This window comes from Rhodanobacter sp. B05 (assembly GCF_002001085.1).
Taxonomy (GTDB): domain Bacteria; phylum Pseudomonadota; class Gammaproteobacteria; order Xanthomonadales; family Rhodanobacteraceae; genus Rhodanobacter.
Genome location: NZ_MUNU01000019.1, coordinates 1 through 227,623, shown reverse-complemented (window position 1 = coordinate 227,623; position 227,623 = coordinate 1). Strand labels below are relative to the sequence as shown.

Below are 227,623 nucleotides of genomic sequence, written 5' to 3'. Positions count from 1 at the left end.
GATGTTCAGTGCAGCTGGCCGCTTGCCGGGCAGCGCGCCCGCGATTTCGATTGCTACGGTGACCACGCTGGGCTATGCCGGCCTGCTCAGCGGCCCGGCATTGATCGGCTTCGTGGCCCATGCCAGTAACCTGCCAATGGCTTTGGGCGTGGTCGCCGGCATGCTGTTGCTGGTCGCCGGCGCGGCACCCATCGTGCGGCGTTGAGTGCGGCGTTGAAAGAACTTCATGACTGAGGATGGCGAAATGAGCGAGCGTGGAACCCGGCCTGCTGCACCGGATCACCCTGAATTGGATCGTCCTGCGTTGGATCATTCTGAATTGGATACGGTGATCTTCGATATCGGCGGCGTCCTGATCGACTGGAACCCGCGCCATCTGTATCGCCAGCTGTTTGATGACGAACCGGCGATGGAGCGGTTCCTGAGCGAAGTGTGTGATTCGCAGTGGAACGAACAGCAGGATGCCGGGCGGCCCTGGGACGAGGCGATCCGGCTGCGCAGTGCGGAGTTCCCCGAACACGCGGCGCTGATCGCGGCCTACCGCATGCGCTGGGATGAAATGCTGCGAGGCCCGGTGCACGACAGCGTGGCGATTGTCGACGAACTGCGCGCGCGTGGCGTACGCCTGTACGCATTGACCAACTGGTCGCAGGAGACCTTTCCGCTGGCGTTCGAACGCTATCCGTTCCTGCGGGCATTCGAGGGCATCGTGGTGTCCGGGCAGGAGCGGCTGATCAAGCCCGATCCGGCGATCTTTCACCTGTTGCTGCACCGTTACGGGATTCATCCGGAACGAGCCGTGTTTATCGACGATGCCACGCGCAACGTGGATGCGGCGGCGAAGCTCGGCATGTATGCGCTGCGGTTCCGTGACCCAGTGGCGCTGCGCACAGAACTTGTCGCGCTGGGCTTGCTCGACGCCGCAGCGCCGGAGGCGCGCCAGCATGGCTAAGCAGAGTCCCGGCGAGATGCTGCCGCAGGAACGCCAGCAATGGATACTGGAACGGTTGCGCCAGCGCGGTCGCGTCGTGGCGCTGGAGTTGGCGACGGAATTCGCGGTGTCCGAGGATTCGGTCAGACGCGATCTGCGCGAACTGGCTGCACTGGGCCTGTGCAAACGCGTCTACGGCGGTGCCTTGCCCATGACCGCCACTGTTGCGCCGCTCAAGCAGCGGCGACAGGAACACGCCGGCCGCAAGCTGGCACTGGCACGCAAGGCGGTAACGCTGGTGCGGCAGGGTCAGGTGCTGCTGATCGATGCCGGGTCGACCAACGCGGCGATCGCCGCCGTGCTGCCGCAGGATTTGGGGTTGACCGTTGTGACCAATGCACCGGATATCGCGCAGCTCCTGCTCGAACGCGAAGGCTTCGAAATCCTGCTCATCGGTGGCCGTATCGATACGCGGATTGGTGCTGCCATTGGTGCGCAGGCTGTGAAGGAGATTCAGCGGCTGCGCGCGGACCTGTCTTTTCCCGGCGCCTGTGCGATAGATGCGATCGGTGGGCTGTGGGGTTTCGATAGTGAGGAAGCACTGCTGAAGCGGGCGATGGTCGAGGCCAGCAGTGAGGTAGTCATCGTAGCCACCAGCGACAAACTCGGTACCGTGGCGACGCATCGAGTGGCGGCCATCGACGAAGTCCAGCATCTGGTGGTCGAACACGATGTGGGTCGCGCGCTGCGTGCCACATTCAGTGCACATGGCCTGGTGGTGCATCGGGCAGATGCGGCCCGCATGAGGTGAGCCTGGTTTCGCCCAAATGAAAAGCCTCAGGCCAGGATCGCTGGCATGAGGCTTGATGCAACGGCGCGCATGAAGCAGTTGAGGCGCTTATTCCTGCCGTTCCCACACCTGGGTGCGACCGACCCAGGAAAAGCCGATGTAGCCGCGCACATTGAGCTTCTGGCCGCCATCGAGCATCGAGAGCTTGACCTTGTAGACCTTGCCGCTCTTGGGGTCGAGGATATGGCCGCCGTCCCAGACAGCGTCGTCCTTGTGCACGCTCCACATGATGTTCATGCCTTCGACCGGCTTGTCCTTGCGCTCGCCATCGCACTTCTTGCACACCGCCACCGCGCCATCGCGGGCGATGTCTTCCGGGCTGCGGTTGAGCAGTTTCACGATGTGCGCCTGCAGCTCGCCGTTGTTGTCGGTGATCTGCACGATCGACTTGGCCTGGCCGCTCTCGTCGTCGATGGTCTTCCAGGTGCCGACCGGGGTGTCGTTGGCCGCGAGTGCGGCGCCGGCGGCGAACAGCAGAGTGGTGACGATGGCAAAACGAAACACTGGCTTCATGGTGCTCCTCCCGTACGAAAGCGTATGGAATCGAGACTGGCGAGGATCGGCGGGGTCGTCAAGCTGCATTGCGCCATTGCGCGGCGACCGTTCAGCTGCAGGTGCTGCGCTGATCTGCATCAGCCGGTGAGGCCGGCACGGCTGGCATAATGGGCCTCTCTCGACCATCCGAACCGACATGACACAGGCGAACGAAGCCCTGGTCCGCCAGATCCTTGGCGGGCTGACCGACTCCCATACCGGCGCGACCTTGGCCGAGGCGGTGCGCGCGATCGGCGTGGACGGCGCCAAGGTGTCGGTGGACCTGCAACTGGGCTATCCGGCCGCCAGTGCGATCGACGATCTCACCGCACGCGTGCGTCAGGCACTGGAAGCCGATCCGGCGATCGCGTCGGCGGCCGTGTCGATCACCAGCCGCATCCACGTGCACAAGGTGCAGGGCACGCTGGGCCCGCTGCCGAACGTCAAGAACATCATCGTGGTGGCCTCCGGCAAGGGCGGCGTGGGCAAGTCCACGGTGGCGGCGAACCTGGCGCTGGCGCTGCAGGCCGAAGGCGCGAAGGTCGGCGTGCTGGACGCGGACATCTACGGCCCCAGCCAGCCGACCATGCTCGGCGTCAGCGGCAAGCCGAGCTCGCCGGACGGCAAGAGCATCATCCCGATGCAGGCCCATGGCATGCCGGTGATGTCGATCGGTTTCCTGGTCGAGGCCGACACGCCGATGATCTGGCGTGGCCCGATGGTCACCCAGGCGATGATGCAACTGCTTACCGACACGCGTTGGGAGCAGCTCGATTATTTGATCGTCGACCTGCCGCCGGGCACCGGCGACATCCAGCTCACGCTGTCGCAGAAGGTGCCGGTGGCCGGTGCGGTGATCGTCACCACGCCGCAGGACATCGCCCTGCTGGACGCGCGCAAGGCGCTGAAGATGTTCGAGAAGGTCGAGGTGCCGGTGCTCGGCGTGGTGGAGAACATGGCCACCCACATCTGCTCGAACTGCGGCCAGGAGGAACACATCTTCGGCGAAGGCGGCGGCGCGCGCATGGCGGAGCAGTACGATGTGGCTTATCTCGGTTCGCTGCCGCTGGACATCCGCATCCGCGAGCAGGCCGATGGCGGCAACCCCACCGTGGTGGCGATGCCGGAATCCGACCTTGCCGCCCGCTATCGCGAGATCGCCCGCAACGCGGCCGGTCGGCTGTCGCGGCAGCCGCGCAACAAGTCGCTGGGGCTGGGCAAGATCGTGGTGCAGGGCGTGCCCGCGGCATGACGGCGCCGGCACGGCGCGTGCTCTGCCTGTGCGGCAGCCTGCGCCGGCTGTCGTCGAATACCGCCGCGTTGCAGGCCGCGCAACAGCTGGCACCGGCGACGCTGAAGCTGGTGTTGTACGACGGCCTCGGCAGCTTGCCGCTGTTCAATCCGGATGATGAAGCCGATGCCGTGCCCGCATCGGTGCAGGCGCTGCGTGAAGTGGTCGGTCGCGCGGATGCCTTGCTGATCGCCTGCCCCGAATACGCCCACGGCGTGCCCGGCGCATTCAAGAATCTGCTCGACTGGCTGGTGGGCAGCCTGGAATTTCCGGGCAAGCCAATCCTGCTACTGAACACCGCGGCGCGTGGTTCGTACCATGCGCAGGAGGCACTGGCGGAAATCCTGACCACCATGTCCGCGCAGTTGCTGACGTCGCAGCCGGTGCCGGTGGCGCTGCCGGGGGCCGGCTGCACGGCGGCCCAGGTGCTGGCCAGTGCGGAACGCTGCACGGAATTGCGTACAGCGCTGGATGTCCTCCTCACCGAGATCCCCTTCGGCCCGTCGTAGGAGCCCGCTGGCGGGCGATGCTCTTGCGAATCCCGAATCCCGAATCCCGAATCCCGAATCCCGAATCCCGAATCCCGAATCCCGAATCCCGAAAAAAGAGCATCGCCCGCGAGCGGGCTCCTACGGGGACGGCGGCGCGGGTGGCTGGCGCGGGGGTGTCCCGACCATGTATTTTTGTCGTTTTACGCCCGACCGAATCGGGTGGCATCGTTACCGACCGGAGTCAGCGTGAGCATCAAACCCGACAAGTGGATCCGCCGCATGGCCGAGAGCCAGGGCATGATCGAGCCGTTCGAGCCAGGCCAGATCAAGCTGCGCGACGGCAACAAGCTGATCTCCTACGGCACCTCCAGCTACGGCTACGACGTGCGTTGCGCACGTGAGTTCAAGATCTTCACCAATATCAATTCCACCATCGTGGATCCGAAGTCGTTCGATCCGTCGAGCTTCGTCGATGTCGAGGCGGACGTGTGCATCATCCCGCCGAATTCGTTCGCACTGGCGCGCACGGTCGAATACTTCCGCATCCCGCGCAAGGTGCTGACGATCTGCCTGGGCAAGAGCACATATGCGCGTTGCGGCATCATCGTCAACGTGACGCCGCTGGAGCCGGAGTGGGAAGGCCACGTGACGCTGGAGTTCTCCAACACCACGCCGCTGCCCGCAAAAATCTACGCCAACGAAGGCGTGGCGCAGATGCTGTTCCTCGAATCCGACGAGGAATGCGAGACCAGCTACAAGGACCGCGGCGGCAAGTACCAGGGCCAGCAGGGCGTGACCCTGCCGCGCACTTGAGAACGCCTGCCTGAACGGCGCCGCGAACCCGCGAACCGGAAGCCGACAGGCTGCTAGACTTCATCCCCTGCGACAAACGCCCTTCCAGGAGATCCGCATGAGCCGAACGTCCACCCTGCTTGCCCGCATCACGGCCGCGATCATGCTGGGCAGTGTCCTGTTGCTGGCCGGTTGCCATCGCGGCGAGGTCAAGCAGGAGCAGAATCTAGCGACGTCGATGAAGGGTCAGTTCGACCTGACCATGGAGTCCTACAAGGACGGCCAGTTCCTGATCGACGGCGCGGTGCTTTCGGCCACCGATGCGGGCAGTCATTTCTCCTACCTGCGCGACCAGGGACGTCTGCCCAAGAAGGTGCTGCTGATCGACAGCGACGATGCGAAGGTAGGCAAGAAGCACCTGCAATACATGGCGCGCATGTCGATCGACTACGGGTTCAAGGCCTATTTCTTCGACCACAAGGGCCGCCTGACCGAGATCAGCCCGGTCAATACCAAGGCGCGCAAGCTGGAGGATTATCATCAGCACGCACCGGTCGAGGCGCCTCCGCCGCAGGATCACACCCAGGGCAACGGGCTCGGCGGCTGATCCTGCCCGCGCTGCAATGAATCCGCGTCCATTGCACAGGCCCGCGACCCCGGTCGCCGGCCTGTGCACATGGCGGGACAGGTTTCCGGACCGCTTCAGGCAAGGCTGCCGCCGCTGAGTTTGCGGTCGACGCGGGTGGTTGCTGCCGTGTGCAACGCGATCATCAGGGCACGCTCCACCTCGGGCTGCGCCATGCTGGCCGCGCCGCGCAACCCTGCGGCTTGCTCCGGCAAATAGGGAATGTGGATGAAGCCGGCGCGCACGCCGCGCTTTTCTGCCGCCAGGTGCAGCATCGCGTAGGCGATGTGGTTGCAGACATAGGTGCCGGCGCTGTGCGATATCCCGGCCGGCAAGCCGGCATCGTGCAGCGCCGCCAGCATGGACTTGAGCGGCAGCGTGCTGAAATACGCGGCCGGGGCACCGGCGATCACCGGCTCGTCGATCGGCTGCGCACCGGCATTGTCCGGGATGCGTGCGTCCTGCAGGTTGATCGCCACCCGTTCCAGCGACAGCTGCGGCCGGCCGCCGGCCTGGCCTACGCCCAGCACGATTGCCGGTTTCAGCTCACGCATGGCAGCCGTGAGCAGTCGCAGCGAGGCGGCGAACTCGGTTGGCAGCTGGCGCGCCACCACCAGATGCCCGCCGGTGCGTCGCCCGTGCAGGGCGCGCACGGCTTCCCACGAGGGGTTGACGGTTTCGCCATCGAACGGGTCGAAGCCGGTCAGCAGGATGCGTGGCAGGGTCTTGTTCATGGGTATCCCTCGATTCAGCGGAACACCAGCAGCCACATCAGCACGAAGGTGCTGATGAAGATCCACAGCGCGCTCCACGCTTGCGCCTTGATCACCCCGTAGGGATTGCGCAGTTCCAGCAGTGCCGCGGGCACCAGGTTGAAGTCGGCGGCCATCGGCGTGAGCAGGGTGCCGCAGTAGCCGCACAGCATGCCCATCGAGCCGAGGATGGCCGGATGCGCGCCATGCTGGTGGATCAAGAGCGGCAGGCCGATGCCGGCCATCATCACCGGGAAGGCGGCGAACGCATTGCCCATGATCACGGTGAACAGCACCATGCCCAGCGCGAAGGTCAGCAGCGCCGCGGTGGCATTGCCGGTGGGCAGGAAATCGGTGGCGATCGCCGCGATGGCAGCGCCCACGCCGCTCCGGGTGAATACCTGGCCCAGCGCCGCCAGCAACAGCGGCAGCAAGGCAGCCCAGCCGATCGCGTCGAGCAGGCGCCGGCCCTCGGCCGCACCTTCGTGCATGGGCGTGCGTGCAATCACCGAAGCCGCGAACAGCGCCACCACGCAGGCCAGCGCAAGTCCGGTCAGCGTCATCTGCGGCGCGGCGAACAGCGCCTGCCCGCCGATCACCACGTGCGCCCCAAACAGTGCAACCAGCAGGGTGACCAGCGGAATCAGCAGGGCGGGCACCAACAGCTTGTGTCCCAGCCGGATCGCCGATTGCAGGCGCTGTTCCGCGCTGCTGCTCTCCGGATGCGCCATGCGTTTCAGCCGTGGCGCCAGCAAGGCCAGTGCGATCACGCCAGCACCGGCGACCTGTGCCGGTAGCGCGTGGCCTGCGGCCGATTGCGCCAGGATGAAGTCGCCCGCACCGAACAGCAGTCCGAGCACAGTCCAGAATGCGGCATGCCATCCATGCCCGTCGCGCAGGTTGCGCCAGCCGCTGTAGAGCAGGAACGCCGCGATCAGCCAGTACGCATGTTCGATGCGCAACATGCTCAGGCGTCCTGTCGATGGCGCGGGGCGGCGGCGCGACGCTGCAGGCGACGCTGGTACAACCATATGCGCACCGACTGGATCGCGAACGCGGCGATCGCCGTGGGCAACGCCCACAGCGCGATTGCCAGCGGGCTCAGCTCGATGCCATGCTGGCTGTAAAAGCCCTGGATCAGCAGTACCGCGCCCAACGCAATGAACACGTCTTCGCCGAAGAAGCGTCCGATATTGTCGGTGGCGGCGGCAACCGCACGCAGTTCCTCGCGGTCGGCTTCATCGAAACCTGGAAGAATCTTTTCCGCCGCGGCCTCGCCCATCGGCGCCAGCAAGGGGCGCACCGTCTGTGCGGGGCCGGCGACGCCGGTCAGGCCCACCGTGGCCAGCAACTGGCGCAGCAGCAGGTAGCCGATCAGCAAGCGTGCCAGGGTCAGGCTTTGCATGCGTGCCATCCAGCGCTGCGCATGTTCGCGCAGGCCGGCGTGTTCAAGCAGACCGATCGCCGGCAGCGTCAGCACAAACAGCAACAACATCCGCGCCGACACGAAACTGTTGCCGAGCAGGGCAAGCAGGTCGGGCACCGACAGACCGGCCAGCAAGCCGCTGACCAGGGCGGCGGTGACCACCACCGGCACCGCGTTGAAACGCAGCGCGAAGCCGATCACGATCACCGCGACGCCAAGCAGGGGCCAGTAGTTCATGCGTTCCTCGTGCGGGCAGTGGAGGGCAGAATCATGCGGTGCCCGGGGCCGCGATGCGAACGCCGGCCTGCTCGAGCGCGGCGCGCAACTGGCGCGCCAACTGCACGGCATGCACACCGTCACCGTGCAGGCACAGCGTGTCGGCGCGCAGGTTCACCCGGCTGCCATCGACCGTCACCACCACGCCGTCGCGGGCGATGCCCAGCGCCTGTTCCAGGGCGTCGTCGTTGTCATCGATCACCGCACCGGCCTCGCCACGCGGTTGCAGCGAGCCATCGGCGCAATAGCGACGGTCGGCGAACGCTTCCGCCGCCACCGGTAATCCGATCGCCTTGCCGGCGTCGATCAATGCCGAGGCGGCGAGGCCGAACAGGATCAGCTGCGGATCGAACGCCTGCGCGGCACGGGCGATCGCATCGGCCAGCGCACGGTCGCGCGCGGCCATGTTGTACAGCGCGCCATGCGGTTTGACGTGGGCCAGCCGCGTGCCGGCAGCCCGGACAAAGGCGTGCAGGGCGCCGAGTTGGTACAGCGTCATGGCGCCGGCCTCGTCCGCGCTGACGCGCATCTCGCGCCGGCCGAAGCCCTGCAGATCGGGCAGCGAGACATGCGCGCCGATCGCCACGCCGCGTGCCGCGGCCAGGCGCACCGTCTGCTGCATGATCAGCGGATCGCCGGCATGGAAGCCACAGGCGATGTTGGCCGAGCTGACCAGTTCCAGCAGCGTCGCATCCTCGCCCATGCGCCACGCGCCGAAGGATTCGCCAAGGTCGCAGTTGAGGTCGATGCGTGTCATGCGTTGGTGCATCCATCTTGTTGCAGTCGTTGCGCCACATGTTTCAGCAGTGCGCCGAGCGCCCGCTCGCGTGCGGCCAGTCGGACGATCGCGTCTTCCAGGCTGGCATGCCGAAAGCATACGGCATCGCCGGGCCGGCGCTGTGCCAGCCGCGGCAGGTCGACCGCGGCGATCTGGCCGATGCGCGGATAGCCGCCGGTGACCGGCGCTTCGGCCATCAGCACGATCGGCTGGCCGGAGGGCGGCAACTGCATGGTGCCGGGCAGGGCGGCTTCGGAGATCAGTTCCAGTGGCGCGCGCAGTTGCAGGGTCTGGCCGTCCAGACGGCTGGCGGTGCGGTTGCTGTCCTGGCCGATGCTGAAGCGGGCGTCATGCAGGCGTTGTTGCGAGGCCTCGTCCAGCTGCGACCAGTGACTGCCGTGCAACAGCGTGATGGGCGCCGATGCGAAGTCGAACCATGGCTGCGGATCCAGCCCCCAGGGCGAGGCATGGACGGATTGGGTGGGGTCTGGCTCGCGCACCGCGCCGGCATGCCCGATCGGCAGCACGTCGCCGACTTGCAGGGCGCGGCCGGCTTCATGGCCGAGCCGCGCATGCAGGTCGCTGCTGAGGCTGCCCAGTACCGGTGTCACGTCGAAGCCACCACGCACGGCCAGATAGCTGCGGCAGCCGATGGCCATGCCGCCGAGTTGCAGCACGCTGCCGGCGGGCAGATGGCAGGCCGTCCACGGCGGTAGCGCGACGTCGCCAACCTGCGCCTGGATCGGCGCGCCGGTCAATGCAATCCACACGGCGCGTTCGAAACGCAGGGTCGGGCCAAGCAGGGTGCATTCGAGCGCGGCCTCGTCGCCGTGATTGCCGACCAGGGCATTGGCCAGCCGCCAGGCCGGCACATCCATGGCGCCAGCGCGACCGACACCGATCGCGGCATGGCCAGGGCGGCCAGCGTCCTGAAGCGTGCTGAGCAGGCCCGGCTTGAGCACGCTCACGCTCATGCGCGTTGTTCCGCTTCGAGGTGCCGGAACTCGTCCTCGCCGATGGCGCGGAAGCGCACGCGGTCGCCTGCGCCGAGCAGCGAGGGCGGCGTGGCGGCAACATCGAACAGGCGCAGCGGCGTGCGTCCGATCAGTTGCCAGCCGCCGGGCAACTGCTCCGGATAGATGCCGGTCTGCGCGCCGCCGATCGCCACGCTGCCGGCAGGTACGCGCTGGCGTGGATCACGACGGCGTGGCATCGCCAGCGTCGGATCGAGTCCCAGCAAATAGGGAAAGCCGGGCGCGAATCCGAGCATCGCCACGCGATAATCGGCGGCGACATGACGGGCGGTCACCTCGTCGATCGTCAGGTCGAGGTGTTGTGCCACGTCGACCAGGTCCGGCCCGTGGGCGCCGCCATAGCACACCGGAATCTCCCGTTCGTGCGGCGCCCGGGGCGAGCTTTCGCCCGCGCTAAGTGCGGCGCGTACCGCACATTCCAGCACCTGGTGCGGGTCGGCGGTGTTGGCGTCCCGCCAGGCCAGTGGGTCGAAGCGCAGCAGCACGCTGGCATAGGCCGGCACGCATTCCAGTCGCGGCAGGTCGCGCTGCAAGGTGGCCACGGCGGCATGCACGCGCGCGTTGATCGCCGCGTCGATGCGATGGTCGAAACGCAGCAGCAGTGCGTCCTCGGCGAACGGTTCGAACTGGATCGAGGCGGTCTCCACGCTAACCCGACGCTTCCAGCGCGTGGCGCACTGCCGCCAGCCGTTCGTGCAGCGCATCCTCGGCGTAGGGCTGCGCCTGCCCGTGACCCCAGACCGGTCCAGGCCAGGCGGCATCACCCTGGCAGCGCGCGACGACGTGCACGTGCAACTGCCGCACGATGTTGCCCAATACGCCCAGGTTGAGCTTGTCGCAGGGCGCGACGGCACGCAGCACGCGTGCGGCAAGGTTCACTTCGCGCCACAGCAGCGCCTGGTCGTCGTCACTCAGGTCGGCGATTTCGACGAGGCTGCCGCGACGCGGTACCAGCACCAGCCAGGCGTAACGTGCATCGTTCATCAGTTGCACATCGCACAACGGCAGCGAGGCGACCAGGCACGTGTCCGCGGCCAGCCGGGGGTCGAGTGCGAATGCGCCTCCATTCATGCGCTGGCGAGGTACTTGTCGAAGAAGGCCAGCGTCCGTTGCAGCGCGAGTTTCGCGCTGGGCTCGTGGTAGGGCGCGCTGCCGTCGCGGTTGAAAGCGTGATCGGCCGGATAGGTATGGACGTCCATTTGCGGAAACGCGACGCGGTGCTTTTCCACCATGTCCGGCGTGATGTGCTGGTCCTTCTCGCCGAAATGGAACATCATCGGTGCCTTGGGCACTTCATGCAGGAAGGCCAGGTTGCGTGCGCCGTAATAGCTCACCGAAGGCAGACCCAGCCGCAGGGCCGCGAGCAGGGCGACCGTGCCGCCCCAGCAATAGCCGACCGTCCCGATCCTGCCGGCCGACGCGATGGCTTCGGCCGCGCTGGCCACGTCCTCGAGTGCGCGATCAAGCCCCAGCTCCGTCACCAGCCGCTTGCCCTGATTGGCGCCGACCTGGTCGGTGCTCAACTCCACGCCGGTTTCCAGGTGGTCGAAGAAGGCTGGCGCGATCGCGGTGTAACCATGCTCGGCAAAGCGATCGACCACGCTGCGCATGTGAGCGGTGACGCCGAAGATCTCCTGGATCACCACCAGGCCGCCCCTGGGCTTGCCGTCGGGTTTGGCCAGGTAGGCGCCGATGCATTGGGTGCCGCCGGTGGGGAGGTTGATGTGCTGGCCCATGGTCGTTCCTGAGGTTTGCTTCGACATCCTGATGTTAGCCGCAGCGGCAGGGGTGCGGCGCTCCCGTATAATCGGCTGTTTCCACGCAATATTCACGGCTGCCCCCACCATGTCCCAGACCGCCCACAAGATCGGCTTTGTCAGCCTTGGCTGCCCCAAGGCGCTGGTCGATTCCGAGCGCATCCTCACCCAGCTCAAGGTCGAGGGCTACGAGATCGTGCCCAGCTATGGCGCCGCCGACGCGGTGGTGGTGAACACTTGCGGCTTCATCGACGCGGCGGTGCAGGAGTCGCTGGACGCGATCGGCACCGCGCTCAACGAGAACGGCAAGGTGATCGTCACCGGCTGCCTGGGCAAGCGCGACGGACTGATCCGCGAGGCCTACCCGGACGTGTTGTCGATCAGCGGTCCGCAGGACTACGCCAGCGTGATGAGTGCCGTGCATGCTGCGCTGCCGCCGAAGCGCAACAAGTTCATCGACATCGTGCCGGACACCGGTGTGAAACTCACGCCGAAGCACTATGCCTACCTGAAGATTTCCGAAGGCTGCAATCACCGCTGCAGCTTCTGCATCATCCCGTCGATGCGCGGCAACCTGGTGTCGCGTCCGGTCGACGAGGTATTGCGGGAGGCCGAACGGCTGGTCAAGGGCGGTGTGAAGGAACTGCTGGTGATCTCGCAGGACACCAGCGCCTATGGCGTCGACCTGAAGTACGTCGAGCGCAGCTGGCGCGACAAGGCGTATCGCACGCGCATGACCGAGCTGTGCGAGGGACTGTCCGAGCTTGGCGTGTGGACGCGACTGCATTACGTCTACCCGTACCCGCACGTGGACGAGCTGATGCCGTTGATGGCTGCCGGCAAATTGCTGCCGTACCTGGACATCCCGTTCCAGCATGCGAGCCCGCGCATCCTCAAGCTGATGAAGCGCCCCGGCAATATCGACAAGACGCTGGAGCGCATCAACGCCTGGCGCAAGGTAGTGCCGGATCTGACCATCCGCAGCACGTTCATCGTCGGCTTTCCCGGCGAGACCGATGCCGAGTTCGAGGAACTGCTCGATTTCCTGCGCGAGGCGAAGCTCGACCGCGTCGGCGCGTTCGCCTACTCGCCGGTCGATGGGGCGAAGGCCAACGAGCTGCCCGATCCGGTGTCCGAGGAATTGAAGGAGGACCGCCTCGAACAGTTCATGGCGGTGCAGGCGGAAATCTCCGCGGCCAGGCTGCAGGGCAAGATCGGCCGCACCATCCAGGTGCTGGTCGACGAAGCAGGTGCGAATGGGGCGGTCGCCCGCTCCGCGGCGGACGCGCCGGAAATCGACGGCACCGTGCTGATCGCCGACGGCCAGAAGCTGAATCCCGGCCAGTTCGTCGAGGTGGTGGTCGAAGGCGCGGGCGAGCATGATTTGCAGGCGCGTCTGGCCCATCCGACGCTGGCGGTGATCTGAGCCTGCCATGCGCTACGTCGCACCGGCACGCGGCGAGATCGACCGGAGGGTCTTCCAGCGCATGCCACTGATGGCGTGGGGCGACCACGCGGCGTGGCTCGAAGGCGACAGCTGGCCATCGATGGACCAGCTCAACGACGGCTGGTCCGGAGAGGCTTCGTATCGCTTCGTGGCGCAGACGCCGTCGCTGTTGGCGGATGGCCGGCATTACGAACAGCGCATTGCCGAGCGGGGAGACATCGCGACGCGCGAGGGCAACTGGCACGATCTGCTGAACGCCCTGATCTGGCTGCGCCATCCAGCGCTCAAGCAGGCATTGAACCGGCGCCAGATTGCCGAGATCGCGCGCATGGGCCCGAAAATCCGCTCCCGTGCGCAATACGCACTGACCCACTTCGACGAAGCCGGCGTGATCGTGTGGCTGCGGGATCCTGCCGTGCTGGCGTTGTGGGATGCGCATGACTGGCATGGCCTGTTCTGGCGCCAGCGACAAGCGTGGCTGGATGGCACGATCCAGCTGCAACTGTTCGGACACGCCTTGCTCGAACTGGCCCTGGACCCGACCCGGCTGCTGGTCGGCAAGGCGCTGGTGTTCCAGTCAGCCGATGCGGACGCGTCCAGCATCGGCGCCCACTGTGCCGGAGCGATCGCCAGCGGCAACCTGCTCAACGATCCGCTCGAACTGCGTCCCCTGCCGCTGTCCGGGTTGCCGGGATGGCGAGACGACAACGCCGTGGAGGCCTTTCACCGGAACACGGCGTGCTATCAGGCCAGGCGCGCGGGCCGGAGATATCCTGCGCCCGGCGTGATATGAGCGGGGTCCGGGCTGTCCACGCCCGCCATGCCCGCGAACTGCAGCGCGCCGCGTCGGCTCAATCGCGAGAGTAGACGTACACACGCGCAGGCGGCAGGTTGCGCCATGCCCAGCCGTGGCGCCGTGCGCGCAGGCCGAGTGTGGCGCAGACTTCCGCCGCCACCGGCCTGGAGGGTCCATACGTATACTGGACGAAGACGCCACCACGCGGGCGCAATACCTCGAACGCGGCGGCCAGAATGTCATGCTGTACGGATGCGGGCATGGCCAGCAAGCCCAGGCTGCTGACCACGGCGTCGACCGGGCGAGTGCCGAACGTGCCGCCCTCGGTGGTCAGTTTCCGCAGGGTCCGCGCATCGCCACAAACCACGTTCGCGCGGGGAAACGCCTGACGCAGCAATTCATGCAGCACGTCGTTCATCTCGACCACCAGCAACCGCTCGGGCCTGATCCCGTGGTTGATCAGTGCCTGGGTAATCACGCCGGTGCCGGCGCCCAGTTCGATCACCCCTTGCGCGTCCGGGGAAACGGCTGCCGCCATCATGCGGGCCAACTGGCGGCCGGAGGGCGTGATCGAGGACATGCGCAGGGGGTGACGCAGCCACTGTCGGAAGAACGTCAGGCGTGAGCCCTGTACCGCGGCGGGTGAACTCCTGCGCGCGACCAGGGGTGTGAGTGCATCGAGTTCTTCCAACAGTGTCGCCCTCCACGGCATCCGGATGGACAGTATTGCAGACACGGCGATTCGACATGTGAGAGCAGCTGCACGGGTGCAACTTGCCCTGATCGGTGATCGCGACTATACAGAGCGCAGCGGGCAAGTCAGGGGCAGGCGTGTTGAATATCGCAAGACACGAGTGGGCGTCGTGGTTTGGTTGGCGCGCTTCCATGCGCATCGTGATGCCGTGCCTGTTGCTGGGCGCACTGGCCTGTGTCGCAGGCACGGTGCGCGCGGCGGACAGTCAGGCCGATGCGGCAGCACCGATCCGTTTCGGCATTCTGCCCATCGGCAGTGCGGCCGAATCCCTGGAACAGTGGCGACCGCTGCTGGATGACCTGCACAAGCAACTGGGGCATCCGGTGACGACGGTGTCGGTGGGCAGTTACGCGAGCCTTTCCGACGCCATCGGCGCACAGCGCGTGGACATCGCCTTCCTGTCCGGCAAGCTGGCGGTCGAGGCGGTGACGCGCCAGCACATGCAGGTGTTCGCGCAGTTCGTGCGCAGCGATGGCGCGCGCGGCAACGTGGCGATGCTGGTGGTGCGGGCGGACAGCCCGATCCGCACGCTGGCCGGCCTGCTGGCGGCACCCGGGCGCTGGAGCTATGCGCGCAGCGAGCATCTGTCGGTGAGCGGTTACACCGCGCCGGAAGCCTATGTCTTCGCGCCACGCGGACTCAATTCCGACACGTTCTTTGCACGTGTGGAGGTCGGCGACCACCAGGGCAACCTGCTTGCCGTGGTCAACCACGAAGTGGACGTGGCCAGCAGCAACAACCCCGACATGGACCTGTTCCGGCGCAACTTCCCGCGCGAGGCGGCCCAGCTCAAGGTGATCTGGCGCTCCGGTCTGATCCCTTCCGGTGTGCTGGTATTGCGCGAAGGCATCCCCGCCGCGTTGCGGGCACGCCTGACGGCGTTCCTGCTGGCGTACGGCAGCACACCGGGCGCCGTTGGTGAGCGCGAACGCGACCAGCTTGCGCGCATTCCCGACCTGGGTGGCTTCGCTCCGGAAACCAGTCAGGTACTGCAGCCGTTCGTCGACATGCAACACGCCTTGCTGCGCGCGCAGGCCGAGCACAGCCAGTGGGTCAGCTCGCAGGCGCGGCAGGCGCGGCTGGATCAGATCGAGCGCGACTATCAACGCGCCACCCAGATGTTGAATCAGCGATAGTCCACGGCGATCACGGCAAACCGCGCCGGTCCGGCCGGCAGTTCGGCGACGAATTCGTCGTCCATGCGCTTTTTCAGCACGGCTCGCGCGATCGGCGAGTCGATGCTGATCCAGCCCTGTTTCGCGTCGGTCTCGTCGGGCCCGACGATGCGGTAGAGCAGCGCTTCACCGGTGTCGACATTCTCGAGTTCGATGGTGGCGCCGAAGAACACCTGTGCGCGGTCGCCGGGCGTACCCTCGGCCACCTTCAGCGAGGGTATCCGCTTGCTCAGGTAGCGCACGCGACGATCGATCTCGGCCAGTTGCTTCTTGCGATAGATGTATTCGGCGTTCTCCGAACGGTCGCCCTCGGCCGCAGCAGCAGTGATCGCCTTGACCACCTCCGGGCGCACGGTGTGCCACAGATGGTCCAGCTCGGTCTTGAGCCGCTCGAAGCCTTCGCGGGTGATGATCGCGGTCGAACCCGGCGACGGTGGGCGCCAGCGACTCATGCGAAGCCGGCCAGGCGTTGTCGCTGCTGTTCGATCTCGGCGCGCAGGGGATGTTCGGGCCACGCGGCAGCGAGTTGGTCGAGCAGTTGCCTCGCTTCCGCATGCTGGTCGGCATGTTCGGCAAGCAGGCGCGAGGCAAGCAGCCCGTAGTGGGGTGTCTGCGTGTCCCGGGGCCAGTGTTGCAGGTAGCCGCGGCAGAGCTTCAGGGCGATTCGGCTGATGCCCAGGCGGGCGGCCAGGTCGGCCAGTTCGCCACAGGTACGCGGATCGTCCGGAGTGAAATCCGCATCCAGGCCGAGGCATTCCTGCAGGACGCCAAGCGCCCGTCGCGGTTCGCCCTGGGCGATCAGGGCGGCCATCCAGATCTGCCCATGCACAAGCAGTGCATCACGCAAGCCCTGCTGTTTCAGCAACTGGCGGTAGGCCAGGTGCAGCGACGCCGGCGCGGCGCGATCGCGCAGGCGCGGTACCAGCAGTTCGAGTGCCGCTTGCGGTTGCTGCTGCCCCAGCTCATTGGCGTCGTCCAGCAAGCGCTGGTCGTCGTCCTGGTGGTTCTGCGTGGCGAGTTGGCGGGCCTTCGGTTGCAGGCCGAATTGTTCGTGGCGCTGGTGGATCAGCACGCCCATCAGGCGGAAGTTGAAAAGGGTGGCGTAGATCGCCACGAAATAGAACAGCGGCAGCGACAGTAACCGAGGCAGCACGTGCTCCAGACCCAGCTGAGCCGAGCCGAGCAGCAACGCGATCAACAGTTGCACGCCGATCAGCAGCAGGTAGGGTGAACCGAAGCGCGCCATGATCTGCAGCCAGGTCAGCGGATTCAGCGCGTGCGAAACGCCGCCGTCCAGCGCCAGCGACATCGCGATGGCGGGCAGCGTGATGGCTGTCAACGCGCTGACCAGCCAGGTGCTGCCGCCGAAATTCAGCTTCACCGCCAGGGTCAGCAGGGTCGACCACAGCAGGATCGCCACCAGCGCCCAGCCGCCATGGCCCGGTTCGGCGAACTCCGGCGGCTGCGCAAAGCCGTCGGCGCTGTGGCGCAGGCATTCCAGTGCATACAGGTAGGTGGCGGCCCAGATCACCAGCTCCAGCAACCAGCCGGCGGCCGGCAGCAAGGCCAGGTAGTGCGCCAGGGTGAAGATGACGAGGCCGGGCAGGGCGCTGGCACGCAGCGGGTAACGCAAGGCATCCAGCACATGCCAGGAAAGCGGCTGGCGCAGGTCGATCAGTTCGACTTTCGACATGAGCAGGATGCTTCAGCGCTTGCCGCCGAAAATACCCCCGAGCACGCCGCGCAGGATTTGCCGGCCGAGCTGGCTGCCGGCCGTGCGCACCATCTGCTTGCTCATCGTCTCGATCATGCCCTGGCGACGTTTGGTGCCGAAGATCGCGTCATGCACGGCACCGCCCCAGCCCGATCCTGCTTGTCCGGATGCATCCTTGGTCGCACCGGCGGCGACGGTGGCGGCATCGGCGGTTTTGTCCTCGGCACGTTTGGCCAGCATCTCGGCGGCGGATTCGCGGTTGACGGTCGTGTCGTACTTCGCGCCGACGGGCGAGCGCTGGCGGATGGTGGAGCGCTCGGCGTCGGTGATCGCGCCGATGCGGCAGCACGGCGTGGTCACCAGTATCTGTTCGACCGGCGTGGGTACACCGCCGTTGGCCAAGGTGGAGGCCAGCGCCTCGCCTACCGCCAGTCTGGTGATCGCCTCGATGACATCGAGTTTCGGATTGGCGACGAAGGTTTCCGCCGCCGCCTTGACCGCCTTCTGATCGCGCGGGGTGAACGCGCGCAGTGCGTGCTGGATGCGGTTGCCGAGCTGGCCAAGGATCACACCCGGCACGTCGTCGGGATTCTGCGAACAGAAATACACGCCGACGCCCTTGGAACGGATCAGCCGCACGACCTGCTCGACGCGCTGCTGCAACGCCGGCGTCGCATCGTCGAACAGCAGGTGCGCCTCGTCGAAGAAAAACACCATCTTCGGCTGATCGAGATCGCCCACCTCGGGCAATTGTTCGAACAGTTCAGACAGCAGCCACAGCAGGAAGGTGGAATACAACCGCGGCTTCAGGATCAGTTGATCGGCGGCGAGCACGTTGATGATGCCGCGGCCACTCATGTCCTGGCGCATCAGGTCGGTCAGCTCCAGCGCCGGTTCGCCGAAGAACTGGTCGGCACCGTCGCTTTCAAGTTTCAGGACCGCACGCTGGATAGCCGCGATGCTGGTGGTGCTGATCAGGCCGTAGTGGGTCGAGATGTCCTTGGCGTTTTCCGATGCGTAGGTAAGCAACGCGCGCAGGTCGGCCAGATCCAGCAGCAGCCAGCCTTGGTCGTCGGCGGCCTTGAAGATCACTTCCAGCACGCCTTCCTGGGTGTCGTTCAATTCCAGCACGCGACCGAGCAGGGTCGGGCCCATCTCGCTGATGGTGGCGCGCACCGGGTGGCCGAGTTTGCCGTAGATGTCCCAGAACACCACCGGATTGGCCTGCGGCTTCCAGTCGGTGAGCTTGATCTTGTCCAGCCGTGCCTTGAGTTTGTCGCCCGCCTCGGCAGCCGCCATCGACAGGCCGGCCAGATCTCCCTTGGCATCGGCCAGGAAGCACGGCACGCCCAACCGCGAGAAACCTTCGGCCAGCACCATCAGCGAGACGGATTTTCCGGTGCCGGTGGCGCCGGCGATCATGCCGTGGCGATTGCCGTAATGCGGGTCGAGGCTGACGCTGGCGCTGTCGTTGCGGCCGATCAGGATGTCAGTCATGGCGTTCCGTCCGTTGGTGGTCAAGCGATTGTAGCCAACACGATGATGTTGTCGCGTGGCGCTGCGTTGAGTCGGGGCGCTGTGCCAGCTATGGTGGACGTTTTCCGCGGGTGAAGTTGCTGATGTTGTCGTGTTCCGTGTTTCGTTCCATGCGTCTGGCCACACTTGCCGTGTCGCTCGGCCTGCTCGGCGCCTGCGCCAGTACCGGAGGTGGCAAGCCATCGGCCCAGGTCAATGCGCTCTACAGCCAGCTCGATCAGGCCAGCACGGGCTACGAGACGGCGCTGCAGCAGTCGCGCGAAGGCGATCTCGAAGCCTCGCAGCTGACCCTGCGCCAGTCGCTCGACCGCCTGAAGCAGGCTTCGGCCCAGTGCGGCAGTACACCGGGCTGCGATCCGCAGCGATTCTTTTCGGTGTTCGACCGGCTGCTGCGACTGAAGGACGGCGATTTCGGCGGAGACCAGGACCTGGCGGGCGATGTCGACTCGTCGCAGGCCTCGCTTGCTGCCGGTCATGCCGGCGCGGCCAGCCTGCCGCAGGCGCAGCGCAGCGTGACCCTGTTGCATGGGCAGAAGCTGTCGCAACTGATCGCGATGAACGGGCCGGTCAAGGCCGCGCTGGAGATGTGGTTGACCCAGCGTCGCCCGCAGTTGATGGATGCCTGGGTCAACTACCGCTATCTGCGCCACGAGATGTGGCCGGCGTACGAAAAGGCCGATCTTCCCGAAGCCCTGCTGTTCGGCATCCTGGCGCAGGAGTCGGGCGGCAAGGTGCACGCGGTGTCGCGTTCCGGCGCCGCCGGCCCGCTGCAGTTCATGTACTCCACCGGCATGCGGTTCGGGCTGGGCGTGGACAATGGTTTCGACACGCGTTTCGATCCGGCGGCCTCGGCACGGGCGAACGCCGAGTATCTCAACGAGCAACTGCGCATCTTCAACAACAACCTGGAGCTCGTCATCGGCGCCTACAACGGTGGCGAGGGCCGGATGCGGCGCGCGGTGGGGGATGACACTTCGGTGAGCTTCTATGACCCGCGTGTCTACAACCAGATGTCGCCCGAGACGCGCGACTACGTGCCTGCCGTATTGGCGGCGGCCTGGCTGTTCCTGCATCCGGACAGCTACAACCTGCGTTTTCCGGAAGTCGATGGGGTTCCGGGCACGATCACCTTGAAGCGGGCCGCCTCGCTGGACGAGCTCACCGTATGCCTGGGTTCGGCCGATGGCATGAGCGACGGCTGGTTCCGTACGCTGCGCAACCTGAATCCCCGGCTCGATCCCGATGTAAGCCAGCCGACCGGAACCCTGTTGCAGGTGCCGAGGCAGCTGGAGCGCGCCTACGCCTCACGTTGTGTCGATGGCCCGTGGCCGATTCTCGCCGCCGATCTGCATAACGCGACGGTGCCGGTGGTGCCCGACCCGAAGCCGGTCGCTCCCCCGGTGCCGTCGACGAAAAGCTATCGCGTGCGCCATGGCGACACCTTGATCAGCATCGTGCGCAAGCTGCATTGTTCAAGCGTGCAGGAAATTTCCGAGATGAACGGGCTCAAGCATCATGGCATTCGGGTAGGCCAGCAGCTGAAAGTGCCGGTCTGCCGCTGAGCGTGAGCCGCCGGTTGCTGCTTGCAGGGGAGCGATCAGGCGACGGCGCTTTCCTGCATCCAGTCATCCACGCTGCTCTTGCCGCTCTGGATTTCCTTCAGTTCACGCAGCAATTGCAGCAGTTGCCGGTGCTGCAGCTGCAGGGCGGGCTGGGTCGTGGTCTTGGTCTCGTGATAGGCGACCGCCAGCCACAGGGAGATGCCGCGCAACGCTACCTCGGCATTGTTCGAGCGGGCGCGCTCGTAGCCGATATCGGTACCCTGACCCCAGGGCAGGTAGCGCGATTCGGGGGTGGTGCCGTACAGATGCGGGAAGTCGCAGCGCGAGGCCTGCCCGATCTCGCGCAAGGTGAGCATGCCCAGCCGGTCACGGTTGCGCTTGGGTAGGGCCCGGATGCTGCGTTCAATGTCGCGGAACTGCCGGCCAAGCTGGCGCGCGCGCATTGCCACGAACAATGGAGTGAGTATCTGCATGGTTCCCCTCGACACTGGATTGCGCGGCACCGGTTGCCGCATCGCTCTCCCCGATCTTAGCAAAGCACCCCGGAATTAGCGCCTAGAACGTCACAAAATGACACGTGGCGTCAGCTTTCGGGGTCGCTGCTGCGCCCGAGGCCGATTCGCTGGCCGACCCGGACCGCCTGCTGCGGTTGCAGCGCGTCCAGGGTCGCACCGCCCGCGGGCAGCAGCACGATCACCGTGGAACCCATGTTGAAGCGCGCCATCTCGGCGAAGCGTTCCAGCGTGATGTGCTGGCCGGCGAAGGACTTGCGCCGGATCGACGAGGCATACGGCGGGATCACCAAACCGTCCCACACGGTGGCCACCGACGAGACCAGGATGGCGCCGACCATCACCACCACGAATGGGCCGTGTTCGCCGTCGAAATGGCAGACCAGCCGCTCGTTGCGGGCGAACAGCCGCGGGATCGCTGCCACCGCGAACGGCGCCACGCTGAAGATGCGACCTGGTACATGCACTGTCTCGCGCAACGTGCCTTTCAACGGCATGTGCACGCGGTGATAGTCGCGTGGGGACAGGTAGACGGTGATGAAGCGGCCGTTGCGATACGGCGCGGCGGCGGCCTCGTCGCCACCGAGCAGCTCGGCGGTGCTGTAGTCCTGGCCCTTGGCCTGGAAGATGCGGCCGTCGACGATCGCGCCGGACTGGCTGACGCGGCCGTCAGCGGGTGAGAGCAGGGCGATCGGATCGGCATCGGCCTGGCGTGCATCGGGCCGCAACTTGCGCGTGAAGAACGCGTTGAAGTGCTGGTAGGCCAGCGCGTCGGGCTGCGCCGCCTCGGTCATGTTGACGTCGTAGTTGCGCACGATGGTGCCGATCAGCCAGTTCTTCCACGGCGCGAAGGTCCAGCGCGTGGCCCAGTAGACGATGCGCGAAAGGAAGCGGTGCGGCAGGATGTATTGCAGGAATACGTTGAAAGTCATCCGTCCAGTATACGGGGTCGGTCAGCCTGCTGGCCCTATAATGGCCGGCCTTCTGCCCTGTCCGACCGGGATTGCCGTGACTTCCGAACTCGCCACGATCATCGACTTCATCCGCTACGGTGCCAGCCGCTTCTCCGCGGCCGGACTGACCTTCGGACACAGTCACGACAACCCGATTGATGAGGCCACGCACCTGATCCTCGCCAGCCTGCACCTGCCGCCGGACATCCCTCCGGCCTACGGCGCCGGCAAGCTCACTGCAGCCGAGCGCGAGAACGTGCTGGCGTTGATCGAGCGCCGCGTGACCGAGCGCCTGCCGGTGGCCTACCTGGTCGGCGAGACCTGGTTCGCCGGGCTGAAGTTCAAGAGCGACCGCCGCGCCCTGGTGCCGCGATCACCGATCGCCGAGCTGGTCGAGTCGGGCTTCGCGCCGTGGCTGGACGAGCGCCACATCGAGCGCGCGCTGGATCTGTGCACCGGTTCGGGCTGTATCGGTATCGCGATGGCCGAGTACAACCCGGACTGGCAGGTCGACATCGTCGACATCAGCGACGAGACGCTGTCGCTGGCGCGCGAGAACATCGTGTTCCAGCACGTCGAGGGCCGGGTCGAGGCGATCCGCTCCGATTTGTTCGCCGGGGTGAAGGGGCGCCACTACGACCTGATCGTCTCCAACCCGCCGTACGTCACCGAAGACGAGTACGCCGCGTTGCCTGGCGAGTACGCGCACGAACCGAAGCTGGGCCTCACCTCGGGCGCGGACGGACTGGACCTGTGCCTGCGCATGCTCGACGAGGCGGCCGATCATCTCAGCGAGGACGGCCTGCTGATCGTCGAGGTGGGAGAGAGTGAGCACGCGCTGGCCGCACTGCTGCCGGAAGTGCCATTCATCTGGATCGAGTTCAAGGTCGGTCAGATGGGCGTGTTTGCGCTGGAGCGGCGCGACCTGGTCGAGCACGCTGCAGTCATCAAGGCGGCGGCTGCCGCGCGCCGCGCGGGCTGAACGATGGAACTGGTCACGGCACGCCTGCACATCGACGCGCTGCGACCGGAGGATGCGCAAGAGCTGTTTGCTTGCCGCGCCGACCCTTCGGTGGCGATCTATCAGGGCTGGTGCCCGGCCGACCTCGCCGCGGCCAGTGAATTCATCGCGGCGCAACCGCTGTCGCCATCGCACGGCTGGTTCCAGCGCGCGATCCGGTTGCGCGAAGCCGGCGTGCTGATCGGCGACCTGGGCGTGTGCCTGCCCGAAGATCCGCGGGACTCGGTCGAGTTCGGAGCCAGCATCGCACCCGCGTATCAGGGCCACGGCTATTCCAGCGAGGCGGTGCGCGCGCTGCTGGCCTGCGTGTTCGGTGAGCTTGGCCGGCACCGCGTCCATGCCTCGGTCGATCCGCGCAACCTGGCCAGCATGGCCATGCTGCGTGCGCTCGGCCTGCGCCAGGAAGCCCATCACCGCGAAAGCCTGTGGTTCAAGGGCGAATGGGCCGATGACGTGATTTTCGCCATGCTGGATCACGAGTGGCGCGCGCAGCAGGCAAGCGGACCTCATCACGGTTAAGCTGTGCCGGTTATCCCGTGGACGTCCAAACCCCGTGTCCAGCAACTCGTTCGGCAAACTGCTTACCGTCACCACCTTCGGCGAGAGTCACGGGCCGGCGATCGGCTGTGTGGTCGACGGCTGCCCGCCCGGGCTGACGATCGCCGCGGAGGAGTTCCGCCAGGACCTGGAACGGCGCGCCACCGGCCGCAGCCGCTACACCTCGCAGCGGCACGAGGCGGACGAGGTGGAAATCCTTTCCGGCGTGTACGAGGGCAAGACCACCGGCACGCCGATCGCGTTGCTGATCCGCAACACCGATCAGCGCAGCAAGGATTACGGCGATATAGCGCAAAGCTTCCGGCCCGGCCACGCCGACTACACCTACTGGCAGAAGTACGGCATCCGCGATCCGCGCGGCGGCGGGCGTTCCTCGGCACGCGAGACCACCATGCGCGTGGCGGCGGCGGTGATCGCCAAGAAGTGGCTGGCCGAACGCCACGGCGTGCGCGTGCGCGGCTGGCTGGCGCAGATCGGCGAGATCACGCCGGATGCGTTCGACTGGGAGGCAGTGGAGCAGAACCCGTTCTTCTGGCCCGATGTGGCCCAGGTGCCGGCGCTGGAGAATTACATCAATGCGTTGCGCAAGTCCGGCGATTCGGTCGGCGCGCGCGTCAACGTGGTGGCCGACGGCGTGCCGCCGGGCTGGGGCGAGCCTATCTACGGCAAGCTCGATGGCGACCTGGCCAGCGCACTGATGTCGATCAACGCGGTGAAAGGGGTGGAAATCGGCGATGGCTTCGCGGCGGTCGCCCAGCGCGGAAGCGAGCATCGCGACGAGATGCATTTGGACGGCTTTACGTCCAATCATGCGGGCGGTATCCTCGGCGGCATCAGCAGCGGTCAGCCGGTCACCGCGTCGATCGTGCTGAAGCCCACGTCGAGCATCCTGATTCCCGGCCATAGCGTGAACCTGGCCGGCGAGCCGGTGGACGTGGTTACCAAGGGACGGCACGATCCCTGCGTCGGCATCCGTGCCACGCCGATCGCCGAGGCGATGATGGCGCTGGTGCTGATGGATCACGCGTTGCGCCATCGGGCGCAGTGCGGCGATGTGGGGCCGGTTGCGCCGCGCATCACCTGACACTCCAATGCTGCAACCGGAACCAGTTCGATGACCGACAAGCCACGCGTCTGGGTTTCCCGTCCCACCTTTCCGGGCGTCATTGCCCGGCTGGAACCCCATTTCGAGGTGAGCGTGGAGGCGGAAGAGCGCAAGTTCAGCTCGTCCGAGCTGGTTGCGCGCGTGGCCGGGCAGGACGCCGTGATCGTCGGCCTCAAGGATCGCATCGGCGCGGCCGAGGTCGGCGGCGCCGAACGCTTGCGGATCGTCGCCAATCTCGCGGTGGGTTACGACAATATCGACCTGGACGCGATGAGCGCCGCCGGCATTGCCGTTTCCAACACAGCCGACGTGCTCAACGAGAGCGTGGCCGACTACGCCTGGGCGCTGCTGCTCGGCGCCGCACGCCGCATGACGGCTGCCGAGCGTTGGCTGCGAGCGGGGCAGTGGCACGCTACCGAGTTCAAGGCCTGGCTGGGAGCCGACGTGCGCGGTCGCACGCTTGGCATTCTCGGCATGGGGCGCATCGGCCAGGCGATCGCGCGACGCGCCGTGGGTTTTGGCATGCCGGTGATCTACCACAATCGCTCGCCGCTGCCCGCGGCGGACGAGCGCGCCTGCAACGCCCGCCATGTCGACAAGCAGCAATTGCTGCGTGAGTCCGACTTCCTGGTGCTCGCGTTGCCGCTGACCGCACAGACGCGCCATGCCGTCGGCGCACCCGAACTGGCGCTGATGAAGCCGACCGCCATGCTGATCAATATCGCCCGGGGCGGCATCGTCGACGATGCCGCTCTCGCCGCCGCCGTGCGCGAGCGACGCCTGGCCGGCGCGGCACTGGACGTGTTCGAGGGCGAGCCCAGGGTGCATCCCGAGCTGCTCGCGCTGGACAACGTGCTGCTCAGCCCGCATATCGCCAGCGCCACGACCGAAACCCGCCGCGCGATGACTTCGGTGGCGGTGGACAATGTGCTGGCGATGTTCGGGCATGGTCCGCATGCCGGGCGTCCGCCCAATATCCTCAACCCGAACGTGCTGTGAGCGGCACGATCCTCCTTCCTTCAGGGCAAGCCATCCGATGAGTCAGAAGAGCAGTTACAAGGTCGCCATGGTCGGCGCCACCGGCGCGGTCGGCGAGACCGTGCTGGCGATCCTCGCCGAGCGCAATTTCCCGGTCAGCGAACTGGTGCCACTGGCCAGCGAGCGTTCGGCCGGCGGCAAGGTCAGCTTCGCCGGCAAGGACATCACCGTGCAACTGCTCGACACCTACGATTTCGCCGGCGTCGACATCGCGTTCTTCTCGGCCGGCGGTTCGGTCAGCCGCGAACACGCGCCGCGGGCGGCGGCAGCCGGCGCGGTGGTGATCGACAACACCTCGGAGTTCCGCTACCAGGACGACATCCCGCTGGTGATCAGCGAGGTCAACCCGCATGCGATCGCGCAGTACACCCATCGCGGCATCATCGCCAACCCGAACTGCTCGACCATGCAGATGCTGGTGGCGCTGGCGCCGATCCATCGCGCGGTGCAGATCGAGCGGATCAACGTGGCGACCTACCAGTCCGTCTCCGGTGCCGGTCGCAGCGGGATGGAGGAACTGGGCAAGCAGACCGCGGCCCTGCTGAACTTCCAAAGCGTGGAGCCCGGCAAGAAATTCCCGGCCCAGATCGCGTTCAATGTGATCCCGCAGATCGACGATTTCCAGCCCAACGGCTACACCAAGGAGGAAATGAAGCTGGTGTGGGAGACCCGGAAAATCCTTGAAGACGAGTCGATCCAGGTGAATCCGACCGCGGTGCGCGTGCCGGTGTTCTATGGCCATTCCGAGGCAGTCCACATCGAGACCAGCGAGAAGATCACTGCCGAAGAAGCCCGCGAACTGCTGCGGCAGGCACCCGGCGTGGTGCTGGTGGACGAACGCAAGCCGGGTGGCTATCCCACGGCGGTGGGCGAGGCAGCTGGCGCCGACGGGGTCTTCGTGGGCCGCATCCGCGAGGACATCTCGCACGAACGCGGGCTGGACCTGTGGATCGTGTCGGACAATATCCGCAAGGGCGCAGCGCTCAATGCGGTGCAGATCGCCGAATTGTTGATCGAGGAATATCTCTGACCATGGGTCGATTGCAGCTCATCACCGTCATGGGCCTGGCTCTTGCTCTTGCTGCCCCGGTTCTGGCGACTCCCCCGACCGCCCCGGCGCCCGCCACGAAGGCACCGTTGCCGAAGATCCAGCAGCGGCTCAAGCGGAACCAGGGCGAAGTGAAACGGCTGGAGCGGGAAGTCGCCAGGCAGGAATCGGACAGCAGGCAGGCCGGCGAACGCCTGCAGCAGCAGGACAAGGAGATAGCCGAGCTGCGCCGGAAGCTGCTGGAGCTGCAGGCCGGCCACCCGGCAGGGCAGCGATGAGGGCGCTGCCCAGGCAAGAACGCACCGCAGCAATGTACTGCAAGTATTCGCCGCAGCTATTGTTGATTGGTCCGCATGTAACTAAAGTGGCGGCACGCTGACGCAGCCGCCGCCATGGTGGGGGCACCTTTAAACAAGAAGTTGCGCCAAGGATCGTTCGGGGGAGCACGCATGAATCGTTCGTTGAAATTGTCGATGCTGGTGGCACTGGCGCTGGGCAGCAGTCAGCTCCTGGCGCTGGATCTTGGCCAGGTCCAGGTCAAGTCAGCCTTGGGGCAGCCACTGTTGGCGGAAATTCCGCTGCATCCGGCAAATCCGGCGGAATTGCAGGGCCTTACGGTAACGCTGGCCTCAAGCGAGCAATTTGCCCGCGCCGGCATTGTCGGTGGCCGCACCAGCATCCCGCTGCACTTCAGCGTATCCGGCGCAGCCGGCGCCAACCCGGTGATCCGCATCACCAGCAGCGTGCCGGTGGACAACCCCTACCTCGATCTGCTGATCGAAGTGAACGGCCATGCCGGCAAGAGCGTGCGTGAATACGCCATCCTGCTGGATCCGCCCGGCGCGTCCGCACCGGCCGCGATGGCGACGGCCACCCCGGCGGAACCGGCGCCTGCCAGACCGGCGAAGGTTGTGCCGGCTGCCGCGCCACGGCACGTGACGGCGCCACCGGCACCTGCACCGGCCCCGACGGGTGTCAGCAACGGTCGCTATGGCCCGGTTCAAAGCGGCCAGACGCTTTCCGCGATCGCCCGTAACCTGGCGCCATCGGGTGTCGATGTGCAGCAGATGCTGCTGGCCTTGCAGAAGGCCAATCCCGATGCGTTCTATCGCAACAACATCAACGCGCTCAAGAGTGGCGCGGTGCTGCGCGTGCCAACCTCGGCCGAGGCGCAGGCCCTGACCTTGGCGGCGGCCGCTGCGGAAGTGCGCCGGCAGAACAGCGATTGGCGTGCCGGTGCGCCGGGCAAGCCGTCGGTCGTGGCCGACGCCGGGACGCGCGCCACCGCGTCCGGTTCAGCCGGCACCACGCCCGCAGGCAACGAGGATCGACTTGCCCTGGTTCCGCCGAAAGTCGGTGGTGACACCGGCAGCCAGGGAACCGGCAAGGGTGACAAGTCGTCGGCTGCCCTGCGCGAGGATCTCCTTCGCGCCAAGGAGAGTGTGGCCAGCCTGCAACAGCAAAGCAGCGACCTGAAGACCCGGTTGAAGGACCTGACCGACATCAACGGCAAGAACGAGCATCTGCTGTCACTGAAGGACAGTGAGATCGCCGAACTGCAGGCCAAACTTGCGGCGGCGCGCAAGGCTGCCGCTGCCGCCGGAAAAGCGTCGGCAACGGCAGCCAGCGTCGCGACGACGCCGAACACGGAGCCGTCGGCTGCGGCTGCGCCGGAGCCGGCCATGGCGACCGGAGGCACCAGCGCCAACGCGAACGTGCCAACGGCTGCCGCAGCGTCCTCCATGATGGCCGGGTCGGCGTCCGTTGCCGCATCGGGCACTTCAGCGGCGACCGCCACCTCGGCATCGACCGCCGCTGCCAGCACGTCGGCAGCACCGGCGGCGGTTACCGCGCCAGCGGCGTCGGTGGCCGCGCCTGCCACCGCCAAACCGGTGACCAAATCCGCAGGCAAACCTGCGCCTGCTCCTGAAGAACCCTGGTACATGCAGACCTGGGCATGGGCTGCGGGCGCGGCCGCCATCGTGCTGCTGATCCTGCTGGCCATGCTGGGCCGTCGCCGCAAGCCGGTGGCGGCTGCGGCGTCGAAGTCCGCCTCCTCGCTGGCCGACCGCTTTGTTGCACCCGCCTCGGGCGACGACCACCTGCTCGACGACGATACCGATCAGGAGCAGTTGCTCGATCAGCTCGCCGAACATCCGGACGATATTTACCTGCACCTGGAACTGGTCACGCTGTATTACTCGCGGCGCGACGTCGAGCGCTTCGAGGCCGCCGCCGAGGCGATGCACGCACACATCACCGATCCGGCCCAGGACGAGTGGCAGGACGTGCTGCACATGGGCGAGGATCTGGCCCCCGAGCACCCGTTGTTCGATCACCATGAAGAGGCGACGGCATCCGGGCACGCGACGTCGGGTCAGGGTTTCGACATCGACGATTACAAGGACCATGACGACGACGCCACCGTCGTGTCGCCGCTCCCGCCATCGTTGCCGGCAGGGCCGAAAAAGGTCAGCGAGTACAACTTCAACTTCGACCTGACTCATCCGGCGGCCGCCGAGCCGCCCAGGCCGCCTGCGCCTGCGCCTGCGCCGGATGACATCACCGTGGTCAAGCCGCACGCCGAATCCGCCGTTTGGGCCGAGCCGGATACCGCCGCGCCGCACGGGATGGGCCTGGGGCACGAACCCGTCGACTTCAGCGACGACCCGGTCGACACCAAGCTCGATCTGGCGCGGGCCTACCTGGACATGGGCGATGCCGATGGTGCCCGCGCGATGCTGGGCGAAGTGCTCAAGGAAGGCAGCCAGATGCAGCGTGATACCGCCCGACGCCTGCTTGACGGCCTGAGCTGATATAGCACACCCGGTTGACAACGAAGTCGGGCCGGCCTTGCCGGCCCGACTTCGTTGCGGCCCTGCTAATCTTCGGTGTCGCTACAACGATTTTCATACGGCTCATGCGCATCGCTCTCGGCATCGAATACGACGGCACCGATTTTTCCGGCTGGCAACGGCTGACCGAGGGGCCGAGCGTGCAGGCGGCGGTCGAGCTGGCGCTGTCGAAGGTCGCCGCACATCCGGTGGAGATCAGCTGTGCCGGGCGTACCGATGCCGGCGTGCACGGGCGTTGTCAGGTGGTGCATTTCGATACCGAAGCATGTCGCGGGATGCGTGGCTGGGTGCTCGGTGCCTGCTCCAACCTGCCGGCAAGCGTGGCGGTGCTGTGGGCACAGCCGGTGCTGGACAGTTTCCACGCCCGCTATGCGGCACGCAGTCGGCGTTATCGCTATCACATTCTCAACCGGCCTGTGCGTGCGGCGCTGGATGCGCGTCATGTCACCTGGGAGCGCCTGCCGCTGGACGCCGACCGCATGCACGCCGCCGTGCAGGCGCTGTTGGGCGAGCACGATTTCAGCGCGTTCCGGGCCTTGTCCTGCCAGGCCGCACATCCACGCCGTTCGGTCCTGGTGGCAGGCGTGCGACGCGCGGACGAGCACGTGCTGGTCGAGATCGAAGCCAACGCCTTCCTGCACCACATGGTGCGCAACATCGTCGGTTCGTTGCTGCTGATCGGTCGCGGCGAGCAGCCGGTCGAATGGATGGCGCAACTGCTGGCCGGGCGTGATCGGCAGGTAGCCGGCCCCACCGCGCCGGCTTCCGGCCTGACCTTTGTCGGGCCTCGCTACGAGCGGCACTGGGCGTTGCCGGAAGAGGTCAGCATGCGGGAGCTTTCCGCATGACGCGCATCAAGTGTTGCGGCATGACCCGGGTCGAGGACGCCTTGCTGGCGGCGCGGCTGGGGGTGGACGCGATCGGCATGGTGTTCACCGCGCGCAGTCGGCGGCAGGTGAGCATGGTCCAGGCTCTGGCGATCCGTCGTGCGCTGCCGCCCTTCGTTACCACGGTGGCCCTGTTCATGGACGACACGCCGGCACGGGTCGAGGAAGTCATCGCGACGGTGAACCCGGACCTGCTGCAGTTCCATGGTTCGGAAAGCGATGCCGACTGCGCCCGCTTCGGACGTCCCTACCTCAAGGCCGTCGCGATGGGCGACGGCGATTCGTCGTTGCCGCGGCTGCGCGACTATCCCGGTGCGTCGGCGCTGTTGCTGGACGGGCACGGATCTGGCGAGGCCGGCGGCAGCGGCAAGCGCTTCGACTGGACACGGATACCGGGCGGTCTGGGTCAGCCCGTGATCCTGGCCGGCGGCCTGCGCGCAGACAACGTCGTGCAGGCGATCCGCCTGGCGCGGCCATGGGCCGTGGACGTGGCCAGCGGGGTGGAGTCGGCGCCAGGCATCAAGGATGCGACCCTGCTGGCCGACTTCATGGCGGCGGTGCGCGCCGCAGACACGAGGGAGGGGTAGTCATGGGCGAACTTTCCGGCACGATTCCCGCACCTGCCGCGATCGAGGAATGTCGCGTCGACGATGACCATCCGTTCGATCTCGACGCGGTGGTGGCCGGTGGCCGCCCGCTGGTGATCCGTGGCCTGGTGCGCGAGTGGCCGGTGGTGAAGCTGGCGCGGCAGTCGGATACCGCTTTCGCGCAGCGACTGGCGGAGCTGGACAACGGCGCCGACGTGACCACCTTGCTGATCGCGCCGGAAGGCGACGGCATCATCGGCTATGCACCCGACCTGAGCGGGTTCAACTACCAGCACTTCAAGGTGTCGCTGACCCTTGGCTTGCGGCGCCTGGCGAGCTACAGCCGGCGTGACAATGCACCGGGGCTGGTGATCCAGAGCGTGCCGATCCGCGATTGCATGCCCGGATTCCTGGCCGGGCATGCGTTGCCTTTTCTCGACCCGCGCGTGGAGCCACGCCTGTGGATGGGCAACAAGGTCACCACGCCCACGCACTTCGATTCGCAGCACAACATCGCTTGCGTGGTATGCGGCGCGCGCCGTTTCACGCTGTTCCCACCCGAGCAGTTGCCCAACCTCTATATCGGCCCGCTGGACTACGCGCCCACCGGCGCGGCAATCAGCATGGCGCGGCTGGACCGACCGGACGACCCGCGCTATCCGCGCCTGAAACTTGCGCTGGCTGCCGCGCAGGTGGCCGAGCTGCATCCGGGCGACGCGATCTACATGCCGCCCTTGTGGTGGCACAACGTCGAGTCGCTGGAAGTGCTCAACGCACTGGTGAACTACTGGTGGAGTCCGGTCGAGGTCGACGGCTACAACACCGGCCACGCACGCGCCGCGTTGTTCCACTGCCTGCTCGCCTTTCGCGTGCTGCCGCCTGCCGAGCGGGCCAACTGGCGGAATCTGCTGGACTACTACGTGTTCGGCAACGAGGAGGCAGTGGCGCATATCCCCGAGGATCGCCGCGGCGTGCTCGGCCCGCTCACGGCCGAGACGGCCGAGGAGTTGAAGAAGGGTGCGCGCCTGCACCTTTAGGAGCGTGGGCCGCAGAAATCTTCCGGGCGGCAAAAATCTGTCCTCACGCAGCCACTTTTTCGCCTCGAAAGTTTCTACGGCCCACGCTCCTGGACCAGCCGGTCACGTTTCCGCCAGTTCCTGCCGCAGCCAGTTTGCCAGCGCGGTCAGGCGCGGGTCGCTGGCCTGTTTCGGCGCACACAGGGCCCAGCGTGCCGGTGTCGGCCGAAAACCCCAGGGCGCGATCAGCCGGCCCGCGGCGAGGTCGTCGGCCACCAGTGGTTGCGGGGCGATCGCCACGCCCAGCCCGGCGGCGGCCGCTTCCAGCAGGAAGTACAGGTGCGGCAGCGCCTGCGTCTGCTGCAGGGAGTCCGGCGGCACGCCCATCGCGCGCGCCCAGTCCGGCCACGCCTGCGGCCGTGAGGCGGTGTGCAGCAGCGGCTCGTCACACAGCGCCTCGGCGGGCAGTTCGCGCAGGCGTTCGGCGCCGGGGTAACGCGGACTCAACACCGGGCCGATGCATTCCGGCGCCAGTTCGTGCGCTTGCCAGCCGCCTGGCCAGGGTGGCGCGGCCAGCAGCAGGAGGGCGTCCACTCCATCCATTCCTTCGCTGGCGGGTTCGTCCAGCGCGGACAGGTGCAGGGTCAGCGCCGGCAGGTCGCGGCGCAAGCGCTCCAGTCGGGGGATGACCCAGCGCGCCAGCACGCTGCCGGAACAGCCGAGCACGAAGGCCGAACGGGCATGGGACTGCTGCAGGTGGCTCCAGGTCTGCCGCAATTGCTCGAAGGCGCCCGTGCAGCTTTCGCGCAAGGTCTGCCCGCTGGCGGTGAGGGCGACGCCGCGTCCCCGGCGTACGAACAGCGGTTGGCCCAGCGCTTCCTCCAGCGCGCGCACCTGGCGGCTGACCGCGCCGTGGGTCACGCGCAGTTCCTGTGCCGCAAGACTCATGCTGCCCAGTCGCGCCGTGGCTTCAAACGCGCGCAGGGCATTCAGAGGGAGCAGTTCGCGAGCAGACATGCTGTGAGTTTAACTCAAGTGTCAAGGCAAATATTTCGCTTTTTCATCGCATTGATACGCGTTAACCTGTGACATCTTCACCCTGTCTTTCGATGATTCGACATGCCCACTCCACCGCTCCAGACAATGGATTTCCAGGCCTGGCCTGATGCGCAAGGCCGCTTCGGCGCCTACGGCGGCAGTTATGTCGCCGAGACCCTGATGGCACCGCTGGCCGAACTGCGCGAAGCCTACGAGCGCCTGAGCGCAGATCCCGGCTTCCTTGCCGAGCTGGATCGCGACCTGCAGCACTATGTCGGCCGGCCCAGCCCGATCTATCACGCCGAACAGCTGTCCCGGCACGTCGGCGGCGCCCGTATCCTGCTCAAGCGCGAGGACTTGAACCACACCGGTGCGCACAAGATCAACAACACCATCGGCCAGGCGCTGGTGGCGCGGCACATGGGCAAGCAGCGCGTGATTGCCGAGACCGGCGCTGGCCAGCATGGCGTGGCCACGGCCACCGTGGCCGCGCGCTTCGGCATGCGCTGCGTGGTCTACATGGGCGCGGTGGACATCGAGCGGCAGAAGATCAACGTGTACCGGATGAAGCTGCTGGGCGCGGAAGTAGTGCCGGTGACTTCCGGCTCGAAGACCCTGAAGGACGCCCTGAACGAGGCGATGCGCGACTGGGTCACCAATGTCGCGGACACCTTCTACATCATCGGCACCGTGGCCGGACCGCATCCGTACCCGAAGATGGTGCGCGACTTCAACGCGATCGTGGGCCGCGAGGCGCGCGCGCAGATGCTGGAACAGTATGGCCGCCTGCCGGACGTGCTGACTGCCTGCGTCGGCGGCGGCTCGAACGCGATCGGTCTGTTTCATGCCTTCCTCAACGATGCGGAGGTACGCATGGTTGGTGCCGAGGCGGCGGGCCTGGGTCTGGCCACCGGACACCATGCTGCGTCGCTCGCGGCCGGGCGGCCGGGCGTGCTGCACGGCAATCGCACCTATGTGCTGTGTGACGACAATGGCCAGATCACCGAGACCCATTCGGTGTCGGCAGGCCTGGACTATCCCGGTGTCGGCCCCGAGCATGCGTTCCTGAAAGATGCCGGCCGTGCCGAGTACGTCGGCATCACCGATGACGAGGCGCTGGAAGCGTTCCATCTGCTGGCGCGCACGGAAGGCATCCTCGCGGCGCTGGAGTCCAGCCACGCGGTGGCGCAGGCGATGAAGCTGGCGCGCGAGCTGCCGAAGGACGGCATCGTGTTGTGCAACCTGTCCGGTCGTGGCGACAAGGACGTGCATACGATCGCGGCGCGCGAAGGAGTGGAGGTGTAGCGGAAAGCGAGGAGTGAGGCAAGAGGAGTGAGAAGTGAGAGAAGGGCTTCCACTCCGGCATCGCCCGAACTCGCCGTTGCTTTCTCTCACTCCTCACTCCTCTTCACTCACTCCTCATTCGTCTACTCCTGATCCCATGACCCGAATCGATACCCGCTTCGCCCAACTCAAGGCCGCCGGCCGCACCGGCCTGATCCCGTTCGTCGCCGCCGGCGATCCGTCGCCGCAGCACATGGTGGCGCTGATGCACACGCTGGTCGCTGCCGGTGCCGACCTGATCGAACTGGGCGTGCCGTTCTCCGATCCGATGGCCGATGGCCCGGTGATCCAGCACGCCAGCGAACGGGCGATCGCGAAGGGCGTCGGCCTGAACGAAGTGCTGGGTTGGGTCGGCGAATTCCGCCGACGTGATGCGGATACCCCGATCGTGCTGATGGGCTATCTGAATCCGGTCGAGATCCACGGTTATGCGCGCTTCGCGCAGGAGGCCGTGGCGGCAGGCGTGGACGGCGTGCTGCTGGTCGATTGTCCACTGGAGGAATCGGCCGTGCTGCAGCCGTTGCGCGACGCGGGCCTGCAGCAGATCCTGCTCGCTGCGCCGACCACCGCACCCGTGCGTATGGCGCAGCTGTGCGGTTCGGCCGAGGGCTTCCTGTATTATGTGTCGTTCGCCGGCATCACCGGGGCGGCGCAGCTGAGCACCAGCGACATCGCCGCGCGGGTTGCCGACATTCGTGCCCGCGCCAGTGCACCGGTGGCGGTCGGCTTCGGCATCCGCGACGCGGCCAGTGCCGTGGCGATCGGCAAGTTTGCCGATGCGGTGGTGATCGGCAGTGCGCTGGTCGAAAGCTTGTCGGGTGCCATGGACGCGGCGGATATCGAAGGTCGTGCGCGGGACTTCCTGCAACCGATCCGTGCTGCGCTGGATGCGTCCTGACTTGAATGATGTACGGTTGTTGGTTGATAGCCCTTGGCTGCGTGAACCCTCACCCTTTGCCCTCTCCCGGAGGGAGAGGGGAACGTATGGTGCCGTGCGGGTTGGCATCCTGCGAGGTTGTCGAATACAAGGGCTCTTGTGCCCGGATGGAGTTCGATTGATATGAACTGGCTGCAAAAAATCATGAACCCGCGCACCCGCACGCTGCCTGCCAATGGCGGCAAGGGTTCGGTGCCCGAGGGTGTGTGGGAAAAGTGTGGCGGCTGCGGCACCGTGCTGTACAAGCCGGAGCTGGAGCGCAACCTGATGGTCTGCCCGAAATGCAGCCATCATCACTACATCAGTGCGCGGATGCGGCTGGATGCGTTGCTCGACGACGGCTCCGCGCAGGAACTGTGGGCCAGTCTCGAACCGACCGACCCGCTGAAATTCCGCGACTCCAGGAAATACCGCGATCGCATCACGGCGACCCAGAAGAAACTCGGCGAAAAGGACGCGATGGTCGCGATGAGCGGCAAGCTCAAGGGCCGGCCACTGATGGCGGTGGCGTTCGAGTTTGCCTACATGGGTGGCTCGATGGGTTCGGTGGTCGGCGAGAAATTCGCCCGTGCCGCCGAACGCGCGCTGGCCGACAAGAGTGCACTGGTGTGCTTCTCCGCCACCGGCGGGGCGCGCATGCAGGAAGCGCTGTTCTCGCTGATGCAGATGGCCAAGACCTCGGCCGCGCTGGCGCGCCTGCGCGACGCCGGCGTGCCGTACATCAGCGTGCTGACCAACCCGACCACCGGTGGCGTCTCCGCCAGCCTGGCGATGCTGGGTGACATCAACATCGGCGAGCCGAAGGCGCTGATCGGTTTCGCCGGTCCGCGGGTGATCGAGCAGACCGTGCGCGAGACGCTGCCGGAAGGCTTCCAGCGCTCCGAGTTCCTGCTTGACCACGGCGCGATCGACATGATCGTCGACCGCCGCGAGATGCGCGACAAGCTGGCCGACCTGCTCGGCATCCTCACCCGGGCGGATCGCGCAGCCTGAGTCCGGGCCGTCGTTTGCCTCCAGCGATGCCGCCTTCGGGCGGCATCGTCGTATCCGCAGCGGGGTTTTCCACAGCCGCTGTGGACGTGCTGCGGCAAAGCCTGTGGACAAGCACGCTGCCGTACTTGTCGATCAAGCACTTGCTACGCGCTGGTCAGGAATTGCGCACGGCAGGCAGATGCGTGTCGAGGCATCTGCACGCACTCGGCGGGGCAGTTTTCCACAACGATTGTGGGTGCCTTCTGTACAAGCCTGTGGACAACGACGATTCCCTGCCTGCTGGCGGGCACTTGCCACGTATTGATGATTTTTTGCCCAGTCCGACGGAGGCTGCCACGGCTATTACACTGGCTGCTCCTGTTCCTGCTGGAGACTGACGATGAAACGCCTGCTTCTCGCTCTTGCGTTGGCTGGCCTGACCGCCACGGCGATCGCTGCCGACGCGCCCGGCCTGCCGGTCACCCCCGCGCCGGCGGGTACCGAGGTCTACATCATTTCGCCCACCGATGGGGCCACCGTCAGCCGGCACGTCACCGTGCGCTTTGGCCTCAAGGGCATGGGCGTGGCGCCGGCTGGCGTCAGCAAGGATGGCACTGGCCACCATCACCTGCTGGTAGACGTGCAGCAATTGCCTGTGGCGGGCCAGCCGATCCCGAACGATGCGCAACACATCCACTTCGGCGGTGGCCAGACCGAAACCACGATCACGCTTACGCCCGGTACTCACACCCTGCAACTGGAACTGGGCGATGCCCACCACGTTCCGTTCGATCCGCCGCTGGTGTCGAAGCGGATCACGATCCATGTGAAATGACGCGGGAGTTGGTACCGGGTCAGTGCCCGAAGAACATCGAGGCGCCCAGGCCTGCCCACCAGGTCGCCAACGGGCCGCTCACGCGCCGGCGAAAGCCGGCATCCAGTTGCACGCGGCGACTGACCTGCCAGGCCAGTCCTGCACCGGCCAGGGTGCCGGCGCGGGAGTCGGCCGGACGTTGCCACACGGCTTCGCCATAGATCGTCAGCGTCGGCGTCAACGCATGGCTGCGGTTGATCGCCACCGTGTAGCTGTCCGCGCCGCCGGCCCGTACATCTTCCAGATACGCGCCGATGCTGTCGCTCGGGTTCAACTGCTCGCTCAGCGCCATGCCGAGCAGATACTGGCGCTGGTCATTGCGAAAATCGCGGGCGCCGTCGGTGAACTCCACGCTGCCCAGCAGGCCCCAGCTGAAAGACGTGCTCGATGAGGGCAGGGCGAGCTTGAGTGCCACGCTGCTGTCGCCACGGCCGTTGCTGTCCTGGTGGATGCCGGGGCCGCTCAGTTGCAGATGGTTGTAGAACGAATCGCCGAACTGCAGTTCCAGCGCATGGCCCAGGCCCAGCCGCAGCAAGCTGTCGGCGCTGTACTGGGCGTTGCGGATACCGTCCTGTCGATCCTCGCTCCAGCTCGGCAGGCCTTGTTCGAGCGTGAGCTCGCCCGCGTCCAGCGTGGCCGGATTGAAACCGAGCCCGGGGCGGTCATAGCCGGGGTTGTCCGCCCACGCTGGCGCCACGGCGGTCCAGCCGAGCGCGAGCAGGGCTAACGGCACGAGCCGGCTGGCGCATGAGTTACGCCGGCGCCATTTCGGGCCGTCGTCCCGGTATCGGCTAAAATCCATCCTTCAACCCCGCATTTCCTGAAAACCCCCCATGACCGTACGCACCCGCTTCGCCCCCAGTCCCACCGGATTCCTGCACATCGGCGGCGCGCGCACCGCACTGTACTGCTGGCTGGAGTCGCGCCGCCGCGGCGGCGCGTTCATCCTGCGCATCGAGGATACCGATCGGGAGCGATCCACCGATGAAGCGGTGCAGGCGATCCTGGATGCGATGCACTGGCTCGACCTCGACGCCGACGAAGGCCCGTTCTACCAGACGCGGCGGCTGGAGCGATACAGGCAGGTCGCCGATGAGCTGGTTGCCGCCGGCAAGGCGTACTACGCCTACGAGAGCAAGGCTGAAATCGAGGCGATGCGCGAGGCGGCCATGGCGGCGGGCGAGAAGCCGCGCTACAACGGTTATTACCGCGACCGGAAAGAGCCCCGTCGCGAGGATCCCAACCGGGTGATCCGCTTCCGCAATCCGACCGAAGGCTCGGTGGTGTTCGAGGACAAGGTCAAGGGCCGCATCGAGATCGCCAACAGCGAGCTGGACGACCTGGTGATTTTCCGTTCCGACGGCTGGCCGACCTACAACTTCGCGGTGGTGGTCGACGACATCGACATGGGCATCACCGAGGTGATCCGTGGTGACGACCATGTCAACAACACGCCACGCCAGATCAACATCTACCACGCGCTGGGCGCGAAGGTGCCGGAATTCGCGCACCTGCCGATGATCCTGGACAGGGAAGGCAAGAAGCTGTCCAAGCGCACCAGCGCGGTCAGCGTGATGGAATACCGGGCCGACGGCTTCCTGCCGCACGCGATCCTCAACTACCTGGTACGGCTGGGCTGGTCGCATGGCGATCAGGAGATCTTTTCGCGCGCGGAGATGATCGCGCTGTTCGATATTGCCGACGGCAACAAGGCCGCCTCGCGCTTCGACACCGAGAAGCTGGCCTGGCTCAACCAGCATTACCTGAAGACCGACGATGCGCAGTCGCTGGCCGCCGAATTCGAATGGCACCTGCAGCGCGCAGGCATTGATGCAGCGAATGGTCCGGCGCCGGTCGACGTGATCGTGGCGTTGCGCGAGCGCGTGCATACGCTGAAGGAAATGGCCGAGCGCGCAAAGATCTGGTATGGCCCGATCCTCGAGTGGGACGACAAGGCGGTCGCCAAGCACCTGAAGAACGCCAGTGCGCCAAGCGTGCTGGCGGCGGCGAAATCGCTGCTGGCCGAATGCGAGTGGCGTCCGGCGCCGATCCACCAGGTCATCGAGCAAGTGGCGGCGCAACTGGAACTGGGCATGGGCAAGATCGCGCAGCCGCTGCGCGTGGCGATGACCGGTACCCAGGTCTCGCCGTCGATCGAGGACACGATCTACCTGGCCGGCCGCGACGAAGCGCTCCGGCGCATCGACGCGGCCCTGGTGCTGGCGCAGGGCTGACCTGCAGGCCATGGCGATGACGCACCACTCACGCCATGGATGATCTGCTGGGCAGGGCGACCCGTGGCGTCGATCTCGATGCCCCGGGCGCGTTCTGGCACGTTTTTTTCAACCTGTTGAATATGGTGCCGTGGGCAGCCATGTTCTGGTGGAGCCTGCTGTTTGTCGCCGTCGGCCTGCTGCTCGGCTGGTGGCGTGGCCGGGTGGCCGAAGGCGCCTTGTGGGCCTGGGTGCTGGGACCGATCGGATGGGTCGTGATCCTGTGCAAGCCCCGCCGCAAACCGCCCGTGAAGCCACCGCCCTTGCCGGGCTGAAGGCTGGCGCGGCGGATGTATCATCGACTGCGAGGTGAAAGCATTGAGCCACGACGGCACCGACAACCAGCACGCGCACCATTCGCACCATCATCATGATGCGAAGGGTTTCGTGCGCGCGGTCGAGCATGCCAGCAAGGAGCGCGGCCTGCGCCTGACGCCGCTGCGCCGGGAAGTGCTGCAGCTTGTCGCAGCGGCCGGCAAGCCGGTCAAGGCCTACGACCTGCTCGACCAGTTGCGCGAGCAGCATGGCAATGCGGCGCCGCCCACGGTGTACCGGGCGCTCGATTTCCTGCTGGAAAACGGCTTCATCCACAAGCTGGAGTCGATCAACGCCTTCGTCTCCTGCCATCACCCGGCCGAGGCGCACCAGGTGCCCTTCCTGATCTGCGACACCTGCGCCAGCGCACAGGAAGTCTGCGACGAGCGGGTGGCCGAGCTGATCGAGGCGCAGGCGCGCGCGCTGGGCTTTCGTCCGCAGGCGCAGACGCTGGAAGTCCATGGCACCTGCAGGAACTGTCGCAAGGGCTGACCCCGGCCGGTCCGGGTCATGGCGGCAGTGACTGTTATAATGTAACATGATTGCCCAGGCATCAGGATCGCCATTCCGGCGAGGCCAGGCAGGTAGATGGAATCCCAGCAATCCCGCAGATGGCAAATGGCTGACCGCATCGGTGCGACCGCGTCGTTCCTGTGCGCGATCCACTGCGCCTTGCTGCCGTTCGTGCTGGCGGCACTACCGTTGGTGGGGCTGGAGTTTCTGGCTGACCACCGCTTCGAGCGCGGCTTCGTGATGTTCGCCTGCGCGCTGGCCCTGGTCGCGCTGATCCGAGGTTTCCGGCGCCACCAGCAGCCGCTGCCGCTGTTGCTGGCGATCCCCGGGCTCGCCTTGCTGCTGCTCGGCGTCACCTTCGCCGAAAACTATTCGATCATCCTGCACAGCGTGCTGGTGACCTGCGGCGGCCTGCTGTTGGCCAGTGCCCACTTTGTCAACCTGCACCGCGACCGCCGGGCAGGCGCAGCTCACGTGCATGGGCCGCAGTGCGCCCACTGAGCGCGGCTCGCCCGGCGCCGGCAATGTGGCGTGCCCGCGGAGGTCATGGTGATTGTGTAACGGCAGCACCCGTTCCTAGCATGCGCGCATGAGTTCGTCACACGACCACCAACCCCATCACGATCATGCGCACGACCACGCGCGTGGTGGCGACCCGGTGAGTCGTCGCCGCAAGTTGCTGCTGGCCTTCGTGCTGACCGTCCTGGTCATGCTGGCCGAGGCTGGTGGTGGTGTCTGGTCAGGCTCGCTGGCGTTGCTGGCCGATGCCGGGCACATGATGGTCGATGCGCTGGCCCTGTTGCTGGCGGTGGTCGGCGCGGCGATGGCGGCCCGGCCGGCCGATGCGCGGCGCAGCTACGGCTACGGGCGGATGGAGGTGCTGGTCGGCTTCGTCAACGCATTGAGCCAGTTCGTGCTGGTCGGCTGGATCATCTACGAAGCAGTCACCCGCCTGCTGCATCCGGGCCCGATCCTGTCCGGCGTCATGCTGGTGGTGGCGCTCGCCGGACTGCTGGTCAATGCGCTGGTGCTGCGCACGCTGCACGGTCATGCGCACGACGACGTCAACATGGCGGGTGCCAGCCTGCATGTGCTGGGTGACCTGCTGGGGTCGCTGGCGGCGGTGCTCGCCGCGCTGGCGATACGCTGGTTCGGCTGGCTGTGGGCGGATCCGCTGCTGTCGCTGCTGGTGTCGCTGCTGATCCTCGGCAATGCCTGGCAATTGCTGCGGAGGTCCGCGCACATCCTGCTGGAAGGCGTCCCCGAAGGCGTGGACAGTGCCGTGGTCGAGCAGTCGCTGCGCGGCGCCGACCCGGCCATACGCAGCATCCATCACCTGCACGTCTGGCAGCTGGCTTCGGGTTCGCGGATGGCGACCCTGCATGCCGAACTGAACGAGCCTGCCGACGGTGCCAGGGTCTTGCGGGCGATCCGGCAGATCCTGCGTGAGCGCTTCGAAGTCGAGCACGTCACCGTGCAGATCGATCCCGGCGCGTGCCCCGATGAGACTCCGGGCTGTGCCGGGCATCGCCACGGTTGACTATGGCGTTCGGCCCGGCACTGCTATGATGGACGGCCGTTCATTCAATCAATCAGGTGTTTCCATGGGCAAGGGCGATCGCAAGACCCGCCGCGGCAAGATCTATCGCAGCAGCTACGGCAATTCGCGCGCGCATGTCGCGGCGCCGACCGTGGTCGGTGCCAAGCCGACGGTGACCAAGCCAGCCGCGAAGAAGGCGGCGCCGAAGAAGAAGTCGGCCTGAGTCGACGCCACTTCCCGGCGTGTTCGAGAAACCCCCGCCTCGGCGGGGGTTTTTGTTTGTAACGCGAACGGTGTCCGTACCGGATCGCTGCCGCGGGGCGCCGGAGTTTCGCTCGGTCTGGGCTGGCACGCCGGTAGCGCACTGTTCGGAGCGCGGGGCGCCCCCATCCTGAATGGCGCGAGACAGGCTTTACCGGGGGAATTGCCGCCGCGCCCCGTGTCAGGTAAGATCCGTTCCTTCGTATTAATGCATTAGTACATTATGAAGCGTCGATCGCTCGATCCCGAGACCCCGGCCGAATCGGCGGAACACAGCCTGTACGAGGCGCTGTTGTCGCTGAAGAATCTCGACGAGGTGTCAGCCTTCCTGCGCGACCTGTGCACGCCAGCCGAGCTGGAGGTGCTGGTGGATCGCTGGCGGGTGGTGCCGTATCTGCTGGAAGGCGTCTCCTATCGGGAGATCCACGAGCGCACCGCGGTCAGCATCACCACGATCGGGCGCGTCGCGCGCTACCTCAATCAGGGCAGCGGCGGCTATCTGGCCGCAGCGGCCCGGGCGGCACGGCGGCAGGCGCAAACGGCAAGGAAGAAGGCATGAAACCACGCGATCGTCTGCGCATCGCGATGCAGAAGTCCGGCCGGCTCACGGAGCCTGCACTGGATCTGCTGACCCGCTGTGGCCTTACCTTCCGGCAGAGCCGCGACAAGCTGTTCTGCTTCGGCGAAGGCGAGCCAGTGGACCTGTTGCTGGTGCGCGACGACGACATTCCGGGGCTGATCGCCCAGGGCGTATGCGACCTCGGCATCGTCGGACGCAATGTCCTCGGCGAGTTCCAGCTCGTTGCCGGACGCGAGGTCGAGCCGCTGGCTGAGATGCGTCCGCTCGGTTTCGGCCGATGCAGGCTGTCGATCGCCGTGCCGCAGGAACTGGACTACGCCGGGCCGGGCGACCTGGCGGGCCTGCGCATCGCCACCTCTTACCCCGGGCTGCTCGGCGAGTGGCTGCGTGCGCAAGGCATCGAAGCCGGCGTGATGACGTTGGCCGGTTCGGTGGAGATCGCACCGAAGCTGGGTACTGCCGATGCGATCTGCGACCTGGTACAGAGCGGTGGCACCCTGGTCGCCAATCAATTGCGCGAGACCGAAGTGTTGCTGGAGAGCGAGGCCGTACTGGTCGGCCCGCAGACGCTGCCGGTGGACGAGCGTGGTGACATGCTGGAGCTGCTGCTGAAGCGGCTGGATGGCGTGATCCAGGTGCGTGAGTCGCGTCTGCTGTTGCTGCAGACCTCGCGGCACACGCTGGAGGCAGTCACGCGCCTGTTGCCGGGCGGCCCGCAGCCGACCCTGCTGCCGGTGGCCGGTCAACCGGATCAGCTGATGCTGCAGGCGCTGTGCGCCGGCGAGGTGAGCTGGCGGCAGCTGGAGGAAATCAAGAAGGCCGGTGCACGCGAGATGTTCGTGCTTCCCGTCGAGAAAATGTTGTCATGAAGCAGGCTGTCATGAAGAGACTGGACTGGAATGCCCTGGATGAAACGGCCCGGCGCGAGGCGCTCGCGCGCCCGGCGCAGTCGCGCGCGGACGCATTGCGCCACGGTGTCGAGCAGATCATCGTCGGCGTGCGCGAACGTGGCGACGCGGCGTTGCGCGAACTCAGCGCGAAGTACGATCGCTGCGCGCTGGACGCGATCGCGGTGGACGAGGCCGAATTCGTTGCGGCCGAAGCCGCACTCGATCCCGCGCTGAAGGCGGCGATCCGCGAAGCCGCGGAACGCATCGAGCTGTTCCACCGGGCCACCGCGCCCCGACCCGTGGCGGTCGATACCGCACCCGGCGTGCGGGTGGAACGGATGCTGCGCCCGATCGGCCGGGTCGGCCTGTACGTGCCGGCCGGCAGTGCACCGCTGCCGTCGACCGCGCTGATGCTGGGTGTGCCGGCGCAGATCGCCGGTTGCCGCGAAGTGGTGTTGTGCTCGCCGGCGCGCGCCGATGGTCGCTGCGATGAGGCGGTGCTGTATGCCGCGCGGCTTACCGGTGTGCACCAGGTCTTCAAGCTTGGTGGCGCGCAGGCGATCGCGGCGATGGCGTACGGCACCGGTAGTGTGCCGAAGTGCGACAAGCTGTTCGGTCCGGGCAATGCCTGGGTCACCGAGGCGAAGCTGCAGGTCTCGTCCGATCCGGATGGTGCGGCGATCGACATGCCGGCCGGTCCGTCCGAAGTGCTGGTGATTGCCGATGCCGCGGCGAACCCGGTGTTCGTCGCTGCCGACCTGCTGTCGCAGGCTGAGCACGGGCCGGATTCGCAGGTGCTCCTGCTGAGCCCGTCGGCGGAACTGCTGGACAGGGCGGCCGCGGAAGTCGAGCGGCAGTGTGCGACGCTGCCACGCGGCGCGATCGCCAGCCAGGCGCTGGCGCAAAGTCGGCTGATCGCGGTCGAATCGCTGGCGCAGGCGGTCGAGGTCAGCAACCGCTACGCGCCCGAGCATTTGATCCTGCAGGTCGCCGCCCCGCGCGAACTGCTCGATGGCATCGACAGCGCCGGCTCGATCTTCCTCGGCCAATGGACGCCTGAGTCGGTTGGCGACTACTGCAGCGGCAGCAACCACGTGCTGCCGACCTACGGTTACGCGCGCAGCTACAGCGGCGTGTCGGTGGCCAGTTACCAGAAGCAGATCAGCGTGCAGGAAGTCTCCGCTGCAGGACTGCGCAACATCGGTCCCTGTACGGCGACGCTGGCCGCGGCCGAACAACTGGAAGCACACCGCCGTGCGGTGACCTTGCGCCTGGCGGCGCTGGAGGCGACAGCATGAACGTGCTCGATCTGGCACGGCCCGAGATCCGCGCGATGCAGGCGTATTCGTCCGCCCGCATGGAAGCCGGCGGTGGTGAGATCTGGCTCAACGCGAACGAATCGCCATGGGCACCTTCGGGCGACGGTGGCACGGGCTGCAATCGCTATCCCGAGCCGCAGCCGCCGGAGCTGGTCGAAGCCCTTGCCGCGATGTATGGCGTGCAGCGTGAACAGGTGCTGGTCACCCGCGGCAGCGACGAGGCGATCGACCTGCTGGTGCGCGCATTCTGCCGCGCCGGCGAGGACGCGATCCTGATCCAGCCGCCTACCTTCGGCATGTATGCCATCTACGCACAGATCCAGAACGCCGCCGTGATCGAAGTGCCGCTGGCACACGATTTCAGCGTGGACGTGGATACGCTGCTGGCCGCACTCACTCCCGCGGTCAAGCTGACTTTCGTATGCACGCCGAACAATCCGAGCGGGCAGCGCGTGCCGCGTGCCAGCATCGAGCGGCTGGCCCAGTCACTGCAAGGTCGTTCCGTGCTGGTGGTCGACGAGGCATATGTCGAGTTCGACGATCAAGTCAGCGTGGTCGACCTGATCGATCGCCACGACAACCTCGCTGTTTTGCGCACGCTGTCCAAGGCCTGGGCGCTGGCTGGAGCACGGGTGGGCTGCGTGCTGGCGAACGCGGCGGTGACCGGGCTGCTGCGCCGGATCATTGCGCCGTATCCATTGCCACGCCCCTGCGTCGCGGCGGCACTTGCCGTGCTGTCGGCGGAGGGACAGGCAGCAACGCGAGCTCATCTGGAGACCATCCGTACGCAACGGACCCGGATGCAGCAGGCCTTGCGCGCCGTGCCTGGCGTGCGCCAAGTGCTGCCCTCGTGGACCAACTTCCTCGCCGTGCGCTTTGACAACGCCGGTGCCGTCTATCAGCGCCTGCTCGCCGCCGGCATCGTGGTGCGCGACACCCGTCGTTACCCGAACCTCGGCGATGCGCTGCGCATCACCATGGGCACACCCGCGGAGAACGACAAGGTGCTGGCGGTCCTGAGGAATGCGACCACGAATGCTCAAGGTCTTGCCGAGGGATCGACATGAACGAGGGATCGACATGAACAAGCGCAAGCTTCTTTTCGTCGACCGCGACGGCTGCCTGATCGAGGAGCCTGCCGATCAGCAGATCGACAGCTACACCAAGCTGGCCTTGCTGCCCGGCGTGATCGCCGCGCTGCAGCGTTTTGTCGCGGCTGGCTACGAACTGGTGATGGTGACCAACCAGGATGGCCTGGGCACCGACAGTTTTCCGGAAGCCGACTTCAGAGGCCCGCACGAGCTGCTGCTCGGCATCCTCGGTTCGCAAGGCATCCGCTTTCGCGAAGTGCTGATCGACCGCAGCCTCCCGCACGAAGGGCTGGACACGCGCAAGCCTGGCATCGGCCTGGTGCGTCACTACCTGGCCGATGACAGCTGGAGCCGCGCGGCCTCGGCGATGGTCGGTGACCGCGAGACCGACCTGCAGTTCGCCGCCAACCTCGGTGTGCGCGGGTTGCGTGTCGGCCCGCAAGGCGCGACCTGGAGCGAGCTGACGCACCAGTTGCTGGACGCGCCGCGCATGGCGACGGTGGTGCGCCATACCAAGGAAACCCGCATCACGGTCAACGTGGACCTGGACAAGGTGGCCGAGCCGAAGGCGCACACCGGCCTGGGCTTCTTCGACCACATGCTGGAGCAGATCGGCAAGCACGGCGGCTTCGCGCTGGAACTGCACTGCGACGGCGACACGCATATCGACGAGCACCACACCATTGAGGACTGCGCGCTGGCGCTGGGCCAGGCGTTGAAGCAGGCGCTGGGCGACAAGCGCGGCATCGACCGCTATGGCTTCACCCTGCCGATGGACGAGTCGCAGGCCAGCGCGGCGCTGGATCTGTCCGGCCGTCCGTACTTCGTGTTTGAGGGCAGCTTCCCGCGCGAGCGGGTGGGCGAGGTGCCAACCGAACTGGTGCCGCATTTTTTCCGCTCGCTGTGCGAGACGCTGGGCGCAAACCTGCACCTCACGGTGCGCGGCGACAATGCGCACCACATGGTCGAGGCCTGCTTCAAGGTCGTCGCGCGCACGCTGCAGCAGGCGATCCGCCGTGAAGGCAGCGAGCTGCCCAGCACCAAGGGCACGCTGTGATGTCAGCCACCCAACCCGTCGTAGGAGCCCGCTTGCGGGCGATGCCCTCCCACGTGGTGGGTAGGGAAGCATCGCCCGCAAGCGGGCTCCTACGAGTGTCAATGCAAACTTCATTGACGCGGGCTTTCTGCCAAAGAGTGAGCCCGTGAGCGTGGTCCTGGTCGATGCCGGCGGCACCAATATCGGCTCGGTGCGCTATGCGTTGCAGCGGCTCGGCGTGGATGCCGCGCTGACCGCGGACGCCGCGACGATCCGCGCCGCCGACAAGGTGGTCCTGCCCGGCGTGGGCGCAGCCGGCCCGGGCATGGCGCGGCTGCGCGAACTGGACCTGGTCGAGCTGCTGCGTTCGCTGACCCAGCCGGTGCTCGGTGTCTGCCTCGGCATGCAGTTGCTGTGCGCGCATTCGGAGGAGGGTGATGTCGCATGCCTTGGATTGATCCCGGCACCGGTGCGCCGTTTCACCGGGGCGCCAGGTCTGCGCGTGCCACACATGGGCTGGAACCGCGTCACCGCGCGGCGCGAACATCCCTTGCTCGCCGGCCTGGGCGACGACGAGCAAGCGTACTTCGTGCACAGTTACGCGGTACCGACGGGCGACTGGACGCTGGCCAGCAGCGATTACGGCGAGCCGTTCTCCGCGGTGATCGCACGCGACAACTTCCACGGCATGCAATTCCATCCCGAGCGCTCGGCCGTGGTCGGCGCGAAGCTCCTAAAGAATTTTCTCGACCTATGACGGCCTCGATGAGGAATTTTGACGTCATCCCCGCGATCGACCTGCGTGGCGGCCAGGTAGTGCGCCTGAAGCAGGGCGACTACGCGCAACAGACCACCTACGCCAGCGATCCGCGCAGCGTCGCCACACGTTACGCGCGAGCGGGCGCGACCTGGCTGCATCTGGTCGATCTGGATGGTGCGCGCTCCGGCCAGCTCGACAACCTCGCGGTGATCGCCGCGATCTCTGCCGACGGCATGGCGATCCAGGCCGGTGGCGGCGTGCGCGAGGAAGCCGATCTGCAACGTCTGTTCGACGCCGGCGTGCAGCGCGTGGTGCTGGGCAGCGTGGCGATCCGCGATCCCGAACGCGTCGCTGGCTGGCTGGCGACCTACGGTGCCGAGCGATTGACCCTCGCCCTGGACACGCGTCGCCTCGACGGCCGCTGGACCTTGCCCAGCGCCGGCTGGACCGAAGTCGAAACACGCACCCTGGACGAACTGGCCCCGTGGTACGCCGCGCGCGGTGCGCGCCACCTGTTGTGCACCGACATCGACCGCGACGGCATGCTGGCCGGCTTCAACCTCGACCTGTATAGGCACCTCGCCGATAGCGTGCCGCAGCTGGCCGTGCAGGCTTCCGGTGGCGTGCGTTCGCTGGATGATATCCGCGCGGCGCGCGAGGCCGGTGCGCAGGGCGTGATCCTGGGGCGCGCGCTGCTGGAAGGGCGCTTCACCGTGGAAGAGGCACTCGCATGCTGAGCCGCCGCATCATCCCCTGCCTCGACGTGCGCGACGGCCAGGTGGTCAAGGGCGTGCGCTTCCGCGACCACGTGGTGATGGGCGAGATCGTCGAGCTGGCGCTGCGCTATCGCGACGAAGGCGCCGACGAGCTGGTGTTCTACGACATCACCGCCAGCCCGGAGGGTCGCAGCGTGGATCGCGCGTGGGTGGAGAAGGTCGCCCGCGTGATCGACATCCCGTTCTGCGTCGCCGGCGGCATTCGCTCGGTCGACGAGGCGCGCGCCGTGCTGCATGCCGGCGCCGACAAGATCTCGGTGAATTCGCCCGCGCTCGAACGCCCCGCCTTGATCGACGAACTCGCCGCCGCGTTCGGCGTGCAGTGCGTGGTGGTCGGCATCGACTCGCTGCGCGATGTCGACGGCGAGTGGCGCGTGCGCCAGTACACAGGCGATCCATCGAAAACCAAGGCGCTGCGCCGTCGAACGCTGGACTGGATGGCTGAGGCCCAGCAACGCGGCGCCGGCGAAATCGTGCTGAACTGCATGGGCAGCGACGGTGTGCGCAGCGGCTACGATCTCGAACAGTTGTCGGCAGCCCGCGCGATCTGTCACGTGCCGCTGATCGCCTCCGGCGGTGCGGGCGAACCGGAGCACTTCCGCGACGCCTTCGTCGACGCCGACGTGGACGGTGCGCTGGCCGCCAGCGTGTTCCACTCCGGCGCCATCGCGATCCCCGCACTCAAGCGGTATCTGCAGGGGTGGGGAATACCGATGAGAGAAGTGAGGGAAGAGAAATGAAGAGCGAGAGAAAGCAGCAGAACCGTGGCGGAGTGGCAGATTGGATGCCTTCTCTCACTTCTCACTCCTCTCTACTCACTCCTCGCCTCCGGGAGATCAGCCAATGACCACGGCACTCGCAACCAACCCCGCGGCTCCCGACTGGGCCAAAGATCCTTCCGGCCTGCTGCCGGCGATCGTGCAGCACTGGCGCAGCGGCGAAGTGCTGATGCTCGGCTACATGAATGCCGAAGCTCTGGCTGAAACACAGCGCAGCGGCCACGTTACCTTCTACAGCCGCAGCAAGCAGCGCCTGTGGACCAAGGGCGAAAGCTCAGGTCATGTGCTGGTGCTGAAATCGATTCGCATCGACTGCGATGCCGACACCTTGCTGATCCAGGCCGATCCACACGGCCCGACCTGCCATACCGGCACCTCCAGTTGCTTCGGCGATAGCGCCGACGTGCGCCCGCCGCTGGGTTTCCTCGCCGAACTCGATGCGCTGGTCGCGCAACGCCATGCCGAACGGCCCGAAGGCAGCTACACCACCAGGCTGTTCGACGGCGGCATCCGCCGCATTGCGCAAAAGGTGGGCGAGGAGGGCGTGGAGACCGCGCTGGCGGCGGTGGTGCAGGGCGATGAGGAGTTGCTGGGTGAGGCGGCGGATCTGGTGTTTCATCTCACCGTGGCGTTGAGGGCGCGGGGGATGTCGCTGGGAGATGTGGCGAGAGTGTTGGCGGAGCGGCATCGCTGAGGGTGAACGCATCGCCGGAGGCAATCTCCGGCAGGTCGAGCCGGTCTGTCCCGCTGCGGAAGCGAACCGGGTGCCCTGTTGCTGCCGGGGACAATTTCCACGGCGGAGCCCGGGATGCGTGCAGCAGCGGCACGCCCTTGCGCGGACGCTTCGATGTGGCCCGAAAGCTCGTAGACGCGGTTCTATCCGTGACCTTGTCAGGATGCAGCCAGCCGGTGCGGTGACAGCTTGTCGTAGTGCGCCTGGCACTGCTCGACCAGCCCGCGCTGGAATGCGCTCAGCTTGACCACGTGCTCGCGCCACGGCGCGAAGCCGGTCGAGCGTTCCACCGCTGCGTACCAGTGCGGTGCCCACACGCCGTCGCTGGCGCGCGGGCCGCGTGGCCACCGCAGCATGCGCGGGCTGAAGGCGATGCCCAGGCGTGTACACAGGTTGCCCAGGACGGCCGCGGGATTCTTCAGCACATCGCTGGCGTCGATCACCGGAGGTGCGGCGCCAAGCCGGTCGCAGACGTGGTCGAACAGGCGCGCCTGTTGCGCAAAGCCGAGTTCCCACGCGGCGGCATCGGGGCGCTGGATGGTGAACGAGGCGACCACCGCCGCCGGTTCGCGGATCAGGAAGCAGTTGCTGACCTGGTCGAGCCAGTCCAGCGGCATCTCCGGCAGCATGTGCTGGGTCATGTGCTTCTGATACCAGATCGATCGGTCGCCCGGGATCGGGCCGGTCAGCATGGCGGCAACATCGGCCGCGTCGTTGTCCTGCGTGGCGATCACCTCGTCGCGCCCCGGATGCTGCACGCCGGTGGCGAGCAGGTAGTGCGCGTAGAACGGCTCGTCGATGACGGCGGTGTCCTCGCGATTTTCCCAGGCACGCATCATCGCGGTGGAGATATTGCGCGGACCCGACCACATCGCGACGCGCAAGCCAGCGCGCGCCGGACTCATACGCGGGGTTCCGACCGGCTTTCCGCCTTCACCAGCTCCATGTACAGCTGTTGCAACCGCGCCACCATCGGTCCGCGCCCGCCGTCGCCCATGCGGCGGCCATCGATCTCGCTGGCCGGCACCACGCCGGCGAAGGTGCCGGTGACGAAGGCTTCATCGGCACCGTGGACATCGGTGAGGCTGAAGTTTTTCTCGAACACCGGAATGCCGTTGGCGCGGCACAAGCGGATCACGTTGGCGCGGGTGATGCCGCCCAGGCAGTAGTCGCCGCTGGAAGTCCACACCTCGCCGCGCCGCACGATGAAGAAATGGGTGGAGTTGCAGGTGGCCACGAAGCCGTGCGGGTCGAGCATCAGCGCCTCGTCGTAGCCGGCCTTCTGCGCCTGGATGCAGGCGAGGATGCAATTGAGCTTGGAGTGGCTGTTGAGTTTCGGATCCTGCACGTCGGGCGCGCCGCGGCGTACATGCACGGTGAACAGGCGGATGCCTTGCTCGACCGTGGCCGGCAGCGGCTGCTTGTATTCGGGGATGATGACGACGGTTGCGGCGCCGATCACGAAGCGCGGATCCTGGTGCGGCGTGGCCTTGATGCCACGCGTCACCATCAACCGGATATGCACGTCCGAATGCATGCCGTTGGCACGCAGGGTGTCGACGATGCGTTGGGTCAACTGTTCGCGGTCGAGACCGATGTCGAGATCGATCGCGCAGGCACCTTCATATAGTCGATCCAGGTGCTGGTCGAGGAAGGGCAGGCCGCCGTCATGCAGGCGCAGCCCCTCCCACACGCCGTCGCCGAGCACAAAGCCGCTGTCGAATACCGACACGCGTGCCTCGTGGCGCGGGAACAATTCGCCGTTGACGCTGATCCGGATCGTTTCGTTGCGCGGATCGCTCTGGTAGTCGTGGGTGCCTTTGCTCATGGGTATGCCTCGCCGGGACAACATTCAGCGTAACCGTTCCGATGGGCTGCTGCTGCACCGAGGGCGGCATGAGCGGCGCACCGCGACCCGCTGCGAGCTGGCTCCGGCCCGACGTGAAGCCTGCGGATTGCCGCTCAGCCCAGCGGCAACTGGCTGTCGGCCCGCTCCGGCGAAACCACCAGCTGGGTATATTTCGGATGCGCGAAATCGTGGAAAGCGAACATCCGGCCCTGCCACTTTTCCCAGCGATGCCGGTGCACCCGCAGTTGTTCGACAAGGCAGAGCTTGCGTTCGGCCGAGCGCTCGTTGAATTCGCGGATCGCCAGCAACTCGCCGACGTAGGGATTCATGCAGCCGAGGTCGTTGGTGGTGACGTCATCGAAATAGCAGTGGACGCGCGGCAAATGGGTGGACGCCGTACCGCTGAAAATCTGCAGCGCGGCAACCGTGGCGCTGTAGTAATCCAGGTCGAACGCCACGAAGCCGACCGGCGCGTGCGACTGGCCGATCCATGCGGCGGTCGTGTCGCGCACGTCGCCGAGCACCAGTTCGGCGCCGGACAGTTGCCCGCGCAGCTTGTCCACGTCCATGCGGTAGAAGCCCGGACCCCAGATATGCGGCAGATCGCGGTAGTCCACCGGGGCGGGCATGCCGGCGCCGCTGTCGAAGCCGAACACATCGATGGCCACGCCGGTCTCGCGGGAGATTTCGCTGGCGGCGTGTTCCAGCGCCACCAGCCCGCGACCGCCGGCGACACCGAACTCGATCGCCGAGATGCGCCCGATATCCAGCGCGGCGGCCAGCGTCGCAGCCCAGAACAGCCCGTAGGCATAGTGCGGATAGGGAAAGATGCCGTAGTCGACGCGGGTACGCAGCGACCCGAGCGGCATGCGGTTCCAGAGCTTGAGAAAGAACGGAAGCCGCGTCAGCTGCAGCAGCATCTGGTTCCGGGCGCTCATGTCACAGACCCCCTGGCAGAGGAGGCGAACGCAAAAGCCGCTGCGGGCAGGCAGGGCGTGACGTCGCGCCACGAGGGCATACTACAACCATGCTCGAGGAGACCGGCAACAGGTAAACGGCTGGTCCGTCACCGCCCTGCGCGGGGCGGAATCATCCAGGCGCGGCGATGGTCCAACGTCCTGGCAGGCGCTTTCGCCAGCCCCCGCGAGCGGCTCAGTCGAGCGGCCATGGCACCGATCCCGCGAGGTATTCGGCCGTGGATGCCTCGACGGGATCGGGTTCGATCCCACGGGTCTGGGCGATCTCTTCGCCACGGCGCCACCATGGCGTGACTGGCCGCCGCTGCACGGGTTCGATGGCCTCGCCGAGCCGCGGCAACAGCAGGTGCGCCCGTTGCGGATCTACCAGCGAGAGCAGGGTCTCCACCGGTTCGTCCCAGGCGTGGGTGGACAGGGCGAACGTTCCCCAGTGCACCGGCATCAGCACGCCGCCGCCGAGCATCTCGTGGGCCGTCAGTGCATTCGCCGGACCGAGGTGGATGTCGCCCCACGACGGATGGAACGCACCGACTTCCAGCATCACCAGATCGAACGGGCCGAGTCGGTCGCGAATGGTCTGATACTCGCGGGTGAGGCCGGTATCGCCGCTGAAGAAGACGCTGTGCCGTTCGCCCTGCATGACCAGCGACGACCACAGCGTGAGGTTGCGATCCTTCAGGCCGCGCCCGGAAAAATGTTGCGACGGGGCGGCCGTAATGGTCAGCCCCGTGCCCGGCACCTGGTGGGTTTGCCACCAGGCCAGCTCGGTGATGCGCGCGGGCGCAATGCCCCAGGCTTCGAGATGGGCGCCGACGCCGAGCGAGGTGACGAAGGGGACATCCGACTTCGCCAGCGCACGGATGGTCGGGTAGTCCAGGTGGTCGTAGTGGTCGTGCGAGATCACCACCGCATCGACGGCGGGCAGATCGCGCAGGCTGACCGGCACTGGCTGGAAGCGCTTCGGGCCGAGCAGGGTGAACGGCGAGGCACGCTGGCCCCACACCGGATCGGTCAGCACGCGCCAGCCATCGATCTCCAGCAGCACGGTGGAATGGCCCAGCCAGGTGACGCGCAGTCCGCTGGCCGGCGCTTTCAACCATATGCCGCGAGGATCTTCCGCAGGCAGCGGCGCCGGCGGGGTGCGATACGCATCGCCGCAGACGAAGTCGCGCAGGGTGGGGCGCGGTGCGGACAGGTCGCGCAAACCAGGCAGCACCGGATGGATGTTGCGCAGCCGCTCGCCGTCCCATAATGGCAGGTCGTGCAGCCGCTCCAGACGTTCGCCCTGGGCCGGCTTGCCGAAAGATCGCATGGGGCTGCTCCTGTGACTGGCGTGGCGTTCCTCGGGAATATGCTCCGCGCCTGCGCAAATCAAGGGCCCGGCGACGCCATGCCAGGCTCCTGTCAGTGCAGGTGGGCAAACAGGGCGGCTATATACGCGATGATGAGGATGGTGCTGAAGGGCACCAGCGCCTTGTGGCACCACTCGCGGGAACTCAATGCCCCGAACAGCGAGCCGGCGATGAAGGTGAGCTGGAAGCCCAGATTGAGCGGCGCCGGCAGCGTGCCGTTGAGAATCGCTTCCTTGCCGATGCTGATCACCAGCAGCAAGATCAGCAGGCTGAAGAACCAGCGGTGGTTTTCGTAGTAGTGGGTGCGCAGGTCGACCGATCCCTCGATGCCGATGTCGGGCAATACCAGGCCGGCCAGCAGGTACAGCGGAACGGTCTGCGCCAGCACGGTGGCGAAGCCGAGAAAGCTCCATTCATGCCGGAAGCGCAGGTCGTACATCGCCCACCATACCTGCACGTCGAGCAACAGCAGCAGGATGGCCCAGGCGATGCTCGGCCAGTAGCTGCGAACGCGCGAGCGGGCCAGCATCAGGCCACGAAAACCCTGCAGCACCTGGGTGATCGCCAGGCCCAGGATGATTGACAGCAGCACGGAGAGGTAGCTGAATGCGTCCATGGTTCCATCTTGTTCGGGAGGGGGCGGGTGTTCGAGGGATCGGTCGACCAACACTAAATGGTGAGGGTAGCGGATGGGCAAGGGCAGGCTCGAAGCATTCAGCGATGGTGTCATCGCGATCATCATCACGATCATGGTGCTGGAGCTCAAGGTGCCGGCCGGGCACACGCTGGGTGACCTGCTGCCGCTTGCCCCGGTGCTGCTCGGTTACGTGTTGAGTTTCGTCTACGTCGGCATCTACTGGAACAATCATCACCACATGCTGTTTCCCTGCCATCGGGTGTCGGGTGCCGCACTGTGGGCGAATCTGCATCTGCTGTTCTGGCTGTCGCTGTTCCCGTTCACCACCGCCTGGATGGGCGAAAGCTACCTGGCCGCGCCGCCGACCGTGGCCTATGGCGTGGTGTTGCTGATGGCGGCGATTGCGTACTGGATTCTTCAGCAGACCCTGATCGCGGCGGACGGCGCCGGTTCGGTGCTGCGGCAGGCGATCGGTTCGGACTGGAAGGGCAAGCTTTCGCCGGTGCTCTACGTGACGGGCATCGTGCTGGCGTTCTGGCGGCCGTGGGCGGCGCAGCTGCTGTATGCGCTGACCGCGCTGCTGTGGCTGATCCCGGACCGGCGCATCGAGGGCGTGATCCACGGCGCGGCCGGCGAAGGCGGATGAGTTCGTGTCGGGGCGACCGGTTTCGCCGGCTGGGTATGGTGCGGTCGTCTGCCGGTCACTGCAGTTTGGAGCGATGAAATGGCCGGCCGCCATTGCGCGCATCTCCTGCAACGCGGGGGTATGCTTGAAACTTGAGGCGGTGCGACCGGTTCGCATCGAGGGTTGAGCAGCATGGCTGACGTTTTTGTCTCCTACGCCCGCAGCGACAAGCAACGGGTTGCGCCGCTGGTCGCTGCGATCGAGGCGAAAGGCTGGTCAGTCTGGTGGGATCCCGAGATTGCACCGGGGCAGGAGTTCGATGACCGGATCGAGGCAGAAATCGATGCGGCCCGGGCCGTGCTGGTGGTCTGGACCCCGACCTCGGTAGCTTCCCGCTGGGTGCGCGGCGAGGCCCGCGAAGCCGCCGAGCGCGGCATCCTTGTACCGGTGCGGTTCGAGCAGGCGCGCCTGCCGCTGGACGTTCGCGCCATCCACACCACCGACCTCGACGGCTGCGGCGAAGATCCCGCGAGTGCACCGGTACAGGAGTTCCTGCGCGCGCTTGGCACCATGATCGCGCATACGCAAGCGGCGCAACCGACCAGGCAAGGCGATGCTTCGGCGTCTTCGTCGGTCGACAAGGACGCAGCGCGCTGGACGATATGCGTGCTGCCGTTTGCCAACATGAGTGGTGATCCGGAACAGGAGTATTTCAGCGACGGCATCACCGAGGACATCATCACCGACCTGAGCAAGGTCTCCGCGCTGGGCGTCATCTCGCGCAACAGCGCCTTCATGTACAAGGGCAGGCACGTCGACATTCCCAAGGTCGCACGTGAACTCAAGGTCAGCCACGTACTGGAAGGCAGCGTGCGCAAGGCCGGCGGCCGGTTGCGGATCAACGCACAGCTGATCGACGGCAGCAGCAACAATCACGTCTGGGCCGAGCGCTACGACCGTGACTCCAATGACATTTTTGCGCTGCAGGACGAGATCTCCGAGGCCATCGTCAAGGCGCTGAAGCTGCGGCTGCTGCCCGCGGAGAAGCAGGCGATCGTGCGCCGCGGCACCGACAGTCCGGAAGCGCACAATCTCTACCTGATGGCGCGGCAGAGCTATATCACCGGTCAGGAGATGGAGGCGCGTTCGGCGGAGGCGATCGTGCGCCTGTGCACGCGTGCCACCGAAATCGACCCCCGCTATGCCCAGGCCTGGGCCTTGATGGCGGTCGGCTACCACAAGTTGCGCGTGGTGAATGGTGGCAATTCGGGTGACAGCCTCGCGGCGGCGGAACGCGCGCTGGCGTTGGACCCCCGCCTCACCGAGGCGCATGCGATCAAGGCCCAGGTGCTGTTGCAGGATGGCAAGGCCGATACCGCCGCGACCGAAGTCGCCAGCGCACTCGAACTGGATCCGGAATCCTACGAGGCCAATCGCTCGGCGGGTCGCCTGAGCTACCAACTCCACCGCTACGGGGACGCCATTCGCCATTATGAAAAGGCGGTCAGGCTGATGGACGTCGACATCAATTCGGCGATGATGTTGATCGCCTGCTACACCGCGGTCGGCGATGACGCCAACGCTCACCGGGTCGCGCAACTGGCGCTCCAGCGTACCGAACCCGCCCTGGCCCAGGACCCCTACAACTCCAGCGTTGCGGCCTACAGTGCCTATGCACTGGCGACCTTGGGCGAGGCCGAGCGTGCCAAGGCCCGCATGGAGCGCACGCTGCTGATCGATCCCGACAACTTCAACATGCGCTACAACTTCGTGTGTGCGTTGAGCGTGCATTTGAAAGAGAAGGAAGCCGCACTGAACATGCTCGGCCCGTTGTTCGAAAATATGTCGGAAAGCTTCCTGGAATACGTCAAGGGCGATCCGGATCTCGACCTGCTGCGCGGCGATCCGCGCTACCAGGCCATGATCGAGGCGATCGAATTGCGGCTCGCCACGCAGACCGGGTGAAGGCTCGGCGCCGCCGCCTGAATGCTGTCGTTGAAGATGCTGGCGCGGATCGCGCCAGCATGGTTTTCATGGGGTTTGCCGGCGTCGTGGCAGCACCCAGCCGGGCCGGATGAAATGGCAGGTGTAGCCGCTCGGGTAGTGCTGGAGATAGTCCTGGTGCTCGGGCTCGGCCTCCCAGAAGTCGCCGGCCGGCGCCAGTTCGGTCACCACCTTGCCCGGCCAGAGTCCAGATGCGTCCACGTCGGCGATGGTGTCCTCGGCCACCTGCTTCTGCTCGCCGCTGGTATGGAAGATGGCCGAGCGATAGCTCGCGCCGCGGTCGTTGCCCTGCCGGTTCGGGGTGCTGGGATCGTGGATCTGGAAGAAGAACTCCAGCAGCGTGCGGTAGCTGATTCGTTGCGGATCGAAGACGATTTCGATCGCCTCGGCATGGCTGCCGTGGTGGCGGTAGGTCGCGTTGGGCACGTCGCCGCCGGCATAGCCCACGCGGGTGGAGATGACGCCAGGCTGCGCGCGAATCAGTTCCTGCATGCCCCAGAAGCAACCGCCGGCGAGAACGGCTCGTTCGCTGGTGGTGTTCATGTGGCGGGTTCCTTGTGTGCGTTGTCGAACAGCTTGCGGTATTCGCCGTAACCCTCGCTATCGAGCTGGTCGATGGGAATGAAGCGCAGCGAGGCGGAATTGATGCAATAGCGCAGTCCGCCCGACTCGCGCGGCCCATCCGGGAAGACATGACCGAGATGGCTGTTGCCATCGCGCGAACGCACTTCGGTGCGGATCATGCCGTGGCTGCGGTCGTGCTTCTCGATGACGTGCTCGTTCTGCAGTGGGCGGGTGAAGCTGGGCCAGCCGCAACCGCTCTCGAACTTGTCGACGGAGGTGAACAACGGTTCGCCAGAGACGATGTCGACATAAAGGCCTGCCGCCTTGTTCGCGTTGTAGAGATTGTCGAATGGCCGTTCGGTGGCGGCATCCTGGGTAACGCGGTACTGCTCGGGCGTGAGCCGGGCAAGCGCTTCGGGGGTCTTGCGGTAGTTCGACATGATTGTCTCCGAGGTGATGGTCGGAAGCGTTCGCCCAGGCTTGCGGGCGACGCGGTATACATGGAGTTCGCTGCAGCCGACGCAAGGTTACCTGCGAGGGCCCGCATCGGGCGGAGTTGCGGCTGTGTCCGTTTGCCATGAAATGGCCATGCATCATGCCGCGGATTGCCCGCATCGACGGCCAGCATGGACCGCTCAGCATGCACGTGCACTGATCCGCGACAACAGCCCCCGAGGTAGCCGCATGAATCGTCGAAACCTGCTCAAGAACGGCCTGTTCGGGGCGTCCGCATGGTTCCTGCATCCGCTGGTTTCGCACGCCACGGAAGGCGTGGGAGCCGAGGCGAGGCTGGCCGCGCTGCAACGTCGGCATGGCGGGCGCCTCGGCGTGGCCGTGCTCGACACCGGCACCGGCCGTCGGGTCGCGCAGCGTGGCGACGAACGCTTTCTGTTGTGCAGCACGTTCAAGGTGCTGGCCGTGGCGGCGGTGCTGGCGCGGGTCGACGCGGGTGGGGAAAAGCTGGACCGGCGCATCGTGTTTGGCCGGGATGTCTTGCTGGACTATGCGCCGGTGACCCGGCAACAGGTTGGTGCGCCGGGCATGACGGTGGCTGGGTTGTGCGCGGCGGCGATCACGCTGAGCGACAACACCGCTGCGAACCTCTTGCTGGCCAGCCTGGGCGGACCAGCTGCCGTGACCCGCTTTGTGCGAAGTCTGGGCGATCCGGTGACGCGACTCGACCGCATCGAGCCCGAACTCAACGAGGGCGGCCCCGGCGAAATACGCGACACCACCACGCCGAACGCGATGCTGGATACCTTGCAGCGGCTGTTGCTTGGGCATGTGCTGACGGAAGCCTCGCGGACACGGTTGATCGGCTGGCTGCGCGCGTGCACCACCGGCACCGACAAGCTGCGTGCCGGCATTCCTGCCGACTGGCAGGCCGGCGACAAGACCGGCAGCGGCGCCCATGGCGAAAGCAATGACGTGGCGATCTTCTGGCCACCCCACCGCAAGCCGATCCTGGTGACGGCGTATTACGCGGGCTCGTCGGCAGACGGTCAGCAGCGTGGCGCAGTGCTGGCTGAAGTCGGGCGCATCGCCGCGTCGATCTGATCAGTGTGCGAACAACGGCTCGGGCCTCAGCACGAAGGCCAGGGCGTCGCTGCAACGGGCGTCGATCTTCAGGCTGAGCAGCGGGTCGGCACGGGTGCGCCCCAGGGTCAGCGCAGCCACCGGCTTGCAGGCTTGCGCCGCCGCGCGCACGAAGCGGTAGCCGGAATAGACCATCAGCGAGGAACCGACCACCAGCACGGCGTCGGCCGCCTGCCAGGCCTGCGTGGCCGCATCCACCCGTTCGCGTGGCACACCTTCGCCGAAGAACACCACGTCCGGCTTCACGATGCCGCCACAGCGCGGGCACATGGGCACGTCAAACCGGTCGAAGTCCTGGCCTTCAAGGTCGGCGTCGCCATCGGGGGCGGCAGTGGCATCGAGCTGCTGCCAGGCCGGATTACGTTCGACCAGGTGCTGCTGGAAATCGTCGCGGGCGGAGCGCCAGTCGCAGGTCATGCAGCGCACTTCATCGAGCCGGCCGTGCAGATCGACGACCCGCTCGCTGCCGGCGCGCTGGTGCAGGCGGTCGACGTTCTGGGTGACCAGTCGCTCGACTTGCCCGCGCCGCTCCAGTTGCGCCAGTGCGTGGTGTGCCGTGTTCGGCAAGGCCCGGCCAAACTGCGGCCATCCGATCAGGCTGCGTGCCCAATAGCGCTGGCGCGTCGCCGCCTCGTGCATGAAGGCCTGGAATGTCACGGGCGGCGCGCGCTTCCATTCGCCTTCGCGGTCCCGGTAGTCCGGGATGCCGGAGTCGGTGCTGCAGCCGGCACCGGTCAGCACGAACAGGCGTTGATGGGCTTCGATGAATTGCTGCAGCGGGGTCATGTCTCGCAGCTTGGGCAAACTATCCGATAGCGGGAGTCGAAGCATAACCGACCAGCATGGCGGCTTCGCGGCGACTGTCGCTTGCTGTCATGGTCATGAGGTCAGGCTGCCTCGGCTTCGGGTTCGGCCGTTGCGTTCGAGGGCAGCGGGCTGCGGATGATGTGGTCGAACGCGCTCAAGGCGGCGGTGGAACCGGCGCCCATCGCGATCACGATCTGCTTGTACGGCACCGTGGTGGCATCGCCGGCGGCGAACACGCCGGGCAGCGAGGTCTGGCCGCGCTCGTCGATGACGATCTCGCCGCGGGGTGACAGTTCCAGCGTGCCCTTCAGCCACTCGGTATTCGGCAGCAGGCCGATCTGCACGAAGATGCCTTCCAGATCGATGCTGTGCATGACGCCGTCGACGCGATCCTTGTAGACGAGGCCGTTGACCTTCTGGCCGTCGCCCAGCACTTCGGTGCTCTGCGCGCCGACGATGATGTCGACGTTCGGCAGGCTGCGCAGCTTGCGCTGCAGGACTTCGTCCGCGCGCAGCTTGCTGTCGAACTCGAGCAGGGTGACGTGGCTGGTGATGCCGGCCAGGTCGATCGCCGCCTCGACGCCGGAGTTGCCGCCGCCGATCACCGCTACACGCTTGCCCTTGAACAGCGGCCCGTCGCAATGCGGGCAATAAGCCACGCCCTTGTTGCGGTACAGATCTTCGCCAGGCACGTTCATTTGCCGCCAGCGCGCGCCAGTGGACAGGATCACGGTCTTCGACTTCAGCGTGGCGCCGTTGGCGAGCTGCACTTCGATCAGGCCACCGGCTTCCGTCGCCGGCAGCAGCTTCTCGGCGCGCTGCAGGTTCATGACGTCGACGTCATAATCCTTGACGTGCTGCTCCAGCGCGGTGGCGAGCTTCGGGCCTTCAGTATGCGAGACGGAGACGAAGTTCTCGATCGCCATGGTGTCCAGCACCTGGCCGCCGAATCGTTCGGCCGCCACGCCGGTGCGGATGCCCTTGCGTGCGGCATAGATCGCGGCCGCCGAACCGGCCGGGCCACCGCCGACGACGAGCACATCGAACGCGTCCCTGGTCTTGAGCTTCTCGGCTTCGCGCTGGGCAGCGCCGGTGTCGAGCCTGGCCAGGATCTGTTCCAGGCTCATGCGGCCCTGGTCGAACACCTCGCCGTTGAGGAACACGGTCGGCACCGACATCACCTGGCGCGCATCGACTTCGTCCTGGTACAGCGCGCCGTCGATGGCGACGTGCCGGATCTTCGGGTTCAGCACGCTCATCAGGTTCAACGCCTGCACCACGTCGGGGCAGTTCTGGCAGGACAGCGAAAAGTAGGTTTCGAAGCGATAGTCGCCGTCGAGGTTCCGCACTTGCTCGATCACGTCTGCCGCGGTCTTGGACGGATGTCCGCCGACCTGCAGCAGGGCGAGCACGAGTGAAGTGAATTCATGGCCCATCGGAATGCCGGCGAAGCGCACGCCGATGTCGCTGCCGACGCGGTTGATCGCGAAGGATGGCTTGCGTTCTTCGTCGTCGTGGCGCACCAGGCTGATCCGCTCGGACAGCGCGGCGATTTGCTCAAGCAGCTCGTTCAACTCAAGGGATTTGGCGCTGTCGTCCAGGGACGCAACGATCTCGATCGGCTGCGTGACCTTTTCGAGATAGGCCTTCAACTGGGTGGTGAGATTGGCATCCAACATGGGTGTAGCTCCGTCGATGGGTTTCTTCAGGGTGCGCGTGGCGAGCACCCGGGCGGACCCGGGCGTCGACATGGCGCTGTGTTTCGGTAGTGCGGACCCGGAAGAACTCCGGGTCCGTGGCGCATGGCGCGCGGTACTGCTTAGATCTTGCCGACCAGGTCCAGCGACGGCGCCAGGGTCTTCTCGCCTTCCTTCCACTTGGCCGGGCAGACTTCACCCGGATGGGAGGCGACGTACTGAGCAGCCTTGACCTTGCGCAGCAGCTCCTTGGCGTCACGGCCGATGCCGCCGGCAGTAATCTCGACGATCTGGATCTTGCCCGCCGGATCGATCACGAAGGTGCCGCGATCGGCCAGGCCCGCTTCCTCGATCATTACCTCGAAGTTGCGGCTGATCGTGCCGGTCGGATCGCCGACCATGGTGTAGTTGATCTTCTTTACCGCGTCCGAAGTGTCGTGCCACGCCTTGTGGGCGAAATGGGTATCGGTGGAGACTGAGTAGATCTCGACGCCCAGCTTCTGGAATTCGGCATAGTTGTCAGCCAGGTCCTCGAGCTCGGTCGGGCAGACGAAGGTGAAGTCGGCCGGGTAGAAGAACACGACGGACCACTTGCCCTTCAGGTCGGCGTCGGTGACTTCGATGAACTGGCCGACCTTGAGAGCCTGGGCCTTGAACGGTTTCACTTCGGTATTGATCAGGGACATCTTTGCTTGCTTCCCGTGGTTGGTTGAAAGGATAAAACAGATGTTACGGTTTCCTAGACCATTAATCTAATTGATTGTTGACATAGGTTCGATTTGTTTTGACTATCGCCTGGCGACCCACATGCAAGGTCGGACGGGGCGGCTTCAAGCCCCATCGGCCGGTGTCGCGATGCGCGAGGTTACGGCGCGGCCGCGAGGCGGCCGCGCAACTGGTGATCGACCACCGTGGCGGTGATGATGTCGCTGCCCACGTTCACCGTGGTGCGCATCATGTCGAGGATGCGATCGACGCCGATGACGATGCCGATGCCTTCCGGCGGGATGCCGAAAGTCGCCAGCAGGCCGGCGATCATCGGCAGCGAGCCACCCGGGATGCCGGCCACGGCAACCGCACTGAGCACCGACAGCAGCATCAGGATGGCCTGGTGGCTCAGGGTAAGTTCCACGCCGAACGCCTGCGCCACGAACAGCACCACGCAACCCTCGAACAGGGCGGTGCCGCTCATGTTCATGGTCGCGCCCAGTGGCAGCACGAAGCCGGCGGTGCTGGGCGCGAGTTTGAGTTCATCGTGCGCCACCGCCAGCGAGGCGGGCAGGCAGGCATTGCTGGAGCTGGTCGAGAACGCGGTGATCAGCAGCGGCCGGATCTGCCGGAAATAGGGCAGCGGCGAGCGGCCGGCGAGGAAGCGCAACCACAACGACATGGTGCCGAACAGGTGCAGCGCCAGTGCCACACTGCAGCCGACCACGAACACCGACAGCGCCAGCAGCACGTCCACGCCGACCTTGACGATCACGCTGTAGATCATCGCCGGCACCGCGTACGGCGCCAGTTGCAGCGCAAAGCCGACGATCTTCGTCATCAGGTCGGTGATCGTGTCCAGCGCCATCTGCACCCGCTTGCGCTCTTTCTCGCGCAACTGGGTGGCGGCCGCGCCGACCAGGATCGCGAACAGGATCAGCGGCAGCACGTCGCCCAGCGCGTCACGGCTGGGGCCGGCCACGGCGCCGAGCAGATTGCGCGGCATGAACATCTCCACCAGCGTGTGGAAACTCATGCTGGGCTGGGCCGCCTTCCGGTCGATCGACTGCTGCGCGCTGCTGCCGTATTCCTGCATCAGCTGGGTGCGCGCCTGCTGGTCCAGATGATGGCCCGGCTGTACCGTATTCATCATCACCAGGCCAATCGCCACGGCGATCAGCATGTTGGCGAAAAACAGCGCGAACGTGCGCCCGGCCAGCGGACCGAGACGGTCGAGCCGGCCGAGCTGGGCTACGCCGGAGGCCAGCGAGGTGAACACCAGCGGGATCACCACGAAGAACAGCATGCGCAGGAAGATCTGCCCGAACGGGTCGAATACCGCGGCGGAGATCTTCTGCATCAGCGCCAGCGTGGGCGGATGCCACTGGCCGATGCCAAGCGTGGCCACGGCCGCGACCACGCCGATCACCAGGCCCCAGAGGATGCGTTTTGCGAGAGGAGTCGATGTACTCATGGGGGTTGAATGTACGGGGCTGCGGCGGATTCGTCACGCAAGTGTTTTCGGGTTGCCATGGAGCCCGTCGGGATGCGCTTTTGCGGCCGCGGCACAGGTGCCGAAAGGTCCAATCCCGGCAGCGGGCCGACCTAGGCTAAAATAGACGCTTTGACGGAGGCGACATGACACAGCCAGCATCCCCGGGCGCACGTTTCCGCGCGGAGCTTGCCGCCGAGCAGCCGTTGCAGATCATGGGCGCGATCACTGCCTATGCCGGCATGATGGCCAAACGCGTCGGCTACAAGGCGCTGTACCTGTCCGGCGGCGGCGTGGCCGCCAACTCGCTGGGCGTGCCGGACCTGGGCATCAGCACGATGGAGGACGTGCTTACCGATGCGCGCCGCATCGTCGAGGCCACGCAATTGCCGCTGCTGGTCGACATCGACACCGGCTGGGGTGGCGCCTTCAACATCGCACGCACCATCCGCAACTTCGAACGCATCGGCGTGGCCGCCGTGCACATGGAGGATCAGGTCGGCCAGAAGCGCTGCGGGCACCGCCCGGGCAAGGAAGTGGTGTCGAAGGAGGAGATGGTCGACCGCGTGAAAGCGGCGGTGGATGCGCGTACCGGCGCCGGCTTCGTGATCATGGCGCGCACCGACGCGGCCGCCGTGGAAGGCATCGACGCGGCGATCGAGCGCGCCTGCGCCTACGTCGAGGCCGGTGCCGACATGATCTTCCCCGAGGCGATGAAGACGCTGGCGGATTACCGCAAGTTCAAGGCCGCGGTGAAGGTGCCGATCCTGGCCAACCTCACCGAGTTCGGTTCCACCCCGTTCTTCACCACCGACGAATTGCGCGAGGCCGGCGTGGACATCGCGCTGTACTGCTGCGGTGCCTATCGCGCGATGAACAAGGCCGCGCTGAACTTCTACGAGGCAGTGCGCCGCGAAGGCACCCAGAAGAACATCGTCGATACCTTGCAGACTCGCGAGGAGCTGTACGATTTCCTCGGCTACCACGCCTACGAGGACAAGCTCGACGCGCTGTTCGCCGATGAAAAATCCGGAAGCTGAATCGATGGACGAAACCGGGCATCGCTCGCCTGATACTGTGCGGTCAGCGAACCACTGGGACGGCGTCGCCGCGATCATGGCGGCGCTGATCGGCCTGCTGGCGTTGGGCGTGTCCGGCTACACGGCCTATATCCAGCGTCAACAGGTGCGTGCGCAGGTGTGGCCGTACCTGATTGTGGGCAACAACGATCTGGATCAATCCTTGATCGTGTACAACAAGGGCGTCGGTCCGGCGATCGTGCGCAGCGTGCAGATGAGAGTCGACGACAAGCCGCAGATCGACTGGGCTCACGTGCTCGCTGCGCTGGGATTGCCGCCGCGCCACAACATTGAATCCACGCTCAATCCGGGCGTGTTGAGTCCCGGCGAGCAGTTGCGGGCCATCCGGTTTCCCGAGAATGATCGATGGCAGAGTTTTCGTGCCGCGGCGCGAGACCGCGTCACGATGGATATCTGTTTCTGCTCGACTCTGGATGAGTGTTGGACTTACAGCGACCGCCATCCGATCGGCGACAAGGGATCAGCGCCACTGGTCAAGCCCGTTGCCCAGTGTCCACGGTTGCCGCAAAACCAGGTTTTCAACAATTGATGGACCATCACTGCATCCCGTGACTGTCAGGGTGCGGCCGCGCGAACAGAATTTCACCGATGAGAGGCTTCCAGCCATGAGCGAAACCGCGCAAACCCTACCCAAGCCCAAGAAATCCGTCGCCCTGTCCGGCGTGGCGGCGGGCAACACCGCGCTGTGCACGGTCGGCCGCAGCGGCAACGACCTGCATTACCGCGGCTACGACATCCACGACCTGGCCGCCAGGGGTTGCTTCGAGGAAGTTGCCTATTTGCTGGTGCACGGCGTGCTGCCGACCTGGACCGAGCTCAACAATTACCGCTCGCGTCTGAAGCGCCTGCGTGGTCTGCCGGCGCCGGTCAAGGCCGCGCTGGAACTGCTGCCCGCCGCCACCCACCCGATGGACGTGCTGCGCACCGGCTGCTCGGTGCTTGGCACCGTGCTGCCGGAGAAGGACGACCACAACGTCACCGGTGCGCGCGAGATCGCCGACCGCCTGATGGCCAGCTTCGGTTCCATGCTGCTGTACTGGTACCACTTCAGCCACAACGGCAAGCGCATCGAGACAGAGACCGACGACGACTCGATCGCCGCGCACTTCCTGCACCTGCTGCACGGCAGGAAGCCGAGCGAACTGCATGCGCAGGCGCTGGACAAGTCGCTGGTGCTGTACGCCGAGCACGAATTCAATGCTTCCACCTTTGCCGCCCGCGTCATCGCCGGTACCGGTTCGGACATGTATTCGGCGCTCACCGGCGCGATCGGCGCGCTGCGCGGGCCGAAGCACGGCGGCGCGAACGAAGTGGCGATGGAGATCATCTCGCGCTACCGCAGCGCGAACGACGCCGAGGCTGATATCCGTGCCCGCGTCGAGCGCAAGGAAATCATCATCGGCTTCGGCCACCCGGTCTACACCGTGTCCGATCCACGCAACGAGATCATCAAGGAGATCTCGCGCAAGCTGTGTACTGACGGCGGCAACCCGACGCTGTTCGAGGTATCCGAACGAATCGAGAAAGTGATGGGCGAGGTGAAGAAGATGTTTCCCAACCTCGACTGGTTCTCCGCCAGCACGTATCACATGATGGGCGTGCCCACCGCGATGTTCACGCCGCTGTTCGTGATCGCACGCACCTCCGGCTGGAGCGCGCACGTGATCGAGCAGCGCGAGGACGGCAAGATCATCCGCCCGAGTGCGAACTACACGGGCCCGGAAGACCTCGCCTACGTGCCGATCGACAAGCGCTGAGCGCCTTGCGAGAACGAAGAGGGAGTCGTAGTGCCCTCTCTTCGGTATGCGTGAGGGCTGCTTCAGGGCCTTTCGGCCTGAATTGCGGCCATGACTCCGGTGTCCTTGCGCATGCGCGCGGAAAACGCCGTCAGGCGGTCAAGGCCGTCCTTGCCGGAAGTCCAGAGAAGTATCATGCACAGGTACAAGTCGGCGCTGGAGCGCGTGCCGGTGAACCGGCCGCGGTCTCTGGTGGAACGGAGAAGAGGCAACGATCACCTTGTGGGAAGGGTGCCATCGGGCCGGTATTCCAGCAGGTCGCCGGGCTGGCAGTCCAACACCGCGCAGATCGCTTCGAGCGTCTGGAAGCGCACGCCTTTCACGCACCCCTGCTTGAGTTGCGAGAGATTGGCTTCGGTGATGCCGACGCGGGCCGCTAGTCTCACTCCGATGCCGTACGAGCGCGATGTTCCGCCCACCAGGCCAGCCCGCAGATCCCGATCACCAGCACCGCATCCAGCGTCCAGACTGCCCACCCGTGGCTGTCGAACCACGGGTCGACCAGACGGTCGCTGGAGATCATTCGCGCGGATGTCCAGGCAATGGCCGCGGCGCCGATGTAGACGATGATCGGAAACCGTTCGATCAACTTCAGAATCAGGGTGGATCCCCAGACCACCAGCGGCACCGTGATCAGCAAGCCGGTGATCACCAGGCCCAGGTGGCCTTTCGAGGCGCCGGCAATGGCCAGTACATTGTCCAGCCCCATCAGGGCATCGGCCAGGATGATCGTGCGCAAGGCCTGCCAGAAGGTATGGGCGGCGTGGATCTTCGGATCGTCATTGGCTCGATGGCGCAGCAGATTCCAGGCGATCGGCAGCAACAGCAGGCCGCCCGCCAGCAGCAATCCGGGCAGTTTGAACAGATACACCACGATGGCGGTAAGCAGGAAACGCACCGCAATGGCGCCGAAGGTGCCCCAGAACACGGCTCTGGTCTGCAACTCCCTGGGCAGGCGGCTCGCCGCCAGCGCAATGACAATGGCGTTGTCGCCGGCCAGCACCAGGTCAAGCAGGATGATGGCCAGCAGGCCGGAAAGAACGTCGGAGTTGAGGAAATCCATGCGGGCCACCTTGCGCGTCAGACAATGCAGTGATCACGGACGCGCGCGGCCCGTGGCCACCGCAAAAGTCTCGCTCGCAGCAAGGCTGCCGTCGTGACCGGGGCGAGGCGTCGCCCGTGCTGACGATCACGGCACCGGGGCAGACTCGGGCCTGCCGCGGGAACTACTCCCTTTTGGGGTATGCGGCGATTGTTGCGGGGCATCTGCCCTGGGGTCAAGACACTTGACGCGCGCCAGTCAGCTAAAATGACGGTTTCCCCTGCCGCGAGATCCCTCATGAGTGCGCATGACATCCGTTCCGCCGTCCGCCCCGATCCCGACCAGCCGCTGGTAGACATCGCCAACTACGTGGCCGACTACAAGATCGATTCGAAGGAGGCGTACGACACCGCGCGCTACATGCTGCTCGATTCGCTGGGTACGGCGATGCTGGCGATGAAGTTTCCAGAGTGCGTGAAGCACCTCGGTCCGCTGGTGCCTGGCGCCACGTTGCCGGGCGGCGCGCGCGTACCGGGTACCAGCCATGAGCTGGACCCGGCGCAGGCGGCGTTCGCGATCGGTACGCAGATCCGCTGGCTGGATTTCAACGACACCTGGCTGGCCGCCGAGTGGGGGCATCCGTCGGATAACCTCGGCAGCATTTTGGCGGTCGGCGATTACCTCAGCCGCAAGGCCGAACGCGAAGGTGGCCAGCCACTGACCGTGCGCGACGTGCTGGGCTATGCGATCAAGGCGCACGAGATCCAGGGTTGCTACGCCTTGCTGAATAGCTTCAATCGGGTCGGCCAGGATCACGTGATTCTGGTGCGCCTGGCCTCGACGGCCGTGGCGACCGCGATGCTCGGTGGCGACAAGGAGCAGATCACCACCGCCGTGTCGCACAGCTGGATCGACAACGGTGCGCTGCGTACTTACCGCCACGCGCCGAACACCGGCCCGCGCAAGAGCTGGGCAGCCGGTGATGCCTGTCGCCGAGCGGTGACTCATGCGATCAATGCGGTCTATCGGGGGGTGGTCGGCTATCCGTCCGCTCTGAGCGCGAAGACCTGGGGCTTCTACGACGTTGCCTTCGGTGGCAAGCCGTTCGAGTTCGAGCGTCCGTTCGGCAGCTACGTGATGGAGAACGTGCTGTTCAAGATCAGCTTCCCGGCCGAATTCCATGCGCAGACCGCGGTCGAGTGCGCGATGAAGTTGCATGGCGAGGTGGCAGGCAAGCTCGACCAGGTCGAGAAGATCGTGATCGAGACCCAGGAAGCAGGTTGCCGCATCATCGACAAGACCGGGCCGCTGGCGAACTATGCCGACCGCGACCATTGCATCCAGTACATGGTGGCCGTGCCGCTGATCTTCGGCCGGCTGGTGGCCAGCGACTACAACGACGAGGTCGCCGCCGACCAGCGCATCGACGCGTTGCGCGACAAGATGACGGTGGTCGAGAACCCGCAGTTCACCCGCGATTACTTCGATCCGGCCAAGCGCTACATCGGCAACTCGGTGCAGGTGTTTTTCAAGGACGGCAGCAGCACGGAAAAGGTGTCGATCGATTATCCGATCGGTCACCGCAAGCGGCGCGCCGAAGGCATACCCGTCCTGCTGCAAAAATTCGAGGCGGCCATGCGCGGGCATCTTCCGGCGCATCGGGTCAGGGCGATCATGGCGGCGACCAGCGATCCGGCCACGCTGGACGCGATGCCTTTGCAGCAGTTTCTGGGGCTCTTCACACTGTAGAGACGACGCAAGTGGAAGATCGAACCGGTCGGGCATCGGGTGGAGTCGTTGCGGGGTGGCGCTTGTGGCCCTTCGATGACTGGGTATTGGCCTCTGCCCGGCTTGATCCTTTCCTGAACGCTGTTTCACTGAACGCAGGTTGTCAAGATGTTAAATAGCCACCTGCTTAACGTTTTTGCTACACTGCCCGCCGCTGGCCGCAGGAACGCCAAGCAGGGGCTGCAGAAGCTCGAAGAGACTTGAGTAAAAGTTCTGACGCGCGACTTCCGGTTTGGGGTCGAACGGACGCGAAAACCTAATAATTGAGGAGACACCTGATGAAACGTAAGGGCTTGTACTTTCTGATTGCGCTGGCCCTGGGCGGCGTAGGTGCCGTTCATGCGCAGGACACCACTGCCGCCCCCGCCGACGCGTCCAGCAGCGCGGCAACCTCGTCCTATGACGGGCGCTGGTATATCGCCCCGACCGTGGGCGCCTACTACAACGACCACAAGCGCGATACCAACAGCCGTCAGATCTATTACGGGCTGGGTTTCGGGCGTTTCATCAATCCGAACATGTCGATTGACGCGTTCGTCGACCGCACCAAGCGTGAGATGGACAACGGCCCGGCCGCCGGTGGCGGTCACAGCGGGAATTCGTGGTCCAACACCAATATCGGTGCCACCGCGCGGTTTTACGCGGGTGACTGGAATGCCTGGCGTCCGTATGGCTTGGTCGGGTTGATGGGCAGCCATCATCAGAACATGTTCGACCACGGTTGGGCTCCTGCCGCCGAACTGGGTGGCGGTGTGTCCAAGACCGTCTCGGACAGCGCGGACATCCGTCTGGAAGCCGGCTATCGCTACGACTGGGACAACAAGACCTACCCGAACAAGAGCGGTTACGGTGACTGGTTCCTCGGTTTCAGCGTGATTTCGCGCTTCGGCGCTCCGGCTGCTGCCCCGGCCCCGGCCGTGGCTCCGGCTCCGGCCCCGGCCGATTGCTCGACCATGGACAGTGACCATGACGGCGTGAATGACTGCGACGACAAGTGCCCGAATACGGCTCCTGGCACGATCGTCGGTCCCGACGGTTGCCCGCAGAAGGTCGTGATCGATCTGCGCGGCGTGAACTTCAAGTTCGACCGTCCGAAGGCTGGCGAGACGGACATCTCCAAGTCGCTGGCCGTGCCGACTGCCGACTCGATCTCGGTGCTGAACCAGGCCGTCGACACCTTGCAGCGTTACCCGCAGGTACACGTGACGGTTGCCGGTTACACCGACTCGAAGGGCACCGATGCCTACAACCAGAAGCTGTCCGAGCGTCGCGCACAGATCGTGTACAACTACCTGACCTCGCACGGCATCGATGCAAGCCGTCTGGAAGGGCCGATCGGTCATGGCTCCAGCAATCCGATCGGCGACAACGCGACCGATGCAGGCCGCGCACAGAACCGTCGCACGGAGCTGCAGGTTCAGCAGTAATCGAACCTGAGTCACGCAGTATGAAAAAACCCGGCTTCGGCCGGGTTTTTTTTGGTCGCTACATGGGTTACGGCCACCGGCTCATTCCATGTCGGCTATCGGCGGCAATCACGAGATCCTTTCGCCCCGTGTCACCGACCTATACGCTAGCTGGATGTCTCGCCAATCTTTCCGTTCCACTGGTACCGCGGCATCAGCGACCCATGCACCACGACATGGCTTGGCGAGAGTGCTGTCCAAGCTGGGCGCATGTTCGCGCAGTCAGGCCGAACAATGGATACGTGACGGTCGGGTAAGCCTGGACGGTCGCGTTGTGCGCGATCCGTATCATCCGACGCAGCTGGATCGACAGCAGGTGGCCGTGGATGGCAATCCGCTGAAATCCGCCGAACTCGTGCATGTGATGTTCAACAAGCCACGTGGCCTGATTGTCAGTGCCGCCGATGAGCAGGGGCGCGCTACCGTCTACACCGCGCTGGCCGCCGCCGGATTGCCGTGGCTGGGGCCGGTCGGTCGGCTGGACAAGGCCAGCGAAGGCTTGCTGCTGCTCAGCAACGATACGACATGGGCAGCCGGCATCACCGATCCGGTCACGCACCTGGACAAGACCTATCACGTGCAGGTGGCTGGTCAGCCGGATGCGTCGGTGCTGGAAGCGATGCAGGCTGGTGTCGATGAGAGTGGCGATCTGCTGAAGGCCCGCCGGGCCAGCCTGCTGCGCGTCGGCGAGAAAAATGCCTGGCTGGAAGTGGTGCTGGATGAAGGCCGCAACCGGCATATCCGCCGTTTGCTGGCGGCACTGGGCTTTGACGTGCTGCGCCTGATCCGGGTGGCGATCGGCACGTTGGAACTGGGCGATCTGGCGAAAGGGCAGTGGCGGCGATTGAGTGCCGACGAGGTCAGGGCGCTTGATGCACGCAAGAGCAAACGCTGATTGCCCGGATTGGTGCGGATTCTGCAGGACGGCGATCGCACGCCCTGCGGAAGCGCAGCCGTGATCAGGCGCTGATTACGCCAAGTTGCCGGCCCACCTTGGTGAATGCGGCAATCGCGTGATCCAGATGCGCGCGGGTATGCGCCGCGCTCATCTGCGTACGGATGCGTGCCTGACCCTGCGGCACCACCGGGTAGAAGAAGCCGGTGACGTAGATGCCCTCGTCGAGCAGGGCGGTGGCCATCGCCTGCGCCTTCTTCGCGTCATAGATCATCACCGGCACGATCGGATGCACGCCTGGCTTGATGTCGAAGCCGGCTGCAGTCATCTGCTCACGGAAATAGCGGGTGTTCTCCTTGACCTGGTCGCGCAGGTCACCAGCGGAGGCGAGCATGTTGAACACCTTGATCGCGGCGGCGACCACGTGCGGCGGCAGCGAGTTGGAGAACAGGTAGGGACGTGAGCGCTGGCGCAGCATCTCGACCACTTCCTTGCGGCCGGTGGTGAAGCCGCCCAGTGCGCCGCCGAGTGCCTTGCCCAGCGTGCCGGTGAAGATGTCGATCTTGTCCATCACGCCGTTGACCTCGGCCGAGCCGCGGCCGGTGTCGCCGAGGAAGCCGGTGCAGTGGCATTCGTCGATATGTACCAGCGCGTTGTACTTCGCCGCCAGCGTGGTGATCTGATCGAGTTTCGCGATGAAGCCATCCATCGAGAACGCGCCATCGGTGCTGATCAGCTTGGTCCGTGCACCGGCCGCATCAGCCGCCTGCAGCTGCTTCTCGAGGTCGGCCATGTCGCTGTTGGCATAGCGGAAGCGCTTGGCCTTGCACAGGCGGATGCCGTCGATGATCGAGGCGTGATTCAGCGCGTCGGAAATCACCGCGTCCTCTTCGCCCAGCAACGGCTCGAACAGGCCGCCGTTGGCATCGAAGCAGGCGGCGTAGAGGATGGTGTCCTCGGTGCCGAAGAAGTCGGCGATCTTTGCTTCAAGCTGCTTGTGCAAATCCTGCGTGCCGCAGATGAAGCGCACGCTGGCCATGCCGAAGCCGTGCGTGTCCAACGCGTCCTTCGCTGCCTGGATCACCTCGGGATGATCGGCCAGGCCGAGGTAATTGTTGGCGCAGAAGTTCAGCACCTTGCGACCACCTTCCAACTCGATCTCGGCGGACTGCGGCGAGGTGATGATGCGCTCGGCCTTGAACAGGCCCTGCTCGCGGATGGACTCGAGTTCGCTGGCGTAGCGTGACTGACCGGGGTAGCTCATGGCGGATTCCGCAGGCGGGGAAAGTGCCTATTGTGAGCCTTTCGCCCGCGGTGGAAAACCATTGACAGTCACCGCATCACGACTGCTGCCGATGCGGCGATCAATGCAAGCCGAAATCGGCGCGCGTGGTCTTGCCCTTGTCGTCGATGCCCTTGGCATCCAGCTTGGGCGCCGACACGAAGACGCGCTTGTCGTCGACCTTGCCGTGCAGCCATTGACGAACCGTGTCGGCGCGGCGTTCAGCCAAATGGCGCAAGGCATCCTGGTCGACCGGCATATTGGTCTGCAGCAGTTTTTCCATCACGTCTGGCGGCTGTGACTTGGTCAGGCCGATCAGGTCGCGTGGCTTGGAAAACTTGGCATGCTTGTAGGCCTTTTTGAGGTATTTGTTGTAATCGTCCGGGCTCAGTTTGGACAGGGCCGAGACATCGTTCTCGTCACCGCCTTGAGCCTTGGCCACCTCGTGCATGATCGACTCCTGCATCATGACCTTGCGCAAGCCGTTCTCGTCGAACTTGGGATCGACCCGACCGATGATGTCCAGCTTGAGCGACGTCTTCTCGGTGAGGATCTTGGCGATCTCGGTGAGTCGCTCCTGCGCTTTGGCATCGAGTACGTTCGATCCCGGCGCGAATTCCACATAGCCGAGATCCTGATGGTTGCCGCCCATGGCCGAGGCAATCAGGCGGAAGGGTGAGGTGATCGCCTTTCCGATCAGATTGACGAAGGCATGCCAGATCAGCTTGCCGAAGCTGAATTGCGGATCGCTCAGCGAGCCGGTCACCGGGACATCGACATCGATATTGCCTTGCGAATCCTTGAGCAGGGCCACCGCCAGCTTCACCGGCAGGTGGCTGATGCCCTTGCCCTCGACACGATCGCCGAAGGTCAGCTGGCTCAGGAAAATGTGGTTGTCCGCATTCAACTTGCCCTGGTCGAGTGCGTAATGCACGTCCATGGTGAGCCGGCCCTTGATGATCGGATAACCGGTGTATTTGCTCGAATAAGGCGTCAGATGCGTCAGCTCGACCCCGTCGGCTTTTCCTTTCACATCCAGGAACGCGACTGGCGTCAGCGGATTGATGGTGCCGTCGATATTGATCGGCGCGCTGTCATCAAGCTGGCCCTGTAATGCAAGATCCGCGGGGGGTCCGCCGCTGGCCGTGCCGAAGGCGCCGATCTTGCCCGCGAGCTGGGTGATGTTGGCGGTGTAGTTGGGCTTGATGAAGTTGTCGGTGTAGTTGAGGTTGCCGCGCGCCAGAATGATCTGGCCGATGTGGATGACCGCCGGCGGTGCCGCGCTGCTGGCGGCAGGCGGGCCGGGCTCGGCCGCGCCGACGGTGGCCGGGTTGGCGGCGGCAGATTCCGCTGCCTTGGGCACGGCCGGCGCGTTGTTGGCCTGGGTCACCGAGACCGGCGCGGTCTGCGGACTGGCCACCACATCCTGCAGGTTCAGGCGGCCATTGCTGTTGACGATCACGCGCGCATAGAAATTGTCCAGCGCCAGTCCACCTACCGATACCTGCGGAGCGCCTTCGCCGGTGCGCACATCGAGGCCGGTGGCAGCCAGCGAATTCCAGCGCAGGAAATCGTCGTTGGTGACGTTGTCCAGCACATTCACGTGGCCGAGCGTGACCTGACCCCGGTAGCTCATCAGGGGTTCCGGCTTGCGATCGCGGTACCGCAAACGACCGTTGAGACTCAACAGCGCGCTGTCGACGTGTACGTTGAGCGGCACCTTGACCATGGATTGCAACGGCATCACGTTCAGGCGGGTCGCGGTGACATGCACATCGGCATTCAGCGGTTCCGGTCGCACGGAACCGGTGACGTGGTACTTGCCCTTGTCGATGCCGCCGGCCAGGTCCAGCTTCAGTGGCTGATGCATGTTGTCGGACAGGCCGACGATGCTGAACTTGTCGGCATTGACCGTGATATGCCCGGCCTTGCCTGCAACCGCCGCGTCCCGATAGGCAAAGCTGCTGCCGTCGATGCCGAGGTGCGCGATGCTCCAGTGCCATGCTGGCGCCGGCGCCTTTTTACCCGCCGCATGAGGCGGCGATGACTTCATCAGGTCGGTGAGATCGATGCGCCCGTTGCGATAACGCTGGGCGTCGATCTTCAACCCTTGCAGGTTGACGTTGCCGAGGCTGGCCTGGCTGCTGGCCAGGTCCAGATGCGTGATATCGGCATTCAAGGCCTTCCAGGCCACCGGCGTGCGGCTGTGCTGCTGCAACACAAAGTCATTCACCGCGAGCTTGCTTGCATCGAGCTGCAGATTGAAAGCCTTGCTCCAGTCGGCCACGAGCTGGCCGCTCGCATCCAGACTGCCGTGGCTCACCTGCGCATTCAGCATCGGTGGCGCCATCGCGACGAGCGGCTGCAGCCCGACGCCGTTCAATGCCGCCTGGCCGGTGAAACGGCTGGCGCTCATGGCCAGGGCGCCATCGATATGCAGGGTGCCGCCGGCCAGCCCTGCATCCAGGTCGATTTTCGCCGGCGCTGTGCCGAGGGTCGCGAAGCCGCGGATCGTGCCGTGCAGATTGTCCAGCGACAGACGCGCCGGAGCGGGGCCGCTCAGGTCGGCGTAGTCGATCTGGCTGTCCTGGATGGTCAGCGTGGCGATACGCGCATCGGTGGCGGGTGAGGCCGGCTTGGCCGGCGCCTGGCCGGCACCGGTCAACGCATCCAGGTTGCTGTGGCCGCCGGCCAGACCCGTGTAATGCAGGGTGGTCTTGTCGAGCGCGATGGCGTCGAAGTAATACCTGGACACCAGCGGTTCGACATCCGCCAGGGTGGCGCTGACGTGGCCCAGCGCGACGATCGGCGAGCCGTCGTGGTTGTTGAGCACGAAGTTGTCCAGCTGCAGGTTGCCGGTCAGCTTCATCTGCTGGGTGGCCTTCCTGTCGATGAAATCCAGCTTGAGCTGGCCGGACAGCTGGCCGCTGGGGATCACCACCGGCAAGGGCGTCGGTACATAGCTCAGGTAGCGCGGCAGGTCCAGGTGATCGATATGGAAATCGATCGCCGACTCATGGCTGTCGGCAAACGGCTTGGTTTCACCACCGATCCGCAGCGGGCTGCCATCTACCTGCATGGCCAGCAGGGGCTGCACGAACACATCGGTGTCGCGCGGCAGGTTGGCGATGAACGGGATGCCAAGTTCGAGCTGGTCGATGCGATGACTGGTGTTCAGCACCTTGTCGTCGAACGCGATATCACCGTTGTGCACGCTGATGTTGGATAGTGCGAAGCGTGCCGGCGGCGCATTCGGTTGTGCCGGTTTGCCGGCGAAGCGCTCGATCAGGTCGGAGAAGTTGAACTGCTGCGGTGCCGTGCGTGTGATGTGAATCTGCGGGTGCTGCAGACGCAACTCATCCAGCACCGGTGCCATCCGGAACAGCGACGTCCACGAGGCATTGACGACGACCTGGTCGACATCGACGAACGGCGACTTGCCATCGCGCTCGCCGATGTGCAGCCGGTCTAGTGTCAGCTTCAGCGTGAACGGGTTGAGGTGCACCTCGCCCACGCCGACCGGGCGATCGAGCATGGCAGCGAGGCGACTTTGCAGCTGGCTCCTGATCAACGGCGGTGCGGCAAGGAAGCCGAGCAGGCCGAAGATCAGCAGCAGCACGCCGAAGATCAGCACGCCTTTGCGTACCCGGCGAGAGTGGTACACGGCACGGGCGCGTTCACGCCCCGCGGCGATCAGTTCACTGTGCGAAGGACTGCGGTCTGCCATGCCGTCGTTGCTCCCTTGACATCACGCACCACCGGTACCCGGTCGGCTCGACCGGGCAATCCACACACGGCAGGCCATGCCGGCCTGCCGGTACGTCAGTGTAGCGCGGCGGCGGTCGGCGCTACCTGACTCAGTTCCAGGAACAGACGACCTTGCCGCAGGTACCTGCGTCCATCAGGTCGAAACCCTTCTGGAAATCGTCGATATGGATCTGGTGGGTGAGCACCTTCTGCAGCGGGAAACCGGTCAGCACCATCTGGGTCATCTTGTACCAGGTCTCGTACATGCGACGGCCGTAGATGCCCTGCAGGGTGAGGCCCTTGAAGATCACCTTGTCCCAGTCGATGCCGGCACCGCGCGGCATGATGCCGAGCATCGCCACCTTGCCGCCGTGATACATGCACTCGAGCATGTCGCCGAACGCGCGTGGGTTGCCGCTCATCTCCAGGCCCACGTCGAAGCCCTCCATGTGCAGGTCCTTCATCACGTCCTTCAGCGACTGGTTGGTGACATTGACCACACGCGTTGCGCCCATGTCGGCGGCAAGCTTGAGACGGTAGTCGTTGATGTCGGTGACCACCACGTTGCGTGCGCCCACATGCTTGGCGATGCCGGCGGCGATGATGCCTATCGGACCGGCGCCGGTGATCAGCACGTCCTCGCCGATCATGTCGAATTCCAGTGCGCAATGCGCGGCATTGCCATACGGATCGAAGAACGCCGCCAGCTCGGACGGGATCTGGTCCGGGATCGGCCACAGGTTCGAGGCGGGCATGCTCATGTACTCGGCGAACGCACCGTTGCGGTTCACGCCGATGCCGATCGTGTTCGGGCACAGGTGCTGGCGCCCGGCGCGGCAGTTGCGGCAATGGCCGCAGACGATATGGCCCTCGGCGGACACGCGGTCACCGATCTTGTAGCCGGTCACGCCCGGGCCGATCTCGACGATGCGGCCGACGAACTCGTGGCCGATGGTGAGGCCCGGCTTGATCGTGCGCTGGCTCCACTCGTCCCATTTGTAGATGTGCAGGTCAGTGCCGCAGATCGCGGTCTTCTCCAGCTTGATCAGCACTTCGTTCGGGCCCACCACCGGCAGCGGCACCTCTTCCATCCAGATGCCCTGTTCGGGCTTGCGCTTGACCAGGGCTTTCATCGTCTGCGACATGGGACATCCATCGGTTGGCCCGCACAGCGGGCAGGGTAGCCACAATTATAGAGGGATCGCAGCAGGCACCGAAGAGCTGCTGCCGGCACCACAGCGGAGCAGGACAAAGGCTGGACCCTGCCGAAAGTCACTATCGCCGTGACGTGGGTTTGCGGCATAAAGGCGGATTCACATCGCAAGAAAATGCGATACGACTTGCTGCCCGCCTCACGTTGAAGGAGTTGTCCATGCGTCGTGTTTTGCTCGCTGCCGCGCTGACTGCCGGCCTCGCCGGTACCGCCCATGCCGTCGAAGGCATGTGGCAGCCCGCCCAATTGCCGAAGATTGCCGATACGCTGAAACAGCATGGTCTGAGGCTCGATCCGGCCAAGCTGACCGATCTCACCGCCTACCCGATGGGCGCGATCGTCAGCCTCGGCGGCTGCACCGCCTCGTTCGTCTCGCCCGAAGGCCTGGTGGTGAGCAATCACCACTGCGTCTATGGCGCGTTGCAGTTGAACTCCACGCCGGAAAACAACCTGATCGAGAAGGGCTTTCTGGCGAAGACCATGGCTGACGAGTTGTCGGCCGGCCCGTCCCAGCGGGTCTACGTCACCGAGGAAATCCGCGACGTCACCAAGGCGATCACCGCCAAGCTCAATGACTCGATGAGCGGCGCCGAGCGCTACAAGGCGATCGAGCTGGCGATCAAGGAACAGGTCAAGGCCTGCGAGAGCGAAGGCTACCGCTGCGACGTCTACTCCTTCCACGGCGGTTACAGCTACCAGCTGATCAAGCAGCTGGAGATCAAGGACGTGCGCCTGGTCTATGCGCCGGCGGGTTCGATCGGCAAGTTCGGTGGCGACATCGACAACTGGATGTGGCCGCGCCACACCGGCGACTTCGGCTACCTGCGCGCCTACGTCTCCAAGGACGGCAAGTCGGCCGAGTTCTCCAAGGACAACGTGCCGTACCAGCCCAAGCACGTGCTCAAGGTGAATCCGCTGGGCGTCGAGGCGGGCGACTATGTGATGGTCGTCGGCTACCCGGGCCGCACCAACCGCTACCGTCTCGCCGACGAAGTGCAGAGCTCGATCGACTGGGTCTACCCGACCCAGATCAAGGTGTACGAGGACACGCTCAACATCATCAACACCGCCGGCAAGGCCGACCCCAAGGTGGCAGTGAAGTACGCCAGCATGGTCGCCGGCCTCAACAATTACCTGAAGAACTTCGGTGGCCAGCTCGAAGGCCTGCATCGCGCCGATGCGGTCGAGGTGAAGCGCGCGCAGGAAGCGCAACTCGAGGCCTGGCTGAAGCAGCAGGGCGGCGCCGAAAATGCCGCGCTGGCGGCCGACGTCGGCAAGCTGCGCCAGCAGATCGCCGCCGACCAAGCCAATCGCGAACGCGACCTGGCCATTGGCCTGGTCACCCGCGCGTCGATGTTCAGCACCGCGGTGCGCCTGACCCATCTGGCCAAGGAGCGCCCGAAGGCCGACCTCGACCGCGACGCCGGCTACCAGCAACGCGACTGGGTGCGCATCGAGGGCGGCCTGAAGCAGATGGATCGCCGCTTCGATCCGAAGGTCGACCAGCAACTCATGGTCTACGGCCTGCAGCGCTATGTGGCCTTGCCGCAAACGCAGCGTCTGCCAGCGCTGGATGCGTGGCTCGGTGGTGCCAGGACGCAGGCGCAATTGACGGCCAGGGTTGCCGAACTGTACGCCGGCACCAGACTGGACAACGTCGATCAGCGGCTGAAGTGGTTCGACGCCGACAGCAAGGCGATCGACGCCAGCAGCGACAGCATGCTCAAGCTCGCCCGCGCGGTGCAGCCGCAGCTGAAGACGCTGGAAGACGCATCCGATGCCCGCGACGGTGATATGAGCAAGCTGCGCCCGCGTTACATGCAGGCGATGATCGCCTGGAAGGATTCGCAGAAGCTGCCGGTTTACCCGGATGCGAACAGTTCGCTGCGCGTCACCTTCGGCAACGTGCAGGGCGTGGCGCCGCGCGATGGCGTGAGCTACGCACCGTTCACCACCGAGCAGGGCATCGTCGAGAAGGACACCGGCGTGGAGCCGTTCAACGCGCCGAAGGCCGAGATCGCCGCGATCAAGGCCAAGGCGTTCGATGGCTATGCCTCGCCGAAGCTGGGCACGCTGCCGGTCAACTTCCTGGCCGACCTGGACATCACGGGCGGCAACTCCGGTTCACCGGCGATGGATGCCAACGGCCAACTGGTCGGCCTCGCGTTCGATGGCAATTGGGAATCGGTGAGCGGCGACTGGTTGTTCAACCCGGAGCTCAACCGCTCGATCCAGGTCGACGTGCGCTACATGTTGTGGGTCATGCACCACCTCGACCACGCCGACAACCTGCTCAGGGAAATGGGCGTGCCGGCGGCATAAGGCACCACCCACCGAGGGGAAACAAGGCCCGTGTCCTCACGCGGGCCTTGTTCATTCCCCCGTCTTGCGGCATTGCCGTACTCCCATCATCTGCGCGTAGAACCTGCGGTGACCCGCTTACAATCGAGGCATGCCCATCGACCAACGTCCGCTCGCCATCTTCCTGATGGGCCCCACCGCTTCCGGAAAGACCGCGCTGGCGTGCGAGTTGAGTGATCGTTTTGCGCTGGACCTGGTCAGTGTCGATTCGGCGCTGGTGTATCGCGGCATGGACATCGGCACGGCAAAGCCCGACCGGACGACATTGGCGCGCCATCCGCACGCCCTGATCGATATTCGCGATCCTGCACAACCGTACTCGGCGGCGGATTTTTGCACCGACGCGCGGTCGGTGATGCGACAGATCAGCGAACGGGGCAGGGTGCCGCTGCTGGTCGGCGGCACCGGGCTGTACTTCCGCGCGCTGCAGGAGGGGCTGTCCGATCTGCCCGAAGCCGACCCGACGATCCGTGCGCGGCTGGCTTCCGAAGCGCAAGAGACGGGTTGGCCGGCCTTGCACGCCCGTTTGGCGCGGCTCGACCCGGCGGCAGCCGCCCGCATCGCCGCCAACGACACACAGCGACTGCAGCGAGCCCTCGAAGTATTCGAACTGACCGGCCGCCCGCTTTCGGAGCTGCAGGGCATGGCCAAGCCGGCGTGCTTCCCGTGGCGGGTGCTCAAGCTGGCACTGCTTCCGGCGGATCGGGCAAGGCTGCACGAACGCATTGCGCAGCGTTTTGATGCCATGCTGGATGAGGGCTTTCTCGACGAAGTGCGAACGCTGCGCGCGCGCGGAGACCTGCACGCGAATCTTCCGGCCATTCGGGCCGTGGGCTACCGGCAGGCCTGGCAGCACCTGGACGGGCTGACCGATGCGACCCGGTTCCGCGACCGCGCCATCTTCGCCACCCGCCAGTTGGCGAAACGCCAGATCACCTGGCTGCGCAGCGAACACGACGCCCGGATTGTCGAGCCTGATCGGTCCGCATTATTCGACCGTGCCCATGCTGCCGTGCGGCTGTTTCTGGGTCCTTCGGCCGGCGCAATGTCGCTGGCGTGATCGAACGCACTTGCGCGGGGCAAAAATCTTCTTTCATCAAGCATTTGAAAGCGGTTAACATCCAGTCATGTTGGGCCGGGGCGCCACAGGCGTTTTTTCTCCGGTCTGTTCGTGGCGAGGGGAGAACAAGAAATGTCCAAGGGGCAATCGTTGCAGGATCCGTTTTTGAATGCGTTGCGGCGCGAACGCGTGCCAGTTGCCATCTACCTGGTCAATGGCATCAAGCTGCAGGGAACGGTCGAGTCGTTCGACCAGTTCGTGGTGCTGCTGCGCAACCAGGTCAGTCAGATGGTCTACAAGCACGCCATTTCCACCGTGGTGCCGAGTCGCAATGTCAGGATCGGCAATGGCCACGACGGCCATGACGGCCATGACGAGCAGTCGGATACCGCGGCTACGGCTGACGCAAGCGCTTGATACGGCGCCAGTCAGCCCGCATGACGTCGGTCTGTTCCCGAAGGATCACGTCCACTCGTGTTTGACCGACAAAAGAAAGGCGATCGCGCCGTCCTCGTCCTGCCGCATTCGCGTGGCGAGGGCGATACGGCGCGGCGGGCGGAGGAATTCGTCGAACTGGTGAAATCCGCCGGAGCCGAGGTGCTGGGCGTGATCACTGCGCGCGTCGAGGATCCCAATCCGCGCTACTACATCGGCACCGGCAAGGCCAACGAGGTTGCCGAGGCGGCCCGCGCGCTGGAGGCGGACCTGGTCCTGGTCGACCACCTGCTGACCCCGGTGCAGGAGCGCAACCTCGAGAAGCATCTGGGTGTCCGCGTGGTCGACCGCGCCGGCCTGATCCTGGACATCTTCGCCCAACGTGCCCGTTCGCATGAAGGCAAGCTGGAAGTGGAGCTGGCTCAGCTGAAGCATCTGGCCACCCGGCTGGTGCGCGGGTGGACCCACCTGGACGCCCAGCGCGGCGGTGCCATTGGCAACCGCGGCCCGGGCGAAACCCAGCTGGAGACCGACCGCCGCCTGCTCGGCGAACGCGTCAAGCAACTGACCAAACGCCTGGAAAAGGTGCAGGTCCAGCGTGGCCAGCAACGTCGCGCGCGGTTGCGCAACACGGTGCCGCGGGTGGCCCTGGTCGGTTATACCAACGCTGGCAAGTCGACCCTGTTCAATGCGCTGACCACCGGCGACGTCTACGCCGCCGACCAGCTCTTCGCCACGCTCGATCCCACCGTGCGCAAGCTGGAGGATCTCGGCTGCGGTCCGGCGGTGATCGCCGACACGGTCGGCTTCATCCGCGAACTGCCGCACGACCTGGTGGCGGCCTTCCGCGCCACCCTGGCCGAAGCGCGTGACGCTGATCTGCTGCTGCACGTCAGCGATGCGGCCGACGAGGAACGCGATCGCCTGCACCGGGTGGTCGACAAGGTGCTGGAGGAGATCGATGCCGGCGATGTGCCGCAATTGCACGTGATGAACAAGATCGACCTGGCCGGAGCCGAGCCGCGGATCGAACGCGACGGCTCCGGCAAGCCGGTACGGGTCTGGCTGTCGGCTGCCACCGGGGTTGGCCTCGACCTGCTGCGCCAGGCACTGGGTGAACTGCTGGGTGGTGAGCGGGTGCAGTCGCCATTGCATCTGCCATTGTCGGCGGGGCGCCTGCATGCCCGCCTGAAGGCGGCCGGTGCGATCAGCGGCGAGACGATCGACGAGCACGGCTGGCAGTTGCGCATCGATGCGCCACGCAGTGTGATCGCCCCGCTCAGCGGTGGCGACGCGGCCGAAGCGCAGTTACTGCGCGGGCTGCTGAGCGAGGCTGGCTAGGGCGGCTTCAAGCGGACGATTCGGGCCGGCTCTGCTACAATGATTGGCGTTTGTGCACCCCGCCAAGGCGTGTGGTGTATTCCGTTGCCGTCGGAGGTTTGTCCTGATGGCACAAGGCATATTCCGGCCGTCGTTGCCGGCCTCCCGACGGCTCCAAGGAGACTGACTCGTGGCATGGAATGAACCCGGAAAGAACGGGCAAAACGATCCGTGGAACCGCAAGCGTCCTTCCGGCAAATCGCCGCTGGACGACTTGCTGGACAGACTCAGGAAAGGTGGCGGAAGGCTCGGCCAGGGTCCTGGCAGCCTCCTCACCGGCATCCTGGTGCTGGTCGTGGTCGGCCTGCTGTTCAGCAGCTACACCATCGTGGGCGCGCGCCAGCAGGGCGTGGTGCTGCGTTTCGGGCAGTACGCGCGCACCCTGGCACCGGGCTTCCACCTGAAGCTGCCGCAGCCGATCGAATCAGTCACCAAGGTCGAGGCCACGCGGATTCGCTCGGTCAACGACAAGGTGGCCATGCTGACTCGCGACGAGAACATCATCACGATCGACTTCACCGTGCAGTACCAGGTGGACGATTCGCGCAAATACCTGTTTTCCCTGAATGACCCGGATGGCACCATCAGTGCGGCCGCCGAAGCGGCCGTGCGCGGCGTGATCGGCGGCAGCGACATGGATCAGGTGCTGTCGGCAGCCGGCGCCAACCTGGTCGCCGAGGCGCAGCAGGCATTGCAGAAAACGCTGGACAACTACGACTCGGGACTGCGTGTCACCGAGGTCAGCTTCCAGAACGTGGCGCCGCCGGATGAGGTGAAGGACGCCTTCGACGACGTCAACAACGCCCGCGAAGACAAGCAGAGCATCGAGAATGCCGCGCTGGCCTATGCCAGCAAGGTCGTTCCGGTGGCTCGCGGCGAAGCGGCCCGAATCGCCGCCGAAGCCGCCGGTGACAAGGCGGAGCGGATCGCCCGCGCGCAGGGCGACACGGCGCGCTTCGACCTGTTGCTGGCCCAGTACAAGGCGGCGCCGGAAGTGACCCGCAAGCGCTTGTGGCTGGAGACCATGGAGCAGGTGATGGAGCACAACACCAAGGTAATCGACGGTTCGGACGGTCGCAACATCATCAACCTGCCTTCGGTGCAGGGTTCTGCCGGCGACGTGGGGGCTGCCCAGGCTGGCGCGATCGTTCCGGTCCCGGCATCGGCCAGCAGCACGACCGACAAGGGGGCACAGTGATGAACAGGATATTCGCCGCCGTCATCGCCATCGTGCTGATCCTGCTTGGCCTGAGCAGCATGTTCGTGGTCAGCGAAGGGCACAGCGCGCTGTTGCTGCAGTTCGGCCGCATCGTGCAGACCGATTACCAGCCGGGGCTGCATTTCAAGCTGCCGGTGATCCAGCAGGTGATCCATTTCGACAAGCGCATCCTGTCGCTGGATGCGCCGCCGGAGCGCTATTTCACCTCCGAGAAGAAGAGCGTCAACGTCGATTTCTATGTCAAGTGGCGCATCGTCGACAACGCCATGTATTACCGCGCCACCGGCGGCGACCAGTTGCAGGCGGCACAGCGCCTGACCCCGATCGTGAAGGACGCGCTGCGCTTCGAGTTCAATGCGCGCACCTTGCCTGACCTGATCTCGGGCGGGCGCAAGGACATCACCGAGCGGGTACGCGCCCAGACCGACGCGTCGACGCGAAAGAACCTTGGCATCGCCGTGGTCGACGTGCGGATCAAGCGGATCGACCTGCCCAACGAGGTCAGCGAGTCGGTGTACAAGCGGATGCGCGCCGAGCGGCTGCAGCTGGCCAACGAATTGCGCTACACCGGCCAGGAATCGGCCGCCAAGATCAAGGCCGACGCCGATCGCCAGGCGCAGGTGCTGAAGGCCGATGCCAATCGGGATGCCGCCAAGGTGAAGGGCGAGGGCGACGCACAGGCGGCGGCCATCTATGCGCGTTCGTACAGCCAGGATCCGGAGTTTTTCGCGTTCTACCGCAGCCTCGCGGCCTACCGGACGTCGCTGGAGGATGGTCGGGGCGTGCTCGTGCTCAAGCCGGACTCACCCTTCCTGCGTTACTTCAGCGATCCCTCGCCGAAAAAATAGACAGGACCACCACAGCGGCCAGCATCCACGGCCGTGCTCCCGGGTATCAGGGGAGCGCCTCTCTTCCAGCTCTCTTGGAGGGAGCCTCCAACAACGCATAACAACGCACACGTCGAGCGAGAAGATCATGGGCAAGTCAGTAGTCATTCTGGGCGCGCAGTGGGGCGACGAAGGCAAGGGCAAGATCGTTGACCTGCTGACCGAGCGGGTCAGTGCGGTGGCGCGTTTCCAGGGTGGCCACAACGCCGGCCACACGCTGGTGATCAAGGGCAAGAAGACCGTGCTGCACCTGATCCCCTCCGGCATCCTGCGCGACGACGCGCTGTGCCTGATCGGCAACGGCGTGGTGCTGTCGCCCGAGGCACTGATCCAGGAAATCGCCGAGCTCGAGGCCAACGGCGTCGAAGTGCGCTCGCGCCTCAAGATCAGCCCGGCCACACCGCTGATCATGCCGTACCACATCGCCGTCGATAAGGCGCGCGAGATCGCCGCCGGCGGCAAGGCCATCGGCACCACCGGCCGCGGCATCGGCCCGGCGTACGAGGACAAGGTCGCCCGCCGCAGCGTGCGCGTGGCCGACCTGATGTACCCGCACGAGTTGCCGGCGCTGATCAAGACCGCCGTCGACTACCACAACTTCATCCTCACTCAGTGGCTGAAGGTCGAGCCGGTCGATTACCAGAAGGTACTCGACGATGCGATGGCTTGGGGCGAGTACATCCGCCCGATGGTCGACGACGTCGCCACCATCCTGCACGACGTGCGCAAGGACGGCGGCAACATCCTGTTCGAGGGCGCGCAGGGCGCGCTGCTCGATATCGACCACGGCACCTATCCGTACGTCACCTCCAGCAACACCACCATCGGCGGCGCACTCGCCGGTACCGGCGTGGGCGCACGTGACATCGACTACGTACTGGGCATCTGCAAGGCCTATGCGACGCGCGTCGGCAGCGGCCCGTTCCCGACCGAGCTCAAGGACGAAATGGGCGAACGCCTGCGCAAGGTCGGCAACGAGTTCGGCGCCAGCACCGGCCGACCGCGCCGCTGCGGCTGGATCGACCTGGTCGCGCTGAAGCGCGCCACCCAGATCAACGGCATCAACGGCCTGGCGATCACCAAGCTCGACGTGCTCGACGGCCTGGATACCATCAAGGTCTGCATCGCCTACGAATATCGCGGCAAGCGCCGCGAGCTGGCGCCGCTCGATGCCGACGGCTGGGACGAGTGCAAGCCGGTCTACCTCGAGTTCCCGGGTTGGCAGGAATCGACGGCCGGCATCCGCGAGTGGAACAGGCTGCCACCCGCGGCGCGTGCCTATCTGCGCGCGGTGGAGGAGCTTTCCGGCTGCCGTCTCGCGCTGGTGGCCACCGGTGCGGATCGCGAGGACACCATCGTGCTGGACGATCCGTTCGCCTGAGCGTGGTTCGGTTCGGCCGAGATGCTGAAAGCGCCCGTCAACGAGCAGTTCTTTCAGCATCGTGCGGCAGTCAGGACGTCCGGTTGTGCGAACGCATGGTGCGCTGTTTCTCGATCTGCCAGTCGCGCTGCTTCTCGGTGTCGCGCTTGTCGTGTTCCTGCTTGCCGCGAGCCAGGCCGATCTCGACCTTGACCTTGTTGCCCTTCCAGTACATGGCGGTGGGTACCAGCGTGTAACCCTTGCGCTCGACGGCACCGACCAACTGGTCGATCTCCTTGCGGTGGAGCAGCAGCTTGCGCGTGCGGCGGTCCTCGGCGATCACATGCGAGGACGCGCTGATCAGCGGCGGGATCGAACTGCCGACGAGGAAGATCTCGTTCTTGAGGACGACGGCGTAACTGTCGCCGAAGTTTATCCGCCCCGCACGCAGTGCCTTCAGTTCCCAGCCCTGAAGCGCCACGCCAGCCTCGAAGCGCTGGTCGATGTGGTATTCGAAGCGCGCCCGCTTGTTGAGCGCGATGGTGCCGCCGCCCTTGTTGTCCTTGTCCTTCGTCTTGGCCATGTCCGTTAAACTCGAGCGCGTCGCCCTGTGGTTCGCCCGGTCCCGGCGGGAACGGACGCATTGAAAGGTGCAGCCTGGATGGCTGCTTCCTGTTCCTCGCAGTCAGGGATGAATGCAAGAACTGAAGAGGGTTGTCGTGATCGAAATTCGTCGCAGCGCACTGGTGAAGTATTCGCCCGCGCAGATGTTCGACCTGGTGAATGAGGTTGAAGCATACCCAAAGCGCTTCGCCTGGTGTGCGGGCGCCGAGGTTCTCGAACGCCACGCCGATGCGTTGGTGGCTCGGCTCGATCTCAAGTTCGCCGGGTTCCACCAGAGTTTCACCACGCGTAACGTGGTCGACCCGCCGCGGCGCCTGCAGATGAGCCTGGTCGACGGCCCTTTTCGCAGTCTGGAAGGCGTGTGGGATTTCATCGCGCTGGGCAATGCCGGTTGCAAGATAGCCTTCCAACTTGACTTCGACTATGCGGGAAGAATCGGCGGTGGAGCATTGAAACTGGGTTTCCAGGGCCTGGCCGGACGCATGGTCGATGACTTCTGCCGTGAGGCCGAGCGGGTGTATGGCTGAACACACCTTCACTGTCGAGGTCGTTTATGCCGGGCCGAAATCATCGATTCAGCGGCGCCGGGTGGAGCTGCGCGAAGGCAGTACGGTCATGCACGCGATCGAAGCCTGCGGCATAACGCTGTCACTGCCGGTGGGAGCGATCGATCCGACCTGCCTGGGGATTTTCGGGCGAAAAGTTGCTCCGGACCAGTTGGTGCGTAGCGGGGACCGCATCGAAATCTATCGGCCGCTCGCGCTGGACCCGAAGGAGGCGCGTCGACGGCGTACCCGCTGACAGACAGCACGAACCAAGATGCCGTCCCGCACGAAGTCCCTTCCGGATTCAATGCCCGCTGTCGGTGCCCTGGCCCAGGCCGCCATTGTTCTTGTTGTCATCCGGCAGCTTGCTCTTGTCGCCTTTCGTCTCGTTCACCGGGTAGCTCGAGTTGTATTTCCGGCTTTCCTTGATCAACTGCTGATCGTCCTTGGCGAAGAAATCGCCTTGGGTGCGTACCAGCGTGTCGTTGTTGAAGGTGAGCGTGAACGCACGGACCTTGACCGGGCCGCCGCGCCTGGCCTGGGTGGAGACATAGTCCCATCGGCTATGGTCGAACGGCGTGCTGACCGATGGCGTGCCCATCAGGACCAGCACCTGATGCTTGGTCATGCCCGGCTTGAGCTGATCCACCACTTTCTTGTCGAGCAGGTTGCCCTGCTGCACGTCCGGCGTGTAGGCGATGTGGCAGCCAGCGACGGAAAGCGCCAGCATGGCGATAACCAGCAGGATAATCAGCTTGGGCATGCGTGTTGCATCCAGGGTCGTAAAAGTATCGAATGATACACTACCGGCTTGAGATCGCCGTGGGTGGAGGTGGGTTATGGAACAGGAAACCAAGGAGCTGCGCAGGGTCGGCCTCAAGGTGACCCACCCGCGCATGCGCATCCTGCAGATCTTCGACGAAGAGGGGGTACAGCACCTCACTGCCGAAGACGTTTACAAGAACCTGCTCGCCCATCAGGAGGATATCGGGCTGGCGACGGTGTACCGCGTACTCACACAATTCGAAGCGGCGGGCATCATCGTCAAGCATAATTTCGAAGGTGGCCAGGCTGTTTATGAACTCGATCGCGGCAAGCACCACGACCACATGATTGATGTGGACAGCGGAAAGGTCATCGAGTTCGTCAGCGAGGAGATCGAGCGTCTGCAGCACGAGATCGCCGCCCGGCATGGCTACGTGATCGAGGATCACAGTCTGGTGCTCTACGTGCGACCAAAGCAGCGCAGCCGAAAGGACTAAGCTGCAGGCGTCTTGGTCCAAGAGGCGGAATCAGGTGAACGGCCAAAAAAAAGCCGCGAAGCGGACTCCTGTCCACCCGCGACTGCTCCTCTACCTGTCGGACGGCGTGCTCGAAAATTCGAGCCTGCCGGAATCCGGTGCCAGGTAGCGGCGAAACGGCTTCCTGCCGTTTTTCAGGACCACCGTCCCCACGGTGACCCTGATCCGCCATCTCACGACGGCGGCTCCCCCACATCGATGACACGATCCTAACGATGTCTTCACGTTTTCGGTATCGGAAAAATTCCTAGTTTTGCTGAGGACGTCCTGCAGTTCCTCTGTTGCTTCGCAGCAAAATTCGCAGGTGGACGCCTGAATGATCAGGGCGTAGACGGAATTGCCCGCCCAGCGAGGTAACCCGGTCGCGCATGCCTTGCAGACCCCGGCCCCCGCGAGGCAGGCGGTTGGGAAGGCCGCTGCCATCGTCGCGCAGATCGAGCACGGCCAAGGCCGCGCCATTGCGTTCACCGATGCGCAGACGCAATCCGAACTCGCCGGCATGGGCGTGCTTGACCGTGTTGGTCGCGCTCTCCTGCACCAGTCGATAGATGGCAGTACGCGTGTCGTCGTCCAGCAGCCGGGGGTCACCATGCAGTGCCGTGCGGTATCGCATGCCGGCGCTGGTCAGAAGATCGCGAATCGGTCCCTCGTCGAGCGCCCGGAACAGGCCGAACTCGTCCAGCACGGCGGGACGCAGGTCGTCCAGCAGGCGATGCAGGGCCCGCCGCATGTGCCCCAGGATGTTGTTGATCGAAGTGCTGACGTCCTCCATGCCGGCCTCGCGCAGGCGCGCCTGCGCGAGCTTCACGTGCGTCTGGATGGCGGTGATGTTCTGGCCCAGCTCGTCGTGCAGTTCGGCGGCGAGGTGGCGCCGCTGGTTTTCGTCGGCCTGCAGATTGCCGCGCGCAGCGTCGCGCAGTTGGTGGGCAAGTTGATCCAGCCGGCGATTGACCGCGCCAAGATAGACGTTCTGCTCGGCCACTCGTTTGCTGCTGCGTCGCAGGGCGTCGGTGGCGGAACCGAGCATCAGCGCGCCGGTGCCGGCGACGGCCAGGAACAGGTAAGCCGCCGCGGTCGACGGGGTGTGGCCGAGATGCCAATCGACCAGGGTCATGCCCAGGCTGGTAATGAGCATGGCCAGGCTGGCACCGCGCCAGCCGTGACGGAACGCGAAGAACAGCACGGGGGCCAGCGACAGCACGCGGGCGAACTGGGGCTGCGGTGCAGCACGCACGGACAGCACCAGCAAGATCGCCATGGAAGGTACCAGCACCAGCAGTCCGTCCATGAACAAGCGTATCAGCGCCGCCTTTTCCATTCGGGTATGCAGCAACATGATCAGCACCGGCGCGACGATCAGGATCGCCAGATAGTGGCTGAGTAGTTCCTCGGCGATGGCGCGCACCATCAGTTCGGGTGAGCTTGGTGAGTGCAGCAAGGCGAGCAGTGCCGCATCCACCGCGGTCGTCGTCGTCACCACCAGCAGCACGGACAGCAGCAGCCGGGTCACTTCCTGCGGACTGCGCAGGCTGGCATGCAGGTTGAGCCTGCGCAGCAGCCACATGCAGCCCATCATCGCCACGAACCCCGGCATTTCATGGAGCGCAGGACTGCTCCACCCGGGCGGAAGTCCATGGATCAGGCCGATACCGGCTGCGGCCGCCAGTTCGGCGCCGAGGAACCACACCCAGTAGCGCATCGGCGCAAGCAGCAACGCGGCGAATCGCAGCCCGAAGGGCAGTGTCCAGTAGGGCTGGGCGGTTGTCTGCAGCAACAGCCACAGGGCCAGGTAGCCGGTGCCCAGAAGTGGCCCGGAATCGGGCAGCAGGAGAGGCTTCGATCGCATGCCGGGATGGTACATGTGCCCATCGGAAGAGTGGCATGCTGCGTCCCCCGGATGCCGCTGAGCCGGGAAAGTGCCCCGAGGCATGTTTCCTGTGTCAAAGTAGGGCGATGCACAGCATCGTTCTGGTCGACGACCATGCCATCGTTCGTGAAGGCTTCAAGCGGCTTATCGAGCTGGAGCCGGATCTGGAGGTGGTGGCCGAATGCCGCAGCGCGGACGACGCGGTGGAAGCGGTCGGACACTGGCGGCCGGATCTCGTGGCGCTGGATCTGTCGCTGCCCGACGGCAGTGGATTGCCCTTGATCGAACACCTGCTTAGCGTGCACGCATCGACTCGCGTGGTCGTTCTGAGCATGCATGATGGCGATCCCTACGTCAGCGAAGCGTTGCGCCGTGGGGCCAGCGGCTTCGTCACCAAGGGTGTGGCGCCGGAAGAGCTGGTGGCGGGCTTGCGCTCGGTGATGCAGGGCGAGTGCTTCCTCAGTTCGGATCTGCGCCAGCGTCGCGCCGACCGGCCCAACGCGGCACTCGATCCGGTCAATCGCCTGACCGCGCGCGAGCGCGAGGTGTTCCTGCTGCTTGCGGGCGGGCGTACACCCAAGCAGGTTGCCGCGGATCTGGGGATCGGCCAGAAGACCGTCTACATCCATCGCGCGAGCCTGATGGGCAAGCTGGGGGCCGGGTCGGAGCTGGATCTGTACCGGATGGCGTCCGAACGCGGGTTGCTCTCTCCATCGGCCTGACGGCGAGGCGTTCAGGCGGTCTGCGCGCGCTCCAGCATCTGCTTGGCGTGCGCCCGGGTTTCCCGGGTGATCTCCACCCCACCAAGCATGCGCGCCAGCTCGTCGCGCCGGCCGCTGGCGTCCAGCGGCTCGATCTGCGTGCGGGTAGCATCGCCATCGGTGTGCTTGCTCACCCGCAGGTGGGCATGGCCCTGCGCCGCCACCTGCGGCAGATGAGTCACGCACAACACCTGGCGCTCGGCGCCAAGTGCGCGCAACTTCTGCCCGACCACTTCGGCCACCGCACCGCCGATACCACTGTCGACCTCGTCGAAAATCATGCTGCCGACCGTGTCCTTGCCCAGGGTCGCGACTTCGATGGCTAGGCTGATGCGTGCCAGCTCGCCGCCCGAGGCGACCTTGCGCAGCGCGCGGGGCGGTTGGCCGGGATTGGCGCTGACCAGCAGTTCGCAGCGCTCTTGCCCTTGCATGTCCGGCTCATCCGTCGCCACCGCCTCCAGTTCGATCCGCAATACGCCACCCACCATGCCCAGTTCGCCCATCAAGACGGAAACCTCGTCGCCCAGTCTGACGGCGGCTGCGCCGCGTGACTGGCTCAGCCTGCTTGCCGTCCGGGCGTACTCGTCGTGCAGCAGCTGGCGCTGGACGGCCAGTTGTTCCAGCGTGTCGCCGGCACCGTCGAGTTCGGCCAACTCGGCGCGCAGCGCCACCAGCTTGTCGTGCAGGTCCGCAGCCGGTAGCCGGTACCGACGCGAGAGCGCGTGCAGGTGGCTCAGATGCAGATCGACCTCGGCGTAACGGGCGGGATCCAGATCCACATCCTGGGCATAGCGCCCCAGGCCGTCGGCTGCTTCGCCCAGCTGGATGCCGGCGTTGTCGAGCATTTCCAGCCAGGGGCCCAGTTTGTCGTCCAGGGCCGCGAGCTTGTCGAGTTCGGCATGAGCGCGACCCAGCGCGCGGCGCAGCGCGAACTCGCCGTCGCCGTCAAGCAGGTCCAGGATGCCGGCACTCCCTTCGGCCAACCGGCCGGCGTTGGCCAGGCGTTTGTGGCTGGCTTCGAGTTCGGCCAGTTCGGCGGGAGGCAGCGCCCACTTCTCCAGCTCGTCCAGTTCGTGGCGCAGCAGTTCGATGCGCTGCTCGCGGTCCTCGCCGCCGCTGAGTTTGTGGATGCGCTGGTTCAATTCGCGCCATTGCCTTGCCTGCAATCCGATTTGCGCGAGCAGTTCATCGTGCCCGGCGTAGGCGTCCAGCAGGGCAAGCTGGTGCGGACGAGACAGCAGCGCCTGATGCTCGTGCTGGCCATGGATCTCGACCAGCAGGGACGCCAATTCGCCAAGTTGTCGCGCATTTGCCGGGCGACCGTTGATCCAGGCTTTCGAGCTGCCTTCGGCGCGCAGGACCCGCCGCAGCTGGCAGGCGCCATCTTCGTCCAGTTCCTCGCGGCGCAACCATTCCCGTGCCTCGTGCAGGTCGGCGAGGTCGAACTCTGCCGCCAGCTCGGCCCGGTCGCTGCCTGCCCGCACCATGCTGCTGTCGGCGCGCGCACCGGCCAGCAGCATCAACGCATCGACCAGCAGCGACTTGCCTGCGCCGGTTTCGCCGCTGACCACGGTGAGGCCGGGGCCGAAAGCCACTTCGGCAGCCTCGACGACGGCAAAATGGCGGACGTAAAGCGAAGTAAGCATGGGCAGGTCGGTGATGGGGTGAAGGGATTGTAGCGGGAGCCCGGCAGGGCAAAATACTGCTTTCGCTTGCAAGCCGCGTGCATTGACCTTATTTCTGTCGGGTCTCAGGAATTGCTACAGACATGATCAATCCACATGGCCACGATCTCGATGCCCGCGCCCGGCGCCTGTTGCGCACGCTGATCGCCCAATACCTGGTCGACGGCGAGCCGGTGGGTTCGCGCACGCTGTCGCGCTCGTCCGGCCTGGATGTGAGTCCGGCGACGATCCGCAACATCATGGCCGACCTGGAAGATGCCGGCCTGGTCGCCTCGCCGCACACTTCGGCAGGCCGTGTACCCACGCCGCGCGGACTGCGCCTGTTCGTGGACAGCCTGATCGAATTGCAGCCGCTGCCGCGCAAGGAAATGGAGCGCCTGCAGAGCGAACTGCCGCCGGGGCCGACCACAACGCGGGATCTGCTCGGCAACGTTTCGACCCTGCTGTCGGCGATGACCCGCTTCGCAGGTGTCGTCACGGTGCCGCGCCAGGTGGACTTCCCGCTGCGCCATATCGACTTCGTGGCGCTGCCGGACGCGCGCGTGCTGGTGATCCTGGTGTTCACCGACAACCAGGTGCAGAACCGCATCGTGCAGTTGGCCAAACCCCTGGTCAGCCGCGAGCTGGAGCAGGCGGCGAACTACCTCAACAGCCATTTCGCCGGCCTGCGCGTGGACGACATCCGCGCGCACCTGCTGGCGGAAGTGCGCGAGACCGGCAGCGAGCTCAACCGTCTGCTGGCGACCACGGTGGAGCTCGCCACCGCCTCGTTCGCGCCACAGGCCAGTGGTGCCGACGTGCTGGTCAGCGGCCAGACCAACCTGATGGCGTATTCCGAGTTGGCCGACCTGCAGCGGTTGCGTGAATTGTTCGATGCTTTCCAGCAGAAGAACGAGTTGCTGCAACTGATGGAGGTCTGTGCCAGGGCACCTGGCGTACGCCTGTTCATCGGCGAGGAATCGGGTTTCGCGGCACTGGACGGTTGCAGCGTGGTGACCGCCAGCTATGGTGCGCAGGGACGGGTGCTGGGCGCGGTCGGGGTAATCGGGCCGACCCGGATGGCCTATGAACGGGTGATCCCGGTGGTGCAGGCGACGGCCGGATTGTTGAGCGATGCCTTGAATCGCGTCGCGACGACCCTATAACCGGCCACAGAGGCGGGATTTTGTTGAATTGGAAGGCAGGCATTGGTGCCGGCCACGGACTTTTGTTGGGAGTGATGCATGCACGACAACGACCCTCAGTCGCACGACGAGGCGCTGGATCCAGGCGCGCCGGATGAATCCGCGGCTGTGGAGATTGCCCGGTTGCAGGCCCGCGTGGCCGAGCTCGAAGCCGGCAATGCCGAGCTGCGCGAGACGGTGCTGCGGGAAAAGGCCGAAATCGAAAACCAGCGTCGTCGATTGCATCGCGACCTGGAGCAAGCCCGCCGGTTCGCCAACGAGAAGCTGCTGAACGAGCTGCTGCCGGTATACGACGGTCTGGAAAGTGGTCTGGCGGTCGAGGGCGGTGACCTGGCGTCGATGCGCGAGGGCATCAGCCTGACCCTGAAGGCTCTGCTGAAAGTGGCCGAAAGCCACGGCATGGTGCAGGTCGATCCGTTGGGCCTGCCGCTCGATCCGGAGCGTCATCACGCGGTGAGCATGGTCGAGGCACCGGGCAAGGCGCCGGGTACCGTGGTCAGCGTGCTGCAGAAGGGCTATGTGCTGAATGATCGGCTGCTGCGTCCGGCGCTGGTCGCCGTCGCCGCGGACTGAGAACAAATCAGTTGGCGGCGGTCTGAATGCCGCGCCGACGAAGATGACGAAATCGCATCGGAGGCCTTGCCGGCATTGAATCGCCACGGCAGACCCCCATCTGGAAACCATCGCGGCCGCGGGGCCGTCAACAGATTCGGAGCATACACATGGGCAAGATCATCGGCATCGACCTGGGCACCACCAACTCCTGCGTGTCCGTGATGGACGGCAGCACCGCCAAGGTCATCGAGAACTCGGAAGGCGATCGCACCACGCCGTCCATCGTCGCCTTCAACAAGGACGGCGAAGTTCTGGTCGGTGCCTCGGCCAAGCGCCAGAGCGTGACCAATCCGAAAAACACGTTCTACGCGGTGAAGCGCCTGATCGGCCGCAAGTTCACCGATGCCGAGGTGCAGAAGGACCTGCATATCGTGCCCTACGGCATCATCGCGCACGACAACGGTGACGCCTGGGTGCAGACCTCCGACGGCAAGAAGATGGCGCCGCAGGAGATTGCCGCCAAGGTGCTGATGAAGATGAAGAAGACCGCCGAGGATTACCTCGGCGAGACCATCACCGAGGCGGTGATCACGGTGCCGGCCTACTTCAACGACAGCCAGCGCCAGGCGACCAAGGACGCGGGCAAGATCGCCGGCCTCGACGTCAAGCGCATCATCAACGAGCCGACCGCGGCCGCGCTGGCCTATGGCCTGGACAAGAAGGGCGGCGACCGCAAGATCGTGGTGTACGATCTCGGCGGCGGCACCTTCGACGTGTCGATCATCGAGATCGCCGAGGTCGATGGCGAGAAGCAGTTCGAGGTACTGGCCACCAACGGCGATACCTTCCTCGGTGGCGAAGACTTCGACATGCGCGTCATCGACTACCTGGTCGAGGAGTTCCAGAAGGAGCAGGGCATCGACCTGCGCAAGGATCCACTCGCGCTGCAGCGCCTGAAGGACGCCGCCGAGCGCGCCAAGATCGAGCTGTCCAGCAACCACCAGACCGACGTCAACCTGCCATACGTGACGGCCGACGCGTCCGGTCCCAAGCACCTCAACATCAAGTTGACCCGGGCCAAGCTCGAGGCGCTGGTGGAGGATCTGGTCAAGCGCACCATCGAGCCGTGCCGTACCGCGTTGAATGACGCGGGCCTGCGCGTGTCCGACATCAACGAGGTGATCCTCGTCGGTGGCCAGACCCGCATGCCCAAGGTGCAGGAGGCGGTGAAGGACTTCTTCGGCAAGGACCCGCGCAAGGACGTCAACCCGGACGAGGCTGTCGCTGTCGGCGCGGCGATCCAGGGCGGCGTGTTGGGCGGCACCGTCAAGGACGTGCTGCTGCTCGACGTGACCCCGCTGTCGCTCGGCATCGAGACGATGGGCGGCGTGATGACCAAGCTGATCGAGAAGAACACCACGGTGCCGACCAAGGCGGCGCAGACCTTCTCCACCGCCGACGACAACCAGACTGCGGTAACTGTGCACGTGCTGCAGGGTGAGCGCGAGCGCGCCAACGCGAACAAGTCGTTGGGCAAGTTCGACCTGCAGGGCATCGAGCCGGCACCGCGCGGCATGCCGCAGATCGAGGTCACCTTCGACATCGACGCGAACGGCATCCTGCACGTGTCGGCCAAGGACAAGAAGACCGGCAAGGAACAGAAGATCGAGATCAAGGCCGGTTCCGGCCTGTCCGAGGAAGAGATCCAGCGGATGGTTGCCGACGCCGAGGCGAACAAGGAAGAGGACAAGAAGTTCCACGAGCTGGTGGCCACCCGCAACAAGGCCGACCAGCTGGTGCACGCCACGCGCAGCGCCTTGAAGGAGCACGGCGGCAAGGTACCGGCCGATCAGCTCAGCAGCATCGAGGGCGCGTTGTCCGATCTGGAAAAGGTCAAGGACGGCGAAGACAAGGCGGCGATCGAGGCCAAGGTCGAAAAGCTGGAGCAGGTCGCCCAGGCGCTGTATGCCGCGGCGCAGGGGTCTGCATCCGGCGACGCCGGTGCGCAGTCCGCGCCTGGCGGTTCGGCGCAGCCCGACGACGTGGTGGATGCCGAGTTCACCGAGGTCAAGGACGACAAGTAATCATCGGTCGGCAGCCGTGCAGCCGTTCCCGGCACGGTCGACTGCACCAGCCCGCGGCCGGGATTTCCCGGCGCGGGCTGTGTGCTGAATGCGGTCATGGCCTTCGCCTGCCGGCAGGGGCGCAACGAAGCAGTGTGGATGCATGATGAGCAAGCGTGACTACTACGAGGTGCTGGGTGTCGAGCGCAGCGTCGGCGAGGTCGAACTGAAGAAGTCCTTCCGTCGACTGGCGATGAAATATCATCCGGATCGATGCCCGGACGACCCTGCGGCACAAGACAAGTTCAAGGAGGCCAAGGAAGCCTACGAGGTGTTGTCCGACGCTCAGAAGCGCGCGATGTACGATCAGCACGGTCATGCCGCTTTCGAGCATGGCATGGGCGGTCGCGGCGGCGCCGGCTTTGGCGATGTGGGCGACATTTTTGGCGACATTTTCGGCGATATCTTCGGCCGGAGCGGCGGCGGTCGCGGCCGTCCGCGGCGCGGTGCCGACCTGCGCTACATCATGGAGCTCGATCTGGAAGAAGCCGTGTTCGGCGTCAGCCGGCAGATCGAGATACCCACCCAGGTCAACTGCCACCATTGCAACGGCAGCGGTTCGGAGGATGGCAAGGTCAGCAAGTGCAAGACCTGCCACGGCCACGGCCAGGTGCGCATGCAGAACGGCATTTTCTCGATCCAGCAGGCCTGCCCGCATTGCGGCGGCACCGGCCAGGCGATCGAGAAGCCGTGCAGGAAGTGTCACGGCGAGGGCCGTATCGAGGAGACCCGCACGTTGTCGGTGCAGATTCCCGAGGGCGTCGACAACGGTGATCGCATCCGCCTGAGCGGGCAGGGCGAGGCTGGTCAATCCGGCACCCCGGCCGGCGACCTGTACGTGGAAGTGCATGTGCGCGAGCACGCGATCTTCCAGCGCGACGGCAACGATCTCTACTGCGAACTGCCGATCCGCTTCTCGCAGGCCGCGCTGGGTGCCGAGCTGCCGGTACCGACGCTGGACGGCGAGGTGCCGATCAGCATTCCCCCGGAAACGCAGACCGGCGCCCAGTTCCGCCTGCGCGGTCGCGGCGTGAAATCGGTGCGCAGCAGCCGACATGGCGACCTGATCTGCCGCGTGGTGGTGGAAACGCCGGTGCGCCTCACGAAGCAGCAGCGCGAATTGCTGGAATCGCTGGAGGCTACCTTCGACGGCAACGATGCCGGCAAGCACACGCCGCGCGCCAAAGGCTGGGTCGATGGCGTCAAGGATTTCTGGTCGAAAGTCACCGCATAACGCTTTCCTGCCATCCACCGGAGCGCATCACCGATGACACGCCCCCTTCGCCTCGCCATCAATGGTGCTTCCGGTCGCATGGGCAGTGCGCTCCTTGATCTGCTTGGCGCCGATGACCGCTTCACGCTGGTCCATGCGGTCGTCGCCGCGGAGTCGGCACACGACGGTCGGCCCGTGTTTCCCGGTGCTGCCGATTCGTTGCGCTATGCGCACGAGTGGAGTCATGCACCGGCAATCGACGTGGTGATCGACTTCAGTGGACCGACGGGATTGGCGGCGGCACTCGATCACTGCCAGATCCATGGCACCGCCCTGGTCAGTGGAACCACCGGTCTGGATGCTGCACTGGAAGCGCGACTCGCCGACGCCGGCAAGCGCATGGCGGTCCTGCGTGCCGCCAATTTCAGTCTCGGCGTGGCGGTGCTGACGCGATTGCTGCGTGAGGCTGCCGCAGCGCTTCGGGCCTGGGATGTGGAAATCGTCGAGGCGCACCACGGTCGCAAGCAGGACGCACCTTCGGGCACCGCACTGGCGCTCGGCCGCGTTGCCGCTGATGCACGGCAGACCACACTGGAGCGGGCGGCGGTGTACCACCGCGAAGGGCGGACCGGCGAGCGGAACGATGGCAGCATCGGGTTTGCGGTGGTACGAGGCGGCGATATCGTCGGCGAGCACACGGCGATGCTGGTCGGAATGGGGGAGCGACTGGAGTTGATCCATCGCGCCACCGATCGCTCGATCTTCGCACGTGGAGCCATGCAGGCGGCGTACTGGCTGGCAGGTCGCGAGCCGGGCCACTGGCAACTGGATGACGTGATCGCCACGCCCCGCTGAGGTGATTTCCTCAGTCGCGATGCGAGGCGTTGCGATCGCGACCGGCGCCCAGCCTGGTGTCCAGCCGGCCGAATACTTTCTTGAACACCCGGGAGAATTTCCCGCGTTTGGTCTTGCGCAGCTTTTCTTCTTCGCTGGTCAGCCAGGCGACCTGGATGACCCGCCGTTCGCCTTCGTAGGGCAGGTGGCCGTGGAAGGAATTCTCGCAACGCTTGAACACCGCGAATTCGCCATATAGCGGTATCAGTTCGGGCGCCACCACGCTGTCGATGTCATCGATGCGATGCAGGAAGCGCAGGCAGCCGTCGCTGCTGTCCGGCCACTGCGCATTGAGATAGATCAGCGCGGTGGCGATCTTCGACTTGCTGTCGGTATGGATGGTGCCGTGGCGCTTGTTCAGCAGGCGGCACAGGGTCACCAGGGTCGGGTACTGGTCGAGGTTCTCGATGCCCAGACGCAGCCCGACGGCGCGAGCAAAAGCCGCGGACGTCATGTTCTCGACCAGCGCGTTGACGCTGGGGCCGCAGTCAACCGGGTCGTAGGGAAAGAAGCCGGCGCTGGCGTAGCGCGGGAAGTCGCGATCGATGTCTCCGCGCACTTCGTCGGGCAGTTGGCCATGGGCCACCATGAACGGGAAGGGGTCCTGCTGCACCACGGTATCCGGGCGATCGAGGCGCGCGGGATCGAGCAGGACAGCAGCACGCATGGGATATTCAGCTCCATTGAAATAAGGCCTAGTTTAGCTCTCTCCGGGCTGTGCCAGCAGATTCGGAGAGCGCGGGTTCAGTCGACATAAGGTGGACAGAAACACAGTCGCAGCCTATCATTTCAACCCGCCCAGACCGTTTCCCTCCCAAGCTCCACAAGCCAGCAATGCGGCGGCTTGCGGACTTTGCTGCATCCAAAAGGCGGACATCGCAATGCCTCAACCCGCTCTGCTTGCCCTCGAAGATGGCAGCGTGTTCCATGGCCACGCCGCTGGCGCGGCCGGAGAAACCATCGGCGAGGTCGTGTTCAACACGGCGATGACCGGTTATCAGGAGATCCTCACCGATCCTTCCTATGCACGCCAGATTGTCACCCTGACCTATCCGCATGTGGGCAATACCGGCATCAACGACGAGGACGTCGAATCCACTCTGGTGCATGCCGCCGGCCTGATCGTGCGCGACGTGCCGCGCTGCGCCAGCAGCTGGCGCAGCAAGGGGAGCCTGCCCGATTACCTGATTCGTCATGGCACGGTGGCCATCGCCGGCATCGATACTCGCCGGCTTACCCGCATTCTGCGCGAGAAGGGTGCGCTCGCCGGTTGCATCGTGGCGGGGGAACGCGTCGACGTGGAGGACGCACTGGCCAAGGCACGCGCGTTCCCCGGCCTCAATGGCATGGACCTGGCCAAGGTGGTCGGCACGAAAAAGTCGTACGTGTGGAACCAGGGTGTCTACGACCTCGATCGCGCCACATTCAATCAGCCGGCGATGCGCTTCAAGGTGGTGGCCTACGACTTCGGCGCCAAGCACAACATCCTGCGCCTGCTCGCCGAGCAAGGTTGCAATGTCACCGTGGTGCCACCGCAGACGCCTGCCGCCGACGTGCTGGCGATGAAACCGGACGGCGTGTTCCTTTCCAATGGTCCGGGTGATCCGGCCGCCTGTGATTATGCGATCGCGGCGACCCGCGAGCTGCTCGACGCGAGAGTCCCGTTGTTCGGCATCTGCCTGGGCCAGCAGCTCATGGCGCTGGCACTAGGCGGCAAGACGCTGAAGATGAAGTTCGGCCACCACGGCGCGAATCATCCGGTCAAGGATCTGGACGACGGTCGTGTGCTGATTACCTCGCAGAACCACGGATTCGCCGTGGACCCGACCAGCCTTCCGAGCAACGCGCGGGCGACCCATGTCTCGCTGTTCGACGGCTCGCTGCAGGGCTTCGCGCTGACCGACCGCCCCGCCTTCTGCTTCCAGGGCCACCCCGAGGCCAGCCCCGGTCCCCGCGATGTCGGCTACCTGTTCCAACGATTCGCCGCACTGATGCAGGAGCCCCGCTGAGATGCCCAAGCGTACCGATATCAAGAGCATCCTCATCATCGGTGCCGGCCCGATCGTGATCGGCCAGGCCTGCGAGTTCGACTATTCCGGCGCGCAGGCCTGCAAGGCGCTGAAGGAAGAGGGTTACCGGGTGATCCTGGTGAACTCCAACCCCGCCACGATCATGACCGACCCGGAAACCGCCGACGCGGTTTACATCGAGCCGATCAACTGGCAGACGGTCGAGCGCATCATCGCCAAGGAGCGGCCGGACGCGGTGCTGCCGACGATGGGTGGCCAGACTGGCCTCAACTGCGCGCTCGATCTCGCCGACAACGGCGTGCTGGAGAAGTACAACGTCGAGCTGATTGGTGCCAGGCGCGAAGCGATTCGCATGGCGGAAGACCGCGAGCTGTTTCGCGTCGCCATGGGCGAGATCGGACTGGAATGCCCCAAGGCCGAGATCGCGCGCACGTTCGAGCAGGCGCTGGAAACCCAGGCCAAGGTCGGCTTCCCGACCGTGATCCGACCCAGCTTCACGCTCGGCGGCTCCGGTGGCGGCATCGCGTACAACCGCGAAGAGTTCGAGGAGATCGTCAAGCGCGGTCTGGAGCTTTCACCGACGAGCGAGGTGCTGGTCGAGGAATCCGTACTCGGCTGGAAGGAATTCGAGATGGAAGTGGTCCGCGACACCGCGGACAACTGCATCATTGTGTGCTCGATCGAGAACCTCGATCCGATGGGCGTGCATACCGGCGACTCGATCACCGTGGCGCCGGCGCAGACGCTCACCGACAAGGAATACCAGCGGCTGCGCGATGCATCCATCGCGGTGTTGCGCAAGATCGGCGTGGATACCGGCGGCTCCAACGTGCAGTTCGGCATCAATGCCGAGGACGGTCGCGTGGTCGTCATCGAGATGAATCCGCGCGTGTCGCGTTCGTCCGCGCTGGCATCGAAGGCCACCGGTTTTCCGATTGCCAAGATCGCGGCGAAACTGGCGGTCGGTTACACGCTGGACGAGCTGAAGAACGACATCACCGGCGGCCTGACCCCGGCCTCGTTCGAGCCGTCGATCGACTACGTGGTCACCAAGATTCCGCGCTTCGCGTTCGAGAAGTTTCCCTCCGCCGACGCGCGCCTCACCACCCAGATGAAGTCCGTGGGTGAGGTGATGGCGATGGGCCGTACCTTCCACGAGTCGCTGCAAAAAGCGCTGCGCGGGCTGGAGATCGGCAAGACCGGCCTCAACCCGACCGGGCTGGACATCAGCACCGAGGCCGGCGTGGCTACGCTCAAACGCGAGCTGCGCGAGCCGCGTCCGGACCGCGTATTCCATCTCGCCGACGCGTTTCGCGCCGGCCTGACGCTGGAAGAAGTCCACGGACTGAGCCGGGTCGATCCGTGGTTCCTTGCCGCCTTCGAGGACATCGTGCTGGCCGAGGCGGAGGTTGCGGCGCAGGGCATCACGGCGCTCGACGCGCCGCGCGTGCGCGAACTGAAACGGCTCGGCTTTGCCGATGCGCGGATCGCCGAATTGCTGGGCACGGACGAGGCGGCGGTACGCCATCTGCGCCACACGCTCGGTGTGCGTCCGGTCTACAAGCGGGTGGATTCCTGCGCGGCCGAGTTCGCCACCAGCACGGCCTACATGTATTCGACCTACGAGGAAGAATGCGAAGCCAACCCGACCGATCGTGACAAGATCATCGTGCTCGGCGGCGGCCCGAACCGGATCGGGCAGGGCATCGAGTTCGACTATTGCTGCGTGCACGCCTCGCTGGCGCTGCGCGAGGATGGCTACGAAACCATCATGGTCAACTGCAATCCGGAAACCGTGTCGACGGATTACGACACTTCGGATCGCTTGTACTTCGAACCGCTGACGCTGGAAGACGTGCTGGAAATCGTCCATGTCGAGAAACCGAAGGGCGTGATCGTGCAGTACGGCGGGCAGACTCCGCTGAAGCTGGCACGGGCGCTGGAGGCGGCCGGCGTACCGATCATCGGCACCAGCCCGGATTCGATCGACCTGGCCGAGGACCGCGAGCGCTTCCAGCACATGATCGAGAAGATCGGCCTGAAGCAGCCGCCGAACCGCACCGCGCGCAATGCCGACGAGGCGCTGGCGCTGGCGCGTGAGATTGGTTATCCGCTGGTGGTGCGGCCGAGCTACGTGCTCGGCGGCCGCGCGATGGAAGTGGTGCACGACGACGCCGATCTGTCGCGTTACATCCGCGACGCCGTGAAGGTGTCGAACGATTCGCCGGTGCTGCTGGACCGCTTCCTCGATCACGCGGTCGAGGTCGACGTGGACGTGATCGCCGACGCCGAGGGCAACGTGCTGATCGGCGGCATCATGGAGCACATCGAGGAAGCCGGCGTGCATTCGGGCGATTCGTCCTGCTCGCTGCCGCCGTATTCGCTGAGCGCGGAGATCCAGGACGAGATGCGCCGCCAGGCCACCGCGATGGCGAAGGAGCTGAAGGTCATCGGCCTGATGAACACCCAGTTCGCGATCCAGGGCGACACGGTGTTCATCCTGGAAGTGAATCCGCGCGCCTCGCGCACCGTGCCGTTCGTGTCCAAGGCCACCGGCGTGCCGCTGGCGAAGATCGCTGCCCGCGTGATGGCCGGTCGTTCGCTGGCCAGCCTGGGTGCGACGCGCGAAGTGATTCCCGCGTACTACTCGGTGAAGGAGGCGATCTTCCCGTTCCTGAAGTTCCAGAATGTCGATCCCATCCTCGGCCCGGAAATGCGTTCGACCGGTGAAGTGATGGGCGTGGGCCGCAGTTTCGGTGCCGCATTCGCGCGCGGTCACGAAGCGGCGGGAATCCGCCCGCCGACCGTAGGCAAGGTGTTCCTGTCGGTACGTGATGGCGACAAGGAGCGTCTGTTGCCGGTGGCGAAAGAGGTCATTGCGCGCGGTTTCAGCCTGGTTGCAACATCAGGCACCGCGAGTTATCTGGCCGGGCATGGTGTGGCCTGCGAGCGCGTCAACAAGGTGCTTGAGGGGCGTCCGCATATCGTCGATTCGATCAAGAATGGCGAGATCGTCTATATCGTCAACACCACCGAGGGAAAGCAGGCGATCGCCGACTCTTTCTCGATCCGGCGCGAGGCATTGCAGCATCGCGTCACGTATTCCACGACCGTGGCCGGTGCCCGCGCGCTGGTGCACTCGCTGGATTTCCGCGGTGACGGCGAGGTTCACAGCCTGCAGGAATTGCACAAGGAGCTCAGCGCATGAGTCGTCCGCCGATTACCAAGGCTGGTTCCGAACGCCTGCGTGCGGAACTGGAAAAGCTGAAATCCACCGATCGCCCGCGCATCATTGCAGCGATCGCCGAGGCGCGGGCCCACGGCGACCTCAAGGAAAACGCCGAATACCATGCGGCGCGTGAGCTGCAAAGCTTCACCGAGGGGCGCATCGCCCAGCTGGAAGCCCTGCTGTCGACGGCCGAGGTGATCGATATCGCCCGGCTCAACCCGGGCAAGAGGGTGGTGTTCGGGGCAATCGTCGATCTGGAGGACGAGGACAGTGGCGCCGCGGTGACCTACCAGATCGTGGGTGACCTCGAGGCCGACATCAAGCAGCGCCTGATCGCGGTGACCTCGCCGATCGCCCGCGCGCTGATCGGCAAGAGCGCGGGCGACAGCTTCGAGTTCACTGCCCCCAACGGCGTCAAGCATTACGAGATCATCGACGTCCGCTACGAGTGACGGTGATCTGGCGTTGCGGCGGCGTGGTCGCCGCAAGCGGTATCCTCAGCCACAAAAAAGGCCGCGCATGCGGCCTTTCTGCGGCATCGTTCCACGCTGGACTCAGCGCTGACGAGCCTTGAAACGGGGATTGCTCTTGCAGATCACGAACACCTTGCCGCGACGACGCACGATCTTGCAGTCGCGGTGCCGCGCCTTGGCGGACTTCAAAGAGTTAAGCACCTTCACGGCCAGCTCCTGACACTAAAAGAAAAATTCAAGCTCGCAAGTATAGCCATTCCAATGACTTGTCACAAGCTCGGTGCGACCGACGTTTCTGCCACGGTGGCCAGGAATTGCTGCAGGGCGGGGGACTGGTCATCGGCACGGCACGCCACGGCCAGCAGCAGGAAGGCGTCGGGATCCTCCAGGGGCACATAGCTGACGCCGCCGAGGCGTACCGCGCGCAGACTGGCCGGCACCAGCGCCAATCCCAAGCCGGCGGCGACCAGCGCCAGCAAGCCATTGATCTGCTGGGCCTGTTGCACGATGGATGGCTGGAATCCGGCGTTGTTGGCCAGGGTTACCAGGCGGTCGTACAAGGTGGCGGCGAGTTCGCGCGGCTGGGATACAAACGAGTCACCGGCAACCTCGGCCAGACCGAGGCTGCTGTGACCTGCCAGCGGATGCCTGGCTGGCATGGCCAGCAACAGCGGCTCGCGGTCGATCACATTCAAACGCAGGCGACGGGCATCCTGCGCATGCACCGGTTCGCTGCGTACAAAGCCGGCATCGATCTCGTCGGCGAGCAGGGCGGCGAACTGCGGTTCGGTATACATCTCGACCAGCTTCAGGCCGACCCTGGGCGCGATCTGCCCGTAGCGCAGCAAGGTCCGCGGCAGCGCCGGGTGAAACGAGACCGAAACCGTATAGGCCAGGCGCAAGTGACCGCTGTAGCCCGCCGCGGCGGCAGCCACCTGGCCCCGTGCCTCGTCCGCCTTGGCCAGGATCTGCCGGGCCTGTTCAAGAAAGACCCGCCCCGGTTCGGTCAGTTTGACCTGGCGCTTGCTGCGCTCCAGCAGTCGCACGCCAAGGTCCTGCTCCAGCGACTGGATCTGCTGGGAAAGCGGGGGTTGCGACAGATGCAGGCGCAAGGCGGCACGCGTGAAGCTCAGCTCCTCGGCGACGGCCACGAAGTAGCGCAACTGGCGGAAGTCGAACATATAGCGATTTCGAATTAATCAGGCACGAAATATATATTGGATACTTTATCGCGTCGATCATAAACTCCCCTTCGTCCCGCCACTTCCCCTCCCCCCTAGTGGCGGCGGCCCTCGCCCCGCAGCGACGCTAAATACGACATCCGGTTCAACTCCCCCCCTGAACCCATGTCGATGCGTCTCCCCTGCGGGGCGCTTTTCTTTTCCGCCGTCGGTGACTTGCCGCGGCTCAGATCGTGCCGGCGAGGCGGGTGCCCTGATCGATGGCGCGCTTGGCATCCAGCTCGGCTGCCACGTCGGCGCCACCGATCACGTGCACGGTCAGGCCGGCGGCGATCAGCTCTTCGGCCAGGCCGCGGTTGGGCTCCTGGCCCGCGCATACCACGACGTTGTCGACCGGCAGGATCTGCGGCTTGCCATCCACGGTGACGTGCAGACCCTGATCGTCGAAGCGCTCATAGCCGACCTTGCCCAGCATGGTTACCCGCTTGGCTTTTAGCGTGGCGCGGTGCACCCAGCCGGTGGTCTTGTTCAGTCGTGCGCCGGGGCGCCCCTCGCTGCGCTGGAGCAACCAGACCTGTCGCGTCGGCGTTTCCGGGCGCGGGGGCTGCAGTCCGCTGCGCTTTTCGAGAGTCATGTCCACGCCCCATTCGCGGGTCCAGCGCGTTACATCGGTCGTGGGCGATGGCGCTGCCTCCACCAGATACTCGGCGACGTCGAAGCCGATACCGCCCGCGCCGATGATCGCCACCTTCGCGCCAACGCTCTGGTGACGGGCAAGTACATCCAGATAACTCAGCACACGCGGATCATCGCTGCCGGGGAAGCTCACCGTGCGCGGGGTGATACCGGTGGCGATCACCACTTCGTCATAGCCACCGGCATGCAGTAACGCCGCATCTGCGGTCTGGCCCAGTCGCACGTCGACGCCGGCATCGCTCAGTCGATGACGGAAATAGCGCAGTGTCTCGTGGAATTCTTCCTTGCCCGGGATCTGCCTGGCGTAGTTGAACTGGCCGCCAATCTCGCGGGCTTTATCGATCAGCGTCACGGCATGGCCACGCTCGCCCAGGTTACTGGCGCAGGCCATGCCGGCTGGTCCGGCACCAATCACCGCAATGCGCTTGCGCGTGCTGGCCGGCTCGATCTTCAGCTCGGTCTCGTGACAGGCGCGCGGATTGACCAGACAACTGGCCCGCTTGTTCTGGAACACATGATCGAGGCAGGCCTGGTTGCAGGCGATGCAGGTGTTGATGCGCTCGCTGCGGCCGGCCTTCGCCTTGTTCGCCCAGGCAGGATCGGCCAGCAGCGGGCGCGCCATCGACACCATGTCGGCTTCGCCGTCGGCCAGGATGCGTTCCGCCACCTCGGGCATGTTGATGCGATTGGTGGCTACCAGCGGGATTGCCACCTCACCCTTGAGCTTCTGCGTGACCCAGGCGAAACCGGCGCGCGGCACGCTGGTGACGATGGTGGGGATGCGCGCCTCGTGCCAGCCGATGCCGGTGTTGATGATGCTGGCGCCAGCGGCCTCGATGGTCTTGGCCAGCGCCACGATCTCGCTCCAGTCCTGGCCGTCCTCGACCAGGTCAAGCATCGAAAGACGGTAGATGATGATGAAGTCGGGCCCCACGGCTTCGCGCGTGCGGCGCACGATTTCGACCGGAAAACGCATCCGTCGCGCCGCATCGCCGCCCCACGCATCGCTGCGCCGGTTGGTGCGTGCGGCGATGAACTGGTTGATCAAATAGCCTTCCGAACCCATGACCTCGACGCCATCGTAGCCGGCGTCCCGGGCGCGCCTCGCGCAATGCACGAAATCGTTGATGGTGCGCTCCACCCCACGCGCGGAGAGCGCGCGCGGAGTGAACGGGGTGATTGGCGACTTGATCTTTGAGGGCGCCACCGACAACGGGTGGTAGCCGTAGCGCCCCGCGTGCAGGATCTGCATGCAGATACGCCCGCCCTCGGCGTGCACGGCGCGGGTCAGTTTGCGATGGCGCGGCTTGTGCCAGGGCAGCGTGAGCCGGCCGCCGAACGGTTTCAGCCACCCCTCGATGCTGGGTGAGATGCCGCCGGTGACCATCAGGCCCACGCCGCCGCGGGCCCGTTCGGCGAAATACGCCGCCAGCTTGTTGTAGTCGCTGGCTTTGTCCTCCAGCCCGGTATGCATCGATCCCATCAGGATCCGGTTGGGCAAGGTGACATGACCCAGATCGAGCGGGGCAAACAGGTGGGGATAGTTCATGCGATCCACGGAGGGCTCAAACGATCGTATGAATGTGCCGGTGTTCGGTCCCCGAAAGCAAGCGCTGCGGAGACGTCGCCCTTCGTGTCAGGCCAGTAGCTGCTGTACCAGTGCGATGTAGCGACGCATGGCTTCCTCTTCGGGGACGCCGTTCAACTGCGCCCAGGCTTCGTGCTTGGCGGTGCCGACGAAGTCGAAGAAGCCGGGCTGGGCACGCTTGAGATCACCCTCGGAGCCTTGCTTGTAGAGTGCATAGAGCTTCAGCAAGGTGTCGTTGTCCGGGCGTTTGGCCAGTTGCTTGACATCCCGGGCTGCCTGGTCGAACTCGCGACGAAGATCGTTCATCAGCTGGATGGGACATCGCTTGCAGGCTGGGTAGACCGGCTAGATAGCACGCGTTGCCGGTGCGGTCAACGCGCTAGACTGCCGGTTTTTCCCATGCCGCCAGGATGTTGTCATGAGCCATGCCACCCCCGTTCCCGTACTCACCATCGACGGGCCGTCGGGATCGGGCAAGGGCACGGTCAGCGCCCTGGTGGCCGAGCGACTGGGCTGGCGGCTGCTGGATTCGGGCGCCTTGTACCGGGCGGTAGGCTACGCCGGGGGCATGGGCGGGGTGGATTTGTCGGATGTGGAGGCGGTGACCCGCTGCGCGCAGCAAACCAGGATCCAGTTCCGGGCGGCCACGGACGGTGGCGAAACCCGGGTGATCGTCAACGGCCACGACGCCACCGACGAGTTGCGTACCGAAACCGCCGGTGCGGCCGCCTCGGCGATTGCCTCGATGCCGACCGTGCGCGAGGCCCTGGTGGCGCTGCAGCTGGGCTTTCGCAAGACGCCCGGGCTGGTTGCGGACGGGCGCGACATGGGTACGGTGATCTTCCCTGACGCGGCGCACAAGGTTTTCCTCACAGCGAGTGCCGCCGAGCGGGCGAAAAGACGCTATAAGCAGTTGAAGGAAAAGGGGCTCAGCGTTACACTTGGCGGCCTTCAGCGCGAAATTGAGGCGCGTGACAGCCGCGATGCATCGCGTGCGGTCGCGCCACTCAAGCCCGCCGATGATGCCGTACTGGTGGACACCACCGGTATGGGTATCGACGAGGTCGTTGCGAAAGTACTTGCTGTCGTGCGGTCCTGAGCGGATTGCACGGCAGCTTTTGTGCCCCTGCCGCGGCAGGGGGTTTTGACTCACGGTGGCGACGATCGGCTCTGCGAGCCGTCGAAGACATCCCCAACCGGTGGACCGGAAAGTTCGTGCGCAATACCCAATCAGGGCGCGACGGATCCGATGGTCTTTTCCCATTATGGAATCAACATGACTGAAAGTTTTGCCGAACTGTTTGAACAGAGCCAGCAGGCCATCTCCAAGCTGAAGCCCGGCGCCATCGTCACCGGCATCGTTGTGGAAATTCGCAACGACGTCGTCGTGATCAATGCAGGCCTGAAGAGCGAAGGCATCGTCCCGATCGAGCAGTTCAAGAGCGAAGACGGGGTGCTGGAGGTGCAGGTTGGCGACGAGGTGAAGGTAGCCCTCGAAGCCCTGGAAGACGGTTTCGGCGAAACCAAGCTGTCGCGCGAGAAGGCCAAGCGCTCGATGGTGTGGGACGACCTGGAGCAGGCGTTCGACAAGGAAGAGACCATCGTCGGCATGATTTCCGGCAAGGTCAAGGGTGGTTTCACCGTCGACATCAAGGACGTCCGCGCGTTCCTGCCGGGCTCGCTGGTCGACGTGCGCCCGGTGCGCGAGCCGACCTACCTCGAGGGCAAGGAACTCGAGTTCAAGATCATCAAGCTGGACCGCAAGCGCAACAACGTGGTGGTCAGCCGCCGCGCCGTCGTCGAGACCGAGTTCTCCGAGGAGCGCGAGAAGCTGCTGGAGCGCCTGACCGAGGGTGCCGTCGTCAAGGGTGTGGTGAAGAACCTCACCGATTACGGCGCGTTCGTGGATCTGGGCGGCATCGACGGCTTGCTGCACATCACCGACATGGCGTGGAAGCGCGTGCGTCATCCGTCCGAAGTGGTCAACGTCGGCGACGAGCTGGACGTGCGCGTGCTGAAGTACGACAAGGAGCGCAACCGCGTTTCGCTGGGCCTGAAGCAGCTGGGCGACGATCCTTGGGTGAACATCTCGCGTCGCTACCCGGTCGGCAGCCGCATTTTCGGCAAGGTCTCCAACGTCACCGATTACGGCTGCTTCGTCGAGATCGAGCCGGGCGTGGAAGGCCTGGTGCACGTGTCCGAGATGGACTGGACCAACAAGAACGTCAACCCGGCCAAAGTGGTTCAGGTCGGTGACGAGACCGAAGTGACGGTGCTGGACGTGGATGAAGAGCGTCGCCGCATCTCGCTGGGCATCAAGCAGACCCGCTCGAACCCGTGGGAAGCCTTCGCAGCGATGCACAAGAAGGGCGACAAGGTCTCCGGCCAGATCAAGTCGATCACCGATTTCGGCGTGTTCATCGGCCTGGACGGCGGCATCGATGGCCTGGTGCACCTGTCCGACATCTCCTGGCAGGTATCCGGCGAAGATCTCGTGCGCGATTTCAAGAAGGGCGAGGAGATCGAGGCCGTGGTGCTGGCGGTGGATCCGGAGCGTGAGCGCATCTCGCTGGGCATCAAGCAGATGGAGCAGGACCCGTTCGGCCAGTTCATGGCGGCCAATCCGCGTGGCAGCATCGTCAACGGCACGGTCAAGGAAGTCGATGCCAAGGGTGCGGTGATCGACCTGGGCGAAGGCGTCGAGGGTTATCTGCGCGCCAACGACATCGCCAAGGAGCGCATCGACGATGCCACCTTGCACCTGAAGGTGGGCGACAAGGTCGAGGCCAAGTTCACCGGCATGGATCGCAAGGGTCGCCAGCTGGCACTCTCGATTCGCGCCAAGGACGAGGAAGACGTTCCCGAGGCCGCGGTGGACTACTCCTCTGCCGCCAGCGGCACGACCAAGCTCGGCGCGCTGTTGAAGGAACAGTTCAACAAGGCCGACTGATCGCCAGTTGCAGCACGACGCGGGGCGGCATTCGCCGCCCCGCTGTTTCACGTCACGGACATTGGGGCCCATGACCAAATCCGAATTGATCGAAGCGCTGGCACGACGCCAGACCCATCTTGCGTTTGCCGATGTCGAGATGGCCGTCAAGAGTGTGATCGAACAGATGAGCCAGGCACTGGCCCAGGGCGAGCGCATCGAGGTGCGCGGTTTCGGCAGCTTCGCGCTGCATTTCCGGCCGCCCCGCATGGGTCGCAACCCGAAGACGGGTGAAGCCGTGGCCCTGCCCGGCAAGCACGTTCCTCATTTCAAGCCAGGCAAGGAATTGCGCGAGCGGGTCAACCTTGATCTGGAAGGCGATGCCGGTTGAGGCGTCCCTGAAGATCGACCACGAGGCAGGCGGCGCGTGCCGTTCCTGCCTTTTTTGGAGATCGACCACGCCATCGGGTTGACGCTGACCGGCCGCTGAGGCCGACGAAGCCCTGCCGCCTGTGCCAGTCACGGCCAATCGGGTAAAGTTCGACCATGCGATTGCTTGCCATCATCACCCTGGTCGTCTTTGTTGCCGCCGGCATCGTGCTCGGGGCGCTCAATGCCGGGATGGTCGACTACGATTTCGGATTTGCCCAGGTGCAACTGCCGAAGGGGGCCGCCCTGCTGGGAGCCCTGGTGATCGGCTGGTTGCTGGGCGGGGTGAGCGCATGGCTGGGCGTGCGGCCGCGGCGATCGCGCCAGACGTCGCGCGCGGACAAGCATCCGTCGGCCAAGCCATGAATTCTCTCTATGTGCTGACTGCGTTGCTGCCCGTTGCCTTCGTGCTGGGCTGGTGGGCTTCGCGCCAGGCCGGCGCGCGGCGCTCCGGCGCCGAGGTCAGCGAGCTGTCATCGGACTACTTCCGGGGCCTGAATTACCTGCTCAACGAGGAGCAGGACAAGGCGATCGAGGTGTTCCTCAAGCTGGCCGAATACAACCGCGACACGGTGGAGACGCACCTGGCGCTGGGCAACCTGTTTCGTCGCCGCGGCGAAGTGGACAGGGCGATCCGGCTGCATCAGCACCTGGTTTCGCGGCCGGGCCTGTCGGACCCGATGAAGACGGTGGCCCTGCTCGAACTGGGTGAGGATTACATGCGTTCGGGGCTGCTCGATCGCGCCGAAGCGTTGTTCGCCGACCTGGTGGCGATGGATTCGCATGCGCCCTCGGCATTGCGCCACCTGATTGCGATCTACCAGCACGAGCGCGACTGGCACAAGGCCATCGAGCACGCCCGACGCCTGGAAGTGATGACCGGCGAGGACGAGGCACCGGTCATCGCCCAGTTTTATTGCGAACTGGCTGAGCGCGCACGCCAGCACGGCGCGCGCGCAGAGGCACGCGATTACCTGCGCCAGGCATTCGACAGCCAACCCGATTGCGTGCGTGCGTTCATGCTCACCGGGCGACTGCATGCGGAGGATGGCCAGCATGCCGACGCGGTCGCCTCATTCGAGGCGGCAATCAGGGCCGACAGTGCGTTCACGCCGGACATCCTGCCGCCGCTGCTCAACAGCTATGCCCGCTCGCAGCAGATGGAACGTGCCGAGGCCTTCCTCAGCGACATGCTGGGGCGCTACCACGGGGTGTCGCCGATACTTGCACTGACCCATATCTACCGGCAGCGCGACGGCGAGCGTGCTGCCATCGACTTTCTGACCACACAGTTGCGCCAGCGTCCGTCGGTGCGCGGGTTGATGGCTCTGCTCGATGCGACGATGGACAAGATCGAGGGTGAAGCACGCGAGAACTTCCTCATCCTGCGCGACCTGACCAGAAAGCTGCTGGAGGGGCAGGCGATGTACCGCTGCAACCGATGCGGCTTCGGCGCCAAGGCGCACCACTGGCAATGCCCGAGTTGCAAGAGTTGGAGCACGATCCGCCCGATCCATGGCGTTGCCGGCGAGTGAGATGACGATGTTCACGACCATCGGATGGTTGCTGGCCAGCTTCTCGATCACCGTAGTCATCGTGCGGGCGGCGATCGGCTATGCGCATCGGCGTGGCCTGCTCGATCAGCCCGGCCAGCGCCGCTCGCACACCCGCGCGACTCCGCGCGGTGGCGGTATCGGCATCGTGCTGGCGATGCTGGTCTGCCTGCTCGGCGCAAGCTGGGTTCTGCCGGGAAAGGCGTGGTGGCATCCGGTGCCGGGTGGCCTGTGCGCCGCGGTGCTGCCGGTGGCGCTGGCTGGTTGGTGGGACGATCACCGTTCGTTGCCCATTTTGCCGCGATTGGGCGCGCAGGTGCTTGGGGTCGGCGTGTTTTCGCTGAGCCTGCTGGCCACGGGCACGCGTTGGTGGTGGTTGCCCTTGTTGATCGCCGGCGGTGTCTGGAGCATCAACCTGCACAATTTCATGGATGGCATCGACGGCCTGCTGGCCCAGCAGGCAATCTTCGTCGGCGCGGGCCTGGCCACGCTGGCATGGGCGGCGGCCCAACCGGTGCTTGCCCTGGCCGCGGCCTGCATGGCCGGTTCGGCGCTGGGGTTCTGGTGTTTCAACCGGCCGCCGGCGCGCATTTTCATGGGCGACGTGGGCAGTGGCAGCGTAGGCCTGCTGATTTTCGCGTTCACCGCGATGCTGTGGCAGGTCGATCCGTCACTGCTGTGGCCGGCGCTGATCCTGTCCTCTGCGTTCCTGGTGGATGCCAGCCTGACCCTGCTCACGCGGATGTGGCTGGGGCGACGCTGGCATGCTGCCCACCGCGAGCATCTATACCAGTGGATGGTGCGGCGGGGCGGAACGCATGCCAGGACGGACGCCGCCTACCTGGGCTGGAACCTGCTGGTGGCCGCGCCGATGGGCTGGTTGGCCTGGAGTCATCTGCACGCGGCATTGACGACTACCATGGTCGCCTATGTCGGCGCGGCGGTCGCCTGGCTGTACCTGAAACGTCGCTTGCTGCGGCGCCACCCGATCAAGGCACCCCATGTCACTGCGTAAGTCTGTCGCCTTCATCCATCCGCGCATCGCGGTCGTGCTGCACGACCTGCTGGTCACCGCCATCGCCTGGTGGATAGCGAAGTGGCTCCGTTATGCGCTGCGGCCCGACGAAGTCGTCAGCTTCCAGCTGCTTGAATTTCCGGTGGTGCTGCTGGTGCAGGGCCTGATTTTCCGCTGGACCGGCCTTTACCGGAGCGTGTGGCGTTTCGCCAGTCTGCCGGATCTGTGGAACATCGTGCGGGCGTCGGTGATCGGTGCCCTGTCCATTGGCCTGTGCCTGTTCCTCTATGATCGGCTGGAGGGCGTGCCTCGCTCGGTGCTGTTGCTCTATCCGGGTTTGCTGACACTGCTGCTGGGCGCCCCCCGGCTGGTCTACCGGTACTGGAAGGACAGCCGCACCGAACTGCTGAAGGATCAGAGGGCGAAGCGGGTGCTGATCGTCGGTGCCGATCGGGCCGGCGAGGTATTGTCGCGCGACCTGCGTCGCGACAACCGCTATACCGTGGTCGGCTTCGTCGACGACAAGCCAGGCCTGCGTGGCGCCAGCATCAATGGCCATCCCGTGCTGGGGCGATTCGACCAATTGCCTGAATTGGCGCCCGAGGCGGCCGTGGACATGCTGCTCATCGCACTGCCCGGTGCGTCCACTGCCGAGATGAGGCGGGTGGTTGCCCTGTGCGACAGTACCGATCTGCCCTATCGGACCGTGCCACGGCTTGAGGATGTCGTCGCCGGGCGGGCGTACATGAACCAGATCAAGGAAGTGGCGATCGAGGACCTGCTCGGCCGCGATGCGGTGGAACTGGACTGGACCGCGATCCGCGAAACGCTGAGTGGCCGTCGCGTGCTGGTGACCGGCGGCGGCGGCTCGATCGGATCGGAGCTGTGCCGGCAGGTCGCCCGCTTGGGCGCGCAGTCGCTCACGGTGGTCGAGCTGAGCGAGTACAACCTGTACCGGATCACCCAGGAACTGCGCGCCGACTTTCCGGAACTGATTCTCGACGGCGTCCTTGCCCACTGCGCCGACCAGACGGCGATGCGCAAGGTATTCGAGGAAGCGCAACCGGAAGTGGTGTTCCATGCGGCGGCCTACAAGCATGTGCCGATGCTGCAGGGGCAGTTGCGTGCGGCATTCGGCAACAACGTGCTGGGTACCCGCGCGGTGGCCGACGCTGCCTGCGCCGTCGGGGTGAAATGCTTCGTGTTGATCTCCACCGACAAGGCCGTCAATCCGACCAGCGTGATGGGTGCATGCAAGCGCGTGGCCGAGATCTATTGCCAGAACCTCAACGCACAGACCGACACCCATTTCATGACGGTGCGATTTGGCAACGTGCTGGACTCGGCCGGGTCGGTGGTGCCGCTGTTCCGTCGGCAGATCCGCGAGGGCGGTCCGGTGACCGTGACGCACCCGGAGATCTCGCGCTACTTCATGACCATCCCCGAGGCCTGCCAGCTGATCCTGCAGACGGCGAGCATCGGCAAGGGCGGCGAGATCTTTGCCCTGGACATGGGCGAACCGGTCAAGATCCGCGACCTGGCCGAGCAGATGATCCGCCTTGCCGGCAAGAAGCCGGGCAGCGAAGTTCCGATCATCTACACCGGCCTGCGCTCCGGCGAGAAGCTGTTCGAGGAATTGTTCCATCCGCTGGAAAATTACAGCGCCACCGAGCATGCCAAGATTTTCCTGGCGCAGCATCGCGAGGTTTCGTGGGAGCTGCTGCAGGCGCTGCTTGGCAAGGCGATCGAGGCCGTCGCTGCCTTCGATGAGGAAGAACTGCGCCGCTGCGTGTCCAGTCTGCTGCCATCGTTCCGTTGGAGCGAGTCGTCGCAGCCGGACAATGTGGTGTCGATCCGTCGTGCCAACCCGGAGATCAATGAGTGAGCAAGCCGCTGCGCAAGGTTGTGTTTCCCGTCGCCGGACTCGGTACACGCTTTCTTCCGGCGACCAAGGTGGTCGCCAAGGAAATGCTGCCGGTACTGGACAAGCCGTTGATCCAGTACGCGGTCGACGAAGCCGTTGATGCCGGGGCCGATACCCTGATCTTCGTCACCAACCGCTACAAGCATGCCATCGCCGATTACTTCGACAAGGCCTACGAGCTGGAGGCGAAGCTGCAGGAAAAAGGCAAGGCGGAGTTGCTCGCCCTGGTGCAGGGCACCTTGCCGCGGCATGTGCGGGCGATCTTCGTGACCCAACCCGAAGCGCTGGGCCTGGGCCATGCCGTGCTGTGTGCCAAGCCGGTGGTGGGCGACGAGCCGTTTGGCGTGGTGCTGCCCGATGACCTGCTGTGGAACGGCACCGGCAAGGGCGCCTTGCGGCAGATGACCGAACTGGCTGAAGCACAGCAAGCCGGCGTGATCGCGGTGGAGGAAGTGCCGCACGACGAGACCGACAAGTACGGCATCGTCGATGCCACTCCCGTCGACGAGCGCAGTGCGTCAATCCGCTACATGGTCGAGAAGCCCAAGCCCGCCGACGCACCGTCCAACCTGGCGGTCGTCGGCCGCTACGTGCTGCCCGGTCGAATCTTCCATCTGCTGGAACAGACCACGCCGGGTGCGGGCGGCGAGATCCAGCTGACCGATGCGATCGAGGCGCTGCTGAAAGAGCAGGGCAAGGTGCTGGCCTACCGCTTTGAAGGCATCCGCTTCGATTGCGGCAACAAGGCCGGCCTGGTGCGCGCCACCATGCACATGGCGATGCAGGATCCGAAACTGGCGCCCACCGTACGCGCATTTCTGGATCAGCTCTGAGCGGGGAGTGAGGGCCCCGGGGGACCCTCCGACGATTTCGTGAGTAGCGCTGGCACGTAGCTGGAGGGTTATGCTTGCCCGGCTTCGGGCTTGCGCATGGACAATTCCTGCAAATGAACGCGTCCGCTTCCTACTATCGCGCCACGGCCAAGCCATACGCAGCCTACGAACCCTTGCAGGGCCGTGCGCACGCGCGGGTGGCTGTCATCGGTGGCGGTTTTGCCGGTCTCAACACCGTGCTCGGGCTGGCCGAGCGTGGCGTGCGGGATGTAGTTCTGCTGGAGCGCGAGCAGGTGGGCTTCGGCGCGTCCGGCCGCAATGGCGGCTTCGTCTTCGCCGGCTATTCGCTTGGCGAGCAGGCGCTGCTCGATCAGCTGGGCGAGCAACGGGCCGCGGCGCTGTTCAGCCTCACCACGGCAGCGGTCGAGCGCATCCGACGACGCATCACCGACCACGCGATCAGCTGCGATGTCGTGGACGAGGGCGTGATCTGGGCCAACTGGTTCCGCGATCCGGCGGTATTGCGCCAGCGCCAGCAATTGCTGGCCGGACATTATGGCGTGCAATGGCAATGGCTGGCTGAAGAAGAACTGCGCCACTGCATTCGCAGCGAGCGTTACCACGATGGCCTGTTCGAACGGGACGCGCTGCATTTGCACCCGCTCAACTACGCGATCGGCCTCGCTTCAGCGGCGGCTGCGCAAGGTGTACGAATCCACGAAAACAGTGGTGCCCTCGGCCTCGCGCGCGAAGGCTTGCAGTGGCGCCTGCGTACCGCGCAAGGTGAGCTGCTTGCCGATCAGGTGGTGCTGGCCTGCGGCGGCTATCTGGCCGGCCTGCAAAAGGCGATCGATCGGGCCATCCTGCCGATCGCCACCTACGTGATGGTCACCGAGCCGCTTGGCGATCGACTGGACGATTGCCTGCGCACCCGCGCAGCGATCTACGACAGCCGCTTCGCCTTCGACTACTACCGCGCATTGCCTGACAGCCGCTTGCTGTGGGGTGGACGCATCTCGGTGTTGAACCGTTCGCCCGCCGCGGTGCAGAGGCTGCTGACCCGGGATCTGCTGCGCGTCTTTCCGCAGCTTGCCGGGGTGCGGATCGACTACGCCTGGTCGGGCCTGATGAGCTACGCACGCCACCAGATGCCGCAAATCGGCGGTGATGGCAACGGCCTTTGGTGGGCGCAGGGGTTTGGCGGGCATGGCCTGGCGCCCACCTGTGCCGCCGGCGAATTGCTGGCGGCAGCGCTCGCCGAGGGCGACGATGGCTGGAAACAGTTTGCCGACTATGGCCTGGACAATACCTGGCGACCGTTCGGGTATCTTGGGGCGCAGGCGAGCTACTGGTGGCAACAGGGTCGCGATTGCCTGAAGACGAGGCTGGAAGGATGAGCGAGATGGATATTTCCGAGATCAGCTGGGCCGACTTCGAGAAGGTGCTGGTGGTGGCCGGCACGGTGACCCGGGTGGAGCCGTTTCCCGAAGCGCGCAAGCCGGCATGGAAGGTATGGGTGGACTTCGGCCCCTACGGCGAGAAGAAGACCAGCGCGCAGATCGCCGCGCTTTACCGCGCCGAAGACCTGCTTGGTCGGCAGATCGTGGGCGTGATCAACTTCCCCGAAAAACAGATCGGTCCATTCCGCTCGCAATTCCTGCTCACCGGCTTTCCCACGGAGGAGGGCGTGGTACTTACCGCACTGGAACGGCCGGTGCCCGATGGCACGCGGCTGGGTTGAGCAGGCGGCGTTCGCCGCAGAACCCGTGGCCTACCAGAGATACACCTGCAGCGACGGCTCGGTGGATCGAAGCGGAATCCGCTGCAGCAGTTCGCGCTGGTCGGGGTAGTTCAGTGCGCTGCGCTCCAGCAGATTGTCGATCTGCGTGAGGTCGTGCTGCGCCTCCTCGGGCGTCGGCGGACGCAGGTCCTGCGGTTCCGGAAACAAGCCCATGCCGGCGAGCAGGCTGTACCAGGACAGGGTCGGGTAGCCCTGGCCGAACACGCCCCTCTTCAGGCCCGGGATGATCGGCTTGCTGGACAGCCAGGTGGCGAGCAGTTGCTTGAGCGGATGGGAGAGGTTGGTGTTGGCCGCATTGGCGCGCCAGTAGTCGGTGTCGGTGCGCGTATTGGTCTTGTAGTGGGTGACGATGTAATCGCGGGTGCCTTCCAGCTGGCCATTGATGGTCTGGTTGAACGTCGTTCGCGCGGACTCGCCGAGGTCGCCTTTTTCGAGCACGGCAACCAGCATGTTCGCGGTGCGCTGCGCGAACAGCAGGGTGGTGGCCTCGAGCGGCTCGACGAAGCCCTGCGACAGGCCGATCGCAACGCAGTTGCGGTGCCAGCTCTCGGTGACGCGTCCCACGCGCATCTTCAGATGGCGCGCGGGGGCGTCGGCATCGAGCATTCCCAGATGGGTGCGCAGTTCGGTCTCGGCTTGTTCGGGCGAACAGAAATCGGTGCTGTAGACGTAGCCGTTGCCATAGCGGTTGGTCAGCGGAATCTTCCAGGCCCAACCATGCTTGAGCGCGGTGGAGATGGTCTGCGACATGATCGGCCCGTCCAGCGGCGTCGGCAGCGCCACCGCGGCATTGTTGAACAGGTTCTCCGCGTAGGGCACGAACGGGACCTTCAGTGCCTTGCCGATCAGCAGCGAGGCGAAGCCCGTGCAATCGACGAAGAAGTCCGCATCCAGCGTCTCGCCGCCTTCGAGGCGCAGCGAATCGATATCGCCGTTCTCCTTCAGGATCACCTCGTTCACATGGCGCGGCACATGGCGCACGCCACGTTCCAGTGCCTTCTTCAACAGGAAGGCGCCGAGCAGGCTGGCGTCGAAATGGTAGCCATGCCAGATGTCGAACGGGAAACTGCGCACCGGTTTGGGTGCCCGGCAGTCGCGCGCCAGCCGGTTGGCGATGAAGAAACGGTCGGGGTGCGCATGCACGTCCGCATGGTTCAGGCGCGCGTGCACGTTGTTGATGAATTGCGTCATGGTCAGGTTGTCGAGCATCGACGCGAACGCGTGAAAGTAACTCTCGAAACCTGGCCGGGTCGACCACTTGTCGAAGGTGATGCCGTTCTTGTAGGTGGCGTTGCAGGCGGGCATCCATTCCGCCTCTTCGATGCCGAGATCCTGGAAAAAGCGGCGCAGGTACGGCGTCGAGCCTTCGCCCACGCCGATCGTGCCGACCTGCGGCGATTCGATCACCGTCACCTGGAGTCTCGATCCATAGGCCGAGTTGGCCAGGGTCAGCGCCGTCATCCAGCCGGCGGTGCCACCGCCGACCACGACGATCCGGCGCAACGGCGGGTCGGCCTCGACACGCGCACCGGCATGATGTGCGGTTTCAGTCTCGTTGAACGGGTAGCTTGTGTCCGACATGGCTTGGGTCGATGGCTTGGCGAGGCAATGGCCAAGAGGAATCCATTTCGGCATGGCGGTCAATAGGCAGCGCGGGTGTCCAGTGACCTGTAGCCACGCTTGACGACCCGAAGCACGGAGCGAATCAGGCAGTGGCGCGATCCAGCCAGACCTCCAGCCCCTGTGCGTTCAGCTCGATGTCCATCCGCAGCAGTTGCTCCAGCGCGTCGCGCCCCCCGGTCCAGCCGTGCGCCTTGGCGCGAGCCGCGTACAACCCGGCCAAACCATCGACCAGTCGGCTGTGCCTGTCCGCGTCGGCGCCAGCCTCCAGCGCCAGCGTCACCATGGCGTCGATCTGCACATGCAGGTCGCCGGCCAAGCGGGCGACGTCTTCGATACGGCCGAAGTGGGTGGGGTACATCGCCACCGGCTGCAGCGCAACCAGGCGATCGATGGAGGCATGCAGTTCCTCCGGATCGAACTGTACCGGCGAGGTGGTTGGGAGGATGAACGGACCCTTCGCGGTATCGAATTCGCGATAGGACAGGCCGAACACGTCGCCGGTGAAACACACGTTCGCCCGTTCGTCGTGGATCGCGTTGTGATGTTTCGCATGGCCCGGGGTGTCGAGAGCGCGCAGGATGCGGCCCGCGAGATTGATCTGGTGCCCATCGCCGGCCTCGACCACGCGTTCGGCGGGCACCGGACGCAACCGTCCATATTCCCGTTCCATCACTTCCTCGCCGTATACCGCGCTGGCGCCGGCCCACAATTTTGACGGGTCGATCATGTGGCGTGCACCGCGCGGGTGAACCAGCAATTGCGCATGCGGCAAGCGCGCGATCAATTCGCCGGCACCGCCGGCATGATCGAGGTGCACATGGGTGAGGATCAGCCAGTCCACGTTCGCCGCCGTCAGGCCGGCGCGTTCCAGGGCGGCCAACATGCGCGGCACGGAATGATTGGTGCCGCAATCGATGAAGGCGGCATGGCCGCTCTCGACCACCAGGTAGGCGGCATCGAAACCCGGGCGCACGAAGCCTGTATCGATGACATGGATGCCTTGGGGCTGGGTCATGACTGTCTCGAAACTCCAACGATGGATCGAGGGTAGCATTTGCTGCCGGGTTGGCACCCGCGTGCGTTGTTCAACCGGCCCGGCGCAGGGTGAGATTGATCCGGCAGTCGCCCAGCACGCCGTGATGGTTCGGCTTCAAGGGCAGCACGCCGTGATGGCGCAGCCGCGCCGGGCCGCCCCATACGACCACGTCGCCATGCGCCAGCGGCACGCGCAGCTGTCGATCGGATCGCTGCAGGCCACCGAACAGGAATACCGCCGGAATGCCCAGCGAGACGGACACGATCGGGTGGCCCAAGTCACGCTCGTCGCGATCCTGATGCAGGCTCAAGCGCGTGCCTGCTTCGTAGCGGTTGACCAGGCAGGCATCCGGCACGAAGCCGGCAAAGCCGGCGTGCGCGGCGGCGGCCCCGGCCAGTTGCCGGAAAACCGGCGGCATCGGTGGCCACGGCTGGTCGCTGTACGGATCGATCGGATCGTAGCGATAGCCGCGGCGATCGCTGACCCAGCCCAGCGGCCCCGCATTGGTCATGCCCACCGACATGCGAAAACCGCCGGGGGTGATCAGATGGCGAAACGGCGCCTGCGCCACGATCGCATCGAGTGCCTGCAGCAGCGGCGCTTCGTCGGCCAGCGCAAACCCGCGCAGGACCACCGCGCCTGCGCACAAGGGCTCATCCCGGCGAACCGGCGCGGGCGCAGCGGCGAACAGGTCGGCCGTGCTCATGTGGCGTCGTGGAAGATGATGCCGAGCGTATGCCGATGACCACCGCGCACGCGGCTGACGCCGTGACGCAGGTTCACCCGGTAGTTGCCGCGAGTGCCTTGCACCGGCCGCTGATGGACGGCAAACAGCACCGCGTCACCCTGGCGCAACGGCACCACCTCGGCGCGCGACTGCATGCGCGGGCGCTGCTCGGTCAGCACGAACTCGCCGCCATGGAAATCGCGCCCCGGCTCGGACAGCAGGACCGCCATCTGCAGCGGGAATACGTGTTCGCCGTACAGATCCTGGTGCAGGCAGTTGTAGTCATCGGCACCGTATTGCAGCAGCAGCGGGGTAGGGCGCTGCTGGCCGGCCGCATGGCAGCGTTCGATGAAGTCGGCGTGCGTGGCGGGGTAGTGAACCGCCATGCCCATCGATGCATTCCAGCGATTCGCGATCGGTACCAGTCGGGAATAGACCGCTGTGCGCAGCGCGACCACCAGCTCAGGCAGCGGATAGCTGAAATAGCGGTATTCGCCGCGGCCGAAACCGTGGCGACCCATCACCACGCGACCGCGAAACCGCCCATCGTCCTCGTACTGGCTGGCCAGCGCCGTACATTCCAGCGGTGACAGCAGGGCCTCCAGCATCGCATAGCCGTGAGCATCCAGATCTTCCGCAACACGACCCCAGTCGTGCACGCGCAGCCGGCTACCGGCATCGACGACAGGTTGCAACTGCGCATTCATGCCTTTGCCTCGCACTCCAGCAGGACACGCTTGCGTTGCACGCCCCAGCGGTAGCCGGACAGGCCGCCGTCGTTGCGCACCACGCGATGGCACGGGATTGCCACCGCCAGCATGTTCGCCGCACAGGCCCCGGCCACGGCGCGCACGGATTTGGGTGAACCGATGCGTCGGGCGATCTCGCTGTAGCTGACCGTGCTTCCGGCCGGAATGTCGCGCAGCGCCCGCCACACGCGCTGCTGGAACGCGGTGCCGCGCACGTCCAATGGCAGGTCCAGGCCGATCGCCGGCGCCTCGATGAAACCGACCACCTGCGCCACCAGTTGCTCGTAATCGCGGTCGCCGCCGATCAAGCGGGCCTTCGGAAAACGATCCTGCAGATCGTGCGCCAGCGTGTCGGGATCGTCGCCAAGCAGGATCGCGCATACGCCGCGTTCGCTCTGCGCGACCAGGATCGAGCCCAGCGAACACTCGCCGATGGCGAAGCGGATCTCGCTGCCGGCACCGCCGGCGCGATAGTCCGATGGCGTCATGCCCAGCACCTGGCCGGCGGTTTCGTAGAAACGGCTGCTGGCGTTGTAGCCGGCGTCGAAGATCGCCGAGGTCACCGAGGTGCCGTGCGCCAGTTCGTTGCGTACACGGCGACTGCGATGTGCCGCGGCGTATTGCTTTGGGGTCACGCCGGTGACGGCCTTGAACACGCGATGGAAATGGAATGGACTGAGCCCGGTCGGCTGCGCCAGCTGGTCCAGCGTGGGGATCGCCTCGGCCTGCTCGATCATGCGACAGGCGGCAGTGACCATGGCCGCATGCTGCTCCGCCAGCGACGGCTGGTCGGGCTTGCAGCGCCTGCACGGGCGAAAACCGGCGCGTTCCGCATCGGCCACCGTGGCGTGGAACGCCACGTTTTCCGGTCGCGCCGGACGGGCTCCGCAGGAGGGTCGGCAGTACACGCCGGTGGTTTTCACCGAATAGAAAAACTTGCCGTCGGCACCTGCATCGTGCGCCTGCACCGCAGCCCAGCGCGGGTCGGCCAGGGTGATCGCGGCTAGTTCGGGTTGTTTGTCGAGGGTTTTCATGGCTGTTCCTCCCGGAAGATTATCGCGTGCAGCCAATCTAGGGATCCCCCGGCCCGGCCACACTCCGGCTCTTGCGGTCGAATTCGAATAACACGGTAGGAGCGCACCCTGTGCGCGATGCTTTCCGTGACGTGACGAAGAGCATCGCGCACAGGGTGCGCTCCTACCGGTTCAGGCTGCAGTGTCGACCAGCACCAACTCGGCATCCGCCAGCGCGGTCACCCGCAGCACGGATTCGTCGCGGATCGCGGCGCCGTCGCGGGCATCCAGCTGCACGCCGTTGAGCTCGACCGAACCGGTGGCCGGCACGAGGTACGCATAACGGCCAGCACCCAGCGTGTACTCGGTGGTTTCGCCGGCCCTGAGCGTCGCACCCAGCACGCGTGCGTCGGTGCGCAGCGGCAAGGCTTCGGTATCCTCCTTGAAGCCACTGGCCAGCGCCACGAAGCGGCCCGAGCGTTCGCCCTTCGGGAACGGTCGTGCGCCCCACGACGGCGGCTTGCCGCTTTCATCGGGGATGATCCAGATCTGGAAGATGCGCGTGGCGCCCGGTTCCACGTTGTATTCGGCGTGGGTGATGCCGCTGCCCGCGCTCATCACCTGCACGTCGCCGGCCTCGGTGCGGCCTTCGTTGCCGAGGCTGTCCTTGTGGCTGATCGCGCCTTCGCGCACGTAGGTGATGATTTCCATGTCCGCGTGCGGGTGCGGCGGGAAGCCGCTCTGCGAGGCGATGGTGTCGTCGTTCCACACGCGCAGCGCGCCCCAGCCCATGCGCGCGGGGTCGTTGTAGCCGGCGAACGAAAAATGATGTTTCGCCTTGAGCCAGCCGTGGTCGGCTCCGCCCAGGCTGTCGAAGGGTCTGCGTTCAATCACGGCGGTCTCCTCTCCTCATCGCGCCGGAACGGCGCCCGGACATAACATGAGGCTACGTGGTATCGCCTGAAACGGGCGCGAAGGAAACAGATTGTCTTTGTTTCGGCGTCAGCGGCCGGATTACCAGTCGGTCGGCCGGTAGTCCTTCAGGAACTGGCCCCACACATGCTCGCCGGTGTTGATGCCGCTGATGATCGGGTCGACGATGCGCGCGGCGCCGTCGATGATGTCCAGTGGCGGGTGGAAGCGTTCTTCGGCGACCTTGCGCGCGGCCAGTGCCGCCGGATCCTCGTCGGTCACCCAGCCGGTGTCGACGCTGTTCATGTGGATGCCGTCGTTGTGGTAATCCGTGGCCGAGGTGCGCGTCATCATGTTCAGCGCGGCCTTGGCCATGTTGGTGTGCGGGTGGCGGGTGGTCTTGAAGTTGCGGTAGAACTGGCCTTCCATCGCCGACACGTTGACGATGTGCTTGTCGCGTTCGGCCGTGCGCAGCATCAGCGGCTTCAGCCGCGCGTTGATGATGAACGGCGCGATCGCGTTGACCAGTTGCACTTCCAGCAATTCCACCGACGGCACCTCGGCCATCAGCAGCCGCCAGGAATTGCGCTCGCGCAGGTCGACCTGCTGCAGATCCTGGTCGAGCCGGCCTTCGGGAAACAGGTGGCTTTGCGCCAGCAGTTCTTCGGGCAGCAGCGGTACTTGCGACAGTTCGGCGGCACGGGTCAGGCCGGGGACATTCGATTCGCGGCCGCCCAGCGTCAGCGCCGCGGCACCGGTCTGCGGCAGGATGTTGGCGCCGCGCAGCCCTTCGTAATGGCCAACCAGCTGGCGCAGGTGTTCGGGCATGTCATGCAACGCGGCGGTTTCGCCGTCCATCATGTGCGCGTAGAAATCAGGGGGGCGGCGCACCGTTTGGCAGGCGTTGTTGATGATGAAATCCAGCCGCGGCCGGGTCGCCACCAGTTCCTGGCAGAACGCCTCGACGCTGGGCGTGTGGCGCAAGTCCAGCCCGTAGATCTGCAGGCGCTGGCCCCATTCGGCGAAGTCCGGTTCTTCGGCGTAGCGTGCCGCCGAATCGCGCGGGAAACGCGTGGTCACGATCAGCTCCGCGCCTGCGCGCAGCAGCTTCAAACCGGCCTGGTAGCCGATCTTCACCCGGCCACCGGTCAGCAGCGCGACCCGGCCGTGCAGGTCGACCAGTTCGGTGCGCTTGGCGTAGTTGAAGGCGGCGCAATCCGGACACAGCTGGTCGTAGAAGAAATGGATGGCGCTGTATTTCCGCTTGCACACGTAGCAGTGCTTCGGCTCGATCGACTCGCGCGGTTGCGAGGTGTCCTGGTCCGGGGCGATGTCGTGCGCCAGGAAGCCCTGCGGCGCGAACACGTTCGGCGTGGTGAATACCGGCCGGCGACGCAGCGTGCGGATGCCGGTCCGGTCGAGCACGCTGTCCTCGGCCTGGATCTTCGCGGCATGCCTTGCCTTCTCGGCCGCCTTCAGCCGGATCCGGCGCGCACCGGGGTCGGGATGGTAGACGCTTGCCACTGCCTGGTGCAGGCGCTGGCGATCCTCGGTGGGCAAGCGGTCCAGCAATTGTCGATCGTCCGCCACCGCTTCCAGCAGTTGCGCGGCGGCGCGCAGGCGCGTTAGCAACTCGGCTTCCGGGTTGTCGGCGGGGGGCTGTTCGGCAATGGTCATGATCGGGCGGTCGGTCGCATGCGCGTGTCTGGAGGTAGCGTGCCGTTGTCTGTCGGGCAGATTTGGCGTGGTGTCAGCCGCCCATGATGCCTGCTTTGTCCGAACTGCGGTAATCGTGGCGCCGATTTGCCTCGCCGGCGGTGTGCGGCGTTGCGGGATTGGGTGCTGTCGCACATTCCGTTGCGGCGGCCTGTGCCATGGTCTGCTCCAAGTCGTCCGGCAGCGACGACGGATAATCCATCAAGGCACATTGCGGCGTTTGCGGAGTCGAACCCACGATGGCCCTCGGCGAGAAGGTCAGTTTGTGCGCGCGTCCATAACAGCAGTCGTCCCTCCGCCACGGGCCTCCTCGGCCACCCCCCCGGTTCTTTCCAAATCCAGCCTTGCCCTCCTGTTGAACGACCTGCCCACGGCGCATCCGGCGCTGCCGATCGGGCGCCGGCTGGTCGGGCAGGACTGTCATGGGCTGAGCCGTCTGCCGGTTCACCTCGGCAAGGCGCGGGTTGTCCGGCATGACACCCGCATCCGCTTCGTCTACCTGCCGGCGCATGAAGCTCACGATCCTTGTGCCGCCTATCATCAGCACCTGGTCAGGGCCGAAGTGCTGCTTGCTCGCGTGATGGCTGCGCATGCTGCGGGCCTGCGTCCGATCGCCCCGGCCCTCGATGACGCCGCCGAGGCGCGCGCCACGGTAAAGCCGCCGCGCGACCTGTTTCCGGCGACCACGCTGGAATATCGCCGCTGGTACCACGACGATGGAACCGCGCGAGCGCAGCCGTTGACCCAGGAGGCTCTCGCCGGACAACTGGCTGCCGTCGGGCTGTCCATGCGCGAGGCGTTTGATCGCGCCATCCATCGTTCGCACGCCTTGCCCGCGGCAGACCAGGCCTGGCTGGTTCGCCGGCGCGCCCTGCCGCTGGCGCAGCGACCGCTCAACCGCGGCGAGTTCCTTGCCCTGGTTGCTGCCCTCGATGGCGCCTGGCGGGTTCCCGCGGGGGCGCGGCACATGGCCTGCGCAAATCGCCGGATCGCCTTGCGGGTGGTCGCGGCGCTGGCCGGCATGCTCGACGAATATGTCGCGCCGCCATTTGCCGTGGCCGCCCTGAACGAGGCGTTCAACGAATGCCTGCTCGCTCGTCTGCGCCAGACCATCGAGGCCTCGCGTCAGGCCGGTTCGGCCGGTGGTGTTCTTCTGGCGGGCCCCAAGGCCTGGTTCGCCGCCAAGGCGGCACGCATGCGCGCCGAGCACCAGATAGGCCTTGCCATGGCGCCAGGTACGCACCCTTCGTCGTCACTGCACGGGGCAGGCGGCTTCGCGCTGAGCACCAAGCCGCTGGCCGCCGTCGGCTGAAGCGGGTCCAGCCTTCGCCTCAGGCGTCCGCCTCGTCCTTGTGGGCATCCACCGGGATGCAGGCGCACATGATGTTCTTGTCGCCATAGACGTTGTCGACCCGCCCGACCGGCGACCAGTACTTCTGCAGCTTCAGACTGGCCAGTGGGAACGCGGCCAGTTCGCGCGGATAGGCGTGGGTCCACTCGCTGGCCGAAACCATCGTCGCGGTGTGCGGGGCGTTCTTCAGCGGGTTGTCCTCGCGGTCCAGCCTGCCGTCCTCGACGGCGCGAATCTCGTCGCGGATCTGGATCATCGCGTCGATGAAGCGGTCCAGCTCGATCTGCGATTCGCTTTCGGTCGGTTCCACCATCAAGGTGCCGGAGACCGGGAAGCTCAGCGTCGGCGCGTGGAAGCCGAAGTCGATCAGCCGCTTGGCCACGTCCTCGGCGCCGATGCCGGTGGCGTCCTTGAGCGGGCGCAGGTCGAGGATGCACTCGTGCGCGACCAGGCCATTGCGGCCGGTGTACAGGGTCGGGTAGTGCGTTTCGAGCCGCTTGGCGATGTAGTTGGCATTGAGCAGGGCAACCTGGGTGGCCTTGCGCAGGCCTTGCTGGCCCATCATCGTGATGTACATCCAGCTGATCGGCAGGATGCTGGCGCTGCCGAAGCTGGCGGCGCTGACCATGCCGACCGGGCTTTCCTCGCCGAGCTTCCTCGGCAGGAACGGTGCAAGGTGAGATTTGACGGCGCACGGGCCGACGCCCGGGCCGCCGCCGCCGTGCGGAATGCAGAAGGTCTTGTGCAGGTTGAGGTGGCTGACGTCCGAGCCCCACTTGCCGGGCTTGGCCACGCCGACCAGCGCGTTCATGTTGGCGCCGTCGGTATACACCTGACCGCCGCGCGCGTGCACGATCTCGCAGATCGCCACGATGTCTTCCTCGAACACGCCGTGGGTGGACGGGTAGGTGATCATCAGCGCGGCCAGACGATCCGAATACTTCTCGGCGGCGCGGCGGATGTCCTCGACATCGACGTTGCCGTTGGCGTCGCACTTGGTCACCACCACGCTCATGCCGCACAGGTGCGCGGAAGCGGGATTGGTGCCGTGGGCGGATTCGGGGATCAGGCAGATGTCGCGATGGGCCTCGCCGCGCGAACGGTGGTACGCGCGGATCGCCAGCAGGCCGGCGTATTCACCTTGCGCGCCGGAATTCGGCTGCAGGCTCACTGCGTCGTAGCCGGTGCACTCGACCAGCATCGCTTCCAGGCCTTCGATCAGTTCCTTGTAACCGGTGGTCTGCGCCGCCGGTGCCAGCGGATGGATGTTGCCAAACTCCGGCCAGGTCACCGGAATCATCTCGGCGGTGGCGTTGAGTTTCATCGTGCACGAACCCAGCGGGATCATCGTGCGATCCATCGCCAGGTCCTTGTCGGCCAGCGCGCGCATGTAGCGCAGCAGTTCGTGCTCGCTGTGGTGGGTGTTGAACACCGGATGGGTGAGGAAGTCGCTCTGGCGCAACAGCGTGCGTGGCAGCGCGTCGTGGACTTCGGCATCGAGCGCGTCGATGGTCACTCCCGGCATCCTGCCTTCCGCGACACTAGTGCTTCCCTGCACGTCGTCGGCCAGTTCCGCGCCGAACAGGCCCGCCAGCGCGACGACGTCAGCGCGCGTGGTGGTCTCATCCAGGCTGATGCCGAGGCTGCTGGCATCCAATTCGCGCAGGTTGATGCCGGCGGCGCGCGCCTTGGCGTGGACGGCGGCGGCATCGATGCCGGTGATGTGCAGCGTATCGAAGAAATCGCCGTCCACCTTCACCCCGGCCCGGCGCAGCGCGACGGTCAGGATCACGGCGAGGCGATGCGTGCGGCGCGCGATGCGGGTGAGCCCGACCGGACCGTGGTAGACCGCGTACATCGAGGCCATCACCGCCAGCAGCACCTGCGCGGTGCAGATGTTCGAGGTCGCCTTCTCGCGGCGGATGTGCTGCTCGCGCGTCTGCAGGGTGAGGCGGTAGGCGGCCTTGCCCTCGCTGTCGATGGAGACGCCGATCAAACGGCCCGGCATCGAGCGCTTGTACGCGTCGCGGCAGGCCATGAAGGCGGCATGCGGGCCACCGTTGCCGAACGGCACGCCAAAGCGCTGCGAGTTGCCCACCACGATGTCGGCGCCCCACTCGCCGGGTGCGGCGATCAGGGTCAGTGCGAGCAGGTCGGTGGCCACCGCGACCAGACCGCCGCGCGCATGCACGGCGTCAGCGATGGCCTGGTAATCGTTGATGCTGCCGAAGGTGTCCGGGTACTGCAGCAGCACGCCGAACGCCTCGGTGCCGGCCGCGTCATTGTCGGCGCCGACCACCAGCTCGATGCCCAGCGGTTCGGCGCGCGTGCGCACCACTTCCAGCGTCTGCGGATGCACGCCGCTGGACACGAAGAACACGTTCGACTTCGACTTGCACGAGCGCTTGGCCAGGGTCATCGCCTCAGCCGCGGCGGTGGCTTCGTCCAGCAACGAGGCGTTCGCGATCTCCATGCCGGTGAGGTCGGCGCACATGGTCTGGAAGTTGATCAGCGCCTCCATGCGGCCCTGCGAGATTTCCGCCTGGTACGGTGTGTACGCGGTGTACCAGGCGGGGTTCTCCAGGATGTTGCGCAGGATGACGTTCGGCGTGAGGGTGCCGTAGTAGCCCTGGCCGATGAAGCTGCGGAACACCTGGTTCTTGTCGGCAATCGCGCGGATCTTGGCCAGCGCTTCCTCTTCGGTGATCGCCTCCGGCAACGCCAGCGGCGCGGCGGACATGATCGAGCCGGGAACGATGGCGTCGGTCATCGATTCCAGCGAATCGTGGCCGATCACGTGCAGCATCTGCGCGATCTCGGCGTCGTCCGGACCGATGTGACGTTCGATGAACGCGCCGTGGTGCTCGAGGTCGCGCAGGGAAGGGGAGGAGTTGTGGCTCATGAGCGGGCATCCGAAGACTCGCGTGCCGTGCCGCACGCGGGGCGCCCCTCTGTCCTTTTGCCTGAGAGTTTGGAAACGCGATGCCTGCGCTTCGTGCCCCTTCGGCGCCGGATTCAACCGGTCTCTCCAGAGTGTTCGCACATGATGGTATGGGAGCCTGAGCGATTACGGGCGTTGCGTCTTCGGCAGCGGCACGGGCCCGGTCAAGGGCCGCCCGCTTCTCCCACCATGCGTTTACCGCGGCGATTATACAGGGGGATCCGGCGCGCGTTGCAGCCCGCGGGGCGCGGTTCAGGGAACTCCGATCGCCGGCCCGCGCTATGCTCGGACACCCTATCCCCGACCCGGCGGAGCCCCCATGATCCGTATCGGCGAAATCGACCACGTGGTGTTGCGCGCCATCGACATCGTGGTCATGCAACGCTTCTACTGCGACGTGCTCGGCTGCCGCGAGGAACGCCGGCAGGACGAGATCGGCCTGGTGCAGCTGCGTGCCGGTGCCTCGCTGATCGACCTGGTGGCCGTCGACGGCAAGCTCGGCCGTCATGGCGGCGCTGCACCAGGCAAGGCGGGCCACAACATGGATCACCTGTGCCTGCGCGTGGAGGATTACGACGAGGCGGCGATCCTGGTGCACCTGAAGGTCCATGGCGTGCGCGTCGGCGAACTGGGTTCGCGCTACGGCGCGCAAGGTGAAGGCCCGTCTATCTACCTGTACGACCCGCAGGGCAACATGGTCGAGCTGAAGGGACCAGCGGCAAGGGTTGCGATCACCTCTCACCGTTCACCCTGAGCGTAGGCCCGAAGGGTCGAAGGGTCGAAGTCGAAGGGCCCTTCGACTCCGCTGCGCTACGCTCAGGGTGAACGGTGGGGATTCAGCAAACCCTGAAAAGACGAAAGCCGCCTTGAGAGGCGGCCTTCGTTTACAATTGGTGCCCAGGAGAGGACTCGAACCTCCACGGAGTTGCCCCCGCTAGCACCTGAAGCTAGTGCGTCTACCAATTCCGCCACCTGGGCAGGTGTCACACCGCTCTGCGAGTTGCGTGAGCCGCGTAATGTAGGCATCGGCCGCCGGCTTGTCAACTCTTTTTCACATTCACCGAACGCGTCATGTCATTCTGCGCGGCGCTTGCACCACAAGGATATTTAGTGACCAGAAAAACTCCCCCGAAGCCCGGCCAGGGCCCGGCTCATCATTCATCCGGAGAGCGGAGCAAATCCGCCGATCCAAAGCAGCGCCCGGGCACCGCTCCCATGAAGCGACGCAACAAGGCCGCCGCAGGTGCCGTACCTGACCCGCATGCCGATCGCGAGGCGCAGCGCTACGCGCGCCCCATCCCCAGTCGCGAAGCCATCCTCGCCCTGCTCGACGAGCGGGGCGAGCTGCTGACCGAGGCGCGCATCGCCGAAGCGCTCGCCATTGACGAGGAGGCCGATCTTGAGGCGTTGCGCAAGCGCCTCGCCGCGATGGTGCGCGATGGTCAATTGCTGCTCGGTCGGCGCGGCGGTTACGCGCCCACGCAGAAGCTCGACCTGATCGCCGGCCGCGTGCTGGCCAATGCCGAAGGCTACGGTTTTCTGCGCCCGGACGAGGGCGGCGAGGATCTGTACCTGTCGCCGCAGCAGATGCGCGCGGTGATGCACGGCGACCGCGTGCTGGCCAGCGTGGTCGGCATCGACCGCCGCGGGCGCAGGCAGGGCGCGATCGCCGAAGTGCTGGAACGACGTTCGCCGCGCCTGGTCGGTCGGGTGTTGATCGAAGATGGCGTGACCCTGGTCGCGCCGGACGACCGCCGCCTCAACCAGGACGTGATGATCAAGCCGGGCCAGGAGCAGGGCGCGCGTGCCGGCCAGATCGTGGTGGTCGAGATCACCGCGCCGCCGACGGCGCAGCGTGGCCCGGTCGGCGAAATCCGCGCCGTGCTGGGTGAGCGTCTGCAGCCGTCGCTGGTGGTGGAGATGGCGATCGCCAGCCACGACCTGCCGCACGAATGGCCGGCCGAAGTGCTGCGCGATGCGGCGCAGGTCGAATCGGTGGTGACCGCCGCCGAGCGCGAGGGCCGCACCGACATTCGCAAGCTGCCGCTGGTCACGATCGACGGTGCCGATGCGCGCGACTTCGATGACGCGGTGTATGCCGAGCCGAAGCGTGGCGGCGGCTGGCGCCTGATCGTGGCGATCGCCGACGTGTCGCACTACGTGCAGGTCGGCAACGCGCTGGACCGCGAAGCCTACGAGCGCAGCACCTCGACCTATTTCCCCGGTTTCGTGGTGCCGATGCTGCCGGAGACGCTGTCCAACGGCATCTGCTCGCTGAACCCGCAGGTCGAGCGCCTGTGCATGGTCTGCGACATGCTGGTCGATGCCGAAGGTAACGTGACCAAATCGAAGTTCTATGACGCCGTGATGCTGTCGCATGCGCGCCTCACCTACGACAAGGTATGGCAGGCGGTCGGCCTGCGCGAGAAGGACGCTCGCCATGAAGTGGCCGACGTGTTGCCACAGCTGGAAAATCTGCATGCGCTGTACAAGGCGATGGCCGGCCAGCGCAAGCGCCGTGGCGCGATCGACTTCGAGACGCCGGAAGTGAAGTTCCGTCTCGACCAGACCGGCAGCGTGGAGTCGATGGGCGCTACCGAGCGCAACGACGCGCACAAGCTGATCGAGGAATGCATGATCGCCGCCAACGTGCAGGCGGCGCTGTTCCTGGAGAAGAAGAAAATTCCGGCGCTGTTCCGTGCGCACGAGCCGCCGCCGGCGGAGAAGTACGAGGACCTGCAGCAGTTCCTGCGCGAGTTCAAGCTGCGCATGCCGCCGGTCGATGAAGTCACGCCGGCGGATTTCGCCGAGATCCTGCGCATGGTGCATGACCGCCCGGAGCGCGAATTGATCCAGAACGTGCTGCTGCGCTCGCAGAGCATGGCCGCCTACCAGCCGGACAACCGCGGCCACTTCGGCCTGGCGCTTACGGCTTACGCGCATTTCACCTCGCCGATACGCCGTTATCCGGATTTGCTGGTGCATCGCGCGATCCGCTACGCGTTGACCAACGGCAAGCCGGCCGACTACACCTACAGCCCCGCCGAGATGGCGGCGATGGCGATCCATTGTTCGCAGCGCGAACGCCGTGCCGAGGAAGCCGAGCGCGACGTGGACGAGCGCTTCAAGTGCGCGTGGATGGAAAAGCACATCGGCAGCGAGTTCGAGGGCGTGGTCACCGGCGTCACCTCGTTCGGCCTGTTCGTGGAACTGGACGAGTCGAAGGTGTCCGGCCTGGTGCACATCAGTCAGCTGGCCAACGACTATTACCACTTCGATGCGACGCGAAAGTTGCTGAAGGGCGAACGCACCGGCGCGCAGTTCCGCCTCGGCGACCACGTGCGCATCCAGGTGCTGCGCGCCAGCCTGGAGGACCGCAAGATCGACTTCCGGCTGGTCTCGCCGCGTACGCCGGCCACGCCGCCGACCGGCAGCGGCAAGGCGTATGACTACGCCGCCGCGGGCGAGCGTTATTCGTTGCCGAAGAAGGCCGTCGCCACGGCCAAGGCGCCGGGCATGTTCGGCCGCGCCGCCAAGGCGATCGGCCGTGCGTTCGGTCGCAAGGAAACGGAGGTTCCCGCGTCGGCACCGGCTCCGCGCAAGGTGGCGGCGAGCGATCATCCGCCGCCGCGTGCGCAGCCGGCGGCAACACGTCGACATGCCGGTGCGCCAAAGCCGGGGCGCAAGGCCGAGCCGTCGTCCGAGCGGGGTTCGGGCAAAGGCGGTTCGTCCAGGCGCGGGCCGGCTCCGGCTGACGCGTCGCGTGGTGCACCGAAGAAACACACCGGCCGCAAACCGAAACCGAAAGGCAAGCCATGAGCGAGAGCTGGATCGTCGGGATCAACCCGGTCGAAGGCGCGTTGAGCAACGATGCCGAGCGCGTGCGCGAAGTACTGGTCGAGAACGGTCAGCGCAATGCGCGCGTGCTGGAACTGGCCGAGCGCGCGAAGAAGTTGAACATCCCGGTACTTCATCGTCCGCGTGATGAGCTGGACCGGCATGCCGGCGAAGCGCGCCATCAGGGCGTGGCGGCGCGTTACGAGGCCGCGCCGGCCGCGCACGAGAACGACCTGGCCGGCCTGCTCGAACGCGACGGCAGCGACACCCTGGTATTGGTACTCGACGGCGTCACCGATCCGCACAACCTCGGCGCCTGCCTGCGCAGCGCGGCGGCGACCAAGGTCACCGCGGTGATCGTGCCGAAGGATCGCGCGGTCGGCCTGACTCCGGTGGTGCGCCGCGCTTCCGCTGGTGGGGCGGACCGGGTGCCGCTGATCGCGGTGACCAACCTGGCGCGCACGTTGCGCGAGCTGAAGGACGCCGGTGTATGGATCACCGGCCTGGCCGGCGATACCGACACCACCATCTACGGCGTCGACTTCAAGGGGCCGGTAGCACTGGTGCTGGGCAGCGAAGGCGAGGGTATCCGTCGGCTGACCCGTGAGCTGTGCGATTTCGTGGCGAAGATTCCGATGCCGGGCAGCATGGAAAGCCTCAACGTTTCCGTGGCCACGGGTGTCGTCCTGTTCGAAGCCCTGCGACAGCGGAGTGTGAAGCGATGAATATCTTCTGGTACGACTGGGCCGGTTATATCGGCGTGGCCCTGGTGTTGCTGGCGTTCTTCCTGTTGCAGGCACGCAAGCTGCAGGGGCATGGCCTGATTTATCAGTTGATGAATATCCTGGGCGCGCTGGGCGTGATGGTGTCGCTGCTGTTCGGCGCCAGCCCGATCAACTGGCCGGCATTCCTGATGCAGATCGCCTGGATCGTGATCAGCGGCTACGGCATCCTGCGCGGACTGCAACTGCGCGGTTCGCCGCGCACCGGTCAACCGTACGATTCGTCGCGAGGCAACGGATAAGACACAACTTGCCATGCGTGCCGAGGCAGTGACACGTGCTCAGTTGGCGCGTCCCTGGTGAGCGGACCGCCCTGACTCCGGTTTTCAGGCGTCGTTGACGCCGGAGTGCGCCAGCTCGATCAACTCCAGCTGACGCCAGCGGTTGACCACGCTGCAGAACAAATCGGCCGTGCGTTCGGCGTCGTACACCGCTGAGTGTGCTTCACGGCTGTCGAAGGCGAGGCCTGCCGCCAGCACGGCCTTGCTCAGCACGGTCTGGCCGTAAGCCAGGCCGCCGAAACTCACGGTGTCGAAGCAGCTGAACGGATGGAACGGATTGCGCTTGTGTCCGCAGCGGCGCACCGCCTGGTTGAGAAAACCCAGGTCGAACGCGGCATTGTGGCCGACCAGGATCGCCCGCTGGCAGCCCGCCTCGCGCACCGCCTCGCGGACGACATGGAAGATGTGATCCAGCGCCTGCCGCTCGGGCACCGCACCACGCAAGGGGTTGTCCGGGTCGATGCCGGTGATCTCCAGCGAGCGAGGGTCGAGGTTCGCACCGGGGAACGGTTCCACGTGTGTGGAGACCACGGGTTGCCGCGCCATGAAACCGGACTCGTCCATGCACAGCGGTACCGCCGCGATTTCCAGCAGCGCGTCATGCTCGGCGTCGAAGCCGCCGGTCTCCACGTCGACGACCACCGGCAGAAATCCGCGAAACCGCTCGGCCATGCGGGCTGCGTTGCTGTTGTTCACGATATCCATCGGCGCAGCATATCAGCCGTGGGCGACGCTTCGGTTTCGGCATGCCCTGGCTCTTCGCCGGAATCGCCACACCGTGATCGATGAACCGATGTCCGCTGCATCATCAGCGAGTGATCGCGGCGAGCATCGCCTCGGCGCTGGAGACGCGCAGTTCGCCCGGTGCTTCGAGGTGCAACTGGCGCACCACGCCATCTTCGGCGTACAGGGCGAAACGTCGGGTGCGCAGCCCCATGCCGAAGTCGGTGCCGTCGAGTTCGAGGCCCAGCGCGCGGGTGAAGCTGGCGTTGCCATCGGCAAGCATCAGCAGGCCGGGAGGTACCTGTTGCGCGGCGGCCCATGCCTGCATGACGTAGGCGTCGTTGACGGCGAGGCAGATCACGTCGATGCCGCGCGTCCGGAATTCGCTGAAATGGGCGATGTAACCGGGCAGGTGCCGGTTCGAGCAGGTTGGCGTGAAGGCACCGGGCACGCCGAACATCACCATGTTGCGCCCGGCGAACACGGCGCCCGTCTGCGCGGGCCGGATGTCGCCGTCGATGATCTTGATGGGTACGTCGGGAAGGGTGTCGCCAGACTGGATGCGCATGCGGGACTCGCCGGGAGAGGGGTTGCCCATGCTAATGCGTTCAGCGGGGATTGCCTTGAATCGGTGGCGAATGCACCTATCTCCGGAACAGGCGGCGATCGTGCCGCAATACTTTCGAGGAGACAGAGAGATGAACCATAGCCGTCAATCCATCTGGGGCCGTGACTTCGTGCCGTCGGACGACTTTCGCCAGGTGATGGGCCGTTTTTTCGGCGCCGGCGACAGCGATCAGTCCACCGTGGAAACCAGCCAGTGGGCGCCGCGGGTTGATATCCGCGATGAGGACAAACGCTTCATGATCCTGGTCGATGTGCCGGGCGTGGACCCGTCCACGATCGAGGTGAGCATGGACAAGAGCATCCTCACCATCAAGGGTGAGCGCAAGGTCGACAGCGAGGAAAGCGCTGGCAAGCTGACCCGGCAGGAACGTGTCCATGGCAGCTTCCATCGCCGCTTCGCGCTGCCGGAAAGCGCCGATGCCGATGGCATCAGCGCGCATGGCAAACATGGCGTGCTGGAAATCTCGATCCCGAAGAAGGCGGAAACCACGCCGCGTCGCATCACGATCCATACCGCGAACTGAGCGCGGCGTTCCTGACGCGGACGGTGTGAAAGCCCGCCCCGGCGTGGATAATGATCCGCGCTGGGGCGCGGCCTTTTGTCGCGAGATACCGATCATCGGGAGCGGGCGTGGAATTCAAAGACTATTACGAAATCCTGGGCGTCAAGCCGGACGCGAGCGAAGCCGAGATCAAGGCGGCGTATCGCAAGCTGGCGCGCAAATACCACCCGGACAAGAACAAGGAAGGCGGCGCCGAGGAGAAATTCAAGGCGGTCAACGAAGCCAATGAAGTGCTGAAGGACGCCGAGAAGCGGCGTTCCTACGACCAGTTGCGTGCCGGCGGCTATCGCCAGGGCGAACAGTTCCGGCCGCCGCCGGGATGGCAGGGACAACAGCAGGGTTTTGGCGGCGACGAGGGCGATTTCAGCGACTTTTTCGAGAGCCTGTTCGGGCGTGGCGCCGCGGCGGGCGGCCATCGCGGCCAGCCGCGACCGCGGCGTGGACAGGATGTGCAGGCCTCGGTGCAGATCGACCTGCAAACCGCATTCGATGGTGGGCGCACGCGCCTGGCGATGCACGACCCGACAGGCGGCGAGCGCGTGCTTGAGGTTAAGATCCCCGCGGGCATCCAGCCGGGCCAAGTGATCCGGCTGTCCGGCCAGGGCCAACCCGGCATGGCCGGTGGCCCGAAGGGCGATCTGCTGCTGGAAGTGGGCATTCGCGACGACGCGCGCTTTCGCCTCGATGGCCGCAACGTGGTGCATGTGTTGCCGATATCGCCGTGGGAAGCTGCGCTCGGCGCCACGGTGCCGGTACCCACGTTGGCCGGTACGGTCGATCTGCGGATTCCGGCGGGCTCGCAATCGGGGCGCAAGTTGCGCCTGAAGGGACGTGGCATGCCCGGTGCGCACCCGGGGGATCAGCTGGTGGAGTTGTCGATCCGCACGCCGGTGGCCGACAACGACGCACAGCGCGAGGCCTATGAAGGCATGCGCGCGAGCTTCGCGGATTTCGACCCGCGCCGCTGAGTTGCAACGCCGAAAGCAAATCGGGCAGAAGCCGGTTCGGCCGACTTCTGCCCGATTCGTGGGGCGCGACAGCAGCTCAGCTGCGCGAAGCGCGCTTGCGATCGTTCTCGGTGAGGTGCTTCTTGCGCAGGCGGATCTCCTTCGGGGTGATCTCGACCAGCTCGTCGTCGTCGATGAAGTCCAGCGCCTGTTCCAGGGTGAACTTGATCGCCGGGGTCAGCTGGATCGCATCGTCCTTGCCCGAGGCGCGCATGTTGGTCAGCGGCTTGGGCTTGATCACGTTGACGGTGAGGTCGTTGTCCTTGGCGTGGATGCCGACCAGCTGGCCTTCATACACATTGTCGCCTTCAGCGGCGAACAGCTTGCCGCGATCCTGCAGAGGCCCGAGCGAGTAGGCCGGGGTGGTGCCGCCGGCATTGGCGATCATCACGCCGTTGAGGCGCTTGGCGATCTGGCCTTCTTCCCGCGGGCCGTAATGATCGAATACGTGGAACAGCAGGCCCGAACCCTGGGTCAGGGTCTTGAACTGGTTCTGGAAGCCGATCAGGCCGCGCGCCGGAATCTCGTAATCCAGACGCACGCGACCCTTGCCGTCCGATTCCATGTTCTTGAGGCTGCCCTTGCGTGTGCCGAGCCGTTCCATCACGGCACCCTGGTGGACTTCCTCCACGTCGACCACCAACTGCTCGATCGGCTCCATCTTCTGGCCGTCGATTTCCTTGATGATCACTTCCGCACGCGACACGGCCAGTTCGTAGCCTTCGCGACGCATGTTCTCGATCAGCACCGACAAATGCAGCTCGCCGCGACCGGAGACCAGGAACTTGTCCGCGTCGGAGCCTTCCTCGACCTTCAGCGCCACGTTGTGCACCTGCTCGCGATCGAGGCGTTCGCGCAGCTGGCGACTGGTCAGGAACTTGCCGCCGGAGAGATCCTTGTTGCCGGCGAACGGCGAGTTGTTGACCTGGAAGGTCATCGAGATGGTCGGTTCGTCGACGGTCAGCGCCGGCAACGCCTCGGGCGTGTCCAGCGCGCAGATCGTGTCGGAGATGGTCAGGTCGGCGATGCCCGAGATGGCGACGATGTCGCCGGCTTCGGCGCTGTCCTGCTCGATCCGCTCCAGGCCGAGGAAGCCCAGCACCTGCATCACCTTGCCCTGGCGCTTCTTGCCGTGGCGATCGATCACGGCGACCGGCATGCCCTTCTTCAGGGTGCCGCGCTGGATGCGGCCGATGCCGATGACGCCGACGAAGCTGTTGTAGTCGAGCTGGCTGATGCGCATCTGGAACGCGCCATCCGGATCCACGTCCGGCTTGCTCACGTGCTGCATGATCGCTTCGTACAGCGGCGTCATGTCGCCTTCGCGCACGTTCTCGTCCAGGCCGGCATAGCCGTTCAGCGCCGAGGCGTAGACGATCGGGAAATCCATCTGCTCCGGCGTGGCGCCGAGGCGGTCGAACAGATCCCACACCTGCTCGACGACCCACTCGGGGCGCGAACCCGGGCGGTCGACCTTGTTGATCACCACGATCGGCTTGAAGCCCATCGCGAACGCCTTCTGCGTCACGAAGCGCGTCTGCGGCATCGGGCCGTCCATCGCGTCGACCAGGATCAGCACCGAGTCGACCATCGACAGCACGCGCTCCACTTCGCCACCGAAGTCCGCATGTCCCGGCGTGTCGACGATATTGATGCGGTTGCCCTTCCAGGTGATCGCGGTGTTCTTGGCCAGGATCGTGATGCCGCGTTCCTTTTCCTGGTCGTTCGAGTCCATCACGCGCTCGGCCAGCACGGTGCGCTCGCTCAGCGTGCCCGATTGCTTGAGCAGGCAGTCGACGAGGGTGGTCTTGCCGTGGTCGACGTGGGCGACGATGGCGATATTGCGCAGGTTTTCGATGGACATGGGATCGACTCGGGTGGCGCATGCAGCCACCACGTGGGTTATCGGAAGGTTAACCCGAGGATTATACGGGTTTGCGCGGCAGCGTGGGTGTTCTCGTGTCGGGTGTTCAGGCTGGCACCGCCACCGGTTCCCGTGCCGGATGCACCGGCCAGCGCGCGGCGATACCCGTCGAAAGACAATATGCGGAGGTTTGGCCCGGGCATTCTTTTGGACTGCACTGACCCGCCAGTCATGGTCCTGCCACCCGCACCCACGATCACCCCACCGCTGTTCAGCGTGGCCAGGTCAGCCTGCGCGCAGGCCTGATCGCCGGCCGCAGTCACCTGCGCTGCAGCGGAGGGCAGGGGGAAGCTTTGGGCGCTCTCGCGCCAGAGCTGGCGATCGCCTGATCTGGGTCAACGCCGCGCGTGCCGCCCGGGCGTAGATTCAGCGGGATCGACGCCCGGGCGGACGCCGTACCACGTGCAAGCGGGTGGGACGATGCAGGCAAGCACTACGGGACGCCACGCAGCGGCGGGCGCGGAAGACGATCGCGCGTTGGCCGCGGTATTCACTGCGTACACCGTGTCAGCCACGGCCTGGCTGTTGTTCGCCACCGCGGTGGGGCTGCTGCTGGCGTTCAAGTTCGGTGCGCCGGACTTCTGGGCCGCCAAATACCTGACTTTCGGCCGACTGCGGCCGATCCACACCAACGACACTTTCTACGGCTGGGCCAGCATCGGCCTGGTCGGTCTGGCGTATTACGTCGCGGCGCGCAGTTGCGGCACGAGGTTGTACAGCACCAGGCTGGCCTGGATCGGGTTGGTGCTGTTCAACCTCGCGGCGGTCGCCGGCACCATCGCGCTGGAGCTGGGTTACAACTGGGGCGATCTGGAATACCGCGAGTGGCCGTGGCCGATCCGGCTGGTCTTCCTCGCCGCGCTGCTGGTGACCGGCTGGAACCTGATCGGCACGGTGGCGCGACGCAACGCCGAAGACATCTACCTTTCCAACTGGTACACCATCTGCGGGGTGCTGTGGACCTGCGTCATCGCGATCGTCGCGACCCTGCCGTGGTACCAGTACGGCCTGGGCCAGGTCGCGATCTCCGGTTACTACATGCACAACGCGGTGGGCATGTGGTTCACGCCGCTGGCGCTGGGCGTCTTCTACTACGCGATCCCGAAGATCCTCAGCCGTCCGATCTATTCCTACGCGCTGGGTGTGTTCGCGTTCTGGACCAACCTGTTGTTCTACCCGCTGCTCGGCGGCCATCACTTCCTGTTCAGTCCGCTGCCGTGGTGGCTGCAGACCACCGCGATCGTGTTCAGCGTGGCGATGCTGGTGCCGGTATGGGGTGGCAGCGCGAACTACCTGCTGACCATGCGCGGCCGCTACCGCGACATGACCCATTCCTATCCGTTGATGTTCATCTTCGTCGGCGTGATCGGTTACCTGGTCGGCTCGACCCAGGGCACGGTCGAGGCGTTCCGGTCGATGCAGGCAATCTGGCACCTCACCAACTTCACGGTCGGGCATTCGCACCTGACCATGTATGGCTTCGTCACTTTCGCAGTGTGGGGCGGCATCTATGCGCTGCTGCCGCTGGCGACCGGCAAGAGTCCCGGCCGGCTGGGCATCGCGATGCATTTCTGGATGGCGCTGGTGGGCAGCTTCATCTACGTGATCGCGCTGTCGATCGGTGGCACTATCCAGGGCCTCGACTGGCTGCATCAACTGCCGTTCATCCAGTCGGTGGTGGACATGAATCCGTATTGGGTCTGGCGCGGCGCGGGCGGCCTGCTGATGTTCCTGTCGCATATCGTGTTCGCCTGGAACGTGTGGCGAATGACCTCGGGGCAGGCGGGTAACGCCGCCTCGCCGATCCTGGCCCGGAGCGGGGAGGCGGCGGCATGAACAAGTTGCTGCAGATCGCCGGTGGCGCGGTGTTGATCTATATCTGCATCGTGCTGGGGATTGCGGTGATCCCGGCGATCGACCTGTCGAAAACCCCGCCCGGTCCGGACGTGAAGCCGCTGACTGCGCTGCAGGCCGAAGGCCGCGATGTGTATGCCGCGAACGGCTGCGGCTACTGCCACACGCAGCAGGTGCGCCCGCTGCCGGAGGACAAGGTGTTTGGCCGTCCATCCGCACCTGGTGACTTCGCGTATCAGACGCCGGAACTGCTGGGTTCCGAACGCACCGGCCCCGATCTCACCAACGTCGGCAGCAGCAAGCCCAGCGACGTGTGGCAGTACATTCATCTGTTCGATCCCCGCGCGGTGGTGCCCGAATCGATCATGCCGAACTTCAAGTTCCTGTTTCGCGTGGTGACGACGGTCCCGCCGGGCGAGACCGCGGTGCCGGTGCCGGCCGCGTTTGCGCCGAAGGAAGGCCAGGTGGTTCCGACGGCGCAGGCCAAGGCGTTGGTCGCCTACCTGTTGTCGTTGAAGCAGACGTCGATTCCGGGCTACGGCATGAACGGCGGCATGGGCGGCATGACCTCGGCGGCGCCGGCCGCGATGCCGGCATCGCCTTCGACGTCCGCGTCCGCCAGCGGCGGCTACAACTACGATGCGGCGAAGGGGCGGGCCCTGTTCACGGCCAACTGTTCCGCCTGCCATCAGGCCACGGGTGAAGGCGTTCCCGGTGCATTCCCGCCGCTGAAGGGGAACGCTGCGGTGGACAGCGCCGATCCGACCCTGCACATCCATACCGTGTTGCAGGGCGCGCACGGCGTCACCATCGGCGGCGTGGCATACAGCAGCGTGATGCCGCCGTTCGCTGCCCAGTTGAGCGATGCCGAGATCGCCAACATCATCAATTACGAGCGCAGTTCGTGGGGCAATCACGCCAGGGCGGTGACGCCGTCCGACGTGGCCGCCGTGCGGGCGAAGGGCCAGTGAGCGGGAGAACCTGAAATGCAGATGTCCGGAGGGCCGTTCTGGGGTAACGTCATCATTATCGCGATCTCGGGCGCGATCACGATCGGCTGTTTCGTCGCGATGTTCTGGATGATTTTCCGGCCGGGCGAGAAAGACCCGCAGCATGCCAAGTACGACATCCTGCGCAAGGACCGTTGAGGGAATCCGCCATGCCCAATCCCCACGTACGCGTCTACCTCGACGACGACCTGCAGCCGGTGATCGACCGTGAACTGCCGACCGAGCTGACGCTCGACACCCGCAAATTGGCGGACGGCCCGCACCGCCTGATCATCCGCGCCGAGGATCACGGCGGCGCCGAAGGTGTCGAGGAAATTCCGTTCCACGTGCAGAACGGACCCGGCATCCTCGTTTCGGGGTTGCGTCCGGGCTCGACCCGCCGCGGCGAGTTGCACCTGACGGTGGATGCGTTCAGCACCGACGATCCATTCGATCCGCGTCGCGCCGAGGCACGCTCCTCGATCCCGGTCTGGGTCTGGGTGATGTGCCTGTTCGTGGTGGCATGGGCGGTGTTTTATGCGGGACGGATGTGGGACGTGCCGGCGCAGTACCGCGACACCCCCACCTATGGCCCGCCGCCGTCGACCAGTCCATCACCTGCTCCGGCACCGGCGCCGGACAAGTAGCGGGGCGGGCCTCGTCGCCGTCCACCGGCCGTGCCAGACGGTTTCGGTCACCATCAGGCTGCCGTGCACGGCGTCAGCCAGCGCACAACAAACGCAGGAGTTCATCATGGAAGCAGCGATGTATCCACCAGCCACCAGCGAGCTGGCACGCAAGCGCCGCGAGTTGGCGCCTGAGCCGCTCAAGGCGTTCAAGGCATTCAGCGCCGCCGTATTCGCCGACGGCGCGCTGCCCAATGTCACCAAGCAACTGATCGCGGTGGCCGTGGCGCATGTCACGCAATGTCCTTACTGCATCAAGGGACATACCGCCGAGGCCCTGAAACAGGGGGCTACCGAACAGCAGATCATGGAGGCGATCTGGGTCGCCGCCGAAATGCGCGCGGGCGGCGCCTATGCCCATTCGGCGCTGGCGCTGGACGTCATGCAACACACGCATGGGGGCGGTTGACGTGGGCACGCGATTTACCGCGGTATCCGGCAGCATCCTGGACGCCGTCGGGGATACCCCACTGCTGGAAATCGAGGGCGTCTTTGCCAAGATCGAGTTCGTCAATCCCTCCGGCTCGATCAAGGCACGCATCGCCAAGTACATGATCGAGCGCGCCGAGCGGGAGGGGCTGCTCAAGCCGGGCGACACCATCGTGGAGGCCACCAGCGGCAACACCGGCAACGCGTTGTCGATGGTGGCCGCGGTGAAGGGCTACCGGATGCTGGTGGTGATGCCCGAAGGGCTCTCCAGCGAGCGGGTGGCGATCTCGCGCGCGTTTGGCGCCGAGGTGCTGTTCTGCGGCAATTTCCATGTCAACGAGGCGCTGGCGCGGGCGAAGGAACTGGGGCAACAGCCGCATCATTTCTGTCCCAGTCAGTTCGAGTCGGAATGGAACGTGGATGAGAACCGGCAGGTCCTGGGGCCGGAGATCCTCGCCCAGTTGCCGGCCGGTCGGGTGCCCGATGCCCTGGTCCTTGGGGTGGGCACCGGCGGCACCCTGATCGGGGTCGGTCAGGCCTTTCGTGCGGTCAACCCCAACGTCCGCCTGTTTGCGATGGAGCCGTCCGAGTCGTGCACGATCCTGTGCGGGGAGATTGCGGCGCATACCATCGAGGGCATTTCCGATGGATTCGTGCCCGGCATCTTCCAGCGCCACGCCAGCCTGGTGAACGAGGTGCTGTCGGTGTCCAGCGTCGACGCGGTGACCGAGATGAAGCGGCTGGCACGCAGGCATGGTCTGTTCTGCGGCCCCAGTTCCGGTGCGCACATGCTGGCAGCGCAGCGCATCCGCGCGAGCTTTCCGGAACTGCGCACCGTGGTCACCGTGTTCTGCGACGAAGGCGAGAAATACCTGCACGAGTACTTCATGTTGCCCGCCAGCACCGAGGTCGGCGCCACCCACTTCGCCTGACGACGCACGGTGATCGCCGGGCCGGCAGCAAGGTGCGCCGCCGCCAGCTTGTCGACCTCGTTCCGGTCGGGTGGGCGGGCTTTCTTCTGCTGATGTCGCGATCAACGAATCAGCCCGCCGATCGATTTCTTGCTGCACGCCGACGCCGGTTTCAGTCATGCTGTTCGACTGTGCCGGAGAAGCGGCAGCAGGAATACCGATCATGCGTGAACTTCACATCGGCAGCGTGCGGACCACCGAGCACCGAGGCCAGGACGACCTGCTCAGCGCGGGACTGAGGCTGGCCGGTCTGGCCGGCGCGCCCGCGGCATTCGCGGCATTCGCCAATCCGTTGGCTCCGACCGCGGCGGAACTGCGGCGGCGGGCGATCCAGACCAGTTGGAAAGGCATTGCCGATCTCGGACCGCTGGGTGGCTACGGCACGGTGTATGGCGGTGTGCCGGATGTGCCGGGCCGCGAATATCAGGCGTTTGCCCGCATTCCCGGCGCACGCGCGCCGCATCGCGTGCTGCTGCAACTGCCCGACCACTTCGACAGGCAGAAGCGCTGCCTTGTCGTCACCGCGTCGTCCGGTTCGCGCGGCATCTACGGCGCGATCGCGCTGGCTGGCGCCTGGGGCCTGCCGCATGGTTGCGCGGTGGCGTACACCGACAAGGGCACCGGCGCCGGTTACTACGACTACGCCGACAACAGCGGCGTGGCGCTGGATGGACGCCGCGCGAAGCGCGGCGAGGCTGAACTCGAGTTCCAGCCGCCGCCGGCGCCATCGAGCGCAGGTATCGCGGTGAAGCAGATGAACTCCGGCGACAACCCGGAGGCCGATTGGGGCCGGCATGTGATCCAGGCGGCGCAGTTCGGGCTGGCCATGCTCGATCGCGCGTTTCCCGACGACGCGCCGTTCACGCCGCAGAACACCAAGATCATCGCCACCGGCCTGTCCAACGGTGGTGGCGCGGTGCTGCAGGCGGCCGGTCTCGACAAAGAGCATTTCTTCGCCGGCGTGGTGGTGCTGGAACCGAACGTATACGTACAGGGTCACGGTCGCGCGATGTACGACTACGCCACCGAGGCGGCGATCTGGCTGCCATGCGCGTTGAGCAGCGAGCGTTTCGCGGCGGCGCCATTCGCACGTGGTCCGCGCGGCGTTTTGCCACCGGCATGGCCAGTGCGCTGTGCCAGCCTGCGCGCGCAGGGCAAGTTGAGCGGCAATACGGTGGCCGAGCAGGCGGCGCAGGCTTATCAATACCTGCACACCCGCGGCTGGACCGACGAGACGATGAGCACGGCCGCCAGCACGACGGCGTTCGACCTGTGGCGGGTAATTGCCGCAGGCTATGCCTCCTCGTACCTGCGCCGTGGCGCCACCGACATGCCGTGCGGTTTTCATTACGCGGCAATCGATGCCAAGGGTGCGCCCAGCGCCATTGATCCTGCCGCGCGGGCGGCATGGTGGGCCGATGGTTCGGGCATTCCGCCCGGCAACGGCATCGGCCTGCTCGGCGGCACCAGCGTCTCGACCGATCCCACCCTGATCGGCAGCGAACGCCTGCGCGCACTGTGGACCGGCGACGATCACGAGTCGCAGGCCTTGCACGCTTCCATTGCCGCCACCGCGGCCAAGTTGCCGCGCGACGACCTGCCGCTGTGGGTGATTCACGGCACCGGCGACGGCTTGCTGCCGACCGCGTTCAGCTCCGAGCCGTATGTGGCCTGGCTGCGTGATCAGGGGCGTCGACCGATCTACTGGAAGGTGCCGCACGCGCAGCACTTCGATGCGTTCCTGGCGCTGCCCGGTTTCGGCGACCGGCATGTGCCGCTGCTGCCGTATGGCTATGCGGCGCTGGACCGGCTGTGGGCACATCTGTGCGAGGGCGCGGCATGGCCGACCGATGTGCCGACGCCGGCGGTCCGGCCGCGTGGCGCGGGTGCGCTGGAGCGCAGCATGCTGGGCTTGCCGTAGAGCCTCACCGTTCGCCCTGAGCGTAGGCACGTAGGGCCGAAGTCGAAGGGCAGCTCTTCGACTTCCTCGCTCCTCAAAGCTGCGGCCATCCATGGCCGCTCCCCGCGTACGCTGCGCTACGCTCAGGTCGAACAGTGAGGCGAGGTTTGGCGTGGAAGCCATTGCTGCATGATTCACGTGTCGCGCTGGGTTATTCTTGGCAACCCGCGTGCCCGAGTCGTGGCACGTTGCAGCTTCCGAACCCAAGGATTTGCGATGACCATCCATGTCACCTTCACCACCAACCGCGGCACGATCCACCTGCGCCTGCACGAAGACAAGGCGCCGGTCACGGTCGCCAATTTCGTCAATCTGGCGAAGCGTGGCTACTACGATGGCTTGTCGTTCCACCGCGTGATCGCGGATTTCATGATCCAGGGCGGCTGTCCCGAAGGCAGCGGTCGCGGCGGCCCGGGTTACAAGTTCGAGGACGAGTTCAACGCCTCGCTGCGTCACGACAAGCCGGGCGTGCTGTCGATGGCCAATGCCGGCCCGCGCACGAATGGCAGCCAGTTTTTCATCACCCATGGCCCGACGCCTTGGCTGGACGGCAAGCACAGCGTGTTCGGCGAAGTGGTCGATGCCGCCGACATGGACGTGGTCAACGCGATCAAGCAGGGCGACACGATCGAGAAGCTGACCGTCGACGGCGACGTCGATGCGCTGCTGGCGGCGCAGTCCGATCGGGTCAAGGACTGGAACACGGTGCTCGACCAGCACGGCTGAGCGGCAACCCCCCGCCCCCTGGAAACCGCCAGCTGTCCGCTGGCGGTTTTTTTGTGCGCCGACGTCATGACAAATGAGGCTCTAAGTGCCTATGATCGACGGGCTACACACCTATCCACATTGATTAAGGAGAACGATCATGTCATTCCTCGACAGTTTGCTCGGAGGACAGGGACAACAGGCAGGTGCCGGTGCAGGTTCGTTGATTGGTGTGGCCGGCCAGCTGCTGCAGCAGGCGGGCGGCGTGCAGGGCCTGGCCAGCATGCTGCAGCAACACGGGCTGGGTGGTGCCGTGCAGTCGTGGATCGGTACCGGTGCGAACCAGCCGGTCTCGGGCGACCAGCTTGGCCAGGCGCTGCAGAGCGGCGGCATGGGCAACCTGGTACAGGAAGCGGCCAGCAAGCTGGGTGTTGATCCCTCCACCGTGCTCAGCGGCCTTTCGCAGGTGCTGCCGCATGCTGTCGACCATCTCACCCCCGATGGCCAGGTACCGGCGGCAGGTCAGGGCGGCGGCTTCAACCTCGGCATGCTGGAAGGTCTGGCCGGCAAGTTGCTGGGCGGGCAAGCCTGAAGCCGGACTATCGAACGAAATAAAAAGAACGGCGGGGATCACCCCGCCGTTCTTTTTTCCGAACGACGCGGACGCGCCGTTCGCGGGTGATGGCTACATGTGGAAGGCGTAGCGCAGAACCAGCAGCAGGACGATGGCGCCGATAATCGACATCAGGAAGCCGGCCGGGTGAAATTTCGCCCCCGGCTCCGGCCGCTTGATGAGATTGCCGAGCAGGCCGCCGATCAGCGAGCCCACGATGCCGACACCCGTCGTCATCAGGAAGCCCATGTGATCCGCACCGGGCAGGACCGCGCGCGCGATCAGGCCGATGAAGAAGCCGACGATGATGGACCATATCAGGTGGAACATGGATAGCTACCTCCCAAAGGTTGTGTTGAGTCGACCAACGCCGGCTTGCAACCGTGTTCACCTGGCCCGGCGGCATCCGCATCATGCAACGGGGGCAAGCCCCGCACCATAGGCCACCATCCGGCAAGTTTTTGCGATGCTGCGGAATGCCGCATCGCCGCATGCTAAAATTCACGGGTTTGCTGACCTCATCCCCTGACGTCGAGGAACCCATGCCCCAGCTTGCCCAGCGCGTCGGCCGCGCCAAACCCAGCGCGATCATGGTGATAGCCGAGAAGGCGAAGCAGCTCAAGGCTGCCGGCCGCGACATCATCAGCTTCTCGATCGGTGTGCCGAACTTCCTGCCGGGCGAGCATGTGTATGCCGCCGCGCGCGAATCGCTGTCGCACGACTCCGGCCAGTACGGCAGCAACCGCGGTGCCGAGGCGTTGCTCGACGCGTTCCTCAAGCACATCGAGGCGCTCGGCTTCAACGGCTACACGCGGATGAACCTGTCGATCGGCATCGGCGCCAAGCAGGTGCTGTACAACCTGGCCGAGGCGCTGCTCGACGAAGGCGACGAGATCTGTTTCGCCGCGCCGTACTGGACCAGCTACCGCGACATCGCCGACATCGTCGGCGCGAAGATCAACGTGATGCATTGCGGTGCGGAGCAGAACTACAAGCTCGCCCCGGCGCAGCTCGACGCCGCGCTGGCGCGCAAGTCGAAGGTGTTCCTGTTCAACAACCCGTCCAACCCGACCGGCATGGTCTACACCGGCGCGGAAATCGCCGCGCTGGCCGAGGTGCTGGCGAAGCATCCGGACACCTGGGTGATCACCGACGACATCTACAACTCGATGGTGTTCGACGGCCTCGGCTATCACAACTTCGTGTTCGCGAAACCCGAGCTGCGCGAGCGGGTGATCTTCGTCGATTCGGTCTCCAAGACGTACGGCATGCCGGGCTGGCGCGTCGGTCTGCTGGCGGGGCCGGAAGTGGTGGCCAAGGCGATCACCACGCTCAACTCCAACCACATCACCAGCCTGCCGGAAGTGATCACGGCGGCGGCGGTGGCGGCACTCAGCGGCCCGCAGGATATTCCCAGGGCCAGGTGCGCCGAGTTTGCCGGCAAGCGCGACACCGTGTTCGCCGCGCTCAGCGCGATTCCCGGCGTGGTCTGCCCACGGCCGCAGGGCGCGTTCTATGCGTTTCCGGATATTTCCGTGGCTTTCGGCAAGCACCACGGTGAGATGGCGATCAACGACGACGTCGAGTTCTGTGCCGCCTTGCTGGAAGCCAAGGGCGTTGCCTGCGTACCGGGTTCTGCCTTCGGCGAACCGCGCGCGATGCGCATTTCCTACACCTGTCCCACCGCGCAGCTGCAGCCGGGGCTTGATCGCATTACCGAATTTTTCGCCGAGTTGAGCTGAGTACGAAACCCGTAGGAGCCGCTTCAGCGGCGATGCTCTTGATTTCGCCGATGCCAACGCAAGAGCATCGCCGCTGAAGCGGCTCCTACGGGAAAATCGAATACCCCAAGAAGGAGTCAACATCCATGAAAGCCCCCGTTCGAGTTGCCGTCACTGGCGCCGCTGGCCAGATCGGTTATGCGCTGCTGTTCCGCATTGCCGCCGGCGACATGCTGGGCCCGGATCAGCCGGTGATCCTGCACCTGCTGGAAATCACTCCGGCGCTGCCGTCGCTGCAGGGCGTGGTGATGGAACTCAACGACTGCGCGTTTCCGACCCTGGCCGGCGTGGTGGCCACCGACGATGCGAATGTCGCGTTCAAGGATGTGGACTACGCCTTGCTGGTGGGTGCGCGTCCGCGCGGCCCCGGCATGGAGCGCAAGGATCTGCTGGAGGCCAATGGCGCGATCTTTGCCCCGCAGGGCAAGGCGCTGAACGCGTATGCGAAGCGTGACGTGAAGGTGCTGGTGGTCGGCAACCCGGCCAACACGAATGCCCTGATCGCCCAACAGAACGCGCCCGACCTGGATCCGAAGTGCTTCACCGCGATGGTGCGGCTCGACCACAACCGCGCGCTGTCGCAACTGGCCGAGAAGACCGGCAGCCACACCACCGACATCCGCAAGATGACGATCTGGGGCAACCACAGCTCGACCCAGTACCCGGACATCCATCACGCCACCGTCAACGGCAAGGCGGCGATGTCGCTGGTCGACCAGGCCTGGTACGAGAACGACTTCATCCCGACCGTGCAGCAGCGCGGCGCGGCAATCATCAAGGCGCGCGGCGCCTCGTCGGCGGCATCCGCCGCGTCGGCTGCGATCGACCACATGCGCTACTGGGCGCAGGGCACCGCCGAGGGCGACTGGGTCTCGATGGGCATTCCGTCGGACGGTTCCTACGGCATCGCACCGGGGGTGATCTACGGCTATCCGGTGACGGTGAAGAACGGCAAATACGAGATCGTGCAGGGCCTGGCGGTCAACGATTTTTCACGCGCGCGGATGGACGCCACCAACAAGGAACTGCGCGAAGAGCGTGCCGGCGTGGAGCATCTGTTCGCCAAGTGACGCTGGACTGGCTTCGCTCCCCGCGCCGACGGTGGACAGTCGTCGCCTGGATTTGATCGAGCGATGAAAACGGGCCGGCTTTTGCCGGCCCGTTTCTGTTCGTGACCAGGGTTGGCTCAGTCCACGTGTATCAGCTTGCGCGATTCTGCGGCGGCCCGGTTCAGCGCCGCATCGATGGCGTCGAGCAATTGTTCGCCGCCGAACGGCTTGCGCAGGAAGATGCCGCGCCGGGGTATCTCGTCGTGCTGCACTTCGTTGTCGGCGGTGATCACGACGATGGCGATCGTCGGGTGGCGCTCGATGGCGTGTTCGCAGAGCTCGATGCCGGTGGTGCTGCCGGCGAGTATGACGTCGGCGACGAGCACATCAATGCGGGCCTGTTCCAGGTCGCTGCGGGCACTGGCAACCCCGTGCGCGCGGATGCTGCGGAAACCCTCGGTACGTGACAACAGCAGATCGAGCGCTTCCAGCACCAGCGCGTCGTCGTCGACGATGAGTACGGTCTTCATGTCGTGTGTCCGTGGGGGTCCTCCCTCGCCGAAGAGCATAGCCCCAGTCGAGGGAAAAGCTTGCGCCTGCGAGAAGTCCGTGGAGCTTCAGCCGTCGGCTGAAGCCGTCTTCCCGTCGTCGCGCTGGCCGTCCTCACCCTGGCGCCGCAGCAACCACGCCAGTACCGGCGGCGTGATCATCGCGGTGAGCAGCGACATCGCCACGATGATCGCGTAGATCTGCTCGCTGAACACGCCAGCGGCCAGCCCCAGGCTGGCGATCACCACGCCGACCTCGCCGCGCGGCACCATCCCGAATCCGACGATGGCTGCGCTGCGTCTGCCCAGCGACAGCGCCCCGAGAAATCCGCCGGCCAGTTTGGAGGCGATCGCGATGAGCGTGACCACGGCCAGCATCCACAGCGCCTGGGCGCTGGCCAGTTCGGCCAGGTTGATCTTGGCGCCGGTGACCACGAAGAAGAACGGAGTGAGGAAGGCCAGCAAAGGCAGGGTCTGGTGTTCCAGCTCGTCGCGCTGGCGGGTCTCCGACGCGATCATGCCGGCGAGGAAGGCGCCGATGATTGCCGCCAGCCCGAACCGCGTCGACAGCCAGGCCAGCCCCAGGCACAGCGCCAGCACCAGGGTCAGCGCCGAATGCGGATTGATTGGGGCCTCCAGCCAGCCGGACTTGCTCCGCATCACGCGGGTGCCGCCCCAGCCGATGATCGCCACGAAACCGATCGCGCCGGCCAGGGTGAGCACCAGCGATTGCAGGTCCAGCGAACCGCCGCCCTGCAGCGACGACACCACGCCGAGCAGCAGCATGGCGAGGATGTCGTCGATCACCGCGGCGCCCAGGATCACCCGGCTTTCGGTTCGCTGCAGCACGCCGAGCTCCTGCAGCACGCGGGCGGTGATGCCGGCCGAGGTGGCCACGAAGGCGGCGGCCACGAACAGCGACTTGATCCACGCGAATCCCTCGCCATGCGCCCACAGGGCACCCGCGGCAAATGGCAGGATCACGCCCAGCGTGCCGACCAGGAAGGCGCTCTTGCCGACCTTCTTCAAATCGTCCAGCCGGGTTTCCAGCCCCACCGCGAAAAGCAGCAGGACCACGCCGATCTCGGCCAGCACATCCACCGGCGTTCCAGCCAGGATGTCCCCGGGCGAGAGCCAGCCCAGCAGGGACGGGCCGATCGCGCAGCCGGCGGCGATCTCGCCGACCACGCCCGGCAGCTTCAGCCGTTGTGCCACCTCGGCCCCGATCTGGGCGGCGATGAAGATGATGAAGAGGGTAAGCAGGATGTCGCTGGCGTGATGCATCGGCGTGATGGAGCCCGTTGGTCGTTGTAATCGGAGCGGCCCGGTCAGCTGCCGCCGAACAGATGCGCATTCATCCACAGATGCAGGGCGATGCTGGCGACATAGCCGAGCCCGATCGCCCAGCTCCAGCGCAGATGGCTCATGAACGTATATTGCCCGCGCGAGGCGCCCATCAGGGCCACGCCAGCGGCCGAGCCGACGGAAAGCAGGCTGCCGCCGACACCCGCCGTGAGGGTGATCAGCAGCCATTGGCCGTGGTCCATCGGCGGGTTCATCTTCAGCACGGCGAACATGATCGGTATGTTGTCGACGATCGCCGACAGCAGGCCCATCAACGAGTTGGCCACGGTGAAGCCGAGCTTGCCATAGAGGTGGATCGAGGCCAGTTCGAGGTAACCCAGCGCGGCCAGGCCGCCGACGCAGGCAAACACGCCGTAGAAGAACAGCAAGGTGTCCCACTCGGCATTGGCGATGATGCGGAAGATCGAATACGTCTGCGGCTCGAGGCCCTGCGCCAGCGCGTAGTGCCGTTGCCGGTAATCGATGCGCGTGGCCACCAGGTTGAGCAGGGCCAGTCCGGTCAGCATCCCGTAGGCCGCCGGCATGCCCAGCCACTGGCGGCCGACCACGGTGATCGCAATGGTCAGCGCGAAGGTGAGGCAGATGCCGATGCCGCCGGGCTTGATCGGGTTGATCCCTTCGGCGGGCTCGGGGCTACCCTTGGGCAGCGCAAGGAACATGGCCACGGCCGGCACCAGCCAGTTGACCAGTGCCGGCAGGAAAATGCGGAAGAACTCGAAGAACTGCGCCTTGTTCGCCTGCCACACCATCAGCGTGGTGATGTCGCCGAACGCACTCCATGCACCGCCCGCGTTGGCCGCGACCACCAGGTTGATCAGCGCGAGGGTGGTGAAACGCGAGTTGCCCGCACCGACGGCGAGGACCACCGCCGACATCACCAGGGCGGTGGTCAGGTTGTCCACCATGGGCGACAGGAAGAAGGCCAGCAAACCGGTGATCCAGAACAACGAGCGGTAGCTCAGGCGACGTCGCGTCAACTGGTCGCGGAGCGCCTCGAAAACATTGCGTTCGCCCACCGCGGTGACATAGGTCATGGCCACGACCAGGAAAAAGAAGATCTCGGCGTACTCGAGGAACATCGCCTCGAAGGCGTGTCTGGCCTGCTGGGCTCCGCCGGCACCACCCGTCTGCCACGCGATCAGGCCCCAGATCAGCGCCGCCGCCAGCACCACGGGCTTGGACTTGGCCACATGGATGCGGTCTTCCAGGATCACCACGACGTAGGCGAGCACGAACAAGGCCAGCGCGATCCAGCCGACCGGATGCGCCGTCAGGTGGAAGTTGACGTTGTCGCCGGCTTCGGAAGCCTGCAGCGGGGAGCACGCCAACAGGGCCGCCACCGCAAACAGTCTGCGCATGGGCACTCCTCGAGATGGAACTGTCGCGTCGACCGACGCGCGGAATAGAGTAACAGCCGGCGCGATGACCCGGAGGCGGAAGTGTCCGCGTCGATGGGCCGGTCGATCAGGCCGGGCGATCGTGCGGGAGTCGCCCGAAAACGCGGCTCGCCGCGCCCGTGACCAGGGCCAGCAGCAGCACGGTCCAGCGAAATGCCATGACGTAGTCCGCGCTGGCGTGCCCTTGCAGCAAGGCCTGCATCAGCAAGGTGGCCAGCGCGATGCCGAAGCTCATCGCGAGGTATTGCACGGTCGAGGCCATCGACGAAGCCATCGAGGCGTGCCGGATATCCAGGTCGTGGTAGATCAAGGTGTTCATCGCGGTGTACTGCAGGCCGGCAAAACAGCCATAGCAGAATGTCAGTGTCGCGATCGCCCACACCGGCGTGGTCGGGCCGAGCAGGGCAAACGCCGCCAGCAGCAACGCCACGATCACGGTATTGCCCAGCAGCAGGCGGCGATAGCCGAAGTGCACCAGGACCCGGTTGATCACCCACTTGGCGCTGATCGAACCCAGCGCCTGCGGCACCATCATCAGGCCAGCCATCAACGGCGACCAGCCGCAGCCCACCTGCAGGAACAGCACCAGCAGCAGGAACATGCCCGAGATGCCAAGCCGCGTCGACAGGCCGCCCACCAGTGCCACCCAGACGCTGCGCACCTTCAGCAGTCCCAGGTCGGCCACCGGGAACTCGGTGCGTCGGCTATGCCACACATAGATCACGCCCAGCACCAACGCGATCGCGCTGCACTGGCCGATGCGCAACCACGGCACCGGCGAGTCGCCGGCCAGTTCCGAAGCGGTCAGCAGCAACGCGGAGGCGGCGGCAAACAACAGGAAGCCGGACAGGTCGAACCGGTTCGCGCGCGCAAGCCGGTACTCCGGCATGTCGCGGCGGTTCATCCAGATGCCGGCGATCGCCACCGGCACGTTGATCAGGAAGATCAGCCGCCACGAGGTGAACTGCACCAGCGCGCCGCCGAGCAGGGGGCCAAGCACCGAGCCGAGCAGGCCGAACGTGGCCACCGTGCTCATCGCCCGCACGAATTCGCGCTTGTCGATACTGCGCACCAGCACGTAACGCCCGACCGGCATCAGCGAGGCCCCGCCGATGCCTTGCAATACGCGGGCGGCGACCAGCTGCGGCAGCGTCTGGGCCAGCCCGCACAGCAGCGAGCCCAACCCGAATACCACGATCGCGGCGCCGAAGACGCGGCGTGTACCGAGCCGGTCGCACAACCATGGGCTGGCCGGGATCAGGATCGCCAGGGTAAGCACGTAACTGGTCAGCGCGGTACGCATGCCCAGCGGCGTCACATTCAGCGCCACCGCCATTGCCGGCACGGCCGTGTTGACCACGGTGGAATCCAGTGCCTGCATGAAGAACGCGGCGGCGACCAGCCACAGCAGGCCGCGAAAGCGTTCGCGCGTGGAAGGCTCGATCAACGCGGGGGAAACCGTTGCTGGAGTGGGAGCAGCGGCGGCAGCGTGGGGGTCCGCGGCGGCTGGAGGCGGCATGGAGGCGGATGATACCTGTTATGACAGCTTGCAATTCGCGCCGCGTTTTCGCACAGTCAGACCAGTTTCATCTGCCACCCGGGAATGACCAGGCGTGGTAGCCAATCACCGACCCCACGCGCCGGGACGTTTTCGTTCTGGCGTGTGTTTTTGTGCGGCAGGAGCCGCGAGCCTCAGGAAAAGTCATGAGCAAGTCAGTTATCACCGTATCCCGCATCGATCTGGAACGCATCGAGGCCTTGCTGGAGCGCCTGCCAGCCGCCGAGGCCGGCAAGCTCGAAGCGCTGCGCGCCGAACTTGATCGAGCCGAGGTGGTCGAGCCGGCCGCCATGCCTGCCCATGTGGTGACGATGAACTCCACCGTGGCCTTCGAGGACGAAGACAACGGCGAGCGACTGACCCTCACCCTGGTCTATCCGAATGCCGCCGGTGCGTCCGGCACGGTCTCCATCCTGGCTCCGGTCGGCAGTGCCCTGCTCGGACTGGCGCGCGGCCAGCAGATCGACTGGCCGATGCCGGATGGACGCAAGCGTCGCCTGAAGGTGCTGGAAATCACCTATCAGCCCGAGGCATCCGGCCACCTGCATCGCTGAGCTTGTGGCGACGACGGCACGGCGGTCGTATCGCTAAACTGCGGGGACAAGGAGACCCGCATGGCCGAACCCACCGTCCCCGCCGATGCCCTGGCCCGCGCCGCCGCGCTGCGGGCGCAGATCGAGCAGGCCAACTACCGCTACCACGTCCTCGACGACCCGGATCTCACCGACGCCGAGTACGACCGCCTGATGCGCGAGCTGGAGGCGCTGGAAGCGGAGCATCACGCGCTTGCCTCGGAGGATTCGCCGACGCGCAGGGTCGGCGCGCGGGCGCACGGCGGCTTCGCGGAAGTGCGCCACGCGATTCCGATGTTGTCGCTGGGCAACGCCTTCGAGCAGGAGGGCGGCAGCGAGCGCGAGCGCTTCCGCGAGGTCGCCGAGTTCGTGCGGCGCATCGAGCAGACCTTGCAGCGCGATGAGTTGGTGTTCTCGGCGGAACCGAAACTCGATGGCCTGGCGATCAGCCTGCGCTACGAGCACGGCCTGTTCGTGCAGGGCGCCACCCGCGGCGATGGCGAGACCGGCGAGGACGTGACGGCCAACCTGCGCACGGTGCGCGCCATCCCATTGCGCTTGCGCAATGGGAAAGATCAGGATGAATCGCTGAAACTGCGCGGCAAGGGCTGGCCCGACGTGCTGGAAGTGCGCGGCGAGGTGATCATGCTGCGCAGGGATTTCGAAGCGTTCAACGAGTACGCCCGCAAGCACGACGAAAAACCGCTGGCCAATCCGCGCAACGGTGCGGCCGGTTCGCTGCGCCAGCTCGATCCGGCGATCACTGCGAAGCGACGACTCAGTTTTTTCGCCTATGCGATCGGCGCGGTCGAAGGAGGCGAGTTGCCGCCAACCCATTCGGCCACCTTGCAGCAACTGCGCGAGTGGGGCTTTCCGGTGTCGCCGGAAGTGGACACGGCGCGTGGCTTCGATGGCCTGATCGCCTACTTTCAGCGCATCGGTGCGAAGCGCGACAACCTGCCGTACGACATCGATGGCGTGGTCTACAAGCTGGACGACTACGCCGGCCAGCGCGAGATGGGCTTCGTTTCGCGCGCGCCACGCTGGGCGATCGCACACAAGTTCCCGGCGCAGGAGCAGACCACCCGGCTGCTCGACATCGAGGTGCAGATCGGCCGCACCGGCGCGGCCACTCCGCGCGCGCGCATGGAGCCGGTGCAGGTGGCCGGCGTCACCGTGACCTATGCCACCCTGCACAATGCCGACCAGGTGGCGCGGCTGGACGCGCGCATCGGCGACACGGTGATCGTGCGTCGGGCCGGCGACGTGATTCCCGAAGTGGTGCGGGTCGTGCAGGAGCTGCGCCCCGAAGGCACCGTGCCGTGGGCGATGCCGACGCATTGCCCGGTGTGCGGCTCGGCACTGCTGCGCGAGGAGGGCGCCGCGGCATGGCGCTGCTCGGGCGGACTGATCTGCGCGGCGCAGCGCAAGGAGGCGCTGATCCACTTCGCCGCGCGTCGCGCGATGGATATCGAGGGCCTGGGCGAGCGTTTCGCCGAAGCCCTGGTCGAGTTCGACATGGTGAAGACGCCGGCCGACCTGTATCGACTCGGCGTCGATGATTTCGTCGACATGAAACAGCGTGCCGACGAACGGGAGCCTGCCCCAGCGAAGGCTGGGGGCACCACACCGGAGACGGTGAAGGCTGGCAAGGTAGCCACCAAATGGGCGGAGAACCTGGTCGACGGCATCGCCGCCAGCAAGCACACCACCTTGCCGCGCTTCCTGTTCGCGCTGGGCATCATGCATATCGGTGAAAGCACGGCGAAGACGCTGGCGAGCTGGCTGGGTCGACTCGATTTCGTGCGCAACACGCCGGCGCCGGTATTGCGCCTGTTGCCGGATATCGGCGGCGAAGTTGCCGACTCGATCGAGGGCTTTTTTGCACAGCCTGGCAATCAGCAGGTGGTGGACGAGCTACTGGCCGAAGGCATCCGTTTCAGTGACGAGACGGCGCCATCGCCGAAGCTGCGCGGGAAACTCGATCTGGCGAACCTGCTCGACATGGCACCGATCGGGCAGCTCGGGCCCAAGCGCACGCGCCTGCTCGCCGAACACTTTCCCGGCTTGCAACAGCTGCGCGATGCCGGTGCCGCGCACTGGGTCGTCGCCGGCTTGTCGCAGGCGGCGGCCGTGAATCTGGCGAATTTCCTGGATGACGGCGCGGCCTCGGCGCAACTCGATCGTGCCGAGGCCGCCATGCGTCGCCTGCTCGACGCGATTCCCGCCGCGACCGCGCCCAGCGGACTGCCGCTTGAAGGGCAGACCATCGTGCTTACCGGTACCTTGCAATCGCTGGGGCGCGATGCGGCGAAGGAAAAGCTCGAGGCACTGGGCGCCAAGGTCTCCGGCTCGGTGTCGAAGAAGACCAGTTTCGTGGTCGCCGGCGCGGAGGCGGGCTCCAAGCTCGACAAAGCCACCGAACTGGGCGTCGAGGTATGGGACGAAGCGCGTCTGCTGGCATTGCTGGAGCAGCATGGAGCGGCGGCGTGAGCGAGCCGTCGCGGTTGGCGTCACTGCAGTTGCGGGCGCGCTTGAATGCGCTGGCGCGCGCGTTCCTTGCCGAACGCGACGTGCTTGAGGTGGAGACCCCGATCCTCTCCGCCGCCGGCAATACCGAACCCAACATCGAAAGCTTCACCACCCGCTTCAGCGGTCACGTCGATGCCGGTGCGCCCGAGCGCTGGCTGCGCACATCGCCGGAGTACCCGCTCAAGCGCCTGCTGGCGGCCGGGATCGGCGACTGCTACGAGCTGGGCCGGGTATTCCGCAATGGCGAGGCGGGCGGCCGGCACAATCCGGAATTCACCATGCTGGAGTGGTATCGGGTCGGCTGGGATCACCGTCGTTTGATGGGAGAAACCATCGCGCTGGTCGAGGCGGCGCTGGCGATGGTCGGGCGGCGTGCCGAGGTGCTGATCGAGAGCTACCGGCAACTGTTCCTCGACGAACTGGGCATCGACCCGCTGCATGCGCCGATCGACGAACTGCGTGCACCGCTGGTCGAGTACAACATCGACCCCGATGGCCTGGTTCGCGACGACTGGCTCGACCTGCTGATCACGCACCGGCTGCAGCCGGCGTTTCCGCGCGACCGCATCACGGTGATCCACGACTACCCGGCGACCCAGTGTGCGCTGGCGCGGATCCGCCCGGGCGAACCGCCGCTGGCCGAGCGCTTCGAGTTGTACCTGGGCCGGCACGAACTGGCCAATGGCTATCACGAACTGAATGTCGCCAGCGAACAGCGCGCCCGCTTCGAGCGCGACAATGCGACGCGACGCCGGCGCGGCTTGCCTGAGCTGCCGGTGGACGAACGCCTGCTCGCCACGCTCGATGCGCTGCCCGATTGCGCCGGCGTGGCGCTCGGCATCGAGCGCCTGCTGATGTGCCTGGCCGGCACGGACGCGATTGCCGACGTGCTGGCGTTTCCGTTCGCCCAGGCCTGACGCGCGGTCCCGCGGGCCGCGCGTCAGCTCATCGCGTGCAGCTCAGACGGAATCGCCCTTGATGTCCGGCAACGCGACCCGGTCGTTCCACAGATAACGGTAGATCAGGCCGCCGACGATGCCGCCGATGATCGGCATCACCCAGAAGAACCACAACTGGTGCACCGCCCAGTCGCCCTGGAACAGCGCGACGCCGGTCGAGCGTGCCGGGTTCACCGAGGTGTTGGTGACCGGGATGCTGATCAGGTGGATCAGGGTCAGCGCCAGGCCGATCGCGATGCCGGCGAAGCCCACCGGCGCACTCTTGTGCGTCGCGCCCATGATGATGAAGATGAAGAAGCCGGTCATCACCAGTTCGCACAGCGCCGCGGCGCCCATCGAATAGCCGCCCGGCGAGTGCGCGCCGTAGCCGTTGGAGGCGAAGCCGCTGGCGGCGGCGTCGAAGCCGGGCTTGCCCGAGGCGATCGTGCACAGCACCAGGCCGGCGAGGATGCCGCCGAGTACCTGCGCGATGATGTACGGGACGACTTCCTTCACCGGAAACCGGCCGCCGGCGGCCAGCCCGCAGGTCACCGCGGGGTTGATGTGACAGCCGGAGATGTGGCCGATGGCGTAGCACATGGTCAGCAGGGTCAGGCCGAACGCCAGCGCCACGCCGGCAAAGCCGATGCCCAGTTGCGGAAAACCGGCTGCCAGCACGGCGCTGCCGCAGCCGCCGAGGACCAGCCAGAACGTGCCGAAGAATTCGGCAGTCATACGTTTGCCCATGCTCATGGAAACTCTCCTTGCAACGGTGAAGTCGAGGGAAGATTCATGCAACGGAACGCGTGACGCGGTGACACCGGCGGAGTCTAGACCAAGGAGGGGGCTCTCCGGCTTTGCCGGGTGGATCTTGGCCGGTGCCATACGTGGGCGTCTTGACGCGACTGCACAATATCGCGGCGACTGCCACGGCGTGGCGGTCGCTGCTAACGTGGCGCACCTGCAAAGACCGGATACGCCAGACCCATGAGCACGCCATCAGTGACTGACATGCATGGAACCGGTCGCCTGGGCTGGCGCGACGCGAAAACCTTGCTGCTGTCGGCACTGGGCGGCGCCCTGGAGTTCTACGACTTCGTGGTGTTCGTGTTTTTCGCGATCCCGCTTGGCCACCTGTTCTTTCCGCCCACCACGGCGCCGTGGCTGGCGCAGCTGCAGGTGTTCGGGATCTTCGCCGCCGGCTACCTGGCGCGCCCGCTGGGCGGCATCGTGATGGCGCATTACGGCGACACGCTGGGGCGGAAGAAGATGTTCCTGCTCAGCGTGTTCCTGATGGCGCTGCCCACGCTGTGCATCGGCCTGCTGCCGGTATATGCGCAGATCGGCATGCTGGCGCCGCTGCTGTTGCTGCTGCTGCGCGTAGTGCAGGGCATCGCGGTGGGCGGCGAGGTGCCGGGCGCGTGGGTGTTCGTGGCCGAGCATGTGCCGCCGCAGCGGATCGGCTTCGCCTGTGCCAGCCTCACCTCGGGGCTCACCGTCGGCATCCTGATCGGTTCGCTGGTCGCGGCGGCGATCAATCGCGGCATGTCGCCGGCGCAGGTGCTGGATTATGGCTGGAGGCTGCCGTTCCTGATCGGTGGCGTATTCGGTTTCTGCGCGGTGTGGTTGCGCCGCTGGCTGCGCGAGACGCCGGTGTTCGAGGCGATGCATGCGCGCAAGGAACTGGCACGCGGGCTGCCGCTGCGCGAGGTATTCGCACACCATCTGCCTAGCGTGCTGCTGTCGATGCTGGTGACCTGGATGCTGACGGCGGCGATCGTGGTGGTGATCCTGATGACGCCGTCGCTGGTGCAGTCGGTATTCCACATTGCGCCGGCGCGTGCCTTTCTCGGCAACAACCTGGCGTCGTTCGCGCTGGCCGTGGCTTGCCTGTTCTACGGCTGGCTGGCGGACCGGCTCGGTTACGCCCGCACCCTGTTGCTGGGTGCGCTCGGCCTGATCCTGGCGAGCTATGCCCTGTATCTGGATCTGCAGGCGGGCGGCGCGCATTTCGTCGCCTTGTATGGGCTGGCTGGCTTCAGTGTCGGCGTGACCGGCGTGGTGCCGGCCTTGATGGTGGTCGCGTTTCCGCCGGCGGTGCGCTTTTCCGGCCTGTCGTTTTCCTACAACGTGGCCTACGCGCTGTTCGGCGGGCTGACGCCGCCGCTGATCGGCTTGCTGGTGCAGCGCATCGGCGTGCTCGCGCCCGTGCATTATGTGGCATTGACGGCGTGCGTCGGCATCGGTGTTGCGTTATCCGTCATGGCCTCGCAGCGCCGCCAGTTGGCCTTGAACGCCGCCTAGAACTCCAGCTCCTGCGCCGCGCACAGGTAGTCGATCAGCGGGGCGACGCGCTTGAAGGTGGCCACGGTCCAGGGCAGCAGTTCGTTCGAGCAGGCCAGCGCCTCGTCGAAGCGGGCAGTGGCGACGAAATCCTTGCGCTTCAGATCCTCGATCAGTTCGTGCGCAGGGTCGTAGCCGCGAGGCGGGCGCACCAGCGATTCGCCGCCGAACTGCAGGTGCTGGCTGAATGCCTTGCCCTGGGTGGCGCGCTTCCACGCGGCCGGATTGTCGGCCAGGAATTCGCGGATGTGCTTAAGCGCATCCGGCTCCGGGTGCCACATGCCCCCGCCGGCAAAGCAGTCGCCGGGCTCGATGTGCAGATAGAAACCCGGCGCCTGGATTTCATGGCGACGCTCGTGGGTGAAGCGCGAACCCTGCCATGGCTTGTAGGGAAGCTTGTTGTTCGAATATCGGGTATCCCGATAGATGCGATAGAGCGAGCCGCCATTCTTGCGCGGGTCGGCGCGGTAGTGCGGGCTGATCTTCGCCAGCGGCGCCTGCATGTCGGTGATCAGTTGCAGGAACGGCTCGCGCACGTGGCGCTCGTAGTCGTCCTTGTGCGCCTGGAACCATTCGCGCGTGTTGTTGCGATCCAGTGCGCGCAGGAAGCGGAAGGTGGCGGGAGTGAAGTAGCTTTTTGGCATGGTGATCGATCGGGAGTGGAGGCGGTCAGGCAGGGATGCTGGCGGCGAGATCCTCGCCCCATGCCTGCAACTGGTCGAGCAAAGGCAGTCTGTCCTGCGCTGCGGGATCGTGGCGCAATGCTTCCAGCCGCGCGAAATAATCGTCGAGGGTGAGTGACGTCAGCGCGTCGTGCCGGGTCAGTCGCGCCTGGCGGAAAGATTCCCAGCGAGCGTGTTCTTCCGTGGTCAGGGTCTCGGGCCAGTTGCGCGCACGATAGCGGAACAGCAGTTCGGGATAGCGCGGGTCGCGGAACGGGAACGCCCGCGTGCCGAGTTCCTGCGGCGGCGTGGCGCGCACCTGGCCGAGCAGGCGCTTGTCGGAATCGGGCAGGAAGCCACCCCCGTAAAGCGCCAGCTCGGGATCTTCCGGTGGCGGGAACTCGGCAGCGCGCTGGAACACCCGGCGCAGTTTTTCAGCCAGCCCGTCGACGGCACGCAAGGTGTCGCGATGCGCCGTGCAGCGTTCCACGTCCAGTTGCAGCCGATCCAGATCCACGCCCTGCAGCACCGACAACGGCGCCAGCGCCGGGGCATGGTTCGCGCGCACGGTACGCAACGGAATGCGTTCGATGCCTTCAGGCAGGTCGGCGCGCGGGGTGAAGATGCGATCGGCGATCTCGTCCTCGTCCAGCGCCAGCCATTCGGCCGGGTCGGTGGCCAGGTCATAGACGATCACCTCGCCACTGCGAGCGGGATGCGGTGCCAGCGGCGCGATCAGTGCCAGGCATTGCCGGCTGGCCGGGTAGCGCGAGGACACGTGCACCAGTGGCGTCATGTTCACCACGTCGAGCAGCTCGAACACTTTCTGCTTGCGCCGCAGCGCGTAATACCAGTCCCACAGCCGCGGCTGGCGCACACGGATCAGGCGGGCCAGGTCGATCAGCGCGTAGACGTCGGACAGCGCGTCGTGGGCACGTTCCTGGTTCAGCCCATTGGCGCTGGCCAGGTGCTCCAGCCTGAAGCTGGGCGAGCCATCCTCGCGCAGCGGCCACACGATGCCTTCGGGACGCAACGCCTGGCACATGCGCACCAGGTCGATCAGGTCCCAGCGCGAGTTGCCGTTTTCCCACTCGCGACCGTAGGGTTCGTAGAAGTTTCGGTACAGCATCTGCCGGGTGAACTCGTCGTCGAAGCGCAACGAGTTGTAGCCGACGCCGCAGGTGCCGGGGGTCGCCAGTTGCTCGTGGACCCGGGCGGCGAACTCGGCTTCGTTGACGCCCTCGCGTTCGGCCTGCTGTGGCGTGATGCCGGTGATCATGCAGGCATCCGGGTGCGGCGGCATCTCCCGCGATGGCCTGCCGTAGAACATCACCGGCTCGCCGATGATTTCCAGTTCCATGCTGGTGCGGATGCCGGCGAACTGCAGCGGGCGGTCGCGGCGCGGATCGGCGCCGGAAGTCTCGTAGTCGTGCCAGAAGAAGGTCTGCATGCGCGGATGATCGCACGCGGCCATCGCATGCGGACAAGACTGATAAACTCCCGGCCACAAGGAGATTCCATGAGCCAAGCCCACGAAGACAACCTGATCTGGATCGATCTGGAGATGACCGGCCTCGACACCGACGGCGACTCGATCCTGGAGATCGCCACGGTGGTTACCGACAAGAACCTCAACGTGCTGGCCGACGGGCCGGTATTCGCGATACGTCACGAGATCGACCGGCTGGAATCGATGGACAGCTGGAATACCAACCAGCATCACAAGTCCGGCTTGTGGCGACAGGTACTGATCTCGCAGACCGACCACGCGATGGCCGAACAGGCCACGGTGGATTTCCTGCGTGCCTGGGTGCCACCGGGCAAGTCGCCGATGTGCGGCAATTCGATCTGCCAGGATCGCCGCTTCATGCATCGCCAGATGCCGCGGCTGGAGCGTTACTTCCATTACCGCAACCTCGACGTGTCCACGCTGAAGGAACTGGCGCGGCGCTGGGCGCCGGAGATTGCCAAGGCGGTGGGCAAGGAATCGGCGCACACGGCGTTGTCCGATATCCGCGACTCCATCGCGGAATTGCGCCATTACCGGCGCTACATGGGCGAACTGGGCGGCGAGGTCGAGGCTTGATGCTGCGCACGCCACGGCAGCCAATGAGGACATGAGCATGTCGAACGATCTGTTTGCGCCGGTACTCGACTGCGCCGGTCGTCCTTTGCGGCTCGACCGTCCGCGCGTGGTCGGCATTCTCAACCTCACCCCCGACTCGTTCTCCGATGGCGGCATCCATGCCAGTGTGGACGAGGCGGTGGCGCACGGATTGCGCATGGCGGAAGAGGGGGCCGACATGCTCGACGTCGGTGGAGCATCCACCCGTCCCGGCGCCGACGAAGTCCCCACGGAGGAAGAGCTGCGCCGCGTGCTGCCGGTGATCGAGCAACTCGCTGCGCGCACCAGCTTGCCGATCTCCATCGACACCTCCCGGCCGGAGGTGATGCGCGCGGCGGTCGCCGCCGGCGCAGGCATGATCAACGACGTGTATGCCCTGCGTCGCGACGGCGCGATGGATGCGGCGGCCGAACTGGGCGTGCCGGTATGCCTGATGCACATGCTGGGCGAACCGCGCAGCATGCAGGACGATCCGCATTACGACGATGTCGTCGGCGAGGTGCACCGCTTTCTGACCGACCGTCTGTTCGCCTGCGAGCTGGCTGGCATGGATCGGCGCAAGGTGCTGGTCGACCCCGGCTTCGGTTTCGGCAAGACGCTGGAGCACAATCTCGCCCTGCTGTGCGCGCTGGAGCGCTTCGCCAATCTCGGCAGCGGGGTCTATGCCGGCCTGTCGCGCAAGCGCATGATCGGTACGCTGACCGGTCGTGCCACGCCGGCCGATCGGGCGGCGGGTTCCGCGGCCGCGGCGCTGATCGCGGTGCAGCGCGGCGCGCGGATGGTGCGCGTGCACGACGTGCTGCCCACGGTGGACGCGCTGGCGGTATGGCAGGCGGTGCATGCGGCCGACGTGGTGCCACGCCGCGACCATCAGCCGACGATGCCGCGCTGGCCCGATGACGACTGAAGCGCCAGCAATTCGCCCATGCCGGGGACTCTTACTTCCAGGAAAACACGATGACTGAGCGCAAGTATTTCGGCACGGACGGCATTCGCGGGTTGGTGGGCGAATGGCCGATCAGCGCGGACTTCATGTTGCGGCTGGGCCGTGCCGTCGGCGCGGTGCTACGGCGCGAGGGCGGCGAGCGCCCCAGCGTGCTGATCGGCAAGGACACCCGCATCTCGGGCTACATGTTCGAGTCCGCACTCGAGGCCGGGCTGGTCGCCGCCGGCGCCGATGTCGGCCTGCTCGGCCCGATGCCGACACCGGCGGTGGCGTTCCTCACCCGCTCGATGCGCGCGGAGGCCGGCATCGTGATCAGCGCGTCGCACAATCCGCATCACGACAACGGCATCAAGTTCTTTTCCGCGGTCGGCGAGAAACTCTCCGATGCCGTCGAATCGGCGATCGAGCAGGAGCTCGATGCCGCCTTCGTCACCGTGCCTTCCGAGCAGCTCGGCAGGGCGGTGCGCGTGGCCGATGCCGTGGCGCGCTACGCGGAGTTCTGCAAGGCCACCGTGGCCGAGGACTTCAGCCTGCGCGGGCTCAAGCTGGTGCTCGATTGCGCGCATGGCGCCACCTACCAGGTGGCGCCGAAGGTGTTCGCCGAACTCGGTGCGGAGGTGGTCGCGATCGGCGACAAACCCGATGGTTTCAATATCAATGACGGCGTCGGGTCGACCCATCCGGAGGCACTGCAGCAAGCGGTGCTGTCCCATGCGGCCGATCTTGGCATTGCCTTCGATGGCGACGGCGATCGGGTGCTCATGGTGGATCGCCACGGCAAGCTGGCCGACGGCGACGACATTCTCTACATCCTGGCGAAGTACCTGCACGCGCGGGAATTGCTGGCCGGCCCGGTGGTGGGCACCCTGATGAGCAATTACGGACTGCAGCAGGCGCTGGCCGAATTCGATGTACCCCTGATCCGCGCCAACGTGGGCGACCGCTACGTGATGCAGCAGTTGCGCGAGCACCAGGGCATGCTGGGCGGCGAGACATCGGGCCATATCCTGTGCCTGGATCGTGCCAGCACCGGCGACGGCATCATTGCCGCGCTGGCCGTACTGGAGGCGCTTGCGCATGGCGGTCAGGATCTGGTTGCCGCGCGCCAGGGGCTGAAGAAATTCCCGCAGGTCATGCTCAACGTGCGCGCTGCCGGCGCGCGCGAGGCCTTGCACGGCGACGAAGTGCGCCAGGCGCTGGCCGAGGTCGAACAGACCCTGCATGGGCGCGGCCGGGTGGTGTTGCGTGCCTCCGGTACCGAGCCGCTGGTGCGGGTCACCGTCGAAGGCGCGGACGCGGCGGAAGTGCGGCAGTTGGCGGAGAGGCTCGCCGGGATTGTAAAATCCGCAGCCGAACGCTCGTGAACCTCTAGGAGCCTGTCGGACTTTGGCCGGCCGGACTGCAAAGCCGGCTATGCGGTTCATATTTCCGCCGATTCTTGGCCCATAGAACCACTATGGGCTGGCGAACCGTCGAAAATCTGCCCTCGCACAGCCGGCTTTTCGTCTCGACCGCCAAAGCCCGACAGGCTCCTGGCAGCATCAAGGTCGCCATGGATTGGCCCGACGTGCCCCGCCCTTGCGGTGGCGGATGAATCGACCGCACGCCCCTTGAATGGATTACAGCCATGAAGCACGTTCCCACCCTGGATATCCGCCGTTACGACAGCGATCGCGATGCGTTCGTCGCCGAGATCGGCGCGGCTTACCGCGAATTCGGTTTCTGCTGCATCAGCGGCCACGGCATTCCGCGCGAGCTGATCGACGGCTCCTACGACGTGTTCCAGCGCTTCTTCGCGCTGCCCACCGAAACCAAGATGCGGTACCACGTGCCCGGCAGCGGCGGCGCGCGCGGCTACACACCGTTCAAGGTGGAAACCGCCAAGGACAGCCAGTACGCCGACCTGAAGGAGTTCTGGCACATCGGCCGCGAGATTCCGCGCGACTCGAAGTTTGCCGATGTGATGCCGCCGAATATCTGGCCGGCCGAAGTGGCGGATTTCAGGCGCTACGGCTACGGCCTGTACGAGGCGCTGGACCAGCTCGGCACCCGCGTGCTGCGTGCGCTGGCCCTGCATATCGACCAGGCCGAAGACTACTTCGAGGACAAGACCGACGTCGGCAACTCGATCCTGCGGCCGATCCATTATCCGCCGATCACCCAGGACAACATCCCCAACGTGCGCGCTGGCGCCCACGAGGACATCAACTTCATCACCTTGCTGGTGGGCGCCAGCGCCGAGGGGCTGGAAGTGCTCAGCCATGGCGAGTGGCTGCCGATCACCACCGAGGGCGATGCGATCGTGGTGAACATCGGCGACATGCTGCAGCGACTCAGCAACCACGTGTATCCGTCCACCTCGCACCGGGTGGTCAATCCGCAAAACGAGAATGCACGCAAGCCGCGCTACTCGGTGCCGTACTTCCTGCATCCGAACCCTGACGTGATGCTCGATCCGCTCGATTCGTGCATCACGCCGGACAACCCGCGTCGCTACGACAGCTCGATCAGCTCGCACCAATACCTGCTGCAGCGCTTGCGCGAGATCAAGCTGATCTAGGGTTGCGTACTCCGGTAGCGCGTGCCTTGCCGTGCCGACAGGCGCAAGGCCAGCCGGTCCGGCATCAACTGCATCACGGTCTTGATGAAACGGTTGAGCTTGCCCGGGATGTACACCGCGTCGCCACGTTCGACCGCGGCGATACCTTGGCGCACCACTTCCGCGGCACTCAGCCACATGTAGCCGGGCAGCTGGTCCATCTTCCCGCGGGTACCGGTGACGTCGTGGAACTCCGACCAGGTGAAACCCGGGCACAGCGCACACACATGGATTCCGCGTGACTGGTTCTCCAGGGCCAGCGCCTGCGAGAACTTGATCAGGTAGGCCTTGCTTGCCGCGTACAAGGTATGTCCTGCAGGAGCAGGCACATGCCCGGCCAGCGAGGCGACATTGATGATGCGGCCGCGACCCCGTTGCTGCATGCCAGGCAGCAGGCGCCATGCCAGTTCGGTCGGTGCGGTCAGCAGAACGCGCAGGAAGGCGGCATGGGTGGGCCAGTCGCTGGCGTCGAAGGTGCCGGGCACGCCGTAGCCGGCATTGTTGATCAACCAGTCCACCTGCAGGCCGCGCTGATCCAGCGCATCGCACAGCCACTGAACCGCCGCCAGGTCGGCGAGATCGTGGGGCAGCACGGTGACCTGCGCACCGTGCTGCGCGCGCAGTTCGTCGGCCAGGCTTTCAAGGCGCTCGACGCGGCGCGCCGTCATCACCAGGTCGTGGCCCAGCGCGGCCAGTTGCCGGGCGAACTCCGCGCCGATGCCGGAGGAGGCGCCCGTGATCAGGCTGAGGGGGCGTGCAGATGTCATCGGGTTTTCCTCGGGTCGGACCACATTCTTGACCGTGCTCGCCGGTTCACGCCAGCGAGCGGTCGTGTTTGCCGCGACCGCAGGGGCTCGCTAAGCTTGGCGTTTGATCGCTGCGGAAGCACACCATGCGCAAGAAACTGGTCGCCGGCAACTGGAAAATGCACGGCAGTCGCACGATGGCCGCTGCCCTGGTGGATGAGATCGCGGCCGCCAAGCCGGCGTCGATCGATGTCGCCGTGTTCCCGCCTTTCCCTTACCTGGCGGAACTGGCGACGCGGTATGGCGACAGTGGACTGGGCATCGGCGCGCAAGACCTCAGCGAGCATGCGGGGCAGGGCGCGTATACGGGCGAAGTATCCGGTGCGATGCTGGCCGATGTGGGCGCACGCTGGGTGCTGGTGGGCCACTCGGAGCGCCGGCAGTACCACCGCGAGGACGACGAGCTGGTGGCGCGCAAGTTCGCGGCGGCATGCGCCGCCGGACTCACGCCGATCCTGTGCGTGGGCGAGACCCTGCAGGAACGCCAGGACGGTGCGACCGAAGCGGTGGTCGCGCGCCAACTGCAGGCCGTGTTGCGGGGGTCCGGGATCGCCAGTTTCGACATCGCGGTGATCGCCTACGAACCGGTCTGGGCCATCGGTACCGGCCATACCGCCACGCCGGAGCAGGTGCAGCAGGTACATGGTTTCATTCGTAGCCAACTGGAACGCGAAGATGCTACACTTTCCCGTCTGACTCGACTGCTTTATGGCGGTAGCGTCAAGGCGGCGAACGCCGCCGAGTTGTTCGCGCAGGCGGACGTGGACGGTGGGTTGATCGGTGGCGCCGCGTTGACGGCTGCCGACTTCCTGGCCATCTGCACCGCGGCACACCAGGCGCCTCAAGCCAGCTAGCAAACGGGCTCGACTAGAAACTTATGTTCGTCATTTTCAGCGTGTTTTACATCCTGATCGCTGCGGCGATGATCGTGCTGATCCTGCTGCAGAACGGAGCAGGCGCCGACGCCGGCTCCGGTTTTGGTGGCGGCGCCTCGGCCACCGTGTTCGGTGCGCGCGGTTCCTCGACCTTTCTGACCCGTGCCACCGGCGTGCTGGCCGGGCTGTTCTTCCTGCTCAGCCTGGGCATGGGCATCTACCTGCACGGCCACGGTGCGCCGCAGACCAGCGGTAGTGGCCTTGGCGTGATGGCCGGGGCGGCGGAAAAGCCGGCACCGGTGAAGGCAACACCCGCTGCCGCGGGGGGCTCGGAAGTGCCCTCGGCCACGCCGGCAAGCGCCGGCAAGGCCGTCCCGGCATCGACACCGGCGGCAACCGGCAACGGCGCTCCGGCCCAGAGCCAGGGCGATGTGCCGGCAGCGACGCCGCCGGCAACGAAGAAGCACTGAAGCAACACACCTGCCCAGGTGGCGGAACTGGTAGACGCACTACCTTGAGGTGGTAGCGACGCAAGTCGTAGGGGTTCGAGTCCCCTCTTGGGCACCAAACAAGTGGTTCTGACGGGTATCTGTCGGAATCCCGGGACGGAAAGGCCGCCAACTGGCGGCCTTTCCGTTTCCGCCTGTCCAACCGGCAGTTCCGTGATTTTCCTCCTGCATTCGGTGCCCAAGAGGGGACTCGAACCGGATCCTCGTCGCGCCACGCCGTGGATCGGCGCCCGGCGAAATCCCGTACGCCGACCGTAGGATTTGGCCGACATATCGGGGCTTCCCTGCGTGACACCCTGTCTGTGCTCGGGGGTAGGGCGACGGCTGCGGTCCTTTCGCCGCGCCATCGCCAAGAACGCGCAGAGGGGACGAATTTCATGCTGACGATCTCGCTCAGGCCATCGGCGTCCGGTGATTGGAGCGTCTGCCAGGATGGGGTGGCGCTGTTCAGCGATCTGCCGCTGAAGCAGGCGATCGGGCTGGCCAGGGTGCTGGCGAGCGACGAGCAGCAGCGGCGGCACGGTCCGACCTGTGTGGACATGCCCGGTACGCGGGGCCAGATCGTGCTGGTTCGTTACACGCAACTGGATGCCGGCCGCGCAAGCCACGCCCTGGCAGCCTGACCTCGGCTCCGGGCGAGTGTGCGGTTCATCGCCACGGGACGTTGGCCGCGGCATCGAACGACCTGATGGGGATACCTGCCTCAAATCGCTTGCATTGGTACGCCTTGCAGCCTAATTTCAAGCAGTCCGACCAAGGGGGAGTTACATGATCAATGTTGTCCTGGTGGACGATCACGAGCTGGTTCGCACCGGCTTCCGGATGATCTTGCAGCAACAATCGGACATCAACGTCAGTGGCGAGGCAGGCAGCGCCGAGGAAGGCCTGCGCCTGATCCGCACGCTGGCCCCGGACATCGCGCTGGTCGACGTGCACATGCCCGGCATGAGCGGGATCGAGCTCACCGAGCGCGTATGCCGCTCGAAACTGTCCACCCACATCGTCATCGTCACCGTCGTCGACGACGCGCGCTTTCCCAAGCGCCTGCTCGATGCCGGCGCGCTCGGTTATCTGACCAAGGGCTGCAGTGCCGATGAACTGGTCTCGGCGGTGCGCCAGGTCGCCTGCGGGCGGCGTTACCTCGCACCCGCGGTAGCACAGCAGCTCGCGCTTGCCACTCTCGATGGCAGCGTGTCGCCGTTCGATACGCTCTCCAGCCGCGAACTGGAGGTGGCGATGATGCTGGTGCGCGGCAAGCCGCTGACGATCATCGGCGAGCAACTCAACCTGAGCCCGAAGACCGTCTCCACCTACAAGCAGCGCCTGATGGAAAAACTGCAGGTGGATCACGTGCTGAGCCTGGCCCACCTGATGACCGTGCATGGGCTGATCGACACGCCGAGTCACCACGTCGGCAACTGACCTCCGCGCTGCGACTTGCAGGGCGACGGGCAAAAAAAACCGGACGAGCGTCCGGTTTTTTTGTCATCAATGACCCGCGGGCTCAGTCGTGGGAATCACGGTCGGGCCGTTCGTCCAGCGTCGTCGCATCGGCTGCGGGCTTGCTCGCGGGTTCCCCGGCATGTGCCGGCCTCGTGGGAAAACCGGATTGCGCCAGCAGGTCGCCTTGTTTCGGCAGCGGCAGTGCGGCCACGCCAGGGACGCTGGCGGAGACGGTGGTGCCGGCCGGGACCACGGCTGGCGTCGTTGCCGGAGCCGGAGGGGCCGCAGATGTACTGGCAACGGGTCGATCGGTTGCCGCCGGGACCATGGCAGGCGCGGGTTTCGGCGTGACGTCGCTGGACGCGATCGCCGGCTTGACCGTTGCTGCCACGGCGGGTGTCGCCTGGATCAGGCTGGACGCTTGCATCGCGGCTGGCGTTGTCGGGGCCGCCTGCGGACCTGGCTGCGCATGCAACGGATCGCGCGCGGCCGGCGTGGCCGCTGGTGCGCTTGCCGCAGCGAACGTGGCCACGCGTGGGGCCTCGGGTCGGACGACAGGGGCTGTACCCTCCGCGCGCCCCGCTTCGGCGTTGGTGGGCGCTGCCGGGCTGGCCGGTATCGGCGTGACTGTTGCAACTGCCGGCGAGGCCTTCGGCGCAACGCTGGCGGTCACCGTCGTTGGCTGGGCCTGATCGGGAATCGGCGGCAGCGTCGGCAGATTGAACGCCACACTGGCCGGAGCGACCGTGGATGCGGCTTCGGACGGCTTGCCTGCGTTGCCGCCTGCGCTGGTCTGCACGCCGGCTGGAGCCGACCTTTCAACCGGCATGGAGGCAATCGCGGGCTGTCCGTCCGCACCTGATACCGGTGCACTGCTGTCGGCATCCGGTTTCGGTGCGGATGGCGCCGTCACGGCACGCGGAGTCGGCGCCGCAGGCAGCCTTGCCTCGTCGGCCGGGGAGGTCGTCTCAAGCCTGGTGGCGGTCGGTGCGTTCGCGATGTCATCGCGGTCTTCGTCGTCCAGCGCCTGTGCCTGCGCGGTGTCGGGCGTGCCGGTGCCCGGTGCGCCTTCGTCATGGCGACGCCGGCGACGACCGCCGCGACGACCGCGGCGACGGCGCGACTGGCCGCCATCGGCATCGCTGGCGTCATCCGCAGGGTCGGGCGCGTTCGACAACTCGGTCACCGGTATCGCCAGCAGGGCGGCTTCCCTGGCCGCATCGTCCTGCGGTTCGGTGGTCGCACGTTCGGTGCGCTCGCTGCGCGGCGGACGCTCGCTCTTTGGCGGCTGCGGCTTGCGCTCGGGGCGTGGCGTGGCGTTCTCGCCGCCGGGCGCCGGTCGCGGCTGACGCTCCGACCGCGCGGTTTGCGCCTGGGGCTGCCCAGCCTGGCGCGATGAGCTTTCGTTGCTGCGCTGACGATTGCTGCGCGCCTGTTGCTGTGCGCTGGATCGTTGCGCCTGCTGCGATGTCGCGTCGCGTCGCGGCTGGCGCGACGGACTGCCATTCGCGCTGCTGCTGGCGTTGCGCGCACCACGTTCGTCGCGACGGCTGCGAGGGCTGCCATCCCTGTCGTTGCCGGAACCCTGGACGGGCGCGGGCGCGGCGGCTTCAGCAGCGCGGAACCAGCCGAACAGGCGTGCGAACAGCCCGGTGGCCGGGGCCGGCGCGGCGGCGCGCGGGGCTGGCGACGGGCGACGTACCGGCTGCGCGACGGCAACCGACTCGGCGACTTCCTCGCGCACCGGTGCCGGGCTGCCCGGCACGATGCCGCTGACTGCAGGCTGTTCGCCGCTGCCCAGGGCCTGGCCCATCTTCGGTAGCTCGGTGGTTTCCACCGCCGTCAGCATTTCGTAGCTGGGCTTGCTGTGTTCGCCCATATCCGCTTCGCGGATCCGCTGGATTTCGATGTGCGGTGTCTGCAGTTTTTCGTCGGCGACGATCATCACGTGCACCTTGTGGCGCAGTTCGATCTCGACCACGCTGGCACGTTTTTCGTTGAGCAGGAAGTTGACCACGCTGGCTGGCGCCTGCACCAGCACCTGGCCGGTGTTGTCCTTCATGGCGTGCTCTTCGATCAGGCGCAGCGTCGACAGCGACAGCGATTCGACGCTGCGGATATGACCATGACCCTCGCAGCGCGGGCAGACGATCTGGGTCGCTTCGCCCAGACTCGGGCGCAGTCGCTGGCGCGACATCTCGAGCAGGCCGAAACGCGAGATGCGACCGATCTGCACGCGGGCGCGGTCGAGTTTCAGCGCGTCTTTCAGGCGATCTTCCACCTCGCGCTGATGACGCGGGCTGTCCATGTCGATGAAGTCGATCACGATCAGGCCGCCGGCATCGCGGATGCGCGCCTGGCGTGCGACTTCCACCGCCGCCTCGCAATTGGTGTTGAACGCGGTTTCCTCGATGTCGCTGCCCTTGGTCGCCTTCGACGAGTTGACGTCGATCGCGGTCAGCGCCTCGGTCTGGTCGATCACGATCGAGCCGCCCGAGGGCAGGCGCACCTGGCGGTCGAACGCGCTCTCGATCTGTGTCTCGATCTGGTAGCGCGTGAACAGCGGGGTGTCGTCCTTGTACAGCTTCAGCTTGCGCAGCGCGTTCGGCATTACCTGCTGCATGAACTCGCGGGCATCGTTGAACAGCGGTTCGTCGTCGATCAGGATCTCGCCGATGTCGCTGCGCAGATAGTCGCGCAGGGCGCGGATGAACAGCTTCGATTCCTGGTAGATCAGGAATGGCGCCTTCTGCTTGCTGGCCGCCTCGGAGATCGACCTCCACAGGGTCAGCAGGTAATCCAGGTCCCACTGCAACTCTTCGGCGTCGCGGCCGAGGCCGGCGGTGCGCACGATCAGGCCGACATCGTCAGGTACGGTGACGTGGTCCAGTGCCTCCTTCAGGGCCTGCCGATCCTCGCCTTCGATCCGGCGCGACACGCCGCCGGCCTTCGGGTTGTTCGGCATCAGCACCATGTAGCGGCCGGCCAGGCTGATGAAGGTGGTCAGGGCGGCGCCCTTGTTGCCGCGCTCTTCCTTCTCCACCTGCACCACCACTTCCTGGCCTTCCTTGACCAGCTCGCGGATGCTCGACTTGTGGTGATCGAGGCCGGGCGTGAAGTACTCGCGGGAGATTTCCTTCAGCGGCAGGAAGCCGTGGCGTTCGGCGCCGTATTCGACGAAGCAGGCTTCAAGCGAAGCCTCGACCCGGGTGATGCGACCCTTGTAGATATTGGACTTTTTCTGTTCCCGCGAAGGGATTTCGATGTCCAGGTCGTACAGGTTCTGGCCATCGACAATGGCCACGCGCAACTCTTCACGCTGAGTCGCGTTGATCAACATACGTTTCATGGTGGTAATCCTCGGCTTGGCCGCGCGTCGCGGGCCTCGGTGGCGCCTCTCTATGGCGGCCTGCCGGGGATCGCGCCGCTGCGGTTAAGCGGCAAAAAAACGGCACCGTTGCCGGTGTCGGGGATGATTCGGTCAGCTGCGCCTGCTGCCGCGATGCCGGATGACATCGGACAAACACCAGCCCAAACCGTTACGATGAAAGGGAGCCGCGACCGGCCACCAAAGGCAACCGGCGCAATCCTCGCCGACGTCACGGGCGGGCCCTCCACCCGATCCAGACAGCAGATGGGTGGAAACCAGCGCTTGGCGAGTATCCTATCTAAGCAGGTTTTTTTCAATGCAGACGGCAACTTCCCCGGACGCACCTCACGGTGTACGTCAAGTCGCGATCGGTCCGGAGCGCGACGGCCAGCGCATCGACAACGCCCTGGTGACCCTGCTCAAGGGCGTGCCCAAGAGCATGATCTACCGGCTGTTGCGCACCGGCCAGGTGCGTGTGAACGGCAAGCGGGCCAAGCCGGATACGCGTCTCGTTGACGGTGATACGCTGCGCATCCCGCCGGTCCGGGTGGCCGAACGGCCCGAGGGACGTGGCCCGGCCGAGGGTCAGGTTGCCGAGGTGGCCGAAGCGGTCATTTTCGAGGACAAGCACTTCCTGGTCATCGACAAGCCCGCAGGCGTGGCCAGTCATGGTGGTAGCGGGGTGAGTCACGGCGCGATCGAGCTGCTGCGCGCGGCGCGGCCGCAGGAACACCTGGAACTGGTGCACAGGCTGGACCGCGACACCAGCGGCGTGCTGGTCTTCGCCCGCAGCCGCGCCGGCCTCACCGGTCTGCAGGCGGCGATCCGGGCGGGCGAAGTCAGCAAACAATATCTGTGCCTGATGCTGGGTCACCCTTCCAAGGCGAAATTCGATGTCAATGCGCCGCTGTTGAAATCGGTGATGCAAGGCGGGGAACGGATGGTGCGGGTGGCCGACAACGGCAAGCCCTCGCTGACCTTTTTCCGCGAAATGGAGCAATACCCCAGCGCGCGCCTGATGCAGGCCACCCTGGGCACGGGTCGCACCCACCAGATCCGCGTACATGCAGCGCATATCGGCCATCCGCTGGCCGGCGATCCGAAATACGGCGATCGCGAAATGAACAAGCGCTACCGCGAGATGGGTCTGAACCGGATGTTCCTGCACGCGTCGCACATGAGCTTCGACCTTGACGGTCGCGCCTACAGCTTTTCCGCCCCATTGCCGGAAGACCTGAAGGAGTTCCTCGACACGCTCTCGGTCAAAGGCAAGCGCCTGGTCTACACGCGCGAAAAGTCGCGTACCGATTTCTGATCAGCGTGCCAGCAGGGCTTCGACCCGCGCCGCGCAGATAAAGTCGTTCAACGACAGGCCGCCCACGTCGTGGGTCGACCACAGCACCTGGCAGTGGCCGTAGCCGGCTTGCAGATCCGGGTGGTGATCCTCCTGATTGGCCATGAACCCCACCGCGTTGATGAAGCCCAGCGTGTGGTGGAAATCCTTGAACCGGAAATCCTTGACGATCGCCTTGCCGTCGTCGTGCAACTGCCAGCCCGGCATTCGTTGCAACAGGTCCGTCACTTCCGCGGCACCGAGCGCGTGCTCCTTGCCCTTGCGTGGCTGGCAATGCCTGGTCGACAGATCGTTGAGGTTCATGAGGGTCTCCGTGCAGGTGGGAATTCCAGAGGCGAAGCGTCGAAGTTACGCCCGCGAATGTCAAAGCTTGCACGGCGCGTGGGCATTTTGCGTGAAACAGGACTAAAATGGTGCTGATTCGCCGGCCGCACACGCCGGTCCCGGGTTGGTGACAGCGGAGCCAGGCATGATCGACATTTCCGAACGCGCGCAGCAGCATTTTCTGCGGCTTCTTTCCCAGCAGGGCATCGACGGGCTGGGCATCCGCCTGCGCGTGACCTCGCCCGGTACGCCAGCGGCCAATTGCGAGCTGGAGTTCTGCGAGCCGGTCGACCTGGCGGGCGGCGAATGGACGATCGAGTGCGCCGGTTTCGAGTTCCATGTCGACGGCGACAGCGCCAGCTGGCTGGATCAGGCCAGCATCGACTTCGAGCCGAACGCCACCGGCGGTCAGCTCAATATTCGTGCGCCGAAGATCAAGGGCGATGTGCCCGGCGCGGAGGCGGGCGTGATCGAGCGCGTGCGCTATGTGCTCGAGGCCGAGATCAATCCGAAGCTTGCCTCGCATGGCGGCCGGGTCACCCTGCTGGAGGTCGATGCCGCAGGTGCCGTGGTGCTGCAGTTCGGCGGCGGCTGCCACGGTTGCGGCATGGTCGACGTGACCCTGAAACAGGGCGTCGAAAAGACCCTGCGCGAGCGCGTGCCGGAAATCACCGCGGTGCGCGACGCCACCGATCATGGGGGCGGCAAGAAGCCCTACTACAGCAAGGCCGAGGGCAAGTCGGCGATTGCCTGAGCGTCCGTCGCCAACGAAAAGGCCCGCTTTCGCGGGCCTTTTTTCGCAGCAACCGCCGCTAGGTGGCTTACTTGTCGCCGCTGATATGACCCTTGAGGGTATCCAGCTTGCTCGGCAGGCTGGAGAAGTACGCCGCCACGTCCTCGATGTCCTGGTCGGACAGGGTGGCCACCATGCCTTTCATGATCGGGTTGTCGCGCTGGCCGTCCTTGTACTCGTGCAGCACATGTTGCAGGTACAGGTTGTACTGGCCGGCCAGACGTGGGTATTGCGGATCCACCGCGTTGCCGTCCGTGCCATGACAGGCGAAACAGGTGGCAGCCTTGGTCTTGCCGGCAGCGGCATTGCCACTGGCCAGCAGCGGTGCGGAGGCGAACGCCAGCACGGCGCCGAACGAAATCAGGGTAAGCGCACGATTCATGCGGAAATTCCTTGGCAACTACTTGGCGAGGCTGGAAAGATAGGCGGCGACGTTCTGGATGTCCGCGTCGGAAAGGCTTTCCGCCTGGGCATCCATGGTCGGATGCTTGCGATCGCCGCTCTGGTAGCCGTGCAGCGCATTGATGATGTACTGCTCGTTCTGGCCGGCAATCTTCGGCACCGGATACTGCGGGTACGCGTTGGTGTATCCGGGCACGCCATGGCAGCCGGCGCAGGTGTAGACCAACTTGCGCCCCGCGGCCTTGTCGCCCTCGGCATGCGCGCTGGCAGTTGCGAAAAGGGCCGTGGCCACCACCAGGCCAAGCATGTGCAATCGAGTCATCGAGATCATTCCCACGAATACGCCGCGACTTAGGTAATGCAACCGGCCAAGTATAGACGTTGGCTCCATGCCTGAACAACACTGGGCCATCATGTGGTCAAGGATTGAGCAGCTGGCCTTGTCGGTACCATGTCATGACGTGACAGATGAACGGCAGTTCCGACGATCGCTGCCTCGCGATTGGCGTCGCGCTCGCCGCCCCCATATACTGCATGGGTCAAATCGTTTTCCCCGGGGGTGTTCTGGCTTCGACGGGGGTAGTGAGATGACTTGGTGCATGCCGAGGGGGCAGCTTTCCTCGTAAATCCAGCAGCAAACTCATAGTTGCCAACGACGACAACTACGCTCTCGCCGCTTAAGGCGTAAGCCCCGAACCCACTTGTGCTCATGCTTGTCGGTGTAGGGTCATTATCATGAGATCGCCGAACGCTGCCGCCTGGCGGTTCTAGGCTAAATCAATCAGGCTGGTTCCGCGGTGCGTTTTGCCCACCGTACTTGTCGCGGAACGAGATCGAACGGCGGGCTAAGCATGTAGATCCGGGCATTGAACATCCTCGGACGCGGGTTCGACTCCCGCCACCTCCACCATTTAATCGACACGCAACAGCAACGAAGGCCGGCCAGCAAAACCGGCCTTTTTTGTGGTCGACAGTATCTGCGGGAATGCCACTTTCGCCCCCGGACAATCTCGCTTGCTGCGACTCGTCGTTGCCATCATCGGCGCGGGGAAACCAGCAAGGGAGCACAACACCATGACCGTACTCACCGATCGCTTCAGCCGCGCCGTCGACTACGCGCGCAGCGCCCATGCCACGCAGGTGCGCAAGGGCTCGGACATTCCGTATATCTACCATCTGCTCGGCGTGGCGAGCCTGGTCATCGAGTTCGGCGGCAACGAGGACCAGGCCATTGCCGGCCTGTTGCATGACGCCATCGAGGATTGCGGTGTCGAGCACGAGACAGCGATCCGCGAGCAGTTTGGCGATGTCGTTGTCCGCATCGTCATGGACTGCACGGACGGCACGGCCGAGGGCAAGGCCATCCACACCGATGCCGAAGCCAGGCGACGCGACTGGGTGGCGCGCAAGCTGGCTTACCTTGGCCATCTGAAAACGGCCAGTGAGCAGACCCTTCTTGTCAGCGCCTGCGACAAGCTGCACAACGCCCGCGCCATCGTGCAGGATCTGGAAGATCCAGAAGTGGGCGTCCGCGTTTTCGACCGCTTCACTGGTAGGCGCGACGGGACGCTGGGCTACTACCAGGCGCTGGCCGAGATTTTTTCCGCGCGCAGAATCAAGGTTGCCAAGGTGCTCGATGCCACAGTGAGCTGGATGCACGAACTGGCGGGGGTGGGCGAGCGCAAGGCCCTCGTCGTCGATTGAGACTTGAGGCTAATGCCCTCGCACTGGTCGCTCCAGGTTCGGCAGGAACACCGTGATCAACCCCATCAACGGCAGGTAGGCGCATAGCCGATAGACGTATTCGATACCGTGGACGTCGGCCAGGCCGCCGAGCACGGCGGCGCCGATGCCGCCCATGCCGAAGGCCAGACCGAAGAACATGCCAGAGATCATGCCGACGCGGCCGGGGATCAGCTCCTGTGCGTAGACCAGGATCGCCGAGAATGCAGAGGACAGCACCAGGCCGATGATCACCGTCAGCACGCCGGTCCACATCAGGTTCGCGTGCGGCAGCAGCAGGGTGAACGGCGCAACGCCCAGGATCGACACCCAGATCACCCACTTGCGCCCGATGCGGTCGCCGACCGGGCCGCCGATCAGCGAGCCGGCGGCCACGGCGAACAGGAACACGAACAGGTGTACCTGTGCGCCTTGTACCGAAACACCGAACTTGTGGATCAGGTAGAACGTGTAATAGCTGCTGAGGCTGGCCAGGTAGAAATACTTGGAGAAGATCAGCAGGCCGAGAATCGTCAGCGCGCCGATGATCTGGTTGCGCGAGAGCGCCATGACGCCGAGATGTTTCGACGCCGAATGGCTGTGCGCCACATGATGGCGGCTGTACCAGCGGCCCACCTGCAGCAGCACCACGATGGCGAGCAGCGCCACCAGCGAGAACCACGCCACGCTGCCGCGCCCGTTGCGCACGATGATCCATGCGGCGAGCAAGGGGCCCAGCGCGGAGCCGACGTTGCCGCCGACCTGGAACAGCGATTGCGCCAGGCCGTGCCGCCCGCCCGAGGCCATTCGCGCCACCCGCGAGGATTCGGGATGGAACACCGACGAGCCGATGCCGACCAGGCCGGCCGCCAGCAGCAGTATCGTGAAATCCGGTGCCACCGCCAGCAACAACAGTCCGCACAGGGTGAAACCCATGCCGACCGGCAGGGAGTAGGGCATCGGTCGCTTGTCGGTGACCATGCCCACCAGCGGCTGCAGCATCGAGGCAGTGAGCTGGTAGGTCAGGGTGATCAGCCCGACCTGGGCGAAATTGAGCTGGAAGTCGTGTTTCAGGATCGGATAGATCGCCAGGATCAACGACTGGATCATGTCGTTGAGCATGTGCGCCACGCTGATGCCGCCGAGCACCGAGAACTGGGTGCCTTCGCTGGATGGCGTGTCGGCTGGGGTGGCGGTCGATGCGGGGATGGCGGCGGGTGACAGCGGGGTGCTTTCGACGCGGGTCTGCATGAATGACGGTGTCAAGCGGAGGAATGGCACGGCACGATGGCGCCGGTGGGTACGTCGACCATAGAGCAAATAGCCTTCCGTTCGCATGTGCCGGGAGTCAGTCATCCGACGGGCGGGCCGCACTGTGGCGCACCGGGTTGACGAGTCATGCGTTTGTGCGCAAGGCCAAGTCGTTCGGTTCACGCGTCAGCGTGCTGGAGGAAGACATGACCCACGGCGAGATCGATGCACGGCTTGGCCTGCACTCGGCCTATACCGAGGTAGTCGAAGAGTGCATGCGCTCGCTGGGTCCGACCGTCGCGCAGCGGCTTGACTCGATGGCAGCGCAGGTCGCGGCACTGCCTGTGGTGATCAGCCGCTGAACTGCTATTTGAGGTGCTTTGTCATCCAGCCGACCCAGCGCCGGTACACGTCGGTGGTGCGCACGATGTCATGCGGGAAGTGGGTGTCCACCGGATAGGCGTAGAACTCCACCGGCACGCCAGCGTCGCGCAGCGCGTGGTACCACTCGTAGCTGTTCACCAGCGGCACATTGGGATCACCGACGTCGCCCATGATCAGGGTCGGCGCGGTGACGTTGTGGGCGGCGGCGATCGGTGACTGCTGGCGCCAGATGTCGTGGTCCTTGGCGGTCCACGGCGAGCCGCCGAAGAAGTACAGGTCGCCGGTCTGGTAATACGAGATGGTGTAGTCCATGACCCAGTCGGTCAGCGCGGCACCGGCCACCGCGGCCTTCCAGGTGGACGGGTAGTGTCCGCTCAGCCAGGTGGTCATGTAGCCGCCGTATGACCAGCCGCTGACGCCGATCCGGCTGCTGTCGACGATGCCCAGCTTCTGCACCGCCGCCAGGCCGGCCATCACGTCCTTGCTCGGGCCTTCGCCGGTGTCGCGGTAGATCGCGTGCTGGTAGGCATCGCCGAGATTGGTGCTGCCGCGATAGTTCGGCTGGAACACCACGAAACCGGCTGCCGCCAGCAATTGCGGCAACGGCGAGAACTGCACGGTGGAGCCGGCCTCGGGGCCACCATGGATTACCAGCACTAGCGGATATTTCTGCCCCTGTTGATAACCGACCGGGTAGGTCAGCACGCCATCCTCGTGGAACCCGTCCGGCCCTTGCCAGTCGATCGATTCGGTGCGGCCCAGCGCGAGCTTGTCGACGAAGGCGTTGAGATTGGTCAGGCGACGCGGTCTGGCATTCGTCGAGTTCATCACGTAGAGCTCGCCGGGATGGCCGGTGGTGCTGCCGATGAAGGCCAGTGCGCCGGTCCTCGTAACACTGACGTCCGCGCCGGCCTCGACATCGCCCAGGTCGAGCTTGCTGGCCTTGCCCGACAGTGGCTGCTGCCACAGCACGGAATGCGTGCCGTCGCCGCCTGCCAACAGCAGCGCCTTGCCGTTCGGCAGCCACGCGTAGTTTTCGATATTGCGCGCGAGCGCCTGGGTGACGTCGCGATCATGGCCGTCGATGGCCACGTATACCGCGTTGCCGTTGTTCTGGTCGCCACCGCGTGGACGCATCCAGGCGAGGGTGTCGCCGGTCGGCGCGTAGCGTGGATCCATCACCGCCTGCGCCGTCACCAGCGAGCGCGGCGCACCGCCGGCGACATCGACTGTGTCGATCACCGAGTGGAAGGATGGCCCCCAGTACGGGCCGGGAAAGCGTGTGAATGCGATGCTGTGGCCGTCGTGGCTCCACGCCGGCTCGGGCGCGCCGTCCTGCTGGTCGGTCTGCAGACTGAACTTGCCCTCGGTCAGCCGCTTGGCGGCGCCACCTGCGCTCGGGACCAGCCACAGATGCGACGGCGTCAATGCGGCGCGGGTGAGGAAATGGTTGTCGGTGACCTGGAACGCGTCGTCATGCGCCTTGATCGCCTTGGCATTGGCCGCCTCGTCCGCACTGACGAAGGCGAGCTGCGTGCCGTCCGGACTCCAGCTGAAGGAGTCCACGCCGTGCTTGATTTCGGTGATGCGCACGGCGTCGCCGCCATCCATCGGCATGACGTAGAGCTGGCCCTCCTTGCTCTTGTCGTCCTTGGCGATGAAGGCCAGCCGGCTGCCGTCGGGCGACCAGCGCGGCGAGCCGAGTCCCTCGCGCTTCCACGTCAGCGCTCGCCGCGAGCCGCTGGCGACATCCACCAGGTCGATCTCCTGCTGGTTCTTGTCGGTCTTGAAATCCGGGGTGGTGACGATCATCGCGATGCGTTTGCCGTCCGGCGAAATCCGCGGTTCGCTGAGGCGCACGATCTTCTGCAGGTCGCTCAACTGGAAGGCCGGCGTCGTGCTGGCGGCAGTCGAGGAAAGCGGGAGAGCAAGCAGGCCGCACGCCGCGAACGCGGCAAAACCGATGGACTTCATCACAACCCCCTGGATGCGCACGATGGACGGGACACCGGAATTGCGCGGAGAGTCGGGCTGGACCTGCTGACCGCACGCCGATGGCGGGAGGCAAGAGTGGCACGTTCGCACGCCGCGGGAGAAGTGCATGCTGCATCTGGATCTGCCGCTGCAGTACGATGCGTTCGTCCGGGCGCTGGACCGGCGAGGCTGCCATGAACGCATCGACGCTGTGGTGGGGTTTGCTGTTCGGCTCGATCGGGCTGGGCTTCTTCGTCTACGGGCGGAAACAGCGCGCGATCGTGCCGCTGGTGTGCGGGGTCGCGCTGATGGTGTTTCCCTACGTCGTGAGCGGCACCGCGTGGTTGCTGGTTATCGGCGTGGCGCTGATGGCGATACCGTATTTTGTGAGAATCTAGCGACATTCCGATCCATTCCACACAGGCGGGATGCTCCCGCCGGGGCATTCGATCCATGCATTGTCACGATCATGATTCCTGGAATGCCCTGTTTTCCGGGGCGAGCGGATCGGCGCTTGCCGGTGTCGGCGTCTACAGCAGGGGCCTGGGTGTCTTTAGCGCGGCCGGGCTGCCTGGTTCGGCGGCCGGCGCCAGCCTGTTCCCGCACAGCAGCGCCATCGGCGCCGATCTGTTTCGTGCCGAGCCCCGTTTCCTGCTGGTGTCCAACGATCTCGCCCGGCTCACCGCGAAATTCCTGTGCGCCTTGCTGCCGCACTTGAGCCTGCCCAGGGCCGAGCAGTTTGTCGCACCGCTGAACGCCTACCTGATGAAGTACCAGATCAACACCGTTCGGCGCATGGCGGCGTTCCTGGGCCAGGTCGCGGTGGAATCGAGTCAGTTTCGCAAGCTGGTGGAATCGACCTGGTACCGTGATGCGAAGCATCTGAAAGAGACATTTCCCACCGCCTTCAAGACCGCCAATGCGGCCGACTACGTCGGACATCCGGAAAAGCTGGCCAACTTCGTCTATGCCGGCACGAATGGCAACGGCGACGAAAAGAGCGGCGACGGCTGGAAATACCGTGGTCGCGGACTGATGCAGCTGACCTTCCGCGACAACTATGCGGCGTTTGCGAAGGACACCGGCGTCGATGCGCTGAATCATCCGGAGCTGCTGGAGCAACCGAAAATCGCCGTGTATTCCGCGGCCTGGTTCTGGGACAAGGCGCATCTCAATCCGTACGCCGATCATGGGAACTACAAGAACCTGACCTTGAGGATCAATGCCAAGGCGCTGGGCTACAACGAGCGCGAACACTACCGGAAGCGCGCCACGGCGCTGCTGACGCGCTACCCGTGGGACAACTGGCCGGGACTCTGTTGACATGGGCCATTGGGCAACCGTTGGGCGCGCACTCGCCGGCATCCGTCGCGGGGCGCAGATTCCTGTCCTGGCGGCGGCGTTGATCGGGTGCCTGCCGGCCTGCGCGCTGGCCCCGACGGACGCCGCGTCGACGGTCGCGCAGGCCACCGTCGCGCAGTGCGACCAGTCGGGCACGTCCGGTGCCGACGCGGTTGCCGGCACCCGCTTCAACGTCAGCCTGCCGCCCTTCGGCAAGGTCTGCTTTCTGGCCCGCCGTCACCTTGCCAACCCGGCCGAACACGAGACCGACCTGATCGGTTTCGAACTCTGGCGCGATGGTGCTCTGGCCTACACCTTGCCGATGCCGCCGGGCTATCTGTGGAATGAGCTTTGCCACAAGATCCTCGCCGTGGCGTTTTCGCATCACGGCGAGCAGACCGACATCATCGTGCTGGGCAGTTGCATGACCGCAGGGCGTGATGATCTGCCCCAGCCGCTGATATTTTCAAGCCAGCCCGGCGGTTTCCGCTTCGACGGCGATTTGAGCGAAGCCACGATGGGCTTCGACACGATCAAACAGGTGCAGCGCAAGATTCGCGCGATGCGACAGGACGTGCATTGAACAGTCATGTCTAGAGCGCCGACAGGAACGCCACCAGGTCGCTTTTCTGCTGCGCGCTCATGCCGATGTTGAAGCGGGTGTCGTAGAAATTCACCGCGTCCAGCAACGTCGCCGCCGAACCGTTGTGGAAGTAGGGCGCGCGCGCTGCCAGGCCGCGCAGGATCGGCCCCTTGAACTTGCCGATGTCGGCCCATTTGCCGGTGATCATCGCCAGCCCGGGATCGGTGGTCTGCACCACTTCGCCGGTGCTGTAGCGGGTCAGCGTGTACAGCGGCAGGTCCGGGGTGCGCCGGCTGGCGTCGGCAATGCCGATGTTGATCGGCAACGCGACCGAGTGGTTGCCGATGTTGGGTGCGTCGTGGCAGCTCGTGCAACTGCCCTGGATGACCGGTACGCCGGTGACATCGTTCAGGCCGGTCACGCCGCTGATCGCGATGGGCATGCTGTTGAAAAGCTGCTCGCCGCGCGCTATGGCGGCACGCGCATGGTCGCGTGGATCGAGACTCAGGTTCGCGTTCTGGTCATTCCAGTCGTCGAACAGGCGCATCGCTTTCGCATCGAACGGATCTTCGGTGGGGTCGCCGCCGAGCACATCATTGATGCCCACCCAGAAGCGCTGCTGGGCAAGAATGCCGGCGCCACCCATGCCGCCGCCGCCGTTGAGTCGCCCGGCGCGATTGTCGACCAGTTGTGCCGTGAACAGATGCGATTCGAAGTCGACGATCTGCTTGAGGACGGCATCGCTGGGCGCGGTGACAGCCTGCGCATGACCAAGCGTCGCGTCGCGCGCTTGCGAGGTCAGACTGGCATGGATGTCGGCGATGTCGATGCCCGCGTCCATCGGCGGTTTGAACGGCGCGAAGGTCTCGCGGCCGTCCCACATCATCGCGGTATCCCAGATCAGATTGGTGGCCGGCAGCGGGCGACGGAACAGCGACAGCTCGCGTGCACTGGCGTAGCCGTAGGGGTCGTCCACCGCGGTCAGCCTGAATTCGGCATGGGCCGGCAGCGGCAGGCCGATGCGCAGCACGCCGCGATTGACCAGCATGGCGTAGGCGATGCGTCGCGCATAGACGCTGGATACATCCGCCAGCGGCGATACCGCACCATCGACCAGGGCAAAGATCGGATCGGTGCCGCTGGTCTGGTTGAAGCGCTGGCGTATCTCCGCGGCGGAGATCGTCCAGCCCTCGGCCTGGCGGTGGCAGGAATTGCACGAGCGCCCGTTGCTGCCGAGGCTCTGGAAGAACGGATTGCTGCTGTCGATGCTGCCGCTCGGCGTGCTGGTTTGCAGCGAGCCGGAGGGATCGACGCTGATCAGCGGATCGGCGCGTCGTGACTGTTCGTTGGCGGCCTGGGCCGGCATGGCGGCCCACGCCATCAGCAGGACGATGGCCGGGACCAGCAGGCCTCGGCTGGCGGTGGATCGGATAATGCGATGAAGCTCCATGGCGAGGTCTCCCCTTCGGATGGTCGTTGCGCGGCGTTCCCCTGCCTCGACCCATTGGCGGGCGTGGCATCACGGAAAACACCGCCTGCCGGCAAAGTGCGACATGTGGGGAGCGTGGCGCCGCTCGGGCGACGGAGCAGGGGGCGGGGTCCGCTGGGTACCCTGCCTGGCGAGGTATCGCTGGAGTCGCTACCTGCCTGACGCCAGCCGGGTGAGTTCGTCGACGAGCCCACGATCCGCGCTTGCCGGTCTCGACTTGATCGCCAGTGCGTCGCGGGCGGCCACCGCGGCCTCGTCGTTGCGGTGGGCCTGCGCCAGCGCACGGGCCTCGAGAGCCGTGATGTCGAAGCGGGCGATTCCGCTCGGAAACATGCTGGCGTACTTCGGCGCGATATCGAGCAGTTCGGTCAGTGCCTCGTCGTTGCGCTGCAGGGCGAACAGCGCCTGCGCGCGTACCATCCGCGTGCCGAGCTCGCGCTGGATCATGCCGCCCCTGGCCGCGCGGTAGATGGTCAGCACGCGGTCGGCGGTCGCGATCGCCTCGTTGTAGCGATGTTCGCGCAGCTGCAGGTTGGCAAGCTGTTCGAGCACATACGCGTAGTTGGGATTGTGGTCGCCGTCGAAGGCGCGCTGCGCCTCGAGTGCGGCCTCGATGTCCACGCCGGCCTTGTCGAATTGTCCGGCCGCGCCGTAGGCAAGGCTGCGCAGGCCCAGCAGCCGCGGACAGACCAGCTTCTTCATGGCCAGCCGCGTGCAGGTGTCGATGCCCTGCGTGTACCAGTCGACAGCTTCCGGATAGCGCGCCTGCCCGTAACGCAACTTGCCCATGCCGGCCAGTGCGTAGATCGTGCGCGAATCGTCCGGGCCGAATACGCTTCGGCGCAACTCGAGTCCTCGCGTCGCATACGGCTCGGCCTCGGCAAAACGGCCCTGGGCGATCAGGAACGAGCCGTACATGCCCACATTCCATGCCTGTGCCGGGTTGGGCTTGTCGAAGAACCGGTCGCCCAGCGTGATCGCTGTGCGATAGGCGCGCTCCGCCCGTTGCATGTCGCCACTGGCCTCGGCGCCGAGTGCGATGCTTTCGTAGAGATCGAGGACCCGCGCGTTGGCCTGCGCGCCGCTGGATTGCCATAGCGCAAGCGTGGCATCGGCGCGCGCGAGGCCCGCGCGAAAGTGCTCCGCGTCCAGCAGCGCCGTCGCCTCGTCGATCGACGCCGACAGCTGCGCGTCGACCAGTTGCGCCTGCGCGGCAGTCCGGCGCGCCTGCGCCAGCAAAGACAAACCCCGGTCGATCTGACCGCTGTGCAGCAGGGCATCGCCCAGCACACGCAAGCCCTCGATGCCGATGGCGTCATGACGTGCCACCAGCCCGGCGTAGGCGGGCTGCAGCAGGCTGATGACGCGGGCGTCATCGGCCTCATCCTCAAGCACGGCCGCGCGCAATACGCGGGCATCCCACCATGGCGCATCGCCGGGACCATACAGACGGCTGATGATCGGGTCGCCGTGATCGAGCAGGACCAGCGCCTGGTCGTAAGCGCCGACACTGCGGGCAACCTTCGCCAGCGCCAGCAGCAGATCTGCCCGCACGGTCTCGGGCAGGTCGCCTTTCTTCATCAGCCGCGCCGAGGCCTGCCGGACCAGATCCTCCGGTGTGGGCCGCTGGTCCCTGGGCAGGCCAGCTCCGGCCGACTGGAAAACCGATACCAGGAAATCACGCACCGCATTGGCGCGGGCGGCCTGCTCGCGCGCCACGCCAGCCTGCCATATGGCGATGCCGAGCGCGACGAAGACAGCGAGCAGAAACCCCGCCGTGGTGACGACGCCCGCGCGGTAGCGGGTGATGAATTTGCCGGTGCGGTACCAGCGCGAACTCGGGTGCGCCAGCACCGGCCGGCGCGCGAGATGACGCTTGATGTCATCGGCCAGTGCACCCGCCGAGGGGTAGCGATGTTCCGGGTCGGCAGCGGTCGCCTTGAGCACGATGTGATCGAGGTCGCCGCGCAGCCTGGGGCGGGCCCCATGCGTCGCTGCGGCTGTCGATGTTTCCCCGCTGGTGTCGTCGGATGGCGATGATGCGTATGCGTGGTGCGGCGCGGCGCGCTTGCCGGTGACCAGTTCGCCGAGCAGGACGCCAAGTGCATACACATCGGTGGCGGTGCTGATCGGCGTCTGTGCGAACTGTTCGGGCGCGGCATAGGCCGGTGTGAGTGCCCGCAGGGCGCCTGTGGCGGCATCACCTGCGTCTTCGTCGAGCAGCCTGGCGATTCCGAAATCGAGCAGCTTGACGTCGCCTTCGGCCGTCACCAGCACGTTGGATGGTTTCAGGTCGCGATGGACGATGAGCGCGCGATGCGCCGCCTCGACCGGGTGGCAGACGGTCAGGAACAACTCCAGACGCTGGCGCAAGCCCATCTCGTGTTCGTGCACGTAATGCGTGATGGGCTGGCCATCGACCAGTTCCAGCACGATATAGGCGAGGCCGCTGTCGGTGACGCCACCTTCGATCAAGCGGGCGATGCCCGGATGGCGCAGGCGCGTCAGCGCCTCGCGCTCCCGTCGGAACTGTTTCTGCGCCTCGGGGGTATACAGGCCGCGCGCCAGCAGCTTGATGGCGACTTCCTGACGCACCCCCTCGAGCTGACGAAAGGCCCGGAACACGGTGGCCGAACCGCCTTCACCCAGCACCTCGATCAATTCGAACGAGCCGATCCGGCTGCCTGCCGAGAAGGTTGCGGCAACGCTGGCATCGCCGATGGCGAGCGCGGCGTTGGCGGCATCGCCGGACGACAGCAACTCGCCGCCGGCAGTGTCGGCCGTGAGCAACTTTTCGATCTCGGCGCGGAGCAGCGGGTCGGCGCAGTGCCTGGCAAGCCATTGCTCGCGCGTCACTCCAGGCAGTTGTACTGCCGTCTCGAACAACTCGCGCAGTGTCGGTGTGGAATCCACGCTGGACCGCCTCTTCGAAATACCCTGCCTGCGATAAACCCCATTGGCCGGCTGACTGCGACGTCGCTTCCTCAGTCCATGCGCGCCTTGATGAAGGCACGGGCAAAACGCCAGTCGCGGTCGATCGTGCGCCGGACCAGCCCCAGGGTTTCGCCGACCTGTTGCAGGCTCAACCCGGCAAAGTAGTGCAGTTCCACCACCCGGGCCGCCCGTGCGTCGGTCTGTTCGAGCGCGTCGAGCGCCGCGTCGAGCGCGAGCGCCTGGCTGGCCGTGTCGAGGGCCAGTCGCAGATCATCATCGTCGAGCGTGACCTTCAGCCACTGGCCGCCGGCGCGCAGGCGCAAGCGGTCGCGCGCGCGGTTGACCAGCAGATGGCGCATGGCCCGGGCGGCGTAGCTGAAGAATTGTGCCGGATGCTCGAAATGCAGAGCTTCGCGCTGACCCATCCGCAGATACAGTTCGTGCACCAGTTCGGTGGTATCCAGCGTGGCGCTGCGGCGGCTCGCCAGTTGCCGCGCGGCCATCGCCTTCAGGCGCGCGTAGACCGTGACGAACAATGCGTCCGTCGAGCCGTCGGCGAAGGATGGTCCGGTCCCGGGCATATGCCTCGAACGCGTCGCTGGCGATGCACGCCTCGTCGGCAGAATGGTACGCCTGCACGGGCCGGGCGGGGACAGAAAAAAGGCCGGCGTCCGCGGGAGCGGGCTGACCGGCCTGATGAAGGTGTTGCCAATGCGTGGTGGAGCGGATGGGGATCGAACCCACGACCTCTACGATGCGAACGTAGCGCTCTCCCAGCTGAGCTACCGCCCCACGTGAGCGGCGGATATTAGCAGCGCACAGGGTGATTCGCCAAGTATTTCCACCGGCGAGCGGCCAGGTTGGTTGCGGCGCCGGGACGGGTGTGCGCTGCGGATCGACTGCGACGTTCTGCTAATCTTGAAGGCTACCGTCGCGCGATCGATCGCCCGGCGGAATGTCCCCATCGTCAGCAGAGGATCCCATGGCGCTTACCCCGGCCCGTACCATGCCCGGCGTGCTCGAGCTGTTGCCGCTCGACCAGATCGCGCTCCAGCGCATGCTCGACGTGATCCGCCGCAACTACGAGCGCTTCGGTTTCCTGCCGGTGGAGACGCCGGTGATCGAATATTCCGACGTGCTGCTGACCAAGAGCGGTGGCGAGACCGAGCGGCAGGTGTATTTCGTGCAGTCGACCGGGGCGCTCGGCAAGGCGGACGAGGGGACACCGGAACTGGCGCTGCGCTTCGACCTGACCGTGCCGCTGGCGCGCTACGTCGCCGAGCACGAGCGCGATCTCAGCTTCCCGTTTCGCCGCTACCAGATGCAGAAGGTCTACCGGGGCGAGCGTGCCCAGCGCGGGCGCTTTCGCGAGTTTTACCAGTGCGACATCGACGTGATCGGCAAGGACTCTCTGTCGGTGCGCTACGACGCCGAGATCCCGGCAGTGATCTACAGCGTGTTCCGCGAACTGGCGATCGGCCCGTTCACCATCCAGCTCAACAACCGCAAGCTGATGCGCGGCTATTTCGAGAGCCTGGGCATCGTCGACGGCGAGCAGCAGATGCTGGTGCTGCGCGAGGTGGACAAGCTGGACAAGCGCGGCGCCGATCACGTGCGCGACAGCTTGACTGGCGAGACGTTCGGCCTGAGCGCCGAGGTGGCGCGGAAAATTCTGGCCTTCGTGCAGGTGCGCTCGACTTCGCTGCAGGATGCGTACGACAAGCTCGATGCGCTTGGCGCCGGCCCGGAGACGATGGAGCAGGGTCGCGCGGAACTGAAGGAAGTGCTGGGCCTGATCCACGCGTTCGGCGTGCCGGAAACCCACTACGCGTTGAACCTGTCGATCGCCCGCGGCCTCGACTACTACACCGGCACCGTCTACGAGACCACGTTGAACGAGCACCCGCAGATCGGTTCGATCTGTTCCGGTGGCCGCTACGAGAACCTGGCCGGCCAGTACACCAAATCCCATCTGCCCGGCGTGGGCATCTCGATCGGCCTGACCCGTCTGTACTGGCAGTTGCGCGATGCCGGTCTGATCCATACGGCAACCAGCACGGTGGACGTGCTGGTGACCCAGATGGACGAGGCGCAGCTGCCGGCCTATCTGGCCCTGGCCAGCGAACTGCGCGGCGCGGGCATCGCCACCGAGGTGGTGCTGGAAGGCGGCAAGCTGGGCAAGCAGTTCAAGTACGCCGACCGCGCCGGCATCCGTTTCGTGATCGTGCTGGGCGAGGACGAGATCGCCAGGAACGTGGTGACGGTGAAGGACCTGCGCCGCGCGGACCAGTTCGAGGTGGCGCGCGGCGAGTTGATCAAGACGTTGCGGGTGGAACTGGAGCAGGCCGCGGCGATGGGCTGAGCAAGCGCGCGTTCATCGTCATTCCATGCATGCGGGTACGGCGGCAATCAAACGGAGCATTCTGCAGTGAGCGAAACCATAGTTCTCGACGGCAACAGCCTCACCCGCGCACAGCTGGTGGCGGTGGCACGCCATGGCGACAAGGTTTCGCTGGATCCGGCCGGGCTCCGGCGCGTGCAGCACGCCGCCGATTTCCTGGCCAGGAAAGTGAGTTGCGGCGAGCCGACCTACGGCGTCACCACCGGTTTCGGCAGCAACGCGGACAAGCTGCTTGGCGCGCACCGGCTGCGCGACGAATTGCCGGGCGCGGCTCTGATCAAGGATGGGCGTCACCAGCCCGAAGGCAGCTTGCTGGAGGAGTTGCAGCACAACCTGATCATCACCCACGCGGTCTGCGTGGGCAAACCGTTCGGTGCGGACGTGGTGCGCGCGATGCTGGTGATCCGCATCAATACGCTCATGCGCGGTCATTCCGGCATTCGCGTGAGCACGCTGGAAGCGCTGACCGCGATGCTCAATGCCGGCGTGGTGCCGGTGGTGCCGGAGAAGGGTTCGGTAGGCGCCAGTGGTGATCTGGCGCCGCTGTCGCATCTGGCGATCGTGTTGCTGGGCGGCGGCGAGGCGTTCTACCAGGGCGAGCGGATACCTGGCGCCGAGGCGCTGAAGCGTGCCGGGCTGGCACCGATCCGGCTGTCGTTCAAGGAAGGCCTGGCGCTCAACAACGGCACCGCGCAGATGCTGGCCACCGGCGCGCTGGCGCTGGATGCGCTGGAACAGTTGCTGGCCACCGCCGATCTGGCGGCGGCGATGACCCTGGATGCGTTCGCCGGTCGCAGCGGCGCCTTGCGCCCCGAGGTACACGCCCTGCGTCCGCATCCGGGCCAGGTCGACACCGCGGCGCGCGTGCGCGACTTGCTGGCGGGCTCGACCTTGCTGGACATCCCGTATCACCTGGTGCCGCGCTTCAAGCCGTGGAGCGCCGAAGCGTGGAGCGAGCCGGATGACCAGTCGCTCAGCTTCGACATCAGCTGGGACTGGGTGCCGGCCAGCCAGCGCCATGGTCGCGAGGCGTTCTACAAGCGCTTCCTGCCGTTCAAGGGCGGCAAGAAACACCAGCCGCAGGATGCCTACAGCCTGCGCTGCATGCCGCAGGTGCATGGCGCGGTGCGCGACGCATGGGCACAGGCCTGCCGCGTGTTCGACATCGAGCTGAACTCGGTCACCGACAATCCGCTGATCTTCCCGGACAACGAGGGCGCGCAATTCATCGAGGAGCAGGTCATTTCCGCCGGCCATTTCCACGGCATGCCGCTGGCGCTGGCGATGAGCTACGTGAAGGCGGCGCTGCCGGTGCTGGCCTCGATCTCCGAGCGTCGCCTGAACAAGCTCGTCGATTCGGCCACGAACGATGGTCTTCCCGCCTTCCTCACCGGCAACGAGGACGGCACCGATTCCGGTTTCATGATCGTGCAGTACACCGCCGCCGCGCTGGTCAACGACCTGGCCACGCGGGCGCATCCGGCCAGCGTGTACTCGGTGCCGACCAGCGCGAACGCCGAGGATCACGTCTCGATGGGCGCCAACGAGGCGCGCCACGTGCTGGAGATGATCGACGATCTTGGTCACGTGCTGGCGCTGGAGCTGTACACCGCCGCGCAGGCACTGGACTATCGGCAGGAGATGCTCAATGCCGCCCGTCGGCTGGCCAGTCGCGGCGGCTGGCAGGCACTGGCCGCCAAGATGGCCAACGCGCCACGCGAGGGCCAGCCGCATTACGAACAGTTTGTTGGTGAAGTGAAGCAGCTTGCCGCCGCCCTGGCCGGTGCAGACGATTTTCATGCTGGCGCGCGCGTGCGCGAGGCGCATGCGATCCTGCGCCGACAGATCGAATTCATGCATCGCGACCGGGCGATGGACGGCGACGTGTCCAGGGCCTGCGCGCTGGTGCAGCAGGGCGCGTTTCGCGCTGTCGTTTGAAGTACTTGCAAGGGAGCCACGCATGAGCCTGATCCAGACCCCCGTCTCCTACGGCGAATTGATCGACAAGATCACCATCCTCGAAATCAAGTCGAGGCGGATGACCGACGAGGCCAAGCTGGCCAATGTGCGCAACGAGCTGGATCTGCTCAATGCCACCTGGGCCAACGCTGCGGCCTCGCACACCGACATCGGCGAGGAACGTGCCAGCCTGCTGGCCGTCAACGAGCTGTTGTGGGATATCGAGGACAGGATCCGCCTGAAGGAGCGTGCGCAGGCGTTCGATCACGAGTTCATCGAGCTCGCGCGCGCGGTCTATTTCCGCAACGACGAGCGCGCGGCGTTCAAGCGCGCGATCAACCTCAAGCTGGGTTCGCAACTGGTCGAGGAAAAGTCGTACCAGGATTACCGCGTAGGGTGATCGGCGCCGCGCCGATCGCTGCATGAAAAACGGCGCCCGTGGGCGCCGTTTTGTCGAGGCAGGGGAAACCGGCTCAGTGAGGCAGGAATTCCTCGAGCGCCTTGACCAGTTCCTCTTCCTTGATCGGCTTGGTCACATAGGCCTTGGCGCCCTGGCGCATGCCCCAGACCTTGTCGGTCTCCTGGTCCTTGGTGGTCACCAGGATGATCGGGATGTGCGCGGTATCGGCGTTCTTGCTGATCGTGCGGGTGGCCTGGAAACCGTTGAGGTTCGGCATCACCACGTCCATCAGGATCAGATCGGGTTTTTCCGCCTTGGCCACTTCCACGCCCGCGGCACCGTCTTCGGCAGAAAGCGTCTCGTGCCCGAGTTTCTCGACGATCCGCTTGATGCCCAGCAGCTGCGAGGGGGAGTCGTCGACGATCAGGATGCGTGCCATAAGTTGAAGGTTCCCTGCGAGGTTCGGTGATTCTAAGGCGTGACGATGGTACTTCCAAGCACGCTGGCGTCAAAGCGTGCGGTCGAGGCGCACCAGGGTGCGCCCGAACGAGTCGCCGGCAAGCATGCGCTCGAATACATCCGGAAGCTCGCCCAGGCCGACTTCCTGCGTGGCGATGCGATCCAGCCAGCGTGGTTTCCAGTCGCTGGCGAGGTGTTGCCAGATGCGTTCCCGGATCTCCCGCGCGGTACCGGCCGAGGCCACGCCGAGCAGGCTCACGCCGCGGATGATGAAGGGCATGACCGTACTGTCGAAGGCGATGCCTCCGGCATTGCCGCAGATGGCTACATTGCCGTAAGGCGCGATCAGCGGCAGCAGGCCGGCCAGCATCGCGCCACCGACATTGTCCAGCGCACCGCCGAAACGGACGGAATCCAACGGCTTGCTGCTGAAGGCGAGCTGGTGGCGATCGATGCATGCGCTGGCGCCCAGCTCGCGCAGGAAATCGAAATGATCCGCCTTGCCACTGATGGCGTGCACTTCGTATCCGGCGCGGCTGAAGATGTCGATCGCCAGCTGACCCACGCCGCCGCTGGCGCCGGTCACCGCGATCGGGCCCAATTCCGGCGTCTGCCGGTTGTCCTGCATGCGCAGCAGCGCCAGCGCGGCAGTGAAGCCGGCGGTGCCGAGGATCATGCTTTCGCGCAAGTCCAGGTTCGTGGGCAACGGAATCGTCCAACGCGTATCCAGTCGCGCGTATTCCGCGTAGCCGCCGTCGCGGGTCTCGGACAGGCCGCTCCCCGTGCAAAGCACGGCGTCGCCTTCCTTGAACGTCGGGTCGGTGGAAGCCACCACGTGGCCGGCCACGTCGATGCCGCCGTTCAATGGATAACTGCGCAGGATGCGGCCCTTGCCGGTGCCGGCCAGCGCGTCCTTGTAGTTGACCGACGAATACGCGACCTTGACCAGCACCTCGCCGGGCGACAGCGCCTCAGCCGTCATGCCTTCGATCCCGGCACGATGGCCGGCGTCATCGTTGTGGATGCGGAAGGCGCGGAATGTGCTCATCTCGGATCCCCGGTTTCAGGCCTTGACGCTGGACGGCCCGATCACGCGCGACGCGTTGCCGCCGTCGTAACCATCCATCCAGTCGAACAGCGCGGTCATCGAATCGCCGAACCAGACGCTGTCGCGCTGGCCAGCGTGCACGAAGCCTTCGCTGACCATGTGGTCCATCATCGTACGCAAGTCACGGTAATAACCGCGCACATCGAGGAAGGCGCACGGGTAGCGATGCAGGCCCAACTGGGCCCAGGTCAGCATCTCGAACATCTCGTCCATCGTGCCGAAGCCGCCGGGCAGGGCGACGAACGCGTCCGACAGCTCGTACATGCGCGTCTTGCGCTGGTGCATGGTCTCGACCACGACCAGTTCGCTCAAGCCTGGATGTGCCACTTCCCGCTCCACCAGCTGGCGCGGGATCACGCCGACGACCCTGCCGCCGCCGGCAAGCACCGCATCGGCCACCACTCCCATCAGGCCGACGTTGCCGCCGCCGTAGACCAGAGCGGTGCCGCGACGGGCCATTTCGGTGCCGAACGCGGTGGCCTGTTCGGCGTACTCGGGATGCCTGCCGCTGCTGGAGCCGCAGTAGACGCAGATGGCGGAGGGTTGGGGCATGGTGCGACCTTGGTCAGGTGTGTCGTAGGAGCCCGCTTGCGGGCGATGCATTTGCTTTGATGCTTCGGGCAGAGATCCAGAGCAAGAGCATCGCCCGCGAGCGGGCTCCTACGGCAAAACGCACGGCCCGCCCATGTCGCCACGAGCGGGCCGTTGTGGATCGGAGGCGCTGGATACCGGATCGACGCACATCCATATGCTGTCCGGGATGAGCGTATCCTGCGCTCAATTGCCCTTGTGGATCGCGCGCTTGTCGACTGACAGCGCCGCTTCGTGCACGGCCTCGGACAATGTCGGGTGCGCGTGGACGATGCGCGCCAAGTCTTCGGACGAGCCCTTGAACTCCATCGTCACTACCGCTTCCGCGATCAGCTCGGACACGCCAGGGCCGACCATGTGCACGCCGAGCAGGCGATCGGTGTCGGCATGGGCAAGCATCTTCACTTGGCCGACCGCCTCATTCATCGCGACGGCGCGGCCAATCGCGGCGAACGGAAAGGTGCCGACCTTGTACGGGATGCCGGCATCCTTCAGTTCCTTTTCGGTCTTGCCGGCCCAGGCGATTTCCGGCTCGGTATAGATCACCCACGGAATCGTGTCGTAGTTGACGTGACCGGCCTTGCCGGCGATCCACTCAGCCACCGCCACGCCTTCCTCGGAACCCTTGTGCGCCAGCATCGGACCGCGCACCGCGTCGCCGATCGCCCATACACCGTCGACGCCGGTGTGGTTGTGCTCGTCGACCACGATGCGGCCGCGCTCGTCCAGCTTCACGCCAGTGTCGTCGGCCAACAGGCCGGCAGTGTAGGCGCGACGGCCTACTGCAACCAGCAGCTTGTCGACAACGAGATTCTGCTCGCCGTCCTTGTCGGTGTAAGTGAGATGCACGCCATCCTTCTTCACCTCGGCCTTGTTGAGCTTGGCGTTGAGCTTGATGGTCAGGCCCTGCTTGGCAAACTCGCGGGCGGCAATCTTGGCCACGTCGGCATCGGCGACCGAGAGGAAGTCCGGCAGCGCCTCGATGATGGTGACGTCGGCGCCGAGGCGCTTCCACACGCTGCCCAGCTCCAGGCCGATCACGCCGGCGCCGATCACGCCGAGGCGCTTCGGTACTTCGGTGAAGTCCAGTGCGCCGGCGTTGTCGACGATGGCCTTGCCGTCAAACTTGGCGAACGGCAGCTCGATCGGCACCGAGCCGGAGGCGAGGATCACGTTGGTCGCGCTGATCGTCTGCTTGGCACCATCGGCGCCGGTGATCTCGACGCTGTTGCCTTTGAGCAGCTTGCCGGTACCGAAGTACGGCGTGATCTTGTTCGCCTTGAACAGCTGCGCCACGCCGCCGGTGAACTGCTTGACGATCTTGTCCTTGCGGCCGACGAAGGTGGGCACGTCGATCTTCGCGTTGTCGGCGGTGATGCCGTGCACGCCGAAGTTGTGCGTGAGGTTGTGGAACTGGCGCGAGGAATCGAGCAGCGCCTTGGACGGGATGCAGCCCACGTTGAGGCAGGTGCCGCCCAGCGCCTGCTTGCCGTCCTTGCCGGCGAACGCGTCGACGCAGGCGGTCTTCAGGCCCAGCTGTGCGGCGCGGATCGCGGCCACATAGCCGGCTGGACCAGCGCCGATGACGATGACATCGTATTTTTCGCTCATGGGTTCTCTCTTTGCTTTTTTCTTCTCCCGCCGGGAGAAGGTGGCGCGAAGCGCCGGATGAGGGTTCGGGTGTGGTGAAGTGTCCGGCACGACCGAACCCTCACCCCAACCCCTCTCCCGACGGGAGAGGGGCTCAAGCAGTTACAGCCCGAGCAACATACGCTGCGGATTCTCCAGCTGGTTCTTGATGTCGACCAGGAACAGCACCGCGTCCTTGCCGTCGATGATGCGGTGGTCGTAGCTGATCGCGATGTACATCATCGGCGCGGCGATGATCTGGCCGTTCTCGACGATGGCGCGTTCCTTGATCGTGTGCATGCCGAGGATCGCGCTCTGCGGCGGGTTGACGATCGGCGTGGACAGCAACGAACCGAAGGTGCCGCCATTGGTGATGGTGAACGTGCCGCCCTGCAGGTCATCTAGCGACAGCTTGTTGGCGCGCGCCTTGACAGCGTAGTCGGCAATGCCTTTCTCGACGTCGGCGAAGCTCATGTCCTGCACATCGCGCAGCACCGGGGTGACCAGGCCCCTGTCGGTGGACACCGCGATGGAGATGTCCTGGTAGCCGTGGTAGATCACGTCGTTGCCGTCGACCGAGGCGTTGACGAATGGATAGCGCTTCAGCGCTTCGGCGGCGGCCTTGACGAAGAAGCTCATGAAGCCGAGCTTGACGCCGTGTTCCTTCAGGAACGCCTCGCCCAGCGCCTTGCGCATCTTGGTCACCTCGGCCAGGTTCACTTCGTTGAACGAGGTGAGCATGGCGATCGAGTTCTTCGACTGCATCAGGCGTTCGGCGATGCGCAGGCGCATGCGGGTCATCGGCACGCGCTCTTCCGGACGCGAGCCCGGCGTCGGCTTCGGCGCCGGTGCAGCGGCGGCCGGAGCGGGAGCGCCCTTGCCGTAGTTGACCAGGTCTTCCTTGGTCACGCGGCCATCACGGCCGGTGCCGGCGACCTTGGATGCATCGATGTTTTCTTCCGTGGCGACGCGCAGGCCGGCCGGCGACAGATCGTCGGCGCCCTTGGCAGCGGCCTTCGGTGCGGCAGCAGCCGGTGCAGCCGCGGCGGCTTTCGGCGCTTCCGCTGGAGCAGCGGCAACCGCGCCTTCCTCGATGATCGCGATGACCTGCTGGCTGTTCACCGTGTCGCCGACCTGGTGCCTGATTTCCTTCAGCACGCCGTCGACCGGCGCGGGCACTTCCAGCACCACCTTGTCGGTTTCGAGATCGACCAGGTTCTCGTCGCGCTTGACCGCATCACCGGCCTTCTTGTGCCAGCTGGCGATGGTGGCGTCGGAGACGGACTCGGGCAGGACAGGGACTTTAAGTTCGATGGACATCGGATTTTCCTGGAGTCTTTATTCGGCGGAGTGGTCGGTGCCGACCGGCGCAACCAGCGCCTGCTCGACGAGTGCTGCCTGCTCGGCAACATGGGTGTTGAGATGGCCGGCGGCCGGTGCCGGCGAGCGTGCGCGCCCTGCGTACGAGAGACTGCGCTTGCTGCCGGTGCAGGCCTGCAGGTGATGGCGGATCTGGAACCAGGCGCCCTGGTTCATCGGCTCTTCCTGGCACCAGATCACTTCCTTGGCGGAAGGGTACTTGTCCAGTACGGCGGTGACTTCGACGCGCGGGAACGGATACAGCTGCTCGACGCGCACGATGGCGACGTCGTTCTGTCCACGTTTCTCGGCGTCTTCCAGCAGGTCGTAATAGACCTTGCCCGAGCACAGCACGACGCGCTTGACCTTCTTCGCCGGCAGCTCGCGATGCTCGCCGATCACCAGCTGGAAGCTGCCGTTGGCCAGCTCGTCCAGCGAGGACACGGCCAGCTTGTGGCGCAGCAGCGATTTCGGTGTCATCACGATCAGCGGCTTGCGCACCGGGCGCAGCATCTGCCGACGGATCATGTGGAAATCCTGTGCCGGCGTGGTCGGCACGCAGACCTGCATGTTGTCCATTGCGCACAGCTGCAGGAAGCGCTCGAGGCGCGCGGAGGAGTGTTCCGGACCCTGGCCCTCGTAACCGTGCGGCAGCAGCAGCACCAGGCCGCAGAGGCGGTTCCACTTCGCTTCGCCGGAGCTGATGAACTGGTCGATCACCACCTGGGCACCGTTGGCGAAATCGCCGAACTGGGCCTCCCAGATGTTGAGCGTGTCCGGATCGGTGGTCGAATGGCCGTACTCGAACGCCATCACCGCTTCCTCGCTGAGCAGCGAGTCGATCACCTCGACATCCGCGCCCGCGCGCACGTCAGCCAGCGGCATCCAGGTATGGCCGTCCTTCTGGTCGTGCAGCACGGCATGGCGATGGAAGAAGGTGCCGCGCCCTGAGTCCTGGCCGACCAGGCGCATGTCGTGGCCGGCCTCGATCACGGTGGCGTAGGCGAGGTTTTCGGCGAAGCCCCAGTCGGCCGGCTGCTCGCCTGCGGCCATCTTGCGGCGGTCGTCGTAGATCTTGGCCACGCGTGCCTGCAGGGTGATGTCGGATGGAACCGCGAGGATCTTGTTCGCCAGTGCCTGCAGTTTCTTTTTCGGCACCGTGGTGTCGGCGGGCATGGACAACTTGCCGCCGACGAACTTTGCCCAGTCGACATGGCCGTCGCGAGGCGGGGCCGGGTCGAGCTCGGTCATCGGCGCACCGTCTTCCAGACGGTTGCGGTACGCCTCGAACTGCTTCTGCGCGTCGCCTTCGGCCAGCACACCCTGCTTCACCAGCTGCTGCTGGTACAGGTCGCGCGTGGTCGGGCGCTTGCGGATGATCTGGTACATCACCGGCTGCGTGGCGGCCGGCTCGTCGGCCTCGTTGTGGCCGTGACGGCGGTAGCAGACCAGATCGATCACCACGTCGCGGCGGAACTGCTTGCGGAAGTCGTAGGCGATGCGCGTCGCCAGGATCACCGCCTCGGGATCGTCGCCGTTCACGTGCAGCACCGGCGCGTTGACCATCTTGGCCAGGTCGGTGCAGTACATGGTGGAGCGCGCGTCCTGCGGGTTGGAGGTGGTGAAGCCGACCTGGTTGTTGATCACGATGTGCAGGCTGCCGCCGATCTTGAAGCCGCGGGCCTGCGACATGTTCAGCAGTTCCATGTTGACGCCCTGACCGGCGAACGCGGCGTCGCCATGGATCAGCACCGCCAACGACTGCGTGTGCAGGGTGTCGCGACGACGGGTCTGGCGCGCATGCACCGAGCCGGTGACCACCGGGTTGACGATCTCCAGGTGCGACGGGTTGAACGCCAGCGCCACGTGCACGCCGCCCCTGGGCGTCTTGACGTCGGCGGAGAAGCCCATGTGGTACTTCACGTCGCCGGAATGCGCCGGGTCGTCGATGTGCTCGAACTTGCCCTCGAATTCGTCGAACAGGGTCTTCGGCGGCTTGCCCAGGATGTTGACCAGCACGTTGAGGCGGCCGCGATGGGCCATGCCGATGACCAGTTCCTTGATGCCGTTGTCGCCCGCGGCGCGCACCACGTCGTCGATCATCGGGATCAGGCTGTCGCCGCCTTCCAGCGAGAAACGCTTCTGGCCCACGTACTTGGTGTGGAGGTAGCGCTCCAGGCCTTCGGCGGCGGTCAGGCCGTCCAGCACGCGCTGCTTGCCGGTCTTGTCCAGGCCGCTTTCGCCGGCGGACTGTTCCAGCCGGGTGTAGATCCAGTTGCGCTGCTCGTGGTTGCTGATGTGCATGAACTCGGCGCCGATCGTGCTGGCGTAGGTCTTCTGTAGCCGAGCCAGCAGATCGCGCAGTTTCAGGCGCTGGCCGCCGCCGGCGTAGTTGCCGGTGTCGAATTCGGTATCGAGGTCGGCGTCGCCGAGACCATGGAACGGCAGGCCCAGGTCCGGCGCCGACATCTTCTCGGTGAGGCCGAGCGGGTCGAGATCGGCAGCGAGGTGGCCGCGCGAACGGTAGGCGGTGAGCAGGCGCAGCACGCCGGCCTGCTTGCGCGCGTACTCGTCGCTCATCGGCACGCCGGCAACGCCGTTGTGGCGCTGCTTTTGTGCGGCCTCGATGCGCGCGATCGCCGCGCCGTGCGGAACATCGCCCGATGCGCGGCCCTTGAAGGTCTCGAAGTAGCTCGCCCATTCGGACGGAACGGCCGCAGCGTCGGCCAGCCACGCGTCGTACAGGGCTTCGACGTAATCGGCGTTGCCGCCAGCGAGTTGGGAAGACTCGAGAAACTCGCGGATCAGGTTTGTACTCACGTCACCACCGGCAGGAAAGGAGGCTTGCAGCCATCCGTGTTAGCAGAACGTCGCGATTTCCGGCCGGTTTTCAAGTCCGACTGGCGGTTCAAGCGGATGACTGGGGATAATCCGACGAATTATACCCTTGGCCTGCCGCAGTGCGGCAACCCATGGCCCGGGCCGGAAGCGGGTTGCGGCATGGCTTCACCGGCTTCGGCTGCATCGCGGCGGCGCTTTCACCGGTTTTGTCGTTGGATCCTGCCGGAGCGGTCTCGAGAGTCGTCGGCCAGCTGCGGTTCATCCGGCGTGGCCGCATGCTCAGATATCCAGCGTCTGCAGCGTGCTGGCGCGCTCGGAGCGATCCCACACTTCGTCGAAGTGTTGCTGCAGCGGCACGGCGTTGGCGCGGTTGCTGCGGGCGGCGCGCCCCTGCGGACGATCCGCCTCCGGCAGGAACAGGTAGCCGCCCACGTCGTTGAGCAGGCAGGCCGAGGCCCAGCCCAGGTCGACCTCGTCCACCGGCACGCGGATCTGGATCGCGCTGGGCAGGCGCTGCGCCAGGGCGATCAATCGATGGTCGTTGCGCAGGGCGCCATCCGGGTCATGCAGCAGGATGCGGATCAGCGCGCTGCGGCCGGAAGTGGCGATCCGCCGCAACTCGTCCAGTTCCTCGTTGCTGGCATAGCTCTCGCTGTCCAGCACGGGCAGCCGGATCGCCAGCCGATGGCGTGCATCGCCGAGCAGTTGCCGTCGTGCCGCCGCGACTTCGGCGCCGGTGGTGGCGGGGAGGGCGCCGGTATCCGGTAGCGGCACCTGCGGCTGGTCGTCGACCGCGGCCAGCGGCAGGTGCATGGACCGATGGGCCAGGCCCGCGTCCTCGAATTCCTCGCCATGGGCCACGAAGCCGGCACGCTCGTAGAAACCGATCGCGCTGACCTGGGCATCCAGCGCCACCTCGGGCCAGCCCAGCGTGCGTGCGCGGCCGACCAGTTCGCGCAGCAAGGCCACGCCCACGCCCTGGCCGCGCCAGTCCGGCAGTACCGCCATGCGGCCGATCTTGTGCAGCGGGGTGAGCCGACCGCAGCCGATCGGCAGGCCGGAATCGTCGCGGGCCAGCACATGCCAGCAATCGACATCGAGGCCATCGCGTTCGCGCTGCTCGGGTACGCTCTGTTCCTGGATGAAGACCGTGTCGCGCAGGTCCAGCAGCGCGTTGCGCTGGTCCTCGCGTGACCAGTCGGCGATCTCGACGTGGAAGTTCTGCAGCTTCATCGACGCCGGCGCGACGTGCGAAGCAGCAGGTGGCCGTCATTGACCAGGGTCAGCAGCAGGGTGCGCTCGGCCGCGAGCAGCTTGCGATCCGGCATCAATTCCCGCTGTTCGCACAATTGCTGTGCCAGGGCCGGCGTGGTGGCGTGAGCGTGACCGTTGACGTACAGCATGCAGCCGGCCTTGCCGCGACTCCATGCCAGGCGCGACCAGGGATGGCGCAACAGCCGGGCGCCTGCGGCCAGTTTTGCGGCCAGCGCGTCCGCGGCCAGCGGCTTGTCCAGCGGCGCCGGCACGTGGGCGCTGCGGTAGCGCGTGATGAAGCGACCGAACCAGTCGTGCAGCAGCTCGTCCCGCAGCGCCCCGGCAAAGGGCAGCGCCTGCTTCAGGCGATCGAGCACGCCGTGGTCGATCTCGCCGCTGAGCCGCGCTGGCTTGAGGTCGGGATCGGCGTAGCGCAACTCTTCCGGCAACTGCTCGGCGATGTAGTCGGCCAGGTCGCCGGTCAGTTCCGCCTGCGACGGCGCGCGCATGCCGATCGAGAACGTCATGCACGGGCCACCGAAAGCCACGCCGTCGTGCGGCACGCCGGGCGGCAGGTACAGCATGTCGCCCGGGTCGAGCAGCCATTCGTGGGTGGGCTCGAATTGCACCAGCTGTTTCAGCTCGACGTCCTGGCGGCACGCCTTCGGCGCCAGCGGATCGTCGCTGATCGCCCAGTGGCGCTGGCCCAGGCCCTGCAGCAGGAACACGTCGTACTGGTCGACATGTGCGCCGACACCGCCGCCGGGCTCGGCGTAGGAAACCATCACGTCGTCGATGCGCCAGCTCGGCAGGAAGCCGAAGTGCTGCAGCAAACCGGCCACGTCGGCATCCCACTTGTCCACGTCCTGCACCAGCAGGGTCCAGTTCCTGTCGGGGGTGCGCGCGAAGTCGGCCTCGCTCAACGGGCCGGAGTTGACGTGCCAGCGCTCGCGCTTCTCGTCGTGCACGATCAGGCGTGCCAGTGCAGTCGGTTCGCAGGCCAGCCCGGCCAGGTCGTCCGGCTGCAGCGGCGGCTGGAAATCGGCGAAGGCGTTGCGGATCAGCAACGGTCGTTTCTGCCAGTAGTCGCGCAGGAACCGGGCCGGGCTCATGCCCAGCGGGCGGCTGGCGCTGCCGCGCACTTCGATCGGGTAAGACTGGATGGGTTTCATCCGCTTAGTGTAGTCGTGGCCTCAGCCGAGCAGGCGGACCGTGTTGTTGAGTCCCAGCACCAGCACGGCGGCACCCGCCAGGGCGGTGGCCACGCGCGCCGGTACCCAGCGCACGAACAGGGCGCCGAACGGAGCGGCCACCGCGCCGCCGATGATCAGGCCCAGCACCGCCGAAGCATGGCTGAGGCCCACCGTGAGCAGGAAGCTCGCGCTGGCGGCGATGCTCACCACGCATTTGGCCAGGTGCACGCTGCCGATCACCGCGCGCGGCGGCAGGCCACGCGCCAGCAAGGTGGTGACGGTGATCGCGCTCCAGCCGCCGCCGCCGATCGCATCGAGGAAACCGGCCACCAGGCCGGTCGGGCCGGTACCGCGCGGCACGTCGGTGCGCAGGCCGGCCGGGCGCGCGCTCCTGAGCAACAGGAATGCCCCCATGCCGAGCAGGTACGGTGCCAGCAGCGCGCGCATCCAGGTCGGGGGGATATGGATGGCCACCAGCACTCCGAGCAAGGCGCCCAGCACGCCGGGGATCACCAGTGCCAGGAACAGTCCTCGGCGCACATTGCCAGCCCACAGATGGCTGAGGCCGGAGGCGCCGCAGGTGAACGTTTCCGCATAGTGCACGCTGGCACTGGCGGCCACCGGCGGCATGCCCAGCGCCAGCAGCAAGCCGGACGAGGTCACGCCGAACGCCATGCCCAGCGCGCCGTCCACGAGCTGGGCGAGGGCGCCGACGGCGATGAAGACAAGCAATTCGTTCAAGCGGGCCGGTAATCCGGGTATGGGACGCGAAGTATATGCCCTTGCCGCAGGGCGCATAAATGAAGCGCTGGCATAAGCTCATGCCGACATGTGCTTTTGCGCCGATATAAAGCACGAATAGTATGGACGGCCAGAAGTAAAGACGTCCAAAAGGACATGTCGTGAATGCCGCCCTGAAATCGCTGCCGCCAACCCCGTCGCTCGATGCGGACAGGCTCGCCCTGCTGAGCAGGCTGACCCAGGGACTGGCTCCGGCCGACCTGTACTGGATCGCCGCCTACAGCGCAGCAGCGGCGGCGCGCCTGCCGCTCCATGCGGAACTGAGCGTGGTGGGCGAGGCGCCGACTGCAGCATCGAACGTGCCGGTGGAGCGCCTGACCATCGTCCATGGCAGCCAGACCGGCAACTCGCGCCGGCTGGCCGAGCAGCTGTCGGCCAGCGCGGAAGCGGCGGGCCTGCCGGTACGCCTGCTGCGCGCCGGTGCCTATCCGTTGCGCGAACTGGCGCAGGAGCGTCATCTGCTGGTGGTGATCAGCAGCCAGGGCGACGGCGAGCCGCCCGACGACGCGATCGGCTTCTGCGAGTTCATTGCCGGCAGGCGGGCGCCGAAACTTCCCCAGTTGAAGTTCGCCGTGCTGGGGCTGGGCGATTCGAGTTACCCGAAGTATTGCGCAGTGAGCCGTGCCCTCGATGCGCGGCTTGCGGAGCTGGGCGGCCGGCGCCTGGTCGAGCTCGGCGAGGCGGACGTCGATTTCGAGGCCGTCGCTTCGGCATGGTCGGCGCGGGCCCTGGATACGGCTCGCCAGGCGCTGGGCTCGTCGGCGACCGGGCCGCAACCGGGCCGTGCGCTGCATGCGGTGAATGAAGCTCCGACGCGTCCGCTGCATACACGCGAACGCCCGTTTGCCGCCATCGTGCTGGACAACCAGCGCATCGTTTCGCGCGACAGCGTGCGTGAGGTGCGGCATCTCGAGTTGTCGCTGGAAGGCTCGGGCCTGCGCTACGAAGCGGGTGATGCGATCGGTGTGTGGCCGCAGAACCCGCCGCAGTTGGTCGACGAGTGGCTGTCGGCGCTGAAGCTTGATGGGGCCAGCGAGGTCGAGCACGACGGTCGGTGCCGGCCGCTGGCCCGCTGGCTCGGCCAGGAGCGCGAACTCACCCGCCTGACCCGCCCGCTGGTACTGGCTCAGGCCGAAGCCGGCGGCCACGAAACGTTGCGCCGCATCCTGGCGCCAGGCGAACAGGCGGCGTTTTCCGACTTGCTTGCCACGCACCAGCCGATCGACCTGTTGCGCCGGTTCCCGGCGCACTGGGAACCGGCAGCGCTGGTGGCAGCACTGCGTCCGCTGACACCGCGGCTGTATTCGATCGCGTCCAGCCCGGTGCTGGTGGGTCGGGACGAGGTGCACCTGACGGTCTCGGTCGTGGAGTACACCGCGCATGGAAGCGCCCACCTCGGTGCGGCCTCGGTCTTCCTGGCCGCGGCCAGCGATGACGCGCGGGTGCCGGTGTTCATCGAACCGAACGAGCGCTTCCGGCTGCCCGCCGATGGCAGCCGCAACGTGATCATGATCGGTCCCGGCACCGGCGTCGCGCCGTTCCGCGCCTTCGTGCAGGAGCGCCAGGCCACCGGAGCCGGCGGACGCAACTGGTTGTTCTTCGGCAACCGCCACTTCCGGCACGACTTCCTCTACCAGGTCGAGTGGCAGGAGGCGCTGCGCAGCGGTGCGCTCGATCGTCTCGACGTGGCGTTCTCGCGGGACACCGGCTCCAAGGACTACGTCCAGCATCGCTTGCGCGAACACGGTCGCGAGCTGTACGCCTGGCTGCGCGATGGTGCGCATGTCTACGTCTGCGGGGACGCTACGCACATGGCGCGCGACGTGCACGAGGCCTTGCTGGAAATCATCGCGAGCCACGGCCGGTTGTCTGCCGACGCGGCCAAGACCTGGCTGGCCGACCTGCTGCAACAGGGGCGCTATGCCCGCGACGTGTATTGACCATCACTGCTGCGTTCATGCGTGAACGCGAGAGCCAAAAAGCAGCCATCCGTGGCCGCACTTTCCAGACAAGAATCCCCATGCCTTCCCATCTCGAACACATCAAGAGCGCCAGTCGCTTCCTGCGCGGCGGCATCGCCGAAGGTCTGGCCGATCCGCTCACCGGCGCCATCAGCGACGACGACACCAAGCTGCTGAAGTTCCACGGCAGCTACCAGCAGGACGACCGCGACATCCGCGACGAGCGGCGCCGGCAGAAACTGGAACCGGCCTATGCTTTCATGCTGCGAGCGCGCCTGCCCGGTGGCGTGATGACGCCGGCGCAATGGCTGGCGTTCGATGCGCTCGCCAGCGACTACGCCAGCAGCGGCCTGCGCATCACCACGCGGCAGACCTTCCAGTGGCACGGCATCATCAAGCGCAATCTGAAAGCCTCGATCGCCGCGATCGACGCGGCGATGGCCAGTACCATCGCCGCCTGCGGCGACGTCAACCGCAACGTGGTGTGCAATACCAACCCGGTCGAATCCGCGGCGCACGAGTTGGCGTATGCGTGGGCCGTGCGACTGTCCGAACACCTCAAGCCGAAGACCCGTGCGTACCACGAGCTCTGGCTCGATGGCGAAAAGCTGGTGGGCGAACCCGAGCATGAGCCGCTGTACGGACCGACCTACCTGCCGCGCAAGTTCAAGATCGGGCTGGCGATACCGCCGCTCAACGACGTCGATGTGTTCGCGCAGGACCTGGGCCTGGTTGCGATCGTGCGGGGCGGCGAGCTGACCGGCTTCAACGTCGCGATCGGCGGCGGCATGGGCGCCAGCCATGGCGATCCGACCACGTATCCACGCCTGGCCGACGTGATCGGTTTCGTGCCACCGGAACGCCTGCTGGCGCTGGCCGAGGCGGTGATCTCGGTGCAGCGCGACTGGGGCGACCGCGACGAGCGCAAACATGCGCGACTGAAATACACGCTCGACCGTCGCGGCCTGGATGCCTTCAAGGCCGAAGTGGAGCGGCGTCTCGGCGCAACGTTCGAACCGGCACGCGAGTTCCGCTTCGAGCACAACGGCGACCGTTACGGCTGGATCCAGGGGCATGCCGGCCGCTGGCATCTGACCTTGCAGGTCGAATCGGGGCGGCTGCTCGACCGGCCCGGGCAGACCTGGCTCAGCGGCATGCGCGAGCTGGCCGGCGTGCACACCGGCGACATCCGCCTCACCTGCAACCAGAACCTGATCATCGCCAACGTCGAGGCCGGCGATCGCGGCTTGATCGATGCGATCGTCGCCCGCCACGGCCTGGACGGTTACCGGAAACACAGCGCGATCCGCCAGCATGCGATCGCCTGCGTGGCGCTGCCGACCTGCGGCCTGGCGATGGCCGAAAGCGAACGCTACCTGCCACAGCTGCTGCCGAAGCTGGAGGCCGTGCTCGATCGGCATGGATTGATCGATACGCCGATCCTGCTGCGCCTGTCCGGTTGCCCGAACGGCTGCTCACGCCCGTACCTGGGCGAGGTCGCCCTGGTCGGTCGCGGCCCCGGACGCTACGACTTGCGCCTGGGGGCCGATCTCCGCGGTCAGCGGCTGAACCAGGTCTACCGCGAGAACGTGGACGAGGCGGCGATACTCGAAGCGCTGGATCCGCTGTTCGCGCGCTACGCGGCCGAGCGCGATGCCGGCGAGGGTTTTGGCGATTTCCTGCTGCGCCAGGCCATCCTCGCGCCACCACCGTCGCGGCGGATCACCGCCACGGTGTTGACATGAAGCTGCGCGCCATCCGCACCGAAGTGGAGCCACGCCGGCTCGCCGCCATCAACGCGACCCTCACCTCGCTCAGCGCCGAACAGCGTGTGGCCTGGGCATTCGAGCATTTGCCGGGCGAGCATGTGCTGTCATCCAGTTTCGGCGTGCAAGCTGCCGTGTCGTTGCACCTGGTCACCCGGCAACGGCCGCAAATCCCGGTGGTGCTGGTCGATACCGGCTACCTGTTTCCCGAGACCTATCGCTTCGTCGAGGCACTCACCGAGCGGCTGGATCTGAACCTCAAGGTCTACCAGTCGCCGCTCAGCCCGGCACGCATGGAGGCGCGCGACGGGCGCCTGTGGGAGCAGGGCGTTCCCGGCATCGATCGCTACAACCAGTTGCGCAAGGTCGAGCCGATGCAACGGGCCCTGGACGAGTTGCATGCGGGCAGCTGGATCGCCGGGCTGCGCCGGCAGCAGTCACGCAGCCGCGCCGCGATCGATATTCTCGAACGACGGCACGGCCGCTGGAAATTGCATCCGCTGGCCGACTGGAGCGATCGCGACATCGGCCACTACCTGAATCGCCATCGCCTGCCGTACCACCCATTGTGGGACCAGGGCTATGTCTCGGTCGGCGACCGCCACACCAGCCGTCGCTGGGAACCGGGGATGGATCCCGAAGACACCCGCTTTTTCGGCCTCAAGCGCGAATGCGGGTTGCACGGCCTTCCCTGAGCCGCGTGTTGTCAGTCCGGAAGGATCAGCGCGTCGCGGGCGGAGGTACTTGCCGGCGCACCGGCACATCGACGCTGCACAACCCGACCTTGCCCGAGGACACCTTGTAAAAGGCATCGTGCCGATGGCGCTGGGCATCGAGCAGTGCGGCGAAGGTGGGGCTGTCGGTGCGCAGCACCTGGATCGCGGGACGCTGCGCCGCGGGCAGTTCGGAGGCCAGTCGCACGGACTCGATCGGCGTGCGCTGCGAAGGTTTGGTGTAGAAGCCCATCTCGCCTTCACCACGCGGCAGCCCGGCAAGCAGTGGCATGCCTTCCAGCACGCGCCCGGCGATCGCCAGGTTGCGATCGAGCCGGCGCGGGGCCTGACCGATCACCACGTACAGTTCGCTGCCATTGCCGGTTTCCGGGCCGTTGTCGCGACCCACGCCGACCATGCCGTAACAGTGGGTCAGCCATTCCTGCCCGATGGCCGGGTCGCGCGCCGCCGGGAACCCTTCGCTGAAACCCACCTCGGGCGCATAGACATCGCCATCGGGCAGGGCGGTCCATTCCAGCTTGGGGTCGATCGCCCACGTGTATTCCGGAGGCACGGTGTCGTGGGCCTTGCCCAGCGAACGCAGCTTGCTCTTGTCGCCATGGTCGTCGCTGGCCGGATCGCCCCATTGGGTGACGAAGTTGTCCTGCACGCGCACGATCGCCAGTCCGTCGAAATAGTGCTGCCGCACCAGAGTGCGGATATTGGCCGCATGCAGCGGGGCGAAGTCGGGCGCCAGTTCGATCAGCACGCGCCCGCTCGGCAGCTGCATCACCAGCAGGTTGTCCGGGCTTGGAGTACGCCATTCGGCGGATCTGGACTTCGCCAGCAGTTGAGCGCGGGTCGGTGTCGGCGACTGGCTGGCCGTTGCCGACATCGGCCCGATCAGCAAGCCGGTCAGCAAGGCAGCAGTGAAGAGACGGCAGCGTGCGGGCATGGCAATTCCCCTGGAACGACTCGATGGCTGGAACGGCAAGTTAGCAGAGCCCGTGGGCATGACGATAAAGCCTGTGTAGTTTTGAAAACCAAAGTTTGTGCAGCACGGGCAGGTCATGCACACACTTTGCTGGAAGCCAAAGAGCAAAGCATGTGTGCCCGTAGTCGGATCAACGGCTTAGCTGTCGCGTCTGTGGGCGATTGGCCTCGCTTTGACAAGCTAAGGTGTGTACGTAAGCGGGGCGCACCACTCCGGGGCTGACGGCAATGTCTGGCCTGGAGCCCACTTGCACGAAATCCCGGACACGCCCTCCTGACATTTTCGCCGAGCGCCGCGTGGCGCGCTTGGCAGCATGTCTTTTGTCGCGGTTTGCATGCACGCCATTGCGCCAATCCGCGTTGACCAGTGCTATCGCCCGGGTTTCCGCTCGCTGTCGGTTCTCGGCCCAGACACGGATTAACCGAAAGAACCCTACCGCCTCGCCGTCCGCGACGACGAGACGAATGCCGCGTCCTTTACGGTTACTTCGAACAATGGCATGAACCTGAGCACCTCGGGTGCCCGGAACTATGGCCGCGAGACTAGCTTGTGTACTTAGTACCCGTCAGTGTACTGTGTACGCATGACCAAGGATCGCATACTCTCGGCCGCGAAAGCAGTGCTCGAATCCGCAGGCTTCGAGGGGCTGACCATCCGCAGGGTCGCCCAGCGAGCGGGCCTCTCGCCGATGGCGCTCTACCGCCATTTCAAGAACAAGGACGAGTTGCTCAACGCCCTCATGCAGGACGGTATCTCCGCGTGGGAGGCGATTGTTCGCGGCATCCGCACCCGAGACCCAGTGGCGTGGCTGGAGGCGCTCATGGAGGCCTATCTCGATTTCGCGCTCACGCAGCCGCACCGGTTCGACGCGGCATTCTTCCTGCCTGCGCCCGCGGCGCGCCAGTTTCCCGATGATTTCGCCGCGGGCCGCTCGCCGGCGATTGCGCTCGCGATGGCTCGCATCGATCAGGCGAAGGCCGATGGTCGGTTCCGCGACGAGCCTACGCTCGGGATCGCCGTGGCGCTCGCGGCCTACGGACAGGGATTCGTGTCGATGCAGCGCGCCAGGCGTTTCGCGAGCGACAAACAGTTCAAGGCGCTGTACCGCGCGGCGCAGCGCCAGTTCCTCGATTCCCTCAAACCGTCCGGGAAAAACGCATGATCACCCTGCTGGCCGCCGTGTTGAGCGGCATCATGTTTTATCTCGCACAGGGATACGACCACGTCTGGGCCCTGGTCTGGCTCGCGCCCGTGCCGCTGTTGTGGCTCGCCTATGGCAATACGCGCACGTGGCAGGTGATCGGGGCGAGCGCCATCGCGCTCCTCGGCGGCGCAGGCTATATCTTGCAATCCCCCTACCTCCACCTCATACCACCGCTCGTCATCACGTCGGTTCTGGCGGTCGATATCGGGCTGTTTTGCGTCGCGGTATGGTTTGCGCGCTTCGTGCAGCACCGGGCATCACCGCTCCTCACGCTGTTTGCGTTTCCGGCTTGCTGGACAGCCTTCGAGTTCCTGATTGAACTGCAGTCCCCGAACGGCACCTACGGATCGCTCGCCTATAGCACGATGTCAGCACCCGTACTGATCCAGAGCGCATCGCTCTTCGGGATGTATGCCGTTACGTTCCTGATCTGCCTCTTTGCCAATACCCTCGCCATGGCGCTGCGGCTCAAACGAAACACGGCCGCAGTCGGCCTCGGGCTGACGATCTGTGCGGCCAATTTGGTGTTCGGTATCGTGCGACTCGCGCGCCCGCAGCCCGACGTGCTGCGGGTGGCGGGAATCGTCGATGAAACGGCCGTAGCGGATTCCTGGCGGGCGAAGACCGTGTCCGCCGATCTCGCGGTGACCGAAAGCTATGCGCGCGAGATCCGTGCAGCCGCCCGGGAAGGCGCCAGATTCGTGGTTACGCCGGAAGGCGGCATGGCATCGACCCCTGCCGGACAGAGCACGATCGTTGCGCCACTCGTTGCCGCCGCCAGGGATACGGGTGTGCAGATCATTGCCGGCTTCCATTCCCAGACGCCGGCCGCCGACTTCGCGCTTGCGATCACGCCCGATGGCAGGATTCAGCGCTACGACAAGCGCCATCCGGTGCCGGGCCTCGAGGACGATTTCACGCCGGGTCGTGTCTCGGGCTGGTTGGGCGATGGCCGTGCCATGGAGATCTGCAAGGACATGGATTTCCCCGACACCATTCGTTCCGATGCCGCCAAGGGCATCCGCCTGATGGGCGTGCCCGCGGGCGACATGGGCATCGATGGCTGGCAGCATGGAATCATGTCCGTGATGCGCGGCGTCGAAGGCGGATTTTCGATCGTGCGGGCTGCCCATGACGGACTGGTGTTCGCCAGCGACGCGCAAGGGCGTCTGGTCGCCCTCAAGAAGGATGCGCCTGCGGGCCTGACCATGATCGTCGCCGACCTGCCGCTGGGATCCGGGCCAACGTTCTATACGCGGATCGGCAACGTCTTCCCGTGGCTCTGCGGGATCTTCGCTCTCGTGCTTGGCGCAGGGCTGCCGGCCTGGCGGGCGGCGGCGAAGCGCCGCCCTGTTGCCGAACGTTGAAAATTGACCAGAAAGGCGCGGTCCTGCGCAGTGTGTGTGCTTACTTGCTGTCAAAGCTCGCAAAACGCGAGCGCCGTCGGTGACGATGATGTCCGCCTCCTCGGGTGTTACGAGCCAAGCTGATTGCCGAAGGCAAACGCCTCTCGGGCCTGCATAACTATCTCAGCAACATCATATGCAAGCGTCAGCAGCGCCAGCTGACACCAATGTTTGTACAACGTGTACATACATTGGTGTCATGCCCATCTGGCATCCCCGGGCACGCGCATGACTACCGGCACACGCACTATTCATAAGTAAACACTATGGTTCACATCACGCCATAGGGCAGTGCAGGTGAGTCGGGTGGACGAGAGCGGCAGCCAGCTGAAGAAATTCCAGAAGGAGCTGTCCAGTGGCACGGTGTCGCTGGTGCTGCTGGCGGTGCTTGGCCAGTCGCGGCAGCCGATGTACGGCTACCAGATTGCCAAGCGGCTGGAGGATGGCGGCGAAGGGGTGCTCGCCGGCAAGCAGAGCGCGCTGTATCCGGTGCTGCGCAATCTCGAGGCGGCCGGGTTGCTGGCCAGTGAGGTCGAGCCCTCGGTGAGCGGGCCGCCCCGTCGCTATTACCGCATCACCAGATCCGGGCGCGAATCATTGCGCGAGTGGACCGCGGCGTGGAATGCCACCCGTGATTCCGTCGACAACGTCTTGCAAGGAGGGGTCCCATGAATGCGCCACGCACGATTGCCGAGTATCTGGACCAGTTGCGCGCGGCCCTGCGCGGCGCCGATCCGGCCTTGATCCAGGATGCGCTGTACGACGCCGAGGAACACCTGCGGGCCGAGCTCGCCGAGCAGCCGGTGCGCGGCGAGGCGGAGATGCTCGAACATGTCGTGGGCAGCTACGGTGCACCGGACGAGGTTGCCGAGATCTACCGCGACCAGGAAATCAGGATCCAGCGCGCGATCCGACCGCCGCCGCCGCCAGCACGGCGATCGATGGCCGGACGCTTTTTCGGCGTTGCCGCGGATGGGCACACCTATGGCGCCCTGTTTTACATGATGCTGTCGCTGGTCACCGGCATTTTCTACTTCACTTGGGCCGTCGCCGGCATCTCGATGTCGGGTGGCTTCTCGGTACTGATCATCGGCATTCCATTCGTCGTGCTTTTCTTCAGCAGCGTGCGTGGTCTCTCGTTGCTGGAAGGGCGCATCGTCGAAGCCATGCTGGGCGTGCGCATGCCACGCAGACCGCCGTATCCGACGGAGCAGGGCCAGTCCCTGCTGAAGCGGATCGGCGCCATGTTCCTGGACGCGCGCACCTGGAGCACGCTGTTCTACATGCTGCTCATGCTGCCCCTGGGCATCTTCTATTTCACGGTCACGGTAACCATGCTGGCGGTATCCCTTGGTTTCATGGCCGCACCGCTGATCAAGGCCTTCGGTTTCGACGTGATCAACATCAACATCGACAGCTTCAGCTACTACGGCCCCGGATGGGCGGGCACCGTCGGGTTTTGCGTGCTGGGCATCGTGCTGCTGTTTGCCACGCTGCACATGGTGCGTGGGCTCGGTCGCCTGCACGGGAACCTCGCCAAGCACTTGCTGGTGGCCGGCGCCGCGACCTGAGCGGCGCCAGGCGACCGGGTGCTCAAACCAGCTGCAGATCCCGCGGGCTTGCCTGCGGAAACACCGACTGCAGGCGGCTTGGCGAAAGACCCCAGACGCGCCCGAACAAGCCGCCGAGCATGTCGCGGTAATTGGTCAGCACGGGGTAGTCGCGATTCTGCAGCAGGCTTGAGGGCGCCACCGCGACCTGTTCGCCGGCGATGCGGCCGCCGTTGACCTTGCCGCCGAGTACCCAGTGCACGGTGCCGTGGCCATGGTCGGTGCCCTTGTCGCCGTTCTCGCGGAAGGTTCGCCCGAACTCGCTGAGCACCACCACCGTGGTGTTGGCCCATTCGTCGCCGAGCGCGTCGGCGTAGGCGGCCAGGCCTTCGCCCAGGTTGCGCAGGTTGTTGGCAAGTCCGCCGGTGACGCTGCCCTGGTTGACATGGGTGTCCCAGCCGCCGACATCGACGAAGCCGAGCCGGTACTGGTCGCGCATCAGGGTGGCGATGCGCTGCGTCTCGGTGGCGAAACTGCGTGCGCTGGGCGCGCCGCGGCTGGCCTTGATCATCTCGTTGCGCAAGTCATCGGAGATCGTGGCGGGCAGCGCCAGCCCGTCGGCGGTGGCCGCTGCCAGCGGCGTGTTCTTGTACATGCCGCTGAGGATCGCCGCCTGGCGCGCATTGAATTGGGCCTTGGGGTCGGCCTTCAGCGAGATGTTGGGGATGTCCTTGCCGGCGCCCTGGAAACTGAGCGGCAGGTTCTTGGTGAAGGCGATCGCCGGCGCGCCGGTGAGCTGGCCGGACAGGCGCGCCAAAAAGCCGGAGCGGAAACTGGCTCGCCGCGCGGTGGGCTCGCCGGACTCGATATTGTTCTGCGTTTCGAAATGGCTGCGCGAGAGATCGTCGGTGCCGGCGAACGGCACGAACGCGATCTGCTTCTTCTGCCACAGCGGATGGATCGAATCGCGCAGCACCGGATTGAGGCCCCAGTTCGCATCCAGCGCGATCGCGCTGTTCGGGTTGGATGCGTCGGGACGCGCGATCGCCAGGGTGGGGCGCGATTCGTAATAGAAATCGCTGGCATACGGCACCAGCAGGTTGTTGCAGTCGTAGCCGCCGCGCAGGAATACCAGCAGGAAGCGCGGCGAATTCGCCGGTGCGGCAAACAGGCGGCCGGTGAAGGACAGCGTCGGCAACGCCACGGCGGCGCTGGCGGCAGCAAGCAGGAATTCTCGGCGGTTCATGGCATACCTCGTGGGCAGGATCTCGCTGCCGCTCAGCGGTAATTGAAGTCGGGCGAGGACAGCAGGTAGGTGTTCCATTCCTGTGCCGAACCGGCCTTACCCAGTGCAGTGCGTGTGGCGTCGGACAGATACGGCTTGAAGGCAGTGCGGTAGAGCGGCGAATCCATCGCAGGCACCGGAAAGCGCCTGGCGTTTCCGGGTGCGTCGGTGTCGCCCATGAGCAGGCGGTTCCTGCCGCTGCCGATCGCACGCGCCACCGCGAAACGTGCCGCCATCTGGCCCGAGCCGGACCAGCTTGCGCTGTCCAGCGGCCAGCCATCGGGGGTGATCCGTCCGTACACCGGCTCGCCCATCTGGTTCAGCCAGTTGAGCAGCGGCCGTGCATCGGTGATCGGCTGGCCGTCGTAGGCCAGCTTCATCGCGGAGACCAGGAACTGGGTCGGGTCCTTGAATTTCTTTGCGCCGCCGGCGAGCAGGGCAGGCGAGTCGAACATCGTGCGCAGCACGGCCGCGATGTCGCCATCGGTGCGCTGGAAAGTTTGCGCCATCGCATCGACCAGGGCCGGCGGCGGCTGGTCGGCCACGAAGTATTCGGCCAGCTGGCGCGAGACGAAATGCGCGCAGGCCGGCTCGCGGGTGATCAGGTCCACGGCCTGCTCGATCTCGTCGTAGCCGCTGCCCTGGATGTTGCGGCCGAGGAACTGCTTGTCGCTGAAATCGTGTTTCCGCGGATTGAACACGAACAGGCCATCGCGCACGACGCCGGCCTGGCCGCGACCGAAGCGGCCGATCCGCCGTGGTGCGCGCGGCGCGATGCCGGCGCCGGTGAGGATCAGGGCCAGCTGCTGCACGTCCTGCTGGGTGTAACCGGAACCGACCCCGAGCGTGTGCAGCTCCATCAGTTCGCGCGCGTAGTTCTCGTTGGTCTTGCCCTTGACGTTCTTCGCGTTGTCGAGGAACTCCAGCATTGCCGGGCTTTTCAGCGTGGCCATCACCAGATCGCGGAACTTGCCCAGCGCGTGCGGCCGGATCACGTGCTCCTCGTAGTCCGCCGCCACCAGCCGCACGCGGCCCTTGGCGGCATAGACGCTGAAATGGTTGAGCCAGAACCAGACCATCTGCTCCTTGAGCGGATTGCTACCGTAGATCGCGTGCAGCAGTTCGGCCTGCTGGGCCTGCTGCACCAGTTCGCGTGCGTGCTTTTGCAGCGCCTTTTTCGCGGCGACCCTGGCGTCGCCGTCCGGCATCGATTTCAGTTCGTTGCGCGCCTTGATGGCGTCCGCCAGCAGTTCATCGGGTGGCGTGCCAAGCGCAGGGTAGCTGGCGATCAACGCGTCGATCGCCGGCGGCAGGGTGTCGTGGCGATCGTTGAGCTGCTGGTCGAGCCAGCGCTGGCGACCGAGCCGTCGATAGCTTTCCAGGGTGGCCGAATCGAGCCCGAAGCCGGCGCGCTGCAACCAGCGGATGTCGGCGTGGCTCAACCCGGCGGAAGGCGCGGGTGTCGTTTCGGCAGGCAGCAGGAAACTGCTCATCAGCAACAGGCCGCTGCACGCCATGATCCGCAGGTTTTTCCGCCGGACAACTGGTAGGTGCATGCGCTATATCCTGACTGGCGGGAACGGAGCTCACGGCAATGCCGCAGGCAGGTTCAACGCAGCAAGGGCTTTGCGGATGACATGTTGCACCGCGCCGGCAACCCTCAATCAGAATTCGTCGACGAACTCGATGCCGGCGTCGCAGGCATGGGCGAGCACCTCGGCGCTGCCGCGCACGGAATCCGCGAGGCTGTCGCTGACGGCCTCCACTTCGATGCAATACACGTGCGCCTCGCTGTCGCTCACCGATTCGCTGGAACTGGAATCGTCGCGCATGTCGGGCATCATGGCGTCGATCTCCTCGATATGCTCGATGCCGCTCATGCCGTGCAAACCCACGATGACGGTATCGGCGTCGGCGCGGCTGCCGATCAGGCGGAAACGGATCATGGCCATGCGGGTGCGCCCTCGTCGGTGACTGATGCGCCGATGTTGGCAAGCGCGGCGCATGCAGGAAGTGATGCCGACCGTGCCGATGGGTTGCCTTGACGCGATATCATGGCGTCTCGCTAAATCCCGCATGAACGCCGATGCCCAAGACCTACGACCGCGCCTATTTCGACAAGTGGTACCGCAACCCGCGCCATGCGGTGGGCTCGGCCGCCGAATTGCGGCGCAAGGTGGCGATGGTGGTGGCCCAGGCCGAGTATTACCTCGGCCGGCCGGTTCGCAACGTGCTCGACGTCGGTTGCGGCGAAGCCAGCTGGCGTGCGCCGTTGCTGGCGCTGCGCCCGGGCATCGCCTATCGCGGCCTGGATGCCAGCGAATATGCGGTGGCACGTTACGGACGCAGCCGCAACGTGGGTCTGGCGCGCTTCGGCCAGTTGGAGCAGTTGCGCTTCGACACCCGTTTCGACCTGATCGTGTGCAACGACGTGCTCCACTACCTGAAGCCGGCGGAGATCCGGGCCGGCCTGCACGGCATCGGCGAGATGCTCGAAGGCATCGCGTTCCTGGAGGTGTTCACCAGCCGGGACGACGTGGCCGGCGACCATCACGGCTTCGTCGCGCGCGCACCAGGGTGGTATCTGCGCGAATTCAGCCAGGTGGGGTTGTTGCCGTGCGGTTCGCAATGTTATCTCGGGCCGCGGCTGGAGCGTCATGTTGCCGCGCTGGAGCGGGCGCAATTGCCGGCGTGACGGCATCGCGGGGCCCGCATCGGGCAACGTTCGAATATCCTTGCGCGCCCATTCCACGCTATCGTGCGCGGCAGCGTCCATCGGGGGAGATCAAGCAGTGAACCAGACCAGCCTGTCCAGCTCGTTGCCGCGGCGCGAACTGACGATCCGCGGCATCATCATCGGCATCGTGATCACGGTGGTGTTCACCGCCGCCAACGTCTATTTCGGCTTGAAGGCCGGCCTGACCTTCTCGACCTCGATCCCCGCCGCGGTGATCTCGATGGCGATCCTGAAGGCGATGCGCGGCGCCACCATCCAGGAAAACAACATCGTGCAGACGGTGGCCTCGGCGGCGGGCACGCTGTCGGCGATCATCTTCGTGCTGCCCGGCCTGGTGATCGTCGGCTACTGGACCGGCTTCCCGTTCTGGATTTCGGCCGGCATCTGCGCGACCGGTGGCATCCTCGGCGTGATGTACACGATCCCGCTGCGGCGGGCGCTGGTGACCGATTCCGACCTGCCGTACCCGGAAGGCGTGGCCTGCGCCGAGGTGCTGAAAGTGGGTGCCGGCGACGAGGCGGCCGCTGATGGCGCTGCCGCCGTGGAAACCGGCGGCGCGGGGCTCAAGGCAGTGGTGTGGGGCTCGGTGGTGTCGGCGATCTTCTACGTGATCGTGCAGACCCGTGTGTTCGCCAGCAGCGTTACGGATTATTTCCGGGTCGGCGGCGACAAGGGCGGCACCTCCGGTTTCGACTTCGGCCTCTCGTTCGCGCTGTTCGCGATCGGGCATCTGGTCGGCTTGTGGGTGGGTGTCGCGATGCTGTTTGGCGCCGTGATCGGCTGGGCCTGGGCGGTGCCTTATTTCACCCATCTGCACTGGGCGGCAGGGGACGCCTTCGCGGTGGCGCAAGCGGGCTGGAGCCATTACGTGCGCTTCATTGGCGCCGGTGCCATCGGCGTGGCGGCGGTCTGGACGCTGGCCAAATTGATGAAACCGCTGATCAGCGGCCTCGCCGGTGCAATGAGCGCTTCGCGTGCACGCAAGACCGGCACCCTGCACGAGCTGCCGCGTACCGAGCACGACATGCCGATCGGCATGGTGGGCCTGATCTCGCTGCTGTGCCTGATTCCGATTGCTTATCTCCTGTGGCACTTTGCCGTCAACAACGGACTGGGCGGTGCCACCACGACCCTGGTGATCGGCGGCGTGGTGTTCGTGGTGCTGCTGAGTTTCGTGGTATCGGCGGTGACCGGCTACATGGCCGGCCTGATCGGTTCGTCCAACAGCCCGTTGTCGGGCATCGGCATCCTGGTGGTGGTGATCGCAGCCCTGCTGCTGGTGGTCGGGGTCAAGCCGTTCCTGCCGCCGGGTGCGGACAAGGCGCTGGTGGGGTTTGCCTTGTTCCTCACCTCGATCGTGTTCGCGGTGGCGTCGATCGCCAACAACAACCTGCAGGATCTGAAGACCGGCCAGCTGGTCGATGCCACGCCCTCGCTGCAGCAATGGGCGCTGGTGATCGGCGTGCTGGTCGGTGCGGTGGTGATCCCGCCGGTGATGGATCTGCTGCAGCACACGTTCGGCTTCCTCGGGGCGCCGGGCGCGGATCCGGCGCGTGCGCTTGCCGCACCACAGGCTGGCCTGATCGCGGCGCTGGCGGAGGGCGTGATCACCGGCAACGTGCCATGGGGCATGATCGGCCTGGGCGCCGGCATCGGCGTGGCGATCATCATCCTCGACGAAGTGCTCGGGCTGGCGAAGAAGGGCGGGCCGCGGCTGCCGCCGCTGGCGGTGGGGCTGGGCATCTACCTGCCGACTTCGACCACGCTGATGGTGGTGGTCGGCGCCCTGGTCGGCGCGTGGTTCGATCGGCGCGCCGATCGCGAACCGAAACCCGAGGCCACCCGCCAGCTGGGCGTGCTGCTGGCCTCGGGCCTGATCGTCGGCGAAAGCCTGCTGGCGGTCATTTTCGCGGGCGTGGTGGCGTTCAGTGGCAACGATGCCCCGATCGCGCTGGTGGGCAAGGGCTTCGAGATACCCGCGATCTGGATCGGCGGCGTGGTGTTCGCGGTGACGGTCGCCGTGCTGTACCGCTGGATCATGCGCATGGGGCGAGTTGCATAGGAGCCTGTCGGACTTATGGAATCGAAAGCGAAAATGCGTCTGCGCGAGGACAGATTTTCGACGATTTGCCGGCCGATAGTGGTTCTATCGGCCAAGAATCGGCGGAAATATGGACCGTGCAGGCGGATTTGCAGCCGATTCTTCATAAGCCCGACAGGCTCCTAGGGAGTCTGGTGTCGCGTGAAGCAGGTTGAGATCGAGCAGGTGCCGGCAGGCGCGGATGCGCTGGCCGCGGCACCGAGCCAGCGCGCGATGGTGTTGCGCCGGCTGGCCGGGCCGTTGCTGTCGGTGGCGATGCTGTGCCTCGCCTTGTGGGCCTTGCACCTGCTGGCGCGGGAAGTGAACTACCACCAGGTGCGCAGGTACGTGCAGAGCCTGTCGCATGCACGACTGCTGCTGGCGGCGCTGTTCACCTTGCTGGGCTACGCGGTGATGACGTTGTACGACCGCTTCGCGCTGGCCGCGATCGGCCGCCGGCTGTCCTGGCAACGCATCACCCTGATCTCGTTCATCAGCTACGCGTTCAGCAACGCGGTGGGCATGTCGCTGCTGGTGTCCGGCTCGATCCGCTATCGCTTCTATGTGCAGAACGGGCTCGGTGCCGGCGAGATCGCGCGCGTGGTGTTGTTCTGCACCACCAGTTTCTGGCTGGGGCTGCTGGCGCTCACCGGCGTCACCCTGCTGTGCGTGCCGTTGCCGCCGGAGCTGCCATTCGCTGCACTGAGCCAGCCGCTGGGTGCCGCGCTGCTGGCGTTGCCGCTGGCGTGGCTGCTCGGCGGGCTGGTCCGTCGACCGTTGCGGATCTGGCGCTGGCGGGTCGTGCTGCCCTCGATGTCCACCGCGCTGAAACAGATTCTGGTCGGCGCCTTCGACTGGGGCCTGGCGGCCGCCGTGCTGTACGTGCTGATGCCGGATGAGCTCAACAACGGCTTCGGCCATTTCCTGGCGATCTTCGTGATTGCCCAGATCATCGGATTGATCAGCCATGTGCCGGGCGGCCTGGGCGTGTTCGAGGCGGTGATGCTGGCCGGCTTCGGCGCCACCGGCAATGCGCAGCTGACGGCGCCGATCCTGGGCGCGCTGGCCGCGTTCCGTGTGATCTATTACCTGCTGCCGCTGTGCACGGCGACGGTGCTGGTGCTGCAGCGCGAGGCACGGGGGCTGCGTCGCCAATCGCTGCTGGCGCCGTGGTTCACCGGCCTGTTGCCGTCGTTCTTTGCCGGGCTGACCCTGGTCTGCGGCGCGGTGCTGCTGTTCTCCGGCGCGACCCGCGCGTTGCCGCTGCGCATGGCGATCCTGGGCGAGGTGCTGCCGCTGTCGGTGCTGGAGGTCTCGCACCTGCTGGCCAGTGTGATCGGCATGCTGCTGCTGATCCTCGCGCGCGGCCTGCAACGGCGGTTGGACGCGGCCTACTGGCTGACCCTGGTGCTGCTGCTGGCCGGCGCGGTGTTCTCGTTGCTCAAGGGCATCGACTACGAAGAGGCGACCTTGCTGATCCTGCTGGCGATGGCGCTGGCCCCGGCGCACCGCCTGTTCTACCGGCGCGCATCCCTGTTCAGCACCACCTTCAGCATCGGCTGGATCGTGGCGATCGTGGCGATCCTCGCCTGCGCCACCTGGCTGGTGGTGTTCAGTTACAAGCACGTCGACTACAGCGGCGACCTGTGGTGGGAATTCAGCCTGCATCACGGCGGTGCGCCGCGTGCCTTGCGCGCGCTGGTGGCGGCTGCCGCCGCCGGCCTGCTGTTTGCCGCAGCCATGCTGATCCGGCCGCAGAAGCTGCATCGCGAGCCACCCACCGATGCCGAACTGGCGCAGGCGCTTCCGTTGATCAAGCAGTTCCCGTCGGCGCAGGCGCACCTGGCCCTGATGGGCGACAAGGCCCTGCTGTTCGATGCCGGGCACAAGGCCTTCGTGATGTTCGATACCGTGGGACGCAGCTGGGTGGCGATGGGCGATCCGGTAGGCAGCGACGAGATCGCCCGGCGCGAACTGGTGTGGACCTTCCTCGAACAGTGCGAGCGCGCCGGCGGCTGGCCGGTGTTCTATCAGGTCAGTCCGGCCAACCTCGACCTGTATCTGGAGGTGGGCCTGAACCTGCTGAAGATCGGCGAGGAGGCGCGCGTGCGGCTGGCCGACTTCAACCTCGACGGCAAGTCGAAGAAGGTGCTGCGCAACACCGTGAACAAGCTGCACCGAGAAGGGCTGCGGCTGGAGATCGTGCCGGCCGACGCGGTGGCGGACCTGCTGCCGCGGCTGAAACCGATCTCCGATGCGTGGCTGCACGACAAGCATGTGCGCGAAAAGCGTTTCTCGCTGGGTGCCTTCGATCCGCGCTATCTGGCCCGCACGCCGATGGCCGTGGTGTGGCAGGGCGAGCGGCCGGTGGCATTCGCCAACCTGCTGCTCAACGACAGCCGCGAGGAGGCCTCGGTGGACCTGATGCGGCACCTGCCGGACAGCCCGGCCGGCATCATGGATTACCTGTTCGTGGAACTGATGCTGTGGGCGCGCGGCGAGGGCTATCGCTGGTTCAACCTCGGCATGGCGCCGCTCGCCGGTTTGCAGAGCCGACGGCAGGCCCCGCTGTGGAATCGTTTCGGCGCGATGGTGTTCGGTCGCGGCGAGCGCTTCTACAACTTCCGCGGGTTGCAGCGCTACAAGGAAAAATTCGATCCGCAGTGGGAGCCGCGCTACATGGCGGTGCCGCGCGGCATCGCCCTGCCGATGATCCTGACCAACGTGGCCAGCCTGATTTCCGGCGGCCTCAGTGGAGTGGTGCGCCGATGAAACGATGGAAGACCATCATGCTGACAGTCGTGGTTCTCGGCGTCCTGGCCGTGCTGCTGGCGTGGAGCCCATGGTCGCGGGTCAGCCTGGAGAAGGCGACGGTGGTGTGGCCAGTGGCCGCCCACAGCATCGCACCGCCAGCGGGCAAGGACGACGTGATGGCGGTCATCGTCTCCGGCGACGGCGGCTGGGCCGATCTGGATCGGCGCCTCGGCATCGCCTTCATCGACCGCGGCGTGCCCGTGCTCGGCGTCAACTCGTTCAAGTACTACTGGCGCGAGCGCAATCCGGTGCAGACCGCGCACGAACTCGACGCCCTGATGACGAAATACCTCGGCGTGTGGGGCAAGCGGCGGATCTGGCTGGTCGGGTTCTCGTTCGGCGCCGACGTGCTGCCCACCATCGTCGACAAACTCAGTCCCGCCAACCGGGCGCGGATCACCCAGATGGTGCTGCTGTCGCCCAGCCGCGATGTCACCTTCGAGATCGAGCTCGAGGGTTACATGATCAAGCAGGGCTGGCTCAAGGAGCGCCTCAAGGACACTCTGCAGTGGATCAATCCGATCCGGCACTACGATCCGCTGCCGCCGCTGCAGGCACTGCAGGGCAAGCCGCCGGTGGTCTGCTACTACGGTCTCGACGACGCCGACGACAGCCTCTGCGACCAGCCCGGCCTGCCGGCGTGGGTCACCGTGTACGCCGAGAAGGGCGGTCATCACTTCGATGAGGGCTACCAGCGGCTGACGCAGCAGATGCTGCAGGAGCTGCCGACGGCTGCCGCGCCGGCCGACGGCGTGCACTGAATCGTCGCCGCGCATTTGCCGGGCCGTCGGCGCACAATCGGCAGCCACGGTCCGGCGTGGTGCCTGGCCGTCACATCAGCGAGGTGATTCCCATGTTGGACTGGCTGGGTTACCGCAAGGAACTGATCGGGCGCATCGGCGAGATCGGCAAGCTGAGCCCGGATACGCTCAAGGGTTACCAGACCCTGTCAGGCGCCGGCGAGAAGACCGGGCACCTGGATGCCAAGACGCGCGAACTGATCTCGCTGGCGGTGGCCGTCACCACCCGCTGCGACGGCTGCATCACCGTGCATACCGGCGAGGCGCTGAAGCATGGCGCCACCCGCGAGGAAATCGCCGAGGCACTCGGCGTGGCGGTGGCGATGAATGCCGGCGCCGCGATGGTGTATTCGGCGCGGGTGCTGGATGCGGTCGATGCGCATGGTGGCGGGTGAGATTGCGGTCGGTGGGGGTGGGGCGGAGAAC

Annotated in this window: 215 protein-coding genes, 3 tRNA genes, 1 other RNA gene and 1 riboswitch (1 of these 220 cut by a window edge); of the genes, 132 read left to right on the top strand and 87 right to left on the bottom strand. The window is 65.7% G+C overall.

The genetic code is table 11. The features are described from left to right. The 3 genes from B0E47_RS14585 to B0E47_RS14575 form a co-directional block, all read left to right on the top strand. Positions 1-205: the 3' portion of an MFS transporter gene (locus B0E47_RS14585; RefSeq protein WP_168171077.1), read on the top strand. Its footprint begins 911 nt before the window's first position; 205 of the gene's 1,116 nt are visible here — the last part of the coding sequence; the start codon falls outside the window, past its left edge; the stop codon is at positions 203-205. 114 nt (positions 206-319) lie between these two features. Then, the gene (locus tag B0E47_RS14580; RefSeq protein ID WP_254422950.1) at positions 320-952 is read left to right on the top strand and encodes an HAD family phosphatase; all 633 of its coding nucleotides are present in this window, start codon (positions 320-322) and stop codon (positions 950-952) included. After that, positions 945-1,742 (top strand): DeoR/GlpR family DNA-binding transcription regulator, encoded by a 798-nt coding sequence (locus B0E47_RS14575; protein WP_077514999.1) that lies wholly within the window; start codon positions 945-947, stop codon positions 1,740-1,742. The genes B0E47_RS14580 and B0E47_RS14575 overlap by 8 nt, the downstream gene beginning before the upstream one ends. A gap of 87 nt (positions 1,743-1,829) precedes the next feature. Here the strand turns inward: B0E47_RS14575 and B0E47_RS14570 are convergent, their stop codons facing one another. Beyond that, the gene (locus tag B0E47_RS14570) at positions 1,830-2,294 is read right to left on the bottom strand and encodes a DUF2147 domain-containing protein (RefSeq protein ID WP_077514998.1); all 465 of its coding nucleotides are present in this window, start codon (positions 2,292-2,294) and stop codon (positions 1,830-1,832) included. Between the two features lie 178 nt (positions 2,295-2,472). Here B0E47_RS14570 and apbC point away from each other — a divergent pair, with 178 nt between their 5' ends. The 4 genes from apbC (at position 2,473) to B0E47_RS14550 (ending at position 5,496) form a co-directional block, all read left to right on the top strand. After that, a complete protein-coding gene (apbC, locus tag B0E47_RS14565) occupies positions 2,473-3,567 on the top strand; it encodes an iron-sulfur cluster carrier protein ApbC (protein ID WP_077514997.1) in 1,095 nt (364 codons plus the stop codon). Further along, positions 3,564-4,115, top strand: coding sequence for an NADPH-dependent FMN reductase (locus B0E47_RS14560; RefSeq protein WP_077514996.1), 552 nt, complete (start codon positions 3,564-3,566; stop codon positions 4,113-4,115). The genes apbC and B0E47_RS14560 overlap by 4 nt, the downstream gene beginning before the upstream one ends. Positions 4,116-4,343: 228 nt before the next feature. Beyond that, positions 4,344-4,910, top strand: coding sequence for a dCTP deaminase (gene dcd, locus B0E47_RS14555; RefSeq protein ID WP_077514995.1), 567 nt, complete (start codon positions 4,344-4,346; stop codon positions 4,908-4,910). 97 nt (positions 4,911-5,007) lie between these two features. Next, positions 5,008-5,496, top strand: a complete 489-nt coding sequence (locus B0E47_RS14550) for a hypothetical protein (protein ID WP_077514994.1) — start codon at positions 5,008-5,010, stop codon at positions 5,494-5,496. A gap of 95 nt (positions 5,497-5,591) precedes the next feature. Here B0E47_RS14550 and pcp read toward each other — a convergent pair whose 3' ends face one another. Genes pcp through B0E47_RS14510 form a run of 8 tightly spaced genes read right to left on the bottom strand, consistent with a single transcriptional unit; the run spans position 5,592 to position 11,516 of the window. Continuing rightward, positions 5,592-6,248: a pyroglutamyl-peptidase I gene (gene pcp / locus B0E47_RS14545; protein WP_077514993.1), complete on the bottom strand. Its 657-nt coding sequence runs from the start codon at positions 6,246-6,248 to the stop codon at positions 5,592-5,594. A 14-nt stretch (positions 6,249-6,262) separates the two neighbouring features. Continuing rightward, entirely contained in the window at positions 6,263-7,231 is a 969-nt protein-coding gene (locus B0E47_RS14540) for a DUF979 family protein (RefSeq protein ID WP_077514992.1), read from the bottom strand. Positions 7,232-7,233: 2 nt separating this feature from the next. Continuing rightward, positions 7,234-7,929 (bottom strand): DUF969 domain-containing protein, encoded by a 696-nt coding sequence (locus B0E47_RS14535; protein WP_077514991.1) that lies wholly within the window; start codon positions 7,927-7,929, stop codon positions 7,234-7,236. A 31-nt stretch (positions 7,930-7,960) separates the two neighbouring features. Further along, positions 7,961-8,725 (bottom strand): 5-oxoprolinase subunit PxpA, encoded by a 765-nt coding sequence (locus B0E47_RS14530; protein WP_077514990.1) that lies wholly within the window; start codon positions 8,723-8,725, stop codon positions 7,961-7,963. Beyond that, positions 8,722-9,720, bottom strand: coding sequence for a biotin-dependent carboxyltransferase family protein (locus B0E47_RS14525; RefSeq protein WP_077514989.1), 999 nt, complete (start codon positions 9,718-9,720; stop codon positions 8,722-8,724). Before B0E47_RS14525 ends, B0E47_RS14530 begins: the two co-directional genes overlap by 4 nt. After that, entirely contained in the window at positions 9,717-10,427 is a 711-nt protein-coding gene (gene pxpB, locus B0E47_RS14520; RefSeq protein WP_254422949.1) for a 5-oxoprolinase subunit PxpB, read from the bottom strand. The genes B0E47_RS14525 and pxpB overlap by 4 nt, the downstream gene beginning before the upstream one ends. Position 10,428: 1 nt before the next feature. Then, positions 10,429-10,851, bottom strand: coding sequence for an HIT family protein (locus B0E47_RS14515; protein WP_077514987.1), 423 nt, complete (start codon positions 10,849-10,851; stop codon positions 10,429-10,431). After that, entirely contained in the window at positions 10,848-11,516 is a 669-nt protein-coding gene (locus tag B0E47_RS14510; protein WP_077514986.1) for a dienelactone hydrolase family protein, read from the bottom strand. Before B0E47_RS14510 ends, B0E47_RS14515 begins: the two co-directional genes overlap by 4 nt. 109 nt (positions 11,517-11,625) lie before the next feature. On the opposite strand from B0E47_RS14510, the gene rimO reads away from it, so the two are divergent. Together rimO and B0E47_RS14500 are read left to right on the top strand one after the other, a co-directional pair. Then, complete coding sequence (gene rimO / locus B0E47_RS14505) at positions 11,626-12,963, top strand: 30S ribosomal protein S12 methylthiotransferase RimO (protein ID WP_077514985.1); 1,338 nt, start codon at positions 11,626-11,628, stop codon at positions 12,961-12,963. A 7-nt stretch (positions 12,964-12,970) separates the two neighbouring features. Continuing rightward, positions 12,971-13,777 (top strand): DUF3025 domain-containing protein, encoded by an 807-nt coding sequence (locus B0E47_RS14500; protein ID WP_077514984.1) that lies wholly within the window; start codon positions 12,971-12,973, stop codon positions 13,775-13,777. 58 nt (positions 13,778-13,835) lie between these two features. On the opposite strand, the gene B0E47_RS14495 is transcribed toward B0E47_RS14500, so the two are convergent. Further along, entirely contained in the window at positions 13,836-14,471 is a 636-nt protein-coding gene (locus B0E47_RS14495; protein ID WP_217318938.1) for a methyltransferase domain-containing protein, read from the bottom strand. A gap of 194 nt (positions 14,472-14,665) precedes the next feature. On the opposite strand from B0E47_RS14495, the gene phnD reads away from it, so the two are divergent. Next, positions 14,666-15,670: a phosphate/phosphite/phosphonate ABC transporter substrate-binding protein gene (gene phnD, locus B0E47_RS14490; RefSeq protein WP_254422948.1), complete on the top strand. Its 1,005-nt coding sequence runs from the start codon at positions 14,666-14,668 to the stop codon at positions 15,668-15,670. Here phnD and greB read toward each other — a convergent pair. Genes greB through B0E47_RS14475 form a run of 3 tightly spaced genes read right to left on the bottom strand, consistent with a single transcriptional unit; the run spans position 15,661 to position 18,920 of the window. Then, positions 15,661-16,161, bottom strand: a complete 501-nt coding sequence (gene greB / locus B0E47_RS14485; RefSeq protein ID WP_077514982.1) for a transcription elongation factor GreB — start codon at positions 16,159-16,161, stop codon at positions 15,661-15,663. The two genes, phnD and greB, sit on opposite strands and share 10 nt — an antisense overlap. Then, positions 16,158-17,402, bottom strand: a complete 1,245-nt coding sequence (locus B0E47_RS14480; RefSeq protein WP_077514981.1) for a hypothetical protein — start codon at positions 17,400-17,402, stop codon at positions 16,158-16,160. Before B0E47_RS14480 ends, greB begins: the two co-directional genes overlap by 4 nt. A gap of 12 nt (positions 17,403-17,414) precedes the next feature. After that, the gene (locus B0E47_RS14475) at positions 17,415-18,920 is read right to left on the bottom strand and encodes a helicase HerA-like domain-containing protein (RefSeq protein ID WP_077514980.1); all 1,506 of its coding nucleotides are present in this window, start codon (positions 18,918-18,920) and stop codon (positions 17,415-17,417) included. Positions 18,921-19,042: 122 nt separating this feature from the next. On the opposite strand from B0E47_RS14475, the gene B0E47_RS14470 reads away from it, so the two are divergent. After that, positions 19,043-20,521: a lytic transglycosylase domain-containing protein gene (locus tag B0E47_RS14470; protein ID WP_077515378.1), complete on the top strand. Its 1,479-nt coding sequence runs from the start codon at positions 19,043-19,045 to the stop codon at positions 20,519-20,521. Positions 20,522-20,556: 35 nt separating this feature from the next. Here B0E47_RS14470 and B0E47_RS14465 read toward each other — a convergent pair whose 3' ends face one another. Beyond that, a complete protein-coding gene (locus B0E47_RS14465) occupies positions 20,557-20,994 on the bottom strand; it encodes a hypothetical protein (protein WP_077514979.1) in 438 nt (145 codons plus the stop codon). A 110-nt stretch (positions 20,995-21,104) separates the two neighbouring features. Next, entirely contained in the window at positions 21,105-21,965 is an 861-nt protein-coding gene (gene asd / locus B0E47_RS14460) for an archaetidylserine decarboxylase (protein WP_077514978.1), read from the bottom strand. Positions 21,966-22,041: 76 nt separating this feature from the next. Here asd and prmB point away from each other — a divergent pair, with 76 nt between their 5' ends. The 10 genes from prmB to B0E47_RS14410 all read left to right on the top strand — a co-directional run bounded on the left by prmB (position 22,042) and on the right by B0E47_RS14410 (position 32,122). Next, positions 22,042-22,968 carry a 50S ribosomal protein L3 N(5)-glutamine methyltransferase gene (prmB, locus tag B0E47_RS14455; protein WP_077514977.1) on the top strand — a complete coding sequence of 309 codons (927 nt, stop codon included), beginning with the start codon at positions 22,042-22,044 and terminating at the stop codon, positions 22,966-22,968. 3 nt (positions 22,969-22,971) lie between these two features. Beyond that, complete coding sequence (locus B0E47_RS14450) at positions 22,972-23,526, top strand: GNAT family protein (protein WP_077514976.1); 555 nt, start codon at positions 22,972-22,974, stop codon at positions 23,524-23,526. Positions 23,527-23,560: 34 nt separating this feature from the next. Next, entirely contained in the window at positions 23,561-24,649 is a 1,089-nt protein-coding gene (gene aroC / locus B0E47_RS14445) for a chorismate synthase (protein WP_077514975.1), read from the top strand. Positions 24,650-24,679: 30 nt separating this feature from the next. Next, on the top strand, positions 24,680-25,669 hold the full coding sequence (locus tag B0E47_RS14440) for a D-glycerate dehydrogenase (RefSeq protein WP_077514974.1): 990 nt from the start codon (positions 24,680-24,682) through the stop codon (positions 25,667-25,669). 37 nt (positions 25,670-25,706) lie between these two features. Continuing rightward, on the top strand, positions 25,707-26,738 hold the full coding sequence (locus B0E47_RS14435; protein WP_077514973.1) for an aspartate-semialdehyde dehydrogenase: 1,032 nt from the start codon (positions 25,707-25,709) through the stop codon (positions 26,736-26,738). Between the two features lie 2 nt (positions 26,739-26,740). Then, on the top strand, positions 26,741-27,034 hold the full coding sequence (locus B0E47_RS14430; RefSeq protein ID WP_254422947.1) for a hypothetical protein: 294 nt from the start codon (positions 26,741-26,743) through the stop codon (positions 27,032-27,034). 171 nt (positions 27,035-27,205) lie between these two features. Next, positions 27,206-29,572: a FimV/HubP family polar landmark protein gene (locus B0E47_RS14425; RefSeq protein WP_077514972.1), complete on the top strand. Its 2,367-nt coding sequence runs from the start codon at positions 27,206-27,208 to the stop codon at positions 29,570-29,572. A 104-nt stretch (positions 29,573-29,676) separates the two neighbouring features. Beyond that, a complete protein-coding gene (gene truA / locus B0E47_RS14420) occupies positions 29,677-30,459 on the top strand; it encodes a tRNA pseudouridine(38-40) synthase TruA (RefSeq protein ID WP_077514971.1) in 783 nt (260 codons plus the stop codon). After that, the gene (locus B0E47_RS14415; RefSeq protein WP_077514970.1) at positions 30,456-31,085 is read left to right on the top strand and encodes a phosphoribosylanthranilate isomerase; all 630 of its coding nucleotides are present in this window, start codon (positions 30,456-30,458) and stop codon (positions 31,083-31,085) included. The genes truA and B0E47_RS14415 overlap by 4 nt, the downstream gene beginning before the upstream one ends. Positions 31,086-31,087: 2 nt before the next feature. After that, entirely contained in the window at positions 31,088-32,122 is a 1,035-nt protein-coding gene (locus B0E47_RS14410) for a cupin-like domain-containing protein (RefSeq protein ID WP_077514969.1), read from the top strand. A gap of 102 nt (positions 32,123-32,224) precedes the next feature. Here B0E47_RS14410 and B0E47_RS14405 read toward each other — a convergent pair whose 3' ends face one another. Further along, positions 32,225-33,118: a LysR family transcriptional regulator gene (locus tag B0E47_RS14405; protein WP_077514968.1), complete on the bottom strand. Its 894-nt coding sequence runs from the start codon at positions 33,116-33,118 to the stop codon at positions 32,225-32,227. Positions 33,119-33,220: 102 nt separating this feature from the next. Between B0E47_RS14405 and trpB the strand changes: the two genes are divergently transcribed. The 4 genes from trpB to B0E47_RS14385 all read left to right on the top strand — a co-directional run bounded on the left by trpB (position 33,221) and on the right by B0E47_RS14385 (position 37,227). Next, the gene (trpB, locus tag B0E47_RS14400) at positions 33,221-34,444 is read left to right on the top strand and encodes a tryptophan synthase subunit beta (RefSeq protein WP_077514967.1); all 1,224 of its coding nucleotides are present in this window, start codon (positions 33,221-33,223) and stop codon (positions 34,442-34,444) included. Positions 34,445-34,580: 136 nt separating this feature from the next. Further along, a complete protein-coding gene (gene trpA / locus B0E47_RS14395; RefSeq protein WP_077514966.1) occupies positions 34,581-35,381 on the top strand; it encodes a tryptophan synthase subunit alpha in 801 nt (266 codons plus the stop codon). Between the two features lie 162 nt (positions 35,382-35,543). Then, positions 35,544-36,413, top strand: coding sequence for an acetyl-CoA carboxylase, carboxyltransferase subunit beta (gene accD / locus B0E47_RS14390; protein WP_077514965.1), 870 nt, complete (start codon positions 35,544-35,546; stop codon positions 36,411-36,413). A gap of 379 nt (positions 36,414-36,792) precedes the next feature. Continuing rightward, positions 36,793-37,227 carry a DUF4399 domain-containing protein gene (locus tag B0E47_RS14385; protein WP_077514964.1) on the top strand — a complete coding sequence of 145 codons (435 nt, stop codon included), beginning with the start codon at positions 36,793-36,795 and terminating at the stop codon, positions 37,225-37,227. Between the two features lie 19 nt (positions 37,228-37,246). Here the strand turns inward: B0E47_RS14385 and B0E47_RS14380 are convergent, their stop codons facing one another. Continuing rightward, entirely contained in the window at positions 37,247-37,999 is a 753-nt protein-coding gene (locus B0E47_RS14380; RefSeq protein ID WP_254422946.1) for a transporter, read from the bottom strand. A gap of 100 nt (positions 38,000-38,099) precedes the next feature. On the opposite strand from B0E47_RS14380, the gene gltX reads away from it, so the two are divergent. The 15 genes from gltX (at position 38,100) to hisIE (ending at position 50,093) form a co-directional block, all read left to right on the top strand. Further along, positions 38,100-39,500: a glutamate--tRNA ligase gene (gltX, locus tag B0E47_RS14375; RefSeq protein WP_077514962.1), complete on the top strand. Its 1,401-nt coding sequence runs from the start codon at positions 38,100-38,102 to the stop codon at positions 39,498-39,500. A 35-nt stretch (positions 39,501-39,535) separates the two neighbouring features. Beyond that, positions 39,536-39,814, top strand: coding sequence for a hypothetical protein (locus B0E47_RS14370; protein WP_077514961.1), 279 nt, complete (start codon positions 39,536-39,538; stop codon positions 39,812-39,814). A 43-nt stretch (positions 39,815-39,857) separates the two neighbouring features. After that, entirely contained in the window at positions 39,858-40,346 is a 489-nt protein-coding gene (locus tag B0E47_RS14365) for a transcriptional repressor (RefSeq protein ID WP_254422980.1), read from the top strand. A gap of 96 nt (positions 40,347-40,442) precedes the next feature. After that, complete coding sequence (locus B0E47_RS14360) at positions 40,443-40,868, top strand: MerC domain-containing protein (protein WP_077514959.1); 426 nt, start codon at positions 40,443-40,445, stop codon at positions 40,866-40,868. 88 nt (positions 40,869-40,956) lie between these two features. Continuing rightward, positions 40,957-41,907 (top strand): cation diffusion facilitator family transporter, encoded by a 951-nt coding sequence (locus B0E47_RS14355; protein WP_077514958.1) that lies wholly within the window; start codon positions 40,957-40,959, stop codon positions 41,905-41,907. A gap of 64 nt (positions 41,908-41,971) precedes the next feature. Next, positions 41,972-42,130: a 30S ribosomal protein THX gene (locus B0E47_RS14350; protein WP_077514957.1), complete on the top strand. Its 159-nt coding sequence runs from the start codon at positions 41,972-41,974 to the stop codon at positions 42,128-42,130. 261 nt (positions 42,131-42,391) lie between these two features. Next, the gene (locus tag B0E47_RS14345) at positions 42,392-42,727 is read left to right on the top strand and encodes a YerC/YecD family TrpR-related protein (protein WP_077514956.1); all 336 of its coding nucleotides are present in this window, start codon (positions 42,392-42,394) and stop codon (positions 42,725-42,727) included. Further along, positions 42,724-43,617: an ATP phosphoribosyltransferase gene (gene hisG, locus B0E47_RS14340; protein ID WP_077514955.1), complete on the top strand. Its 894-nt coding sequence runs from the start codon at positions 42,724-42,726 to the stop codon at positions 43,615-43,617. The genes B0E47_RS14345 and hisG overlap by 4 nt, the downstream gene beginning before the upstream one ends. Before the next feature lie 11 nt (positions 43,618-43,628). Beyond that, a complete protein-coding gene (gene hisD / locus B0E47_RS14335; protein ID WP_077515376.1) occupies positions 43,629-44,936 on the top strand; it encodes a histidinol dehydrogenase in 1,308 nt (435 codons plus the stop codon). Beyond that, a complete protein-coding gene (gene hisC / locus B0E47_RS14330; RefSeq protein ID WP_077514954.1) occupies positions 44,933-46,024 on the top strand; it encodes a histidinol-phosphate transaminase in 1,092 nt (363 codons plus the stop codon). The genes hisD and hisC overlap by 4 nt, the downstream gene beginning before the upstream one ends. 13 nt (positions 46,025-46,037) lie before the next feature. After that, positions 46,038-47,105: a bifunctional histidinol-phosphatase/imidazoleglycerol-phosphate dehydratase HisB gene (gene hisB, locus B0E47_RS14325; protein ID WP_077514953.1), complete on the top strand. Its 1,068-nt coding sequence runs from the start codon at positions 46,038-46,040 to the stop codon at positions 47,103-47,105. A gap of 145 nt (positions 47,106-47,250) precedes the next feature. Continuing rightward, entirely contained in the window at positions 47,251-47,841 is a 591-nt protein-coding gene (gene hisH / locus B0E47_RS14320) for an imidazole glycerol phosphate synthase subunit HisH (protein ID WP_077514952.1), read from the top strand. An 8-nt stretch (positions 47,842-47,849) separates the two neighbouring features. Next, a complete protein-coding gene (gene hisA, locus B0E47_RS14315; protein ID WP_077515375.1) occupies positions 47,850-48,581 on the top strand; it encodes a 1-(5-phosphoribosyl)-5-[(5-phosphoribosylamino)methylideneamino]imidazole-4-carboxamide isomerase in 732 nt (243 codons plus the stop codon). Continuing rightward, positions 48,575-49,360 (top strand): imidazole glycerol phosphate synthase subunit HisF, encoded by a 786-nt coding sequence (gene hisF / locus B0E47_RS14310; protein ID WP_077514951.1) that lies wholly within the window; start codon positions 48,575-48,577, stop codon positions 49,358-49,360. Before hisA ends, hisF begins: the two co-directional genes overlap by 7 nt. Positions 49,361-49,463: 103 nt before the next feature. Beyond that, complete coding sequence (gene hisIE, locus B0E47_RS14305; protein WP_077514950.1) at positions 49,464-50,093, top strand: bifunctional phosphoribosyl-AMP cyclohydrolase/phosphoribosyl-ATP diphosphatase HisIE; 630 nt, start codon at positions 49,464-49,466, stop codon at positions 50,091-50,093. 197 nt (positions 50,094-50,290) lie between these two features. Here hisIE and B0E47_RS14300 read toward each other — a convergent pair whose 3' ends face one another. The 5 genes from B0E47_RS14300 to B0E47_RS14280 form a co-directional block, all read right to left on the bottom strand. Continuing rightward, positions 50,291-51,037, bottom strand: coding sequence for a sulfotransferase family protein (locus tag B0E47_RS14300; protein WP_077514949.1), 747 nt, complete (start codon positions 51,035-51,037; stop codon positions 50,291-50,293). Then, a complete protein-coding gene (locus B0E47_RS14295; RefSeq protein WP_077514948.1) occupies positions 51,034-51,960 on the bottom strand; it encodes an aminotransferase class IV in 927 nt (308 codons plus the stop codon). Before B0E47_RS14295 ends, B0E47_RS14300 begins: the two co-directional genes overlap by 4 nt. A gap of 134 nt (positions 51,961-52,094) precedes the next feature. Continuing rightward, positions 52,095-52,919, bottom strand: coding sequence for a hypothetical protein (locus tag B0E47_RS14290; RefSeq protein WP_077514947.1), 825 nt, complete (start codon positions 52,917-52,919; stop codon positions 52,095-52,097). Positions 52,920-53,133: 214 nt separating this feature from the next. Next, positions 53,134-54,270, bottom strand: a complete 1,137-nt coding sequence (locus tag B0E47_RS14285) for an MBL fold metallo-hydrolase (protein WP_077514946.1) — start codon at positions 54,268-54,270, stop codon at positions 53,134-53,136. A 92-nt stretch (positions 54,271-54,362) separates the two neighbouring features. Beyond that, a complete protein-coding gene (locus tag B0E47_RS14280; RefSeq protein ID WP_077514945.1) occupies positions 54,363-54,926 on the bottom strand; it encodes a hypothetical protein in 564 nt (187 codons plus the stop codon). Positions 54,927-54,999: 73 nt separating this feature from the next. Here B0E47_RS14280 and B0E47_RS14275 point away from each other — a divergent pair, with 73 nt between their 5' ends. Together B0E47_RS14275 and B0E47_RS14270 are read left to right on the top strand one after the other, a co-directional pair. Next, on the top strand, positions 55,000-55,593 hold the full coding sequence (locus B0E47_RS14275; RefSeq protein ID WP_077514944.1) for a TMEM175 family protein: 594 nt from the start codon (positions 55,000-55,002) through the stop codon (positions 55,591-55,593). A gap of 171 nt (positions 55,594-55,764) precedes the next feature. Next, a complete protein-coding gene (locus tag B0E47_RS14270) occupies positions 55,765-57,537 on the top strand; it encodes a TIR domain-containing protein (protein WP_077514943.1) in 1,773 nt (590 codons plus the stop codon). A 66-nt stretch (positions 57,538-57,603) separates the two neighbouring features. On the opposite strand, the gene msrA is transcribed toward B0E47_RS14270, so the two are convergent. Continuing rightward, a complete protein-coding gene (gene msrA, locus B0E47_RS14265) occupies positions 57,604-58,119 on the bottom strand; it encodes a peptide-methionine (S)-S-oxide reductase MsrA (RefSeq protein ID WP_077514942.1) in 516 nt (171 codons plus the stop codon). Next, a complete protein-coding gene (gene msrB, locus B0E47_RS14260; RefSeq protein WP_077514941.1) occupies positions 58,116-58,580 on the bottom strand; it encodes a peptide-methionine (R)-S-oxide reductase MsrB in 465 nt (154 codons plus the stop codon). Before msrB ends, msrA begins: the two co-directional genes overlap by 4 nt. A gap of 244 nt (positions 58,581-58,824) precedes the next feature. Between msrB and bla the strand changes: the two genes are divergently transcribed. After that, complete coding sequence (gene bla, locus B0E47_RS14255) at positions 58,825-59,697, top strand: class A beta-lactamase (RefSeq protein ID WP_077514940.1); 873 nt, start codon at positions 58,825-58,827, stop codon at positions 59,695-59,697. Here bla and B0E47_RS14250 read toward each other — a convergent pair whose 3' ends face one another. The 4 genes from B0E47_RS14250 to B0E47_RS14235 all read right to left on the bottom strand — a co-directional run bounded on the left by B0E47_RS14250 (position 59,698) and on the right by B0E47_RS14235 (position 64,422). After that, entirely contained in the window at positions 59,698-60,522 is an 825-nt protein-coding gene (locus B0E47_RS14250) for an NAD-dependent protein deacetylase (protein WP_077514939.1), read from the bottom strand. Between the two features lie 101 nt (positions 60,523-60,623). Further along, on the bottom strand, positions 60,624-62,222 hold the full coding sequence (ahpF, locus tag B0E47_RS14245; RefSeq protein WP_077514938.1) for an alkyl hydroperoxide reductase subunit F: 1,599 nt from the start codon (positions 62,220-62,222) through the stop codon (positions 60,624-60,626). 140 nt (positions 62,223-62,362) lie between these two features. Next, positions 62,363-62,926 (bottom strand): alkyl hydroperoxide reductase subunit C, encoded by a 564-nt coding sequence (ahpC, locus tag B0E47_RS14240; protein WP_077514937.1) that lies wholly within the window; start codon positions 62,924-62,926, stop codon positions 62,363-62,365. 179 nt (positions 62,927-63,105) lie between these two features. Then, positions 63,106-64,422, bottom strand: coding sequence for a dicarboxylate/amino acid:cation symporter (locus B0E47_RS14235; RefSeq protein WP_077514936.1), 1,317 nt, complete (start codon positions 64,420-64,422; stop codon positions 63,106-63,108). Between the two features lie 164 nt (positions 64,423-64,586). Here B0E47_RS14235 and prpB point away from each other — a divergent pair, with 164 nt between their 5' ends. The 3 genes from prpB (at position 64,587) to prpC (ending at position 67,297) form a co-directional block, all read left to right on the top strand. Next, positions 64,587-65,480 carry a methylisocitrate lyase gene (prpB, locus tag B0E47_RS14230; protein ID WP_077514935.1) on the top strand — a complete coding sequence of 298 codons (894 nt, stop codon included), beginning with the start codon at positions 64,587-64,589 and terminating at the stop codon, positions 65,478-65,480. A gap of 4 nt (positions 65,481-65,484) precedes the next feature. Continuing rightward, positions 65,485-66,069, top strand: coding sequence for a hypothetical protein (locus B0E47_RS14225; protein ID WP_077514934.1), 585 nt, complete (start codon positions 65,485-65,487; stop codon positions 66,067-66,069). A gap of 76 nt (positions 66,070-66,145) precedes the next feature. After that, a complete protein-coding gene (gene prpC, locus B0E47_RS14220) occupies positions 66,146-67,297 on the top strand; it encodes a 2-methylcitrate synthase (RefSeq protein WP_077514933.1) in 1,152 nt (383 codons plus the stop codon). A gap of 254 nt (positions 67,298-67,551) precedes the next feature. Here prpC and B0E47_RS14210 read toward each other — a convergent pair whose 3' ends face one another. Together B0E47_RS14210 and B0E47_RS14205 are read right to left on the bottom strand one after the other, a co-directional pair. Further along, positions 67,552-67,758 (bottom strand): helix-turn-helix transcriptional regulator, encoded by a 207-nt coding sequence (locus tag B0E47_RS14210; protein ID WP_254422979.1) that lies wholly within the window; start codon positions 67,756-67,758, stop codon positions 67,552-67,554. After that, positions 67,719-68,399 (bottom strand): TerC family protein, encoded by a 681-nt coding sequence (locus B0E47_RS14205; protein ID WP_077514931.1) that lies wholly within the window; start codon positions 68,397-68,399, stop codon positions 67,719-67,721. Before B0E47_RS14205 ends, B0E47_RS14210 begins: the two co-directional genes overlap by 40 nt. Before the next feature lie 276 nt (positions 68,400-68,675). On the opposite strand from B0E47_RS14205, the gene B0E47_RS14200 reads away from it, so the two are divergent. The 3 genes from B0E47_RS14200 to B0E47_RS14190 all read left to right on the top strand — a co-directional run bounded on the left by B0E47_RS14200 (position 68,676) and on the right by B0E47_RS14190 (position 72,527). Then, positions 68,676-70,127 carry a bifunctional 2-methylcitrate dehydratase/aconitate hydratase gene (locus B0E47_RS14200; RefSeq protein WP_077514930.1) on the top strand — a complete coding sequence of 484 codons (1,452 nt, stop codon included), beginning with the start codon at positions 68,676-68,678 and terminating at the stop codon, positions 70,125-70,127. Positions 70,128-70,444: 317 nt separating this feature from the next. Continuing rightward, positions 70,445-71,593: an OmpA family protein gene (locus tag B0E47_RS14195; RefSeq protein WP_077514929.1), complete on the top strand. Its 1,149-nt coding sequence runs from the start codon at positions 70,445-70,447 to the stop codon at positions 71,591-71,593. A 154-nt stretch (positions 71,594-71,747) separates the two neighbouring features. Further along, complete coding sequence (locus tag B0E47_RS14190) at positions 71,748-72,527, top strand: pseudouridine synthase (protein ID WP_077514928.1); 780 nt, start codon at positions 71,748-71,750, stop codon at positions 72,525-72,527. Between the two features lie 64 nt (positions 72,528-72,591). On the opposite strand, the gene kbl is transcribed toward B0E47_RS14190, so the two are convergent. The 3 genes from kbl to tdh form a co-directional block, all read right to left on the bottom strand. Further along, entirely contained in the window at positions 72,592-73,791 is a 1,200-nt protein-coding gene (gene kbl / locus B0E47_RS14185) for a glycine C-acetyltransferase (RefSeq protein WP_077514927.1), read from the bottom strand. A gap of 100 nt (positions 73,792-73,891) precedes the next feature. Continuing rightward, positions 73,892-77,536, bottom strand: a complete 3,645-nt coding sequence (locus tag B0E47_RS14180) for a DUF748 domain-containing protein (RefSeq protein ID WP_077514926.1) — start codon at positions 77,534-77,536, stop codon at positions 73,892-73,894. A 130-nt stretch (positions 77,537-77,666) separates the two neighbouring features. Further along, positions 77,667-78,701, bottom strand: a complete 1,035-nt coding sequence (tdh, locus tag B0E47_RS14175; RefSeq protein ID WP_174566993.1) for an L-threonine 3-dehydrogenase — start codon at positions 78,699-78,701, stop codon at positions 77,667-77,669. 227 nt (positions 78,702-78,928) lie between these two features. On the opposite strand from tdh, the gene B0E47_RS14170 reads away from it, so the two are divergent. The 7 genes from B0E47_RS14170 (at position 78,929) to B0E47_RS14140 (ending at position 87,492) form a co-directional block, all read left to right on the top strand. After that, positions 78,929-81,091 carry a S46 family peptidase gene (locus tag B0E47_RS14170; protein WP_077514925.1) on the top strand — a complete coding sequence of 721 codons (2,163 nt, stop codon included), beginning with the start codon at positions 78,929-78,931 and terminating at the stop codon, positions 81,089-81,091. A gap of 130 nt (positions 81,092-81,221) precedes the next feature. Next, positions 81,222-82,190 carry a tRNA (adenosine(37)-N6)-dimethylallyltransferase MiaA gene (gene miaA, locus B0E47_RS14165; protein ID WP_077514924.1) on the top strand — a complete coding sequence of 323 codons (969 nt, stop codon included), beginning with the start codon at positions 81,222-81,224 and terminating at the stop codon, positions 82,188-82,190. 132 nt (positions 82,191-82,322) lie between these two features. Further along, complete coding sequence (gene hfq / locus B0E47_RS14160) at positions 82,323-82,607, top strand: RNA chaperone Hfq (RefSeq protein ID WP_077514923.1); 285 nt, start codon at positions 82,323-82,325, stop codon at positions 82,605-82,607. A gap of 57 nt (positions 82,608-82,664) precedes the next feature. Continuing rightward, a complete protein-coding gene (hflX, locus tag B0E47_RS14155) occupies positions 82,665-83,966 on the top strand; it encodes a ribosome rescue GTPase HflX (RefSeq protein ID WP_077514922.1) in 1,302 nt (433 codons plus the stop codon). 169 nt (positions 83,967-84,135) lie between these two features. Further along, entirely contained in the window at positions 84,136-85,203 is a 1,068-nt protein-coding gene (gene hflK / locus B0E47_RS14150) for an FtsH protease activity modulator HflK (protein ID WP_077514921.1), read from the top strand. Further along, the gene (gene hflC, locus B0E47_RS14145; protein ID WP_077514920.1) at positions 85,203-86,072 is read left to right on the top strand and encodes a protease modulator HflC; all 870 of its coding nucleotides are present in this window, start codon (positions 85,203-85,205) and stop codon (positions 86,070-86,072) included. Before hflK ends, hflC begins: the two co-directional genes overlap by 1 nt. A gap of 127 nt (positions 86,073-86,199) precedes the next feature. Further along, on the top strand, positions 86,200-87,492 hold the full coding sequence (locus B0E47_RS14140) for an adenylosuccinate synthase (RefSeq protein WP_077514919.1): 1,293 nt from the start codon (positions 86,200-86,202) through the stop codon (positions 87,490-87,492). A gap of 70 nt (positions 87,493-87,562) precedes the next feature. Here the strand turns inward: B0E47_RS14140 and smpB are convergent, their stop codons facing one another. Beyond that, a complete protein-coding gene (gene smpB / locus B0E47_RS14135; RefSeq protein ID WP_077514918.1) occupies positions 87,563-88,054 on the bottom strand; it encodes an SsrA-binding protein SmpB in 492 nt (163 codons plus the stop codon). A 136-nt stretch (positions 88,055-88,190) separates the two neighbouring features. Between smpB and B0E47_RS14130 the strand changes: the two genes are divergently transcribed. Both B0E47_RS14130 and B0E47_RS14125 read left to right on the top strand, forming a co-directional pair. Continuing rightward, positions 88,191-88,622, top strand: a complete 432-nt coding sequence (locus B0E47_RS14130; protein WP_077515372.1) for a type II toxin-antitoxin system RatA family toxin — start codon at positions 88,191-88,193, stop codon at positions 88,620-88,622. After that, a complete protein-coding gene (locus B0E47_RS14125; RefSeq protein ID WP_077514917.1) occupies positions 88,615-88,896 on the top strand; it encodes an RnfH family protein in 282 nt (93 codons plus the stop codon). The genes B0E47_RS14130 and B0E47_RS14125 overlap by 8 nt, the downstream gene beginning before the upstream one ends. Before the next feature lie 48 nt (positions 88,897-88,944). On the opposite strand, the gene bamE is transcribed toward B0E47_RS14125, so the two are convergent. Further along, complete coding sequence (gene bamE / locus B0E47_RS14120; protein WP_077514916.1) at positions 88,945-89,403, bottom strand: outer membrane protein assembly factor BamE; 459 nt, start codon at positions 89,401-89,403, stop codon at positions 88,945-88,947. 76 nt (positions 89,404-89,479) lie between these two features. Between bamE and fur the strand changes: the two genes are divergently transcribed. Continuing rightward, a complete protein-coding gene (gene fur / locus B0E47_RS14115; RefSeq protein WP_077514915.1) occupies positions 89,480-89,902 on the top strand; it encodes a ferric iron uptake transcriptional regulator in 423 nt (140 codons plus the stop codon). A 286-nt stretch (positions 89,903-90,188) separates the two neighbouring features. Here fur and B0E47_RS14110 read toward each other — a convergent pair whose 3' ends face one another. Continuing rightward, positions 90,189-91,787: an MASE1 domain-containing protein gene (locus tag B0E47_RS14110; RefSeq protein ID WP_077515371.1), complete on the bottom strand. Its 1,599-nt coding sequence runs from the start codon at positions 91,785-91,787 to the stop codon at positions 90,189-90,191. Between the two features lie 107 nt (positions 91,788-91,894). On the opposite strand from B0E47_RS14110, the gene B0E47_RS14105 reads away from it, so the two are divergent. Next, entirely contained in the window at positions 91,895-92,530 is a 636-nt protein-coding gene (locus B0E47_RS14105) for a response regulator transcription factor (RefSeq protein WP_077514914.1), read from the top strand. 11 nt (positions 92,531-92,541) lie between these two features. On the opposite strand, the gene recN is transcribed toward B0E47_RS14105, so the two are convergent. Then, positions 92,542-94,215, bottom strand: a complete 1,674-nt coding sequence (gene recN, locus B0E47_RS14100; protein WP_077514913.1) for a DNA repair protein RecN — start codon at positions 94,213-94,215, stop codon at positions 92,542-92,544. 122 nt (positions 94,216-94,337) lie between these two features. Here recN and hrcA point away from each other — a divergent pair, with 122 nt between their 5' ends. The 5 genes from hrcA to dapB all read left to right on the top strand — a co-directional run bounded on the left by hrcA (position 94,338) and on the right by dapB (position 100,184). Beyond that, complete coding sequence (hrcA, locus tag B0E47_RS14095; RefSeq protein WP_077514912.1) at positions 94,338-95,399, top strand: heat-inducible transcriptional repressor HrcA; 1,062 nt, start codon at positions 94,338-94,340, stop codon at positions 95,397-95,399. Between the two features lie 78 nt (positions 95,400-95,477). Further along, the gene (grpE, locus tag B0E47_RS14090) at positions 95,478-96,011 is read left to right on the top strand and encodes a nucleotide exchange factor GrpE (RefSeq protein WP_077514911.1); all 534 of its coding nucleotides are present in this window, start codon (positions 95,478-95,480) and stop codon (positions 96,009-96,011) included. A 149-nt stretch (positions 96,012-96,160) separates the two neighbouring features. Then, complete coding sequence (gene dnaK, locus B0E47_RS14085; protein WP_077514910.1) at positions 96,161-98,077, top strand: molecular chaperone DnaK; 1,917 nt, start codon at positions 96,161-96,163, stop codon at positions 98,075-98,077. A gap of 145 nt (positions 98,078-98,222) precedes the next feature. Continuing rightward, positions 98,223-99,350, top strand: coding sequence for a molecular chaperone DnaJ (gene dnaJ / locus B0E47_RS14080; RefSeq protein ID WP_077514909.1), 1,128 nt, complete (start codon positions 98,223-98,225; stop codon positions 99,348-99,350). A gap of 33 nt (positions 99,351-99,383) precedes the next feature. Then, positions 99,384-100,184 carry a 4-hydroxy-tetrahydrodipicolinate reductase gene (dapB, locus tag B0E47_RS14075; protein ID WP_077514908.1) on the top strand — a complete coding sequence of 267 codons (801 nt, stop codon included), beginning with the start codon at positions 99,384-99,386 and terminating at the stop codon, positions 100,182-100,184. 10 nt (positions 100,185-100,194) lie between these two features. Here the strand turns inward: dapB and B0E47_RS14070 are convergent, their stop codons facing one another. Further along, positions 100,195-100,890: a 2OG-Fe(II) oxygenase gene (locus B0E47_RS14070; RefSeq protein ID WP_077514907.1), complete on the bottom strand. Its 696-nt coding sequence runs from the start codon at positions 100,888-100,890 to the stop codon at positions 100,195-100,197. Between the two features lie 214 nt (positions 100,891-101,104). Between B0E47_RS14070 and carA the strand changes: the two genes are divergently transcribed. From carA to greA, 3 genes are read left to right on the top strand one after another with little or no spacing between them, the layout of a single operon-like run. Beyond that, the gene (gene carA / locus B0E47_RS14065; protein WP_077514906.1) at positions 101,105-102,232 is read left to right on the top strand and encodes a glutamine-hydrolyzing carbamoyl-phosphate synthase small subunit; all 1,128 of its coding nucleotides are present in this window, start codon (positions 101,105-101,107) and stop codon (positions 102,230-102,232) included. Between the two features lies 1 nt (position 102,233). Continuing rightward, on the top strand, positions 102,234-105,461 hold the full coding sequence (gene carB, locus B0E47_RS14060) for a carbamoyl-phosphate synthase large subunit (protein WP_077514905.1): 3,228 nt from the start codon (positions 102,234-102,236) through the stop codon (positions 105,459-105,461). Next, the gene (gene greA / locus B0E47_RS14055) at positions 105,458-105,934 is read left to right on the top strand and encodes a transcription elongation factor GreA (protein WP_077514904.1); all 477 of its coding nucleotides are present in this window, start codon (positions 105,458-105,460) and stop codon (positions 105,932-105,934) included. The genes carB and greA overlap by 4 nt, the downstream gene beginning before the upstream one ends. Before the next feature lie 102 nt (positions 105,935-106,036). Here the strand turns inward: greA and ykgO are convergent, their stop codons facing one another. The 4 genes from ykgO to B0E47_RS14035 all read right to left on the bottom strand — a co-directional run bounded on the left by ykgO (position 106,037) and on the right by B0E47_RS14035 (position 109,726). Continuing rightward, the gene (gene ykgO, locus B0E47_RS14050) at positions 106,037-106,162 is read right to left on the bottom strand and encodes a type B 50S ribosomal protein L36 (RefSeq protein ID WP_007080705.1); all 126 of its coding nucleotides are present in this window, start codon (positions 106,160-106,162) and stop codon (positions 106,037-106,039) included. 62 nt (positions 106,163-106,224) lie between these two features. Continuing rightward, positions 106,225-107,136 (bottom strand): LysR substrate-binding domain-containing protein, encoded by a 912-nt coding sequence (locus B0E47_RS14045; protein WP_077514903.1) that lies wholly within the window; start codon positions 107,134-107,136, stop codon positions 106,225-106,227. Positions 107,137-107,362: 226 nt separating this feature from the next. Further along, positions 107,363-109,381, bottom strand: coding sequence for an NADPH-dependent 2,4-dienoyl-CoA reductase (locus B0E47_RS14040; protein ID WP_077514902.1), 2,019 nt, complete (start codon positions 109,379-109,381; stop codon positions 107,363-107,365). An 87-nt stretch (positions 109,382-109,468) separates the two neighbouring features. Beyond that, on the bottom strand, positions 109,469-109,726 hold the full coding sequence (locus tag B0E47_RS14035; protein WP_077514901.1) for an acyl-CoA-binding protein: 258 nt from the start codon (positions 109,724-109,726) through the stop codon (positions 109,469-109,471). Between the two features lie 112 nt (positions 109,727-109,838). Here B0E47_RS14035 and cmk point away from each other — a divergent pair, with 112 nt between their 5' ends. The 10 genes from cmk (at position 109,839) to B0E47_RS13985 (ending at position 119,844) form a co-directional block, all read left to right on the top strand. Further along, positions 109,839-110,519, top strand: coding sequence for a (d)CMP kinase (gene cmk, locus B0E47_RS14030; protein ID WP_077514900.1), 681 nt, complete (start codon positions 109,839-109,841; stop codon positions 110,517-110,519). 177 nt (positions 110,520-110,696) lie between these two features. After that, positions 110,697-112,370 carry a 30S ribosomal protein S1 gene (gene rpsA / locus B0E47_RS14025; RefSeq protein WP_077514899.1) on the top strand — a complete coding sequence of 558 codons (1,674 nt, stop codon included), beginning with the start codon at positions 110,697-110,699 and terminating at the stop codon, positions 112,368-112,370. A gap of 70 nt (positions 112,371-112,440) precedes the next feature. Then, entirely contained in the window at positions 112,441-112,740 is a 300-nt protein-coding gene (locus B0E47_RS14020; RefSeq protein WP_077514898.1) for an integration host factor subunit beta, read from the top strand. A 155-nt stretch (positions 112,741-112,895) separates the two neighbouring features. Next, a complete protein-coding gene (locus tag B0E47_RS14015) occupies positions 112,896-113,144 on the top strand; it encodes a LapA family protein (RefSeq protein WP_077514897.1) in 249 nt (82 codons plus the stop codon). Continuing rightward, a complete protein-coding gene (gene lapB, locus B0E47_RS14010) occupies positions 113,141-114,313 on the top strand; it encodes a lipopolysaccharide assembly protein LapB (RefSeq protein WP_077514896.1) in 1,173 nt (390 codons plus the stop codon). Before B0E47_RS14015 ends, lapB begins: the two co-directional genes overlap by 4 nt. A 7-nt stretch (positions 114,314-114,320) precedes the next feature. After that, entirely contained in the window at positions 114,321-115,346 is a 1,026-nt protein-coding gene (locus tag B0E47_RS14005) for a glycosyltransferase family 4 protein (RefSeq protein WP_077515370.1), read from the top strand. Then, the gene (locus B0E47_RS14000) at positions 115,333-117,231 is read left to right on the top strand and encodes a nucleoside-diphosphate sugar epimerase/dehydratase (protein WP_077514895.1); all 1,899 of its coding nucleotides are present in this window, start codon (positions 115,333-115,335) and stop codon (positions 117,229-117,231) included. Before B0E47_RS14005 ends, B0E47_RS14000 begins: the two co-directional genes overlap by 14 nt. Beyond that, on the top strand, positions 117,228-118,103 hold the full coding sequence (gene galU, locus B0E47_RS13995; RefSeq protein WP_077514894.1) for a UTP--glucose-1-phosphate uridylyltransferase GalU: 876 nt from the start codon (positions 117,228-117,230) through the stop codon (positions 118,101-118,103). The genes B0E47_RS14000 and galU overlap by 4 nt, the downstream gene beginning before the upstream one ends. 107 nt (positions 118,104-118,210) lie before the next feature. Then, positions 118,211-119,500 (top strand): FAD-binding oxidoreductase, encoded by a 1,290-nt coding sequence (locus B0E47_RS13990; RefSeq protein ID WP_077515369.1) that lies wholly within the window; start codon positions 118,211-118,213, stop codon positions 119,498-119,500. Next, a complete protein-coding gene (locus B0E47_RS13985) occupies positions 119,497-119,844 on the top strand; it encodes a tRNA-binding protein (RefSeq protein WP_077514893.1) in 348 nt (115 codons plus the stop codon). Before B0E47_RS13990 ends, B0E47_RS13985 begins: the two co-directional genes overlap by 4 nt. Positions 119,845-119,874: 30 nt before the next feature. Here B0E47_RS13985 and B0E47_RS13980 read toward each other — a convergent pair whose 3' ends face one another. From B0E47_RS13980 to B0E47_RS17065, 8 genes are all read right to left on the bottom strand, one after another. Next, positions 119,875-121,485, bottom strand: coding sequence for a tryptophan halogenase family protein (locus B0E47_RS13980; RefSeq protein ID WP_077514892.1), 1,611 nt, complete (start codon positions 121,483-121,485; stop codon positions 119,875-119,877). A gap of 124 nt (positions 121,486-121,609) precedes the next feature. Next, a complete protein-coding gene (locus tag B0E47_RS13975; RefSeq protein WP_077514891.1) occupies positions 121,610-122,542 on the bottom strand; it encodes an MBL fold metallo-hydrolase in 933 nt (310 codons plus the stop codon). Between the two features lie 70 nt (positions 122,543-122,612). Further along, on the bottom strand, positions 122,613-123,269 hold the full coding sequence (gene alkB, locus B0E47_RS13970; protein ID WP_077514890.1) for a DNA oxidative demethylase AlkB: 657 nt from the start codon (positions 123,267-123,269) through the stop codon (positions 122,613-122,615). Beyond that, positions 123,266-123,997, bottom strand: a complete 732-nt coding sequence (locus B0E47_RS13965; protein ID WP_077514889.1) for a 2OG-Fe(II) oxygenase — start codon at positions 123,995-123,997, stop codon at positions 123,266-123,268. The genes alkB and B0E47_RS13965 overlap by 4 nt, the downstream gene beginning before the upstream one ends. Continuing rightward, positions 123,994-125,073 (bottom strand): bifunctional DNA-binding transcriptional regulator/O6-methylguanine-DNA methyltransferase Ada, encoded by a 1,080-nt coding sequence (gene ada, locus B0E47_RS13960; RefSeq protein ID WP_077514888.1) that lies wholly within the window; start codon positions 125,071-125,073, stop codon positions 123,994-123,996. Before ada ends, B0E47_RS13965 begins: the two co-directional genes overlap by 4 nt. 171 nt (positions 125,074-125,244) lie before the next feature. Then, positions 125,245-125,946 (bottom strand): pirin family protein, encoded by a 702-nt coding sequence (locus B0E47_RS13955; RefSeq protein WP_077514887.1) that lies wholly within the window; start codon positions 125,944-125,946, stop codon positions 125,245-125,247. Between the two features lie 120 nt (positions 125,947-126,066). After that, on the bottom strand, positions 126,067-127,641 hold the full coding sequence (locus tag B0E47_RS13950; protein WP_077514886.1) for an SDR family oxidoreductase: 1,575 nt from the start codon (positions 127,639-127,641) through the stop codon (positions 126,067-126,069). 73 nt (positions 127,642-127,714) lie between these two features. Next, positions 127,715-127,882 carry a hypothetical protein gene (locus B0E47_RS17065; RefSeq protein WP_168171076.1) on the bottom strand — a complete coding sequence of 56 codons (168 nt, stop codon included), beginning with the start codon at positions 127,880-127,882 and terminating at the stop codon, positions 127,715-127,717. Positions 127,883-128,035: 153 nt separating this feature from the next. Here B0E47_RS17065 and B0E47_RS13945 point away from each other — a divergent pair, with 153 nt between their 5' ends. After that, positions 128,036-128,992, top strand: a complete 957-nt coding sequence (locus B0E47_RS13945; protein ID WP_077514885.1) for a hypothetical protein — start codon at positions 128,036-128,038, stop codon at positions 128,990-128,992. Positions 128,993-129,011: 19 nt separating this feature from the next. On the opposite strand, the gene gcvP is transcribed toward B0E47_RS13945, so the two are convergent. After that, positions 129,012-131,933 carry an aminomethyl-transferring glycine dehydrogenase gene (gene gcvP / locus B0E47_RS13940; RefSeq protein WP_077514884.1) on the bottom strand — a complete coding sequence of 974 codons (2,922 nt, stop codon included), beginning with the start codon at positions 131,931-131,933 and terminating at the stop codon, positions 129,012-129,014. 39 nt (positions 131,934-131,972) lie between these two features. Next, positions 131,973-132,073, bottom strand: a riboswitch (glycine riboswitch). A gap of 218 nt (positions 132,074-132,291) precedes the next feature. Between gcvP and B0E47_RS13935 the strand changes: the two genes are divergently transcribed. Next, complete coding sequence (locus B0E47_RS13935; protein WP_077514883.1) at positions 132,292-132,726, top strand: VOC family protein; 435 nt, start codon at positions 132,292-132,294, stop codon at positions 132,724-132,726. A gap of 137 nt (positions 132,727-132,863) precedes the next feature. Here B0E47_RS13935 and B0E47_RS13930 read toward each other — a convergent pair. Continuing rightward, positions 132,864-132,950, bottom strand: a tRNA-Leu gene (locus B0E47_RS13930). 237 nt (positions 132,951-133,187) lie between these two features. On the opposite strand from B0E47_RS13930, the gene rnr reads away from it, so the two are divergent. The 3 genes from rnr to B0E47_RS13915 are packed head-to-tail and all read left to right on the top strand — an operon-like array spanning position 133,188 to position 136,833. Next, on the top strand, positions 133,188-135,791 hold the full coding sequence (gene rnr, locus B0E47_RS13925; RefSeq protein WP_139351474.1) for a ribonuclease R: 2,604 nt from the start codon (positions 133,188-133,190) through the stop codon (positions 135,789-135,791). Further along, the gene (gene rlmB, locus B0E47_RS13920) at positions 135,788-136,534 is read left to right on the top strand and encodes a 23S rRNA (guanosine(2251)-2'-O)-methyltransferase RlmB (RefSeq protein WP_077514881.1); all 747 of its coding nucleotides are present in this window, start codon (positions 135,788-135,790) and stop codon (positions 136,532-136,534) included. Before rnr ends, rlmB begins: the two co-directional genes overlap by 4 nt. Then, positions 136,531-136,833: a hypothetical protein gene (locus B0E47_RS13915; RefSeq protein WP_077514880.1), complete on the top strand. Its 303-nt coding sequence runs from the start codon at positions 136,531-136,533 to the stop codon at positions 136,831-136,833. Before rlmB ends, B0E47_RS13915 begins: the two co-directional genes overlap by 4 nt. Before the next feature lie 84 nt (positions 136,834-136,917). On the opposite strand, the gene rnt is transcribed toward B0E47_RS13915, so the two are convergent. Both rnt and B0E47_RS13905 read right to left on the bottom strand, forming a co-directional pair. Beyond that, positions 136,918-137,577 (bottom strand): ribonuclease T, encoded by a 660-nt coding sequence (gene rnt / locus B0E47_RS13910; protein WP_077514879.1) that lies wholly within the window; start codon positions 137,575-137,577, stop codon positions 136,918-136,920. Positions 137,578-137,680: 103 nt separating this feature from the next. After that, positions 137,681-138,163 (bottom strand): peroxiredoxin, encoded by a 483-nt coding sequence (locus B0E47_RS13905; RefSeq protein ID WP_077514878.1) that lies wholly within the window; start codon positions 138,161-138,163, stop codon positions 137,681-137,683. A gap of 196 nt (positions 138,164-138,359) precedes the next feature. On the opposite strand from B0E47_RS13905, the gene B0E47_RS13900 reads away from it, so the two are divergent. Beyond that, positions 138,360-138,746, top strand: coding sequence for an Hsp20/alpha crystallin family protein (locus tag B0E47_RS13900; RefSeq protein WP_254422978.1), 387 nt, complete (start codon positions 138,360-138,362; stop codon positions 138,744-138,746). Between the two features lie 107 nt (positions 138,747-138,853). Continuing rightward, positions 138,854-139,753: a DnaJ C-terminal domain-containing protein gene (locus B0E47_RS13895; protein ID WP_077514876.1), complete on the top strand. Its 900-nt coding sequence runs from the start codon at positions 138,854-138,856 to the stop codon at positions 139,751-139,753. A gap of 76 nt (positions 139,754-139,829) precedes the next feature. Here the strand turns inward: B0E47_RS13895 and typA are convergent, their stop codons facing one another. Next, the gene (gene typA / locus B0E47_RS13890) at positions 139,830-141,656 is read right to left on the bottom strand and encodes a translational GTPase TypA (RefSeq protein WP_077514875.1); all 1,827 of its coding nucleotides are present in this window, start codon (positions 141,654-141,656) and stop codon (positions 139,830-139,832) included. Positions 141,657-142,136: 480 nt separating this feature from the next. On the opposite strand from typA, the gene B0E47_RS13880 reads away from it, so the two are divergent. The 9 genes from B0E47_RS13880 to B0E47_RS13845 all read left to right on the top strand — a co-directional run bounded on the left by B0E47_RS13880 (position 142,137) and on the right by B0E47_RS13845 (position 149,902). Then, positions 142,137-143,552: a cbb3-type cytochrome c oxidase subunit I gene (locus B0E47_RS13880; protein ID WP_077514873.1), complete on the top strand. Its 1,416-nt coding sequence runs from the start codon at positions 142,137-142,139 to the stop codon at positions 143,550-143,552. Next, a complete protein-coding gene (locus tag B0E47_RS13875; RefSeq protein WP_077514872.1) occupies positions 143,549-144,541 on the top strand; it encodes a cytochrome c in 993 nt (330 codons plus the stop codon). The genes B0E47_RS13880 and B0E47_RS13875 overlap by 4 nt, the downstream gene beginning before the upstream one ends. Before the next feature lie 15 nt (positions 144,542-144,556). Next, positions 144,557-144,718 carry a hypothetical protein gene (locus B0E47_RS17060; protein WP_168171075.1) on the top strand — a complete coding sequence of 54 codons (162 nt, stop codon included), beginning with the start codon at positions 144,557-144,559 and terminating at the stop codon, positions 144,716-144,718. Between the two features lie 11 nt (positions 144,719-144,729). After that, a complete protein-coding gene (locus B0E47_RS13870; RefSeq protein ID WP_077514871.1) occupies positions 144,730-145,206 on the top strand; it encodes a cytochrome C in 477 nt (158 codons plus the stop codon). A gap of 106 nt (positions 145,207-145,312) precedes the next feature. Continuing rightward, entirely contained in the window at positions 145,313-145,654 is a 342-nt protein-coding gene (locus B0E47_RS13865; RefSeq protein ID WP_077514870.1) for a carboxymuconolactone decarboxylase family protein, read from the top strand. Beyond that, positions 145,641-146,606, top strand: coding sequence for a cysteine synthase family protein (locus B0E47_RS13860; RefSeq protein ID WP_254422945.1), 966 nt, complete (start codon positions 145,641-145,643; stop codon positions 146,604-146,606). Before B0E47_RS13865 ends, B0E47_RS13860 begins: the two co-directional genes overlap by 14 nt. A gap of 202 nt (positions 146,607-146,808) precedes the next feature. Next, the gene (locus B0E47_RS13855; RefSeq protein ID WP_077514868.1) at positions 146,809-148,566 is read left to right on the top strand and encodes a 3-hydroxybutyrate oligomer hydrolase family protein; all 1,758 of its coding nucleotides are present in this window, start codon (positions 146,809-146,811) and stop codon (positions 148,564-148,566) included. 255 nt (positions 148,567-148,821) lie between these two features. After that, positions 148,822-149,331, top strand: a complete 510-nt coding sequence (locus tag B0E47_RS13850; RefSeq protein ID WP_077514867.1) for a peptidylprolyl isomerase — start codon at positions 148,822-148,824, stop codon at positions 149,329-149,331. A gap of 139 nt (positions 149,332-149,470) precedes the next feature. Continuing rightward, a complete protein-coding gene (locus tag B0E47_RS13845; protein WP_077514866.1) occupies positions 149,471-149,902 on the top strand; it encodes a YidB family protein in 432 nt (143 codons plus the stop codon). Positions 149,903-149,995: 93 nt separating this feature from the next. Here B0E47_RS13845 and B0E47_RS13840 read toward each other — a convergent pair whose 3' ends face one another. Continuing rightward, positions 149,996-150,253 (bottom strand): GlsB/YeaQ/YmgE family stress response membrane protein, encoded by a 258-nt coding sequence (locus B0E47_RS13840; protein WP_077514865.1) that lies wholly within the window; start codon positions 150,251-150,253, stop codon positions 149,996-149,998. Positions 150,254-150,465: 212 nt separating this feature from the next. Between B0E47_RS13840 and B0E47_RS13835 the strand changes: the two genes are divergently transcribed. Together B0E47_RS13835 and B0E47_RS13830 are read left to right on the top strand one after the other, a co-directional pair. Then, complete coding sequence (locus B0E47_RS13835; RefSeq protein ID WP_077514864.1) at positions 150,466-151,665, top strand: aminotransferase class I/II-fold pyridoxal phosphate-dependent enzyme; 1,200 nt, start codon at positions 150,466-150,468, stop codon at positions 151,663-151,665. Between the two features lie 125 nt (positions 151,666-151,790). Then, a complete protein-coding gene (locus B0E47_RS13830) occupies positions 151,791-152,774 on the top strand; it encodes a malate dehydrogenase (protein WP_077514863.1) in 984 nt (327 codons plus the stop codon). Positions 152,775-152,890: 116 nt separating this feature from the next. On the opposite strand, the gene B0E47_RS13825 is transcribed toward B0E47_RS13830, so the two are convergent. The 4 genes from B0E47_RS13825 to B0E47_RS13810 form a co-directional block, all read right to left on the bottom strand. After that, a complete protein-coding gene (locus B0E47_RS13825) occupies positions 152,891-153,283 on the bottom strand; it encodes a response regulator (RefSeq protein WP_168171074.1) in 393 nt (130 codons plus the stop codon). 87 nt (positions 153,284-153,370) lie between these two features. After that, the gene (locus tag B0E47_RS13820; protein WP_077514861.1) at positions 153,371-154,585 is read right to left on the bottom strand and encodes a cation:proton antiporter; all 1,215 of its coding nucleotides are present in this window, start codon (positions 154,583-154,585) and stop codon (positions 153,371-153,373) included. A 44-nt stretch (positions 154,586-154,629) separates the two neighbouring features. Beyond that, the gene (nhaD, locus tag B0E47_RS13815; RefSeq protein WP_077514860.1) at positions 154,630-156,024 is read right to left on the bottom strand and encodes a sodium:proton antiporter NhaD; all 1,395 of its coding nucleotides are present in this window, start codon (positions 156,022-156,024) and stop codon (positions 154,630-154,632) included. 106 nt (positions 156,025-156,130) lie between these two features. Next, the gene (locus B0E47_RS13810; protein ID WP_254422944.1) at positions 156,131-157,510 is read right to left on the bottom strand and encodes an MFS transporter; all 1,380 of its coding nucleotides are present in this window, start codon (positions 157,508-157,510) and stop codon (positions 156,131-156,133) included. Between the two features lie 257 nt (positions 157,511-157,767). On the opposite strand from B0E47_RS13810, the gene rnk reads away from it, so the two are divergent. The 3 genes from rnk to epmA are packed head-to-tail and all read left to right on the top strand — an operon-like array spanning position 157,768 to position 161,642. Continuing rightward, a complete protein-coding gene (gene rnk, locus B0E47_RS13805) occupies positions 157,768-158,175 on the top strand; it encodes a nucleoside diphosphate kinase regulator (RefSeq protein ID WP_077514858.1) in 408 nt (135 codons plus the stop codon). Positions 158,176-158,235: 60 nt separating this feature from the next. After that, positions 158,236-160,686, top strand: a complete 2,451-nt coding sequence (ligA, locus tag B0E47_RS13800) for an NAD-dependent DNA ligase LigA (protein ID WP_077514857.1) — start codon at positions 158,236-158,238, stop codon at positions 160,684-160,686. After that, positions 160,683-161,642 carry an EF-P lysine aminoacylase EpmA gene (epmA, locus tag B0E47_RS13795; RefSeq protein ID WP_254422943.1) on the top strand — a complete coding sequence of 320 codons (960 nt, stop codon included), beginning with the start codon at positions 160,683-160,685 and terminating at the stop codon, positions 161,640-161,642. Before ligA ends, epmA begins: the two co-directional genes overlap by 4 nt. Positions 161,643-161,684: 42 nt before the next feature. Here epmA and aqpZ read toward each other — a convergent pair whose 3' ends face one another. Further along, on the bottom strand, positions 161,685-162,416 hold the full coding sequence (gene aqpZ, locus B0E47_RS13790; RefSeq protein WP_077514855.1) for an aquaporin Z: 732 nt from the start codon (positions 162,414-162,416) through the stop codon (positions 161,685-161,687). A 234-nt stretch (positions 162,417-162,650) separates the two neighbouring features. On the opposite strand from aqpZ, the gene B0E47_RS13785 reads away from it, so the two are divergent. Then, positions 162,651-163,967 (top strand): MFS transporter, encoded by a 1,317-nt coding sequence (locus tag B0E47_RS13785; protein ID WP_077514854.1) that lies wholly within the window; start codon positions 162,651-162,653, stop codon positions 163,965-163,967. Here the strand turns inward: B0E47_RS13785 and B0E47_RS13780 are convergent. Together B0E47_RS13780 and sbcB are read right to left on the bottom strand one after the other, a co-directional pair. Beyond that, a complete protein-coding gene (locus B0E47_RS13780; RefSeq protein ID WP_077514853.1) occupies positions 163,964-164,650 on the bottom strand; it encodes a DUF2461 domain-containing protein in 687 nt (228 codons plus the stop codon). The two genes, B0E47_RS13785 and B0E47_RS13780, sit on opposite strands and share 4 nt — an antisense overlap. Positions 164,651-164,675: 25 nt before the next feature. Continuing rightward, positions 164,676-166,118, bottom strand: a complete 1,443-nt coding sequence (sbcB, locus tag B0E47_RS13775; protein WP_077515368.1) for an exodeoxyribonuclease I — start codon at positions 166,116-166,118, stop codon at positions 164,676-164,678. A gap of 69 nt (positions 166,119-166,187) precedes the next feature. On the opposite strand from sbcB, the gene orn reads away from it, so the two are divergent. The 4 genes from orn (at position 166,188) to B0E47_RS13755 (ending at position 170,299) form a co-directional block, all read left to right on the top strand. Next, entirely contained in the window at positions 166,188-166,754 is a 567-nt protein-coding gene (gene orn / locus B0E47_RS13770; RefSeq protein ID WP_077514852.1) for an oligoribonuclease, read from the top strand. Between the two features lie 31 nt (positions 166,755-166,785). Further along, positions 166,786-167,700: a dihydropteroate synthase gene (folP, locus tag B0E47_RS13765; protein ID WP_077514851.1), complete on the top strand. Its 915-nt coding sequence runs from the start codon at positions 166,786-166,788 to the stop codon at positions 167,698-167,700. 50 nt (positions 167,701-167,750) lie between these two features. Further along, complete coding sequence (gene glmM / locus B0E47_RS13760) at positions 167,751-169,103, top strand: phosphoglucosamine mutase (protein WP_077514850.1); 1,353 nt, start codon at positions 167,751-167,753, stop codon at positions 169,101-169,103. A 263-nt stretch (positions 169,104-169,366) separates the two neighbouring features. Then, entirely contained in the window at positions 169,367-170,299 is a 933-nt protein-coding gene (locus tag B0E47_RS13755) for a 2-oxoglutarate and iron-dependent oxygenase domain-containing protein (protein WP_077514849.1), read from the top strand. Here the strand turns inward: B0E47_RS13755 and B0E47_RS13750 are convergent. Then, on the bottom strand, positions 170,296-171,105 hold the full coding sequence (locus tag B0E47_RS13750) for an SDR family oxidoreductase (protein WP_077514848.1): 810 nt from the start codon (positions 171,103-171,105) through the stop codon (positions 170,296-170,298). The genes B0E47_RS13755 and B0E47_RS13750 overlap by 4 nt on opposite strands. A 125-nt stretch (positions 171,106-171,230) precedes the next feature. Between B0E47_RS13750 and tpiA the strand changes: the two genes are divergently transcribed. The 5 genes from tpiA (at position 171,231) to B0E47_RS13725 (ending at position 173,950) form a co-directional block, all read left to right on the top strand. After that, on the top strand, positions 171,231-171,998 hold the full coding sequence (gene tpiA, locus B0E47_RS13745; RefSeq protein WP_077514847.1) for a triose-phosphate isomerase: 768 nt from the start codon (positions 171,231-171,233) through the stop codon (positions 171,996-171,998). 23 nt (positions 171,999-172,021) lie between these two features. Further along, a complete protein-coding gene (secG, locus tag B0E47_RS13740; RefSeq protein WP_077514846.1) occupies positions 172,022-172,489 on the top strand; it encodes a preprotein translocase subunit SecG in 468 nt (155 codons plus the stop codon). A gap of 12 nt (positions 172,490-172,501) precedes the next feature. Continuing rightward, positions 172,502-172,586 (top strand) — tRNA-Leu (locus B0E47_RS13735). Between the two features lie 319 nt (positions 172,587-172,905). Next, positions 172,906-173,151: a hypothetical protein gene (locus tag B0E47_RS13730; protein WP_077514845.1), complete on the top strand. Its 246-nt coding sequence runs from the start codon at positions 172,906-172,908 to the stop codon at positions 173,149-173,151. A 145-nt stretch (positions 173,152-173,296) separates the two neighbouring features. Next, positions 173,297-173,950 (top strand): response regulator, encoded by a 654-nt coding sequence (locus B0E47_RS13725; protein WP_077514844.1) that lies wholly within the window; start codon positions 173,297-173,299, stop codon positions 173,948-173,950. 82 nt (positions 173,951-174,032) lie between these two features. Here B0E47_RS13725 and B0E47_RS13720 read toward each other — a convergent pair whose 3' ends face one another. Continuing rightward, positions 174,033-177,320, bottom strand: coding sequence for an Rne/Rng family ribonuclease (locus tag B0E47_RS13720; RefSeq protein WP_077514843.1), 3,288 nt, complete (start codon positions 177,318-177,320; stop codon positions 174,033-174,035). Between the two features lie 337 nt (positions 177,321-177,657). Between B0E47_RS13720 and B0E47_RS13715 the strand changes: the two genes are divergently transcribed. After that, complete coding sequence (locus B0E47_RS13715) at positions 177,658-178,656, top strand: RluA family pseudouridine synthase (RefSeq protein ID WP_168171073.1); 999 nt, start codon at positions 177,658-177,660, stop codon at positions 178,654-178,656. On the opposite strand, the gene B0E47_RS13710 is transcribed toward B0E47_RS13715, so the two are convergent. Then, complete coding sequence (locus B0E47_RS13710) at positions 178,657-178,998, bottom strand: 4a-hydroxytetrahydrobiopterin dehydratase (RefSeq protein WP_077514842.1); 342 nt, start codon at positions 178,996-178,998, stop codon at positions 178,657-178,659. Between the two features lie 166 nt (positions 178,999-179,164). Here B0E47_RS13710 and B0E47_RS13705 point away from each other — a divergent pair, with 166 nt between their 5' ends. Next, positions 179,165-179,773, top strand: coding sequence for an NfuA family Fe-S biogenesis protein (locus B0E47_RS13705; protein WP_077514841.1), 609 nt, complete (start codon positions 179,165-179,167; stop codon positions 179,771-179,773). A gap of 67 nt (positions 179,774-179,840) precedes the next feature. Here the strand turns inward: B0E47_RS13705 and B0E47_RS13700 are convergent, their stop codons facing one another. Together B0E47_RS13700 and B0E47_RS13695 are read right to left on the bottom strand one after the other, a co-directional pair. After that, entirely contained in the window at positions 179,841-180,194 is a 354-nt protein-coding gene (locus B0E47_RS13700; RefSeq protein WP_077514840.1) for a cytochrome c, read from the bottom strand. Positions 180,195-180,212: 18 nt separating this feature from the next. After that, positions 180,213-180,536: a cytochrome c gene (locus B0E47_RS13695; RefSeq protein WP_077515366.1), complete on the bottom strand. Its 324-nt coding sequence runs from the start codon at positions 180,534-180,536 to the stop codon at positions 180,213-180,215. A 233-nt stretch (positions 180,537-180,769) separates the two neighbouring features. Between B0E47_RS13695 and ssrA the strand changes: the two genes are divergently transcribed. Further along, positions 180,770-181,124, top strand: a transfer-messenger RNA (tmRNA) gene (gene ssrA, locus B0E47_RS13690). Between the two features lie 164 nt (positions 181,125-181,288). Further along, the gene (locus B0E47_RS13685; RefSeq protein WP_077514839.1) at positions 181,289-181,918 is read left to right on the top strand and encodes an HD domain-containing protein; all 630 of its coding nucleotides are present in this window, start codon (positions 181,289-181,291) and stop codon (positions 181,916-181,918) included. Positions 181,919-181,927: 9 nt separating this feature from the next. Here B0E47_RS13685 and B0E47_RS13680 read toward each other — a convergent pair whose 3' ends face one another. Beyond that, complete coding sequence (locus B0E47_RS13680) at positions 181,928-183,187, bottom strand: MFS transporter (RefSeq protein ID WP_077514838.1); 1,260 nt, start codon at positions 183,185-183,187, stop codon at positions 181,928-181,930. A 155-nt stretch (positions 183,188-183,342) separates the two neighbouring features. On the opposite strand from B0E47_RS13680, the gene B0E47_RS13675 reads away from it, so the two are divergent. Beyond that, positions 183,343-183,549 (top strand): hypothetical protein, encoded by a 207-nt coding sequence (locus tag B0E47_RS13675; protein WP_077514837.1) that lies wholly within the window; start codon positions 183,343-183,345, stop codon positions 183,547-183,549. 4 nt (positions 183,550-183,553) lie between these two features. Here B0E47_RS13675 and B0E47_RS13670 read toward each other — a convergent pair whose 3' ends face one another. Continuing rightward, positions 183,554-185,545, bottom strand: coding sequence for a S9 family peptidase (locus B0E47_RS13670; protein WP_168171072.1), 1,992 nt, complete (start codon positions 185,543-185,545; stop codon positions 183,554-183,556). A 194-nt stretch (positions 185,546-185,739) separates the two neighbouring features. Between B0E47_RS13670 and B0E47_RS13665 the strand changes: the two genes are divergently transcribed. The 3 genes from B0E47_RS13665 to B0E47_RS13655 are packed head-to-tail and all read left to right on the top strand — an operon-like array spanning position 185,740 to position 187,469. Continuing rightward, a complete protein-coding gene (locus B0E47_RS13665; protein WP_077515365.1) occupies positions 185,740-185,943 on the top strand; it encodes a hypothetical protein in 204 nt (67 codons plus the stop codon). A 55-nt stretch (positions 185,944-185,998) separates the two neighbouring features. Continuing rightward, on the top strand, positions 185,999-186,868 hold the full coding sequence (locus B0E47_RS13660) for a glycoside hydrolase family 19 protein (RefSeq protein ID WP_077514835.1): 870 nt from the start codon (positions 185,999-186,001) through the stop codon (positions 186,866-186,868). Position 186,869: 1 nt separating this feature from the next. Next, positions 186,870-187,469, top strand: coding sequence for a hypothetical protein (locus tag B0E47_RS13655; protein WP_077514834.1), 600 nt, complete (start codon positions 186,870-186,872; stop codon positions 187,467-187,469). 10 nt (positions 187,470-187,479) lie between these two features. Here B0E47_RS13655 and B0E47_RS13650 read toward each other — a convergent pair whose 3' ends face one another. From B0E47_RS13650 to B0E47_RS13635, 4 genes are all read right to left on the bottom strand, one after another. Next, positions 187,480-188,919, bottom strand: a complete 1,440-nt coding sequence (locus tag B0E47_RS13650) for a hypothetical protein (RefSeq protein WP_077514833.1) — start codon at positions 188,917-188,919, stop codon at positions 187,480-187,482. A gap of 189 nt (positions 188,920-189,108) precedes the next feature. Beyond that, positions 189,109-191,871 (bottom strand): serine/threonine-protein kinase, encoded by a 2,763-nt coding sequence (locus tag B0E47_RS13645; RefSeq protein ID WP_077514832.1) that lies wholly within the window; start codon positions 191,869-191,871, stop codon positions 189,109-189,111. Positions 191,872-191,942: 71 nt separating this feature from the next. Then, positions 191,943-192,473 (bottom strand): ECF-type sigma factor, encoded by a 531-nt coding sequence (locus tag B0E47_RS13640; RefSeq protein WP_077514831.1) that lies wholly within the window; start codon positions 192,471-192,473, stop codon positions 191,943-191,945. A 135-nt stretch (positions 192,474-192,608) separates the two neighbouring features. Next, positions 192,609-192,684: transfer RNA gene (locus B0E47_RS13635), tRNA-Ala, on the bottom strand. Between the two features lie 190 nt (positions 192,685-192,874). On the opposite strand from B0E47_RS13635, the gene hisS reads away from it, so the two are divergent. The 3 genes from hisS to B0E47_RS13620 all read left to right on the top strand — a co-directional run bounded on the left by hisS (position 192,875) and on the right by B0E47_RS13620 (position 196,652). Then, on the top strand, positions 192,875-194,254 hold the full coding sequence (gene hisS / locus B0E47_RS13630; RefSeq protein ID WP_077514830.1) for a histidine--tRNA ligase: 1,380 nt from the start codon (positions 192,875-192,877) through the stop codon (positions 194,252-194,254). A 66-nt stretch (positions 194,255-194,320) separates the two neighbouring features. Further along, positions 194,321-196,231 carry an aromatic amino acid lyase gene (locus B0E47_RS13625; protein WP_077514829.1) on the top strand — a complete coding sequence of 637 codons (1,911 nt, stop codon included), beginning with the start codon at positions 194,321-194,323 and terminating at the stop codon, positions 196,229-196,231. Between the two features lie 22 nt (positions 196,232-196,253). Further along, positions 196,254-196,652, top strand: a complete 399-nt coding sequence (locus B0E47_RS13620) for a DUF6165 family protein (protein ID WP_077514828.1) — start codon at positions 196,254-196,256, stop codon at positions 196,650-196,652. Positions 196,653-196,725: 73 nt separating this feature from the next. Here the strand turns inward: B0E47_RS13620 and pilH are convergent, their stop codons facing one another. From pilH to B0E47_RS13575, 9 genes are all read right to left on the bottom strand, one after another. Next, positions 196,726-197,091 carry a twitching motility response regulator PilH gene (gene pilH, locus B0E47_RS13615; protein WP_077514827.1) on the bottom strand — a complete coding sequence of 122 codons (366 nt, stop codon included), beginning with the start codon at positions 197,089-197,091 and terminating at the stop codon, positions 196,726-196,728. A 69-nt stretch (positions 197,092-197,160) separates the two neighbouring features. Beyond that, complete coding sequence (locus tag B0E47_RS13610) at positions 197,161-198,159, bottom strand: oxidoreductase (protein ID WP_077514826.1); 999 nt, start codon at positions 198,157-198,159, stop codon at positions 197,161-197,163. Positions 198,160-198,174: 15 nt separating this feature from the next. Then, positions 198,175-198,771 (bottom strand): TIGR00730 family Rossman fold protein, encoded by a 597-nt coding sequence (locus B0E47_RS13605; protein WP_077515364.1) that lies wholly within the window; start codon positions 198,769-198,771, stop codon positions 198,175-198,177. 225 nt (positions 198,772-198,996) lie between these two features. After that, positions 198,997-200,421: a dihydrolipoyl dehydrogenase gene (gene lpdA / locus B0E47_RS13600; protein ID WP_077514825.1), complete on the bottom strand. Its 1,425-nt coding sequence runs from the start codon at positions 200,419-200,421 to the stop codon at positions 198,997-198,999. 141 nt (positions 200,422-200,562) lie between these two features. Further along, the gene (odhB, locus tag B0E47_RS13595; RefSeq protein ID WP_077514824.1) at positions 200,563-201,759 is read right to left on the bottom strand and encodes a 2-oxoglutarate dehydrogenase complex dihydrolipoyllysine-residue succinyltransferase; all 1,197 of its coding nucleotides are present in this window, start codon (positions 201,757-201,759) and stop codon (positions 200,563-200,565) included. A gap of 18 nt (positions 201,760-201,777) precedes the next feature. Continuing rightward, positions 201,778-204,618 (bottom strand): 2-oxoglutarate dehydrogenase E1 component, encoded by a 2,841-nt coding sequence (locus B0E47_RS13590; protein ID WP_077514823.1) that lies wholly within the window; start codon positions 204,616-204,618, stop codon positions 201,778-201,780. 300 nt (positions 204,619-204,918) lie between these two features. Beyond that, complete coding sequence (locus B0E47_RS13585; protein WP_077514822.1) at positions 204,919-205,872, bottom strand: GNAT family N-acetyltransferase; 954 nt, start codon at positions 205,870-205,872, stop codon at positions 204,919-204,921. Continuing rightward, the gene (locus tag B0E47_RS13580) at positions 205,869-207,065 is read right to left on the bottom strand and encodes a cupin domain-containing protein (protein WP_077514821.1); all 1,197 of its coding nucleotides are present in this window, start codon (positions 207,063-207,065) and stop codon (positions 205,869-205,871) included. Before B0E47_RS13580 ends, B0E47_RS13585 begins: the two co-directional genes overlap by 4 nt. Positions 207,066-207,086: 21 nt before the next feature. Continuing rightward, complete coding sequence (locus B0E47_RS13575; RefSeq protein ID WP_343124536.1) at positions 207,087-207,827, bottom strand: sulfite exporter TauE/SafE family protein; 741 nt, start codon at positions 207,825-207,827, stop codon at positions 207,087-207,089. Positions 207,828-207,988: 161 nt separating this feature from the next. On the opposite strand from B0E47_RS13575, the gene B0E47_RS13570 reads away from it, so the two are divergent. The 3 genes from B0E47_RS13570 to B0E47_RS13560 all read left to right on the top strand — a co-directional run bounded on the left by B0E47_RS13570 (position 207,989) and on the right by B0E47_RS13560 (position 212,309). Beyond that, positions 207,989-209,827, top strand: coding sequence for an assimilatory sulfite reductase (NADPH) flavoprotein subunit (locus tag B0E47_RS13570; protein ID WP_077514819.1), 1,839 nt, complete (start codon positions 207,989-207,991; stop codon positions 209,825-209,827). Positions 209,828-209,907: 80 nt separating this feature from the next. Then, entirely contained in the window at positions 209,908-211,593 is a 1,686-nt protein-coding gene (cysI, locus tag B0E47_RS13565; protein ID WP_077514818.1) for an assimilatory sulfite reductase (NADPH) hemoprotein subunit, read from the top strand. Further along, positions 211,590-212,309, top strand: a complete 720-nt coding sequence (locus tag B0E47_RS13560) for a phosphoadenylyl-sulfate reductase (RefSeq protein WP_077514817.1) — start codon at positions 211,590-211,592, stop codon at positions 212,307-212,309. The genes cysI and B0E47_RS13560 overlap by 4 nt, the downstream gene beginning before the upstream one ends. 25 nt (positions 212,310-212,334) lie before the next feature. Here B0E47_RS13560 and B0E47_RS13555 read toward each other — a convergent pair whose 3' ends face one another. Further along, entirely contained in the window at positions 212,335-213,222 is an 888-nt protein-coding gene (locus B0E47_RS13555) for a peptidylprolyl isomerase (RefSeq protein WP_254422974.1), read from the bottom strand. Between the two features lie 682 nt (positions 213,223-213,904). On the opposite strand from B0E47_RS13555, the gene B0E47_RS13550 reads away from it, so the two are divergent. The 4 genes from B0E47_RS13550 (at position 213,905) to B0E47_RS13535 (ending at position 217,502) form a co-directional block, all read left to right on the top strand. Further along, positions 213,905-214,483 carry a TetR/AcrR family transcriptional regulator gene (locus B0E47_RS13550; protein WP_077514815.1) on the top strand — a complete coding sequence of 193 codons (579 nt, stop codon included), beginning with the start codon at positions 213,905-213,907 and terminating at the stop codon, positions 214,481-214,483. Then, a complete protein-coding gene (locus tag B0E47_RS13545) occupies positions 214,480-215,892 on the top strand; it encodes a nitrilase-related carbon-nitrogen hydrolase (RefSeq protein ID WP_077514814.1) in 1,413 nt (470 codons plus the stop codon). The genes B0E47_RS13550 and B0E47_RS13545 overlap by 4 nt, the downstream gene beginning before the upstream one ends. 345 nt (positions 215,893-216,237) lie before the next feature. Then, positions 216,238-216,603 (top strand): PadR family transcriptional regulator, encoded by a 366-nt coding sequence (locus tag B0E47_RS13540; RefSeq protein ID WP_077514813.1) that lies wholly within the window; start codon positions 216,238-216,240, stop codon positions 216,601-216,603. Beyond that, entirely contained in the window at positions 216,600-217,502 is a 903-nt protein-coding gene (locus B0E47_RS13535; protein WP_077514812.1) for a sensor domain-containing protein, read from the top strand. Before B0E47_RS13540 ends, B0E47_RS13535 begins: the two co-directional genes overlap by 4 nt. A 22-nt stretch (positions 217,503-217,524) precedes the next feature. On the opposite strand, the gene B0E47_RS13530 is transcribed toward B0E47_RS13535, so the two are convergent. The 3 genes from B0E47_RS13530 to B0E47_RS13520 form a co-directional block, all read right to left on the bottom strand. Next, positions 217,525-218,727 (bottom strand): DUF1501 domain-containing protein, encoded by a 1,203-nt coding sequence (locus B0E47_RS13530; RefSeq protein WP_077514811.1) that lies wholly within the window; start codon positions 218,725-218,727, stop codon positions 217,525-217,527. Between the two features lie 32 nt (positions 218,728-218,759). Next, complete coding sequence (locus B0E47_RS13525) at positions 218,760-220,322, bottom strand: DUF1800 domain-containing protein (protein WP_077514810.1); 1,563 nt, start codon at positions 220,320-220,322, stop codon at positions 218,760-218,762. A gap of 108 nt (positions 220,323-220,430) precedes the next feature. Then, entirely contained in the window at positions 220,431-220,718 is a 288-nt protein-coding gene (locus B0E47_RS13520) for a hypothetical protein (protein WP_077514809.1), read from the bottom strand. 134 nt (positions 220,719-220,852) lie between these two features. Here B0E47_RS13520 and B0E47_RS13515 point away from each other — a divergent pair, with 134 nt between their 5' ends. From B0E47_RS13515 to B0E47_RS13495, 5 genes are all read left to right on the top strand, one after another. Then, complete coding sequence (locus tag B0E47_RS13515; RefSeq protein ID WP_077514808.1) at positions 220,853-221,461, top strand: class I SAM-dependent methyltransferase; 609 nt, start codon at positions 220,853-220,855, stop codon at positions 221,459-221,461. A 97-nt stretch (positions 221,462-221,558) separates the two neighbouring features. Continuing rightward, the gene (locus tag B0E47_RS13510; protein ID WP_254422942.1) at positions 221,559-223,565 is read left to right on the top strand and encodes an oligopeptide transporter, OPT family; all 2,007 of its coding nucleotides are present in this window, start codon (positions 221,559-221,561) and stop codon (positions 223,563-223,565) included. Between the two features lie 180 nt (positions 223,566-223,745). Then, positions 223,746-226,355 (top strand): bifunctional lysylphosphatidylglycerol flippase/synthetase MprF, encoded by a 2,610-nt coding sequence (gene mprF / locus B0E47_RS13505; protein ID WP_254422941.1) that lies wholly within the window; start codon positions 223,746-223,748, stop codon positions 226,353-226,355. Positions 226,356-226,372: 17 nt separating this feature from the next. Continuing rightward, the gene (locus B0E47_RS13500; protein ID WP_254422940.1) at positions 226,373-227,158 is read left to right on the top strand and encodes a virulence factor; all 786 of its coding nucleotides are present in this window, start codon (positions 226,373-226,375) and stop codon (positions 227,156-227,158) included. A gap of 92 nt (positions 227,159-227,250) precedes the next feature. Further along, entirely contained in the window at positions 227,251-227,592 is a 342-nt protein-coding gene (locus B0E47_RS13495) for a carboxymuconolactone decarboxylase family protein (RefSeq protein WP_077514805.1), read from the top strand. Positions 227,593-227,623: the final 31 nt, after the last annotated feature.

Bases quoted from the DNA above. Each gene is read 5' to 3' on its own strand.
- hisA (WP_077515375.1), top strand. From the start codon at position 47,850: ATGAGGAATTTTGACGTCATCCCCGCGATCGACCTGCGTGGCGGCCAG.
- B0E47_RS13980 (WP_077514892.1), bottom strand. From the start codon at position 121,485: ATGTCGGACACAAGCTACCCGTTCAACGAGACTGAAACCGCACATCAT.
- cmk (WP_077514900.1), top strand. From the start codon at position 109,839: ATGAGCCATGCCACCCCCGTTCCCGTACTCACCATCGACGGGCCGTCG.
- ada (WP_077514888.1), bottom strand. From the start codon at position 125,073: ATGAAAACCCTCGACAAACAACCCGAACTAGCCGCGATCACCCTGGCC.
- B0E47_RS13840 (WP_077514865.1), bottom strand. From the start codon at position 150,253: ATGTTCCACCTGATATGGTCCATCATCGTCGGCTTCTTCATCGGCCTG.
- B0E47_RS14105 (WP_077514914.1), top strand. From the start codon at position 91,895: ATGCACAGCATCGTTCTGGTCGACGACCATGCCATCGTTCGTGAAGGC.
- bamE (WP_077514916.1), bottom strand. From the start codon at position 89,403: ATGCCCAAGCTGATTATCCTGCTGGTTATCGCCATGCTGGCGCTTTCC.
- B0E47_RS13950 (WP_077514886.1), bottom strand. From the start codon at position 127,641: ATGACCATTGCCGAACAGCCCCCCGCCGACAACCCGGAAGCCGAGTTG.
- rnr (WP_139351474.1), top strand. From the start codon at position 133,188: ATGAAGCGACGCAACAAGGCCGCCGCAGGTGCCGTACCTGACCCGCAT.
- sbcB (WP_077515368.1), bottom strand. From the start codon at position 166,118: ATGCAGACCTTCTTCTGGCACGACTACGAGACTTCCGGCGCCGATCCG.
- B0E47_RS14040 (WP_077514902.1), bottom strand. From the start codon at position 109,381: ATGAACTATCCCCACCTGTTTGCCCCGCTCGATCTGGGTCATGTCACC.
- B0E47_RS14045 (WP_077514903.1), bottom strand. From the start codon at position 107,136: ATGTTCGACTTCCGCCAGTTGCGCTACTTCGTGGCCGTCGCCGAGGAG.
- asd (WP_077514978.1), bottom strand. From the start codon at position 21,965: ATGACTTTCAACGTATTCCTGCAATACATCCTGCCGCACCGCTTCCTT.
- B0E47_RS13605 (WP_077515364.1), bottom strand. From the start codon at position 198,771: ATGCCCCAACCCTCCGCCATCTGCGTCTACTGCGGCTCCAGCAGCGGC.
- carB (WP_077514905.1), top strand. From the start codon at position 102,234: ATGCCCAAGCGTACCGATATCAAGAGCATCCTCATCATCGGTGCCGGC.
- B0E47_RS14355 (WP_077514958.1), top strand. From the start codon at position 40,957: ATGAGTTCGTCACACGACCACCAACCCCATCACGATCATGCGCACGAC.
- tdh (WP_174566993.1), bottom strand. From the start codon at position 78,701: ATGTCGCAGACGATGAAAGCCCTGGTCAAGCGCAAGCCCGAACAGGGC.
- B0E47_RS13610 (WP_077514826.1), bottom strand. From the start codon at position 198,159: ATGAGCACATTCCGCGCCTTCCGCATCCACAACGATGACGCCGGCCAT.
- hisG (WP_077514955.1), top strand. From the start codon at position 42,724: ATGAAACCACGCGATCGTCTGCGCATCGCGATGCAGAAGTCCGGCCGG.
- B0E47_RS13710 (WP_077514842.1), bottom strand. From the start codon at position 178,998: ATGAACCTCAACGATCTGTCGACCAGGCATTGCCAGCCACGCAAGGGC.
- B0E47_RS13755 (WP_077514849.1), top strand. From the start codon at position 169,367: ATGAAGCACGTTCCCACCCTGGATATCCGCCGTTACGACAGCGATCGC.
- B0E47_RS14530 (WP_077514990.1), bottom strand. From the start codon at position 8,725: ATGACACGCATCGACCTCAACTGCGACCTTGGCGAATCCTTCGGCGCG.
- B0E47_RS14345 (WP_077514956.1), top strand. From the start codon at position 42,392: ATGAAGCGTCGATCGCTCGATCCCGAGACCCCGGCCGAATCGGCGGAA.
- B0E47_RS13865 (WP_077514870.1), top strand. From the start codon at position 145,313: ATGGAAGCAGCGATGTATCCACCAGCCACCAGCGAGCTGGCACGCAAG.
- prpB (WP_077514935.1), top strand. From the start codon at position 64,587: ATGACACAGCCAGCATCCCCGGGCGCACGTTTCCGCGCGGAGCTTGCC.
- B0E47_RS13860 (WP_254422945.1), top strand. From the start codon at position 145,641: ATGGGGGCGGTTGACGTGGGCACGCGATTTACCGCGGTATCCGGCAGC.
- typA (WP_077514875.1), bottom strand. From the start codon at position 141,656: ATGTCCATCGAAAACCTGCGCAATATCGCCATCGTCGCCCACGTCGAC.
- B0E47_RS14385 (WP_077514964.1), top strand. From the start codon at position 36,793: ATGAAACGCCTGCTTCTCGCTCTTGCGTTGGCTGGCCTGACCGCCACG.
- B0E47_RS14170 (WP_077514925.1), top strand. From the start codon at position 78,929: ATGCGTCGTGTTTTGCTCGCTGCCGCGCTGACTGCCGGCCTCGCCGGT.
- B0E47_RS14440 (WP_077514974.1), top strand. From the start codon at position 24,680: ATGACCGACAAGCCACGCGTCTGGGTTTCCCGTCCCACCTTTCCGGGC.
- B0E47_RS14370 (WP_077514961.1), top strand. From the start codon at position 39,536: ATGGATGATCTGCTGGGCAGGGCGACCCGTGGCGTCGATCTCGATGCC.
- apbC (WP_077514997.1), top strand. From the start codon at position 2,473: ATGACACAGGCGAACGAAGCCCTGGTCCGCCAGATCCTTGGCGGGCTG.
- B0E47_RS13915 (WP_077514880.1), top strand. From the start codon at position 136,531: ATGAATATCTTCTGGTACGACTGGGCCGGTTATATCGGCGTGGCCCTG.
- ahpC (WP_077514937.1), bottom strand. From the start codon at position 62,926: ATGTCCCTGATCAATACCGAAGTGAAACCGTTCAAGGCCCAGGCTCTC.
- B0E47_RS17060 (WP_168171075.1), top strand. From the start codon at position 144,557: ATGCAGATGTCCGGAGGGCCGTTCTGGGGTAACGTCATCATTATCGCG.
- B0E47_RS13845 (WP_077514866.1), top strand. From the start codon at position 149,471: ATGTCATTCCTCGACAGTTTGCTCGGAGGACAGGGACAACAGGCAGGT.
- B0E47_RS14475 (WP_077514980.1), bottom strand. From the start codon at position 18,920: ATGACTGACATCCTGATCGGCCGCAACGACAGCGCCAGCGTCAGCCTC.
- rimO (WP_077514985.1), top strand. From the start codon at position 11,626: ATGTCCCAGACCGCCCACAAGATCGGCTTTGTCAGCCTTGGCTGCCCC.
- B0E47_RS13720 (WP_077514843.1), bottom strand. From the start codon at position 177,320: ATGAAACGTATGTTGATCAACGCGACTCAGCGTGAAGAGTTGCGCGTG.
- B0E47_RS14410 (WP_077514969.1), top strand. From the start codon at position 31,088: ATGGGCGAACTTTCCGGCACGATTCCCGCACCTGCCGCGATCGAGGAA.
- B0E47_RS13685 (WP_077514839.1), top strand. From the start codon at position 181,289: ATGACCGTACTCACCGATCGCTTCAGCCGCGCCGTCGACTACGCGCGC.
- B0E47_RS14180 (WP_077514926.1), bottom strand. From the start codon at position 77,536: ATGGCAGACCGCAGTCCTTCGCACAGTGAACTGATCGCCGCGGGGCGT.
- recN (WP_077514913.1), bottom strand. From the start codon at position 94,215: ATGCTTACTTCGCTTTACGTCCGCCATTTTGCCGTCGTCGAGGCTGCC.
- hisF (WP_077514951.1), top strand. From the start codon at position 48,575: ATGCTGAGCCGCCGCATCATCCCCTGCCTCGACGTGCGCGACGGCCAG.
- B0E47_RS14005 (WP_077515370.1), top strand. From the start codon at position 114,321: ATGTTCACGACCATCGGATGGTTGCTGGCCAGCTTCTCGATCACCGTA.
- glmM (WP_077514850.1), top strand. From the start codon at position 167,751: ATGACTGAGCGCAAGTATTTCGGCACGGACGGCATTCGCGGGTTGGTG.
- orn (WP_077514852.1), top strand. From the start codon at position 166,188: ATGAGCCAAGCCCACGAAGACAACCTGATCTGGATCGATCTGGAGATG.
- B0E47_RS13585 (WP_077514822.1), bottom strand. From the start codon at position 205,872: ATGAAGCTGCAGAACTTCCACGTCGAGATCGCCGACTGGTCACGCGAG.
- B0E47_RS13870 (WP_077514871.1), top strand. From the start codon at position 144,730: ATGCCCAATCCCCACGTACGCGTCTACCTCGACGACGACCTGCAGCCG.
- B0E47_RS14480 (WP_077514981.1), bottom strand. From the start codon at position 17,402: ATGTCGAAAGTCGAACTGATCGACCTGCGCCAGCCGCTTTCCTGGCAT.
- B0E47_RS14560 (WP_077514996.1), top strand. From the start codon at position 3,564: ATGACGGCGCCGGCACGGCGCGTGCTCTGCCTGTGCGGCAGCCTGCGC.
- B0E47_RS13560 (WP_077514817.1), top strand. From the start codon at position 211,590: ATGAAGCTGCGCGCCATCCGCACCGAAGTGGAGCCACGCCGGCTCGCC.
- ligA (WP_077514857.1), top strand. From the start codon at position 158,236: ATGGCCGAACCCACCGTCCCCGCCGATGCCCTGGCCCGCGCCGCCGCG.
- hisC (WP_077514954.1), top strand. From the start codon at position 44,933: ATGAACGTGCTCGATCTGGCACGGCCCGAGATCCGCGCGATGCAGGCG.
- B0E47_RS14275 (WP_077514944.1), top strand. From the start codon at position 55,000: ATGGGCAAGGGCAGGCTCGAAGCATTCAGCGATGGTGTCATCGCGATC.
- bla (WP_077514940.1), top strand. From the start codon at position 58,825: ATGAATCGTCGAAACCTGCTCAAGAACGGCCTGTTCGGGGCGTCCGCA.
- hisIE (WP_077514950.1), top strand. From the start codon at position 49,464: ATGACCACGGCACTCGCAACCAACCCCGCGGCTCCCGACTGGGCCAAA.
- nhaD (WP_077514860.1), bottom strand. From the start codon at position 156,024: ATGCGCAGACTGTTTGCGGTGGCGGCCCTGTTGGCGTGCTCCCCGCTG.
- folP (WP_077514851.1), top strand. From the start codon at position 166,786: ATGAGCATGTCGAACGATCTGTTTGCGCCGGTACTCGACTGCGCCGGT.
- B0E47_RS14470 (WP_077515378.1), top strand. From the start codon at position 19,043: ATGTTGTCGTGTTCCGTGTTTCGTTCCATGCGTCTGGCCACACTTGCC.
- B0E47_RS14125 (WP_077514917.1), top strand. From the start codon at position 88,615: ATGGCTGAACACACCTTCACTGTCGAGGTCGTTTATGCCGGGCCGAAA.
- B0E47_RS13640 (WP_077514831.1), bottom strand. From the start codon at position 192,473: ATGCCCGGGACCGGACCATCCTTCGCCGACGGCTCGACGGACGCATTG.
- B0E47_RS14350 (WP_077514957.1), top strand. From the start codon at position 41,972: ATGGGCAAGGGCGATCGCAAGACCCGCCGCGGCAAGATCTATCGCAGC.
- B0E47_RS14535 (WP_077514991.1), bottom strand. From the start codon at position 7,929: ATGAACTACTGGCCCCTGCTTGGCGTCGCGGTGATCGTGATCGGCTTC.
- hrcA (WP_077514912.1), top strand. From the start codon at position 94,338: ATGATCAATCCACATGGCCACGATCTCGATGCCCGCGCCCGGCGCCTG.
- B0E47_RS13935 (WP_077514883.1), top strand. From the start codon at position 132,292: ATGATCCGTATCGGCGAAATCGACCACGTGGTGTTGCGCGCCATCGAC.
- msrB (WP_077514941.1), bottom strand. From the start codon at position 58,580: ATGTCGAACTACCGCAAGACCCCCGAAGCGCTTGCCCGGCTCACGCCC.
- B0E47_RS14500 (WP_077514984.1), top strand. From the start codon at position 12,971: ATGCGCTACGTCGCACCGGCACGCGGCGAGATCGACCGGAGGGTCTTC.
- B0E47_RS13825 (WP_168171074.1), bottom strand. From the start codon at position 153,283: ATGAAGACCGTACTCATCGTCGACGACGACGCGCTGGTGCTGGAAGCG.
- B0E47_RS13665 (WP_077515365.1), top strand. From the start codon at position 185,740: ATGAACGCATCGACGCTGTGGTGGGGTTTGCTGTTCGGCTCGATCGGG.
- prpC (WP_077514933.1), top strand. From the start codon at position 66,146: ATGAGCGAAACCGCGCAAACCCTACCCAAGCCCAAGAAATCCGTCGCC.
- gltX (WP_077514962.1), top strand. From the start codon at position 38,100: ATGACCGTACGCACCCGCTTCGCCCCCAGTCCCACCGGATTCCTGCAC.
- B0E47_RS13875 (WP_077514872.1), top strand. From the start codon at position 143,549: ATGAACAAGTTGCTGCAGATCGCCGGTGGCGCGGTGTTGATCTATATC.
- B0E47_RS13705 (WP_077514841.1), top strand. From the start codon at position 179,165: ATGATCGACATTTCCGAACGCGCGCAGCAGCATTTTCTGCGGCTTCTT.
- B0E47_RS13750 (WP_077514848.1), bottom strand. From the start codon at position 171,105: ATGACATCTGCACGCCCCCTCAGCCTGATCACGGGCGCCTCCTCCGGC.
- B0E47_RS14515 (WP_077514987.1), bottom strand. From the start codon at position 10,851: ATGAATGGAGGCGCATTCGCACTCGACCCCCGGCTGGCCGCGGACACG.
- B0E47_RS14190 (WP_077514928.1), top strand. From the start codon at position 71,748: ATGTCTCGCCAATCTTTCCGTTCCACTGGTACCGCGGCATCAGCGACC.
- B0E47_RS13500 (WP_254422940.1), top strand. From the start codon at position 226,373: ATGCTGACAGTCGTGGTTCTCGGCGTCCTGGCCGTGCTGCTGGCGTGG.
- miaA (WP_077514924.1), top strand. From the start codon at position 81,222: ATGCCCATCGACCAACGTCCGCTCGCCATCTTCCTGATGGGCCCCACC.
- B0E47_RS14415 (WP_077514970.1), top strand. From the start codon at position 30,456: ATGACGCGCATCAAGTGTTGCGGCATGACCCGGGTCGAGGACGCCTTG.
- B0E47_RS14575 (WP_077514999.1), top strand. From the start codon at position 945: ATGGCTAAGCAGAGTCCCGGCGAGATGCTGCCGCAGGAACGCCAGCAA.
- secG (WP_077514846.1), top strand. From the start codon at position 172,022: ATGTTCGTCATTTTCAGCGTGTTTTACATCCTGATCGCTGCGGCGATG.
- B0E47_RS14425 (WP_077514972.1), top strand. From the start codon at position 27,206: ATGAATCGTTCGTTGAAATTGTCGATGCTGGTGGCACTGGCGCTGGGC.
- B0E47_RS13780 (WP_077514853.1), bottom strand. From the start codon at position 164,650: ATGCCAAAAAGCTACTTCACTCCCGCCACCTTCCGCTTCCTGCGCGCA.
- B0E47_RS14525 (WP_077514989.1), bottom strand. From the start codon at position 9,720: ATGAGCGTGAGCGTGCTCAAGCCGGGCCTGCTCAGCACGCTTCAGGAC.
- B0E47_RS14110 (WP_077515371.1), bottom strand. From the start codon at position 91,787: ATGCGATCGAAGCCTCTCCTGCTGCCCGATTCCGGGCCACTTCTGGGC.
- pilH (WP_077514827.1), bottom strand. From the start codon at position 197,091: ATGGCACGCATCCTGATCGTCGACGACTCCCCCTCGCAGCTGCTGGGC.
- B0E47_RS13730 (WP_077514845.1), top strand. From the start codon at position 172,906: ATGCTGACGATCTCGCTCAGGCCATCGGCGTCCGGTGATTGGAGCGTC.
- B0E47_RS14285 (WP_077514946.1), bottom strand. From the start codon at position 54,270: ATGCGATCTTTCGGCAAGCCGGCCCAGGGCGAACGTCTGGAGCGGCTG.
- grpE (WP_077514911.1), top strand. From the start codon at position 95,478: ATGCACGACAACGACCCTCAGTCGCACGACGAGGCGCTGGATCCAGGC.
- hisS (WP_077514830.1), top strand. From the start codon at position 192,875: ATGGCGCTTACCCCGGCCCGTACCATGCCCGGCGTGCTCGAGCTGTTG.
- smpB (WP_077514918.1), bottom strand. From the start codon at position 88,054: ATGGCCAAGACGAAGGACAAGGACAACAAGGGCGGCGGCACCATCGCG.
- B0E47_RS14430 (WP_254422947.1), top strand. From the start codon at position 26,741: ATGGGTCGATTGCAGCTCATCACCGTCATGGGCCTGGCTCTTGCTCTT.
- B0E47_RS14035 (WP_077514901.1), bottom strand. From the start codon at position 109,726: ATGAACGATCTTCGTCGCGAGTTCGACCAGGCAGCCCGGGATGTCAAG.
- alkB (WP_077514890.1), bottom strand. From the start codon at position 123,269: ATGAGCACGGCCGACCTGTTCGCCGCTGCGCCCGCGCCGGTTCGCCGG.
- B0E47_RS13975 (WP_077514891.1), bottom strand. From the start codon at position 122,542: ATGACCCAGCCCCAAGGCATCCATGTCATCGATACAGGCTTCGTGCGC.
- B0E47_RS13880 (WP_077514873.1), top strand. From the start codon at position 142,137: ATGCAGGCAAGCACTACGGGACGCCACGCAGCGGCGGGCGCGGAAGAC.
- hisB (WP_077514953.1), top strand. From the start codon at position 46,038: ATGAACAAGCGCAAGCTTCTTTTCGTCGACCGCGACGGCTGCCTGATC.
- B0E47_RS14235 (WP_077514936.1), bottom strand. From the start codon at position 64,422: ATGAGTACATCGACTCCTCTCGCAAAACGCATCCTCTGGGGCCTGGTG.
- ahpF (WP_077514938.1), bottom strand. From the start codon at position 62,222: ATGTTGGATGCCAATCTCACCACCCAGTTGAAGGCCTATCTCGAAAAG.
- B0E47_RS13655 (WP_077514834.1), top strand. From the start codon at position 186,870: ATGGGCCATTGGGCAACCGTTGGGCGCGCACTCGCCGGCATCCGTCGC.
- greB (WP_077514982.1), bottom strand. From the start codon at position 16,161: ATGAGTCGCTGGCGCCCACCGTCGCCGGGTTCGACCGCGATCATCACC.
- lapB (WP_077514896.1), top strand. From the start codon at position 113,141: ATGAATTCTCTCTATGTGCTGACTGCGTTGCTGCCCGTTGCCTTCGTG.
- B0E47_RS14250 (WP_077514939.1), bottom strand. From the start codon at position 60,522: ATGACCCCGCTGCAGCAATTCATCGAAGCCCATCAACGCCTGTTCGTG.
- msrA (WP_077514942.1), bottom strand. From the start codon at position 58,119: ATGAACACCACCAGCGAACGAGCCGTTCTCGCCGGCGGTTGCTTCTGG.
- B0E47_RS14405 (WP_077514968.1), bottom strand. From the start codon at position 33,118: ATGTCTGCTCGCGAACTGCTCCCTCTGAATGCCCTGCGCGCGTTTGAA.
- B0E47_RS14195 (WP_077514929.1), top strand. From the start codon at position 70,445: ATGAAACGTAAGGGCTTGTACTTTCTGATTGCGCTGGCCCTGGGCGGC.
- B0E47_RS13520 (WP_077514809.1), bottom strand. From the start codon at position 220,718: ATGGCCATGATCCGTTTCCGCCTGATCGGCAGCCGCGCCGACGCCGAT.
- B0E47_RS13855 (WP_077514868.1), top strand. From the start codon at position 146,809: ATGCGTGAACTTCACATCGGCAGCGTGCGGACCACCGAGCACCGAGGC.
- B0E47_RS13670 (WP_168171072.1), bottom strand. From the start codon at position 185,545: ATGAAGTCCATCGGTTTTGCCGCGTTCGCGGCGTGCGGCCTGCTTGCT.
- odhB (WP_077514824.1), bottom strand. From the start codon at position 201,759: ATGTCCATCGAACTTAAAGTCCCTGTCCTGCCCGAGTCCGTCTCCGAC.
- B0E47_RS13850 (WP_077514867.1), top strand. From the start codon at position 148,822: ATGACCATCCATGTCACCTTCACCACCAACCGCGGCACGATCCACCTG.
- gcvP (WP_077514884.1), bottom strand. From the start codon at position 131,933: ATGAGCCACAACTCCTCCCCTTCCCTGCGCGACCTCGAGCACCACGGC.
- rnt (WP_077514879.1), bottom strand. From the start codon at position 137,577: ATGGATATCGTGAACAACAGCAACGCAGCCCGCATGGCCGAGCGGTTT.
- greA (WP_077514904.1), top strand. From the start codon at position 105,458: ATGAGTCGTCCGCCGATTACCAAGGCTGGTTCCGAACGCCTGCGTGCG.
- carA (WP_077514906.1), top strand. From the start codon at position 101,105: ATGCCTCAACCCGCTCTGCTTGCCCTCGAAGATGGCAGCGTGTTCCAT.
- rpsA (WP_077514899.1), top strand. From the start codon at position 110,697: ATGACTGAAAGTTTTGCCGAACTGTTTGAACAGAGCCAGCAGGCCATC.
- B0E47_RS13905 (WP_077514878.1), bottom strand. From the start codon at position 138,163: ATGCGCATCCAGTCTGGCGACACCCTTCCCGACGTACCCATCAAGATC.
- kbl (WP_077514927.1), bottom strand. From the start codon at position 73,791: ATGAGCTACCCCGGTCAGTCACGCTACGCCAGCGAACTCGAGTCCATC.
- B0E47_RS14295 (WP_077514948.1), bottom strand. From the start codon at position 51,960: ATGAGCAAAGGCACCCACGACTACCAGAGCGATCCGCGCAACGAAACG.
- aqpZ (WP_077514855.1), bottom strand. From the start codon at position 162,416: ATGAGCATGGGCAAACGTATGACTGCCGAATTCTTCGGCACGTTCTGG.
- B0E47_RS14225 (WP_077514934.1), top strand. From the start codon at position 65,485: ATGGACGAAACCGGGCATCGCTCGCCTGATACTGTGCGGTCAGCGAAC.
- accD (WP_077514965.1), top strand. From the start codon at position 35,544: ATGAACTGGCTGCAAAAAATCATGAACCCGCGCACCCGCACGCTGCCT.
- B0E47_RS13725 (WP_077514844.1), top strand. From the start codon at position 173,297: ATGATCAATGTTGTCCTGGTGGACGATCACGAGCTGGTTCGCACCGGC.
- B0E47_RS13715 (WP_168171073.1), top strand. From the start codon at position 177,658: ATGCAGACGGCAACTTCCCCGGACGCACCTCACGGTGTACGTCAAGTC.
- B0E47_RS13545 (WP_077514814.1), top strand. From the start codon at position 214,480: ATGATCACCCTGCTGGCCGCCGTGTTGAGCGGCATCATGTTTTATCTC.
- B0E47_RS14070 (WP_077514907.1), bottom strand. From the start codon at position 100,890: ATGCGTGCTGCTGTCCTGCTCGATCCCGCGCGCCTCGATCGCCCGGAT.
- B0E47_RS14550 (WP_077514994.1), top strand. From the start codon at position 5,008: ATGAGCCGAACGTCCACCCTGCTTGCCCGCATCACGGCCGCGATCATG.
- B0E47_RS14465 (WP_077514979.1), bottom strand. From the start codon at position 20,994: ATGCAGATACTCACTCCATTGTTCGTGGCAATGCGCGCGCGCCAGCTT.
- dapB (WP_077514908.1), top strand. From the start codon at position 99,384: ATGACACGCCCCCTTCGCCTCGCCATCAATGGTGCTTCCGGTCGCATG.
- fur (WP_077514915.1), top strand. From the start codon at position 89,480: ATGGAACAGGAAACCAAGGAGCTGCGCAGGGTCGGCCTCAAGGTGACC.
- B0E47_RS14360 (WP_077514959.1), top strand. From the start codon at position 40,443: ATGGAATCCCAGCAATCCCGCAGATGGCAAATGGCTGACCGCATCGGT.
- B0E47_RS13785 (WP_077514854.1), top strand. From the start codon at position 162,651: ATGAGCACGCCATCAGTGACTGACATGCATGGAACCGGTCGCCTGGGC.
- dnaK (WP_077514910.1), top strand. From the start codon at position 96,161: ATGGGCAAGATCATCGGCATCGACCTGGGCACCACCAACTCCTGCGTG.
- cysI (WP_077514818.1), top strand. From the start codon at position 209,908: ATGCCTTCCCATCTCGAACACATCAAGAGCGCCAGTCGCTTCCTGCGC.
- hflC (WP_077514920.1), top strand. From the start codon at position 85,203: ATGAACAGGATATTCGCCGCCGTCATCGCCATCGTGCTGATCCTGCTT.
- hisD (WP_077515376.1), top strand. From the start codon at position 43,629: ATGAAGAGACTGGACTGGAATGCCCTGGATGAAACGGCCCGGCGCGAG.
- trpB (WP_077514967.1), top strand. From the start codon at position 33,221: ATGCCCACTCCACCGCTCCAGACAATGGATTTCCAGGCCTGGCCTGAT.
- B0E47_RS14140 (WP_077514919.1), top strand. From the start codon at position 86,200: ATGGGCAAGTCAGTAGTCATTCTGGGCGCGCAGTGGGGCGACGAAGGC.
- phnD (WP_254422948.1), top strand. From the start codon at position 14,666: ATGCGCATCGTGATGCCGTGCCTGTTGCTGGGCGCACTGGCCTGTGTC.
- B0E47_RS14000 (WP_077514895.1), top strand. From the start codon at position 115,333: ATGTCACTGCGTAAGTCTGTCGCCTTCATCCATCCGCGCATCGCGGTC.
- rlmB (WP_077514881.1), top strand. From the start codon at position 135,788: ATGAGCGAGAGCTGGATCGTCGGGATCAACCCGGTCGAAGGCGCGTTG.
- B0E47_RS13700 (WP_077514840.1), bottom strand. From the start codon at position 180,194: ATGAATCGTGCGCTTACCCTGATTTCGTTCGGCGCCGTGCTGGCGTTC.
- dnaJ (WP_077514909.1), top strand. From the start codon at position 98,223: ATGAGCAAGCGTGACTACTACGAGGTGCTGGGTGTCGAGCGCAGCGTC.
- lpdA (WP_077514825.1), bottom strand. From the start codon at position 200,421: ATGAGCGAAAAATACGATGTCATCGTCATCGGCGCTGGTCCAGCCGGC.
- B0E47_RS14015 (WP_077514897.1), top strand. From the start codon at position 112,896: ATGCGATTGCTTGCCATCATCACCCTGGTCGTCTTTGTTGCCGCCGGC.
- hfq (WP_077514923.1), top strand. From the start codon at position 82,323: ATGTCCAAGGGGCAATCGTTGCAGGATCCGTTTTTGAATGCGTTGCGG.
- B0E47_RS14020 (WP_077514898.1), top strand. From the start codon at position 112,441: ATGACCAAATCCGAATTGATCGAAGCGCTGGCACGACGCCAGACCCAT.
- trpA (WP_077514966.1), top strand. From the start codon at position 34,581: ATGACCCGAATCGATACCCGCTTCGCCCAACTCAAGGCCGCCGGCCGC.
- B0E47_RS14205 (WP_077514931.1), bottom strand. From the start codon at position 68,399: ATGGATTTCCTCAACTCCGACGTTCTTTCCGGCCTGCTGGCCATCATC.
- B0E47_RS13530 (WP_077514811.1), bottom strand. From the start codon at position 218,727: ATGAACCGCCGAGAATTCCTGCTTGCTGCCGCCAGCGCCGCCGTGGCG.
- rnk (WP_077514858.1), top strand. From the start codon at position 157,768: ATGAGCAAGTCAGTTATCACCGTATCCCGCATCGATCTGGAACGCATC.
- B0E47_RS13555 (WP_254422974.1), bottom strand. From the start codon at position 213,222: ATGTCGGCAACGGCCAGCCAGTCGCCGACACCGACCCGCGCTCAACTG.
- B0E47_RS14570 (WP_077514998.1), bottom strand. From the start codon at position 2,294: ATGAAGCCAGTGTTTCGTTTTGCCATCGTCACCACTCTGCTGTTCGCC.
- B0E47_RS13495 (WP_077514805.1), top strand. From the start codon at position 227,251: ATGTTGGACTGGCTGGGTTACCGCAAGGAACTGATCGGGCGCATCGGC.
- B0E47_RS13550 (WP_077514815.1), top strand. From the start codon at position 213,905: ATGACCAAGGATCGCATACTCTCGGCCGCGAAAGCAGTGCTCGAATCC.
- B0E47_RS13525 (WP_077514810.1), bottom strand. From the start codon at position 220,322: ATGCACCTACCAGTTGTCCGGCGGAAAAACCTGCGGATCATGGCGTGC.
- B0E47_RS14435 (WP_077514973.1), top strand. From the start codon at position 25,707: ATGAGTCAGAAGAGCAGTTACAAGGTCGCCATGGTCGGCGCCACCGGC.
- B0E47_RS14290 (WP_077514947.1), bottom strand. From the start codon at position 52,919: ATGAGCGCCCGGAACCAGATGCTGCTGCAGCTGACGCGGCTTCCGTTC.
- B0E47_RS13835 (WP_077514864.1), top strand. From the start codon at position 150,466: ATGCCCCAGCTTGCCCAGCGCGTCGGCCGCGCCAAACCCAGCGCGATC.
- B0E47_RS13660 (WP_077514835.1), top strand. From the start codon at position 185,999: ATGCATTGTCACGATCATGATTCCTGGAATGCCCTGTTTTCCGGGGCG.
- B0E47_RS13515 (WP_077514808.1), top strand. From the start codon at position 220,853: ATGCCCAAGACCTACGACCGCGCCTATTTCGACAAGTGGTACCGCAAC.
- tpiA (WP_077514847.1), top strand. From the start codon at position 171,231: ATGCGCAAGAAACTGGTCGCCGGCAACTGGAAAATGCACGGCAGTCGC.
- B0E47_RS13650 (WP_077514833.1), bottom strand. From the start codon at position 188,919: ATGGAGCTTCATCGCATTATCCGATCCACCGCCAGCCGAGGCCTGCTG.
- B0E47_RS13620 (WP_077514828.1), top strand. From the start codon at position 196,254: ATGAGCCTGATCCAGACCCCCGTCTCCTACGGCGAATTGATCGACAAG.
- B0E47_RS14540 (WP_077514992.1), bottom strand. From the start codon at position 7,231: ATGTTGCGCATCGAACATGCGTACTGGCTGATCGCGGCGTTCCTGCTC.
- truA (WP_077514971.1), top strand. From the start codon at position 29,677: ATGCGCATCGCTCTCGGCATCGAATACGACGGCACCGATTTTTCCGGC.
- B0E47_RS13695 (WP_077515366.1), bottom strand. From the start codon at position 180,536: ATGACTCGATTGCACATGCTTGGCCTGGTGGTGGCCACGGCCCTTTTC.
- B0E47_RS14450 (WP_077514976.1), top strand. From the start codon at position 22,972: ATGGAACTGGTCACGGCACGCCTGCACATCGACGCGCTGCGACCGGAG.
- B0E47_RS13830 (WP_077514863.1), top strand. From the start codon at position 151,791: ATGAAAGCCCCCGTTCGAGTTGCCGTCACTGGCGCCGCTGGCCAGATC.
- B0E47_RS17065 (WP_168171076.1), bottom strand. From the start codon at position 127,882: ATGGATTATCCGTCGTCGCTGCCGGACGACTTGGAGCAGACCATGGCA.
- B0E47_RS13965 (WP_077514889.1), bottom strand. From the start codon at position 123,997: ATGAATGCGCAGTTGCAACCTGTCGTCGATGCCGGTAGCCGGCTGCGC.
- B0E47_RS14270 (WP_077514943.1), top strand. From the start codon at position 55,765: ATGGCTGACGTTTTTGTCTCCTACGCCCGCAGCGACAAGCAACGGGTT.
- B0E47_RS13680 (WP_077514838.1), bottom strand. From the start codon at position 183,187: ATGCAGACCCGCGTCGAAAGCACCCCGCTGTCACCCGCCGCCATCCCC.
- B0E47_RS14510 (WP_077514986.1), bottom strand. From the start codon at position 11,516: ATGGGCCAGCACATCAACCTCCCCACCGGCGGCACCCAATGCATCGGC.
- B0E47_RS13535 (WP_077514812.1), top strand. From the start codon at position 216,600: ATGAATGCGCCACGCACGATTGCCGAGTATCTGGACCAGTTGCGCGCG.
- B0E47_RS13985 (WP_077514893.1), top strand. From the start codon at position 119,497: ATGAGCGAGATGGATATTTCCGAGATCAGCTGGGCCGACTTCGAGAAG.
- B0E47_RS13580 (WP_077514821.1), bottom strand. From the start codon at position 207,065: ATGAAACCCATCCAGTCTTACCCGATCGAAGTGCGCGGCAGCGCCAGC.
- B0E47_RS13820 (WP_077514861.1), bottom strand. From the start codon at position 154,585: ATGCATCACGCCAGCGACATCCTGCTTACCCTCTTCATCATCTTCATC.
- B0E47_RS14200 (WP_077514930.1), top strand. From the start codon at position 68,676: ATGAGTGCGCATGACATCCGTTCCGCCGTCCGCCCCGATCCCGACCAG.
- B0E47_RS13900 (WP_254422978.1), top strand. From the start codon at position 138,360: ATGGGCCGTTTTTTCGGCGCCGGCGACAGCGATCAGTCCACCGTGGAA.
- B0E47_RS14280 (WP_077514945.1), bottom strand. From the start codon at position 54,926: ATGGACGCATTCAGCTACCTCTCCGTGCTGCTGTCAATCATCCTGGGC.
- B0E47_RS14300 (WP_077514949.1), bottom strand. From the start codon at position 51,037: ATGAGTCCGGCGCGCGCTGGCTTGCGCGTCGCGATGTGGTCGGGTCCG.
- pcp (WP_077514993.1), bottom strand. From the start codon at position 6,248: ATGAACAAGACCCTGCCACGCATCCTGCTGACCGGCTTCGACCCGTTC.